The sequence below is a fragment of the Photobacterium sp. DA100 genome (assembly GCF_029223585.1).
GTDB lineage: Bacteria > Pseudomonadota > Gammaproteobacteria > Enterobacterales > Vibrionaceae > Photobacterium.
Genome location: NZ_CP119424.1, coordinates 919,955 through 1,150,640 on the forward strand (window position 1 = coordinate 919,955; position 230,686 = coordinate 1,150,640).

Here is a 230,686-nt window from a genome sequence, read left to right on the forward strand (position 1 = left end):
ACGGCGGTTCAACCAAGTTGATCCCGCTTGATGAAGAGTGATGTATTCATCCTCTGTTAAGTGAATCCAAATAAAAAGCTCCCGACTGTGGGAGCTTTTTTTATGGCTGCAGTTGCCTCATGATTTATGGGGCAGTTGAGCAACGGGTTAGCAAGTCTTACGACGCAGCAGGGCAAGGGCGGCTAAGCTCAGCAGGCCTGACAGCGGAAGGCTACCGCCGCCACCGGAACCGCCTTTGTTTGTTCCGCCTTTATTATCAGACTTGTTGTCAGTGACTTTTGTAAATGGATCAACGCTAAAGCTAGATGGTTCAACCTTGCTCAGGTTGATTTCAGCTTTTGTTTCAATCCAGTTGTAATAGGTTGATAGTTCGGTATAAAGACCGGCTGTTTGAGCACCCGGATCACCGTTTACCTTGTAATTACATAACGGCCCGTTACTAACAACACCAATGACTCGCAGGCCATAGTCAGGGTCATTGACATGCGCAGGGTTTTGCCAGATTAGTGGCCCACCTGAGTCACCTCGGCATACATCTTTTTTAATGTCAGGAGTGTTGCTGTCGGCACATACAAAGTGAGATTCTTCATTCATCTGGTAGTTGGTAACACATTTGTCCATTGGTACCCCACCAAGTTTAACGACCATCAGATTATCAGGCTGATCGAAAACAGGTTCATGGTAACCCCAACCGGATGCGATAAGGTTCGCGTTGGAGTATCCGCTTGGATTCCAAGTCTGCTCGAATTCACGATTGATGTCTTGCTGCTCTTGAGGTGTTGCAATTTTAATCGGTTTCGCCACATCCAACATAGAGCGATCAACTTTGAGCAGAGCAATGTCATTATCCGCCTGAAAAACTGGATAATCTTTAGGGTGGTAACCCTCATGAACGGCACCATCGACAATTGTGAATAAGTATTTTTGCTCGATTTGGTCCGCGGTGCCATTTTTATTGCTGATAACATCAGTACCAACAACAACTTTGTCGCTCATTTCAGGAATAATGCAGTGCGCCGCTGTCGCTAACCAGTATTCGCTAATGACAACAGCACCACAACCCGAAGTAATTCGGTTATTGTTGTAGGGTTGAGGCTTAGTCAGCATTGCTGCTTGCCATGGCAAAAGAAGCTCTTCTGATAGTTTGCTAGCATCATCACCATTCAAAATACGAGTCTGGATCTGCGGCTCATTGGCCATTGCAGAAAAGCTTACTGTGCAGGCAACGGCCAAGGCGATTGGGCTGAATGTAGTTCTCATAAGATCCTTGATTTGTTTGTGCAGACGACATCAAGTTGATTTTATCTTGTTGTCTTAAATGGGTTGAATGGGCAGCAATTCAATTGAACGCTGTTTTTATGGTGGGGATGTTAATCGATATTTTTTATAATTCCAATCAAAAAATTGCTTTAAGTGATGCTTTTCTTTGTTTCTCCATGAAAGGTAACAAGAAAGCCCCCATTGCCAAGCAATGAGGGCTTAAGTAGTTACTTCTGACATTAATCTGTCTTTAGAGCACAGACTTTTGGCTGGTAAAGATTGGTTTAACGGTCAAGTCGACGGCGCAGCAGGGCAAGGGCGGCTAAGCTCAGCAGGCCTGACAGCGGAAGGCTACCGCCGCCACCGGAACCGCCAACGCTAGGGCCTGTTTTGGTTTCAGGATCACTGACCTTGGTGAAAGGATCAACACTGAATGTTGGGGTGTCTTGCGTTGCTAAATTTAGGCCTGTTTGAGCTTCAATCCAGTTGTAGTAATACGCCAATTCTGTATACAGGCCATTTTTCTGTGCTTCAGCAACGCCATCCTCTTTCAGGTGGCAGTATGGACCATTGCTGGTTACACCGATGACGCGCAGTCCGAAGTCACTATCGCTCGCTTTTTCAGATACCTGCCAGACAAGAGGGCCGCCTGAGTCACCACGGCACACATCTTTTTTAATATTTGGGGCGTTGCTGTCAGCGCAGACAAAGTGCGAATTCTCACCGAGTGGGTAGTCGGCGTCACAGTCGCCCATTGGAATGCCGCCTAATTTTACGACCATTAGCTCATTGGGTTGGTCAAATTTGGGCTGGGTATACCCCCATCCAGAGGCAATGAGGTTGGCCTTGGAAAAACCACTTGGGTTCCAGGTATTGGCAAATTGGTTATTGGCTGCTTCTTGTTCTTGCGGGGTTGCTATTTTGATCGGCTTAGCAACTTCGAGCATTGAACGATCAACCTTCAACAAGGCAATATCATGGTCTAGAGCTGGGTTCAGGTAGTAACCGTAATGAACGATTTTGTCGATAATCGTAAACTTAAACTTGTCCTCGATATCATCAGCAGTACCACTTTGGTTCTTAATGACATTTGTACCGGCTATCAGAGTGTTACTCATAAATGGTTCGATACAGTGCGCAGCAGTAACAGCCCAATAGTCACTGATGACGACTGCGCCACAACCTGACGTGATATGAGTACCGTCGCTAAGTTGTGGCTCTGTCAGGAAAGCGGCCTGCCAAGGTAAAAGTAGTTCAGATGAAAGTTGACTTGCCTCTTCACCGTTCAAAACTCGAGTTTGAATCTGAGGCTCTTCAGCAAAAGTTGGTGCCGTGAATAAGCAGGCTAACGCTATAGCAACTGGGGTGAATTTAATTTTCATAAGATCCTTTTATTTTTCTTTTAGGCTTAAAGCATGAGTTAACCATCAAATGACGGTTAGTTGAGGAAAAATACAATTCAGCAAGGTTTTAACTCTTCAAATGTACACTGTTTTTATCGGTGTTATGTTAAGCATATGAGGTAACAGTTCCAGTCAAAAAAGTGCTTTGTGTGATGCAGGTAACAAATTATTCACTAGCTCAATCAATTGCTGGGTTATTATCGGGTGTTTCCTCGTGCTGGAATTTTTGATCTGATGCAAAGGCTTGTGATCTACAGATCGAGATTGTTCTAGTAGCACGTTATACTGCACACTGATATTTGTAATAACAAAGAGTTGCAGTATATGACTTATAAGCACGTCATCGGTTTCGGTGTTGCGGGAAATTTTGCTGGCCATCTAGAGCAAGCAGGTGAAGACAAAGATTTTCTTGCTGTTGAAGTGAAGGAAGCCGTACAGCCTAAAGCAATTTTTCCATTTTATGTGCCGTCAGACAAGGCCGGTTTTTTATCTACCTACCCATTATCTTCTGAGGTAATTATCCCACCTAATGATGCTGACAATCTGCAAATTGAGCCAGAGGTGGCGTTGATTTGTGATATCGAATACCAAGAAAACCGTGTGGTGGCGTTAAAGCCGCACGCATTTGCAGCCTACAATGATTGTTCTATTCGCAAACCGAATGCGAAGAAAATCAGTGAGAAGAAAAACTGGGGCCCAAGCACCAAAGGGATTTCTTCACAGGTCATTGCTGTCGAGCATCTCAGTGAAGGTGGCAAGCTCGATAATTTCCGTATTGCCAGCTTCCACAAACGTGGTGAGACCATCTCGCGCTATGGTGAAGATAGTCCTGTAGTGGGCTATAGCTACTTCCACGAGAAGTTGCTGAACTGGATCGTTGACCGTATGAACCACCAGCAAGATGTCGGTCCTACAGAAAACATTGCTGATTTTCTGGCTGATGCGGAGTATCCATCACAGGCTGTTATCAGTATTGGCGCGACACGCTATACCGAGTTTGGCGAAACGACCTTCTTGAAGTCGGGTGACATCAGTATGGTCGTTGTTTATGACGGTACGGCTTATAGCCCTGAAGCGATTACCGCAATGGCTGAAAAGCAGTCATTTGAAGGGCAGGGTATTTCAGCGTTGGTTCAGTCTGTAGCCTAAATGTAAAAAAAGCACTGTTTTAACAGTGCTTTTTTATCAAATCCGCCAGAAAAGTTCTAATGAGCCGGTCGACGTTGAGCGATGTTTGTTCTCTTTGAATTCAGGCGTACTGGTTGCAAAGCTCAGACTGGCGCCCCATTTGGGCTGATAGAATACTCCGCCGATAACAGAGGTTGCCTGCCAGTGCTTGACGTTGGTATCTGGCACTTCACTTGGGCGGTCACCTTCAATGGTAATGTCGTTGAAACGGTATCGTCCCTCCACTCCGACAAACACAAAGTATCCCGCAGAACTTGAAGACAAGACGCCTATATCAACAAAATTGCCGGGAGTGAATCCAGTTGTCCCAAAGTTATTGGCTAGGCTTTTACCCCAGCGAGCAACGCCACCAACAGCCAGTTCACTTTGGTAGTTACCGACATTTACCCGTCCTACACCGCTCAAATCATAATCATCCATGAGATAGGCCTGCCGGCGTGTCAGCAAGCGGTGGCCTTGGTAGCCAAGGTTGAAAACCGCTGTATTCTCAATTTGATAATCCCAGCCCATAGGTTCGTCAGAGCCTACGATCTCATGAATGAATTTCTGCCCTTGCTCGGCAAACGAATTGGGCCCCACGACCCCGATCATCAAGCTAAACTTATCGACAACCGTCGGGCTGTATTGGTAGGCACTTGACTCCAAGAACAACAGGCCGGCATAGGGGCGGTCGTCTGCAGGCGGCTCGAGCGCTTCAATATCCTCAGGAGTCCACATTTGCTGCCCGAGGGTCAGGCTCCAGCCTTGCTTGGTACCTTCGTCAAACGGGAGGTATTGGCTGATTTGACGGATAGGTGTTGGAGCTGTTTCTGCCAGATTGGCCGTGTAGGGCGAGTTGTACTCAAAAAAAATGCCATTGGTGTAATTTTGGTCTGTACCGACAATTCCATCATTGTCCATGGAGAAAGAAAAGCTACCCGCATTGTAAGCGAAGGCATTGGGAGCGAGAGCAGAAAGGCATACGAAAAATACGGGTGAAAATTGTTTCATTGCTAATCCTTTGGTACAACAAACAGGATGAAGATAAAGTTGGATGTGCAAACGTATTTTTAGTTGTTGTTATTAAACAGCACACAGCATACATAAACGTTCATCCGTTAATATTCCAATGATATCGAAAGGAAGAGATTTATCGCTAGTGGTTTTAGCGAATAACCGTAAATCTTTGTGAATAACTGGCTTATATAAGGAAAAGGCATGTCAGCACTAAACATATCATCGCCATTGGTTTCGGCTTCTTGGCTGGCCGAACACTTGTCGGACCCCAAACTCATAGTGCTTGATGCCACGTGGTTTTTACCGGGCTCTGATAGGGATGCGCAAAAGGAATGGCGAGAAAAGCGTATCCCCGGTGCACGGTTCTTTGATTTTGATAAAAAAATTGCTCATCCGTCAGCTCCTTTTCCGCATATGCTGCCTGAGCCAGCACACTTTTCCCACGAGGTAGAAGCGTTAGGTGTATCCAATAACAGCCAGATAGTCGTTTATGATAGCCAAGGGATTTTTTCTGCTCCTCGGGTGTGGTGGATGTTTCGAGCCATGGGACATGATCATGTAGCGGTGCTCGATGGTGGACTGCCTGCTTGGGAAGCTGAAGGAAACGTTGTTGAGCAAGGTGAGCCCACGACCTTTGATATTGGCAAATTCGAGGCTTGTTACCAAGCGCAATGGGTAATCGATGGCGATAGCCTGTTGCAACACCTCAATACCCCTGGAGTCCAGGTATTGGATGCCCGAGCCGCAGCCCGTTTTTACGGGACCCAACCCGAGCCGAGACAAGGCGTAAGAAGTGGTCATATGCCTAGTGCTAAAAGCTTACCTTTCGGCCAGTTACTCAAAGATGGCCACTTTTTACCGCCGGAACAATTACAGCAGCGGTTTGATGCGGTAAGTGACTCTGACCAAAATTTAATTTTCAGCTGTGGCTCTGGAGTGACGGCTTGTATTCTTGCCTTGGCGGCCGAGCTTGCCGGTAGAAAGCAGCTTACCGTTTATGATGGTTCATGGACCGAGTGGGGGGCGACCTTTAAATACCCTGTCGTTTGATTTGAGCTACAGGCACAGTCTAGACTGTGCCTGTAGTGTGTTATGCCGAGATCAGGAAAGGTGTCAGTTGAGTACGGATACGTAGCCCCGCTCTTCGATTAAGCGCTGACCTTGCTGTGAGGTAACATAGTCGACAAATTGCTTGGCGCTTTTTTTGACTTTCCTTTCTTTGTATAGCATCAAGAATGGGCGAGAAATTTGATATTTCCCTGATTCTAGATTCTCTAATGTTGGTGAGACACCTTCGAAATCGAGTGCTTTGATCGAGTCATCAACGGAGCCAAGTGAAACATAGCCGACTGCATGCTTATTGCGCGACACCAAACTCTTAACTGTGCCGTTCGTGTTGACGACCAGTACTTGCGGGTTGATATCCGAAACTGTCTGTCCTTCGATTTGTTGGGTAAGGCCTATAAACTCTTCGAAGGAAAACCGTGAGCCTGAAGCATTTTCACGGCTAACGACTGCAATTTTCAAATCCGGACCACCGACTTCTTTCCAATTGGTGATTTCACCATGGTAAATTTTTTCGACCTGATTTCTGGTGAGGTTACTGACTGGGTTATCTTTGTGCACCACCAGGGCAATACCGTCATGGGCAATCGTGACAGTGATGATGTCTGGGTTGATCTCTTCTGGCTTGAGGTAGCGAGAACTCATGCCCAAATCAGCCACATTTCGTTTTACTGCAGTGATCCCTGCAGAGGAGCCGATTCCTTGCACGTCAATTTGTGTGTCTTTGTGTTCGGTGGAATAGGTTTCGGCCAATACTTCCACGATATGACTGGCAGATGTTGACCCCGTAATGGTCACGGTTTCGCTGGCTTGAACCGAAAGTGTCCAACTTGCTATGAGGGCGCACAAAGTGGCTCTGGTAAGCATTATTTATCTCCAAATTACACCAGAAAATGTTGGCGCTAATCTTATTACTGCTTTATGACAATTATGTGAAAAGTGCGTGCGAGGTAGGAAGGTAAGTGGCCTACGAAATGCAGTGAACGTTACTGATACAGCAAGTTTGTTTATCGCGACAAAGAAAAATGTGCTGGTGTTTGGCCGCACAGTAGTGGCTGAGCCTTTCTTTAGAGACAGAATATAGTCTGACGTTTATCAAGTGCCAGAAATAAATAAATAGCTCAAAAGAGACAAAAGAATATCGATAATGTGTTATGAAAAAGCTGTTCATACGTGTTTTTTGAATTTCTATGCGTTTTGTCATGTTTTTGCTATGTCATTGTTGTTCGGAATGTTAACCCAGTCCCATTTATGGAAACAAAGATTGAGCTCTGGCTGTGGGGTGAACTCTTTGATATATAAAGACTGTAACAAAATATTTCAGTTTACAATATTGTAACATTTAAGGGTTTGTGTCTATCATCTGTATAAGTACGTGAGTACAGGGATATGACAACTTGAGAGGTCGGAAATATGCTGACAATGGCAAGAAGAGCGCAGCCGAATAAAGCGCTAGTTTCTGAAAGGATTCAGAAATTAATTAAAGCGTTATCTAATGGTGTTTATGAACGCGAAGAAACCATAAAGTTATGTCTTCTTGCTGCACTTGCTGGCGAGAGTGTGTTTCTACTTGGCCCTCCAGGAATTGCAAAAAGCTTGATCGCTAAGCGCTTGATTCAAGCTTTCGATAACAGCCAGTTTTTTGATTATCTGATGACCCGTTTTTCTACTCCTGAAGAAGTGTTTGGGCCTCTTTCAATCCAGGAGCTGAAAGACAACGGAAAATATGTGCGCTTGGTTGATGGTTACCTGCCGACTGCGCAAGTTGTTTTTCTCGATGAAATCTGGAAGGCCGGCCCGGCCATTCTCAATACGCTGTTGACCGTGGTGAATGAGCGTACATTCAAAAATGGCCAAGATGTCCTCCCTGTCCCTATGCGTCTTCTAATTACGGCATCAAATGAATTACCTGAAGAGGACAGCGGGCTTGAGGCCTTGTATGACAGGATGCTGGTGAGGGTGTTTGTTAACCGTATTCAAGAAAAGCAAAACTTCAAAGCGATGCTGATGGGGGAAGGGCCTAGCATTCAGGATTTAGAGCCTGGCCTTGCGATTACCGATGAAGAGTACGAAGACTGGCAGTCACATATCGAGGATATCAAGCTATCTGAGGATATTTTCGAGAAAGTATATCAGCTCAAAACTATGATTGAGCAGCGTGCGGAAGGTGTCGAAAGTGTTGATGAGCACGAAAGCGAATTGTATATCTCTGATCGCCGGTGGAAAAAGTCGGTTCGTTTGTTAAAAGCCAGTGCTTTCTATAATGGCCGCGATGCTATTAATCCGCTGGATTTACTGTTGTTGCAAGACTGTATGTGGCACAGCCCGGAGTCACGCCATGTGATTAGGGAAATTATCAGTGATTTTGCGATTGAGAAAGCATTCAACCAGGAGTCGGCGCAAATCAGTGCGGCCGATGCCCAAAATATCATTGATGAGGTCAACTCGGAAATTGCCAATGAGTTGGCCGTCAACTTCAGTCGTGAAACCATGATGCGCAAAGAGTGGTTCAAATACGATTTCAGTGGCGCACGCCGATATACGGTGAATCACAATTCACGCATGATCAAGCTTGTTATGTTGCAACAAAATCCATCGGTTTCCGAGCAGGAGAACGGTGATGGCCGTTGGGTCTATGTTGATGGTGATGACTTTGAGAAAAAGATCAAAACCGGTCAATGTGACATCTATGGCTTTGTCAACAAGAATGCTCACCTTTGCCGGCTTCAGTTTGAAGTCGACGCCCAGCAGCGTTTGGTGATCAAAGATATCGCTAATCGCTCTGTGTTGGTGGGGATTGCCGGTGACAACGGAATTTCTCCGGAGCAGCAAGCCCACTGGGTCGCTACGGCGGAAAAGGCGTCTTCCAAAGTGCTTGATGCCGAGCATAGCCTGAAAGTTTCCCGCAGCAGCTTCCATGGGGCATTACCCCACAACTTTATCGACCCGCAATTACCTGAGCGTATAGAGCAGAGTTTATCGCAAGCGACAGGATCGGTGCATGATCTGAAAGTGATGGTTGATAAAAGTGTATTCCGTATTAGTCATTTGACTGAATACTTTGCTTAGCGGGAGTGTAAGTTATGCCGGTTTCTGAAGGTCTAAATCTTGCGATGATGCTATCGGAGTCCGGTATCATTGATAACGCGGTGCAGGAATTGATGCTGCATAAGCAGTTAATTATTGCAGCCGAATCTAACCCTGGCATCAAGTCTGCGATGAAAAAGCAGATCATGAAGTGGCGGGGCCAGGTACAAAAGCGAATTACCAATGTCAGTGTAGAAGAGCGGTTTCATCAGGAAATAGAGCTCTATCAGCAGGCATGCAATTGGCAAGCGGATCAATTTATTGAAAATGTTGATGATGTGGTTAAGCAGTTGGAAGGACATTCAGCATTCTATTTTAAAGCTAAGACGTTGCTGGAGCGCGACCACCAGAAACATAATCCGATGTTCCAAAGTTATTTCTGTAGCCAGTGGCATAAGTATCTCACATTGGCACTGACTGAAGCTCAGCAAATTGAGTTGGAGCAGCACAAAGAAAAGTTGTTAGCAGATCTATATCAGCGTATCGAAACCATGCAGCATATGGAGGCGGTAACAGAAGCTGGGGATGAGAAGAAAGCAGGGCGGTTGTGGGATATGGCCAAGGCTAAATTGACCAAAACCGATGTCAGTACCCTCAAAAATATGGCTCAGTTTTTAAAGAAAAATAGCGGCTTGAAAGAGATAGCTGAGAAGCTTGGCCGAATGGCGAATGAGGTTGATGATCCCAACAAAGAGCGGGTTCGAGCTGAAGATCTGAAAATGGTTGAGGAGCAAAGTGACAACGTTACTGATGATATAGTGGGTATCCACGAAAGTGATGATCTCTCCAAGCTGCTGCCGAACGAAGCGATGTTCTTGGCCTATCCTGAGCTGGAAGTTGTTTTTTATAAGCACTTGGTCGATAAGCGTTTGCTCAACTACAAGATGCAAGGTGCCCAGCGTAAGCTGCGCCGGGTGAAGGCATATAAACGCCAGACCAAGCAGGTTGAACAAGAAAAAGGGCCATTCATTGTATGTATTGATGCATCTGGCTCGATGAATGGATTTCCAGAGCAATGTGCCAAGGCGTTGGCCTATGGCTTGATGCAAATTGCTTTGGCTGAAGATAGAGAGTGCTACGTCATTATGTTCTCGACGCAGCAAATAACCTACGAGCTGACCAAGCAAGATGGCTTGAGCGAGGTTTTGAATTTTCTCTCCTATTCCTTTCACGGAGGCACGGATTTGGGGCCTGTTCTAGATCAGTCGATCGAGCTGATGTTGAGTGAAAAGTACAAAAATGCAGATTTGATTGTGTTATCGGACTTTATCGCCCCATCCCAGCCTGATGAGATGATGAAGCGCATTGCGAAACTCAAAGAGAATAGGAACCGCTTCCACGCCGTCAATTTATCGAAATACGGTAACCCTGAATTGATGACGGTCTTTGACCACTGCTGGTCTTATCATCCGTCAAAATTGGGCCGGCTTTTTAAGTGGAAGTAAGCCGTCCAGTTTGAAACGTTTAGTTGTCTTGGCTTTTAGCGCTCTTACGAGCGCTTTTTTTTAATGTTCGGCAAAGTACTCGCTGAGAGCGTGACGCCAGCCTGGACTCTTTCGTATTCTTAATAAGGCTCGGTTCAATTCTTCACGATAAGGGCTGTTGTTTTCGATGACCAAGCCATAATTTTGTTTTTCGAATTGGTAAGGCAACACCGAGAGTGTTTGATAGTCTCCTTTTTCTTTTCCCTTTTTGATTAAATATTTCAAAACTGCATCGTCGGCGACAATAGCTTCCACTTGGCCACTATCCAAGGCTGTGAGTAACTCATCGATATTTTGGTAGGTACGGTGAACAATGCTGTGGCTAGTCAGAAAGAGAGAGGAGGTTGATTTTGACTTTGCTCCCACGGTGATATTTGCCAAGTCATTGGGACCTTTGATGTCGCTGCTCAGGAGGCCGAGAGTAAATGTACTGGCGAGAATGGCGGTGACACTGGCAATGAAAAAAGTGGTAAATATGGCGAGGAATACAGTCAAAATACGACCTGTCAGGGTTTTAAATTCGAAGTAGTTAAAGGGGCCTTTTGTAATAAATAATAGCCCGAGTATAAAACCTTCAATCATCTGGGCTTTGTTCGACCGCATTGAATAAAGTTTATCGTTAACCTTGTGTTCTAGTAAGTAATAGAAGCCGCCAACAAGGCTGGCAACAATACAGATGAAGCCTAGGACAAGAAGCAGTTTTCTATTGGTTATGATGTTCTTGATGGTCGACAGATGACCTTGTTGCTTAACAGCTATAGCAAGGTGGGTTTCATAAAACGAGTGTGAGAAATCGAGTATTTCTTCACGCTCGGGTGTTATGGAGATACACGACACGCCGATATTGAGTTTATTGTTACTGACATTATTCAGCAGCTCACCTAGCTCATGATGGCTGTATTCGAAATTCAGATTCAGCTCGGCCGCAATTTGTTCCCATAGAAAAATACTCAGGCCTATCGGAGTTTCTGTTTCACTTTCAATGACAAAAGGAGGGCAATGATAAGTACCAACGCTGACTGATATTTTGTCGGAGGCAAAAGTCGGCAGGGTGACAGCAATAAGACTACAAAAAAACAGCCACAGAGATAACACAGGGTGACAAACTGCTTGCATAGGGTACCCTTACTCTACAGAGAGCTCTAAGTTTGCAATGAGTTAAGTATAAACATCATGCAAGGTTCACAAGTTTGTCATTTAGCCCTGCTGGTAACTCTTCCTGTTACCTCTCTGTCTGTCAACTATGCTTGCCAATTTTAAGCGCATTAGCAGCGATGATGCTTAGTCAATGAAGTCAATGAGCTATGCTTATTAACAAAATTGGTTAATACCTTAACGGACACCAATAGTTGGCTTAAATGCATGATATCTGTATTACGGCCAACTTTGGCTAGGAGGGTGTATGAAAGTGTTGGCTGTTTTAGCTGCACTCAGCATCTGGTTTTTTAGTCAGCCCGTATTGGCGCAAAATGTATGGGTGATTGAAATTTCCGGAGGAATAGGGCCGGCCACCAGTGATTATGTGTCACGAGAAATTGAGCAGGCACACAAAGAGCAGGCCAGTTTCATCGTATTGAAAGTGGATACCCCCGGCGGCTTGGATACCTCGATGCGAGATATCATTCGGGCTATTACTACGTCTCCTTTGCCCGTCGCTACTTGGGTCGGCCCCGCGGGGGCGCGAGCGGCCAGTGCAGGGACATACATTCTGCTTGCTAGTCATATAGCGGCCATGGCTCCGGGAACGAATCTTGGCGCAGCCACCCCCGTTTCCCTGACTGCGCCGGGAGGTAAAGACCCAGATGATTCCGGGGGAAATCCGTTTGCTCCGAAAAAAGATAAAGAGCCAGAATCCTCCGGCAGTGATGAAGACGGCGAGGCTGCTGATAGTGACGAAAAAGTCACAGCCAAAACGGCAATGGAGAAAAAAGTGATTAACGATGCCCGGGCATACATTCGTGGTTTGGCGAAATTGCATGGACGCAACGAAGAATGGGCAGAAACGGCAGTCACAGAAGCGGCCAGTATCGATGCCGAAAAGGCACTAGAGCTGAATGTGATTGACTTCCTTGCGTCTGATCTCGACGGGTTGATCCGCCAGTCGAATGGGCGAACGGTGATTATCAACGGTCTCGAAGCGAAGATTGAGCTCGCCAATGTCGCTTATATCGAGCGTGAGCAAGATTGGCGCTTCAAGCTACTGTCCGTTATTACCAACCCCAACGTTGCCTACATCTTGATGCTGATTGGTATCTACGGCTTGTTGCTGGAATTTTACAATCCCGGTGTCGGATTGCCGGGGGTGTTAGGGGGAATCTGTCTGCTGCTGGCAATGTACTCCTTACAAATGCTCCCGGTGAGCTATGCTGGTCTAGGGCTACTGTTATTGGGCATTGCGCTCATGGTCGCCGAGGCCTTCAGTCCGAGCTTTGGTATTCTCGGGCTTGGCGGAATTGTAGCCTTTGCTCTTGGCTCGGTGATGCTGATGGATACAGAAACGCCGGGTTATCAAATTGCTATTCCACTCATTGTTGGACTGACAGTCGTTTCGGCCTTATTTACCTTTGTGATCCTCACGCTCTTGCTTAAAGCAAGGCGCAAGCCTGTGACTACGGGGATGGAAGCATTGTTGGGGCGGGAAGCTGTTGTTGTCAGTGGTTTTCCTGGCAGCGGTCGTGTGCTGGTGGAAGGCGAGATTTGGCAGGCCAACTGTGATGCACCATTGGTTAAGGGTGACAGGGTAACGGTGGTGCAAATCAATGGCCTGTGCTTAGAAGTTAATCAACGTTCAAAATGAATCGAATGTGTTTGGTATCCCCCTTTTTATAAGGATAAATAATATGATCACATACTCATTAGCAACGATTATTGTATTGGTGTTCGTGCTAATTGTTAGCATGTTCAGAGTGCTCCGAGAGTACGAGCGTGCAGTTGTATTCTTACTTGGGCGTTTTTACCAGGTAAAGGGGCCGGGGCTTATCATCATTATCCCAGTCATTCAGCAAATGGTACGGGTTGACCTGAGGACGATTGTATTGGATGTCCCTACTCAGGATTTGATCACTCGTGATAACGTCTCGGTTAAAGTGAATGCGGTAGTGTATTTCCGGGTCGTTGATCCAAAAATGGCTATCAATAATGTGGAAAATTACCTTGAAGCGACGAGCCAGCTTTCCCAGACCACGCTGCGCTCTGTGCTCGGTCAGCATGAGCTGGATGAATTACTCTCGGCCCGTGACGAGCTGAACAAAGATCTGCAGGCGATTTTGGATCAGCATACGGACAATTGGGGAATAAAAGTTGCCAATGTGGAAATCAAGCATGTGGATCTTGATGACAGTATGGTACGCGCTCTGGCACGCCAAGCCGAGGCGGAGCGTTCACGCCGTGCGAAGGTCATACATGCTACTGGTGAACTGGAGGCATCGGCCAAATTACGAGAGGCCGCCGATGTCCTCAATCAGGCACCCAATGCGGTACAGCTGCGTTATATGCAGACGCTGACGGAAATTTCCAATGATAGAACCACGACAATTGTCTTCCCGATGCCAATAGACTTGGTAGACAAATTTAGCAATGTGATGGCCTCAGCTAAGAAACAAGAAGATCAATAGGTATAACTGATGGCAAGGGGAGGATCCCGGTGTGGTTGTCGCCTTGCCTAACATTCTCTGTCTTGGGGATATTGTCATATCACTTCTTGCTACGGTGGCGATGGGCTGAAGCAAGAGAGAATATATCAGCGGTCTGCTGGTTAATTGCCCAGGGGCGCGTATTGTCGGTTCCAAGGGGGGGCAGATTCAAGTAGGATACTTCTCTTTTTGGCATCAGGCCGACTTTGACTCAAATAGAAAAGCGATATGGCACAAAAACATAAGCAGAAAGCGCCGAGCAAGGGGCTGCACCCTCGAAACCCTCATCGAGCCCGTTATGATTTTGACAAGCTAATCCAAAGCTGTCCCGAATTATCACCGTTTGTAGCGAAGAACCCTTATGGTGATTTGTCGGTTAATTTCAGTGATCCTGAAGCGGTTAAGGTGCTTAATCGGGCCCTGCTGAGCCATTTCTATTCAGTGTCATACTGGGATATTCCTGCTGGTTTCCTGTGTCCGCCCATTCCGGGCAGAGCGGACTATCTGCATTATATTGCCGATCTATTGGCTGACTCTAACGGCGGCAAAATTCCCAAGGGCAAAACCATCAAGGGAATCGACATAGGGGCGGGCGCCAATTGTGTTTATCCGATCATTGGGCATCGCGTATATGGTTGGCAGTTTGTGGCTGCCGACATTGATCCGGTATCAATCAAGTCGGCCAGGTTCATTGTTGAATCCAACCCATCATTAAAAGGGGCGATTCAATGTCGATTGCAGAAAAACCCAGATCATATCTTTGCCGGTATGATCAATGACAGCGATCTTTTCGACTTCACTATGTGTAATCCTCCGTTTCATGCTTCACTCGAAGAGGCGATGGCTGGCAGTGCTAGAAAGGTAAAAAATCTGGCGGCGAACTCAGAAAAGAAAGGGGGACGCAAGCAGGATTTTCAGCGCGATAAAACATCGAATGCAATGAAAGGTAATAAGCCGGTATTGAACTTTGGTGGGCAAAAAGCGGAACTGTGGTGTCCCGGAGGGGAAGCGGCTTTTATCAAGCGCATGATCAATCAAAGCGTGGAGAAATCCAGCCAGTGTTTCTGGTTTACCACCTTGGTATCGAAAAAAGACAATCTGTCACTCATCTACAAGCAGTTGAAAAAGGCTGGGGCGGTAGAGGTCAAAACGATTGATATGGCCCAGGGGCAGAAGCTGACTAGAATCGTGGCTTGGACATTCCTGACGCCCGAGCAGCAGGGGGTGTGGCGCAATACCCGCTGGGTTAATTAGTTCCAACCTGTCGCAAAGACCCATAAGGCTTACATATTGGGATAATTTGGTCCGCCGCCCCCTTCCGGAGGCACCCAGGTTATGTTCTGTGAAGGGTCTTTGATATCACAGGTTTTACAATGGACACAGTTGGTGGCATTGATCTGAAATGCCGCCTTGCCTTCTTTTTCAATGATCTCATATACCCCAGCAGGACAGTAGCGTTGGCTGGGCTCTCCATAGCGCTCTAGGTGTAAGTTAATCGGGATTGAACCATCACTGAGCAGCAAATGGCATGGCTGATTTTCTTCATGTTGGGTGCCAGACAAAAAGACTGATGAGGCTTTATCAAAGCTCAATTGGCCGTCGGGTTTCGGGTAATTGATTGGCTGGTGGTTGGCAATGGGTTCCAGGCATTCATGATCAGGTTTATCGTCTTTCAGGGTCCAATTGAGCGATTTACGGAACCACCTCTGCTCGATGGCCGCTAAGGTTCCACCGATTAAGGTGCCAAAGCGATGGATCTCAGCCCCGAAATTACGGGAGTCGTGCAGCTCCTCGTATAACCAAGATTGACAGAAAATTTGGTCATACCCCGGCGTGGTCTGATGGAAACCTTGTTCTAGTTCGTGAAAAATCGCTTCTGCGGCAATCATACCGGACTTCATAGCCGTATGGCTTCCTTTTATCTTCGCCATATTTAGCGTGCCTGCATCGCAGCCAACCAATAGCCCTCCAGGAAATTGCTGCCTGGGCAATGAGGGGAGCCCCCCTTTGGCTATCGCCCTTGCTCCAAAGGCTATGCGATGACCTCCGGCTAGGTGCTGGCTAAACAAGGGGTGGTGCTTCAGCTGCTGGAACTCATCAAATGGGCTGAGGTAGGGGTTGTGATAGTTCAGATCGACAATTAAACCGACAGCGACCTGATTGTTGTCGAGGTGGTACAAAAAGCTGCCGCCATTCGTGCCGGTTTGGCTGAGCGGCCATCCGACACCATGGATAACTTGGCCGGGCTTATGATGTTCTGGCGGAATTTCCCATAGCTCTTTGAGCCCTAAGGCATAATGTTGTGGTTGTTTGCCATGGTCGAGGTGGAATTGCTTGATAAGCTGCTTCCCCAAATGTCCTCTGGCACCTTCGGCAAAAATGGTGTACTTGGCCCGAAGTTCAATGCCGGGCTCGAAAGTGGCTTTTTGCCCTCCTTGTTTATCAAGGCCCATATCTTTGGTCAGCACTCCAGAGACAACGCCCTGGTTGTTGTAGAGTATTTCGCTGGCGGGGAAGCCGGGAAAGATTTCAACACCGAGATTTTCAGCTTGCTTTGCCAGCCAGCGGCATAGGTTTCCCAGGCTAATTATAAAGTTACCGATATTCTGTAGGGTCTCTGGCACCAGTGGCTCTGCAACGGTGATGTGATTGAATTCATTGGTGAGATAGCAAAACTTATCATCAGACACAGCGTTGTGTAATGGGGCTTCCATGCGCTCCCAGTCAGGGAAGAGTTCATCCAGTGCTTTATGTTCGAACAACGCGCCAGACAGGATATGGCTGCCAATCTCTGCACCTTTTTCGACCACACAGACTGAGAGGGGGTGTTCATTCTCGTTGGCAAGCTGCATCAGGCGGCAGGCTGCAGACAAACCGGCAGGGCCAGCGCCAACAATCACAACATCAAACGACATGCTTTCTCTTTGTTGTTCTGAACTCATGCTTCAATCCCTAACTGAACAGCGCTTGGTTAAAATATAGTCCAGTTGACGTAAACGTAAACTCAACTAGGCTCAAAGAATAAATCAATTGCAAGGCGTTAGCGCTTTGGTTTGATAAGGAAGTGCCTGTGAAAGTATATGTTGCGATTAAGCGTGTCATTGATCCTTACGTTAAGGTAAGAGTAAAAACTGACGGCTCCGGCGTTGAAACCGCCAACGTGAAAATGGCCATGAATCCGTTTTGTGAAATTGCGGTAGAGGAAGCGATACGGCTGCGAGAAGCGGGCCAGGCTGATGAAGTGGTGGTCATTTCTGCCGGAGAGGTTGCTTGCCAAGAACAATTAAGAACGGCTTTGGCATTGGGTGCCGACAGGGCAATTCACATTGAATGTGATGCCGTGATTGAGCCTTTATCCGTGGCGAAATTATTAGCGGCTTTAGTCAAGCAAGACCAACCCGAGTTGATTATTCTGGGTAAGCAATCGATAGATACTGACAACAATCAGGTGGCACAAATGTTGTCAGCCTTGCTGGGATATCCGCAGGGTACATTTGCTTCGAATGTTGAGCTGATGGGTGACGGTGTCACTATTGATGGCAAACGAGTAGTGAAAGTAACCCGGGAAGTAGATGGAGGATTGGAAACGCTGCAATTGGCCTTGCCGGCAGTATTGAGTACAGACTTGCGGCTAAATGAACCTCGTTATGCATCATTACCCAACATCATGAAAGCAAAGAAAAAGCCTCTTGATGTAATGACCCCGGAAGCGCTCGGGGTAACAATCAAGAACCACCAAGAGGTGATTGAGATAATGGCGCCGAAGCCGCGTTCTGGCGGAGTGAAGGTTGGCTCAGTGGCAGAGCTTGTCGATAAACTCAAAAATAGTGCTAAGGTGATCTAATGCGGGTACTAGTCATTGCAGAGCATGATAATGAGCGCTTGGGTGGGGAAACACTGAAGGCGGTTGGGGCGGCTAGATCATTTGATATGGCTATTGAAGTATTGGTTATTGGCTATCAATGTCACTCGGTTGTTGAAGATGCGTCAAATATAGAAGGCGTCAGCCGGGTCATGGTTGCAGATAAGCCAGAGTATGAGCATCAGCTGGCGGAAAACAGTGCATTGTTAATTTCCGAAATAGCCTCTGATTATAGCCATATCCTGGCATCGGCCACGACGTTTGGAAAAAACGTAATGCCTCGTGTGGCTGCGTTGTTGGATGTTGGCATGCTGTCTGATGTCATCGCTATAGAAAGTGAGGATACGGTTATCAGGCCCATCTATGCCGGTAATGCACTGGCAAGAGTGCGCAGCACTGATCCCACAAAGATAATCACTGTTCGTGGTTCGGCATTTGATGCGGCCCCGATGGGCAGCGGCCAAGCAGATCAGCAGCAGTTAGATATTTCGATTGATAATAAATTGAGTGAGTTTGTCGGATGTCAGGCATCGGAAAGTGAAAGGCCTGAGTTAACCGCTGCCCGTGTTGTCGTATCGGGCGGCAGGGCGCTCGGCAGCAGAGAGAATTTTGCTTTGATCGAGCAACTAGCCGATAAACTCGGAGGGGCAATTGGCGCCTCTCGGGCGGCTGTAGATGCCGGTTTTATTTCCAATGATTACCAGGTTGGCCAGACAGGTAAAATTGTGGCCCCGGAATTATATATTGCAATAGGCATTTCCGGTGCTATTCAGCACCTCGCCGGCATGAAAGATGCCAAAGTGATTGTTGCTATCAACAGTGATCCTGAAGCGCCGATTTTTGAGATCGCTGATTATGGACTGGTCGGGGATCTTTTTGACATCCTGCCTGAGCTGATTGAGTCAGTGTGAGTTGCTCAAAGACACACTCATTTGAAATCAATCGATGATTTTCCAGCCGTGCTGCTCGGCCATACGGGTTAGCGCGGCCATGTCCTTCCTTTCTTCTTCAACCATCCAGTCAATAAATCGCGTGACGGTGTCACCCTTGCTGATGGTTTGATAGTAATACTGCCAGGTGTTGTTGGTGACGATAGTCGCCCCGGTAGGCAGTTTCAAATAGCCTTGCTGCAATTCATGGACGACCAGCATCAGATCGGTAATGGTGATGCCCTGGCCCGCAAAGCAGGAAGTTAAAGCCATATCCAAGGTATTGAAGGTTAGACCGTCTTTTTTTATCTGATCGCTTCGCCCATTTCGGCTAAGCCACTCTCGCCAGTCAGATTGGTCGGGGGTCGGGTGTAATCGAGGGTAGTTAGCGATGAGCTTGTCCACATCGATTGGCTCGTCGGTTTTGGTCAAGAGTTCAGAATAGACGGGTGCCAAGTACTCTTTTCTGAGAAAAGTCGGCATGTTGCTGCTTTGATGGACTTCAGGGACGTTATATATCGCTATATCATAGTCACCCTCTTCTAAGTGCAAGAGTTCATTGTCATGTCCCATACTGGACGACAATATAATGTTGACATCTGGGTTGAGTGACTTAAAAGAATGCAAACGGGGAATCAGCCAACGTACGGCGAAACTCATTGCAACCTGCACTCGCAAAGTGCCCGTTTCCTTAGTTTTCAATTGGCGGATGGTTTGGTTTAGTTCGCTGTATTGACGGGTAAGCAGCAGAGCGATTTCTTTTCCTTGGGCTGACAGTTCCAGTGAGCGGTGGTGGCGAATAAACAGTGAGAAACCAAGTTTATCTTCTAACTGTCTGATTTGCCTGCTGACCGCACTTTGCGTCACATTGAGTTCCTCTGCGGCAAGTGTAAAACTCAGGTGTCTTGCAGAGGCTTCAAATACTCTTAACCCATTTAAAGATGATGGAAGTAGGTTGTGTCTTTTCTTCATAGGCAATTGTGTTCGCCACGCGAGCGGCTCAGTTTGTGATAACTCTTGCATGAGTTTTATGAATGCTAAGGTACTATAAATGTCGTTTGAAACACAAACATGAAGATTTTACATTATCCCTATCTCTGCAGTTTGATGGCCGTTACGCACTTTAAACCTACATTTTCTGATCTAGGTTTCCTCAAATAGGTCGCCTTTACCGTCACTGCTGAAGATCCTTTCTGCTTTTCGATACTCTAGTGTCTTGTGGTGATAAATGAAAAAATTAATCAGCTTGGCTGTGCCGCTCATCATTTCACAGCTGGTTGCGCAATTATTGGTATTTACTGATGTGTGGATGATGGCCCAACTCAGTATCCTTGCTATTGCCGGCGGTGGCCTGGGAGCAGCTGTCTACTCAATCGTTTTTACTGTTGCGGGCAGTACCGTTGGATGTGTTGCGAATTTAATTGCTATCGCCTACGGCAAAAGAATAAAAGATATGGAGAAGGGTGACGCCGAAGTCAGTATTTCTCTCAAAAGTGGACTGCTGCTATCGGTTATCCTGACCGTGACGTTATTGCCCGTCTTCTTCTGGATGCACGACCTACTGCTCAAAGCCGGTCAAGATCCTGAAACCGTCGTGCTGGCGGTAGATTATCTCAATGCCTTGAAGTGGGCGATGCTGCCGACGTTGATTCTGTTGGTTCTGCGCAGCTTGGTTAGTGCGTTTGGTGACACCCGCTCGGTTATGGTGATGTCAATTGCCACTGTTATCCTTAATGTGCCGCTAAGCTACCTGATGGCGTTTCATTGGGATATGGGGTTGGCAGGCTTGGGTTACGGTACTGCACTGGCCGCCTTCGTTGTCATGCTCGGCTATGGCTATTGGGTCTTCACCCTTGATAAATACCGTCAATATAATCCATTTGCCAATTGGCAGGAGTATCGTTTGGGTATCCTGGTGCCGTTGTTGGCGATCGGGGTGCCTATAATGATTGCGACCCTGATGGAGCATGCTCTGTTTTCGAGCGCGGCACTGTTGGCGGGGACCTTAGGGGCCGTGTCGCTGGCTATTCACCAGATTGCAATGCAATGCTTGAATTTGTCGTGGAACGTAGCCTTTGGCCTGTCCCAGGCAGCTTCTATTTTGGTTAGCCAGCATGTCGGTCTGCAAGAACCTGGCATGGTAAAACGCTATGCCAAACAGGGTTTGTTGCTGGTAACAATCACCAGTGCTCTATTTGGGGTATTGTTGATTGCAAAACCAGAGTTCTTGACTGTTGTCTTCAATGTCGAAGGTGATGCATTAGCGGAAGAGTTAGTCACAGCATTGCCCAGTGTGATGATTATGGTTGCGGCTTGTTTTGTGGTTGATGCTTGGCAATTGTCTGCTATTAGTATTCTTCGCGGCATGAAAGTGGTGAAAGCCCCGACGGTAACGACTGGTATTGGCTACTGGCTCATTGGTCTGCCTTCTGCCTGGGTGTTGATGAACATGTTTGGTTTGGAAGGTGTTTGGGGTGGTTTGGCCGTTGGTTTGGCTGCTACGGGCTTAATGCTACTGTTCATCTTGTTGCGTGAACTTCACAAGCTTGAAGGACGTGAAGTGCAAAGCCACAAAACACAAAGTGCAGGGGCTATGTCATCTTAAAGGAATGATATCCCGTTGTTGATACTGAAATCGTACGGAAGCTTTCCGTACGATTTGCTGTGTCGGTGAACAAGGAGTATACTTTTTATGTACGGAGTGTTTCCGTACTGATGGAGGTGGATATGGCAACAGCACGTTTGGACTTGCGCCTGGATGAAGAAATTAAAGCCAAAGCTGAAAAGGCCTCGGCACTTTTGGGGCTGAAAAGTCTGACTGAGTACGTGGTCCGTCTGATGGATGAAGATGCCAGCCAGGTAATCGCTCAGCATGAAAGCATCACTGTTGATGGTGATGTATTTGATCGGTTCGTTGATGCTTGCGATAAGGCTAAATCACCGAATAAAGCTTTGCTCGATGCTGTGGATTTTGCAGATGAAAAGGGCTTTAAGTAAGTGAGTTGGGCCAAAGAGTTTATCGAGCTTGATAAAAAGCTGCATGACCGCGCGTCCTTTGACTGCGGTGAACCGGAACTAAATACCTTCATTCAGACTCAGGCGGCAAAACATATGCAGGCAGGTATCAGCCGTACCATGGTGCTACCTGCCTTACTTCCGCTACCCAATCAAAAACGGCCCATTTGTGCTTTCTATAGCATTGCGCCGAGCTCGATATGTCGCGATACATTACCGGCGGCAATGGCTAAAAAGCTTCCCAAGTATCCGATTCCTGTTTTTTTGCTTGCTCAACTTGCCGTTCACCATGAATATCATGGCAATGGACTGGGTAAAGTGAGTTTGGTCAAGGCATTGAGATATCTTTGGCAAGTCAATGCTCATATGAGGGCGTATGCGATTGTCGTTGATTGTCTGAGCTCCGAAGCGGAATCCTTTTATACCAAATATGGCTTTGAAGTGCTTTGCGAGCACAACGGGCGGGTACGGATGTTTATACCGATGAAAACTGTCGGCCAGTTGTTTGAAGGGCGATAATTGAAAGAATCGAAAGCCGGAGTGAAACACTCCGGCTTTTTTGATCAACGCAGGCGGAAGACGTCAGTTTGCTTGTCACTTTGTACTTCGGCAAAGCTTCTGATGAATGGCCCCTGCTGGCGTACGGCTTCTGGCAGGCGGTCAATGACAGCTTTGGCTTCGTCTTTGGTTGCAAAATCGCCGTAAATAACAGCATACCAGCGACCGCTTGAACTTTTCTTCCAGTTCACCCAGATTGGCTGTTGGCCCTGGATGTGGTTGATATAGTTTCTGACATCGGCTTGACGCTCTTCGGTCAGAGCGAGCACCTGAATGGTGAAACGCTCAGGGTTGAGGTGGCCGTAGGCTTCCTCTGTGGTCATCTGGCCTATACATTGGCTGTCAGTGTGCGTGTTTTCGGTGGTGGAACAGCCGGCTAAAAGAAGCACAGCCAAAACTGCAAAAATTTTTTGCATTAAAAACTCCTTGGTAATAACCCCATACCCAATTCATTGGATATATCTTTTAGTTTTTATAAACGACAATTTTACCAATAATGATGAGCGTTTGTTTGACAATACTCGTCGGTAAAAGCGTGTTTGCCGAAGATGGCAGCAAAAGTTGCTGATTTATTCGGCGTTGACGGAATAAGGCGCAGCGAAATATTGCCAGGTGATTGAAATTGTATAGAAAATAGCTCGTTTGTTGGTTCGGTCTTCAGTTACCTTGAAAGTTAACACTAAGGTGTGACTATTCTATCTATTTTTCAGTATACTGTATATATATACAGTTAACTGAGAACGATGGAGATGAAGCTATTTCCTTACTTTATTGAAGGGGTGAAGTGCGGCTTTCCGTCACCTGCTGACGGCCATCAAGAGGAGCTCGACCTAGAGAGCTATCTCATTAGAAACCCCAATGCCACTTTTTTCCTGCGGGCGTCTGGTGAATCCATGATAGGTGCCGGTATTTACGACGGTGACCTATTGGTCGTTGATCGGGCCGAGCCCGTTGCTCCCGGGCGAATTGTGATTGCCAGGATATATGATGAATTCACATGCAAGCGCCTGATGCGCCATGACCAAACATGGTGGTTGGTTGCCGAAAACCCGAGTTTCAAGCCTTTTCCCATGCCCGAAGATTCAGAAATTTTTGGGGTGGTAACGCGCAATGTGCATAACTTACTGGGGTGAACGATGGCGGCATTAGACGGATATCGTGATCAGGTGTGGGCGCTGGTTGATGCCAAAAGTTTCTACTGTGCCTGTGAACAGCTGTTTGACCCAAAGTTGGTGAATAAACCGCTTGTGGTGCTATCTAACAATGATGGGTGCTGTGTCGCGCTTTCTCCTGAGGCCAAAGCGCTCGGTATCAAGCGTGGTGCGCCGTGGTTCAAAATTGAACGCGAAGCCAGGAAGATGGGGGTTGAAGTCAGGAGTTCGAATTATACCCTGTATGCTGATATGAGCCGCCGCTTCATCGAAGAACTGCATCGCTTTTCGCCTCATGTTGAGCAGTACTCTATCGATGAAGCTTTTGTACGGCTGGACGGTTTCCAGCTCGATGGGTTGACCCATTACGGTAAGGAGATCCGCGACAGGATTTATCAGCATTTGGGGCTGCCTGTCAGGGTGGGTATTGGTTCGAGTCCAACATTAGCCAAACTTGGCAATCAGGCTGCCAAACAATACGAGCAAAGGGTGGATGGCGTTATTCAAATTGACAGCGAACAGCGTCGCCGCTGGTTGCTAGAAAGGTGCTGTGTGCAAGATATATGGGGGGTCGGAGCGAAGACCGCGACCCGGCTGCAAACCAGTGGTATCACCAATGCACTGCAATTAGCCGAACAGAATCCGGCCGATATGCGCCGATTGTGGAATGTCGGGCTTGCCCGAACTGTGCTTGAGCTTCAAGGTGTTGCTTGTATTGACCCCGGCGACATAGACGAGAAGCGTAAGCAGATTTTATCGAGCCGCAGTTTTGGTGTTGACCTAAGCGATCTCGACGATTTGAAATCGGCCCTTGCATTTCATTGCCAGCGGGCTGGCGAGAAGCTTCGGCGTCAACATAGCCAAGCCGGTGTGGTTGGTGTTTTTCTTCGTACCAATCGCTATAAAGATTTGCCGCAGCATAATGTTAGTTGTGCGAGAGAGTTGCTGTGCCCGAGTCAGGACAGTTATAAATTTCTCGATATTGCGTTGCAGCAACTGGAGTCTATTTACCGACCGGGTTACGCCTACCAGAAGATCGGGGTAATATTGGATGGTTTAACCGATGCCAATAATGATCAATTCCAGTTTGATATGTTTGATGACAGTGCTCTGGAAGAGATGAAGCGGCGTGATCTCATGGCAATCACCGATCAGATGAATGCAAAATTCAAAAACGGTGTAAAGCCTGCTTCTGTCATCGGCTCTACCAATTGGCACATGCGCCAAGCATTTAGATCAAACCGTTGGACGACACGGCTGGACGAGCTACAGGTCGCCAAGTGTTAATGGCGTGCCATATAACAAAACTGTATGTCATAGAGTGAAAGCGAATTTCTGGATTTAACCAATTGGTTAATAATTACCTTCATTGAAACAGGAAGGTATGAGGTTGCGGATGTTTGTATGGATAGGCTTAGTATGTGGCATTCTGATCGCCTCATCGTATACCTCTGGGCTGGTAAGCGCAGTATTAGACCTTGCCGCATTTGTCATTATTTTAGGCCTAGGTGTACGCAGGGTAAGGCAAGGTAAAGTGGATAAAAAGGGAAGTGTGCGTCAGTTGAAGACTGAGGCGGATAGCTCGGGCTTTATTGAAGAAGTGAAGCAAATTAACAGTGTGACAGACCGGCTGGACATTACACCGTAACGTATTGTGGCAAGCGACTAAAAAACAGCCCCTTAAAGTGAATAAGGGGCTGTATTGTTTGTGTGATACCGAAAATTAGCCAGCAAGCTGGATATAGGCCAGTGAGCCTCCACCGATACATAGCCATAGCAGCACACCCAGTAACAACGGCTGGATACCTGCGGCTCGAAGCTTCTGGATGGTGATCCCTGAACCGATCAGGAACAGACACACCACCAGAATACGTTTGGATACCGAGAATATTGCCGAATACATCGGTTGAAAACCAGGTAGTAGGTAGGCAATGCCAATTGCCAAGCAATAGAACACAATAAAGAAAGGCACACCGATTTTTTTACTGTTACCCTTGAACATCAGAGCGCTGAGGAAGGCAATTGGAATGATCCATAGCGCACGGGCAAGCTTCAACGTCGTTGCTGTTTTCAGTGCCTCGTCCCCGTAGGCACCAGCAGCACCCACAACCGACGATGTATCATGAATTGCAATTGCTGCCCATGTGCCGAAAGCATGCTGGCTCATTTCCAAGTAATGGCCAATGACAGGGAAGATAAACAATGCAATCGCATTCAGGACAAAAACCGTGGCCAGTGCTAAAGAGGTTTGGTCGTCTTTGGCATTAATGGCCGGTGCAACCGCCGCAATAGCACTGCCGCCACAGATGGCTGTGCCTGAGGCAATAAGGTGACCCGTTTTCTGTTCTATACGCAGTAATTTAGTGAGTACATAGCCCAGTAGCAAAGTACAAAAGATCGAGGCAATGATAAGGCCCAGGCCTTGTTTGCTTGCTTCTATTGCCTGATCTAGCTGGATACCAAAACCAAGTCCAATGATGGAGTAAGAGAGGAGTTTCTTAGTCAGTGCAGCCAAATTAAATTGTGTTGGGACCAAACCGAAAGTGGCAAGGGTGAAGCCTAGCACCAGGGCAACCGGAGAGCTGACAACCGGTAGCAAGCATAGCAATGCCACTGCGATGAAAAGGCCATCGGTCTTGGAGAGTTTGTTGAAAAGAGAGAATTTAGCAGACATTGGTTATACAGATGAACAAAACTTGGCAGGAGTATATGCGTAAAGAGTAGTAAGGATAATTATAATATTTTGATGCCAGGGTTAAGATCTACTTAACATATGGTTATGCAGTATTGAACCGATAGAGGTTAAATGTAGCAATCCTGTCCAGGTCATTTTTTAATCCACCTGCCAGATGGATCCTGGTAATAATGACCAGGTGCGGTTTTATCGACGGCTTTTTTGTGGGCGATATGGCCAACTTCCTTGACGGTGAGCCCGTGTGAGACGGCAATTCTTTTGAAAGTATTTGTTCTGCGTGTATTCACCTCGGAAACCAAACTTTTTACCTGCGGTGACGGGCGGGCAGTAATAGGGGCGATCAGTCCAGTGTTTGCTTCACCAACAAGTCCTTGATCCTTGGCTTGCTGAAGATCGAGAGCAAATGCACTAAATGTCAGAAAGACGGAAAGTAAGAACAGCATTTTTCGCGTCATGGCATACTCCCTGCCAGCTTAAAAGACATCATCATCATTAAACAGCTCATCGATTTCCTTATCAACTTTAATACGAATTTCGTGTTCTATCTTGACATTCAAATTAACTTCTATTGGCTTATCAGAGGCAGTGACTTGTACCGTTGGGGTACAGCCAGATAGTGCCATAAGCGACATGACCGAAAACAGGGCGATAAAAAATGGTATATAAAACAGCTTAAGTTGGATATCCATTGGTTACAACCTTTTGTGGACCCTTACCTTTGACCTCGCTTTAGCTCAAAGGCGTGTCCAACTAAGTGATTTTGAGTTCAAGCGCAAAAATGCTACTTATCCACACCAATCTGCTTTAAGAACATGTTTTCCAGCTTTTTTGAATTAATCATGTTAAGTGTTTTTAGTAGTGCTGGAATATTTTCTTCTATGCTGAGATTCAGATTAATGGGTCGCCCGGATAAAACATCTGGGTTTCGCCCTTTAAAATGTGATCTAGCACTTAGCTGTCCTTCTTTAGAATAGTCTAGATTAACGATTAGCGAGTGGTAGTTATAATTTTTGAGAATCGTACTCACAACTAACAAACTATTTTCACCCGCGGCCTCTACGTTTTGATCGATACGGGATCCCTCCTTGTACTTAAGGATCCCGCCCGGGTATCGAGCGTGCAGTTTTCCACCTGCTATTATTGGTGCGCTATCCTTTATTCCAAATGGCAGCAGACCATCGATAACTCCGGACATCTCGATATCATCAGCCGCAACAGCCTCAATGAGTTTTGGCAATTTTATGCCATGGACCTGGATGGGCACGGTGGGAATATTGGACAGGGAGTCGCTGGCGATGTCGTGAATACTGATGTCCCCACCCAGCAAATAAGCTTTGCCCCTATAGAGTTTGTAATATGGTTTTTGGCTGTCGAACTCCAGTATGGCATACAGGTTTTCCAATAGTATTCCTGCGTGCAGGTAGCTGACATGAAGGCTGATAGGTTGACGTGACCGGACACCGTGATTGGAGATGTCTATAGACAGGGAGACATTGAGATCGGCGAAATGAATATCATGGACATAACCACTTAAATTGTGGGTAAACAGGCTGATCTGACCTGACCATTGATCGCCACGGACCGTGAGATTCGCTTCGAAGCCAAGTGAACCCGAGTGTATATCATGATCCAAGGGCAATTTGGGCAGGTAATGCTTTTTCAAAGATTGCTTGCTGGAAAATGGAATATCATTACGGTGTAACTCTATGTTGGCTTGTTGCTGAGGTATCAGATATTCAATGGTATAGACAAACAGTTTGGTATGGCGCTTGTTTAAGATTTCGCCTTTGAAGCTCGACCTCACTGGATCTACAGTCAGTACACCATTAGTCATTAAACCGGGCAGGCGCTGATTATTTTGATTGACCGTGATGCTGGCTTGATAGTCGGTGGTGAGAAGAAACTCAGCCGAGTGCTCAGGCTTGATTGCTAGTTTTAAACCCAGCTTTGAGAGCACAGCTGACAGCTGACCGCTATAACGTTGCACGGGTAATTGGTTAATATTTTCTTTTTGCCTCATGGCTCTAATTTCAGCTTCATAGGTACCTTCTGGGGTGATCAACTTAAGTGCAGCAAGGTTGTCGGCATTAACTCTGATCGGGTGGTTAACGTCCGTAGAAATAAATAAGCCCGTGGTTTTGTCAAGTTTGAAATCTTGCTTGATGGTTACCATCTGAGCTTCTATCGTGATGTTTTCGGCATCAGCTTCGAGCCATTCACCACTGTGCTCAATGCGCATTTTATCGATGATGAGCTGGGAATCATTGAGCTGGAATTCAATTTGCTCACCAGACCAATTGCCTTCAATCACCGACTGGATTCGACTGTTATGGATACTCACCGCAGGGGTCGGAAATAACTGTGGAACTAACGCGTTAATTATGCTTTTTGCGTGACACTGTAGCGTTTCGTTGCTGTCGATAAAGGGTATGAGGCAGTGGAGGGCCGAGAAATCAAGCTTCAAGTCATAGCCTAGTTTGTCATTACGGAAGTGGAGTTGTTCAGTGCTTTTGTCCAGTCCTAAAGCAATACTGCCATCACGGTAGTCGGCATTGAATGTCAGAGTGCCATCGGTGTTGAGCTCAAGTACAGCAAGGGATGATTTCGATGTCGCATTTTGGGCCAATAATGGATGCTCGAAGGCAAAGCGATTGAGCTCGACATTGACCTGCTCAGGTAGAGCGACGTCGATGGTATAACGGACGTGCTCGACATCATGGAAATGGAGTGGGTCACTTTTGTTTTCGGGGCTGCCATTCTTGAAAGTCAATGCTCTTTGACTGGCAGAGATTATGATAGGCTTTGTTAATTTTGCGCTTGGTATATCGTAAAGCTTGAGCCTGTCGGTGAGATCCCGGGTGTGTTTGAAGTTTGCCTCACACCGAAATGTTTTGGGTAACGGGCTAATGAAGCTGATGTCGGCGTTACAATCTAGCTGGTTGCCTCTTGGACCGATAACAGTACCGGTGAACTCTGCCTCTTCGAGAGTACGGTGCTTGATAATTACATCAATATCGTAAGGTTGTTCTGGTCCCAGAGCCTTGCCGATCAACCGTAGCTCGGCTTGTTTATCAGGCCTGTTGTGCCGAACCCTGGGAGTGTCCAATACCAGTTTGGCATCCATGATCAGGTTACCGTAGGTGAAGTGGCTGACCTTTAGGTGCTTTAATGGGAGTTGCGCCAAATTCGCAATGGCATGGCCTAAATGCAAGCCCTCATGGGCGTCGTCGGGTTTTTCCAGAAACTCAGGCAGCTCTGTCGGCTGGGCAAAGCGTAATACGTCGGCCTGCAAGCGCATACTCTGGCTTGGTTGGTTGAGGTCGACAGTCAATGCGATATCATGGCCTGTCTGTTGAAAGTTATCTATTTCCGTTTGCCATAGCGGTGTCAGGGCGTCGAGATGGACGGCCAAGGGAGTTTTACCATTTTGCCAACTCAGTGAAAAATGCCCTTTGCTTAACTCGATCGGATAGCTGTTTTGGCCAATATCCTGGGGCAGAAAGATGTTGAGTTTGGCGGCATCGATGATCCCGGTAAGCGTGACGAATGGTTCTGTGGTAAGGACCAGCTGTAAATTGTTTACTAGCTGCGGCATGCGATTGCCTACTGTGTTTTCGAGGGTGACTGAAGCCTGCTGGCTATGTGCACTGAACACATATGGCGCTGAAAGATCCGTTAAGTTAAAAGTGGTGTTGCTGAAGTGAATGTCATTAATAATGAGGCCGTGGGGCTTAAGTGCATGTTGAATTTCGGGAGCTAACCGGACAACTGTATGCGGCGACAGCAAGCGCCAAGACGATGTTGAAATGGCACTTTGGTCATCTGAAAAGTGTTCGAGAGTGAGTTTCCTGATGGTAATCGCTGTTTTGTTTACGGCGATCGAGACCCTATCAATTTGAATGCGCTTGCCAATGTGAATGCCGGAAATCGCATTGATCTCTATCCCTTTCGAAGCCAGCCAAGGAGGGATGAAAACGGCAAGGATGACAATTGTGAAGACAAGGAAAAACACGCCATAGGTCAACAGTCGGACATAGCGGTAGCGGCTGCGCTTCGAGGGCGGCGGTGTGTTTTTTTTGCCTACAGCGTTATTCATATAGGATTGAAATTCTAACCAGCAAAAATGGGTTCGTGGCTTTTTATAAGCATAAACGCTAGCTTGAAGCTTGGGAGAAATATTGTATAAATCAACTACTTCAACCAGAATTCAAGGCTGGATGATTCTACTGAATTGTGGTGATGGTTTTTAGCCAGGATAAAAGAGTGTCATATTCTGAAGTTGCTGAATTGCTGTGATTTTTTTATTGTTTTTTTGCGCGGGTTTACCTGATATCACAAAAGTGCAATAGGGGTGGTTTGCTACTATTCACTAAGTCTTGGTCTTGTAATGGCGTAATCATCTTATTGATGGTTTTGGCCAGGTTGAATGTTTGTGACAAACCTGAGACAAAATGAGGCTATCTCATAGAAAATCATCAGGATGTGATTATGTCTGACACAACTCCAATACAGCCGAACTCCTCAGGCCCCTTGCCATTACACCGACTTATTCGTTCATTAGGCCCTGGCATAATGATGGCAACGGCAGCCGTCGGCGGTTCCCACTTAGTGGCATCGACCAAAGCCGGTGCAATATATGGATGGCAGCTTGCCGCTCTGATTTTGCTGGTAAACCTTTTGAAATATCCATTTTTTCGTGCCGGCGTTCAGTACACTATGGGGACAGGCAATAGCTTGGTTCAAGGTTATGATGGAATGGGCCGCGGCTATTTATGGGTGTTTACCGCGTTAAGCTTGATTTCTGGCGTCGTCAATACAGCCGCATTATTATTGTTCAGTGCTAGCCTGTTGGGGTACTTCTTACCGTTTAGCTTATCTCTGCCTGTATTGTCCGGCATAGTGGTTGTCGCTTGTTTGGTTATCTTGATGGCTGGCCACTATAAGGCGTTGGACAGCCTGTCAAAGGTCATCATGTCAGTGCTGGTCATAGCCACGCTATCAGCCGTGGTTATTGCTGCGGGAAAGGGGAGTGTGGCTCCGGCTGATTTCCAAGCACCCTCAGCTTGGTCGCTGGCGGCTATTGGCTTTATTGTTGTAATGATGGGCTGGATGCCTGCGCCCATTGAAATTTCATGTCTAACATCGCTGTGGCTAAAGAGCCAACGAAAAGAACAACAGGTCACACCCGAGTCAGCATTGTTTGATTTCAACGTCGGTTATATCGGTACGGCTATCCTGGCAATTGTCTTTCTCTCTCTCGGGGCGCTGGTATTGCATGGCAGCGGCACAGAGCTAAAAGCATCAGGTATTGGTTTTTCACATCAATTAGTCAGTATGTACGCATCAACGATCGGTGAGTGGTCGCGTTACTTGATCGCGGTTGTGGCTTTCTTCTGTATCTTTGGTAGTACCATTACCGTGATTGACGGTTATGCCCGTTCTCTGGCCGAAGCTCAGTCACTGCTTCAATCCAAACCGGTTGGTCAGCGTGCATTTCATAACGGCTGGATGTTGTTTACCGCGGCCTCTGCCATGGGGATCATCTTGTTCTTCAGCTCAGCGCTAATGCCAATGCTTGATTTTGCTATGGTAATGGCTTTTATGACGACACCAATTTTTGCTTTGCTCAACTACCAATTGGTTTCTAAAACTGATTTGCCCCAAGCTTTACAATGGTCTAAATCGATGAAAGTGTTGTCATGGGTTGGCCTGAGCTATCTGTTTGGCTTCCTTGCTGTGTTTGTCTGGTGGAAGTGGCTGATGTAAAAAAAGCCGGATACCGACAGGACGAAGGTATCCGGCAGATTCCACGTTGGCTATCGGGGGCGGCTTGTTTAAAAAGAAAAAGCCGCCCAGTTATAGTTATTAAAATTCAGGTTGTTTTGCTGTAAATACGGTCTTAGCCAACTAACGCAGGATCACTCAATTCCTCATTACCTACACATGCATTGGACAAGCCCTTTTTCTTTGGGACGGTTAACTCGTGATTAATCTGTTCAATCGCGTCGATAAGTGCATCATGAACCATGGCAGATTGCCCAGCCTCTAGTGCATGCAATGCGCGAAATAATGTTTTCTGTAGCTCGGTGACTTGCTCATTGGCATGATCCAACTCAATTGATTCGAGTGAAATGAGGTCATTAATGTGCTTTGCTGAACCCGCTTGAGAAACTGAAAGTTGGCTAGAGATGATTTGGGAGGTGCATAACTTTAAGTAAGAGAGGGTTTGGGTTAGCGACTGCGAGGGTTTGTCCATCCGAAAACTCCTTGAGATTTCACTATGCTAAAACGGTTAAGGCATAATGATGTCCGTTATTGATGCGCAATGATTTGCATAAAATGGTTGTTGGCTTGTTACTTAACGTTTAATCACAATCTAAAGCAGTGTGAAATGTAAGAACTTGGCTCAGATCAAATTGAGTGTAAACAAAGAGTTATGTTGATTTTGTTTCAGTCATTTTTATGACTAACTTATCACGTTGGTATGAAAATTCACCGGGGATATACAAAATATTTTGAATGGTTATTCTGTGGCGTGAATAATCTGTGTTATTGGAATCGGATCTAACCCCAAGCTGTTTCATTATCTTGGGGCTATGTAAAAGATCTACTCTGTAAGTCTGGTTTAGCTGTACTTAGAATGACGCCAGGTATTTGGCAATCTGGCGGATATCTTCATCGCTATAGTGTTCCATTGCTACTTCCATTGGGACAAATAACCCGTTTTTCCGCTTCTTGAGCTTGTAGTCTTGCATCTGGTTAATCAGATACATTTCCATCTGCCCGCCAATCTTCGGGTACATCGGCATGACCGGCTCGTTACCGGTCTCCCCATGGCAAGTTGCACAGCCGCCCTTACCTGGTGAGAGGTATAATTGCCTACCGGATTCTGTTTCCACAGAAGCGAATGCCGAAACTGAAAGGCAAGTTATGGCTGCCACCACTACTTTCTTCATTGTGTATTCTCCTTGCTTAAGCATTGCAGCCAGTGTCTGATGAACTCGGCTTCTTGGTTGATATAGCCGGAGTAGCGATACACTATTCGGTTGTCAATCACCACAAAACTGGCGGGTAACCCTTGAAAGCCAAGTTGTTGCAGCAAAGCCAAATCGGGTTCTATTGTCTTCGGTAGATGTTTGATCTGTAACTGCTTAAATTTGACGTCGACACTATCCGGAACATCACCTAGGTGGATGGTATCGATAGCATAGATATTACTATTGGCAATACTGTCCAGCATCGGCAGCTCTTTTAGGCAAGGCGGGCACCATACGGCCCACAAATTGACCAGTGTGACAGGCTTAGTATTGCTTTCCCATCTTTGCGAGCCATCCGTTGCGATAAAGCCGTCTGGAGCTGGGCACTGGCTGGCGTTGGCTATCGCGGTTAGCACTAGCGAGCCGAACAAAAAGGCAATTTTATTCATCGAGGTGCCTTTTTAAGCTCTGGCCAATCTTGACGCCGCCCACGCCGTATCCGTATACATCGATCAGCTCGCGATCTGGGCCATAGAAATAGATGTACGCGGAGTGGAACACTTCGTAGTGGTTCGGCAAAGGGGGATAAATCGGTTTCCCCTCCAGTGAATAGCCAAAAGTGGCTTTTAGGCTTCTGGCCGCAGCTCGTGTTTGCTCGAAACTACCGACCAAGCCGACCATTTTGGGATCGAAGTATTTGACATACAGATCCATGTTTTCGACGGTATCACGTTTGGGATCCACGGAGATGAAAATAGGCACGACCGCGTTTTTTTTGTCACCCAATGTATGGACGGCTGTTGCCAAGTCAATCACGGTGGTGGGGCAAATATCTGGGCAACTGGTGTAACCGACGCCTATCAGCAGGTACTTATCGGGCCAGTTTTTTTCAGTAACGGTGCCAAGGTCATGCTCTTGTAGTTCGAACGTGAGTGGCTTTGCCACAGCAACCGGGGGCAGCATGCCTAGTGTTAATAGGGTAAGAACAAAATAGGAAACGAGTAAACGCATACCTGCTCCTTAGTGACAAATGGTGTTGGTGATCCCCATAACAATATGCTGGGGCTGTTTAAGACCGGTGTTAATAGCCGGCAGCAGTTTGTTTTGGCGTATATCGTAGATAAACAAATCACTGCTGTTTTGTTGGGTCGCAAACAGGGTTTTGGAATCAGAAACGACCACGACCTCGTTGAGGGGATGTTTAAGGGCAAGTGAGGTCGCTTTGTTTGCTTTGGTTAGCTCAAAGATGTTTAGCGATTTTTCGCTTTCGACAATCCCAATGGTTTCTAACCAGCCGGTGCGAATCGATTTGGGCGCCTGCTTGAATTGGAAATTATTCACTGTTTCTCCAGACCAAGTGTTGACGATCTGGGCTAGGCCATTGTCATCGACAAATATCATGTGTTCGGAATCAGAGCTGACGTAAGGGCGCCAGGGCTTGGCTGTCATCGGGTACGATTTATAGGGAGCCTCGTTAAAGAGATCCCATACGAAAACGGAGTTGGTTGAATGGTCCGAGACCAGGGCCAGCCGCGCATCAGGTGAAAGAGTCAGTGCCGATACGTTGCCTTCTCCCAGCTGAATGTGGGTCTGTTGGCCGTCGTGGTTTCTGTAAATCAGTGTGTTACCTGTTTTGGCTTCGGTGATGTACAGGTTATAGCCACCATTGTCAAAGTTCATGCTAAATGGTGACTTGATGCCTTCAATTGAGGCAACATATTCCTGTTTCAATGGCTTGATGATGTCAATGCGATCTTGGCTTGCAACAGCCAATTGCGCACCATCCGAATGGAAAACGATCGAGTGGGGCACCCGTTCTAAAGCCATTTCACTGTGGGTGTGCGTTATCAAATCATAGCTAAAGACTTTATTACTGACGCCATCGATATAAACCAGTACATCTTGCACGTCAGAAACTACAAGTTCGGTGGGTACCGCTTTGAGTTCAAGTCTGTCCGCCAACTGATATTTGAATGTATCAACGACGGCAATGTGTTTTGAATCGGCTTCAGAGATGAATGCCCAACGGGCACCGTCGTCATAGCGAGGCAGTTCTGCATTGCTACAAACAGCGAATACGGCTAGAAAACACAATGTAAGCTTGCGCATTAATAAGGTCATGGTAGAGCTCCTGAACCTAAGGTTGGCAAAAAAGCCACCCAAGCTGGGTGGCCTGAGTCGGTTAAGGGGTGCGAACACAACGGCTGTAGAATTCCGTGTCTTTTTGCATCCCCAGGCCCGAACCGATCATATAGCCTTGCGCCCATGCTTCGTTGTCGGTGGTATTGCGCAGATCAAGCTGCTCGGGAGATTGATCTTTCTTGCGTAACCCCAGTGGACGAACGTGCAGGGTCGGGCCGGCAACATCGGAGGTGCTGGTCCAGAAAAAATATTTCACCGGGGTATCCGGGAAAAACTCTTCGTCGATTGACGGTGATGTTTTGTTGTAGTTGACGATAGAAACAGCTTCTTTGATATTTGGCAGGCGCCAGTCGTCATAGCCTGCCAGCTCGAGGTTGTTGCAGTACTGCAGTGAGTCTTCCCAGTTTCTGCGGGTATAGTCTATTTTCTGTTGCCACATACGGTTAGTGACTTGTTCTGTAACCGTACCATCACCGTTGTCTACGTAACTCATGTTGTGATATGCCGCACCGTTGTCGGCGCGAACGCAGCGTACCAGCTTGGTAGACGCCGTGTGCTGGCCCATAATATGGGCGTCGGGGAAACCAATGTGCCAAGCGTGATCGGGATGATCACTGACAGGGAAGGTCCAGATCCCCGAGTTCTGTCGTGGCATATTCAAGAATGCATCCATATCAATAGCAGGGCGGAAGTTACCCATATCAGCGATACTTTGTAGCTCTTTCATCAGCGGGAAGCGCCAGTCGGTATAGCCGTCGAGTTCCAGGTTGTCACAATACTGCTGGCCTTCAACCGCTGTCATCCAAATGCGCGAGGCATCACGCTCCCACATGAGCTTGGTGTTGTTATCTAGGGTCACCTTGCCAGATTTACTGATCGTATAACTGAGCGGGTTTTGAGGGTTATCAGAGTCCTCGTTCGGAATATCGGTGAACTGCTGGATTTGACCGGTATCTGGTAGCTTAAACCCTTCTGGGGCAGGCATGCCGATGCCGGTGATGAACTCACGGCGCTCGATCAGTTTTACTTCCTGGCCGGTGACATAGGCAATGATGTCTTTGTAGTCATCCTCTGAGTACATTTTGGCAAATGGCACCATCATTGGTGCATTGCGGTTGATTCGCTTGCCATCGCGGTAAGAATTCATCTGTTCAAACAGATAAGTCGGCATCTGGCCTTTGAGTGGTGGATAGGCTGCTTGAGTGCTTGCCCCCTGGTCGCCATGACACATCTTACAAGATTGGTCGTATTTTTCTTTGCCGCGCTGGAAGGCCTCGCTCTCAAGTACATGCTCCATTGGGTTATACTTCATGGTGCGAGTGCTTAACACGATTGCGGTATTGGCCATATCTCTCGGGCTGTTCGCGTACACGATTTCTTTCATTTGTGAGGCAATTCCCGAGTGGCGCTCGTTATCCATGTCCACCCATTGATCGAAGAAGTACTGTGGATCAAACCCCTCGATTTTTGGGCTCAGGGTCTCCGGCACTTCTTCTTTTGCAGGACGGTGGCAACCGAGGTAGCAACCGAAAATAATCCGGTTAGCGATTTGTTTTTCTTCGGCTGTTAAATCGGCAATAGTTCGATTGATGGTATAGTCCTCGTAGCCATTGTCGATATCTTCTGCGGCCAGTAGTGCTGGCGAGCTCAGCAAGGCAGAGGCGATACTGAGAGAAAGCAGAGTCAAAGATTTCATTTATAGGCCTCCTACTGCCGCTAGTTCGCGGATTTTTTCTTCTTCACGTAGACGCATGTTGCGTTTCAAATTCGGGTGGGCGATGTCGTAGTGACAGCTAGAGCATTGGTAATCTGTGTCAGTGTCACGGTTGGCAAAAGCCATCTGGTGTACCTGATCGGAAACTGCAGATTGTTCATCGGCTATAGAGGCCCGATGTTCTAAAGTGCGGTGACAGTTTTCACAACCGGAATCGAAAACAAATTCTGTACGCTTTTCATGGTTAGCCTGGTAATCAAGGGCATCCATTCCCTTTACATATTCACCCCACAGATGGCGCATGCCCGATGTCCCTTTGACGTAGAGCTGTTCAACAACATTGGACTTGGGTAAGTGGCAATCAACACACTCTGCGACAAAACCCTGGGAGTTATTACCGCCATGAATACTTTGCTCGAAGGTTTCTACCATAGGTTGCATGGTATGGCATGAGCCACAAAATTCGTTGGTACTGAATGCATGTAGCACTTCAGTCGCTGGGAGGGCGAATAGCAAGCCTAGGCCTGTACCGGCCAAGGCAATGACGGCAATAACCGAGCGCTTCACTTGTTTGATTTGCTGAATTATTTTCATTGCGCCCTCAATTAAAGTTGGTTTGCTTTAACAACGCTGGCTTCGCACTGGGCGTCAGCGAGATAGGTTAGCCATATGTTGACAGGGTAGCTTTCGCCAGCAACGGGACGCTTTTTCAGATCCATCAACATAAAGTGCAAGCCACCTCTTTTGAGCACGGTTTTCCCATCCTTCTCCAGGAACAGTTTCGGGATACGTTGCATTTTCATAACGCCATCCTTCATTTCTGTTTTATGGATCTGCACATTGTCAGTTAATGCCGATATGTCCCCGCCGAGAATAGCCTCTGGAGAGGGCAAGCGAAGCGCTTTCACTTCTTCATTAACGGAATAGTCAGCGGTGAAAAAAAGGGCGGTGCGATTAACATTGGGTGCTGGCTCTACGATAACGCAGTCGCGGATGGTGACATCAGCTTGAGCGCATAGCGTTGTGAGCAGTCCTAGGCTAGCAATGAGTTTTTTCATAAAAGCTCCTTAAAAGTGAAAGTTCAGGCCGATGTTGATGCGATCGTTTTTGCTGTCTTCTGCGTACTCCGCTAGCTCAACAAAGGTGGTGAAATGTTTGTCGAACGCATAGCTGGCGTTCGCTAGGTAGAGGGTTTCGTTATTTTGGCTAGCATCGTCATAATCCTTGAATTGGGCTCCCAGCTTGAAGGTCACGTTATTGAGCTGATACTTTGTGGATAAGCCATAGACATTGCTGTCACCCGCAGGGTCGTCTTGGTTTAATTCAACCAAGCCAGCGAGATAGAAGTCTTTGAGTTGGAATGAGGAGACAAATGCGTAGCGGACATAGTCCTCGGTCGCATTGGCTGGAAGCTGCTTGTGGTGGGTGGATGCTCTATTTAAAGTCGCATTAAAGTTGCCCTTGTTATAAATCAGGCGTAAGCCGTAGACATCGACATTGTTGCCATTGCTGTCATTCGGGCTGATGATGGCTCCCTTAAATTGCAGCCCGTTCCAAATCGGTGTCCCGTAAGCAATTTGGTTGGTACCGTACACACCCTGGCGATAGAGAGTTGAACCGCTCCAACGTTTCATATTGTTATTGTCAAAGATATCGACTTTTGAATACAAGTCCTTGTAGGTACCGACAGTGCCATTGCCGAAATACAGAGAGCCAAGAGAGTGGTTAAGCAAAATGAGGTTGGCTTCGCTCAGACGGATGTCAAAATCTCGGTCTTGTTCTGTTTTTGCCGTTAGATCCCGGCCGTATTCCGCCTCAATGTTGTAGCGAACCCGGACTAAATCTGTTCGGTGGTGCCCAAGCAGGCCGAGTTGAACGCTCTGAATTTCAGATTGATAGTCTTTATTGTCCTCCCATTTTATTTGGCCCAGAACATAGCCGTAGACCGACGGTGGTACAAACTCGCTGGCTAAAGCCGGCGTCGACAGCACGGCCATTGCACAGTAGAGCACTTTAGTTTTTACATCCATGAAATACTTACTCGAAAGGGTTAGATATGAAGAATTGTGTTGAATTATATCGAGTTGTTTTTTTTGCAATACGCAGGTCCGTAATGACTGCTATTCATAAAATGAATAGCGCATACGAGATCAAAAAAGGGGCAGGTTTTTCTGCTAATTAAGTGATGCACCGAGAATATTGAGGTGATAGTCAGTAAAATTCGATTGCACGGATGATAGGTACTTAACGCGAGGATTTAATGGATATTGAAGCGGTTAAAATGTTTGCCTTGCTGGCAAAAAAACTCAATTACACGGAAACTGCTAAGGCGCTGGATGTGAGCCAGCCGACATTAAGCCGAAAGATTAAAGCGCTGGAACAAGACTTAAATGTCACATTGGTACACCGGCGGGGCAACAATATTAGCTTAACTCCGCAAGGGGAGGCATTTCTTGAGTCGGCAACAAAGATCCTCGATCTGATAGACCATACTGTCGAGCAACTGCATGTTGAAAGAAAGGGAATTAGTGGCCAGCTTCGAATTGGTTGCCTTCATCCTATGGCGCGCTTTCTGACCAAGTTTTTCCTACCGAGTTTTCATGAAAAGCACCCAAATATCCATATACACTTCCATACCTTGACACCCTGCACATTGACCTTGTTTGAGGACGTGGATTTGATGATTGCCCCGTTTTGGCTAAGCGATGAAAGTGTAGTTTGCCGAAAAGTGTCAACCTTTGTGCGCTGCTGTTACGCTTCACCGGCGTACTTGAAAAAGCAGGGGGTGCCGCAATTTGTCCATGATCTCGAGTTACACCAGTGTATTACCCAAACCAATACGCCGAACGTAGAACGTTATTGGAATTTGCAAAACCGTGACGGTAATAAAAGGCAAGTCGAAGTCTCTGGCGACATGACGACCAACTCGATTGATATCGCGATAAATCTAGCTCTGGGAGGTTTCGGGATTGGGTTGATACCGGCCAACCAGGTTCGAGAATATGTTGAGAGTGGTGAACTGGTTCGTTTGTTTGATGGTAACTGGTTCGAACAAGGAGAGTTGTTCATACTCTACAAGCAGAGTCTGCATACACCAAAACGCTATAAAGTGTTCATCGAAGAGTTCGAGGCTTTTCACTACCAGTGGGGCTCTGGCTTGCACAATCTCGAATAACTATCTGGCATGTTAACCAATTATTTATGGATTTGCTTGCAAAGGATAGTTAAGGTGAATTCCTAGAAAGGGTAAGTTGGTTTCCGTAGTGATTTTTAAGACCGCAAGGAGAAAAGGTGAATAAGCTATTGTCTTTTGAAGCTTTGATGGTGCTCGATGCTATTGAGCGACGGGGAAGTTTCGCAGCAGCATCGGAAGAGCTAGGCAGAGCGCCTTCATCTTTGAGCTATCAGGTGCAGAAACTGGAGCAAGATCTAGATTTGGTTATTTTTGATCGCTCTGGTCATAAAGCCGTCTTTACCAAAGCGGGTCATCTTCTCCTCGAGAGGGGGCGTATGTTATTGACTGCCGCCGATGAAATGATCGCCGATGCCAGTGCACTGGCGCATGGTTGGGAGCTCGATATTACCATTGCCTACGATGGCCTGGTGAAGGTGGACACGTTATTTCCGCTGGTGGATGGCTTGGCCCAGCAAAGCAAGACGCGAATTCGCTTCCAGGAAGAAATTTTGGCGGGCTGCTGGGAAGCGCTAGCGCAAGACCGTGCTGATATCCTCGTTGCTCCGGCCCCGAGCGTGGCACCACCGGAAGTCAAAACCCAGAGTCTGGGAACCATAGATGTTATTTGGCTGGCACACCCAGATCATCCCATTCATAAACATAAATACCCGCTGGATCCGCTTATTCGCAAACAATACCGCGGTATTGCCGTTGCTGATACGGCACGTAATCTACCGCCTATGACCTATAACATTCTCGATGATCAACCTTTGCTAACGGTTGGCTCAATGCATGACAAGTTACAAGCATTGAAGGCCGGGCTAGGTATCGCGACGATGTCGTATTGCCATGCTCAAGATGCCATAGAAAGTGGGGAGCTGGTGGTTATTGGAGATGATCCCGTCCAGGAGCTTGAATTGGTGATAGCTTGGAATCGTAGCCGAATGGGGAAAGCGAAGTCTTGGTGCATACAGCATATTACCTCGCTGTGGAAAAAACAGGCTAACCACTAGTTGTTAGCCTGCCGCTGTCAGTGGTTTACTGCCTCTATTATTTAAGTGGTAGCAACATTTCAACGATACCGTCCTCCATTTGGATATCTATCTCGAAACCCACCTTTTGTGCCAGCATGACCATGCCTCGGTTAGAGGGCATGGTCATACCGGTAATGCGCTTTAGGCCGGCTTCTCGGCAATAGCGGATGATCTTATTCATTAATATACTACCCAGCCCGATCCCTTTGAGATCTGAACGCACAAGGATAGCAAATTCGGCTTCGATATTTTCTGGATCAGATAGAGCCCGTGTTACCCCTATTATTGACTCTTCCAATTTGCCATTTTCATTTGTCGACGCCTTTACGGCGACAAAAGCCATTTCACGGTCGTAATCAATTTGCGTTAAGTTAGCCAATGCTTCATGGTTAAACTCACCGACATCAGAGAAGAAGCGCTTATACAGATCTTCAACAGAAACCTTGGCGATAAAATCGGCATGCTGAGGCTCATCTTCTGGCAGGATCGGTCGCAGCAATATCCGCTCGCCATTTTTGAGCGCAACTTCTTCCTCAAGCTCTTTGGGATAAGGGCGAATTGCTAGCTGTTTCTGGCGGTTACCCTCAAAATGGCGAATTGTCATCGAAGCGTCAATAACAGTCATTTCGTCGCCTGTCGCCAGCAACGGGTGTATATCGAAAGACTCTATCTCCGGGCAATCGATAATTAACTGAGAGGTTTTCACCAGCAGTCTGCACAGCGCGGGGATATCGATTTTGTCCGGTAGATTTCGCTGGGTAATTTTCCCTGTTTTAATGGCATTGATAACCATATAGCGGGCTAGCGCCATATTTAAAGGCGGGATGCCGACGGCGGCATTCTTATGAATGTCCCAATCTCCGGTATCTTCACCCAATAATATAACCGGACCAAAAATACTGTCGTGGTGAACCGATAACCGTAACTCTTGTGAACCGGCGCGCTTGGCCATTCGCTGTACCAACAGACCGTCAATTCTGGCTTTCGGGTAGTCAAGCGATACACGGTCAAGAATCGCCTGTGCACCGTTGGCGACTTCCTCCGCGGTGCGTAAGTAAAGTAATACACCATGGACCTCAGACTTATGAGGAATATCGGGGGAGCGTAACTTTACTGCAACCGGGTAACCGATTTGGTTGGCAATATGGGCCGCTTCTGCAGGATCACTGGCGATCCAAGTAGGGAGAGTCTTAAAACCATAGGCTTCCAGAACCGGCCTGACATCATGAGTTTCAAGCTGGGTGACACCCTGAGCAAGCAGGTGGTTGACGACATCATGTACGTGACGCGGATTGGCCTTTGTCTCACCATACGAGACGGGGGTTTCCATCAGCTGCTTTTGGTTCCTGCGGTACTCAACCAAATGCATGAAGGCTGAAACCGCACTTTCTGGCGTGCGGTAAGCGGGATAACCCGCTTGGGTGAAAATCTTGCGTGATACGACCGCTTCATCTTCACCGGCCCAGTTAGTCAATATATTAAACTTTCGAGTCCGTGGATGGGCATTGAGCACTTCAACCAATCGTTGGGCGGTTTCGTTACCTTGAGCAATCGCAGAAGGTGAGTGCATGATCAATAAGGCGTCAAAGTCATCGCTGTCCAGAAGGATTTTGACTGCCTGTTCATAGCGGCTGATATCTGCATCACCGATGATGTCGATGGGGTTGGCCTTGGACCAGCACGAAGGCAATATGGCGGAAAGTTTGCTGGTGGTTTCGTCGCTTAATTGGGCAAGTTTCCCCCCCCGGTCAGCTAACGCATCAACGGCCATTATCGCAGGGCCACCGCCGTTGGTTAAAATGGCCAAGCGTTCACCACGCAGAGGCACTGAATGGGCAAGGGTTTCAACAGCAGCGAAAAGCTCGTGAGTGTTGTTGACTCGTAACATCCCTGAGCGACGTATGGCGGCGTCGTAAACGGCATCGAGCCCTGCTGGAGAGCCTGTATGCAAAAAGGCTGCTGCGCTACCGGCAGGTGTCCTGCCACTTTTGACAACCAGGATCCTTCGGTTGCGAGCAGCGGCTCGGGCTGCGGACATAAACCGCCTTGCGTCTTTTACCGAGTCGATGTAGAGCAAAATGGCTTCGGTTTTACTGTCTCGGCACAAGTTATCAAGCAGCTCGGCAAAATTGATATCGCAAGCATCACCCAGCGAGAGGAAAGTAGAAAAGCCAACGTTTTTATTTTTTGCCCAATCCAAGATAGTGGTACAGACCGCTGCCGATTGTGAAATAAAGGCAATATTTCCTTTGTTGGCCGCAATCGGCGAGAAAGAGGCATTAAGGTTAATCCATGGCAGGATAAGCCCCATGCTATTTGGACCGACCAAGCGCATATTAAACTGATTGGCAACGGCAAACATGCGTTGCTCTTCTGTTTCACCTTCAGTCACGATATTGGCCATGCCAGCTGCGAGTACGATGGCAACTTTTACGCCTTTTTCTCCTAACTGTCTGATAATCTCGACATTACGGTGAGCATTGGTACAGACGATGGCCAAATCAGGAACACGTGGGAGGCTGTCTATAGTCGGATAAGCCAGGACACCGGCAACCGCATCGTATTTTGGGGTGACAGGCATAATAGGGCCATGGAAGGATCCCGACAATAGGTTGCGGATGACCACATTACCGGCTCGTTTGGGATTATCCGAGGCACCAATCACGGCGATTGACTTGGGTTTAAGGAGTTTGTCTAGTCCATCCATATCACACTCATTCTGCCAATGCTTTTCACTGAGTGTAACCAAAGCAACGGCGAGTTTCTGACTAAAGTGTATGAGCTGTGATCAAGGCCTAATATCAATAGATTAGGGAGGGCTGGTTGATGTGGCAGCTCCTTTGCCACATGATTAACTTATCGGTGGGTGACAGTTAAATTTGGTACTTTGTTTTATCACCGATATCGTAGTGCATAGGCATTCGCCATTTAGAAAATGCCGCAACGGCAAGCAGGATTGCTCCTGTCATGCTAAATGCGATACTGATTTGGTTTTGGTTAAGCACCAAACAGAACCAGAAGCCTGCCAGAGCCAGAGGGGTTAACAACAATGGCTTTATTTGGAAGCAAAAGTACTCTTTTATCGCAAGGGCGCTGAAAGAGAATAGCGCAGCACCTAATGCCAGCGGTGCCCACAAACCAGCCAGCAACCAGGTGACAGCGAAAAGGGCGCTGCCGAGGATTAGCCAACGGAAGCGTTTATCGTAGATGTGTACTGTAGTGGTAGCCAGAATGGCGGCAATAACAAGCGCCGTAGTGCCGGTTTCAACTTCCCAGGCCAGAATAGACAGAATTACGGCTGAGGCAGAAAGAGCAGTGCGATAAAGGATGACTGTTAACTTATCCAGAATATCTAAATCACACTGAATATGGGGATCGGCCATGATGGACTCCAAAAATAAAAAATGCAGTAATATTTTACCTTTAAATCCTGTGATGAAGGGCAGATAGTTATTGATCTATCTTAATCTTAGGCTTGAATGGTTGAATTTCCGACGGCAAAATGGCACAAGATTTTTTGTCTGGCAGAGAAATAATGAAAAAACTAGCCGTATTAGCCGTTGTTGCGGCGATTTCAGGGTGTGCTTCGGATTCAGGAAATACTGAAATAATCAGTTCATCAAAGCAGGAAATATTTCATCAAGACCCGCTGGAGTCTGAAACTCTGGCGAACTTGGCTGAGTCAACCATTTCAGATGGGGATCATGCCGACCAAGCGACAGCCGCGGATATTATTAAAAAAGCTGCCGAAGAAGATAAAGCAGCTCAGCCACAATCAGCGAAGGTTGGCTACTCGATTCAGGTCTTGGCGTTGAGCCACAACAAAGGCTTCACCTCTTACATGAATAAGTTGCCTTCTGATAAGCCTGTTTGGACGAACAAGAAGGAGCTTAATGGTATCCCATGGTATACCTTGCTTTACGGGCAGTTTGATACCAGAGAGCAAGCCCGTCAGGCACTGGATGCGCTACCCAATGACGTTAAATCTTACGGTCCTTTCATCCGTAGCTTAGACGAGGTGAAAGCCTCTCCAAGCCCTAAACTGACTCGTCTCAACTAGTAATAATGAGTTTTATAGCAGCCTTTGGCTGCTTTTTTTATGTGTATAAGCTATTGATTCGGTATTTCGTGAAACATCGAAGCTTGATCATTTCAATAGTTCTTGTAATATTGAAATTATGAATAGAGATAATGCAACAACAATATTTGACTCATTGTCTTCAGGTGTACGGCTTGATGCATGGCGATTGCTGGTGAAGGCTGGAAATGAAGGCAAGGTCGCGGGGGAAATGGCAAAGGAAATGGGGATAGCCCCGAACGCTTTGTCGTTTCACTTGAAGGCGATGTTACATGCGGGGCTAGTATCCGTTGAACAACAGGGGAGGTTTTTGCGCTACAGAGCAAATATCACTTTGATGATGGACTTGATCAAGTATCTGACCGAAGAGTGTTGCGGTGAGGATACCCAAGCTAGTTGTCACCCGAGCCAGCTCAATACTCTGTGTAAACAAGCAGATAAGTAATCATGCCCATATTGGGTTGAGTGGCCGATGTCTTAAAATTTTATTATGTAGTTTGTTTCAAAAAACGTAAATTCAATAAGTTGTAGAGGTTCCCATTATGGGTGTTTTCGAGCGTTTCCTCAGTGCATGGGTTGGGCTGGGTATGCTGGCTGGAATTGTTGGTGGCGTACTGTTTCCTGAGCTGTTTTCACTGCTGGGTGACATACAATATGCGCAAATCAACATGGTTATAGCGGTGTTGATTTGGCTAATGATTTATCCAATGATGATGCAGGTAGATTTTGCATCGATTAAACAATTTCATCGCCGCCCTAAAGGCTTGGTTGTGACCATTGTTGTCAACTGGTTCATTAAACCATTCTCCATGGCATTGCTGGCTATCTTTTTTATCCGCTACCTGTTTGGCGGGTGGATTTCACCGTCGTTGGGGGAAGAGTATATCGCCGGTATGATCCTGCTGGGTGTGGCACCTTGTACTGCGATGGTCTTCGTATGGAGTCAGTTAACCAGAGGTGATGCCAATTATACTGTGGTCCAGGTTGCGATTAATGACTTGATTATGGTTGTTGCTTTCGCTCCCATCGCGGCCTTGCTCCTAGGGGTAACGGATATCACTGTACCATGGGATACTTTGTTGCTTTCGGTCACATTGTTCGTTGTTATCCCATTAATTGCCGGGGCCATTACCCGTCATTACCTGCACAGAAAAGGTAGTAAACAAGACAAGCTGGATAAATTGGCTGCAACTCTCAAACCTTTCTCTATCTTGGGTTTGGTCGGTACGGTAGTCCTTCTGTTCGGTTTTCAAGCCCAAACAATTATTGATAACCCGCTAGATATTATACTGATAGCAATTCCACTGTTGATTCAGACTTATTTGATCTTTGCCGTTGCATATATGTGGATGAAAAAATGGAAGCAACCGCATAATATTGCGGCACCCGGCGCAATGATAGGTGCTTCTAACTTTTTTGAGTTAGCTGTCGCAGTGGCGATCAGTCTGTTTGGTATTCATTCTGGTGCGGCATTGGCTACAGTCGTGGGGGTGCTAGTTGAGGTACCTGTTATGCTGTCGCTGGTTGCATACGCCAATAAAACGCGTCACCAGTTTGGGGCGGATGCAGCTTAACGGCAATAACACACGCCCACCGTCTTACCTAATGAGACTGTGGGTTTTGTGTTTTGCCACCAAAAATTACATTGGTTGGGTGATTTTTGGTTCAAGCGGCTGCTATTTGTCAAAAAAACGAAAGAAATCGCCATAAGTATAGATATGAGGTGCAATAGTCACCTTTTTTTTATTACTATTAAGAAAGATTTTTATATACAGCTTATCTTTGTACAGTATTGGCATGCATTAAGGTGTATAAGCAACAATTAGCCACTGGCTATGAGAGCCAGTGACAATAACAAGGGATGATAATGAGCTCAATCCACGTATTATTACTCTGTGGCGGCGGAAGTGCCGAACACGAAGTCTCTCTAGTATCTGCAAATTACATTGAACAGCAGCTCAAGCAGATTGACAACATTACCTATACCCGAATAGAAATGAAATCTGATGGCTGGTTCAATCACCAGGGCCAGCTTTGTCACCTTAACCTCGACCGCACATTACAGCAGGGCGGTGACAAATCAACCGTCGATTATGTTATTCCGTGTGTTCATGGTTTTCCTGGTGAAACTGGCGATCTCCAGTCGTTTCTTGATATGGCCAAACTGCCTTACCTTGGTTGTGGTGCGGAAGCGAGCACTAATTGCTTCAACAAAATAACAACCAAGCTATGGTTCGATGCACTGGGAATTCCAAATACGCCATATGTGTTCTTGAGTGAAAATACCTCTGAAGCACACCAGCAGGCAGCAGACGCTTTTGATAAGTGGGGTAAAGTATTTGTCAAAGCCGCGAGCCAAGGTTCGTCTGTTGGCTGTTACCGAGTCACTGAAAAAGAGGCGTTGGAAGAGGCTATCAATGCGGCATTCGGTTATTCAGAGCAAGTTTTGATTGAAAAAGCGATTAAGCCGCGTGAGTTGGAGATCTCTTCTTACCAGTATAATGGTGAGCTAATTATTACTAAGCCTGGTGAAGTATCGTGTCCTGACGACCAATTCTACACCTACGAAGAGAAATACAGTGCAGATAGCCACTCGACAACGGTGGTTGAAGCGACAAACCTTACCGAGGAGCAAATCGATGCGATCAGGGGGTATGCTCGCAAAGCCTTTGTTCATATGAAGCTAAAGGATCTGTCGCGAATTGATTTCTTCTTGAGTGAGGAAGGTGAGATCCTTCTGAATGAAATCAATACATTCCCTGGAATGACTCCGATATCGATGTTCCCTAAAATGCTTGAGCACCATGGCCATACGTTCAAAGGCTTCTTGGAGCAAGCAATCAAGAATGCTGTGGAATAATTGAAGAGCCGGGTTAGCCCGGCTTTTTTTCATCTCAAATCAGACTGGCTATAATCAGATATAGCACGCCAGCACAGATAACGATTATGAGGCGACAGATAATTAATGTTAACGGATGATGAGAAAAAGAGGCACTTTAAGCAGTTACAGGCGAAGAATTACCGTGCCAGTCTGCGACTTGAAGGTATTCACCTTGAGCCTGAAGAGAGTGTCAGCCATGATGGCGGTCTGCTGGAAGTTGAACAAATCAACAAGTTGAAAGGTCAATATGCCAGATAGGTATGGGGTAGATAGAGATCCAGACTGTTATCCAAACAGTACGGTACTTATTAATTTGCTCAACATTCGAGATGAGGACGAACTCGAAGCGGCTGAGCGTGATTTTACGCGGGTCCGGGCTAGTCATTTTGAGCCTGATTTCAATAACTTCTCGTTTGACTACCTGAAAAAAATTCATCGCATCCTTTTCCAGGATCTCTACCCGTGGGCTGGCATACCAAGAACCGTTGATATCACAAAAGGTGAGACACGGTTTTGCCACTGGGAAAATATTGAACGTGAATCCGTAAAGTTACTGGAGCAGTTGTCTAGGCAAGATCATTTGTGTCACTTAGGACGGCAAGAATTTATTGAGAAAATTGCTTTTTTCTATTGTGAGCTGAATGTTATCCACCCATTCAGAGAAGGAAATGGGCGGGTACAACGGATTTTCTTTGAAATCCTGGCAATTAATGCTGGTTATGAAGTGTGTTGGGAAGGGATAGGGCTTGATGAGTGGGTAGAGGCAAATCAGGCAGGTTATTTTGGCAATATGGAACCATTAATGTCCTTATTCGACAGAATAACCGCATCCATAGATATGTCGAAAGGCTACAGCGAGCATTGGACTGATGAACCCAAAAGATAAAACACCTTTTTTGCCCCTAACGCACTATAATTTTATGGTTGTTGAAAATAACTACAATTTCCTCTCCAAACAAAAATTCAGCGTTACTTTTCCCAAGGTTTTGGCTTAATAAACTTACTAATTTCTTTTTCATGCCTATCGGTGTTGCCGACATATTGCGCGGGCATCGCCGGGCTTTTCCATCGGCCTTGTTCTTGGATTTCAACAATTGAAAGTCCGGCGTCTGATAGGTCCTGAGCGGCACCTACACGTGGAGATTGGCCCGAAAACAGGGAGGTATTGCCAAGCCCCAGTTCTTCGCTTGCCCGGCGGAACACACGGTAGATAGATGAATGGTCTAATGGTTTGTCGCCAATATTGCCGTGACGGTCGATACGTCTAAAAACAAACCCGTCGTTGACCATACCGAGCATCAGCCATCTTTGTAGAGCTTTTGAGGCAATTGAGCTAAGTGAGATTGTTGTACTGCCTACCTCTAGGTCAATGAGACCGGAACTATGGATATAAAGGTTTTCTACGCATAGCGCAGCCAATTCACTTCGTTTTAGCATAGCTTCGAACATAACAGCCCATATCGCTAAATCTCTGACATCCTTAGGCTTTGTAGACAATTCAAAATAGTCGACCAGTTGCTGAAGATGTTCATCTCGAAATGGGGCGGCGTTCTGAGAGTCATCATGTTTTTCAAGCTGCTGTTTTTTCATAGCAATACGTATCTCAGCTTTAGCGCAAGGATCACTGAGGTTGTGGCAGCGATGGATAAGTGAAATAGTGACCATGTAACGTTTCAAGCTGGCCAATTTCCGTTTCTTCGCCATTTGTTCGATATAACGATGAACCGTATCCGGCTTGGCCGGCAGGGCTGGTATGTGCTCTGCGCTGCAGAAGCTCAAGAAATTATTCCAGTCGTTCTTGAATGAAATGAGCGTATTCGAGGCGTACTTATTGTGAGTTAAGTTATCGAGAAGGGCTGTGGACTCGATCGGTTTCGAAAAACGTTTAATGCTTTTCAAACATTCAGTCTTATCTAGTATTGCAGCAATCTCTTTGGCCATAACTTACTCTTCTAATGCACTATAATTTGTATTAGGTAATATTCTAATATAGAAATTGATGAACTTCATATATAATTGCAAAAAAATAACATTAATGAGCCTTGACAGCAGACAAACGCAGATTTTGATGCTTATATTAAAATAACTGATGATAATCATGAGGTTCATTATGGCTCAACCAAACGAGGCAGAAATGAAAAAAAGACTGTTCCATCGAGGCCACAATATTGAAAACGCCTCAGGAGCACCCGATGGTTGGAAGACAACTATCAATGGAAATACTGTTATCAATAAGCTTACTCTTGTAAAAAAGAGCATTGACTGGTGGTACGATATGCAAACGTTCATGCCACCGGAAAAATTCCTTGCCCGAAATTCATCAGAGAAGAATGGTCAAAAAATAGAAGAATACAAAGGCTATAAGTTGATCAATGATAATGGTGAGCCTAATGGCTGGTATGTTATCTTAGGGACTAAACTCTTAAAAGGCTCTCCGGCTGCAATAAAAAAGCACCTAGATTTAGTTATTACAAAAATGCAGAAGAGCTAATAGAAAACGCCCAGAGTAGGGCGTTTTTGTTAACTATATTTATATAACGAATGAGTTAATCATCTTCATCTAGCTTTTCAACGTCTACGAGATAATCACCCTCAAGCCAGTTTCTTCCAATCAGTAGCTTATACTCAAGTTTGCTCCGGTCTCGCAAATTGACCGCGACAGTTTTGTGTTCACCATTCCAGCCTAAGTCCATTTTTACTGCATAACGGCGCTCAACTCCCTGGGCATTACGAATTTTACTAACCTTGACAATTTTCCCTTTGAAGGTGGCTTCTTCACCTTTTTCATTAATAGAGGTGAATTGGACGGTATGGCCAAGGTGATCGCGCATGTTATCACTGTCACTTTCTTCACCTATGACCTTGATATCCTTAGCATGAATGGATGTTGTCGCAGCACCAGTATCGATGCGGGCTAGATAATCCATATCTAAATCATAGACTTTGATTGTCTCGACTTGACCTACAATAGATTTGGAATCATCATTTTTAGCCTCAGCTAAGGCAAGGTTAGAACCCGCAACAGAGAACAACAGCAATGCAGGGATTAAAAGTCTCTTCACGAATACTCCTGACTATTAGGTACTAATTAGTAGGCAATATGCCATTTTTAAGATGAACGATAAATGAATTTCATCTTGTTATGAGAAATTCTAGTTAATTTTTAGCAAATTACGAATATCGCGACAGCTTTCCTGCGGGGATTTAAACAGAAAAACCTTGAAACCAAGCGATTTAGCTGCCTCTAAATTTTTAGGTTGGTCATCAATAAATAATGACTCTTCCGGATTGATCTCAAAGCGCTGGCATAGTAATTCAAAAATTTCAGCTTCAGGTTTAATGCTAAGCTCTTTGCCAGAGACTAAGCCTCCGTCGAAGAGTTGGTACAACCCATGACGTTCATTGAGCTTTTCAAAAAAAGCGCTACTCATATTTGTGAGAAAGTAGGCTGAAAGGTTAAGGCTAAGTACCTGGTTAACCAGGTTGTAGGTTTCATCTATCAAGCACAGGCTATTTTGGATATGCTCGAAAAAATCTTCCATCCTCGATTCGGGAAAATTGACTCGACCAGCGCAACGCGGAATTGCTTCGGCCATCAGCATCGTCCCGCGATCTAGGGCAAGCCAGTCGGGATGATTAAGAACACGTTCTAGCAAAAGGGTTTGTTCATCCTTCGAATCTGTAAAGGTAGAGACGATTTTTGCAGGATTCCACTCGAACAAAACCGCACCAAAATCAAAAATTACGTTTTTAATCATAACTGTTTCCGTTACAGTACCTATTATTGATACTATTCTGGTTCAGGTGATATTCAAATGAGAAGTCACAAGATATTACCTGGTTCACAGTTCCAAGAATTTAAACGAGATTATCCCATGAACGACAACAGCCGTTTGGTTTTTTCAACAGAAACAGGCCGCATTAAAGAAGATAAACCAGCAGCTCAACGCCCAAAAGGTGATGGCATTGTTCGTATCCAACGCCAAACCAAAGGTCGTAAAGGCAAAGGTGTCTGCATCGTAACAGGCTTAGACCTCGAGGATGCACAGTTGAAGCTGCTGGCTGCTGAATTGAAAAAAGTTTGCGGCTGTGGTGGCTCGGTTAAAGACGGCAACATCGAGATTCAAGGCGACAAGCGCGATGTCATTAAAGCTGCACTTGAGAAGAAAGGCCACACAGTAAAACTAGCCGGCGGCTAATAAGCTTCATCTTAAGGCAAACATCCCAAAGCCCCGAGCATTGCTTGGGGCTTTTTTTCAGATAATTTTCACGATAGCAAACTGGCACACGCAAACTTGCGAGAGGCATTTTGCTGATCTGCAAATTATCTACTTTATGGTAAATCAGCATTACGGTTAAATAGCACGAAGTGACACTGTAATTGCCACCAAACTTTACAATGCACTGATGAAAGAGTGTAGTAGACAGCGTGATTGATGTAACTAGAGTAAAATTGATATTTCTATACCAATCCTTAATTTAACATAATATACATAATGCGTACTGAGGGATGGTTGGCACCAGGGCTAAAAATCCTGTCAAACCAAGGACTAAGCCCCTAAATCCTTGGTTACTTAACTTTGCCGTTATGTCCTGCCATAACTTTTGCGCCTTAACATCCTTGGCCTTGTCGGCTGCCAGAAAGATCAATGCTTCATGAGGATCTATGTTTGTACTTTCCGCAAGAAAGATTGCTTCACTATCAGTTAGATACCGTTCACCTTTGCGGATTTTACTAATCTTCTGTGGACTGATATCCAAGTCGTGTGCAATTTGCTTGTCTTGTATGTAGTTTTTTGATGTTTTGTAGGCATCAAGCAATTTATTAGCGTACATATAATCCCTCCGTTTATTCCATTCTAGCGCGTTAATCCCGAAATTTGTCTATTTACAATCCCGATTATTGTCACTTACGCTATACATAAATCGGGATTTGGATGCAGAAACATGGCCTCACAGCTCTACTACGAAATCAACGACGACGGGACTGGCTTTGCCTTCATTGATGGCGAACCCGAGTACTTCCGTTCGTTGGCTGAGCTGCACCAAATCGGACAAGAATTTTACCCCGCCGGCTATGAGCTTCATCTGGTCACGGCGGATAACTGGCAATCACTTTATGACTCGGGGGTTTTCGACAATGGCTGCGATTATTGATTACCTGTCCTTCTCGTGGACACCCGAGGAACTGAGCCAAATCTTCGACCTCGCCAAAATGGGCGCTTCCATCAAGGCTATCCGTGGTTTCGAATTCAATGAATATGGTGACAGTGTAACCCGTGACGCCTTGGATACTGCCGCTATTGATTACAAGGCCGCTATCCGCGCCAAACTTCGCGATACTGAATTTGCTATCGGTGCTGACTCGCGCAAGTTCCATGAAATCAAACGTGACATGCTCGACCACTTCGGCCTGAACACCTTGGACTGTCTTTGTCGTGGTGAAGTTGACCGCTTCATCAATCGCCTTAATCACGGCCTTGGCCTGTTCGGCAATGACTGGTCTTTCTCCCTGCGTTCCGGCGGCTTCTCTGGTTACTCGCATTCCGCCAACATTCTCGTTAACGGCCAACAAGCTGGCCTGTGTGCTTGGGGCGCAAAAAACCACGGCTGCTATGTGTCGTTCTCCGGTACGGGTACGGCTGTGTTGGATTTGAATGAAGTTCATAACGCACTGCACCAACTACCAGGTGCAAAAATTACTCGCGTAGATATCGCATTCGATTCTCTCGACGGTAAATACAACATCCAGACAGCGCGCAAAATGGCTGAGCATGGTCAGTTTGTTACCCGTGGCCGTCCGTCTTCTTACTGTTATATCGAGTCGGGCCATATGTCCCAAGTGGCCTGCTACCAGAAAACCTCTGGCAACAGTGAAACACTCAAGAAACGTTTTGGTTTCGTGGCTGACAAAGGCAAGTCGCTTTATGTCGGTACTCGTGATGCTGGCAAGATGCTTCGCGTGTACGAAAAAGGCAAACAGCTCAAGTCCGAGCACAAAGACTGGGTACGCTGGGAACTCGAGCTACGCGCCAAAGATCGTGTACTGCCGTTTGATGTGCTGCTTGAACCCGACAAGTATCTGGCAGGCGCTTACCCTGCCCTTAGCTTCGTCAGCAAGGAAAACCAATGCCGCATTGCTACCCATAAGCGCAAATGGTTTACCAGCGTTGATAACGCAGTGCGTAACGGTGCTACCCAATGCGGCAAGCTGGTTAACTTCATGCGCCAATGTCTGGATATGGATGACTCCCAGATTGTCCGTTTGCTGACTAACCATCTTGAATCCCATGAGATACCAGACCGACTCAATCAGCCTGTCTATGAGGATACGGACGAATCCAGTGGTATCCGGCTCCGATGTATGAAGTTCATCGAACCCGATAACCACGACATTTATTCACTAGCGTAATGACATACAGGGAAATAAGACAATGACAACTTTAAACGTAATGGTAACGGGCGCTGTATTGGGCAGCGGCGTATCAAAGAAATCCGGCTCACCCAAGCCTTACCAAATGGCAAACGTAATGTACTTGGCGTCGGCTGAATCTTTCGTCAACGACGACCACAACATCCAGCGTTGCGGTATGCAGGAAAAACAAATCCCGATGGCGTTCAACCAGAACCTATACGCCCAGTTCGCCGGACTCTCCTATCCTACCCAGCTCCAGCTGGTCTTGGAGCCTGACCCGCAGAACCCGACCCGTAATGTTGTCGTGGACTTTAAGGATTAGTATGAAAACAAACTTTATTGTCCATTATTATCGACTCCAATCCGAACATGGAAAAATGCTGCCGATATGGATTTACGATAAATATATTCTTCCAAGTGTTAGGTACTAAAAATGTATATCCCAGTCTGCACGGTCGAGCTTATAAATGGTGATTGCCCTGTAGGCTGGACAGTTAAATATGTTGCTGAAGTGTCTTTATCGGTAGCAGATTTAAAAACTCTAATAGGAACGTCTTTGATTCCTTTAGTTACTGCGTATGCCTTTAGGCAAATACGTTTATCTATTTCTGATTAATAAGGAATGTTATATGAAAAAGTCTAATGTGATTTTAATTGCAGCTGCTGTTTTGGCGTCTTCCTCACCTGCTTTTGCAGAAGCAGTCGATGTTAGCGGTGCTGTTACTGTTATTGCTGGTATTACTGCCGCGGTATCTGCAATTGGTGTAGCAAAGCTTGCTCCAGCTGCAACTTCTGTTGCTTTCAAGTGGGTTAAAGGTGCCATCTTTAGTTAATTAACTTCGGTTGTTTCATTTCTAATTAAGGGTGGCGGATTGCTGCCCTTTTTTATTGGAGGCTTTATGTTAGACCAATCATGGATGTTGGGTGGATATTGTATGGCTGTGTTTGTTTTATCTATGTCAATTTTACTTAGTGATGGAAGGTAGTAAATGTTTCTTCGAGTCATAATCTTTACATTACTTTTATTTTCAGCTAATTCCTATTCTTCGGATTATTATTGGGTGACTGTACCACCATTATCTCAAGGTTATTTAGAGTTAAAACAATATCCAACATGTGATGCATGGTTTGCCAAACACAAACCTAATTTTGATACGTATCCAAACGCTAAGCCATTGGTTGATACATGTAAACCTTCACCTATTCCTGATCATCCTTATTTACAGGCTTCACTTGCTTGGGGGTTTCCATCGAAACACTGCCCTGAGGGTTCGACACATGGTGAATATCCAAGTACTGAATGTGTTCCTGATAATTATTGTTCATCAGAACAATTCAACCAAGACAAACAAGCTGCAGAACAGCAATGCTTTGATGGCCTACCAGAAAACCACAACATGAACTTCTCTGCATCATGTAATGCAGAAACCCAATCGGCTAATTTTCAGTGTGACTATATCCCTATTGATGATTGCATAGGCCCTGACTGTGGTGGCCCTGATGGTGGTGGCCCTGATGGTGGTGGCCCTGATGGTGGTGGCCCTGATGGTGGTGGTCCCGATGGTGGTGGCCCTGATGGTGGTGGTCCCGATGGTGGTGGCCCTGATGGTGGTGGTCCCGATGGTGGTGGCCCTGATGGTGGTGGTCCCGATGGTGGTGGTCCCGGTGAAATGCCCGATTTCTGTCGTGATAATCCTGATGTTTGTTTGTATCCGCCAGATGATCCTGCCTGCATTGAAAACCCTGCATTGTGCGATGTGGAACCTTCGGAAGATGTATTAGCAGCCATCAGGCAAGTTACTGCTGCAATTAAAGACCAGCACTATAATACTAATGTGGCAATTAAAAATAACACTACAACCGCAAATAACATTGCTAATGATATTTTAAGTTCTTCGGAATACTCAAATAAACAAATCACCGCCCTAATTGATGCCAATATGGTTTCTAACGATTTGGCTATCGAGGGCAATGACTTAATGGCTAAGAATACAAATGATGTAGTCAAATCTGTTAGCGACGGAACTGATGATATTGTAAAGGCTGTAGATAAAGGCACTGACCAACTAAAGAAAATAAAACAAGGCGTAGATGATGTTAACAGTACCTTATTGGAAGGCTTCTGTGAGCGAAACAAAGACCATTCATCATGCCAATCTAAAAAGGCAGATATTACTAAATGTGCTGAGTTTGTCTGTGAAGGTGAACCAGTTCTCTGCAATCTGCTTAGACTTGAACATGCTAAACAATGTTATGAACCTGACTTTAAGGGAATAGATTCGGGAATTGATGCAATCATTGCCGCTGGTGAGAATGCTGATTTTGTTAACCCTGACGTGTTAGATTTCAGCAATCCGGATACAAAATACTTAAATAGTGGTGTCTCGCTTTCATCAAGTTGCCCTTCTCCTATTTCTGCATCTGTGCTTGGGGAAACTGTTGAATTCAGTTATCAACCGTTATGTGATTTGGCGAAATATTTACAGCCATTCATTATTGCTATTGCTTGGTTAGTTGCTGCTTTAACGGTTGGTCGTGGGATTGGTAACTTATAGGTGGAATTATGGGTCTAATTGTTAATTTAATATCTTGGATTGGTGCTTCATTCCTTCCCAAATTAGTGCCTTTCATTACTTCTATTTTTATTCAGGGAGCTGTCACACTGGGGTTTTCATTATTGGTAGTAGAAGGGATTAATGTTGGCCTCGATTACTTTGTGAATAAGATAGATGCCAGCTTTGGTGGTATGCCTGCTGATATAGTCGGGATTATGGGCTTACTGGGATTGGATAAGGCCATCAACATTATTCTTACTGCTCATTTGTTTGTACTTGGTCTTAAAGGGCTGTCGTCGAAAAAATATCTTCCTTCATGGAATGGGACGGGGAAATAACTCATGGAATATGGCATATCAGGACTACCAGGTGCGGGTAAAACCCTCAACACCATTGATATGGTAACGAGTGAATCTAACTTTGAAGGCCGTGAAGTTTATTATCACCGAATCCCCTTGTTGATGCTGGACTTTGATGTATGTTCATCATTTCAGGGTTGGTTCTACGGCTGGTATCTTCACAACAACAAATCCAATACGGCATTGGTTCGCAAGGTACAGTCCATCCATAAGAAAGAAGATCGCTTTATTGAACTGGAAGACTTCCCTTACCTCAAACAAGATCATAGTAATTCGAATCCGGTCGAGATCTTGCTGTATTGGGTTCGTCGTGTCTATTCCAAGGAACGGCTAGCACAGCTAGATGAATACCTAACTATTAAGCAGATGGATGAAACTGCCCTGACCTTCGACCAACTCAAGCCGCTCAATTATCACTGGACGCATTTCGATAATCCGAAGTCTTGGGTCGAGTTGCCAAATCAGTCAGTAATTGTCATGGACGAAATACATCATTACTGGCCGCCGAGAACGCGCGGTGATGTACCCAAGGAACTCGAGGCAATTTCTACCCACCGCCATACTGGCAAGGATCTTGTTTTCATTACTCAAGACTTTGCCAATGTCGATATCTTTATCCGGCGCATGATGAACTACCATACACACTATGAGTTCGCCGGTGCTGATCGTGTTGCGTGTTATAAGAAGAAAAAGTACATCGATATTAGCAACCCATTCGAAAAGAAAGCTGCTGACAAATCATTGGTTAAGCGCCCTGTTCACCTTTATGGTTCTTACTACTCGACCGAGCTTGATACCAACAACAACAAACTAAGCAAAGGAGCAAAACGCGGCCTTATCCTTGGGGCTGCATCCATTTTTGCTTTCCTATTGATGTTGTTTGTCGGCTTCCCATATGTCTATTCCCTCTTTTTCAGTGATGAGCAGCCAACCGATAGTGAAATCGTATCAAGCAGTGACTCAACCATTCCAACAACCCAAAAATCGAACACCGATATTTTAGCTTATCAGCCAATGATAAAAGCTTTGCCTTGGACAGCTCCTATCTATAACGGTGGATTAGAACCAGCTTCGTACCCCGATTTGATGTGCTACCAGACTTCAACTGATTGTCGGTGTATTACCCAGCAAGCGACCGCCTATTCGATTGAATTGGAGAGCTGCTTAAGCATTGCTAACAACGGATTATTTGATCCGCATCTAGCTTCAACTAGTCAAAGGATTAACAAGAAAACACAATCAAAGGGACTGTTCAAATGAGGATTATCTTACTATTGATCGCATTGCTGGCCCCAACAGCTCAAGCAACGGTGTCAGTTAATGCAGCCGGGAAAACACTCGACCAATTTTTTGTTATGGCCTCGGAGGTCTTTTCCAAAGCTGTCATTGTTGACCCTGCCATAAATGGCACTCTCAAAGTATATGGTGTCTCACATGGGAATTTCCAAAGGTTGTTTTACAGCATCTTGCGTGCGCATAACCTCAGCTATATGGAAACCGATGACGTGTTACGTATCTATCCTAAAACTGATTTAAATCGTTCGAATTTAACCAACAGACAGTCTCTGTTTGATTTTATTGCCTCCTCGGTTTCTGGTGTATACATCACTGGGAGCATGGCCTATCACTCGGATGCAAAGATTCGTTATGAGTATGCTTTTGTACAGTCAGGAACGCGAGATACCTTTCGGCCTGAGCACATAGGGTTGAAGGTAACAGCCATACACTCTTGTTTAGCCCAGCTAAGCTTTGATACCTACACAACTTTTGTGACTTGTGAGCCTTATGAGACACCTCAACCAGTAGAAGACGAAGAGCGCCCTATAATCCCATCAATCTTTGAAGAAATTTCCGAAACTAAAGAATCTGAATAAATGATATTCATATTGAGTTGAAACTATAGAGTTGTCTAATTTCAACCCCTGTCTTGGTATTTGTACATCATGATTAGTAAAACAAGTCAAAACTCTATAAAGTTGCTAGCGTAAAGTTGCGGAATGAAAAATGAGTGAGAAAGACAGTAATGATAATATCATGGAAAAAAGTAAACGATTGACTCATCTTCTTTGGGGGGGTATGGCAATATTAACTATGGCATTAATTGTAGTGACATATACATCGATAGTAATAAATCCACCGCGATTTGAAAATTATCCATATCGAGTATTTAATTCTAATGATGCTAACCAGTCTAGCAATATAGATGGGGAATATAGAAAAAAAGAAGATGATTCTGAAAAATCAGGAGGCGAACCTACAAAAAAAATCATGAGTGAACCACCATCAAAAAACGATCATTTTGTCCAATATATTGCTTATCATACTTATGAAAAAATTATATCTTGGGTTGGAATTATTGGAGGAATATTCTTTATTGTTGGTGGTATTAGTATGTCTATACTAGGTTTCGAAATATGGAATATAAGAAAATCACTTGAAAAAACCCTTGAAAAAGCACGGTCTGAACAAGATAAAATTGAAGCTCAATTAAAGAGTAATAGTAAAAAATTTCAAGAGGTTTCAGATGATACAACAAGGAAAATAGACTACTTAGAAGAACAAAGTAAAGAAATAGAGGCTATTAGGAAAAATGCACTTCAAGATATCGAAGATTTGAAAAAGTTGGTATCAATGAAACAATCCGATGGTGATGAAAGGACAAACTTTACAGAGGGCTTTGTTAAGTTTGGTGATATAAGTGAAGACGGGAGAGTTGTAAATACGCTATGGACAACAATTAATTCTCAAGTTGAAATTAATAGACTTCCTGAAATGCACTCTAGGCTTAAAGCTAATACGTGTGTTTTTTTAAGAAGCGATTTACCAGAGTTAATTAAGAATGATGTTAAATTAGCAAGCCCAAAAAGAATAATAGAAAAAAAATCTGTTGTAGAAGTATTAGATTCATTTACTTTTCAAATTAATCCCAAAAATGTTCGAATATGGCTGCGTGTTAAGTTAATTGTTCCTGAATGTTGAAGTAAATACAAAGTTTGATTGACTAAACAAAGCCTTTCATGCAGGCAGATCAAGCGCAGCGCTGCCGCATGAAGGCCTCCCACCCGGCTCTTATCCCGCAGGGATGCTAGGCACCTTTACACTAGTTTCCACAAGTGCTGTACATACCATGCGGAGCTTCCCAAAAAAGCCAACAGAATTTCACGAACCCACCATCCTGCTAGGCTGCTCTTCCATGATTTTGCATTTAGATTTTAATTCTTGTGGATGATATGGAAGGATTCACTGTTCATAATATTGGGAAGGTTGTTCTATGGAAGTGTTGGTTTTATTGGTTGTATTAGTAATTGTGGTGTCTTTTTTTAAAGCTCATAAAACGAATCAAAATTTCGCAGAACACAAGTATCGTCCCGCAGGACCACTACTTACTCCAGCAGAACGTTCGTTCTATGGCGTGCTTGTAAAAGCTATTTCTAATGACTATCTGATTTTCTCTAAGGTACGTGTAGCTGATGTTATTGTGCCTGTTAAGTGTGGAACTAAGAAAAATTGGCGAATTGCTTTCAATAAGATCTCTAGTAAACATTTTGATTTCATAATATGTGATAAGGAAGCTCTAAATATTTTATGTGCTATAGAATTGAATGACTCTAGCCATAACACGTCCAAACGTATCAAACGTGATGCCTTCCTTGTTGACTCAATGAAAACTGCCAATATCCCTTTGTACCAAATCGACGCAAAGAACAGCTATGTTATAAGTGAAGTCAGAAAGCAGCTGGCCTGCTTGAATCCTTCGTTAATCAAAACCTGCCCTCGTTGCTCATCACTACTAGTCGAACGGATTGCATCGAGTACCAGGGCAACTTTTGTTGGATGCTCCTCTTACCCAAGATGTACATATACTGAATCATCTTCATGATCCCAAGTCGAAAACATGTACTTATGGAGCTTTAAGGCTCTTAATCCCACCAAGTCTAACCTCACCTTTTGCCTATGTGATGTACACCTGATTGTGTAACTAATTTTCAAGTCAGTAGTGTATGATTTTGCTTGCATTTGGGTGTAGAATTGACGGCATTATGACGTTAAGTGTCCGAATACCCTGTTTTAGTACGAAAAATCGGCTATTTAACGTAATGGATATAATGTCTACCGGATTGCTTAAGGGTGGATATGTGAAACAAGATCGCAAAATTAAATGTTAGCTCACTTTTCATCAGCATAGTTATCAAAGGTAAAAGAGTTAAAATGAATTTAAATGAATATCAGTTAGATAATGATGGGAATTTCGATAGTGGGTTCATTGACAATAGTATGCATTCTTCAAATGGTATTAATGTCTACTTTCGTGATTTAGAAAAGCATCTGATCGGTCATATTAACAATGCTGATTTAGTTATTGGAGCCGTAGCTTGGCTAACCAGTGACGCAATACTAGATGCGCTTGCGTGTGTTAAAAATGTACAAATTGTGGTTCAAAAAGAAGATTTTCTCAGACCGGATGTATATTCCCGCATGAATTGGAAGTCAAAGTTACGTTCGAAATATGATGCACTTAAGTGTGATCTAACGAGGTATGAGTTTGGTAATATTCTAAGTAGCGCCTCAGTCGCGTCAGATCCGACTATTGATGCTGTTAGGTGTGTGGGAAACCATAACAGAGATAAGGTGCCAGCATTTCCAAGAATGCATAATAAATTCCTCATTTTTGCAAACGTTCAAGAAATTCAGAACTCTTTTGGTCATACACACTATAAAGTTACTCCTTATGGTGTTTGGACAGGTTCGTTCAATCTCACTAAAAATGCTTCAATGTCTCTAGAAAATGCATTGTATATAACTGAGCCAGATATAGTCGATGCATATTTCAAGGAGTATGGTCAAATTGCAGCTATGTCAGAAAAGTTAGACTGGACTGCAGATTGGGCTGCCCCTCAATGGCGTATTGGTACCTAAAAGTGAGCTAACAAACTGTTTAAGAGTGATTCGCAACGCGTGGCATTTTTACTATGCGTTGTGTTTAGTGTTTAAGGTGGTTTGCAGTGGCTTTGGTATTGCATTGCTCACACCTTAACAGGGCGTTAGGCTACAAGGAGAAAATATGACACATCGAGTAAGAGTTTACCCACATAATGATCTTATGAATTTAGCTCATTATCAGCGAGAAACGATTCGTGTAAAAGTTGCCAATGAAGATCGTGATGGGATTAAACTAGATTGTCTTTCATGTTTAATCTCTTTGGCTTTTTCTGTCGAAGCACTGGTTAACTTTGTGGGATACAAGAAAGTCGATAAATGGAAAGAGTTTGACCGATACATAAATAAGATTACAAAAGTATGTGCTAAAGCAGGTGTAGAGTTCGACAAAAATGTCGGTATGTACGCACAACTATGGCAATTAAAGAAGTTACGAGATGATGTTGCTCATGGTAAACCCATTGAAATTAACACTGAGGTCAATACTCGTGAAGAACTTCGTGAAAGAATGAGTTGTCCTTGGGATGTTAACTTAACGCCTGAAACTGTCGAAGCCATGTTTGTGGTAGTTAAAGATTTTGAGAAACTCCTCTTCAAGAATTGCCAAATCAATATTGGTGATACATTAACTTCAGCGGTGAGAGTGGGTCAGTAGCCTAACAAACAATTTAAAAGGGATTCCCCACGCTTGGCATTTTTGGTTCGGGTCAAGTTTAGTGTTTACGGTGTCCAAATTGAGTATCGTGGTAGCGTGGCTCACCCCTTAATTGGGCGTTATATTTTTTAAGGAAACTTATGGCAGCAATTAAAAGTCTAGATTTTAGTATTATTGAATCTATTTGTAAGTTACTTGGTGATACAACAAGCGGTTTTACTGGGACTGAAATTGGCAAGTTGCTCTATGAATCAGGAATTGAGGATATTGATTCTGCAAACACCAAATGGAAAAGGTTGAATTCAGCACTAGCCAATAAGCAATCCATCGATGGTTGTGCCAATAATGTGTTGGCTTTTATCCAAAATGCAATTAACCCTGCTCGTCATTACAACAACTTAGAGAGGTTTAATGATACTCGATATCAGCTCAACCAAATTCTTAGTTTCGCTGGCTTTAACATCGGTGAAAATGGAAAAATTGGAACAGTTACAAAATCGAATACAATCAGCGAAGCTGCTGCCAGAGCTTATAAACTCAAAGATCAGCTTGTTTCCCGAAATGTTCACCCTGATGTTCTGAAGTATTGCAAAGAGGAATTGGTTGTAGATAACTATTTCCATGCTGTATTTGAAGCTACAAAAAGTGTTGCTGATAAAATTAGGCATAAAACTGGCTTAACTTCAGATGGTTCCGTGTTGGTTGATGAAGCATTCTCTTTTAAGCACATACCTCACTTAGCATTAAATTCATTGGTTACTGAAAGTGAAAAGAGTGAGCAAAAAGGTTTTATGAATTTACTCAAAGGACTGTTCGGTACTTTTCGTAATACAACAGCGCATGCACCAAAAATCACTTGGTCAATCGAAGAGATTGACGCACTAGATATCCTTTCAATGGTTTCTTTAGTTCATCGTCGGTTAGACAAAGCAACACAAGCAAAAATGATATACGAATCAAAAATATAACAAAGCAATCAAGGTGATGCGTTACACTCGGCGGTTTTGGTATAAAGTTCGGTGCGCTTTGCTGGTTCAGTGGGGCAGACGTTAGCTGCCAAGAAGTTCATATGAGTGGAGTGGAATGAATAAAGAACGATTATTTGAGCTATATGAGAAGCTTTACTTCCATGAGATGGAAGTACGAGAGCGTATTACAGGTCGAGTTCAGATTACTTTTGCTTTGGTTGCTACGGGATACACCATTCTCAGTTATATGCTCAGAATGCTTGATTACACTGCGTTGCGTAGTGCAATCATGGTCTTTGCCATTTCTGCTAGTCTTACATTCTTATTGTCTTTTGTATGTTTGTATTTTTTGGTACGTGCTTTCTGGGGTAATACCTATAAAGGTATGCCTTCGCCAATAAAAACAGATGAATACAGAGAAAAGCTGATTGCACATAAGAAAGAGATTGAAGACTACAATAGTTCTTATCCTAGCAATCGACAACCAGAGGTTGATGTCGATTCGTTAGTCGCTGACCATCTATATCAAAAATTTCGAGATTGTTCGGCACATAATACAGAAGTAAACGATCGCCGCTCGCAGCAACTGCATCGAGCTTTCAAATGGTTATTGTTTGCCTCAATCCCTATGCTTGTAGCAAGCGTTACCTATATTGCACATGACCTAGACGTGTCTTCTCCTAGAAAAGAAACCCCAATAGTCGATTTATCTGTAGCAACTGAGTTAAATGGTATAAAGACAAAATTAGAAGCCCTAAACCTATCACTAAAACAAGGAGTGAAAATCGTGCCTGAAGTTGAAGATAATTATGTTCCACCACCACCTCCTCCTCCGCAAGAACCTGATGCTCGTCCTTTAGTAGAGGACAATTATCCAACACCAAATGCAGGAGAGTAACATGACTGATGAAAAGAAAAGTGAAGCACCACCACCGCCACCACCGCCACCTGAGCCTCCTCGTGTTCGTATGATTAACGAAGATCTCACTAAGAAAAAAGGCAGCTAACAATCTGTTTAAGAGTAATTCGCAACGCTTGGCATTTTTGCTATGCGTTGCGTTTAGTGTTTAAGGTGGTTTGCGGCGACTTCGGTATTGCGTTGCTCACCCCTTAGCAGGGCGTTAGGTTTTATAAGGGAAAGCTATGAGTTTCTTATCCAAGATATTTAGAGTATTCGGTAATAGTCGTACCGAGGGGAACAAAACAACTGAGATACCTAGAGTAGGAAACAAAGAGCCATTTTGTCCTTATTGCAGTAGTACTTTGGATAAGATGCCTGGGCGAAAGAAAAAATGCCCTAGTTGCAGTCAATTTATGTATGTTCGAACTTGCCCTGATGAACGAGTTAAGATTTTAGTACGTGAAGATCAAATTGAACTCATAGAAGAAAAGTGGGCAATTGAGAACGGTACCCATGAACAATTCTTAGCGGAAAAGCGGGATAGAGAAGCAACAAAAAACAAGCTGATGAGTCAAGGCATCAACACTCCTACGGACTTAGATGTTAAGTGGGAACAATTAAAGGTTTCATTGCCTCAACTAGCATCAGAGTATAAATGGGGGCTATATCGTAATGCTCGCTTGGGAATGGGAGATGTTCTAAAGAAGCAAGGTAAACTATCTGAAGCGTTGGACACATATCTTGAGGTCTGCTTTATAGATCTAAACGGACCGAATAATTGTGGCACAAAGGACCCTGAGATATTGAAGATGTACCCTCCATTCGATCCTAAATCTGCATTTTTAGCCCCGGGCGTACTGGGCTACATAGACAAACTGTGTAAAGAACTTAATGTAAAGCCAGAAGACTTAGGCTCTAGGTTTATTGGTCTTTCGTCCAAAGTAGAGCATCAACTGAAGTTACCTATATCCGCTGATGAAGCATGGAAAGAACTTTCTGGGGAACTACGTTGAACCAAAACCTAACAAACTGTTTAAGAGTGATTCTCAACGCTTGGCATTTTTAATTCCATCATTGAGTTCAGTGTTTACGGTGGTATGGTTGAGTTTCGTGGTCGCGTTGTTCACACCTTAATGCGGCTATAAGGTTCTCCATGAAGGCTGTTACAGTGTGGCGGTGTTGATTTGATGCCCCGTCTAGTAATACGGGGTGAAAGTTTTTGGGGTCGTCGTGCCCTACAGCGTGGTGAAATGTTGCAGCTATCAAAATTGGCATTTGTCCCTGGAACAATTTTGCGGTTTTGCTATCAATTTTTATCCAGACTTATTGTAACCTCACTTAGGATTGCTATCATTTACATTAATTTGTTCCAGGGAAGAATGAGGTTAATGATGGCAATCACGATTAGAGATACAGAAAAGCACCAGAATATGATCGATGCTCTTAAGGAACTCACAGGTAAAGCAACTCAGTCTGGTGCTCTCATCGAAGGTGGCTATGCTGCTTTAGAGTTTAGCCAGTTACATGATGAGCAGCTCAGAGAAAATCGAAGACTTCAGCAAGAGATTTATCATTTGAAGTCCAAAGTACTTAACTATGTTAATGCCTTAGATGGTCTAAGAGAAGTTACAGAGTAAATATGAAATAGCCCCTTCTTCGGGGCTTACCTTTTTACACTAGAGGCAGTCTTTTTAGCATTCTCGCAGTTTTGATGATCGCGGCCTTCATCTCCCTATCGTTCTCGGCACTGATTTGTAAAAGCGCATTCCCCGTTACGATCCTGTCTGGGGTTAAAGTCCATCCGTTTGGCGTCACCAACTCCCCTTGTTTGATTTGCCACCCTCTCCAGTCGTCATTAATAGCTGCAAGATCTCTACATGAATAGAGCTTCATTAGCCGTCTGCACTCCGGTGGTATCTTCTGACCCGAGTCCCAACGTGTGATGGTTCTCACAGATTTGAAACATAGCTCAGCTACCCTTTTTTTACTCAGTCCACAGACAAATTTTCTAAAAATGTAGTTTTCGGTCAACTTACTAGTCATAGTGCTTATTTATTCAATCTATCATTAATCAACTGATTGAATAATAAATCCCCTAACCTGTTGATGTTTCGAGTTATTTAACAACTTTGCCAACGACCGTATTTAACATAACGCACCCATAATACGTACTGATGGTGTAGAGCCACAAAGCTAAAGTGTCTCTTTTCTACAAAGTGAAAATGTCCTGTTTTTCCTATGTTCTGCCTGTGTGAGATGAACTGAAGATGTTGGTAAGCCAGGTACAAAGTATAGTGGCACGTTTTAGTTAACCAGGTACCACTCTCCATCAATGCCGTGAAAAAACAAATTGGGATGCATTTGACTCTTCACGAGTAAATATATTGTGACTCTCTGAAACCGCATTCAAGGAATTGATGCGTGCAATAGCAAAAATCAGCATGTGTCGGTATAACTGCTATCACAGTTACTACTAATCAGATTTTTATGGATTTAGTTACCGGCCTCTATCTTTGGGTTGTATTTACCTTATTTATATTCTTGTTGCTGGTTCTTTACTTGCTCAAGTAAAGGGCTCAGAATGTTTCACCAGTGAACACTTTAGTGTGTTGAGTATAGCTGTATTCATTTTTTCTGGTACTTTTCGATTTCTTTTTCACGCATTTCAAATTTCTGGAATTTTCCCGTCACGGTCATCGGAAATGAGTTCACAAATCGAATATAACGTGGCACTTTGAAGTGTGTGATTTGATCACGACAGTAATTACGAACTTCCTCTTCTGTCATACTTTCATTTTCATGTAACTGTACCCATGCAACCACTTCTTCACCGTAAAATTCATCAGGAATACCGAACACAGCCACTTGCTGAACCTTCGGGTGGGAAAACAGGAGATCTTCGACTTCTCTAGGATAGATATTTTCGCCTCCACGGATGATTAACTCTTTTATCCGTCCAGTAATTCTGACATACCCATCGGCATCCATAGTGCCCAGATCGCCGGAATGCAACCATCCTTGTTCATCTATGGCTTCCTTCGTCCCTTGTCTATTGCCATAGTAGCCTTTCATTATGTGGTAACCTCGAAAACAGATCTCACCAATCTCGTCCAAAGCGACAGTCCTTCCTGACTCAATCGCAACCACTTTCACTTCTTGGTGAGGTAGATTTTTTCCAACCGTCTGTGTTCTACGTTCAAGAGTATCTTCTATTGCCGTAAGGTGTGTCAGTGGCGAAGCTTCCGTTTCACCATAACCAATCAATATTTCACGACAATGCATATCGTTCATCACCCGCATCATCAAAGGCATCGGGCATGGAGCCCCAGCCATAATGCCAGTCCGCAAACTGCTAAGGTCATAACAATGAAAACTTTCGTGTTCTAACTCGGCAATGAACATCGTTGGTACACCATGAACCGCAGTACATCTTTCTGTATGTATTGCCCGTAATACATCTTCCGGATCAAAGTGCTCTGATGGAATGACAATGCAAGCGCCAACAGATAAACACAGCAAGTTGGCCAGAACCATGCCGAAGCAGTGGTAGAAAGGAACCGGTACACACAGCCTATCCTGCTCACCGAAATGCATGGATTTTGCTGCAAAATAGGCGTTATTTAAAATGTTATGGTGGCTTAACACAACAGCTTTAGGGAACCCTGTCGTTCCTGATGTATATTGAATGTTTATTGCATCGTCGCAGTCCAAACTGGACGTCACTTCATCGAGCTCTTGGATGGAGATGTTCCTACCTTTTTCAAGGATATCGGCCCATACCTTGAAGCCATGTGCCGGACGGTCAGTCTCCTCCGGGTTCATAGGATCGAACACAACCACCGAATGTAAATGAGGGAACGCTTTGTTGCTGAGGTATGGAGATTGACGATTCAGTTCAGGCAGTAGAGTCATTAGCATGGCAATATAATTACTACCGCGAAATGAAGGTATAACAAAAAGCCCCTGCACTTCTGAACACTTCAATGCATAAGCTAGTTCGTGCTGACGATATGCCGGATTGATATTAACCAAAATGCAGCCTATTCTTGCGGTCGCCATCTGTAACAATAACCATTCGACATTATCAGTAGACCATATACCGATTCGGTCACCTTTCTTGAAGCCTGAACCGATAAGTCCTTTTGCTAGCTTATCGACCTCTTCCGACAGCTCAACGTAATTTAATCGCCTGTTTTGGTGCATGGAAACTACAGCATCGCTTTGTGACGATTGCCTGACAATATCGTTGAAATGTTCAGGGATCGTTTTTCCAAGCAATGGTTCTAATCCACCTCGGTGAAAGTAACTTCTATTAGTCCTGTTCATCATGTTCTCCACCTTATATCCCGACATACAAGCACTCAAAGAAAATGAGGTGCAGTTGAAAATAGTGAATAGCGTCTATAGGACATTGCTTTTTCTAGGCGGTGTTTCGCTAATGCTAGCGCGGCATCTCGTGGCAAGATGGACCGCTCATTAACTAACTGGATTACCTGTTTGGTATTTTGCCGTACCTTTTCTTCTATCGCTTCAAATGCTGCTTTTTGAGTCGCACCGTGATATTCCATCGAAGCACAAATCACTCCACCGGCATTGGCAATAAAATCAGGAATACAGAGTACCCCATGCTGATGGAGGTATTTCTCTGCCGCTAGGGTACACGGAATATTGGCTCCTTGGAGCATGACTTTGGTATTGAGGTATTGGACATTACCCTCGTGGATAACATCGGGTCTTGCTGCAGGTATCCAAATATCACATTCAAGCTTAACCAAATCATCATTTGACACCTTTTTTGCACCCTGAAGGTCAGTAACTGACTTACCTTCATTTTTCAGGGCTATTAACGTGTTCACGTCCAAACCATTTTCATCACATATAGCACCACGAGAATCAGCCACACCAATCAGTACTGCCCCTTTCTCAACTAGGAAGCGGCTGACATGTTTGCCCACGGCCCCAAAGCCTTGAACTACAAATTGTGCCCCTTGAACATTAAAGCCGCATTCATCTGCTGCTAAATCTACAACCTGAGCAAGCCCCCACCCTGTAGCACCTAACTCATCAAGCGGGATCCCCCCCAACTCGCGAGGCAATCCCACCACACGACCAACCTCATCACGGATCCAAGCCATGCACTCTTCATCAACACCCATATCAGGGGCAAAAATGTATGTATCTTCATTGCGTAATCCATTTGCAAATGCCCTAATCAGTGCCTCTTTATCTTTTTTAGGCATTTTGGGGTCGGCAAGGATCACGGCTTTACCACCACCATGAGGTAACCCTGCCGCTGCATTCTTATAAGTCATCGCTCTCGCAAGACGCATACACTCTTCGGTTGTGACATCTGCCGCCATGCGTATACCACCGACTGACGGCCCGAGGGCAACGTTATCCACCACTAGAACTGCTTTCAAATCAACAGAAGGCTCATAAAGGTGGATCACTTTGAATGGGCCTAGTTTATCTGAGTATTGAAGATTTGGGTTCATCTTCCCCTCGCATATGCTATGTGCCGTATTTACAACATAGCCTTAAATTCAACGGCAAGGCGTGAAGATTAGAACAGTTTTGCAATGAATGATTATTCAGCAATCTTTTTGATTATCAGGATAAATAACCCGATTAGTTGTAATTCAATATCTCTGTTTAAATAGCACCATAGATATTTCCAATCTAATTGTTAATAAACAAGGTGTTATATATGTTTTCAGTAGACGATCGTGTAGTAGCGACTAAAGGTATTGAACTTGGTGAAATGGTTGTTACTGGCCTAAGCAGTGGCGGCTTCTACGTTCATGTTACAGTTAATGGCATGACTTTGACTTACCCTGTTAAAGATCTGAAGAAAGCATAATTCTTGCTCTCCCAATTTACTAAAAGGTAGCCTCGGCTGCCTTTTTTCGTTTTGATTGCTATAGCGATAATACCGACAAAACCTATACTTACCCTAATTGATGAATCGACATTAACCAGGGGCTGCTTATGACCATTGCCTATCATCCTGATTCAGAACTAGACGATGTGAAGCTTCAGCAATTGCATCAAGAACTGTTGCTTAAGCGAGAGCACTTTAAGGAGGAAATCAACAAGTTGAATCACGAAATTTCAATAAAAGAAGATTGCTCGGTCACTGATGTTGCCGAAGCAGCGAATATTCGTGAAGAAGCAGATCGGGCTATGGGGCTGGTCGAACAGTATACCGAAACATTGTCATATATTGAGAGAGCCCTATTGCATATGGAACACGGTACCTATGGTGTAAGTGATAAGACGGGCAACCCTATTCCCTTTGAGCGCCTGAAGATCATACCCTGGACTTCGACATGTGCCGATGACTAGTAAATATCTCTGAAATGTACTGTGCTGGATTCTAATTTCAATTCTAATGCGGGGTTTTGTGCAACGAAATACTGCCAAACGTGTTGATAGAACTTCCGTTGATTGGGGAATGGCACCAACTCCAGTGCCTCTTCCAAGGTGCACCAACGATAATCAGTATGTTCATGATTTAAAACAACCTGCGTATCTGGTTCACAATAGGCAACAAAACCCGCGGCAACAAAAATCTGATCGCTATGAAAATTATAAAATTGTTGCAAGTAATCGGCACTATATAATTCGTAGGGAGAAACCTGAGTCTCCTCATACAGTTCACGTAGAAAAGCCTGCCAGGCAGACTCACTTTTTTCTATACTTCCCGCCACCTGGCACCAATATCCACCATCCGCCCTTTTGAGCAATAGCATTCTGGTTTGTTGTTGATGCTTTGTTAAAACCACTCCCGATACAAAATTTGTTACAAGCTCCATTGCGCTTCTCCTCTGTCACATATTGATATAATAACTATGACTATTATTACGCTTTATTGTATAAGATTTGGATGAAAGCACGTTAATTACATATGCACAACATACTGATAAATTAGACAGCAGCCAATGTATATGCCAAATTGAAATTACTCCGCAGTGCTAAAAACCATATTAGCGCCTTGTTGCAACCCGAATGGCTTTGTCAATAGTCTTTTTCGATACAAAATTGCTTTTATATAAAAATGCACGATTCCTCAATGGCATATGCATAACGTTCATGATAGTGTGGGTGTGTAACAAATTAAAACAAAGATATAACATTTAAGATTGTCATTGATTGTTAGGGGTAAGATATGGATATCAAATCACAAGAACTTAATGGTTTCGATGCTGATGTTATTCATCTGTATCTACAAGAAATCGCGCACAAACCTTTACTTACCAAAGATGAAGAAGTTCTTTACAGCAGGAAGTGCTTACGAGGTGACCCGTTCTCAAAAGCGACAATGATTGAAAGTAACCTGCGCCTGGTTGTCAGTATTGCCAAAAAATACCGTAACAGTGGTATGTTGTTAAGCGATTTAATCGATGAAGGAAACATTGGTTTAATTACCGCGGTGGAGAAATTTGATCCTGAACGTGGTTTTAGATTCTCGACATATGCGACATGGTGGATAAAGCAGACTATTGAGCGTGCCATTCACAACCAAGCACGCACTATACGACTACCTGTTCATGTTTCAAAAGAAATAAATACGATTTTGCGAACACATAAGCAGTTGATGAAAACCACTAACCAAGAACCAAGCCAGGAAGAAATTGCTGCTAAGTTAGAACGTTCAGTAGAAGATATATCAAATGTGCTTGCTTATGATGCCCCTGTTGTCTCTATTGATCAGCAAATCTCCGATGAATCAGGCTCACAGACAATTTCAGCCTTCATTGCTGATGATGAAGGTATGAAGCCGGAAAATGAGCTCGACAAGCAAGATATTAGTAAACTCGCAATTGCGATGCTGGAAAGCCTAAATGCACGTGATCGTGAAATTTTGTGCCGCCGTTTTGGCTTATTAGGTTACGAAGCACAAACCCTTCAGCAGGTCGCTGATGAAGTCGGCCTGACTCGAGAACGAATTCGTCAATTACAGGTAAGTTCTCTGAAGAAACTAAAGAATACACTTAACCGTGAAAATTATGACTTAGAATTATTATTTGCAGAAACAGCGTAAAAGTTGGCATGTACCGGTACGCCCTCCACTTGGAGGGTTTTTTTGTAACCAACAATCTCATCACTCTCTTTTTCTTTGATTCAGATTCTAACCACACTCCCCAGCCATTTTAGATAGCCAGACTACAGCATATATTAGCATCTTAACATGATGATAAAGCGAGCTCGTATATGACAGTAAATACCAAGTTGATATCAGTAATAGCGATTATGTTGTTCTTTAATACAAGTATAAGCCATTCATCAACTGCCAAAAAAGCCAAGGATTGTAAAAAGGTCAATCAGAAAATCGAATCTATCCAGAAAAAAATGCGTAGTGGCTACCCCCCAAAGCAAGGTAAGAAGTACCATAAACAATTGAATAAGTTATACAAGAAGCAATTCGAGTCATGCTTTTAAACCCACAAAAATACGTCTGCCTATCTCGGAACTGAGCCTCTGATACACCGCCGATCTGATAACCTATAGATGTACGATTAAAGGCGCGAGGCAGGTATTTTGAAAATCATCTTTGCTCTAGTTATTGCACTGTTATTAACATCATGCGCAAGTTACAGCGTCACAGAGCAACAAATACAGGAGTACCTTGATGATCGAAGCGGATTTGAGAGGACAGTAGGCGTTAAAGGGCTAGCACATGCCAACGTAAAATTTGACAATGTTAAGGTAGGAATAGGAAGAGTTGCTGATGATCGTGTTAACTTAGATGCCGACTCTACCGCTAAGATATCGATTCAGGGTCAAAGTACTCAACAGCTACAGATAAAGGTTAGCTTTAGTGCCGTGCCCTACTATGACAAAGACGAAGGCGCGATTTTTCTCAATGATCTGAATGTTGAAGATATCGATATCCAACCAAATGATTTTAACCTTCCTAGTAAACAACTATTGTCCCCAATTATTGAAATGGTCGGACAATATTTATTGACGAGGCCTGTCTATCGATTAAGTGACGAAGATTTCAAACAATCGCTGTTAAAAACTGCAAGGCCGGAGCTTTTAATCAAAAATCATGAATTGATTATTCAAATTTAGCGCAGGCACGAGAGCATTATTTTCTCAATGCTCTCATTGTAGATTTCAGCTTACTAATCAGAGCTCTTAGATTGCTCTAAGAAATTAGTGCCAGCCGCTTCATCTATGATGTGAATTGCCCGTTCAGTTTCAAACGATTTACGCATCGCCTCTGCGGCATAGTTCTTAATGGTTGCTTCATGCGAACTAATAAAGATGAAGATGAATAAACAGAGCCCAAATAAAGAAGCTAGTAGTGCCATGATGGTCCTTTGAACAATACGCTTCTCAGCTTCGCGCAATTCTCTTTCTAGAATTTCAATAACATCATAATTTGTAAGGTTTGGCCTTATTTTTCTTTGATTTTTCATATATTTAATTTGACCAATAAGTGTTAGCTATTGGAGGCTACTGTATCAATAGATTCTTAACTATACCTTAATCAGCTATAAACATCCTTTTAGACATTCTAGTTTTCAGGATAATGTTTAAATTTCATACATAGCATAAGTTATAGTGCGTTAGCTTTTGTAAAAACACAGCCCGAAGGCTGTGTTTAACATGCAGCGTCTACTTACAGCAACGATTGATACCCGACGAAGAGCAAGATCAATCCCCACACCGGTATGTTCCGATATTTCAAAAGATAGAAGCCAACCATTACCGCAACAACATCAAAGACTGAACCTATTGAAGTGGAAATTACGGGCTTGATAAATGCACTCCCCAACAAACCAACAACACTCGCATTGACCAACAAAATAGACTCTTGCAAACGTTGGTGTTTAAACAAAGCATTCCAAGCCGGCAAAAATGCAAACAATAGTAAGCTCCCTGGTAAAAACACAGCAATCGTTGCAAGTAAACTACCGATAAATGGACTGTCAGAAATCGTCGAAGCCCCTAGGTAACTAGCCATTGTAAACATAGGCCCTGGAACTAACTGGGCAGAAGCATAAGCACTCAAGAATGTATCAGGTTCCACCATCCCTTCCATCATAGGCTCTAGGAGTGGAAGAACAACATGGCCGCCACCAAATACGAAACTACCCGCTTGATAAAAAACATTAACAAGGTTTAGTAATTCAGATTGCCCAGCTACCAACGGTAGGCCAAACAACAAAACAACAAACACACTAACAATACCCAAATGGGGTTTGATTATGGGTTGGTTAACGACTTCAGCATTGTGTAGTTTTTGGCTTGAAATAGCAAAACCTAACAGTGCGGCCAATAAAATTGGAATGATTTGCCCAAGCAGCCCCGAGGTTATGAAAACACTAACACCGGTTGCGAGTGCAACCGCAACTGTTAACTTGCTTGTTATATTTTTTTTAACCATTCCCCATATGGCTTCAGCAACAACGACAACAGCCAAGAGTTTAGCTGCCTGGATAACGGTATTGATAAAGGTGACATCGTTATATTGCTGGTTGCCAATAGCTAAAACAGTCAACAACAAGAATGAAGGGAAAGTAAAACCGACAAAAGCAGAAAGTGCTCCTAGGTATCCTGCTTTCTTGAAACCAATATACATACCAAGCTGGCTACTAGCGGGCCCAGGTAAAAACTGACATAGCGCAACTGCGTGGGTGAAATCTTGATCACTCAACCATTTTTTATTCTGAACAAATTCACGTTGGAAAAAACCAATGTGAGCGGCAGGGCCGCCGAAACTATAAAGACCTAGCAGAAAAAACTGCCACATAACTTTGAACATAAAACCTCCTAATGAGGCTCAGATATTATCGGCGAACTCCACATTAATAAAATCGTTTAGTTTAATTAAGCTCATTACCATCATCGATTTTGCTGCCAACTTAATCAGTTATAGAAAATTAAGCCTAAGGGAATAACTGCCTTGCATAGCGTACATTATTTGCTTTCATTGTTCACTGTCGGGGACAATAACTATTAAGTCATTGTAATTATTGTGAAATAAAGCCAATACAACGACTACCTCTCCTTGTTAATAAAACAACACGATAGCGTCAGATATAGCTTTCGCGGTGCATTGAGTTCAGTCGCTGGCCAATGATGAGTGACATCGTCACATAAGATTCACAAGCATTCTCCCCCATTACGTTCAGTGATATAATTGCCTAGTTAACATGAAGTTGGTCTTACCTATGCTAGAAAATCTGCAACAAATGGTGATCCTTGCGACTGTCGGCCATGAACAAAACTTTACCAGGGCGGCAGAGCGTCTTGGGATCTCTAAATCTCAGGTCAGTAAACAAATTCGTTTTTTGGAAGAACGGCTTGGATGTCAGCTTGTACAGCGAAGTACACGCACCGTCGCTTTGACTGAGATAGGCCTTCAATATGCTGAATATGGCCAACAGCTGCTTGATACGGTCAATGAAGCTGAAGCACTCGTTGCAGGTTACCGCAATGAAATTAAAGGTGTATTGCGCGTTGGTATTGCGCAATCTTTCGGCAATATCCACATCACCTCGGCATTGGCTGAATTTCAAAAAGAACACCCAGGCCTCGAATTAGAAGTTAGCCTGTTTGATCATCGCCCTAACCTACTGGAAGAAGGCTTTGACTGTTGGGTGGCCATTCACGAACACCCACCAGAAGGTATGGTCGCCCGCCGACTCGCAGATTGTCATTTTGCAGTTGTTGCCTCGCCTGAATATATACAGGCTCATGGTGCCCCTAAAGTACCGGGAGACTTGCGCCAGCATAACTGCATTACCTACCAAAGCCGCGAGAGGAAATACATCAATTGGGAATTCACCAGAGACGGAGTAAGACAGTCAATTAGGGCCCGCGGAAACTACCGTATCGACAATGCGCCAGCTGTTCTTGATGCTGCGATTTCAGGCTTGGGGATTGCGTACCTTGCAACCTACCTCATTACAGACGAGCTTGAAACAGGCAAACTTATCCAGCTACTTCCTGAATGGAAGGCCGATGTTGAGTTGCCAATTTATGCCGTTTATCCCCGCCGAAAATACCTTGCACCTAAGGTACGGTCATTTATTGATTTCATGGCAGAACGTATGTCTGTCCCTCCATACAGAACCCCTAACCCTGCTGCTCGTTGATCGACCACGTTATCTTATTTTCGCAGTTGTGATTCGCTTCAGATCAGCTAAACCTAACATATATGACTTCATGATTAGGTTTAGTTGGTTTGAATACTCTAGCACCGCATACCGCTTCATCATTACTGGCTCGCACGTTCATCTTGCTATGCTGTTCAGTGTTTATTTGGGGATGTGGCAACGGAAGTGACGGCGTCACTCCCACTACCACTCAATCAACCGGAAGTGGCAATGTGGTACCCAAAGCACAAATATTGCTAACTGAGCTGCCGGAGCTTCGTACTTCAGTATATTTCGATGTCGAGAGCTACGAACTAACACCTGACGGCCAATTATTGCTAGACCCTATCGCTGTTCGATTACGTCAGCATCCTGATAGCTATGTGATCGTTGTTGGGCATGGTGATGATTTTGCTAATGAAGATGATAATATCGGGCTTTCCTATGAACGTGCTTTTACCGTTGCTATTTATATATCATCTGTTTTTGGTGTCGAAGAGGAACGTATCCAGATAGTGTCAGCTGGTAGCAGCGAGCCATTAAGTTCAGGCACCCGAGCAGTCGACAAACAACGAAACCGAAGAGTAGAAGTTGTCTCCCCTAAATCGATAGTGCGAACACTCAGCCCTACCAACGATGCAAGGTTCTAGCTGAAAGCTTGTCATAGCCCTAATTCAGACGAAAAAAAAGCAGCCTGTAGGCTGCTTTTTTTACTTACTGTAGTTTCTTCTGCGCAGGTATCGCATACATCTGCTTCAGAATGGTGACAACCCCTTCAGGAAGGCCGGCAAATTTCTCGTTGAACCTGGCCACCTCAGCATCATTCACCGAGCTATCAGTCATCCCTGCTGCAATATAGTTGGCAGGAAACAGATGGTAATTAGCTGTAATCTGACGATCGATTTCCCCAGCTAATGACTCAGGAGTATCAAAACCAGCACCAATCACATCACCGAAGTTGACATGAATACGACGTTTTTGGCCAACGATACCCTGAATAATGCTTTCGATGTCTTCGAACTCACCTTTCTCATAACTGCCTTCAGTTTGTTTCTGGTAAAGCTCTTTTGCCTTGGCAACATCACACGGATCGTTTTCGTACGAAATAGCGACCGGTACAATATTAAGCTTTGACATGTAATCGGAAAACTCAATTTTTTGTTTACGACCATCCATATAAAACATCTTTAGGATGGCAGGATCAGTTTTATCGTTACCATCTTTGGCCCGCCCTTCCTTCTGGGCAATCCAAATGGAGTTCCCCGTCTCAAGCGAATGAGAGATATAACTAGACAGTAGGCCAAGCGCTTTCATCATTTCACGCGGCGCTTTAGCCGAGCGCTTAACAATAAAGCTCTTGTTCAAACGCATTAGCTCGGTTGCACATGGCTTCTTCAGAAGATTATCGCCAATCGCAATACGTACGGTATTGAAGCCATTATTGTAAAGGCACCAGTTCACCATCGCTGGATCCATGGCAATATCTCTATGGTTCGAGACAAAGAGATAGGATTTTGTCGGATCCAGTTCGTCAAGCCCGCTAAAAGTGACACCGTCACAAGAATGATCAATAGTTGCGTGCATATATTTGGCGATTTGACGTTGGACATCATCAACCGTTTTGATATTTGACCATTTGCTTATTAGAAAGCGTTTAATCAGGGGTGTCAGCAACCAGCCGAGTACACCAGATAACTGTGGAAAACGGTAATTAAGAATGGCGTTTATAAACTCTTTATCGTTAACCAGACGCGTAATAGCCCCACTGACTTCATCATCATTATATGGGCGAATTTCTTTGTAAATATCGTTATTAGACTGCACTGTAATGCTTCATAAGTTGAAAAAACTGCGACATTTTACGCAGTTTTATTGAATTTACCCAATGGCAACCCCCAAACAAAACAATGGTTGGAGGTCTTACCAGATTTAAATGTATCTAATTAAAGCACTTTACCTTTTGAATCCTGACATGTCTGCCTAACTGATAGCATTTCTAGCTAAAAAAGCAGCATTTATCTGTTAAAATTCCCCGATCAGTTGACGCTTCAATCAAAAGCGAACAACATGTGTCAGCTAATTTGCTAGAGATTAACTATGAAACAGGCTATTGATTATTCACTGCATCAACATACTTTTCTGGATGTCGGCTCCAGAAAAAAAAGCCATACTGCCTACATGCTTATCATGTCTTCAGGATGTGCATTTATCCGTTTAGGCAAGGCAGAATATACAGTGACGGCCGGCAATGGATTTTTCATTCCTTTTGACTGCCTTCATGCCGTTACAATCATGCCTGGGTCAACTTACAGTAAAATTGAGTTCTCACCTCGACTAACCATGACCATTTGCCGGGAAGCTGGTTTCTTCCGTATGACACCGCTAATTAGTGCCGTTGCCAAAGAACTGGGCAAATGGATAAAACTAGGCAATGACATAACATTAGACGGTGAAAGTGGTAATTTGCTCAAAGTACTTGCCGATCAAGCTGCAAAATTAAAGGTCAACAGCAAGTCCACCAGCCCCTCTTTAAGTGGCCACCACCAAGTTTGCCTGTCATCTTTGCTAAAAGGTGACAAGGTCACTGACAGTAAAGCCATTGAGGAGATCGCAACCTATACCGGCTTCTCCGTGAAAGAAATCGAATCTTGCGTACTGATGCGAGAGGCGCTAAAGCTGTCTCGTTCAGGGCGAAAAACCCCTCAAATCGCCGAAACATTAAACACCACCCCTGAGATGATTTCTTCCCTTGCTATCCCTGTCCTAGGGCAAGCGCTTTAATCAGACAGCAATAAAAAAAGCCACCGCAAGGTGGCTTTTTTATCTAGGCACTATTTGTCTTAGTTAATTCAACAGCAGCGGAACACCAGACTGCTTCAGCAGCGCAAACTCGAGGTTTTGATATGCATGGCCGTTACCGGCTACTTCTACCAACAGGCTATCTGGAACATCCACCGTTTTAAACTCCCCTAATTGCTTTTCACTTCTAGACAGGGGCTCATGAACTTCAACGTAAACGCTGCCATCCGATTCAACAGCATACTTCAACGGCTGGTTAATGACCTGGACGCGAGTGCCTCTGGACACCTGGCTAAACAGCCATTCAACATCCCACGGATTCATTCGTATACAACCAGAACTCACACGCATACCGATACCGAAGTCCTTATTGGTACCGTGGATTAGATACTGGCCGCTTCCATATGAAAGCCTCATTGCATAGTCGCCAAGTGGATTTTCAGGGCCGGCAGGCACAACCGCCGGTAATTCGATATTGTGCTTTTCACGATATTCCCGACGAATATTTGCCGTCGGTGTCCAGCTTGGGTTTTCAATCATTTGGCTGATACTGGTAGTCATTTTTGGGGTCTCACGCCCAACTCTGCCTATCCCAATAGGAAAAACGTACATTTTTTCGCTGTTGTTAGGAAAATAGTACAAACGTAGCTCAGCCAAATTGATGACAATACCCTCACGCTTCGCCTTCGGCAAAATCAACTGCATAGGGATAGTCAACAAAGATCCAGGCGTAGGCAAAAAAGGATCAACTCCCGGATTAGCTGCCATCAGCTGTAATAGACCAACATTGTATTTGTTAGCAATATCCAGCAAGCTATCGCCATTGTTGACTTGGTAGTACTCCATGACGCCTACTAACTTACTGTCTGAATTTGGCTTTTGATATTCAATAGCTTGAGCCGAGTACGACATTACACCAGCGAGTAGCATTAACAACAAGCGTCTCACACCAGTACCTCCATCTAAAAGATCCCCTAATTATGGCAAATCTCATTCTGCTTCATTTTATGAATAACCTAATTAGCAAAAATGAGACGTAATGTGACGATTTTACTTGTGACAACAGCTGTCTTCGTCAACAAAACGTCAATGATTTTCTGAGAGCTTAACTTGTGACCAATCATCAAGTCAAAAAAGGCGGGGAAGTCCCCGCCTTTTACTAGTTAGTCCGTTTAAACTTATACGTACTGCGCTGTAATGCGTTGCCATGACTGGCGTTGCTCCTCCAGCATTCGCTTCATTTCATGGTATTGCTGTAGAAATTCAAAACTTTCGTAATGCTTGAGCAATTTCTTTTTCTTCAGCTCAATCAAACGCTTCTTGGCATCGTAATAATCCGCAATTTTCTGTAACAAGAGTTCGTACTCCTCATCCAGCCTGGCGAGTTTTAGCTGATTGCTTAAACTCGACTCATTTACCATCAGCTTTTGCTGTACACGACGGTGAAGCATTCTAGCTTTCGCTTTCTCGATGCGATCTTCAGGGCTGATACGCAGGTTTTTCGTTACTCCAATCCAAGACAACGACTTAATTAACCATTTTGTCGGATCAAACTGCCACCAGCGTATCCCATTACGGTAATCATTTTCGAATATGTGATGGAAGTTATGATACCCCTCCCCGAATGTCAGCAAAGCCAAAAAGCCGTTATCTCGGGCGGTATTCTTGTCGGTATACGGCTGAGATCCCCATAGATGAGCCAGCGAGTTAATAAAAAATGTTGTGTGATGGCTGAGTACCAACCTAACCACTCCGACTAGCAACAACGCGCCCCAAATGTCTCCATGGAGGACACCAAACAACAGCGGAATACCAAAGTTAGTCAAAATAGCCAAGAGGACATAGTTCCTATGTTGCCACATCACGATCTTATCTTTCTGCAAATCACGGCAGTTCCCGTAGTCACTGTAGCGGCTCGCTTGATACTCCCTAAGCATCCAGCCTATATGACTGTAAAAGAAGCCTCTGTTGGCTGAGTAAGGGTCTTTATCATTATTATCAACAAAGCGATGATGAACACGATGATCAGAAGACCAATGCAAAATACTATTCTGCAGTGCAAAAGCCCCGCCAATGGCAAAAATAAACCTTACAACAGGGTTGGCTTCGTACGTCTTATGCGACCAGAGCCTGTGGTAGCCAGCCGTAATCGACAAACCACAGAATGAGAAAGCAAATAGCAACATAAGCCATTGCACACCATCAAAACCGACAAAATAGGCATACAAGGGTGTCGCTATGACAGCAACAAGAAAAGTTAAGGTGAATATCGCAACATTTAGCCACAATACAGGAGGTTTGGTAGCGGTCATCCTTTTGATCCTATCCATTGAGCGTACAACTGTAAGCTAGAATAGCTCTCATTAACTTTTCCGTCAATTGGTTAAACATTTAGCAACAAAAAAAAGCCATCATTTCTGATGGCTTTTTTGCTAGACCCAAACCAAGCAACGCCGCTATTTTATTATGTTTTTGGTAAAGACCGGATCTACACACGCATAAACCTTGCCGATCGCATTATCATCGCAAATCAACTGGTAGATCATGCGGGCTACTTCACTTCGAGTAATCAAACCATGCACCTCACCTTCGTTGTAAAGCTTACCTTGCCCTGTCACTTCGCCGTCTTGCAATCCTCCCGGACGGAGGATCGTGTAATCCAGACCGCTGGTTGTCAACCAAGATTCAGCAAGGCTTTTCTCCCTTACAGAGTTTCCAAACACGGCCTTTGCCTTATCAGACAAGTACGACCAAGAATCGCCGCATCCCAAAGAAGTGACCATAATGAAACGGCGTAGGTTTCGCTGTTCGAGTTCATCTATCACCGAACGGTGCCCAACATAATCAACGGGAGTATCGGCTTGAAAACTGCCCATGGTAGATACAGCGACAGCATTCTCAGGCGATGAGTCTAGAAAAGCTTTAATACTCTTCCGCTCTAGCGCATCACCAAGAACAACATTCACCCCCATCTCCTCAAGTGTTGCTGCACGCTCAGGCTTACGAACCATTGCATAGACTTCAGCACCCATTGCGCGAAAGTAGCGAGCAACTTCAAAACCAAGGCCTCGGCTTGCACCAAACAAAACTACTGGGTTCATTGACTTTTCCACCTTAAAAACACAAACGAAAATGATTATAACTATCAATTGCGTTTCATGTTAACTTCCAGTTGATTTGTTGATCTACCCCAAGAAAAAGTTAAAACACTGCTCACTTAATATACTTAACATGCGCCTCCATCTCTTCGCCGATTTCCTTACGCATATTCATCAGTCGGATAGCTGACTGTCTCAGCACCTTATCTTCGTCTGTCTCCGGCAGCCACTCTGGCACCTCGGTCGGTTGCCCGTGTTCATCAACCGCCACCATGATCACAATACAGTGGGTCGTAAGCTGGTTTTTAAGTTCCTTTGGATCGCTTGCTTGAACATCGATCGCAATATGCATCGAGGATCGACCGGTATAAATAACTTTTGCCGTGACTTCTACCAAATTGCCGACATGGATAGGTTTTACGAAACGAATTCCACCTGCATAAGCTGTAATACAATACTTGCCGCTCCAACCGGCAGAACAAGCATATGCCGCCAAATCAATCCATTTCATTACAGCCCCGCCATGGACCTTACCTCCGAAGTTGACATCACCGGGCTCGGCCAAAAATCTCAGTGTTACTTCGCGCTTTCTCTCACTCATACTAACTCCTACAACGCCCAACGGCTTCCCGTCAGTGAGCTATGTTTTCACCTAGCCATAGATTAATCACTCAATTCAGCCACCAGTATTAACACAAAAGCAACATCATACCTATGTTCAGTTCACGTATTTGGTAATTAACAGAAATAGATAAACATTCATATTGAACTTTACCCAGACAAATCACTAGTCGAGCGAAGTGTACACAAGAAAAAAGCGCCCGCAGGCGCCTTTAGTATCGAGTCATTACTAGCCAACAACTAAGAGCCTTGGCTTACCGCCTCTAGCTGAACCTGTAGGCTGGCAAGTTGCTGTTTAAGGGTTGTATTTTGCTCAACAAGGGACTGATTTTCGTCCAACGCTTGAGCCTTTACTACTTCCAGCTGATTGAGCTGCTCTTCGAGCTGTTTATTGGTTTCGGTGGCAGCTTCTAGATCTGCCTTCGCTTTGCGGGCATTTCGCTGTGCTGTTTGTTTCGCTTTAGTCGCCTTGGTAACTAGTGCCTGGCTGTCCAAAACAGATTGATTTAATTCGCTAATCTGGCTTTCTTGTTCAGCCACAAGCTTTGATAGCTCTTCCTCTTTGGTTTTTGCCACCTCTAGAGACTCCGATAACTGATCCACCGAACTCGTTGGTAATCCGGTCAATACACTCCACTGATCAGCCATATTCCTTGTCACTTGATCCATAAGATCAAAGGGAAAGCATAATGATTGTTGTTGATCATCTCGATAAGCAAATTGCTTATCCATCTCTTCAATCAATTTGAGGCTTTGCTGATAACTTTGCTGGAGCATCATCTTCGTGCTATCGACCGTCATGGTTTCGATAGCCTTGCCTGCCAACATCATATTTTGAAAATACTTAACAAACGCCTCTGGCTGAGCCGCTTCGCCAAGTTTCATTAAAGGGTGAGAATTAACATCATATTCCATCATGTGTTTCCTGCCATGCATCTACTTAAGTGGTTAAAAAAGTATGAAAAACCAGCCACCTATACTTATATCAAATTGACGACACGTTGGACAAATATTAAGCAAGTAATTTCATAAAATTTGATCTACACGCAACGAATCATCCAACGTAACACGCCTGCATGACAGTTTTTTATGTGCAAGGTGATCATCTTCAAACCAAGGCGTTAGTCTAAATGTCACATACTTAAGCTATATGTTTTATACCCGACTGACTACGAGTTGCTGGATTCAGGGCTCAATCATGATGGTAAGGATCTCCATTGAATGAAACCACTCAAACGTTACCAATACGAACGCTATGCCATTCTCTGTAACCTCGCTTATCCCACGACATTCAATCACACCCTATACGGATTTGATAAAAATGGCCGTCATGAAATCACTGATCGCTGGGGACGCACGATTATCCGTATCCTGTGGGGCAAGGAAAGCGAGGTTGTTGTAGTGTTCAAAGGCTCACAGAGTTTATGGGACTGGCTAGTTAACCTCGCCTGTTTTCCAAAGAAAATTCAATCCGGTGATAAGTGGTGCCATGTCCACTGGGGCTATTATTCTTTGATGGAACAAAGCAGCAAGGCTACTAGCATCAAACAGAACCCATTTCTGAGCGAAGCAATGCAGGCCGAATTGTTGCAGGCTAGCGAGATAAACCACCAGCAAGCTGGGCTAACACTCTACCAGCAAATCGAATCCGTTCTTCTACCCCAAATTAAACAAGGAAAAAAAATCACCTTCACCGGCCACTCCTCAGGCGGTGCAATGGCAATATTGGTCGCACATCGCCTCTATCAGAATCAGCCGGCTGCCATAAAGCGTATTGTTACCTTTGGCCAACCCGCAACCGGGTTTTGGAATTTCAAGCAAGATTACCCCTTAGCCAAAAGAACCTATCGTATCTGCTGCGATCTGGATATCGTTACCTTTCTTCCACCGATTCCATTCATGTTCTGGCATGTCGGTAAAATGCTCTGGCTACACAATGGCAAGATCTATGAGGATACACCTACACTGGCGAGGCTGTATCGCTCTATTGTCAGTTGGTTACTAAGACCAATCACCTACCACTACATGAACAAGTACATTCGTAATAAAGATTTCTTCGATAAACACTGACCGATTTCAAACATCAACTATGGAGCCCTGGCTAAAACAGGTATAGTGAGGCCAGGCTCATAACTTTACTTACCGACATGTCAGAATCTACAACCGTCTTTAGCTCGCTCATTCATTCCCGGCGCTCTGTGCGCAAATACGATCAAGCCGCATCATTTGATCACCAGGCCGTAGCCCGGTCACTAGAACTCGCTACACTCTCGCCAAATAGCTCCAACATGCAGCTCTGGGAGTTTCACCGCGTTATCAACCAAGAAAAGCGTGACCAACTCGCCCAGTACTGCATGGGACAAAATGCTGCCAAGACCGCCAATGAATTAGTCGTGTTTGTGGTTACACCGCACAAATGGAAAGGCCGAGCTGAGTTGAATGCTTCGCAAATCCGCCATGCCTTCGAAGGCCGAGAAGATGCAACCGCCAAGCGCGCCCTGAAGTACTACGAAAAGCTGATCCCGTTTGTCTACAATAATGATCGCCTTGGGATCTTCGGCGTTGCCAGAAAGATCCTCAGTGCACTAATGGGGCTGAAAAAGCCAATGGTAAGGGAAGTCAGCAAAAGCGACTTGCGTGTCTGCCTTCATAAAAGCAGCTCCTTGGCCGCGATGACCTTCATGACCGCAATGCGTGCCGAAGGCTATGATACCTGCCCGATGGAAGGCTTTGACTCTAAACGGGCCAAAGCTCTGCTCGGTTTGCACAAAGATGCCGAAATCACCATGATTGTCAGCTGTGGCAAACGTGCCGACGATGGTATCTACAGCGAGAGACACCGTGTTGCCAGTGATGAGGTTATAATCAGTCATTAATTGAGCAAATAAAACGCCAGCCATACCCACAAGGTTTCTTTTGCGGTATGGTGTTGGCAATCAAAGCAAAAAGAACGGTCAGTAGTCCAGATGAAACAGCTCATCGAACGAAAAAACCGGTGGATGGCAAGCCATATCACCGATGCGGAGTTTCCAACCCCTCTCAGTGAACAAGGCCTTGCCTTATACCTAGATGCCCAAGCATCACTCGAGTTTGGATCCTGCCAAACTTCTGATTCCTCCGGCTATGACTCACTGACCATCTACCCTGTAGACTGCCATCCCCTCACTATTCGATATTCGCTAGTCCTTGCCAACCGTTGGCAGGATGAATCAGACAAGGAAGCCATTATTGAGTACCTGACCCAAATCATGTTCGAAGACGACTCACCAGCACAGTTGTATGTCGGCTTCTTCAAAGGCAAACCGGCCGCCTGCGGCATGCTGTTCCTTGACGAAGAACATGGTTCACTCATTTGTGATGTTGCAGCGCTACCACTGCCAAACCAGCAACAACTAATGAGTGAGATGCAACAGGCGCTGGCAGCAAAAGCCTCAAATCAACCGCTCTATTGCGAGCAACTGAAATAACCAATTTGTTATTCTAGTCAGGATTATACTGTTCATAGCAAAAGAGCCAGTCACAAAGTAACTGGCTCTTTTTTCATCGAATGTTTGTGAATACTGTGTTTTAGTATTCAGGGTTTATCGGCTTAAATGCTTAGCGAAGAACTGCTGTAGTTTTTCCGTAACCAAATCAGCCTGCTCTAAATTACTAATGTGGCCCGCGTTCGGAATCAAAACAAACTCGCTGCCCGTAATGCCATCGTGCATAAGCTGCGACTCGAGAACGGGACGCATACGGTCTTGCGCGCCCACCATAATGAGTGTCGGTAACGCAAACATTTCAGCATATTCAAACATGTCACGACGGCCGAACACCATTCGCCCCACCTTAGCCAATGCCAATGCCCTTTCTTTATCTGCTGTAAGCAACCTCTGGCGGAATGCAGTACGTAAAGGACTATCTTTCTCGAGCGCTGCAAACTGACGCTCATCGAAAAAGTCTACGATGTCAGATGTTATCGTCGCATTCTCTTCAATCTCTGCCAGCTTTGCAAAATACTTGGTATGGACGACTTCCGGCTCAAGACCCACGAAGGTATCCATCAGTACCAGGCTCGTGACCCGGGCAGGCGCATTAACTACCAGCTCTGTCGCCCACATACCACCGGATGACAACCCAACCAGTGAAAACGTGTCAATCTCCAAGTAGTCGAGCAAACTAAGTACGTCATTGGCGTAATCTTTCAAGCTACGCGTTGATTCTGGCGCTGCCGCAGAAGCCCCGTGGCCCCAGAATTCCGGTACTATGCAGCGGTGAGACTGACTTAATACCTCAACTTGCGGCGCCCACATTGAGCTGTCCCACAAATAGCTATGGCCGAAGACAATGACAGGGCCTTCGCCAATATCCTGATAATGCATGGTCTGCGTATTAATAGTAAAAGTTTTCATACATTCCAATCCAAATTCTTGTTTTAGTTATGTTCTATTACGCCAGTGCTAACAACGTACGGCAAACTTTGTTTCAACAGCACGCATACCGCGCTGATAACATCCCCAGGCAACGGCACCAGCCAAAACATTGCCTAACATCGCACCCAAGAAAAGCCCCTGGATCCCGCCGTAATTTGCCCCTATCCACAGTAGCGGCAAAAAACAAGCAAACAAGCGCAGGGCCGATATAACCAGCGCACGCATTGGCATCGTCAGCGCGTTACAAACAGACACCATCAACATACAAATACCCAAAGGACCAAGGCTCAATGGCACCCAAGTTAAGTGAAGAGCAAGAATACGGGCCACTTCAGCTTCGCTGGTCAGTAAAGAAGTTAACGGCGAGATAGAGATAAACAGCAGGACGGCGATTGCCAATTGCCACACTAAAATAAATTTAACCGCCAGAGAAACCAAAGACTTGATCTTCTCTAGCTCCCCCTTGCCCAGCCAACGCCCTACCATTGGCGGCATCGACATAGTCAGTGCAAGAATAATGACTATCGAGAAAAATTCCAATCTCGATCCCAAGGCCCAGGCCGCAACCGTTGCCGCGCCGAACCCCGCGACTAACTTTGTTGCTAGCATCGATGAAACTGGAGGAAGCAGCTGGCTGAGCATTGCCGGCGCCATAATATTTAACAGCTCTTTCACCGAGGCAAAAATATCCAAACCGTTCCAGTCAAAACTTAACCAATGACGCTGAACCACTTTTGGGTATACCGCTATCATACCAACAGAGAAAGCGACGACGGTTGCCCAAGCAGCACCGACCAGCCCCATATCGAAAGTGAAAATGAACAAGGGATCGAGTGCCATATTCAGCAAACTGGTTACCACCATCATGATGCCCGGTAGCATCGTATTACCATTGGCACGACACAAGCTGTAAGCAAAATATAGCATCGCCCCACACCATGAGCTTGCTAACCAGACGGGCCAGTAAACATCAATGACCGCATATACATCTTCGGGAGCGCTGAGCAACTGTAAGATCCCACCGCGAGTAAACCAGATAAATAGGCATATCATCAGCACACTGGCCGCACCCGTAATGACCACTAAACCACCAAGTTGCTTGGCTCGCTGGTAATCACCGACTCCCAAAACACGTGAGATCAATGAGGTCGTTGCAATACCTAATCCCACCTGAAGACCGATGATCACCATTTGCATTGGTAAGGTGAATCCTTGAGCGGCGAGCGGCAAGACACCCAGTTGTCCGATGAAAGCACTGTCAACCAACTGGAAGCTCATAAGAGAAAGTACGCCAAATAACATCGGCCAAGTCATATCAAACAACTGGCGGCCAAGCGGCGTTTCAGAAGAAGGCTGTAGTTGTAATTTTGAAGGCATAGAAATGAATGTCTTTATATTATAGTTATTTAGTCTAGAGACAAAAAAGCTCGGCAGTAAGAACAACCAGTTCCCACTTTACCGAGCTTTCAATACAGCCATTTTCGTTACGCTGTCACCAGCTTAACCAAATCTGCTGGTCGATAGTAGACTGATTTTAGAACTTTACCCTGGCGGACCAGTTTGCCACCAAGGTCAACGTCTTTGGCGCATTTGGCAATAATGAATTCACCCTTCTGGCTACCCACAATTTCAACACCCTGCTCGGCATAGAAACCCTTGGTCTCTTCGAATTCTTGTTCGTTACGGCAAACTTTGCTCATATTGCTGGAGTGCACTTCATCCCAGCAAGCAACAAAATCAAAGCCCAGGCGCTTGGCGATCTGCAGCAGCAAGTCAATCAGGTAACTGATACCAATATTAGACTCTACTTTGTCATCACCAAGGTGTACTAGGCGTCCCATCAGAACATAGACTGAATCAACAATCGCATCGGCCTGCTCAACCAATGAATCGGCTTCTGCCAGTTCGGTCAATTCTTCGACCGCCAATGATGTATGTAATGCATCAGCCTGTTCGTTCAAACTGGAAGGCGACTCGATATCCAAGTCAAAAGTATTACGAAATTCACGAATATCACGGTAAAGGTGATCGAACAGTGCTTGATCCAAAACAGACAGCTTCATGCAACTTTCCTTTAAGTTATAAAAACCATTATAAATCATTAAATTAAAATCTTAATACCTGTTGCTTTCTACCTTGATAGCAACAATACCCGATAAAATGCTTCAATGTTTTATGCCGGTTGGAAACAAACCAAACTCAGGAGCGTAACGCTCCCAAGCCAGTATCCGATCAGCCAAAGAAGGCTGATCCTCAAGATTCAATGTTGACTGATTAGAACTCTTTCGGAGCAAAACCAGTAACAACGGAGATCCCCATTTCACGTCCAAGCGCCGTCATTGGATGGACAACAACCAGACCTTTGACTGATTTTTTCAGCTTACCCATGTCGGATTGTTCGGCTTTGGTCAGCGGACGGCTAAATGCCAGAGACTTCACATCAGACCCTTTTTTGTTAAGTTGACGCTTGGCCTGGTGCTTAACTTTATTGATTTTTTTGGTAATGGTCTCGATTTCTTGCGTAGCCTGACCTGCAATCGCCTGATCACCGCGCTCTTGTGCTCCAGCCAACTTACGACGAAGTTTATCTAAACGGTTATTTAGACGCTGAAGCTCTTGATTTAAATTCATGTAGTTACCTTATTTTACTTCACAATATCCCGTAGCCGAGTCCCAGGATAAATTGCTTGACCGGAGATTATATAACAAGCGTCACAGTTTGGTCGAAGATTCTGTCAAAATTGTCATCATTAGCTGAATAGCGAAAAATGCCTTACTGATAAAAAGCTCAACCTGTCTCAGTTGTGATACACCCTCTATTGCCAACCAAGCGAAATTGCGCTCTCATAACCATTGCGCGTCAAGAGTTTGAACAATAAGACAATAAACTGACAGTTGAGGTAAACATAAGGATATGTGTAAAGACTGCGGGATACATATTGCAATGACCAGAGTGAGGCGAAGCTTTATTGAACGCCACATTACTCATAAGGGCGAATACAAATATTATTGCCCAAAATGTAAACGCACTGCATTCATTGCGATTGGCGGAAGCCTTGAAAATATAAGAGCCTAAAAAACAGGCCATTACAGGCCTGTTTTTCTTCGTTACTAGAGAGCCAGTAACTGGCTGGAAAATTCAGCAAAGCCAAAACCACCAGGTTTTGACATCACAATTTGTGGCTTGAATACTAGCTGCTGCCAATAATGGCGGATGTTTGCGACGCCGACGCTCAATGGCAACATCTCGAACATGTGTTGGTCATTCATTGAATCTCCAACATAGCATACCGTCTGCTTTATCTGCTGCTCGGTAAGCCCCTTTTCCTTGAGGAATGCTGTCGCTGTTGCCTTTTTGGAGTGTTCACCATACCACGCATTTATGTGAATAGAGCTTGCTGTGGCATTGGCTCCCAATGCATGTATACGAGCAACTATCTCATCAACTACACGACTGTCGAGCTTAGGCCGGTTTTGGCCAATATCAATCGCGACTTCGCATACTCGGTAGGCCTGATCCAAGGTTAAGTGCAAACTTGGGTAATCCTCCAAAATCGCTTCAATTTCGGACTTAAGCCGTTGCTGTCCACTGCGGATTTCCTCTAGTGGGATGGCCGAGCGAAGGGTAAGGAAACCATCTTGTTTTTCCATAACCACCGCACCATTTTCAGCCAGCACTGCATCGACAGGCCAGAGCTGGGCAATATGATCCCCCCAGCCTGCGCAGGCGCCGGTTACAGCAACCACTTTTTTTCCAGCTTTTCGCAATTGCTGCAAAGCAACCAATGTCTCCGGCGGTAGCTGCCCCTGCCAAGTCAACGTATCATCGACATCAGTTAAAACCCATTCTATTTTTTTCCAATCTGGTGATAGGCTCGTCGTATCCGAATTCATATCAACCTCATTTTCCTTTCTTCTTTTCCGGTTTTACATAATTCCGGAAGCAGAGTTACAACATATTCGGCAACAACATCACCAAACTTTCTGAAAATGTCAGTAGCATCAATACGCTAAACAGTGCCAAGAGTAAAGGCAGCACTTCCGTGACAAAATCGACCATTTTTACTTTAAGGATGGCGCAAACCGTAAACATCATTGAGCCAAAGGGTGGTGTTACCCCACCGATCATAATATTGACGATGACAATAATACCAAAGTGAACAGGATTCACCCCCAGATTCAACACAGCGGGCAGCAATAATGGGGTAAGAATAATCATCGCAGCCCCCCCTTCGATAAACATCCCCACCACAAGTAGCAACATGTTTATCAGTAATAACAATACGTACTTATTGTCTGTCAGCTCAATCAAGGCCGCAGCAACATTGTGGGGGATCTGCTCCAGCGTCATATAATACCCAAACACCATAGCACCAATGATGATGAACATGACACTGCTGGTCCCCTGCACCGTTTCGCGCAAGATCAACTGTAAGTGGCGGATCCCCAACTGGCGGTAAATAAACACCCCAATCAAGGTACAAAGCAAGACGGCGATAGCACCGGCTTCTGTCGGGGTAAACAAACCAAAGCGCATACCAAGAATGATACCAAACGGGATCAACAAGGCAGGAATAGCGGCAAGGAAATATTGCCAACGCTCTTTTGCCGTTGCCACCTCACTACGAGATGGCTTGTAGTGTCGCTTCCTGGCTATAAATGCAATCGTCACCATCAGGGAAATCGCCATCAGAAAAGCAGGAACATAACCGGCGATAAACATCTGGTGTACTGACACATTGGCTAACAGAGCAAAGATAATCAGGTTAATACCAGGCGGTATAACCGGACTGATACTGGATGAAGCCGCTGTTACCGCTGCGGTAAAAGGAAGATCATATCCTCGCTTGGTCATCTCAGGAGCCAGGATTTTCGACTGCATGGCCGCATCAGCATTAGCAGAACCCGAGATCCCCCCCATCAGGGTACTCAAGGCGACATTGACCTGGGCCAATCCACCGGTTTTATGGCCTATCATGGCATCGGCGAACGCCAGTAGACTTCGGCTGATCCCCGCATAGTTCATTACCGAACCGACCATTATAAAAAAGGGAATCGCCAATAACGGAAAAGATTCAGCTGAGCTGATGAAGCGCTGCATCACCAGAGTCACTGGGATCGAGTTATTGAGAAATAAAAAATATACCATCGCTGAAGCAATCAACGAGAAAGCAATTGGGATGTTCATTAAGAAAAGAACAAACAGAATGACAATAGGTAGATAACTTTCCACAAAATAACCTATTACTTACTACATTTAAGGACGTTGATATCTTCGATAATAAATTTCACTGTATGCAGTGCCATCAGGGCAAAGCTGATGAACAACACACCGTTAATCGTGAAATAAGACATTCCCATCACTGGGGTCACTTTGTTTGACAGCATCGTATACTGGTAACTCAGCACGGCCATAAGGATGTTCAGCGCGAGCAAGAATAGCGATACCAGGAATTTGAATGGCCGCTTTGCTTTTGGCGGCAACAAAGCCACCACCACATCAACCCCCATATGCAGTTTGTGTTTGTAACAAGAGCTAATACCGAGATAAACAGCCCAAATGAAGCACACCACAGAAAGCTCTTCGCTCCATGGCACAACAAAAACAAAACCGTAGCGCAGAACCACGTTCACAATCACGACTAATACGGTGATACTAATAGCAATTGATGCCAATATTTCTTCTATGTTACGAATCAAAAACACATTTTTCTCCAAACCAGACAACGGATCGCTGGTGCTCCATACTTCACCAACGATCCTAGCTTGACGCTGTTGATCAGCCCTGATCAGCCCGGATAGTCGCCAGCTCGTTCATGATGGTGGCATGAACACCTTCGCTCCACGACGGGAACTGGTTGTATACCTCTGCCGTAAGCTGGTTGAATTGTTCCGAGTTAACCTCGTTGAAAGTTACCCCTAGGGCTTCTAGTTTCTCGGTGTATTCTTGATCCAGCTTGACCAATTCAGCCGTGTTGGACTTGGCCCCCGCATTCAGCTCTTCGATAATGATCTGCTGCTGATCCGGGGTAAACCTGTCCCATACTGATGGCGAGATATAGAGACCGACGGTACCCAAGAAGTGCTTGGTCAGAGACATATTCTTCGCCACTTCGTAAATCTTGGTCGAGTACATGGTTAAGATGGAACCCTCGAGACCATCGACAACCCCCTGCTGTACACCGGCGTAGGTTTCTGGAAATGGCAGAGCTGCCGGCGCGGCGCCCATGGCTTTGAGCGTACTGATAAACAGCTGACTTTGCGGAACGCGGATCCGCATACCTTTCATATCTTCAGAATTAACGATTTCTTTGTTAGTGATCATGTGGCGGAAACCAAACATGTAATCCGCGTTCAGGACTTTGATGCCTTTAGCCTCTGCCTGTGCCTTCAAACCGGCAACGTAGTCGGTTTTCATCATCGCAAGGTATTCATCGTAGGTGTTGTACAGCATTGGCCCAGCCAAGGCTGCGAAGTCCGGAACGTAATCCCCTAGGTAACTAAGATCTTCTACCGCAATCCAGTTGGCACCATTGACAACCTGCTCTAGGTTATCTTTGTATACCGGTAGCTGTCCCCCCGGAAAAACCTTGATGTTCACCGCGCCATCCGTGCGCTCACGAATCATATCCGTTGCCTTGACCAACTCCTGTGTCAGCAACTCGTTGGGCGAGAACACCAAGCTCATATTAAGATCAATCGGTGCTGCTGTACCTGCCGTCTGGTTATCCGCTTCTCCACACCCAACCAGTAATGCGGTTGCGGTTAATACAGTGCCTAGTAGCTTTTTCATTTCTTTTAGCCTTCAATATGTTTATTCGGTTGAATAACGAATTTCGGCAGCGAGTATGAAATGAAAATATTACATTCATATGAACACAAAATTAGGCTTTCGTTACTCACCTGAACGCAGCACTGAAAGCAGCCTTTTTTCAGCAGCTTCAGTGCAACCAATGGCTAAGCTATAGTGCTGCAGAACTAAGCTTTATTGTCATATTGCGGTAACATAAGCCACATACTGTTATGTCAATTTTCAAATGAACATGCATTATCATTGTAGGAACGATATGATCACAGGCCACCGCGGCGCTGCCGCACTTGCTCCTGAAAACACAATAGCCAGCATTAACAAAGCCGCCGAGGCGGGTGTAAAGTGGGTGGAAATTGATACCCAGTTAAGTGCCGATGGCATCCCTGTTGTCATCCATGATGAAACGGTCAACCGGTGCACCGACGGCAAAGGGAGAATTGCCGATTTAACCCTGGCCCAGCTCAAGCGCCTTGATGCGGGCAGTTGGTTTCACCCAAGCTATGCCAATGAGCGTATCCCGACCCTTGTAGAGGCCCTCGATGCTTGCCTAAGCCTTGGGTTGACCCTCAACCTCGAACTCAAAGTTCATCATGATGAGCAAATTGAACCTTTAGTTAATAGCGTCGTGGCATTGATCAGAGAAAAAGGCTACCCGATTGATAAACTGCTTTTTTCCAGTTTTCAAAAAAAAGCACTAGAGCTATGCCAGCAACTGATGCCCGAGGTCCGTCGCGGCTTTATTTGTGAGGTATGGAACAACTTCAGCCTGCCGTCTATCCAAGCATGTCAAGCTTATAGCGTGCATATCGATCACCATATTTTGACTCCGGCCATTGCCAGAAACATCAAAAATGCCGGGTATGTACTCAAGATCTGGACACTGAACAACGCAGACAAAGCACAGTATTTTTTTGATATGGGTGTCGACAGCATCATCACAGATGCGCCGGATAAATTTTGAGCCTACGAGCGTCGGCCTACGCTCGTAGGCTGACACTAGAGAAGAACATGGAACTGAATCAACGCCAACACCAGATCCTTTTAACCATAAGGGCTGAGGGCGAAGTACAAATTGACCATCTCGCCGAGAAGTTTGCCGTCACGACACAAACTATTCGCCGGGACGTGAATTATCTTTGCGAGCAAGGGTTAGCACGCCGGGTGCATGGTGGTGTCAGCCTGCCAGCATCCTTGACCAATACCAGCTATCGCTATCGCTCTGATGTCGAATCGACAGCCAAGAGTGAATTGGCAGCCACTGTTGCCGCTTGTATCCCGGATGGCTCAACGATCATGATTGGCATTGGTACCACACTCGCCCACCTTGCCCGACACCTGCTGGCAAAAAACGCATTACGGGTAATTACCAACAACCTGCAGGTTGTGCAGATCCTTGAAGCCAATGATAACATCGAGATCTATCTGGCCGGCGGCCAAATTCGACGTGACCACCAGGATATCATGGGCAGTAGCGCCGTAGATTTCTTCGACGGTTTTGAAGCAGATATCGGCATATGCGGCTGCGCGTCCGTTACCAACAGCCATTTTGTGATGGAGCATGAAAATATTGAGGCCGACATTTCTAAAGCGATCATTCGAAACAGCCGCAAGCAATGGTTAGTGGCTGATGCAAGTAAGTGGGAACGTTTTGCTGCCGTCAAAGTATCACCAATGAAACAGTTCGATAAAATCTTCACCAACAATCAGCAGCTACCAAAGGATCTTCCGATTCACTTAACTGCGCAAGCTGGCTAACACTCTGGCCTGTATCGCAAAAGTGACCTCCAGTGTATAAGCGAAAAATGATTTGGGCTGAAAAAACCTACCTCAGCCTAATCATTTAAGCCCAAAAACTTAACTCCCCCACACCAACTGCCGAAATTAACATCATTTTTTCCAAATTAGTCCCCACAGCTGTCTAATATTCATCTATAATCTTCGGCCATATTTTTGTCAGGCTCAGCCGTCTGCTTTAGGAAAGAAGAATGTCATTTGCATCACAAAACTTTTCTCAGGAAATTGTTCGCGCACTTACCGAGTGCGGCTATGAGAAATTAACTCCAATCCAAAAACAAGCGATCCCACACGCTCGTCGCGGAAACGATATTCTTGCCAATGCCCAAACAGGTACCGGTAAAACAGCCGCTTTCGCCTTGCCTATTATCCAGCAGATCCTGGATAACCCTAAGCCGCGTGGCCGGTTCAATGTACGCGCGCTGATCTTGGCCCCGACTCGTGAACTGGTAGCCCAAATTGCCAAAAACATCGAGGACTACACCAAATACACAGACATCTCAGTCGCTGCAGTCTATGGTGGCACCAAGATGGCCTCGCAAGAGAAGAAGCTTGAACCAGGTTTGGACATTTTGGTGGCCACACCAGGCCGTCTGCTTGAGCACATGGAGCTTAACAATGTTACGCTGGCAAACCTTGAGTTCTTGGTGTTCGATGAAGCTGACCGTATGCTGGACATGGGCTTTGTCTCCGACATCCGCCTGATCATGGGTGATATCCGCAACCACCCACAGACTATGCTGTTCTCCGCGACGTTCTCTGCCCAGATGAACAAACTAGCTAACGACATCATGCGCAAACCAAAGCGCATTTCTGTCAGCCCGGAAAACGCAACAGCAGATACTGTTGCTCACGTGGTTTATCCTGTCGACCAAGATCGCAAGCGTGAGCTTCTGTCTGAACTGATCGGTAAGAAAAACTGGCAGCAGGTACTGGTATTCGTTAACTACAAAGAAACAGCAAACGAGCTGGTCAAGGAACTGAAGCTTGACGGCATCAAAGCCGTACTTTGCCATGGTGACAAGGCACAAAGCGCCCGTCGTCGCGCCCTTGATGAGTTCAAAGAAGGCAAAGCACGAGTCATGGTTGCCACCGAAGTGGCAGCACGTGGCTTGGACATCCAAGGCCTACCGCACGTAGTAAACTTCGACATGCCTTTCCTGGCTGAAGATTATGTTCACCGTATTGGCCGTACCGGCCGCGCAGGACAACAAGGACATGCGGTTTCTTTTGTCAGTCGAGATGAAGAGCTGACGCTGCAGCAGGTAGAAAACCTGATCAAGCAACGTATTAAACGTATCCAGCTAACCGGTTACGAGCCAAAAAGCCGTGATGCGCTATTGGACAAAATCCACAACAAAGCTGCTTTCCGTGACCGCCGTGGCCGTACCAACAACCCGTCGGATCAATCAGATGCAGAGCGCCGTGCTCGCCTACGTCGTGCGGTTTTGAATAAATCGAAAATCACCAAATTGAAGAAGTAACAGTTCTTCAGCCGCTGAATATAAAAAGGGTTAGCATAGCTAACCCTTTTCATTTCTAATCATTTTCCTGCCCAATACACTTATCGCGCTAAGAATGCCTTAAATTCATCTCCCGGCACTGAGCTGGGTGTCGCTACCGCAATCGCGGCCCACTTAGCAGCGACAGCCATCGCTTCGGTAATAGATAGCTTTGCCAATAGCCCATGGATAACTCCTGCGGCATAGGCATCCCCCGCTCCAGTCGTATCAACAACTTCAGTTTCAACTGCTGGCACATACTCTTGCCCTGCCTGACTGTAGGCAGTGGCACCTTTTTCACCATCAGTGACAATGAAGTACTCCAGCGATTCCCCTGCTACCGTTTTGGCATACTCAAAAGGGCCAATATCGTTTACTGACGAGGGACTATCCGACGACAAGATATGGGCATCCAAATCTGAGCGGGAAGTGATAAGTACTTGGCATGGGCGCCGACTTAGGCTTTTGGGTAGTTGGGCAACAACTAGCACAGATTTTTTGCTATTCCCGCAAGCACCTACATCCTGCTCGAGTGCATTTGTCGCCCACTGCGCGATACCTTCCGCACTCGAATTGATATAAATACCATCCCAGAGAGAAAAATCCGGTGCAGGCCCTAACGAAAATGCCGGCCGCTCTGGGCGGATAATGGTTCTTTCGCCATCAGGCGTCATCAGCAGCATCAGCTCCGGGGTGACAATGTCGTTACGCTGTAACAACGAGCAATTCAATCCCTTCAGGCTTGCCTCAGCCAATAGCCAGTCCGCTGTCTCATCACGGCCGACCTGGCTAACCAGTGCAACATGGTGGCCAGCATAAACCAGAGCAAGCCCGGTATTCGCACCGCCACCACCCAAGCGACGGCCGAGATCTTGATAATGATGTCTTCCACCCGCCTGCAGCGATTCTTTCAGTTGCAGCACCCGATCGCAATTGAGGTTCGCAACCAACATAACGTTTGCCAACGTACTAGACTCCGTTTTTCTTATAGGTAATCTCAAGCTACCATAAAAAAGCCGCTGCGTAATAACAGCGGCTTGTATTCGCTTCCTGAAGATCACGAAATGGGACAGTGACCTAGCTGTAGTCTGCGTAAGGATTCTCGGTTGCCAGCGGAATCGATGCGGCAAACTCGGAGAGTTTTACCGCCTCTGGGGTCATCACCACGGAAGTTTCATCCATGACACTTTCACCAAAGTGATAGCGGATTAGCTCCTGCCCCTCACACGCTGCAACATCATTGGCAACCGCATGCTGAGAGACAAGCTTATTTTTGTTGTAATAAGCCGACATCACATCATCACTGTATTTTTTCGACAGCATTGACATGGTTTGCTGCGGCGATAGCACCAGGCTCGACGCATTATTTCCGCCAAAGCCTTTGGCGTTAAGGATGACCCCCTTGTAATCTTCGCCATTCTCACCAGCAAAGTGATGATCAGTCAAGATGTTCAGATTCGTCTGGTGGACATCGTCTGCAATATGGTCGATCGTTTTGATCCCCGGGATCCAGCCATACTGCCACACCCCCAAAGATGCGATCAGTTGGTCCCCCGGAGCCGCACTCATCGAATGACCGACGTATGACTTTATTGCCGTCACCGGCCAATTATCAATACTGAAGGTTTTTGCCACCTCATTGAGGATATGGCTTTCGGTAACACGGTTTTGCGGTGTTCCCGTACCATGCGCCTGCACATAGGTTTGTTTCACCCCTTCGGCACCTAAAATAGCTTTGGCCAATGCCGTCGCTTTTGCCATGGTTACATAATTGCCCACGCCGGGAGCCGAAATTGACTTCTTATTGGCATCAGCATTGATAAACACATCAGCTACCGAACCATAAACCGTTGCCCCTAGCTCCAATGCCAACTTATCATCCATCAGAACCACAAACTGGCTCGATTCGGCCATGGTAAAACCGGCATTCGATGAAAACGGTCGGCATGCACGGCGATTATCGACCGTATCGCTGTTATCCAATGCCTTGAGCTGAGCATCTTCGGCTAATGCGCCCATCACACGGAAGCCTTCCATGATTTCAGCGACAACTGGCGCCTCTGCGTTACCGACGATAGCAACGCGCGAATTGCCCTGCTGGATATCCAGCATACCTTGGCGCAAGTTGTACAAAAATGTCGCACAAGCTCCCATGCTGGTGCCCGTTGTGCCAATACTATTAATAACATAGCCATTGATAAAGTCAGCTGGCATCTCAGCGAGTGAGAGGGCCATCATTTTCGAGCTGACTCTGCCGCCAGTCAAAGGTGCAGCCAACATTCCAGATAACGAGTTCTCGTCAACCTGAGCCAGTGCACTGCCTGCGTAGACAGAAACTTGATCGGGTTTGATATGCCCCAGTACCTCGTCCCAATCCAAACCCATGGAATTGAGGGCATCTGAAGCCCCGTACACGGCCAAGGTCAAACCGCGAGGATGAAAACGGGAATTATATAGCTTGCCGGGTTCAAACCCGGATGGGATATTACCACCACTGGTAACAGGGAAAGTCACTCTATCCTCGAGCAAAGCATTTAGCTCTCCCGTAACCGTAATAGTTACTTTGCTACCCTGCTCCTCCACCTGCCAGTTATCAGGGATGCGTGAAGGCATTTTTGATTTACGCAGCGAAAAGGTTATGGTTTCCTGTCCGCCATTCAAAGCGGCTTTATATTGATAGCGTAAGCTGTCAGGATCAAACGACTCAATACGACGGACTAACGTGCCAGTCTTGATGGCGTCAATGACTTCTGGATCGACCGTCGTCCCATCAGCAAGCCCCATGCGGTGAGCCAGATCCAGCCAAGTTGATGCCATTTCCTGATCGGCAAGCACATCTGCCACCATGCGCTTATAGCTGTGAAAACCCGAACTACGACCAGCGGCATTCATACCACCGAAGCCTACAATTAGCGGTAACTTTGACATCCTGAACCTGCTCTCAAATTTAAAGAGCACATAGATTATCAATTTACAGTGTTCATTCATCTGGTATTTATGCCAATTTATCTGACAAAAGCGCCAACCCATATTAAAATAGGCCGTACTATTTCTCGACTAACGCAGCCAGATCACTAATAAACCATGAAGATTGGATTTCTGCTCTATGAGCGAGCATTAATTACCGGCATTTCCCTTGCTGCCGAAATGCTCAGTTCAGCCGCAAGTTTAAGGCCACGCGCACAGCAGCGGAGCCAGCCCTTTTCTATCAAATTAGTTGCCCCCAAACTGGCACCGACCAAGGTGACCGCTGGGCTCAAGCTGCAACCCGATATAACCTACGCTGATCCGCAACCCTTCGATATTTTGATCCTCCCACCAATGTGGGGAAACCCACAACAATCGATTCGTCGTTCGCCTGAAATTATTGCTTGGCTCAAAATGCAATACCAGAAAAGCGCGAAGCTGGTTGCAACCGGTACCGGGGTAGCCTGGCTGGCCGAGACGGGCTTGCTCAATGGACAAGTTGCCACTACCCATTGGTACTACTTCGATACCTTTGCCAGCCGCTACCCCAGAGTCAATCTCAATCGCCAAGCCTCTATCACCGCAGCCGACGGTATTTACTGTACAACCAGTATCAACTCACAATCAGAAATGATCCTGTACCTTATTACGGAGTACTTCGGCCAAAAGACAGCACAGACAATAGAAACCCATTTCGGCCACGAAATTTCAAAATCGACTCAGCAGCCTTTTTACCAAATTGGCGGCGAGCTGCAGTTTGACGAATCGATTGCCTTGGCACAGGATTGGATGAAAAGAAACCTGGCCCATCCCATTACCGCACAGAGTATCGCTGATCAGTGTGGCGTACCGCTTCGGACATTCAACCGAAAATTCAAAGACCAAGTCGGTGAAACCCCACACCAGCACCTACAGCGATTGAGGATGGATGCTGCGCAGCAACTACTGAGGGACTTTGGCATGTCAGTCCAAGATGTTGCCGAGCAAGTTGGATACAAGGACGCACATCACTTTTCCACCCGTTTTTTGCAGCACTACAATATGAGCCCAAGCCAATACCGCAGGATGGTTAAAACCAAAATCTACAACCCATAACTACCCAACAACTGGAATTTAATCTTATTAGCTAAATTAAGACAGGGCTTGAGCAGTAGAAATCACTATGCTTGGGGGAGTTGTTTTCAAGGGCATCTGTATGAAGCACCTCACTCCCGTCATTTTGCTTATTTTATGTTTAACTAGTGCCGACGTGACCGCTCAAATTCAGCCAACCAGTGAAACGTTAAACAATGAGAGGATGTGCCGTCTCGACATCTACCACCTAACGAAAAGTCAACAAAATACGTTTACACCCGATCTGCAGATTGCTGTCATTACCAACAACGCGATGCGTAATCGCTACGTTGATCTAAAGACAGATATCACCCATCCTACCGGCTTTGAAAATTTTCACTACTACCGTTCGGGCAGCCCGGTTGAAGTATTCACCACCAATTGGCGCAACAATGGCACCAAACACACTGTGGGAAGGTTTGTCATGCTCGGAGCCACCAGTGATAAGCAAGCTTTTGATATCTTTACCACTCTGGTCAAACAAGACAAAGGTCATTTCGAGTTACGCGGTAACAACAAGAAATATCAGTTCAATGCCAGAGAGCAAGATGTGACTGACTTTCTCGACTGCGTTAAACAACATTATCGCCCATAAAAAAACGCCAGCTCTCAGAGCTGGCGCCTTTTATCAATTCTGCTAGGGCTTATCTTCCTCACCCCGTTGGTCTCACGCCATCGACTGCTTTGAGCCGTGCGGTGCCGAATGGGTAATGTCTTCGTATTCGCCATCGAAGGTTGCCCCCTGGTTTTCCTGCTGGAAACTTTGATCGCTATAACCCTGCTGCTTTAGTGCCTCTTGGTAAGCCGCATTGATTTTCTTCTTGATAAACGGTCTGGCAATCAGTGCACCCAACCCGATGAATAACCCCATGACAGCTGCAAATGTCACAGTGAAGAAACCCAGTACTAAAGCAAAAATGCTGGTAAGTGTATTTTTCATCGCTAACCTTCTTTTCTATCGTACTTTCATGTTTGGCAGTGTATAGCAGCCAAAATGAACCAATGATGAACAATGTGTTTATATTTGCGTTTAGCCGTGTTGCAACATCCCTCGACAAAAAAAGCCCTCAAGATTGAGGGCCTTATCGTTATGATAAAAGTGTGATTATTTCGCTGGCTTCGCTGTCACCGGAATCCCCTGACCACGAACACCAGTTGAGCGAGGTATTTCGAACACAGCCGGAGTCCAGGCCGGGACGCTTGCCACAACACCATCACCATCAGCAGCAACAGTGGCCTGTGATGCTAGCGCCGATTTGTGGTACGGGCTTAAGGTCAAATCCGTTGCCCACTTGATATCCTGTGATACGTTGGTCGCGTTTATCACAATGACCAGACCATCAAGGCTGCTATCCAGATCTGTCCCCGCAGCGGTACCGTTATCAATAGACATCACGATCAGACCCGCGGTTTGATCACTGCCGGTATTGTGGAAATCAACACGCTTATTCACTTCCGCACCCGTACCCAAGGTAATCAACGGGTATGATTTCCGCAGCAAGGCCAGCTCTTTGAAGTACTCGACCATGGCTGCCATGTCCGCAGGAGTCGGCTTAGCGTTCAGACCAGCAGAGGTAATGACCTCTTCAATCAGCTCGTAGTTGTCGCCGTCTTTATCCTTGCGAGGCAAGCCCTTGTCCCAGTTGTTGTCGTTCAGGGTGAAATCAACCAAGTTGTACCAGTCACCAGAATCATAAGAGTCACGCTGCATTGACTTGGAACGCAGCAGCTCAGAACCCATGTGGGTAAACGGCATGCCCTGTCCCAGCATCGCTGTCGCAAGAGATACAGCCTGCATACGTACACGGTCTTCTGTACTGACGCTGTAACCAATCTTATACTGGTTGTTATCCCACAAGGTTTGGTTATCGTGTTTGGAGACGTAGTTTTGGATCTCCGTTGGATCGACCGCATAGCCTGCTGGTTGACCATTGTAGTCCAACTCATCGCCGCGGATAACGGCGCCGGTTGAATCAATCATTTTGAAGTCTTTGAGGTTACCGGCCATGCCCAGGCGAGTCAGATCGGCAAGATGTAAGGCTTGCGCTTCGGTCACATCACTGATTTCGTTTTTCTGAACAAAAGCACCGTTACCAAAGCCCTGTGTTTTGCGGATCCCCTCTTTGCTGTCGAATGGACTACCACCACGGACAGCATCACGCAGGCGGTCAGAGAAGCTACCGATACCGGTTCCCCCTAGGTTCGGCTGGGTCGCCTGGACGAACAGTGCGTCATTGCCGACTTCACCGAAGTTCCAACCCTCACCGTAGAAGTAAGTATTCGGATCAACCTTCTGGACTTCGAGTAGCGAACGCTGCATCTGATCAAGTGGGTGATGGCCCATTAAATCAAAGCGGAATGAATCGATCTTGTAATCGCGCGACCACACCACCAGCGAGTCGCTGATCAATTTCTCAAACATTGCCCGCTCAGGTGCGGTATTGGAACAACAAGTCGAGTTTTCAACATTACCGGTTACCGGATTCAAGCGCTGGTAATACCATGGCACAAGCTTATCGAGTACTGAGGTACGCTGCTCTGGGCCCGCGGAATTGGTATGGTTGTAGACCACGTCCATGACCACATTCATACCGATATCTTGCTTGATCGCCATCACTGCCTCTCGCAGCTCTTTGATGCGCTGCGGGCCGTCCGGGTTGGTCGAGTACGACCCCTCAGGCACTGTATAATGGAATGGGTCGTAACCCCAGTTGAAGCCATCGACATCCGAAACGAAACGGTTCAACTCCTGAACAGCCGGGTTCTCTTTAGTATCGTCCTGCTTCACTTCCTCAAGAGCTTCGGCAATGGTCAGCCCCGAAGAGCAGTATTTGGCAAACTTAGAAGACTTCACCGCAGCGTTGACTTCGCATAGCTTGCTAAACGGCTCTTCAATATTTGCGGCTTCATCAGGATTTTCGTTGATAGTGGCAATATCGAAAATTGGCAACAAATGAAGGTGGGTGACACCACTTTCACTCAACGATTTCAGATGCTTGACCGGTACAGAATCAGGCTGCATGAAGGCAATAAACTTGCCACGGGCATTAGCCGGTGTTGATTCATCCTGGGCAGAAAAGTCACGTACATGGGACTCATAGATCACAAACTGCGATGGGTTAGCTTGATCAATCGGTCTTTGAAGATCATCCCACCCTTGCGGTTTGAGTGCCGGATCATTAAGGTCAATCACCTGGCTGTATTCCGAGTTCATCGACAAGCTCAGCGAATACGGATCCGTTACCTGGTAGCTTTCCACTACGCCTGACACCGGATGGAAGACATCGACCAGATAGCGGAAATAAGTACCCTTAGGGGCTTTATCTGTTGCTAGCGACCATACTCCAGAAGTTTCATCGTAATCCATCTGAAGGCGACCCAGTTCTTCCTTGTTTTCATCAAAAAGAACGGTCACCACATTCTGTGCAGACGGCGCCCACACATTGAACTGCGTTTCGCTACCATCAATCACAGCACCAAGTTCAACGTTAGCAGCCGCATTGGCAAATAGTTGATCAAACGCCCCCGCAGGTTGAACTTTGGTACCGCTGAGTACCAACCCCTCTTCATCGACCGCTATCGCCGCCAACTCCGCTTTAATGACCGGACGCATATCGATAGCACGATCGATTGAAAAAGCGGGTTTGTTTGCTAAATGAGGGAATTTAGCTTTTACATCCGCACTAAGAACGGTTGGCTCCAGGACGATATAATCAGCGTCGTACTGATTTTCGCTGTTAGGCGCAAAACCACCATCAAGCTGGACATAGAGGCGTACCTCATCCGCTGATTCTGCCCCGTCCCAAATTAATGTATGCCCTTCAACTAAATGAGCTTCTGCATTGGCGACACCGAACAGTAACACATAGGCATCACCGCGATCATCGTAAGCCTGATTGCTACCTGACACATAAGAGGCTGTTCGGTCCTCAATTTGGTTGAAATCAAGTTTTGCATCACTGCCTGATAGGTTGCTTAGGTTCCCGTCGCGAATGATGAAATTAATACAATCGGTTTTTCCGCTTTTAAGTGGAAGTTTCCAGTACGGGCCATATTCATCCACGCCTTCAGGAGCAATAGATTTGTCTTCCCACCCCGAGTTAACCTCAGCAGCTCTGTCACAAGTGTCATTGTTCCAAACATGAAGACTGTAATTATCAAACGATGACAGCACTTTAGCAGCACTATTTCTTGCGACCATATATATTACGGCCTCGTCATCACCCGCCTTAATAGGTTCTGCGACCGACCCACTCTGCGGTAGGTAAGCAATAGGTCCATCTGTCTGCGGTAGTTCAATATCAATAGCTGGTGGATTGGTTGTATCAAACTTGCCATCCGTTGAGGACGACGAACTATTACAGCCAACAATAACAAATGCAGAACACAGTGGGATCACGGCTTTTGCAACCGTTGATAGATTAAAGTTCACGAGATTTTTCCCTTTATACTCATAATTTTATTGGGGGAAGTATAAAATTTGAGTTTTAATTATGGCGGGAACGATACTGAATATAAGGCTCTGCATTCTGTGATCAAAACCACTAAAATGTAGTTTATTAACAACAAGTTATATTTTTTGACTGTACATCACTGTTTGTAGTGCACAAACAAAATCGAATTTTATGCACAAAACCTTACATGCCTCACGAATAAAATCAAAGCCCGGCAGAGGCCGGGCGAATAGTATGCGGTCAAAACCAATTTTCAATGAATGCTAGGTGTAAGTTTGCTACCAACATTTAGTCAAGCGCCATGCTCAGTCCTACGGAGATGGTATAGGCCGATAAATCATCGTGCCATAGCAACTGACTGGCTTCTGCATAGCCGTACCAATCCCTACCCAACGCACCTGAAATACCTAGATGCACCCTTCCGTATACGTCATCATCCGATTCAATAACAATGGGCAAAATACTGCCGGAATAGTTTGATTTAAGCTGAGAGATTATCCGTTCTTTGCCACTGTCTATATCGTAATGTACATAGCCCTTCGCATAGGGCTGAAATACACCAAATGGCGTTCGGAATGGGTAAGAGATACTCACCCCTGAGATCAACATCGTCGATTCCAGCGCTTCTACATCGTCGATCTTGGAAAATAGGTAACTCGAGTTGGTTAGTGAAAGCCTCTCATCGTAACGGTCTGGATCTGACAGGGTGTATTGCAGGCTGCTTTCAACTGCGAGTTGCAAATAGTCATAGTCAAAAATATAACCAGCCCCCAGAGAGAACACCCAGATGTCTGAGTCAGCTTCAGTGGTATTATTGACTACAGGATCAGTATATAAAGTCACCTGTCGTTCAATATCCGTATCCATCACAGCGTAGCTAGCGTTGAAGTCTATATACCAAGAATTTTGAAAATAGCTAAAATAGCCAGAAGCAATTAAACCATCAATCTCTGTATCACTATCCTCAGCCATCGGCTTATAAAAGGGCAAACCCAAGGTCAAGCCAAATAGGTATTGGTTTTGATATAAATAGTCTCCCCCTAACGTTAACGAATAGCCGCTGTGTTCTTGTTCCGATGACTTTTTGAACGATGCTCCATCGGCAAGAATATTGTTATCAACGCGAATATAACCGGCAACTTGAGAATGCTGTCCTTCACCAAAAACCCCGGAATCTGATATCGCTTGTTCTGGTAGTCCTGGCGGCAGGTAAATTGAGAGAGGATCGTTACTATAAAGAGGCACATAAGCCGATGAACCTCGACTGCTGTATCCCAAGTGTTTCATACCCGCTGACGCAGAATGGTTGTTTAAAACGCGGTATTTCTTATCAACTTTATCACCACGGACTTGACTGGCTAACCCTTTGATTTCTGCCATTGCCGTATCGACTTCTTCTGATAGCTTCTTAGTGATGGATCCATCGAATAAATCCGCCCCAACAGCATTACCAGATGTTACAAAAAATACGGTGTAAATTATGGGCAGACAAGAAGGTGCTTTCTTGACTAACGCGAACATAATGCCCCCAAAAAATTCTTGCCACTTATATGTCTACAACTTCAATGTGGCTTTGTAAGGAGTTTAGTTAGCTTTAGCAATCTGAATGTGTGAACTTGCCAACCGTCGCATAAAAGAGACACATCTCTTTTTTGATGGCTAGAATGCCCCAAGCAGTATTTAGATACTTTAAAAGTATAGTTGCGCTATTTTTAAGTAGTCGAACACCATGATGTATGGCAAAATTATCAGGTTATATAGATAGTTATATCTATAATCAAACAATAAAATAATACTATCTGTTCAAGCCATTTATGACTCTGAGTGCATTTCATGTCTGAAAAAGTTAACGCTTCGGCCCACATAGCACAAATTTCAGAAGACTTTTTCTTCGACTGTCAAAAAAAAACACTATTCACAACAGCAGGTAGCATCACTCTCAATAGAGCGGAAAAAGAAGTACTGTACAAACTCATCGCACAGTCGCCAAAAAGGGTCAGCAAAGAAGAGTTAATTGCAGCAGGTTGGGCAAGAAAAGAAGTGGCTGAAACGTCACTCTTTCAAACTATCCGCACACTCCGTATCAAACTTAAGGAAGAGAAAATTGGGCAAATAATAGAGCTGGTTCCCCGCTTAGGTTATAAAATCAAACTCAAACGTTTCCTAACTCGCGAGGAAATCCACTCTGTCACCAGCATTCCCAAGCCACCCCCAAAGAAACGCAAGAGGCAGGCCAAACCATATATTTTACTCAGCTTAATATTGGTCATATGTGTCTTGATAGCAGGGTATTTTGCCTCTAACAGACCAGTAGAGTACAAATACAAGCTGGTCAATGACAACAGAAATAATACTTTTATATTCTTGTCAATGAAGCAGGCCGATTTTGACTCCCTGCTTCAGACCACTGCATTATTTTTTAAGCCCACCAAACTGGCAAATAAACTAATGTTCATCCATAAACTGGGGGAAGAGTTCTCAATTGCTATTTGTTCAAAGACTCCAGATGGCTGTGATATAGATAGCGCGCATGCAATTAGCTTCAAACATTCAGAACTGAACACGTTGTGGCAACTGCTAGATCAATACCTACCGCAAATTCCACCACTAGCAGCAATGAATGTTTTAAAAGACAACACTACATTGCAATCGGGTGTTAAGTCCTACAATATTTTTCTTGAAGACGGTGAATTCAACACCAACCTCTCTCACCATTTTGTTAATCAAGTCAATGATTCTACCTGGCTCTTCACTTCAATTAATTACAGACCGAATAGCGATAAGAGTGAGTACATTGCGGCCTCTTTCCGTGGTGGACGCGCAATAATGAAACCACAGAGTCAACTGCCATTTATAATAACGGTAACCAATTATCCTGAGTATTTCTACTGGGTCCTCAGCCCGTCGGATAAAGCCAAGCTAGGTATCAAACCTCCAGGTCCACTCGAATCACTGACCAATGATTTCTATGTCGACGTGGCACAATACAACAGCTACCTTCTGTACCGCCAACCCCACCTCCAGCTTTGGTTATCTGAAGGCTATGGTTTTCATTGGTTCATCAAAGACGGCAGTAAAGACAATGTTTTCAACCAGTTCATACGGGGTGAAAAGTGTTCGGAACTTCCCATACAGTTCGACAACAAGCAAGCCTGCCCCGGTAAAGATTAGCGCCGCCAATCGTAACATTGTCTGACGGCAAAGATTTCTGGCCGAGTTAATCCCTCAAATATATACTTATCACGGTATTCTGAGAGGGGGTTATATGGTAGGCAATATCAATATGCTGTTTCTTCTCGGACTCTTTTCCTATTCTTCGCAGGCAGACAATCAACTGGAAAAAGCCACTGATGAGATCTGCCTGTGTCTCGAAGCACCTTACCAACAGGCAGAGAAAACACTCAAACAGCTATTGAGCGCACAGAATTCCGGCGATCTCGCAAAAGTCACTCAATCACAAGATGAAATGATGGAAGTCATCAATGCTTCAAAGCTTTGCCTTGAATCTTTTCACCATATATACCCCGGCATCGCTCAAAACATGACCTTAAAGGGGGAAACCCTCAAACGGTTAGAATCCAAATGCCCGGACCCACTTTCGGTGCACCGTTCCAAATTGGAGAATCAAACTTCTTCACCATAAATCAGATTGCAAATTAATGCTGCCAACACGGCATGTTAATGTTATGTTACCTAAGTGGCTGACAAAAATAAGGGAAAGGAGAGAAGCTGATGCAAATTAGACAAGCCGTTTATCTTTTTTTCTACCATCTAAGGACTTTCTTCGATCTTACCTTCAAGCCGCTGGTGGGGTTTCTTACCATAGGCTTGATAACTTCAGCTTTGCTGATGTTATCACCTCCCACTCAGGTGGCCGGGACCTTGGTCTTAATTGGCTGTATTGCAACCTTACTTTGGATCACCCTAGTTCGTTATTATTATTCTGTAATTTTGAAATGGACGGATACACGGAAAGACGAAAGCTCGGTCATCGACTTTCCGCACAAACCGAGACAAAAATAATTGCACGTTGAAAAAAGCCCATCACTGTTTCACAGCAATGGGCTTTTTACTTAACTCTTAAATGACTAGGTTCGCCAAAGTACCTTGACAACATGCCAACCAAACTTAGTTTTCACTAGCTGAGGTGTAATCGTTTCACCTTGAAAGACAGCTCGGTCAAATTGCGGCACCATCTGTCCTTTGCGGAATTCACCTAGGTCACCCCCCTTTTTACCAGATGGACATGTGGAGTGTTTACGTGCAAGGTCTGCAAACTTCTTGCCCTGCTTAAGCTGCTTCATGATCTCTTCAGCTTGTTCTTTGTGCTTCACCAAAATGTGAAGGGCGTGGGCTGTTTGTGCCATGGTATACCTCATTGTTTCTTAACTGATAAAGCAACGCTACTTAAACACGCTTGCTTTCTCAGCCTTTAAAATCTAAGCAAAAGCTATTGGCCTGAACTATACACGTCTATCGCAGTTCAACCAACTCCGCTCTTCATTGAGCACAAAAAAAAGCCAGCATTATGCCGGCTTATTTCTCCGAAAGGGTTATTATTGTTCGGTCTTCAGAATTTCGGCTGTTTCCAACTGCGTCATCTGACGGATCTGGCGCCACATGTAGAAGAAAATCCCCATCATCATTAACATGGATGGGATGGCAATAGCCGGGTAACTAACCAAGGTCAACCGCCCCAATTCTTCGTTAAATGCTTGGGTGCCTGCTGGACTGGTGACTATCATTTTGGCCAATACGTAGTTCATCACCGATGAAAAAACGAAAGTTCCGGCAAACAAGTAGTTTGAAGTTAGCAAGCGACGATCAAAATCACTTTTGCGGCCAAACTCATTCAGCTTTTGGTTAATAAGAGGCAGGTTGAGTACCGTTTCATTGAACAGCATCTTGCTGACAACAGGATATTTGGTAAAGGTTGAGGCGAACACAGCGACCCCAATCAGACCAGGGATCAAGGCTTCTTTCACTGCTAGCCATTTTGGATCTAGCTGAAGAAGGCCAATGCCACCTGTGAGTAAGACACTGATAAAACCCAGCAGCGAGATAAAGTTAAACTTTTTGTACTTAATCAGCTCGTAGCCACCCAGTACAACCGGAAAAGCCAAGGCGACCAGAAGAGCGCCAACAGAGCCAAGGTACTCGTCACCACTAAGCTTCATCAGTACAACTGAAGGTACAATGACATTGAAAATCAAATCGTTAAGAGGGCTAGCTTTCTTTTCCGTCATAATATTTTACAAAGTTATCTAAACGTAAACATCTGCATTGTTCCGTGAAATGAGTCAACTGTAAAGTAGATGACCGTTACAAAAGATTAAATCCCTTTTGTAAATTAGGCAAAAACCTATCATACCTTCACAGGATGACACATTTTACAGCCCGCCCCAATGGTGCAAATACGCCTATCCTCTCCCATACTTTGTGGATACTTCTTGCCCGTGAACAGTGGAGTGCTAAATGAGTAAGCCTGTCATAAGCAATAACAAACCGGCAAAAGTCACATTGAAAAAAGGACAAACCTACTATTTCTGCGCTTGCGGGCGATCAGCCAAACAACCTTTCTGCGATGGTTCACACCAAACAACTGATTTTAAGCCAATGGGCTTCAAAGCAGAAAAAGACGGAGATGCCTTTCTTTGTGCTTGCAAGCATACCGCTAATGCCCCCTTTTGTGATGGCACCCACCAACAATTCAGCCAAGACGATATCGGCAAAGAGGGGCCGGGCACAACATCGGGCAACAATGAGCTCCCTACAGCGAAAGCAACCAAGGAAGAGCCCAATGTCGAATATATTCACCAATTAGCCCGCGAAGGACTTAATAATCTTGGGCACCATGGTGCTATGACGGCGATGGGAGTGCCCAGATATAAACTCCCCGACTGGGACGATATCCAAATCATGGTTGCCCAAATGGCCAGCAAACCACTGATGGAAGATGCCAAAGTAGGCACCGAGTTAGTCATAGGGCCAAAGGCCAAGAAGCCGCTGGTGCTCAATATACCCCTGTTTGTCTCCGATATGAGCTTTGGCGCTCTCTCCGAAGAAGCCAAAACCGCGCTTGCGATGGGCGCTGAATTAGTCGGCACAGGAATTTGTTCCGGTGAAGGAGGCATGCTCGCTGAAGAACAACAAGCGAACAGCCGTTATTTCTACGAATTAGCCAGTGCAATGTTTGGCTACCATGAGGGCCTGTTGAAAAAGGTACAGGCCTTCCATTTTAAAGGCGGACAAGGGGCAAAAACCGGGACAGGCGGACACTTGCCTGCGGTGAAAAACATCGGCAAGATCGCCAAAACCCGCTGCCTCGAAGAAGGTACCGACGCTATCTCTCCCCCGACATTCAAAGATCTCAAAACGCCACGCGACTTTGCCGCTTTCGCCGATAATGTCCGGGTGATCACCGGTGGTATCCCCATTGGTTTCAAACTCAGCGCCAACCATATCGAAAGGGACATGGGATTTGCACTCGAAGCCGGTGCCGATTACATCATTCTCGATGGCCGTGGCGGCGGTACCGGGGCCGCACCGGAGATATTCCGTGATCATATCAGTGTCCCGACCATACCGGCCCTCGCCCGGGCCAGATACTTCCTCGACAAGCAAGGTATGACTGGAGACGTCACCCTGATAATCACTGGCGGACTGCGGACCCCGACTGATTTTATCAAAGCCATGGCCCTCGGGGCCGACGGTATCGCTCTTGCTAACAGTGCGATGCAGGCCATCGGGTGTGTCGGGGCCAGAATTTGCAACACCAATAACTGCCCGGCTGGCATTGCAACGCAGAACCCCGAATTGCGTAAGAAGCTCGACCCGAATATCGCAGCGACTAAACTCGCCAACTTCCTCACCGCTTCCACCGAACTAATGCAGGTCATGGCTCGGGCATGTGGCCACCACCATCTCAATCAATTCAACCAAGACGATTTAGCCACATGGCATCATGATATGGCGCAGCTGGCAGGTATTGAATACTCTGGATACAAACAACGGGATTAGAAAAATTGCGATGGCGATATTGTCAATCAAGGGAAATTTCCGATAAGGTTATAAGCTCAATTAAAGATTGGATATTCATATGCTTACAATAAACGATACCGCACTGGTGATAGTTGATGTCCAAGGCAAACTTGCCCAAATCATGGACGGCCGAGATGCGCTTTTCAAGAACCTAGAAACCGTGGTCAAAGGCGCTAAGGTTCTTGAAATCCCGATAATCTGGGTAGAACAAATCCCTCACAAGTTGGGACCAACCATCCCGCAGATTTCCGATCACCTTCACGATCACACGCCAATCGCCAAAAATAGTTTCAGCTGTTACCGCGAGCCAAAATTTATCGAAGCACTAGCAGAGGCTGGCTGTAAGAATGTTGTGGTAGTCGGTATTGAAGCACATATTTGCGTATACCAGACCGTACGTCAGCTGCTTGAAGCTGACTACCATGTTGAAGTCGTTGCCGACGCGGTATCTTCTCGACACCCAACAAACAAGCAGGTAGCCCTACAGAAGATGCAGCAATTCGGGGCATCTCTCACCACTGCCGAGATGCTGATTTTCGAGTTGCAAGAAGTCGCTGAAGGCGACCGCTTCAAAGAGATACTTAGCGTTGTAAAGTAAAGACGCAGCACTGCATAAAAAAACGCGGTACCTAGGTACCGCGTTTTTACATCTGGGTATGCAAAGCCTTAGTATCCAACGCCGGCAAAATAGGATGAGATCCCGCTCAGGACCAACGCAAAAGTCATCACACTCATCACCGGTTTGCTTTTTGTCACAATAGGCATATACCAAACCCCCACGGCAGCCAATAGCAAGCCGAGACTGGCCACTTGTGACACAAACGGCATGATTGCCCCACCGGCTTCAATTTGACTGGATAGCTCACCAAGTTGTGGCAACCCGGTCAGTAAGCAGGCAAGTGCGGCGAGCGCACCAATGCGAGGCAGAACAATATTAAGCTCATCCACTTTATGTTTTGCACGGATCAAGCAGGCATGCGCCAGCAAGGTACCACCGCAAAACGTCGTCGCCATAAAATGCGATGCCACCAGCCATTGCTCGCTTCTCACCACCAGGCCATTTACCAAGTACCCGACGCCAATGAGAGCAGCAAGGCCCAGGCACAACTGTCTGAATCGCTCGGAGCCAACGAGTGTTTTTTCGACAAACCAATACAGCAACGCCGCGGCAAAGAATGTAATCGCAAGCAGCGCCTCTGTTCCAATGCGGTATCCATCAGCAGTATCAGAGAGCATCATATTGAGCTCTCGCAGTAACAGAGCACCAAATAACATCAACCATAAAACCGGCATCGTTCTGTGGAGTCGATCGGCCTGACCGAAACATAGTTTGCCGCTGAGCAGCACCGTGCCAAGGACAATAAATGCACCAATAGCCATTTGGGTTAAAACACTTGAAAGAATAAATGGCCACTCAAACCAAGCCATAACTCACCTCGCCGTCATTCTAGTGACGTTTTTTAAAACGTAAGGCGGCGTATTGTGCCTGACAGCAATAATTTGTCCACAAAAAAGCCCAGCTAGAATAGGAACTGGGCAGATAATTGTCGTACCTTTTGTCGGTTACCTATTTCACATTCCCCGGCTTGTATGAACGTTTTGGCTTGACCACATCAGAAGACAACGGTTGAGCCTTTAGGCATACAATGGCGACGAGCCACGAAACTAGCGCCACCACCACCAAACCGCCATAGGTCATGGTAAAACCTTGTCCCAAGGCTGACGGATCGAATTGAGAAAGGCCCTCGGCGCTTCCCTCTCCCACCAGCACCGGTACTTTGATATGGAACAAAGCAGCACAAAAGGCAACACCGATGGCGCCGCCAAACTCTCGCCCGTAACCAAACATCGATAGTCCAATACCTCTATCATGAGGCGGCAATACATTCTGTACCACAACATTTAGGCTAGGCAATGTCAGGCCCAAGCCAAGCCCTGCAACAGCTAGTGCCACTGTCAGCAAAACCCCTTGGTACAGAAGGAAAACAGCGACGACAGACATACCAAAACCCAACACGACCAAAGACTTGTAAAAACCTGTTTTGGCTATTCGCTTTCCCCCTAGATAAGCACCACTGGTAATACTCATCATAAATACCATCATAATGAGGCCACTTGCCGAGGCACTTGTGCCATGCTGCCATTGCATCTGAAGGGGTAAGTAAACCAGCACGGCAAACATTAACAACTGCGAGCACATGATCAGTATTACACTGATCAGATATCCGGGGAGTGTAAACAAACGTGCAGGCAAAATTGGATCTGCTATGCGCTTTTCCACAATAATAAACAGCAAAATAGAAAAAGCTGTGGCACAAATTAATCCGATGCGGCTGATAGATATATCGGGTGACATCAGTAACAGCAACAAGGTAGTGATGGTCATCAACAGACCGGCTCCAGCCCAATCAAAGCGGCTGTCACGCCCTTTGCTCAGGTGTTTGAGATTGGTATTGATCATCCACAGCGCTACTGCACCGAGTGGTAGATTGATCCAGAACACCCAACGCCAACTCAGGTGTTCGGCAAAATAGCCCCCCAGCAACGGGCCAGCAATACTCGATGCCGCATAAACAGCAGAGATATAGCCTTGATACTTGCCCACTTCCCGGGCCGGAATACAGTCCGCAATTACGGTAAACGCCAGCGCAATAAGGCCACCGCCCCCGATACCCTGCAGCACCCTTGCCGCAACAAGCGTTGTCAGATCCTGTGCAACGGCACAGGCCACAGATCCCAGCAGGAACAAGACAATGCTGGTGTTAAGCATTTTTACCCGGCCAAAAATATCACTCAACTTGCCATAGACCGGCAATACTGCCGTAGCCGCCAACAGGTAGGCCGTCACCACCCAAGTCAGTGCCTGCCCTGCCCCCAGTTCTTCTCCGATGATTGGCAACGGTGTTGTGACAATACTTTTCTCTAATGAACCCAGCGCGATAACCAATGCAACGCTGGCAAAAATCGTTTTCGGCGACATATGCTCTCCTATGAATGCGCGACAAGGATAAAACAAACAATTGATTCCGAAAACAGAAGATTATGAAGCATCAGTTCTCACTAATAGCTTGTATGGCATTGACAAACGGCGCCTATTACTCTAACTTAATTTTTAAACAAAAATAAGTTACCTTGAGTTTGTCAGATTTGCTTATTCGCAAGGTTACGCTTTCACTTATTCTATACAGGTTCAAGAGTTGGGACGCCTATGTACGCTATCACAAACATCAATGTTTTTAACGGTCAAGATATCCTTGAAAACCAAGCAATTATTGTTAATGGCGATACCATTGAATCAATTGTCCCAATGACTGGTGCCACCCTGCCGGACATCACCTATGATGGTCAGAACCTAACAGCAACCGCAGGTTTTATCGATTTACAGCTTAACGGCTGCGGTGGTGTGATGCTCAATGTCGACATCTCGAAGCGCACTCTCGACATCATGAACCTGACCAATATTCAAAATGGTACGACCCAATATTTACCCACGCTGATCACCAGTAAGCACGAGACCATGTGCCAAGCGGTAGAGCTTGTCGCCGCAATCGACGATCCTGAAAGTGAAGGTATCATCGGGTTGCACCTAGAAGGGCCTTTTATTAGCAAAGAAAAAAAAGGGGCCCACGATGAAAATCATATTCGCATTCTTGATGAGCTAACCGCGCACTACCTAGCCGATAATGCCAAACATATCTCCGTCGTTACCCTTGCGCCAGAAAACACTTCGCAAACGGTCATTGATATCCTCGACAATGCTGGTATCACGGTGTCACTCGGTCATACCAATGCCAACTACCACCAGCTTTGCTGCAAGCATCATTTGAAGATGGCGACCCACTTGTATAACGCGATGACGCCCCTGGGTTCTCGTGAACCCGGTGCCGTGGGCTATATCTTCGACAAGAAACCGCATGCGGGCATTATTGTCGATGGTATTCACTCTTCATATGCCTCTGTTCGTATCGCACACCAACTACTGGGCGATAAACTTTTCATGGTGACAGATGCCGTTGCACCAGCTGGAACCGATATGATGGAATATGACATGGCTGGAACCACCGCGTATGTGACGGATGGTAAATGCCATTATGCTGACGGGACGATTGCAGGGGCTGCAATCACCATGATTGAAGGGGTTAAAAACCTAATCCAACATGTCGGCCTAAGCAGAGAAGAAGCACTTCGCATGGCAAGCCTTTACCCTGCGAAAGCCGCAGGTATCGATCACCAATACGGCAAGCTTGCCGCGGGCTATAAAGCTAACATTACTCTACTCAACGACAGCAATGATGTCTGCTCAGTCTATCAGATGGGGCTCAAACGGTTGTAAAGGTAAAGCACATCCTAAAGCAGGCAGATACCTCGCCAATGGTATCTGCTTGACGACATTCATACTCCGATGGTACTAATCTTTTACACAGATCTTAAAACAGTACCTTGCTTGCCATGCTAAATACCCAATGGCTCCATACATTTATTACCTTGGTTGAAGTCGGCCACTTCACTCAGACTGCAGAAAGACTCTTCATGACCCAACCGGGCGTCAGCCAACATATTAAAAAACTCGAGGAGCAAGCCGGAACGCCGTTAATTAAACGTATCGGTAAAAGATTTGAGCTGACACCTGCTGGCCAGCAACTCTATCGATACGGCGTAAAACGCCAAGAAGATGAAAAACAGCTATTGGGCGAATTATTAACCGATGACCCTTTCTGTGGCGAATGCCACTTGGCTTGTTCTGGTTCGCTGGCGATGTTTCTCTATCCCCATTTTCTCAAACATCAGCAAAAGCATCAGGCAATCAGTATACACCTGGAATCAGCGCCGAATCATAGAATTCTCGAAGGGATCAAAACTGGTCAGTTTGATATCGGCATCGTAACACATTCAGTCGACGACCAATATTTCGACCAACACCAAATCGGCCAGGAAGCATTATGCGTTGTGGTGCCGGCAGACTATCCGGAAGTTCAATTATCAAAAGACACCTTATATTCATTCGGATTTATTGACCACCCTGACGGCAAGCATTACCTACAGCAGGTGCACTTGGCAAACTACAGTGATAGCCATTTTGATTTCAATAAAATAAAAAAAACGGGTTATATTAATCAGCTCAACCAGATATTGCTTCCTGTATCTGAAGGTCTCGGTTTTACCGTGTTACCCGAGAAGGCTGTTAGCCAGTTTAGCAACCAAGACAAAATCAAAACTCTCCCGCTTCCAAACACAGTCAGACAAGATCTTTATCTACTGAGAAAACAGCACCGCCCGCTGGCGAAACGATACCTACAGATTATCGATGTGATTACGCACCTTCTGAGCCAAAGCTAATTCAGGCCTTCAGAAATAAAAATCCTGCTTAAACAGCAGGATTTTACTAACCATTGCCAGACCAATTAAGTTACAGGGTAACTACAGATCCCGCATCAGAATTTCATATTCTTCTTCAGCAAGCTCTATCAGTTTGGCGAGCTCTCTTGCATCATCGCTCGCTAAAGATAGGTGCCATTTAACATCGTCTCTCTTGATCTGATCTTTGCAAACAAGTTCAGTTTTCTTTCCTTCAGAATAGAAATACAGCTGGTCAAATTCACCGCTTAAATGGCTATTCTGCTCGAGGATATTAACTTCAAGCTCCCCTACAGGACTTACTGTAACATCTGCATGAAGTCTTGATTCACCAGGTAAAGTGAAATGTCTATGTTCAGCCAACATACGACAGCCTCCCATCTGGCTTATGCCATGATTTCTTCTGCTACAGCAAACTTAAAATGCAAGTTGCCGAATAACGCTGCAAGCAGCGCCCCCAATCTCTCTACATTACTAATTCTAGCTAAAACCGAAAGTGCCAAATGAAAATTCACGAATTAACAACAATTATTCATTCGTTTTCTTGCTCGGTATCAAATTTTAGCCAATTGAGAAAAATCATGGCACAGATTTCTATTCACTCGGTTCCGTTTCTGGCAAAGTGATATACCCCATTAAAATACCCAATGGGCCAAACAGAATAAACCAAGGAAGTAACCATGATAGATTTTCGTTCTGATACTGTAACCCAACCAAGCCAGGCCATGCGCGAGGCGATGGCTACCGCTCCTGTTGGCGATGACGTCTACGGTGATGATCCGACCGTCAATGATCTTGAAGTGTGGGCAGCAGAGCGACATGGTTTTGAAAGTGCTCTGTTTTGCAGTTCCGGTACACAAGCCAATTTGCTGTCGCTGATGGCCCACTGTGAGCGAGGTGATGAATATCTATGCGGCCAACAAGCGCATAACTATATGTTTGAAGGAGGCGGTGCAGCCGTTCTCGGGTCAATCCAACCTCAGCCCATAGAGAATGAAAAGGATGGCACAATTCCTTTCGCCAAGCTTGCGGCCGCAATAAAACCCGACGACGCGCATTTCGCCCGTACCCGCTTGCTTAGCCTGGAAAATACCATCAACGGTAAAGTCTTACCGCTTTCCTATATGGCTGAAGCAAGAGAGTTTGTGAATAAACATAATCTCAAGCTGCATTTAGACGGCGCCCGAGTTTACAATGCTGCCACCGCTCTGAACGTGGATATCAAACAGATCAGTCAGTACTTTGATTCTATGACAGTTTGTTTGTCCAAAGGATTGGGTGCACCGGTTGGCTCTCTCGTCCTTGGCGACAAAGCCTTTATTGCCCGAGTACGCCGCTGGCGAAAAGTCTTGGGTGGCGGTATGCGCCAAGCAGGTATTTTGGCGGCGGCCGCAAAGATCGCCTTGACCGAGCATGTCGCCCGTTTGGCCGATGACCACGCCAACGCCAAGAAGCTTGCCGAGGGCCTGAACCACCTGCCTGGTTTTTCGGTGAAGTCCGATAGGGTACAGACCAATATTGTTTTTGCTAAAGTAGATCCAGCTCTCGATCAACGGCAACTCGCGGATATCTTGAAGGAAAAAGGCATTCTTATTACTCCGGGGAATCCAATGCGGTTGGTCACCCATATCGATATCAGCAGCGAAGATATCGTCACCTTTCTATCTGAGCTTAAGTTGGCACTGAAACAACTCAAATAGCAACGCAGACCCAATATGAAGCGCCTATTTCGCGGCTCAAAAATAGGCGCCTTCTCATCGTTAGCCGGCCTAGAAGCGGTAGCCAAAGCTTATTGACGATAACCCATGCTCAACCTTGATACCGGCATCATCTAATCTGGTCGGTGCCACAATACGTAGCCCCAGCTCCCAGTTTTTGTAGTTAAGCACGGCACCAAGATGGGAATTGAAACCAAACCCCGACGAGTCAAAGTCTATCTGGCTATTGTCAGCATTCTTCAGTTTGCCATCTGCATTGATGTAATGGACCCCAGCGCCCAGCTCGAAACGCCAACTTTTACATGTAGAGCATAGCTTTCGGTCACCAAACTGGTAAAACAGTACTGGTGTTAAACCAACCGAATAGCCCTTATAGTTCCCGCCAACAAATTGATCATCATCGTCGTCATCATAGTCCAGATCAAAATAGCTAGCGGACAGCTCTGTATGGTACCCCCAGCGAGTTGACTCCGAGAAATAGTATGGTGACTGCATCAGAGAAATAACCGGGGTGACCGAATTTGAGGAATTAAACGGGATATCGTTAAACTCTCCTCGCTTGGTAATATCGATATTTCCGTTGGACTTGGCGATAGCCAATTTAACGCTGGGCACCCTGAACAAGGTATCCAAATCCATCGCATGGGCTATAGAACCCGAGAAGAGCACAGTCGCGCTAACAATGAAACATCCGTATTTTTTCATACGCCAATCCTCTGACATACCTTCGTATATATCTAGTTAAGCACGACAATTACCCAAAAAAAAGCCCAGCGGTTGCTGGGCCAGCATTTCATTTTTTCTTTAGTGATGTTCTACACACTTTCTCTTTGTTAACACGTCAAAGTTGAACATTTTTCATTCAAACTCTTTTCTTAACAAGCATTTAAGTGTTACCAACTAGAACAAATGGTTGTTCAGTAACAGGTGGCAAATAATACTTGCCACATAACCCAGGGCAATAACCGGCATCCACCTCAAATGTCCAAAGAAGGTATATTTACCGTGAGCGGCTCCCATCAGAGCAACGCCGGCAGCAGAGCCAATCGACAGCAAACTCCCACCTACCCCGGCGGTTAATGTTACTAACAACCAATTGCCCAATGAGAGCTCAGGTTGCATCGTCAAGACCGCAAACATAACTGGGATATTATCGACTATTGCAGAGAGTATACCGACCATGACATTCGCCCACACCGGGTTCCACTGGGAATACATCACTTCTGACACCATGCCCAGATAACCCAACAGACTCAAGCCTCCCACGCACATTACAACACCATAGAAGAACAACAGCGTATCCCACTCGGCATGGGAAACACGCTTAAACACATCAAAAGGCACGACAGAACCTATTCGCTTCAAGGCTTCTTCGTCATGGTTAGCTATCGCCAATGCCGTTTTCTTTTCGAGTGAACGCTTCAATGTCTTGCGTAAGAAAAAGCCGAAGAACTGAAGATAAGCCAGGCCCATCATCATCCCTATAACCGGTGGGAAGTGAACCCAGGCATGAAAGCCAACCGCTGTTGCAATCGTCAAGATAAACAGAAAAACAATTCGCCTCGCACCGCGTTTCAGCTCCACGTACTCACAGGTCGTGTTTGGCCTTGTTTTTGGGACAAAGAACGACATAATAAACGCCGGTACAAGATAATTGACCAAGGATGGGATAAACAAGTCGATAAACTGGGTAAAGGTAACTAATCCCGCTTGCCAAACCATTAACGTTGTAATGTCGCCAAATGGGCTAAATGCCCCTCCCGCATTGGCTGCCACAACGATGTTGATACACGCTATGTTGATAAAACGTAAGTTACTACCGCCCACCTTCATCACGACTGCGCACATCAGCAAGGCCGTAGTCAGGTTATCGGCGATAGGCGAAATCATGAAGGACAAGAATCCGGTTAGCCAAAACAGGCTCCTGAAATTAAAGCCTTTACTTACCATCCAAGCTTGGAGGGCATCGAACAGACGTCGCTCTTCCATGGCACTGATATAGGTCATTGCAACCAGCAAGAACAATAAAAGCTCTGCATATTCCAGCAAGTTGTGCTCCAGAGCCGCTTTCGCCAACTCGATCTGCCCCTGCTGCTGATAGACAAAGCCAATCATCAGCCAAATTAAGCCGGCTGCTAACAACACCGGCTTAGACTTTCTCAGCTGAAGATACTCTTCACCCATTACCAAGCAATACGCTAGGCCAAAAATTAGCAATGATGCATAACCGATCGTCGACTGGGTTAAATCGGTCCCTGGCACTGCAGCAAAAGCACTGCCTCCTGCCATCAGGGCTGCAGCGGTTGCCCCCAACATCATACTTACTCGTAACAGTTTCATTCGCTACTCAACTCCCTGAGTGATTAATCTAAGTTAGTCTACACATTCCTTGACAGCATTTACGTGAAGTAATCCAATAAGATAACAACAATCACAACACACAGTTAACACCATGCAAACATACGTGAGATGCATCTGTTTTCTAGTAAAAAAACATGAAAGACAGCGCATTTTTTTGCTTTTCCTATTGCTTTTACCAATATCACCTACAGTAAAACTGAATACCGTTATTCAGCACAGGAAGGGATCAACCACATGGATATCATCGAGTGTTGGTTAACCAAGGTGAAGAACGCCGACATCGGCAATGACTGGCAAGAACCCAGCCTTAGCCAAATGCTAAATGATGCACCCCCTGAATTATTTGGCCTCATTGTGAGCCCATACCAATACGAAGCAATCGCCTACTGGCTCACACTTTGTCAGCGGTTGAGTCAGATTTATCAAGACACCGGCCGCTACGATCTTACATTTCACTACATGCAGTTTAGTTACAGTAAAATACAGGCCATCACCACCGCACCTCAACAAGACGAAGCTATTCGCCGCTGGGGCGTGAAAAAACTCGAACTTATGGTTATCGGGATGGTTGAATTTTGCCGGCAACAAGCGTTACCGATTTGGCTATGTGAGAGCCAACAGCTTGTTGAGTTGCATGTCCATTTCATGAAACAACTTCACCATCAAAATCTCTCTTTAGGGCCAGTGATCCGAACATCGCAGGGCAACGATTACGGACGAGATTAAAAAACAACATTTTAATCTCACCGGTGAGATTCAATCAAAAGTCTCTTCCCTTACCGTATCAAGTTAGTCCTTCATGGTATTTATTTACTATGCTGAAAAATGCAACGGTGTAGTAGACACGGGTGAGTTCCGATGACACTTTCTTCCTTTAGTAAAAAATACCGCCACTTAGCTTGCTGTGCTCTTGCACTGGCGATGACTTCTATAAGCCATGCAGAGATCCACCCTTCCCCTCCCGACATTCAAGCCAAGTCCTGGATTTTAATGAGTTACGACACGGGGCAAGTCATTGCGGGTGAAAATATCCATGCTCCCCATGCACCCGCAAGCCTTGTGAAAATCATGACCAGCTATGTTGTCGGGCAAGAGATCAAATCTGGCCATATCACATCGGAAGACATGGTCGTCATCAGCGAAAACGCTTGGGGTAAGAAATTCCCCGGCTCATCGAAAATGTTCCTCAATGTTGGCGACCAAGTCTCTGTGGATGACCTTAATCGGGGGGTCATTATTTCATCGGGCAATGATGCTACGGTTGCCTTAGCGGAGCACGTTGCTGGCCATCAAGCTGCGTTTATTGAAATGATGAACCGCTATGCCGAAAAAGTCGGTATGAAAGATACCTACTTCACCAACCCTCACGGGTTAGATTCTGCTGAACAACAAACAACTGCTTATGATATGGCATTGCTATCAAAATCATTGATAAGTGAGTTGCCTGATATGTACCCACTATTTAAAGAAAAATCATTCACATTCGGCAAAATTAAACAAGGCAACCGCAACGCGTTATTGTGGGATACGACAATCAATGTCGATGGCGTAAAAACAGGCTACACCAAGCAGGCTGGCTACAGCCTTGTGACTTCCGCTGAACAAAATGGGCAGCGGTTAATTGCAGTTGTCTTGGGTACTCAAAGTGCGACTGTACGTCGCACTGAAAGTAAAAAGCTCCTGACATGGGGGTTTCGCTTCTATCAGGACATCGAGCCAAGTTTCAGCAAGGATGAACTGCAGCCTCTCCGTGTCTGGTATGGCAGCCCCTCAAGTATCGATGTTGAAATTGGATCTGGCGGAAAGGTCACAATACCGCGCCGCCAAAGGAAGAATATTGAGTACGCAATTATCTACGACAACCTAGAAGCCCCAGTCACAAAAGGGCAGGAAGTCGGTAAAATTGTCTGGTACATCGATGAAGAAATCATCGCTGAACAACCATTACTCGCGACCAAACAGGTAGAGGAAGCGCCTTGGTATAAGTCGATGTTCGATGTAGTCTGGCGACCTATAAACCAATGGTTCAGCAATCAAAACGAAGCACTAAAAACCAAGGCTAACCAAACATGACTCGCGCGCCCCTTGTTTGATGAACAGAGCAGGCAGGAGGATCAAACTCATACATTGTGACTCTCCATGCTGCTATGTCAGTTATCATGCCTAGCCCATGCTTCAGATCAAATGGCAAGGCACAAGACTTGTAATCCGCACAAATGTCAAACTGATGAATGAACGATGTTTGGAATATGATTTTTCCCCGTCGAGCAGCCCTACCTATTGCTCCTCATGCTCTGGCTTCATCCAAACCGACTTAAAGTCGAACCATCCCATGGAGTTGGACTGCATTCCTTGAACAGCCCCGGAGTCATCAACACCCAGCCAGTTATGGAACAGCGGCAAAACCTGACCAAACTGCACAAGCTTTGCTCCTATGTGCTGACAAGGGGAGGCTTGCTCAGGGTTTGAACGCCACCGCATTACCTCTTGTTCAAGCAGCTCGAACTCCTCTTCTGGCATTGCCCGTGCAATATGGTCAAAGTTAAAAAACCATGACAGCAGCGCATCGTCACGGTAATTCATCAAGCTCATTCCACCTAACCAGAGATCAATCTTCTGGCTATGCTTACCGAGTGCGATTTCTGTCGTGGTAAGCTCCAGCATTTTTAGCTTGATACCATCTTCTGCCAATATCTCCTTTATCGCATTCGCGACATGTGGGTAAACCGGGTGCTGACAGGCAAAAGCAATCGTTATTACTCGTTTTGAGGGCGGAGCAAACACCGGCGAAGAGTGAAGCGGCACATGCGTCCATCCTGGCAAAATCCCATAGGCATTCGTTAACCGGAAATCCCCTATCTGATCCTTATTCAACCGCTGCAGCAACTCTAAAGCCGTCAAACGACCTTGTAAGTATCGCAACCACTCTGGGTCGGCAGGCAAACCTCCAGTTCGGTTAAAAAGAAGAAAGTTACACCCCTCATCCAGTTTCAGCTTTGAGGAGACACTGACATCACCCAACTGACTCGCATCAGTTGCAGGCTGCAAATAACACGAAGCCACTTCTGACAGCATCCAGATATCAACGACATCAATCAACGCCCTGAAGCCGAAATACTGATCCGAGGCTTCCAGTTTAAATCGCTTGTTATCATTTTGAATAACCTTATACGGGCCAGTGCCGATTGGAAACAGCACATTGGGGTTATCCATGTCAGCGTCAGCTGGCTGAATCATGGCGACAAGGTTGGTTAACAAATCAGGAAAGCGATGGTCATCAGCAGCGAGATAGAAGTCGATAGTATTGCTGAAAGGCGCTTCAATCTCTTTGATGTGACTAAACAATCGATGCTGCTTCACGCAGTTGAAGGTCGCAATGATATCGCTGCTATTTAGCAAACGACCATCATGAAAACGGACTGCAGGCCGAATGTAAAAGCGCCAGTGGCGAGGAGTAATGGCCTCCCAGTGATGAGCAAGGTCCCCCTCAACTTCCTCTTTTTCCTCGTTTATGCGCGTCAAGCCATTGAATACCTGGCGGACCAAGTGTTGCTCTGAGCGGCGTAACGGCTGAAGCGGGTTAAGGTTGCTGAACGCACGATAATAAGGCAGGCGCACAATCTGTTTACCGTGGGCCGTCGTATGGCCAAGTTGCTCCTGAATGATCTGTGCCAGCTTATCGGCATTGTGTTCAAGCGCTTCCAAGGCAGGTTCTAGCTTGCCTTCTGCGACCAACTTTCTTGCATGCATGAGCTGCAATTCATTGTCGGTACTACAAAATATAAGCCGAGATTGTTTACCTCGACCGACTGCAGGCTCCCAGGCGATCCACCCCTTATCCACCATTTTATTGATAACCATACGAACATTACGGCGGGTACAGAATAACACTTCGGCAATGTCTTGGAGGTTGGTATCGGCATCTTTGCCAGAGAAATGGTTATACAAGCGCTGGAATTGAACTTTAAGACGTTGACCACTCATAAAAGAGGAACCTATTTTTATTACTTCTTCTGTTTTAGGCTTCCTATTTTAACGTAAACTTAGCCTCGTACCCAAGCGGTACTTGGCGGCATAGGGCAAGTTATTTCCTACATTGTAGACCCCCAAAAGAATAGCTTCTGAGTGACGCTATGCCGCCAACACACCTCATTTGCCAACGCATAAAAACAAAAAAACGGGCATAGAGCCCGTTTTATTAGTCAATCAAAACTATTAAGCAGTCTTGGCCGTTAATGTTGCGGTTGCGCGCGACATTTGGAATTCACGCCATTTTGAATACAGATAAGTAACCGTAATAGAGAAGAACAAATAAGACAGCGAGAATACAAATGGTGAATTGATCAAATTCGATTCCAAGCCCCACATTACCCCAGCAATCGTGACACCAATTTTGGCCATAAGCCCCATTAGAAGCATCAGCAATGCCAATTGTGGATAGCGGGTTGAGCAACGGAACGCCAACCAATAACCAGCGCCTACAGCAACAGAAGCAACGCCAAACCCTACAAGAAACGAGTGAAAATGCTCACCAGATAAAATACCAGCAACGGCAGACAACAAAAAAATCAAACCGAACTTCATAGTCACCTCTTTAAGAAAGTTAGAAATGCGTCCTTTCAATGTGCTTCAAGCTAATACGAGCATTTTCCCACTTTACGTTCAAAATGCATACACCCCAGCGCTCTGTAGCACGCGACACATTGCCATAACTTTCATTAATTTACATTTTGTAACACCCTAAACATCTATCAAATAAGAGTTTAGCACCCCACTGTTAAAAACATGTAAACAGAGACCAAAAGTGTAAGAAATAGTGTCAAAGCGCCAATTTTCATGGATTGCAGCTAACTTATAGCTTTTTAATATTGAAATCTTAGAGTTCAATTTCGCCCGTACGCCACCTGGCAATATTAAATATGGAATTTAATCTTTCACTTATGTTGTGTTTCATTTTGTGACACAGATAAAAAAACACCCAGTAAAACTGGGTGTTTTTGAACATCATAAAAAGCGCATATACAATGCAGAGTTTTATGCGATCTCTAGCTTCTTCACTGCTGTCAGTGTGACATCATGGTAAACCTTCCGCAATTCGACCATCACGCGATCACGGGTAATGACCCCAACAAACTGGCCATTATCGAGTACCGGTAAGATACGAGGCTTACTGACTTTGAGTGCTTTTACTCGCTCTTCTAGCGATAAAGATGTTGCGCTGGTTGCCATCCCCATACCTGATGTTGGGTAGAGCATATCTTTATCAATGCACAAGTACTCCACGACATCTACCAAGCGCTCATTGATATCCACTGCAATGACATCGCTATTCATGAGATCAGCGACTTTTGTCTCTTTAGCTGGTTGGTAATCCTTGTACCATAGCTCTTTCATCACATCGAACATTGACAGGAACCCGACCAAACGTCCATTAACATCGCAGACCGGAGCACCTGACAATTTGTTCTCTACCATTAAATCTACGGCTTTCGGAACAAACAGATCAGCAGATAGGGTAAATGGATTTGGATCGACAATGTCCTTTACGGTTAAATGCGAAAGCATATCCGCCTCCTTGGCAGTCGAGAGTTCTACAGTTTGAGAAATAGAAGTTACGTTTGTCGCTTTAAGCTGCGGACGACGGAAAATACACCAGTTGGCAAGGCCCACTAATACAGCCCCTCCCACAATATTGCCAAGTGTGACAGGTAATAGGTTCGCCAGTAAAAAGTTGTAAATGTTCAGATCACTGTATTGCTGTGGGTTGGTGCCAACCATTTGCCAGAATTGCTCAGGCGCAAAGTGTTGAATCACAATACCGAGCGGTACCATGAACATATTGGCAACTGAGTGCTCAAAACCACTTGAGACGAACATTGAGACAGGCAAAATCATTAACATGGCTTTGGTTAATGCATTTGCCGAGCTGAATGTCATCCAAATAGCCAGGCAAACCAGTAAATTACAAAGCACACCCAATGTGAACGCTTGAATAGGAGTATGATGAAGTTTGTGCTGGGCAATATTAAGCGCGTTAAGTCCCCACTGACCATGGTTCAGTAAAAATAGGCCGCCTCCAGTGATCAGCATGAGCATGAACATGGCACCAAAAAAGTTACCGATATACACTTTTGCCCATAGTGACAACATCTTCTTTAATGTGATCTGACGGTTTGCCCAGGAGATACTGGAAAGCACAGAACTGGTGAATAGTTCACCGCCACAGAGCACGATAAGAATCAGCCCCATACTGAAGACCATACCACCGACTAATCGGCTTAGCCCCCACCCTGCTGATGCACTCCCTGTTGTTACAGTGATATAGAATACGAATGCTAATCCGATAAAAGCTCCCGCCATCATAGCAAGGCCCAGTGTCATACTACTGGTCTTCTTTGCTTTGCTAAGCGCAAACTTTTCCGCTTCCGCCATCATTTCCATTGGCGAGAACAGTTGATTATTGCTGGAATCTCCGTAACTCATGCTTACCCCAAGTGTTACGCATCTTTATTCAAAAATGAAAACCAATTAACGTGGGCGCGGTGCTTAAATCAAAAGGTCAAAGTGTCAATCGATGCGTGTATAAGAAAAATTGATAGCATTATAGAGCTAAATAAGTTTTTCTTTCATTAAATATTTGCAATATATGATTACACTTTCGTATGTTGCGGTAATTGTTTGAAATGAAATTAAAGATTTGATTCTCGATAGATAGAGTGGAATCTGCTGATAAGCAACAAGCCACACATACATGATACGCCTTTAGCATCTTAATTTTGTGATATTTGTCTTTATTTGCTTCATGAAAGCAAAAAAAAAACACCCAGACAAGCTGGGTGTTTGTTACTCCGCAAATGTATTTCTACAGACTATTTATTCTGCTGGCACGAGTGCTTTTTCAACTCTAACCGCAGCCACCTTAAACTCAGGGATCTTGGCATAGGGGTCAGTCGCCGATACTGTCAGCTTGTTTGCTGCTGACTCCACAAAGTGGAACGGCACAAACACAACATTTGGTTGAATACGCTTGGTCACGAATGCCGGCGCATCAATCGAGCCACGTCGAGTCGACAATGTCAGCATCTCACCATTTGACACACCTAAGCGCTCTGCATCAAACACGGAGATCATAACCCTTGGGCCAGCAAGGTTATCAAGACCCTTCGTTTTACGGGTCATCGTCCCTGTATGGAACTGCTCCAACAGGCGCCCTGTTGACAACACCATAGGATACTCATCATCAGGAAGTTCTGCGGCATACAAGAAAGGTACCGCGGTCATCTCTGCCTTTTCACCCCGTACAAAACTCTCTTGGTGCATGACTCGTGTGCCAGGATGGTTTTCATCACGACACGGCCACTGCAAACCATCTTTACCGACGCGATCCCATGTGATACCCGCGTATTGCGGCGTTAGCACATTGATCTCTGCCGTAATATCTTTGACTGACTGGTAAGCCCAGTCACTCCCCATCGCATTAGCAATATTCTGGATGATTTGCCAATCTTCCATGGCCTCGCCCGGTGCCTTAACAGCAGGGTTCAAACGCTGAACACGACGTTCCGTGTTGGTAAAGTGACCGGTCTTCTCGGCAAATGAATATGCAGGAAGCACGACATCCGCCAGCTGCGCCGTCTCTGTCATGAAAATATCTTGCACGACCAAGAAATCGAGCTGATCAATGGCTTCCAATACGTGCTTCTGGTCTGGGTCACTCAGTACCGGGTTCTCACCCATCACATACAAACCGCGGATTTCCTTTTTACAGGCTGCATCGATAATCTCGGTCAGCGTCAAACCTGGGGTTGATGACAAATCTGGGCGATCCCATGCTTTAGCGAACTTGGCATGAGCATCTTCATTTGTCACTTTTTGATAGCCTGGGAAGTCCCAAGGCAATGCTCCCATATCACAAGCACCTTGCACATTTGACTGACCACGTAATGGATTAATACCACCGCCTTCGATACCAATGTTGCCACAGAGCAATTGCAAGTTGGCAATTGAGCGAACATTATCATGGCCAGTAGTATGCTGAGTAATACCCATCGAGTAATAGATAGCAGTTCGTTTGGCTGTACCTATTGTCTCAGCCAACTTCAACAAGTCAGCTTGCTTCACACCAGTAACCAGCTCTACTTTGTCCGGTGCGTAAGCGTCACTCATTACCTCAGCTTTGAGATCTTCATATCCCTCAACACGCTGTTCAATATAGCTTTGATCTTGCCAGCCATTCTTGATGATTTGCTGCATGATACCGTTAAGCAACATCACGTCAGTACCCGGACGATGCGCAACATAAAGTTCTGAATGGTCAGCAATATCTACTTTCTTCGGATCTGCCACTACCAAACGCGCAGTCCCTTTTCGAAGAGCCTGTTTAATATGTGAAGCAATGATAGGGTGAGCCGATGTCGTATCCGAACCGATAATGAAGATCAGATCGGAGTGGGCAATACTTGGGATATCGTTAGTCATCGCCCCACTACCCAGCGAAGCCTCAAGGCCTGTCACGGTTGTAGAGTGACATAGACGCGCACAGTGGTCGACGTTGTTAGTACCCAACTCACGACGGATAAACTTCTGGAAAGCGAAGTTATCTTCATTGGTGGTTTTCGCAGAAGAGAAACCAGCCAATGCATTACCGCCCGCCTCTTGCTTGATAGTTGCGAACTTATCGGCAATCAAGGCAATCGCTTCTTCCCAGCTTGCCGGTTGCAGTTCGCCGTCTTTACGGATCAGCGGTTGGCTCAGGCGCTCCTTACTTTGGATAAAGTCGAAACCAAAACGCCCTTTGACACATAGCATACCCTCATTCACTGGAGAGTCTTTCGCACCCTGTACGTAGCGGATTTTATCTGTCAGCTCATCCACATACATGGTGACCTTACATCCCACCCCGCAGTAGGTACAAATGGTATCAACCGGCTTGAGCATTTCGATACGGCCCTGCGATTTATCGCGGGCATCAGTGAGCGCACCTGTCGGGCAAACCTGCACGCAAGCACCACACTGCACGCAGTTTGAATCACCCATGCTATAGCCACTCTCGAAGCCCGGACGGCACTCAGGGCGCTTAGCACTGTTGCCATCAGCATCTTTCATGAAGTCAAGGGCACCGTGAACAGCCTTCTCGTTACAGATATCAACACACTGACCACAGCTGATACAACGGTTGGCATCAAATACGATAAACTCCGAACTATCATCGACAGCAAACTTCTGGCAGTTGGACATATCCAACTCGTCTTTGTCTACCTTGTATTCGGTTGCAAAATCGCGCAGTTTACAGTCAGTATTGGCCTGACAGCCGCACTCAAGACAACGGGCAGCTTCACGCATCGCTTCCTCGTTGACAAAGCCGGTTTCTACTTCGGCAAAGTTGAGCTGGCGTTGCTGGCTGGTAAGCTCCGGCATGATCGAGCGCATAGCTTTCTGGATCCCTTCGAACTGCTTGGGATCGACCTGATTCACCTTCGCTGCTTTCTGCGAGTTATATGGCTTAACCGGGATATGCTCCATATCTCCATTGAAATAACGGTCAATCGCTTCAGCCGCAACTCGGCCATCAGCCACAGCTTCAATCGCTGTCGCAGGACCGCGACGGAAGTCACCGATACTAAAGATATTCTCTACCCCGGAGTGCATTGTATCGTCATTAGACTCAAGCGTTAGCCAACGGGTAACTGGCAGTTCGATAGTGTCATTTTCCAGGAACGACAAATCTGGTTTTTGCGAAACGGCCGAAATCACGGTATCGAAATGCTCGACAAAATACTCACCTGTCGCCTCTGGTCGGCGGCGACCTGAAGCGTCTGGTTCACCAAGTGCCATTTTTTCTAGCTTCACTTCCGTTACCCGGCCATTGCTGTCTGCAATGTTCTCTACAGGGTTGGTCAGGAAGTGGAATTTTACCCCTTCATGCTCAGCTTCGACGATCTCGTAATCTTCCGCTGGCATTTCATCGCGAGTACGACGGTAAATAAGAGTGGTATCAGCACCGGCGCGAACTGCGGTTCGTGCACAGTCAATAGCAGTATTACCGCCACCGATAACTGCAACCTTTTTGCCAGTGGTGTAGTTTTGTGTCGTTACATAGTCTTTCAGGTAATCGACACCTAAGTAACAACCGTCCTGATCGCTTCCCGGGTAGTTCATCTCGACAGCTTGAGAGGCACCAACGGCCAAACATACCGCATCATACTGTTTGGTCAGCTCAGATAGCAGGAAGTCTTTACCCAACGTGGTATTGGTCTCTACCTTCATACCATTGCGGCAGATAAGTTCAATTTCCTTATCTAGGATCGCTTTTGGCAAACGGTATTCAGGAATACCGTAACGTAACCAACCACCCGCCTCCGGCATAGACTCGAACACAGTGACGTTGTAACCCTCATTGCTCAGGTAGTAGCCACAGCTCAAACCGCCTGGTCCGCTACCGATGATCGCAACATTCTTTCCTTTATCCGCTTTACGTGGCGGCACGTACTGTTCTTGTGCTTCAAGATCAATATCGGCAGCGTGACGCTTCAATTGGCGGATCGCAATTGGCTCGTCGACAATGCCACGACGACATTCAGTCTCACAGAATGCAGGACAAACACGACCAATAGACAGTGGCATTGGCAAGGTTCGTTTGATGACCTCAACCGCCTTCTGGTGGTCATTTTGAGAAATGTGATATAGATAGGACTGAATATCGACCCCCGCAGGACAGGCTGTTTGGCAAGGCGCCTCACAGTCTGCGTAATGGTCTGACATAATACGGTTTAGCGATTGGCGACGACGCTCAGATAGTGCATCGCTTTGCGTGGTGATCACCATCTCAGGAGCAGTAGAAACTTCACATGCACGCTGAACACCCTGGCCTTCAATTTCAACCACGCATAAATCGCATGGTACTTTTTCACCATTTTTATTCAACCCACACAGAGATGGGATTTCAATCTCGAACTGTTGAGCGAGCTCGAGAATTGACAATTGACCGTCAGTAGCCAGTACCTGACCGTCTATCGTTAAATTGCTCATAGTTGCCTCTTTGTATTGCTGGCACTGTGCCTTTATTGTGAGTTTCAAATGCTCTTAAATTTGCTAACTTCTTGTTCATGGGGAGAAGCAGCACAGCGCTCAGGATGATAACCAGTAGTATTTTTATGTAGGTTCAGTCGATCATCTTTTTGTAGTTATTAGGTCAGAATATCAGCTACAGCATCAAATTCCTTGATTTGAAACATTTTGGATATTTATTTTGGCCATGAAATAATTAAAAGAGATAAATAGTAGCTTTTTTCTGCTAACTCAAAGGGTTGCTTAGACAAGTGTTTTGAGGTGAGATAATATATTGATAAATTTAATATTACTTAAGCCTGCGCACTTCAATGACCACGATACTCGACTCTGTAGACCAGCGAACTAACCTCGTTGGTGAAAACCGCCTAGAACTCCTCATCTTCCGGCTCCATACCGCACAGTTGTTTGCTATTAACGTGTTCAAGGTAAAGGAAGTGGTGAAACTACCTAAGCTCAACCAACTGCCAGGCTCCCACCCGAACATCAGCGGTGTTGCCAATATCCGAGGCGTGTCTATCCCAGTTATCGATTTGCGTCAGGCCATTGGTATGCGAGCAGGCGGTGCCCAAGAAGAATGCAACATCATCATCACCGAATACAACCGCAGCATTCAGGCTTTCCTGGTAGGGCAAGTTATGAACATCATGAACCTAACCTGGCAGGATATTCAGCCACCACCAAGGCAAGTTGGAAAAAATAATTACCTTACAGCCATTACCAAGATCAAAAAAGACAATACCGAACGCTTAGTCAGTATTATCGATGTCGAGAAGGTGCTGGCCGAAATTGTCGATTACGATACACAAATATCACATGAAGTGCTCGATCAGTCGCTACTAGGCCATTTCCAAGGACGTAAAGTATTGATTGTTGACGATTCATCAACAGCACGCGCGCAAATCAGAGAAACCTTATCACAGCTAGGATTGGAGGTGATTGAGGCACAAAACGGACTACATGCTCTTACTATGTTGAAGAACTGGTGCGACAAGGGCATTAACCTTTACGATGAGCTGCTGATGCTGTTTACCGATGCTGAAATGCCCGAAATGGACGGCTATAAGCTAACCCACGAAATCCGCAATGACCCTAGGATGCGGGATCTCCATATCGCATTGAATACCTCTCTGAGCGGTAACTTTAATGAAGCCATGGTCAAAAAAGTCGGCTGCGATCGCTTCATCTCCAAGTTTCAGCCTGATCTACTGGTAGAAGTTGTTCAAGATAGACTGAAGCAGCTCCTCTAACGGCATCAGCTCGCCCTCCAGGCCACTATATGATCCTAAGGGCGAGCACTCATGCCACACATCACAATCATTTCTTGTTTGGTATTGATATACCTAAGGCTTTCTTTTTCAATAATCACTCAGCAGTAGATAAGGCTGAAGTGAAGCATTGATACTTTCAATAACAGTTCATACCAAAGCACTTCATCCATCATCTTTGCCCCGCAGCCTGCTGGTTCTGTTCTAGCCTGTTATCGGCTCTGTTAGGCATTTGGTGTATATGTTGTTCCGTATCGACGAGCTGCCAACTTTCATCCCAGGCATAGAGCGTCTCTCCACCGATAATATCGATTTTATGTGCGCTTATATCATCCGCCCTTACAGTCAGCTGCATCGTTAACAGTAAGGTGATGAGGAAGGAAAGCACCCAGCTTGGTGCCTCCTCTTTTACCTTTTTTTTCTGGTATTCAGTCATAGCCTGCCCTCTTAATGATTTTTGGCCGTGCTGACATTGTCACTTGCGCTGCGCAATGTGACTCGGCGGTCAAAAAAATCACCTTCGAAATTCTGCTCGCCTTTCAGCGGCGCTTGATCACCGTAAGCCGAAGCGTATAGCTGCACAGTATCAACGCCTTGCAGTTCAAGATACTGGCGCACTGCTTCTACCCGTTGCTCCGATAACGCAAGATTTCTTTCGCTGCTGCCACGGCGATCAGAGTAGCCCGATAGTTCCCAGCGAATGTCTGGCGCTTGCTTCATTATCTCGGCGATTTCATCCAGTTGGGCTTTGAACAAGGGTTCAATCTCAGCAGAACCGGTTCTAAAGTGCACGTTCATTTCCAGAGCAAGATCTAGCTGTCGATCCTCAAGGTTCATCAACTCATATTTGTCTTGCTCTAGACGGGCTATTTCAATTTGGGCCTGGTTGTATTTCCGGCTGATGCGCTCAAGCTCCATATTACGGGCAACCAGTTCGCCCAACTCTTCATCTTGGGCTTTGATTTGTTCATCCTGACCGACAGCGGTACCAACAATGCCACCGACCATGGCACCAACAACTGCCCCGACAGGACCACCGACAATGGCCCCCAGTGCGGCACCTGAGCCCAAACCGATAAGTTGTTCTTGCTCACCCACTTTATAGCTATCGTCCATACTGTCACTGGCTGTCGCCATTGGAGAAACAAGTGAAGCCATTAGCGTTGTGGCGATTAGTGTTGAGATAAGCTGCTTTTTCATTGTGATGTCCTCATCGAATGTACTTTGTTACGACTAACTGTTTAAGTCGCTGTCTCGTTTTGATGAGGTTATTAAAGCAGGCCGATCTGGCAAATTGAGGCATAAAAAAAGGCAATGTAATGATCAATTGTGGCAAAAAAATGGCAATTGCCCTGATTCCCCTTACAAGCCTTTTCTCTCAGCTAGATTGTTGTATAGTCACAACATAAACACTGTTCACAATTTTCTACCGCTTGCGGTACAGGTAAAGAGTCATGAAAAAAATTGTCATTGTTGAAGATGAAAAAGCTATCCGTGAAAACTACATCGATGTTCTGAAAAAACACGGCTACGATGTAAAAGGCTATGACAATCGTCCTGACGCTCAAGCGGCATTTGAAAATGAACTGCCAGACTTGGCCATCATCGATATTGGCTTGCAGAATGAAATAGATGGTGGCTTCACCTTATGCCAGTCTCTTCGAGCTCTATCACCCACTTTACCAATTATCTTTCTCACCGCGCGCGACAGCGACTTCGATACAGTATGTGGTTTGCGCATGGGTGCTGATGACTACCTGACGAAAGATATCAGCCTACCGCATTTGATTGCCCGTATTGCCGCGTTATTTCGCCGCAGCGATCTGATGCAGCAGCCAACCGAAAAAGTGGAACTGATACAGCATGGGGATCTTTCCATCGACAAAAACAAAATGCAGGTCTATTGGCAACAAAACCTCGTAGAGTTGACTGTGACCGAATTCTGGATGGTCTATGCCCTGGCCAAGCGCCCGGGGCATGTGAAGAGCAGACATGACTTGATGAACGAAGCTCAGGTTGTGGTCGATGACAGTACCATTACCTCGCATATAAAGCGGATCCGTAAAAAATTCATGCAGTTCGATAGTCACTTTGACTGCATCAATACGGTCTATGGCATGGGCTACCGCTGGGGGGCCTGATGATAACTAAGTTTATAGCGGAAAAGTTCAGAGCAGAGCTATCGCGACTAAGACCCGCCTTCGGCCTACGTTCGAAAATCACCCTAATTGCCTGTTTGCTGCTGACACTACCCTGGATTGGCTATAACTATATTCTTGAGATGGAAAAGCTGCTCCGCCAAGGCCAGGAGCAGACCTTAATTGGGACATCAAGGGCGGTTGCGACCGCTCTCAATGAACGCCCCAACCTATTCAGTGATCAGGCCAGCTTTTTGCAGTCGGTACAAAAAGGGCGGGACTTGTACGCCTACGAACTCACATCGCCCATCAAGCTCAATGGCCAGACTAACGACTGGACAGATTATGCCGAGCAAATGGTGCATTACGGCCGCGATTATGTTCAGTTCAGTCGCTGGCCGTATCAAAAGACCGGTATCCACTTCAACCATATGGTTGGCAAATATGATGGTTATCTCTATGCCGTATTCGAAGTGAATGACAATAAGCCCGTCATGCGCCGCAAAGGATCTGCAAGAGTCGATCGCAATGATCACCTTATCATCGCCATGACTGCACCCAGCGGCGAATTCCAGCGCTACGTAGTTTCAGTTTACGAAGACGGTTGGTTCAACGCCTGGCAGATCAACGGCGATATTGCCAACCCGGCTGACCTCGTCCTGGAAAGTCAAATCCAGGGCTACTGGCGTACTACCGATAACGGCTACAACATTGAATTACGGCTTCCTCTCTCCATGCTTGGCAGCAAGCTCGGCTTTGCTTTTTATGACGTCAATAACACAGGTAACCGTGAGATTGAGACCATCATAGGGACCTCGAATACTAACCAAATTAGCAAACTCGGCACAGTGCTTATCCCCTCACCAGAGATCGAAAATATTCTAAAGGGTATGGGACATACTAGTACACGGATTTGGGTTATAGACAGGCACCAGCGTGTCTTAGCGCAAAGTGGCGATATTCAAGAGTCTAACGGTGTATGGTCTTCGTCGGTCAAATATGGCAACAAAAATAGCTCCTGGTGGACAGTACTAGAAGAAAAATGGCTTCACCCACTTTACTACCGCTACCTCATCAACGAACCCACAGAGTTCAGCGATTCACTCAAAGATGCGGCTAAGGTGGAGGGGGTGCATATCTCCCAAGCACTACAAGGACGAGGCTATTCACACTGGCGCCAATCCAGTGACGGAAAGGCAATGATATTGGCTGCGGCCTACCCTATTTGGTTAGGCGACAACGTAATGGGTGCCGTCGTAGCGGAAGAATCGACAATTGGCATTCAAACTCTGCGTAACCGTGCTCTGGAGGAATTACTCAACGCGCTTTTCGCGATCATACTGGTCGGCACTCTGACATTATTCCTTTTTGCCTCGAATATTTCTCGCCGGATCAGAAAACTGCGCAATGAGGCTGAGCATGCCATCGATACCCAAGGAAAAATTCAACACACCATAGCAGCCTCAACGAACAGCGATGAGATTGGAGATCTGAGCCGGAGCTTGGCAGGTATGGTTAGCCGATTGGGCCAATATAACCACTATCTGGAGAATCTCTCCTCTCGCTTATCTCACGAGTTACGCACGCCGGTGGCCGTGGTTCGCTCATCGATAGAAAACCTATCGATGCAGGAGCAAGACGAGGATTCAAAACGGTACATTGAAAGAGCTCAAGAGGGAGTGCAAAGACTCAATACGATATTGTCCAGCATGACCGAGGCCACGCGTATCGAGCAAAGTTTACAAGGGGCAGAAAAAGAGCTCTTCCCTCTCAACGAACTGGTCGAAGGATGCATGCAGGGCTATCAAATGGCCTATGCCAACCAAATATTCCGCGTCGATAGATGCAGTGAACCGGTGATGATTAATGGCGCACCTGATTACTTGGCACAATTATTAGACAAGCTGATTTCGAACGCCGTCGATTTTAGCCGGGATGACCATCCGATAGAAGTGACATTGTCACAGGTTGATTCTCAGGCTTTCTTGACCGTCAGCAACCATGGGCCACTACTACCAGAGAATATGAACGACCAACTGCTTAACTCTATGGTATCCGTTCGAACCCAAAGCCAGCAAAACAAACCTCACCTAGGACTTGGATTGTTCATTGCCCGCCTGATCACAGACTACCATCAAGGGAAAATTTTGCTTAGAAACCGTACAGATAAACAGGGGGTTGAAGTCTGCGTCACCCTACCGGTTGCAACGCTTGAAGGAATATCTAAGAACTAGGCCATAACTGCAGCGGTAAACAAACCTATCGCTGCGGCTATTGCTACGATCGCTAAAACGATCTCAAATAACATTTCTCGCATATTTAATTGCTCACGAACAAACAATGGTAACTTAGTCAAATATTGCCGCATAACCATATAACTCTTTGGATTTAATGAAAGCAAAAAAGCTCATAACAAGGCAGAGAATAAAGTGGCTTTCATTAATTGTTTAATTTACCTTATTGATAGTACGCCAATCGGCTAAATATAAGCTGAACAGTTAATTGACAAGCCTTGGATTAACTCTGCACATATAGCCGCACCCAAAGCATATAACCCATTGTTTTAATACATTAAAAAATTTCACCTTCTTTTTCAGCTAGCCAAATTCGAACAAAAATCAGTAAATTTTAAATAAATCACACAACCAGACAGCTTACATTCAGCAAGCAATGAAAAGACAGATTTGAAAGAGGCTCTTTAAACATATAAATATTAACTGTTAACAAAGTTAGTCAACTTGTTCATTTTGCTCACTCAAGCTTTCACTATTATTCTTTTCATCCAGCCATATTTCATTTGTTAGTTCGTTAGTATGAGCAAAAATTTCCTGCTCTTTTTGTTCAATCGCCTTATATTGGTTTTCACATACCGAGCGGGCGATCTTGTCTTCACCATAAGATAAGGTACAACGCTCCATATACTCATCAAACCCCATCAATAGAGGCTCTGCAGTGAGGCTAATTGGCACCGAAATCGCCATGCTTGCAATTGCGACATATATCGAGACACGGAGTCTGGGTAAGCAATACTTCTGCATATCAACCTCATCGTTAGTGGCAATGCCTTATCTAAAGCAAAGTTGATTTGTCAGTAATTTTCCAACCAGAGTTTGAGACAAAAAAAGGAGCCTTAATGGCTCCTTTTAAAATGGTCAAAATAAACTCTAACTATCAATGTATTGCTGATAAAAGAAATGATTAACCGCGATAGTAGTTTTGAGGAACAAACGGCATTTTTTCCACTGTCATCGGCAGTTTCTTGCCACGAACTTCAGCAAAAATCTCGGTGCCAATTACAGCTAGATCCGTTTGTACATAGCCCATTGCGACAGGCGCACCTTTGGTAGGACCAAACGTTCCTGAAGTGACAATACCGACTTCTTTACCCTCAGCGTCAAACAGTTTACTTCCTTCACGCACAGGAGCCTTCGACTGGCCAACCAAGCCGATACGCTTACGGGCAACATCTTTCGTTTTAATTTGCTCAAGAATAATATCCGCACCCGGGAAACCGCCAGCACGTTCACCATCAGCACGGCGCGGCTTGCTAATACCCCAAAGCAAGCTGCCTTCTACTGGCGTAGTTGTCGTATCGATATCGTGACCATATAGACATAGGCCGCACTCGAGGCGAAGCGAATCACGAGCCCCAAGGCCAATCCACTCAACTTCTTCTTGACCTAGCAGTTCGCGAGCTAGCTCTTCAGCTTTATCCGCAGGGACCGAGATTTCATAACCATCTTCACCGGTATAACCTGAACGGCTGACTAGGCACTCAACCCCCACCAGTTCAACTTTCGCCGCATCCATGAAAATCATGTCACTGACAGCAGGGTTCAAACGCGCCAATACCTGTGCAGCCTTTGGACCTTGCAGAGCCAATAATGCTCGGTCTTCAATGATCTCCAAAGTGACATCTTCAGGAAGGTGCGCCTGGATATGGGCGATATCTTGGGCTTTACATGCAGCATTCACCACGACGAACAGGTGATCTCCAAAGTTGGTCACCATCAGATCATCAAGGATCCCCCCCTGTTCGTTGGTGAAGAACGCATAACGCTGCTTGCCTTCAGGCAAGTCGATAATATCAACAGGAACAAGTGACTCTAGGACTTTTGCCGCATTTGCACCATGAAGGCGAAGCTGCCCCATGTGTGATACATCGAAGAGACCAGCCGACTCACGGCAATGGATATGTTCCTTACGTACACCCAACGCATACTGCACTGGCATATCGTAACCAGCAAAAGGAACCATCTTGGCGCCCATTTCGATGTGTAGTGCGTGTAGTGGTGTTACCAGTAATTCTTGTGACATACGATTTTACTCCATACACCGCGAGCAAAGCGGCGATACTCCATATCAGCTGTTACAACCATGTTATACATAGTTTCTTATAGTAAACAAAGTTTCCCGCCATTCAAACCGTGCTACATCACACATTTGAATCACAAGTAAAGATTTGTTGAATTAACACTTTTATCAAAAAAGGAAGCTATTTACAGCAAGTCCCCGGCCCGTAACCCTGCGCACCAATTGTTAAAACCACTCATAACCTTAACAAGCTTAACCGAAGCCTGTGTCTATAGTTATAAGCAAATGCCGGAGATGGCTTGCCTGTAGTTTTCGATCTAAACAATATCAGGCATCCTTACACAGCGTTACCGCGTCACTTACGATGCGGTAACCCAAAGAATCAATGCATCATCTTCACTGACAGAAGTCAGCATATGTCCCATATTGGCATCGTAATAGACCGAATCCCCTTCACTCAGTGACACCGGCTCGTAAAACTCAGAGTAAAAAGTAATCTCACCCTCCAGGACCAGTAAGAACTCTTCGCCATCATGACGGATCCAATCCGGGTAATCCTCAAAAGCCCGAGCCCGCACTCTTGATTTGAAAGGCATCATCTTTTTATTGGTTAACTGGGTAGCTAGAAGCTCATGCTCGTAGGTCGTTGTTGGGTGAGGTTTACCCTGCGCCTTACGTGTAATGTCACGACGTCCTGTCGCTTTAAGTTGTTTTGGCGGCGCGAAAAGCTGTGGAATATCAATCTCTAACCCACCAGCAAGCTTTTGCATTGCCTGAAACGTCGGTGAAATCTGCTCGTTTTCAATTTTCGACAATGTCGAGCGAGCCAACCCCGTACGCTTGCTGGCCTCTTCAAGAGTCAGGCCGTGCGCCATGCGAATTTCCTTGAGCCGTTTTCCTAATTTCATCGGCTCAATTTTGTCAGCCTTTTCAGACTCGAACTCTTTTACGACGGTCATTGATGGATACACATCGACCTGCTGTTCGTCACTCATTACTTCCCTCCCTGGTAACGACATTCAATTCATTCTGGCATACCGCCGGAGAAACATAAAAGCCTGCCGGTAAAAAAAATATGACCCATGCATCATATTTGAAATTTAGTTTCCAAAAGGAAACAGGTTGATTTTCAAGCGCCAGTTTTGTCTGGATTGACAAAAAAAAGTTCGACCAGCCTGCAATTCAGTATGCTTTGTAAAGGTATTGTAGAACGTCATAACCCCATACAGCACAAGGGGTGATATACAATTTTAACTTTTTGCACACACCATCAACCATCCAAATCTTTAGAAAAAAGTTAACAGCATATTAGAAATTTAGTTTGCAAAAGGCAAACGTTTGCGTAAGATTATGGCTATTAAAGTACATGTTGTTCCACTATTGGAAATTTTCGTTTAATCGGCTATCTATAGTAAAGCATGTTATGCAGTTGTTAGGCGGAGACGTTGCTCAACACGTCTTTCTGATAACCCCACAATGCGTAACAGAGACACCCCATAACAACGATATACGCTTTGGCTCGGATTAAGGACTGACCTTAGAGCGCGATTAGAGGATAACGTGAAATGAAAGCTTCGTACCAAAACCACGATTTAGAAGTGTTCTTCTCAACCAACCTTGCTCAGATTGATGGTGCTGTTAATGCCGGTATTGCGGCAGAGCTTACACGCCAGAACCAGCAAATTGAGTTGATCGCATCAGAGAACATTGTATCTAAAGCCGTAATGCAAGCCCAAGGTAGCTGCCTGACAAACAAGTATGCCGAAGGTTATGCTGGACGCCGTTACTATGGTGGTTGTGAGCATGTCGACGAAGTAGAGCACATCGCTATTGCCCGTGCCAAGCAACTGTTCCAATGTGAGTACGTCAATGTCCAGCCACATTCCGGAGCCCAGGCTAATGGGGCGGTAATGTTGGCACTACTTCAGCCGGGCGACACTATCTTGGGTATGTCTCTGGATGCTGGCGGCCACCTAACACACGGTGCGCGCCCTGCTCTTTCAGGTAAATGGTTCAACGCCGTTCAGTATGGGGTAGACAAAGACACCTGCGAAATCGATTACGAGCAGGTGCGCCAGCTCGCTATCGAAAGCCAGCCGAAAATGATCATTGCCGGTGGTTCGGCTATTCCTCGCCAGATTGATTTTGCTAAGTTCCGCGCCATCGCCGATGAAGTAGGTGCCTACCTGATGGTGGATATGGCCCACATTGCCGGTCTTATCGCCGCCGGCGAACACCCTAGCCCAATTCCTCATGCCCACGTTATTACTACCACCACGCACAAAACGCTCCGTGGCCCACGTGGCGGCATGATTTTGACCAACCACGAAGACATCAATAAGAAGATCAACTCTGCGGTTTTCCCAGGTCTTCAGGGTGGCCCGCTAATGCATGTTATCGCGGGTAAAGCGGTTGCTCTGGGCGAAGCACTAGAGCCTGAATTTAAGTTATATATCAAGAATGTGATCAGCAACGCGAAAGTCTTGGCAGAAGTCCTGCAAGCTCGCGGTTGCGACATCGTGACAAACGGTACCGACACCCACCTGATGCTGGTCGACTTGCGTCCGAAAGGCCTCAAAGGCAACCAGGTGGAAGAAGCCCTTGAGCGTGCCGGTATCACCTGCAACAAAAACGGGATCCCGTTCGACCCTGAAAAACCAATGGTGACGTCAGGTATTCGTTTGGGAACACCAGCTGGTACCAGCCGCGGTTTCGGTGCCGAAGAATTTAAACAAATTGGTCAGTGGATTGGCGATGTACTTGATGGTTTGGCTGCAAACCCTGAAGACAACAGCGCCATTGAGCAGCAGGTTAAGCAGCAGGTACAGAAGCTGTGCAGCCGCTTCCCTCTTTACCAATAAGTAACCCTTTTTTATGACAGAGTGGCCGGATAAGCCCGGTCACGGTAACAACTAATAAAATCTGCGGAAAGATTGCGCAAGGAGTTTTAAATGGAAAATACACTGAAGTTCGCCGAAAGCCACGAGTGGGTACGAGACAATGGTGACGGTACTATCACTATGGGTATCTCAAACCATGCTCAGGGCCTACTTGGTGATGTTGTATTTGTTGACCTTCCAGAAGTTGGCGATTCAACCGAAGCTGGTGAGTCTTTCTCTCTTGTCGAGTCAGTCAAGGCCGCATCTGATATCTATGCACCTGTGACCGGCGAAATCGTTGAAATCAACGAAGAGTTAGAAGACAGCCCAGAGCTAGTCAACGAAGAACCGTATGAAGGTGGCTGGATTGCTAAAATCAAAGTTCAGGACGTAGAGGAACTCTCTAACCTGATCGACGGTGAAAAATACCTAGCATCCATCGACGAAGACTAATTGAGCCGGGCTTTCGGGCCTCTGCGCCCGAGAGCCATCTTCGACAAGTAATCGCACAGCGACTCGATGACCATAAGCTATTGCAGTATGCTCAATGCAATAGGTAGTAACTGTTCAGGAAAGAACCATGACCGACATGACTCTTCTAAATGCACTAAGTGACGATAAGGAATTTGCAGGTCGTCACAATGGCCCGGATTCGGCACAACAAAAAATCATGCTGGAAACCATCGGCGTATCAAGCGTCGATCAGCTAATCGATGAAACGGTTCCGGCAGCAATACGTCTCCCAGAGCCAATGCAGCTCGACCTGCCTCAAAGCGAAGCGGACATGCTGGCCTCTCTCAAGGCAATCGCCAGCAAAAACATTATCAACCGCAGCTTTATCGGTCAGGGTTACTACAACACCTATACACCTAACGTTATTCTTCGCAACGTACTGGAAAATCCAGGTTGGTATACTGCTTACACCCCATACCAGCCTGAAATCTCTCAAGGCCGCTTAGAGTCTCTGCTTAACTACCAGCAGATGATCATGGATCTGACCGGTATGGAGCTGGCTAACGCTTCCCTACTCGACGAAGCGACAGCGGCAGCTGAGGCAATGACCCTGTGTCAGCGTGCCAGCAAGAACAAAAGCAAGGCGTTCTTTGTCTCTAACGACTTGCACCCACAAACCGTGGATGTTGTCCTCACTCGTGCTGGTTACATCGGTATTGAAATTATCCGCGGTGATATCCAAGATCTTGACCAGCACGATGTATTCGGTGCTTTGGTGCAATACCCAGGGACAACCGGTAACGTACAAGATCTGACCGCTATTATTGATGCGGCCCACGCCAAGAAGACCTTGGTAGCTGTAGCTTCAGACCTACTGGCGCTCACCCTGCTTAAAGCTCCGGGTGAAATGGGCGCTGATGTCGTGATTGGTTCAGCACAGCGCTTCGGTGTTCCGATGGGCTTTGGTGGCCCGCACGCTGGTTTCATGGCAACCAAAGACAAGCACAAGCGCACTATGCCGGGCCGTGTTATTGGTGTCTCTAAAGATGCGCGTGACAACCAGGCGCTGCGTATGGCAATGCAAACCCGTGAGCAGCACATCCGCCGTGAGAAAGCGACGTCGAACATTTGTACCGCTCAGGCACTGCTTGCCAACATGGCAGCGTTCTACGCGCTTTACCATGGCCCAGAAGGTCTACGCAAGATCGGCCGTCGCGTACATCACCTTACCGCGATTCTTGCTGCCGGCCTGCGCAATTCTGGTATTGAGCTGGCCAATGACAGCTTCTTCGATACCCTGACGCTGAACACTGGCAAGAAAACGACTGAGTTCTACAACAAGGCACTGGATGCCGGCATCAACTTACGCAAATATGATGCCCAGCTAGGTATCAGCATCGACGAAACAACTAAGGTTGCCGATATCGAAGAGCTTTTGGCGCTATTTAGCGGCGAAGGCCTGAAAGCGTCGATGTTCACGGCAGATATCGCCAGCGACGAGTTTGCCGCGATTCCTGAGAGCTGCCGACGTACCAGCCAATACCTAACTCACCCGGTGTTTAACCAGTACCACAGTGAAACGCTGATGATGCGTTACATGAAGAAGCTGGAAAATAAAGACTACTCACTGACTCACGGTATGATCCCGCTGGGCAGCTGCACCATGAAACTAAATGCTGCCGCAGAGATGATCCCGGTAACCTGGCCTGAGTTTGGTGCCCTGCACCCATTCGCGCCAGCAGAGCAAGCCAAAGGTTACGCCGAGCTGGCCGACAACCTGTCCAAAATGCTGTGTGAAATCACCGGCTACGATGCTTTCTCACTACAGCCAAACTCAGGCGCGCAGGGTGAATACGCCGGCCTCATCGCTATCCAGCGCTACCATGAGGCCAACGGCGATGCACACCGTAATGTGTGTTTGATCCCAAGCTCTGCCCACGGTACCAACCCGGCATCTGCGGCGATGGTTTCGATGAAAGTTGTGGTAGTCGGCTGTGATGATCAGGGCAACATCGATGTTGAAGATCTTAAAGCGAAGATCGAAAAACACCGTGACAACCTGTCTTGCATCATGATCACCTACCCGTCTACGCACGGTGTATATGAAGAAGCGGTACAGGAAGTGTGTGAGCTAGTCCATGAAGCTGGCGGTCAGGTTTACCTTGACGGCGCGAACATGAACGCCCAGGTTGGCCTAACCAGCCCTGGCTTCATCGGCTCTGACGTTTCTCACCTCAACCTGCACAAGACCTTCTGTATTCCACACGGTGGCGGCGGTCCGGGCATGGGTCCTATCGGTGTTAAATCTCACCTTGCTCCGTTCCTACCGGGCCACGTTGAGAACACTGAAGCGGATCAGCCACAATATGCTGTTTCAGCTGCGGATCTGGGTTCTGCGTCTATCCTGCCAATCTCTTACGCCTATATCGCGATGATGGGTGAAGCGGGTCTGACTGATGCGACTAAACTGGCGATCCTAAACGCTAACTACGTAATGGAGCGTCTACGCCCTCACTACCCGGTTCTGTACCGTGGTACCCATGGCCGTATTGCTCACGAATGTATCATCGACATTCGCCCAATCAAAGAAGCGTCAGGCATTTCTGAAGAAGATGTTGCCAAGCGTCTGATGGACTACGGTTTCCACGCGCCAACCATGTCGTTCCCTGTTGCGGGTACGCTGATGATTGAGCCTACGGAATCGGAAGACATTGCCGAGCTAGACCGCTTCTGTGATGCCATGATTGCTATCCGTCATGAAATCGCCCGAGTTCAAGATGGCGAGTGGGATCTGAAAGACAACCCGCTGGTTAACGCACCGCACACCCAAGCTGACATGATGGACGCTGAGTGGAACCGCAGCTATAGCCGCGAACTAGCCTGCTTCCCATCGGCCCAGACCAAAGATGCGAAATACTGGCCGACAGTAAACCGCGTTGATAACGTGTTCGGTGACCGAAACCTCGTATGTTCTTGCCCAGGCATTGAGAACTATATTGAAGACTAAGGGCTAATAGTAACCAAATATTAATTTGGTCTAACCTATTAAAAATGGACAAGCTTCGGTTTGTCCATTTTTTGCTTTTAGCACGAGTAACACCTAACCAAGGAAGGACACAACATGCCCTTATCAAAGGTAAAGCTTTATTACGTATATGATCCCATGTGCTCTTGGTGCTGGGGTTACAAGCCAACATGGAATCAAATTTCCGAAGGTATATCCGATGAGGTCGAAATCATCTATGTTGTTGGTGGCCTTGCCCCCGACTCTGATGTTCCTATGCCCGAGGTCATGCAGCAACAGATTAAAGCTTACTGGAAGAAAATCGAAGACTACCTTGGCACCCAGTTCAATTATGACTTCTGGGTCAACAACACACCTCGCCGCTCAACTTACCCCGCATGCAGAGCAATTCTCGCAGCCCGCGCTCAAGGCGCTGAGCTAGCAATGTTAAATGTCATTCAAGAAGCCTACTACCTGAATGCCAAAAACCCCAGTGATAACGACGTGTTACTTAATTTGGCACAAGGTTTAGGCTTAGATATAACTCAATTCAAAGCTCAGTTTCTTTCTGAACAAACTCACCAGCGCTTATTAGATGAAATCGCCTTTGCCCGCTCAATTGGTGGCAATAGTTTCCCATCATTGCTGATTGAGGTAGAAGGAAGGATTATCCAAATACCAATCGATTATCAAGATGCGGAGGCAACCATTATCCAGATCAGGCGTGTTACCTAGCTAGTACAGAGTGTATAGAGACCCGTTATAATGTACTGCTTTTCTCTTTGTTTGGTAAAAGTACTTGCAGAGATTCATGACTCATGTAGTTTGTCATGCTTGTTCCACTTCTATTGCCAACAACGCGGTTAACTATGCCAAGTACAGACATCAAATTCATTGCCGTCGATATGGACGGGACCCTACTCGATGAGAATAGCCAACTACCTGACGATTTCTATTCGGTTTATCAGCAGTTAAAGCAACGCAATATTATCTTTGCCGCAGCATCGGGTCGTCAGTATTACAGCTTGATGGAGACGTTCGCACCAGTTAGCGATGATATGATGTTTATTGCCGAAAATGGCACCATGGTGATGCACCAGGGTAGAGAGCTATACCGCTGTGAGATTGATAAGCCTTCCATTGCAGCGATTATCAAGCAGGCGCGAGCAATTGATGGGACACATATTGTCTTGTGTGGTACGCAATCAGCCTACATTGAAACCCAAGATCCACGGGCGCTCAACGAGTTTGCGAAGTACTACCAGCGCTGTCAGTACGTCAGCGACCTCTTGGCTGTTGACGATGACTTTATCAAAGTCGCAATTTGTCATTTCGATGGCACCGAAGAACATGTATTCCCAAATTTTGACCGCGAATTTGGACAGAGCCATCAAGTGGTGGTGAGTGCCAAGATCTGGCTTGATGTAATGAATGCCAATGCCTCCAAGGGGGCCGCAATTGAGCACTTGCAGAACACGCTTGGCTTCAGCTTTCAGCAAACGATGAGCTTTGGTGATTACCTCAATGATTTGGAAATGCTCAAAGCAAGCTACCATTCTTATGCCATGGATAACGCCCACCCGACGGTAAAACAAACCGCCCGGTTCTCAGCGCCAAGTCATCGTGATTCGGGCGTAATGACCGTAATTAAACGTGAGTTACTCGATTAAGCTTGATGTAAGTTGCCGGAGAGCCCTTTTGTGCTCTCCGCTGTTTATTTGTCTAAAGGTGTAAACCGATTACTGACCGATAGGTGGCCACGGCCTGTGCTGCTCTGAGTCAATCCATTCAGTTACCCACTGTGGCAAGATAGGTGTATTCACCGGTTCGCTCATTGCTTCAAGCAACTCGTGAGGTGGAACCAATCCTTTTTTAGAAGTCACGCCCGCTCGAATCAACACCGACGAACACGGTTTGCCGTCTACCCACATAGATTGCTCTACATATAGCCATTTGTCGTCCCAGCCGACGCACTGTGAGTACATTTTTACCTTGTGAAACATATGGATGCGTTTTCGATAACGCACTGAGCTTCCTGCAACCACCAAAGCCCACCGTTTTTTCGCCAAGACCTTCATCAACCCACAGCGAATCCCCAACTCAGTTCGCCCCAAGTCGTACAGGGTAAGAACGCGACCGTTATTCATTTCATTGAAAATATCGAGATCCCATGGGCGACAGGAGAAAGAAATTTCACATTTGTCGGTAATGTGAACCGGAGAGTTGCGCTTGGCTTGCCACATTACTTTTGCTAGTCGCATGAATGGATACATAATCAGCTCTTCCTTTAACTGTTATCTTTGTCATAAGCCACTGACTGTTAATACAATATACCCAAACTATTATCCTGTACAAAAGAATTCATGTGCACGCCCTGGATATTATTAAAACTACAAACCAGATCATCGCCAGTAATTCCATCGGGTTATTATTCAAATGCAACCAATTCATTTCTCTCATTGGGAAAAGGTCGATAAATTGGACATATCTTCTTAGCCACCATCCCAGGTAATGATATGAAAAAACGAATTTTAACGTCCCTCATTGTCATCTCATCCATGCAGGCCATGGCAGCCGTCGAAGTAACCGACGAGAACTTCGCTCGAGCAGAAACCGAACTGTATTTCACCCAGCAACTAGAGCGCCAGCCAGTCAACGTTTTCGATCACAACCGAGAAAGCGTTAGCGTCGATAACCAAATGATCATTCGCTCCAACACTGACTTGCTTTATTCAACAGCGGTGGTGGATGTATCGAAAGGCGCAACCTTCCGCCTGGCCAGAGGCGAGGCATACCAAATCATGCACTTCTTCAATAACGATCATGACAACCACATGGCGATTTATGGTGGCGAAGAAGTTTATATCGACTCGAAAATTGCGGGTTCTGACTACATCTATATTCTGATGAGAACTGCGACGACTGCCGGAATGGATGAGGCTCACAGGCTACAAGATGCTGCAGTCATTGATGCAAAATCAGCAAAACCGTTTAATCCTAGCGAAGATTGGGATAGTGCTTCTCGCGACTCGATCCGTGCCAAATGGGAAAAACAGGTAAACAGCATCAAGCCCGAAGAAGCCTTTACGTCTGGTATTACCGCCACACCAGACAACAGACAGTTCATGATTGGTACTGCGGTCGGCTGGGCAGGCTTACCTGCCGAACACGCGGTATACACCTCGCGGGCGGGAACAGGCAAAGTGGAATGCGCTAGCATTACGTTCGCAGCCCCTTCTCTTCGCTATAGCGAAGGTGGTTACTGGTCTATCACTGCATATTCAGGTCAAGGCTGGCTAATGACCAATAAGAACAGCGCCGATTCAACATCAGCAACACCAAACAAAGATGGTTCCTATACCATTCATTTCGCACCTAAAGGCGAGACATGCGGCGCCGCTGACAACCTCATTGAAGTTAGTGACGATGGCTGGAACTTCGCTGTTCGAGCTTACCGTCCAAGCGATAAGCCCAAAACCATTACCCAGATGCACAACTTCCCGCAAGTGGTACTTAAATAACTTCCAAACGCACAGGCCTCTTAACTTAAGAGGCCTCTTTTTAATCGCCGATGTTCGCTTGTGAGGCCGTTAGAATTTTACTTTTTATCCACTGATGCATAGGATGCATTCGCATGTTATGCGACTCCACCAAGACGATTTTCTTTATCTCTTCCGGGGTTTGCTCGGGGAAAGAAAGATAATCAAATTCACAATGCAAGTAATGGGCTAACTGCTTCGAGCAAGGCAGGATTAGTTCACTTTGCTTGATTACATCGAGCAGTGTATGAAGATACGAGCTCCTCGCTTGTATCTTAAGTTCGCCTGCCGACAAATGCTTTTCAATAAATGGCTGAGTATCATTCCAGCCAGGCACAACCAAACTGGCATACTGCCCCTTTTTTACTTCTTCTTGTGACAAGACCTTTCCTGCCATTGGATGCCCTATTCTGACCAGACCAACAAAGTCATCGTCACCAATAACCTGATGGGTAAACTGCTTGTTAGTAACAACCGGTGAATAGTTGATCGCTGCCTGTATTTCACCATCAAGCAATTTTTGAAGTGTTTGAGAGCCCCAATTTACAATATTAACTTGTGCGTTCGGTGCATCCTGAACAAGAGCAAGACATAACCGAGCACCAAGCCAGTTTGAGATGAATCCATTGATGGCAATGGTTATCTTGCCCTTGTATTCCAGGGGATCGAAATTTGGCGTATCTAAAATAACGGCATCTAAGCTTTCCATAATCATCGGTAGCTGCTCACCTAATTCCAGTGCACGCGGCGTCGGTTTCAGTCCTGTATGTACGCGGGTAAAGAGCTCATCATCAAAGTAGTTTCTTAAACGGCGCAATGCTTTGCTCACCGCCGGCTGGCTCAATGACAGCGCATCCCCTGCCATACGGGTATTTTGGGTTTTCAGTAGAACAAGAAAAACGCGTAGTAAATTAAGATCCAGTTGTTTCATAATCATCCAATTAAAGGCTGTTCGAGAGTATGTTTTGCAGAAAGATGGGGCTCTTCCCAGAACCCCATGTACCTAACAGTAATCAGCTAAGCAAATCTAGCACCTCCCCAAATAGGGGATACGCCCTGTCATAACTGCTGCCTAACATCCCAGCCCGCTCGCGAAGTGCCAAATGCAGATGGGTTGGAGTAAGTTCAATTCCTCCACTGTCCGGCATTAGCGTCTCCTTGTTTAACTTCACCGGCTTGATTTGGCCATCAGTGGCACCTATGACTCGATTACCGTTTAACTCACGACTCCAAACCATCATACTCCCAGTCATCCAATGATCTTTACCGTTACCACTATTGAACCAAGGGGTACGGCTAAAGTCCGAACTCATGACTATCATTGTCTGACTTGCTATCCCTTGTCGTTCAAGTTCATTGATCAAGTGGCTGACCAACTCAAAATAATTCATGATGGCATTATTTTGATTTACATCGTGATTTCTATGGGTATCAAAGCCACCTGAACTTAAGCTTACTGTTGCTGTGACTCCTGCCGCAAGCGCCGCTGCAGCTATCTCGGCCCGCCCTTTGTTACCAGATGATGGTGATGCAGGAAGCCTGTCGGCTAAGCGCGCCATCTCTCCTTTGTTCGCATGCGCCTGCATGAATTCAAGCAATGCATTACGTTCTGCCTCACTGTTCATATCATACTCGAGCTCATCCATTTGCTGTTTGTGATGCCAATCAATCTCGGCCATAACATGATCAGGCAGGTAAGGATTACTCTCCGTAAGGCGCTGAATCATGCCCACATCCGTCAGCCTCGAAGCACCAACCAACCCTCCGGTTTCACCATGACCGCCACCTAAATAAAAAGGCATGGGCATATCCTTGCCGTATGGGGCCGCGAGGAAGGCGGGAGCCACAGGCTGCAGGCTTGAATGTTTGCCAGAGGTCGACATAGCCGTCCCCAATGAGTGGCTATTGGTACCAAAGTTAATACCGTTATATACCCTCAAATCGCTGTAATGCCTGCGCATAAAGTCATCGAGCCAATCTAACCCTGCATAATTGGGATTAATTGCCGGTGCATACCGGATATTCCCAACTTGTCTTATAGCACTTACCGGATAATGGTTGATCACTCCTCGGCTTTCGCTATAGAGGACATCTCCCTTGGGGTCACATATCGATGTGACATCCCAGCCACCGCTCGCACTGACAAAAATATAATACTGATTAGCCCTAGCCGCTCTCGCGGCACTTATTGGAATACCCGCCCCCAGCAAGATGCCGGTTGCAGACAGGGCTTTTAACAATTCACGTCGATTCATATTCTCACTCCTTGTAGCCCTATCAATGGTAAAAATAACGTTGATCTTTAAGTAAATACGTCAGCAGAACAATCCAGCTACGGGTGAAGAATTCCCTGTCATTGTGAAGATGAGGCCCCTGCTGATTAAACTCAGCTTCCGTCAAATAACTTTTATACCTTGCCGGGTTACAATCATAGTTCAGCACCGAGCTCACTCCAGATGCCATGCCATTCGCTATGGCGTAGGTAAAGACCTGATAAGCCCTTTCAACCTGAGAGTCATTGATCGAGACCTCTTCTCCATAGAGGCGCCAGAACAACTCGACAATCGTTTCCTTTATTAGGGTTTCTTCATCCAATAAGTTCGATGAAACCTCTAAAGGCAAAATGCCAAGATAGTCGATGTTCGCCCCTACATTGCCATTGGTTTCCAAACGCACGGTATTGAAACCCGCATCCAATTCAGCATATATGAACTGCGTATTCCGCCACTTTCTCCAGCTGTGTGTCTGAGGAAAATCCAACGCCTCATCGAGTACCGCACCATTAACACTTAGAGCTTTCGCCCGAGGTGTACTATTGGCATTGGCGTAGGAGAAATACAAAGGATAGCGGCCTGGCTGTACAACAAAGACAGTCCATTCGATAGCTTCTCCGTACACATTACTTCCGTACTCCACAAACCCCTCTCCGGAATAGTCGGCATGATTCGAGGCGATAACCGGTCCATCGATAAGCACGGCATCCTCAGCCTCGTACCTCACCGCTTGAGCTGGAACCATGTTGGGCTCAGTCAACGGGAACAAGAAGCGTCTCTCCACCTGACGACTGAAGTCCACCGGAACCACCTGGCAAGCAGCATCGACCGAGAAACGCTGCTGTATAGAAGCACCGACGCCCGTTAGTTCCTCGATCCGTTCAGTCACATCGCTATGGTCGATTCCTCCGTATAGGACCGCATATTTGTTAGCCTGCCAATCAAGCCAGTTATAGTTTGATCGAAAGTTCCAAGGCATTCCCAATACGGCTCTATTTTTATTGTCCAACTGCTCAGGGGTCAGTAGCTGTTTGGTTCCGCCAATGCGACTAGTTCCTAGCGTGTATTCACTGAAAACCAAATCCTTAACCAACGACTGGATGCTATAGCCACTCAACTGGAATTGTTGGGCAAGTCGCTCAATATCCATTTGCTGGCGCTGATAGCGCCGATGTGCCGACTCTGAAGCCCCTTCTAGCGGACGGGGATAAAGCGGGTGACCGGTAATATCACTGAACAGTACTTTAACAACCGCGCTGGAAAAACGCGGATCATTAGCAGCCCGGTTCGTCATCCACGGCAGTGGTTCCTTGGTAAAGTAAGGAGCTTCCTCACCATTGAACCCCACAGGCAGAATCATCGAGGCATTCCAGTCTTGGCTAGACAGGCTCGATGTGCGGTAAGGTCTGGTAGGGTCAACCCAGTACTTGAATGCCGACGCAACGGGATCCATCACAGTATGGCATCCGGTACAAGCCGGGTTGGTCAATGTCGCAAGATCATCTCCCTCATCATCACTGCTCGGCCTTTGTCCATTAATTTCCATAATGTCCGTATCAAGGAAAAGCCGATAGATAGTTGCCGCCCTATGTCTATTGACGTTCGTGGCTGTTGTAGGGTAACGGCCCATGAACCCGACCGTACTTACCAGCCCCGCATGCGGTACACCCAACCTGACAGGTTGGAAATCTGTCGGATCCCACGGGTAATCTGGATATTTGGGGTCATCCAGCTCACGGAAATTTGCCTGCCATGCAACACCATAGGCTCGTGCAGAGTAATAATTCACCATGGTATAGTCGGCAGACAGTATCTCATTGAACGGCAATTGTTCTTTGGTCACATAGCGGATCAGCTGCAAGCCTTCCTGCCGGATCCCCAATCGAGTCATGTCACGCAGGTAGTCATGCAACGCGCGGTTATCATCTCGCGATACTTCGGTTGCATACCACCGGCTGTTTCCTCCCAGCCGCTCCATCTGCTTTTCGGCCACATTTTCTGGGTTCGACAGCCCCTCAAGGTGAAGCACATCGTTATAAATCGCCATGATCCTCAATGCGTGCGCGTCACTGTCTAGTAAATCACCCACCATGCCATGCAGCGCACGGCTTCCTTCACTTCGCAGCCTCTCCCTTTCCTCTTCTGTCGGTAGGCGCCCGGCCAGATTCAAACTATTTTTATAAAAAAAGTAGGCTGCCTCTGAGTCAGGAATATAAGCATTCAAAGCACTATCACTGGAAGGTGGCGGCACAATTACCGGCGGCGTTCCTTCTCCGTCCAGCAAGGTATCTCTCATCCAATCTGTCAGGACTTGAGCACAGAACCAATCACACTGGCCTGCATTGCCGTACGGCATGGTGCGTGAAATATAATCTATGATGTCATCACGTAACAAAGCCGACAAAATGGGGATCTCACCATTTCCATCTTCTCCGTGACAGGCGGCGCAATTGTATTTCTCCCATAGCCCTTGCCCACCAATCTCTTCCGGCGGAAGGGTTGGGCCATCTGGCTCTTCTGGGCCTCCAGCATCTGATTTACGGCCAATGTCAGGGGTTTGGTATAACGCAAGCACTTCACCATCATTTAGCGCCCGGCTATAGAGACGTACCTCATCCAATCCTCCCCGCATATTCTGACTAAAGCGGAATTGGCTTAACGGCTTGCTTGGCTTGGCATGAATTCCGCGCTCTATCACTTCCCCATTGCGAAACAGTGTCGCATTGCCATCAGCGTCTCGGCGGTATAGAAAATGCTGCCAAACATTCTCTATGGCAGTACCGACTTCGGTTCGAAAACGGCTGCTTCCTCTTACACCAATATAAAACCGATCTACATCATCAGCATGGTGATAAAAGCTGTCCCAGCTATCACCGATTTGAAACTGCCCGTATGTGTATTGACGGTGTGGCTTTATCCAATAGGAAACCGTAAAGTCATCAAGAGCAATCGGGTTATCCAACTTGGCATGAATGTCCCCGTCAATGAGGCCGAAACTTCCAGCCGGACCAAACTCCTCAAATACCATTTTATCGGCACTGCCATCACGCCCGTTGCCAGAGTCATCAGCTACCTTGAAATAATCCGGCGAATCGAATGACCAATGCAGCTCCAAACCAGCAGTTGATACGGTATTGGCAGGCAAACTACTGACGAATACGGATGACGGAGCAGAATAGTTGACTTCCCCCTTTGCATTGTAAGAAACAACACGGACGAACACTTCACCCCCAAAATCTGGCGTGAAGGTGAAAGATTGCTCGCCAGCAAGCACATCGCCCGCAAATTGCCACTGTCCATTGCTTGCCTGGTACTGGACAGCTTGTTTTACTACGGCCTCAGGAATCCCCAGCTCTATCGCTCTTTGCCAGCCCAATACCTCTCCTGCGATAGGCTGATATTCTTCACTCCCCTGACGCCAAGCGACAGTGAGATGATCTCCTCCTCCACCTTGATGGTGTAGTACTTCCAGCAAGTAGGGCCGATTAGCCGCTAGATATACAGCCTCAGACTGCTGCGTGGCATATTTGCTCCAATCTTGATAATTGGTCCATCCATTGACACTGGCGATTAATTCCAGTTGATCTTTGTCTTCACCGAAGCGCAGTTCGGAGTGATCATCAGAGGCAACCGCAAACTGGTAATACCCCGACCTTTCAGCGACAACGTAGCTACGAACTCTTGAACCATAGTAATCGGCATAATTTCTATGGCCATTTAAGCTTGTCAGTTCTGATTGCTCATCACTGGCAATGCCCTCGGCTATTTTCTGCTTGAATGCATTGAACGAAGAACTGTTTCTCCAAATCTGGTAGTCGGCCCCAACCTTGGGAGCCCAAGAGTTATCTGTGCTGTAGGCAAAGTCGCTATAACGCCAGCTCACCGTAATCTCTGGCTCGTCAACGACGACAGAAAGGGCTACCGCCTCTGGGACATCCCCCTCTATAGGTGGCGGCTCCGGCAAGGCTGGTGGGTTGTAGTCTTGCCAGCGCCCGTTCCATAACTGCTTGGCAACCTGTTCGGCACACACACTGTCACAGTGCATGGGCATCGAGAGAATTTTGTTGTTCAGCGCATCAAAACCCATCTCGAACCAGCGTTCAGCCACTGTTTCAATATTTAAGCCACTACTCTGCGAACCATGGCAACTGCTGCAGTTCTCGTTTAATACTGTTTCACCGACATTAGCCTCTACACGGTAACCCCACTCCATCACATAGCTCGGTGCCTGTGGCGTCAATGAAATAGCGTGAGTTAACGGCGTAGGAATAGCACCATACTGATAGCCAAAAGCCACAGTATAATCTCCGTATGGAAATTCCAGCTCCCGCGTTTCCCCCCATGGGATCAATACCTCGGTGGTCGACTGCCCAGTAATAAATACACGGACTGCAGAGGCCGTAATATCCATCGGCTTGGTGGGCGCGTTCAGTGTGAGGCGGGCCAGCCCAGACTCCAACTGGTATGTCCAAGTAACATCTTCTGAAGTACTTGCGGACGATATCAGGACGGATTGAACCGCTGGAGATGGCATCCACTCATCAATCGGATCGACTTTTATGGTGTATTCCCCTTCAGGAAGACCATCGAAAATTAATGAGGGAGTGTCCCAAGAGATATAAAAAGGCCAGTTGGTTCCTTGCGTATCCGTTAGGGTACCTGAAATCATCCGCCCTTCGATGTCTGCTGCAGGTAAGCTCGGAGGCGTGAGTGCAATCAGCCCTTTATCTAGCTCAGAGTCATCATAGCGAACCTGGTAAATCACATCGGCTTTGTCGTCACTGACAAGCAAGGATCCGTCCGCCATCACCAAGAATTCCATCGGGCGACCAATACATGCCTCCGTCAAGCATGCATAACTTTGAATATTGCCTCTATCTTGCATCCAGCCTGTTACTAGCGCTCTTTCATGGGTGACCTTGTCACCGTTTGTAATGGTCAGCATCCTGACTTCCAAGCCATCGCGATAGTCAGGGTGACCATTGCCGTGGGTGGCAAAAAGCAAATGCTGCTGCCCTTCATCGGCAGGAAAACCTTGCCAAAACGACACCCCTAGAGGTGCGGTATTCGATTCCACTTCAAATGCTGATTGCTGGTAGTCTTGTGGGTTAACCTCTGACAATGGCTTGTCAGTTAGTACACTGCCCGGCGGTATGGGACTTAATGGGCCATTATCAATCTCACTTTGGAGGATGCCGATGGTATCGGCACCAAACACGTATGGTGCACCAAAGTGCTGCCCTAGTTGCGACACCCTGTTAATTTCATCAGGATTGACCATACCTTGACGGTTATTGTCACTAAACCAAAGTTCTCCTGTGTCAGGGTGCCAGTCGAACCCGACCGAATTACGAATGCCTTTTGCGACAATCGTGCTTTCTAATGTGTCGAGATCTATCTTAAGAATCGTACCGTAGCGTTCATCTGGTGTAATACACACGTTGCAAGGCAACCCTATAGCGGTATAGAGTGCATTATCGTTGCTATCTACAGAATTGAATTTGATCGGGTGTTTCTGGTGCCAATAGCGGAAGTTGCCGGTCAAGGGAAACGTCGAATCATCGGCAGGATAAGTGAAAATCCGTTCCGGCTCTGGCATTGACTGCCAACGCTGGTCAATATCAGTGATCCGGTAAAGACCACCAACGGTAGAGAAATAAAGCGTGCCATTGCGATACGCTACACCATGTGGCTCCTCGTAGCCGGCAGCGACTATGTGAGGTCGACGCTCTCCTTCCTGCTGTGAAAGATCAAGTGCATAGATCATCCCTGCTAATGGATCGGAGTCCAATGGAATTGCACTAGAGCCGACATACACCACACCGTTTCCTTCCACCATCTGCCGTGGTTGGTATAAGCCTGTCGCAAAAATATCGACACTGACACCTGGTAGGCCGTGTAATTTATCAAGCGCAATTGGTTGACGGTAGCTGATCTCTTTCTCCGCTGAATCTGCGTCATGCTCCAAGCGGATTAATTGAGGCATAAAACGGGGCATATAGCCGTCAACGTTATCCAACGTTAATTGGTACTCCCCTTTTGGCAAGCCATCAATAGTAACCTCTTCCCCCCATTTCCCATTGACAGGATAACGGTGACCATCGCGCCATAGCTGTCCGGTCACAAAAGGCTCGATTCCTTCTGCCGGCGCAACCGGTAAACTAAGAATTATTTGCCCTTGTCCTACGGGGCCGGCCGGTTCGAGATATAGCCCTTCAACCTCATCAGCACTTAGAGCTGAACCATAGACCCGCAGCTCATCTAGTTTACCGTTAAGGGTTGCAGTAGTGCTATTCGCACCAATAGTAAAAGTATCCCAAGGAGAAGGCGGGTCAACTTGCTGTGATAAGACAGGGCGACCATTGACATAGGCCGTCAGTATATTTTGCTCATCGTGGGTAAACGCCAGGTGCGTCCACTCGCCAATGACCAAACGGTCAGCTTGTGAAAACTGTCCAGGTAGCATACGCGTTTGCGTTGAGGTACCAACATAATAACTACCGTTATTATTGCTGTGGAAACGAAAAGCCCCCCATGCAGCCCCAACACGCTGATTGTAATTTTCCAGCTTATTGGGTTTAAGCCAAAATGACACCGTGTAACTGGTAGGTCTCCATCCCGCAAAAGGGATCGATACCATACCGGCGTCATCGCTGATCTGAATAGCCTGACCTGCAACCCCGTCAACAAAGGAAAAAGCTCCCGAGGGGGAGCCATGTCTTTGGTATTGACTTGAATCCATTAGCCGTCCATCTTCTAGCCTATCATTCATATTCAAGTGAAGCATTAAGGACTCTTGTGCTCGAATTTGCCATGACATTAAAAGAAGGATGAATAATGTATACCCTTTTACTAAAGCTATATTACTCATAACATCAAACTCACTTATATCAATATTATTTTTTTAATTTCCATTACACTTTCAAATCAATAATTAATTAATAAGTTACAGCCCCCCTATGCAATAAAACCCTGACAACTTAATCACTAAGCCGCATCTAGCCACACCGTTAATACAAACAGCATTTAATAATTTATCCTATATGAAGAGATCAGCTATACATATATGCAGACTTTGATTAATGAATAACACTATCCTTGGCTAAAAAAGAGATAATTACCAACCAAGAAATCAATAATTTTTAATTAGATTAACACCTCGATAACAATCCAGGGTGTGAAATAATTTTTGTAAGTTAACGGTTACAATTCGCGACGCACAAGCCATTGTTTTACAACAATAAACCCATAAAGACTCACTAATTAGCACAAAACAGGAGGTAGATAGGAAGAAATTCAACCACTAAAGACAGATATTTGACGATTATACTTATCAACAATCAACATTTAAAAATAAAAAAAGGAACTATAAATACAGTCCCCAAATTACCACAAATAGACACACAGCCTACACTTAAACATCAGAAAAGATTCTACCTCACTGGGTGAATTCCATATCCTCCCTTCCTAATGTTTATTATTTTAAAATCGGATTCTCGAATGACAACCCGAGTTTTAAAAACTAACTGCAATAAATTGTTAGTCTGTTTATTCTCTTGCCAAACAAAATCAACAATAGTCTGATTTGGGACAAAAACCTCATCTCTATTTATATGTAAAACACAAAGAAACCTTATCGATAAGTCACTTAAAAACAAATCATTATTATCATCCGCATGACTATCAACATCAATTGAAAATGCATTAACCAGTGAATTATAAGTATTACACTGGTTACACCGCAACGTGTACTCTGGGCAATTAGGTAATCTCATGGCGTATAATCTTTAAAATCCTTACAGACAGAAAATATGCCATTGCAGAATAATTAATTATAGAAATTACAGAAATTCATTTTTGCAAGTTCACACAGGAATTCCCCCGTACTGCATCAGAGAACTCAAAACTAAAAGGCGAACCCATTGGTTCGCCTTTTTCTTTACCTTTTGTATATTCCTAGCTCTCGACTCTCACCCTGAAAAACAGGGCATAAAATAACGGGATAACCACTAACGTTAATACAGTCGCAAACAACAGGCCGAACATAATAGTAACGGCCATGCTCTTGAAGAACGGGTCGATAAGCAATGGCGCAACCCCCAAAATTGTAGTCAGCGCACCAAGCAATACCGGCCTAGCGCGACTGGTTGCAGCGTCGATGATCGCAAAATAAGGCGTTTTGCCATGCGCGATTTCCATATCCGCCTGATCAACCAATACAATAGCATTCTTGACCATCATGCCAATCAAGCTCAAGAAGCCCAGTATGGCCATGAACTCAAACGGCGTTTGGAAAACAATCAAACCGACGGTTACCCCTATAACAGCTAACGGCGCGGTAAGCCAAATTACCAATGGTTGACGGATAGCATTAAACATAAAGATCACCGACAGGATCATCGCGGCAAAACCATAAGGTGCAGATATGACGAGCCCCTCATTAGCATCTTTCGACGCTTTATATTCACCATACCAAATCAGTTCATAACCCGGCGGTAAATCAATGGCTTCAATTTGACCACGCACACTATTCAACGCATCGACCGCCAATACCCCAGGCGCAGGATCAGCCTGTACCATTATAGTCGGCATACGATTGATACGGCGTAAGATGGCGTCCTGCCATACCACGTTCACAGAATCCACCAATTGACTGACAGGGATGAAGCTCCCTGCCGCTGAACTAAACACCTCTGTGTTTTCAACAGCGCGTTGGTGGTTACGCTCATGCTCAGGAGACCTAACCACAATTGGGATCAGATGTTCCCCCTCTCGGTAAACACCCACATTTCGGCCAGACAGGGTTTGAGCTATTGCCTGGTTGATCTCTTGAGTGGTCAAGCCAAAGCGCTGGGCCTTTTCCGTTGAATAAACCGGGCTCAGTACAGGTACCTGCTGACGCCAGTCATCTTGTATCGCGATCAAATTAGTATTGGCATACATGATATCCTTAGCTTGCTCGGCAAGTTGACGCAATACGCGGCTATCAGGGCCTTTAAAGCCTGCTTCGATTTTTTTGCCACCACCGCGGCCCAACATAAACTTCCACACTTTAACCGAGGCATCTGGGTATTTAGTCGACAGTTCACCCTGCAACTCAACCAACAGCGGGGCAATCTTGGTATAATCGTCAATATCAATCAGTAACTGTCCATAACTGCTATTCCGGGCTTCAGGAGCATAGGTAAGCATAAAGCGAAGACCTCCACCGCCGACAAAGCTGGTAATGCTCGTGACTCCGTCTTTCGCTTTTATATCCTCCTCAATATTGGCAATAAACCTCTCGGTACGACGAATATCAGATCCCTGTGGCAGATACACATCCACGACAAACTGTGGCCGCTGTGATTCAGGCATAAAGCCTGGCGGCACAAATCGTAAGCTATAAACTGCCGTACCCAGCAGGGTAATTAGCATAAATACCGTCGTGATACGGTGCTTCAATACCCAAACCAGTACCGTTTTGTACATAGCCATCATCAGGCTAGTTTTCGCCTCCCCCTTAACAGCTTTGACTTTCAAAAAGTCATAGCAAAGCATCGGGGTTACGGTAACGGCAAATACCCAGCTCAGGAACATAGAGTAAAGGATGACCCAAAACAGCGAACCGGCATATTCACCCATGTCAGAGGGTGAAAGACCAATTGCACTGAAGGCAAAAATACCGACCACAGTCCCGCCCAGCAGTGGCCATTTTGTTGTGTCTACCACCTCTGCCACTATAGTTTCTTTGTTTTGTTCTGGCTCTTGCTGCAACCGGACCAAGATACTATCAGTGACTACAATGGCATTATCCACCAACATACCAAGGGCAATGATCAATGCCCCCAACGAAATGCGCTGCATCGCGATGTCTTCGATAAACATGATGCAAAGCGTACCTGCAACGGTGAGCAATAGCACAAAGCCAATGATCAAGCCTGAACGGAGTCCCATGAACAACAACAGGACCACAAATACGATCACAACAGCAGCAATTAAGTTATCGATAAAGTTTGCTACAGAATCCCTTACCGAATCCGACTGCATCGAGATAACATGCAGCTCAATTCCCAAAGGTCTTTGGCCTTCCAGCTCTGCTAGCCTTGCCTTTACCGCATCCCCCATATCCACGACATTGCCGCCGGTGACATTGGAGATACCAAAACCGACGGCACGTTGGCCGTTATAGCGCATTAGCATGGTGGCAGGCTCTTGATAACCACGGCTAACGCTAGCAATATCACCAAGGCGCATCACGGTATTGTTTTGCCCTAGGCCGATCTGCAAGTTACGCAAATCATCAAATGAGCGAATATTTGAAACGGGAATAACAGGAATGCGCATGTCCTGAGTATCGATGGCACCAGCAACCGTAACCAAGTTCTGCTTCTGCAACACTTGAAACACTTGCTCTGCAGAAACCCCAAAAGAGGCCAATCGCTCTCGCGATATCTCAACAAAAATAGTTTCCTGGCGTTCAGCCAGAGTCGCCGTTTTGGCGACACCCGGTACCAACACCATTTCACGGCGCAAACCATCAACATAATCTTGAAGTTGCTTGTCACTAAAGCCTTCACCCGTTACCGCAAAAAACAGTGCGTATACGTCAGCAAAATCGTCATTGACAATCGAAGGCCCTGCCCCAGGCGGAAGCAGCCGTTGCGCATCGGCCACTTTTCGGCGCAGCTTATCCCAAACTTGCTGTAATTCGGCACCTGTTTTGGCGAACTCGAGCTTAATTTCAACCGTAACTTCCGACATTCCCTGCTTGGAAACCGACTTCACTTCCTTCAGCTCCTGAAGGGACTGAACCGCGCCCTCAATAACATCTGTCACTTCGTCTGAAACTTCTTGTGCGGTGGCACCAGAATAGGCTGTATTTATGACCGCTTGGCGGATAATAAACTCAGGGTCTTCAAACCGGCCTAATTTCAGGTAGCTGATATAGCCCCCCAGCAATATCAGGCCAATGAGAACCCAAACACTGGTGCGCTTGGCCAGCGTATAACTAGCAATATTCATTACTCGCCCTCGTGGACTACCCAACTCGTTGTCACTCCCAAGCTTGAAGCGGTGTGCATCGGGCGAATTTTCATTCCCTCCTTCATGCTAGATGCTCCGGCTACTATCACTTGTTCGCCCGTGTTTAGATTCTTGGTGATCTCAACCCGGTCACGGCTTAATGCCCCCACTTCGACATATCGCTTACTTACTGTATTATCTGCAGCGACCACCCATACGTACTGATTGCCTTGGTTGTCTGGGACAACAGAAACTAATGGCAACGTTATTATTGAGTGCTGACCTACCTCACCAGGCTCTGCAGGAATTACCTTTACTGTCATACCTGGCAACACGCGGTAGCCTTGGGTATCTTTAAACCCCAAAACAACTGGATAGGTTTGGCTCACCGGATCGGCCTGGGTCGCAAATGTTCTCAGAGACAGATCAAAAACATGGTTAGGAATGGCATTAATTTCAGCCTTTGCTTCCGTGCCGCTCACATTAGATAGCATCACGCTATCTGGTATGTGGATAACGACCTCAAGATCATCAATATTATGCAAGGTAAACACCGGGGTATTAGCTTGCATCTGTACGAAGTTATCGACATATCGACGACCGATGATGCCATCGAAAGGGGCTTCTATCCGGGTATAATCCAATTGGCGCTGTGCTTCATCGTGCCTGTTTAGGGCTAAGTTGTAACGCGTTGTGATCTCGTCTAACTGGCTTTTCGAGATTGCTTTGCTTTTGTCATAAATAGCTTTTGCACGCAAATATTCAGCTTCTGTGTTGTTTAGCTCTAACTCTGCCGAAGCCAGTGCGGTTGTCGCATCCCGCGAGTCCAGACGAGCCAAAACCTGTCCTTTTTTAACTCTATCCCCCTCGCTTACCAGCAGCTCTGTCAACCGCCCGCCCACACGAAAAGCCAAGTCCGCACGCTCTGCAGCACGAACAACACCATTAAAGCTAAGGCTATCGCTACGTGATGCCGACACGATCTCCGTAAGTGCCGGCCTTACAACAGGTGAAATGACTTGAGGCTCAGCCTGCTGGCCACAGCCAAATAACGATAGACCAGAGACAGCCAAGCCTGCAGCCACCGCTAATGTCTTCAAAGAGCACCCGTCAGATGCTTTGCGTATGTTTTTCACAACATCCTCCAATCAGGAATAAATCAGTCAGCCCCATGCAGGAGCGATCAAAATCTAAGCAACGATTTCGGCGGATTCTAGTGTAGCGACACCAGAAAGTAAACTCATGAGTTTACCTTATGACAATACGTTGCTAAACTCAGTGAAAACCATCACGGACTGAAAAGATGACGCGTTCAGAGCAAAAAAGGCTAGCCATCATTAATGCCGCCAAACATGAATTTATAGAAAAAGGCTTTTCGGCTGCCAACATGAACAATATTTGCACCGCAGCAGAGGTGTCGAAGCGAACGCTTTACCGGCACTTTGAGAGTAAAGAGTTTTTATTTGAAGCGGTGCTGACTGAAATTAGAGAAAGGACTGTCGTTGAAGAGTGCTATCAGTTTGACTTGAACAAACCGCTAGATGAACAGCTCCGTAACATCACTAAGCATGAGTTAAAGGTTATCTATGAGATATATGGGATTGAGCTCTCACGTACCATACTGAAGGAGTTCTTCCGTCAACCTGAATTGGCAAAATCCATCACCCAACGCCTGTATCATACACACGCTGTCAGTCAGTGGTTCGAACACGCTATCGCCGCTAAAAAGCTAGTAGCCAGAGATGTTCAAACCATAACCAGTATTTATATCAGCCTACTACAGGGTCAACTGTTTTGGCCTCAAGTACTGGATTTATTGCCTTTGCCTGAAGGTGAGGAACTTGAACAGAAGATTGATACGATTGTCATGACAGTTGTTCGTGCCTTTTCAAGGCCATAAGAACAACTGAAGATATGAAAAGGCCGAGATAAATCACCCGGCCTATTGCACATCACTCGTAGCGATTAATTAAGAGAGTTTCAGACACTTGATGAAAATGAAATTTGGATTCTTCGCCAGGTACTCATAACGAACAGCATCCATTTCTTTGACCTTTTCTGAAACTTCACCTTCAGAAATCTGGGTAATCACCAAACCATTCTGGGTTAAAGCGTTTGTGATTTCAGTCAGCGAACGACGATAAAAACTTACTTGAACTGGCTTGCCAACGGTATTCCACTCTTCTTGCACCAATTCTCGCTCGAAGTAATTTCCACTTTGCGTACATTCAAAATCCGCAAACGGATGGTGAGTTGAAAAGACAAAATAACCACCAGCCCTCAATACACGATGGACATCGCTGAAAAGTGGATTAAGATCTTCCAGATAATGTACCATCAATGGTGAAATCACCAAATCGACACTCGCATCCTTTTCCTTCGGTAGCCCTTTTGAAAGGTCTTGCGCATAAGCCACCACCTTACTGCTCAACCCCGCTTCTTTTACCTTGCTAGCCACCAACTGAACCATCTCTTCAGCGTAATCAATACAGGTAACTGATTTAGCACCTTGCTTAAGCAAGTACTCGGCATATACACCGGATCCACAGCCGAGATCGAGAACATCAAGATCATTCAGTGCTGGCAGCATTGCTTGAAGGGTCGGACGCTCTAAGTGAGCATTGTAGATGTTGTCTTGAATAACTTCGTCATATTCGCTAGCGAACGTTGAGTACATCTTTGATTTCATAGTACCTTCTTGGCGTTAATTGCACGCATCATTTTGATTCTCTCTCCATCTTGACCTAGTTTAATAAAAACATTCCACGAGTAACAGACAATGGCAACCTTAGCTTTTCTCGGTGCAGCAAAACAGGTGACAGGCTCATGCTATCTTATTGAAACTGGGGAACATCGATTGCTCCTAGAGTGTGGCATACGGCAAGGGGCAGATCAGCGGGATGATGAAGATGAGCAGCCTTTCAATTTCGATCCCCGCACTATAGACAGCGTGATTATTTCACATACTCATTTGGATCACTCAGGCATGGTCCCGCTTTTAGTAAAAGGCGGTTATGACGGCCCAGTATACACAACTTCTGCAACCCAGGACTTACTGCCTATCATGTATCGAGATGCAGCATCTTTGATACTCAGTGACTATGAGCGTAAAAACCGCCGTCTATTGCGGGCAGGCAAAGAACCAGAAACGCCGCCATATGACATGGAGGACGTAGAACAGGCCCTGCAGCTAATAGTCGGCATTGATTACGGGATAAAGCAACAAGTCTGCCCGGAGATCCAATTGCGTTTTAGGGATGCGGGCCATGTACTCGGCTCAGCCATCGTAGAGCTATGGATCGCAACGAAGGAAGGTAACCGTAAGCTGGTTTTTTCAGGCGATCTCGGCAATGACTGCGCCCCATTGCTCAGCGACCCTGAAGAGATCAGCGAGGCTGACATCCTGCTGCTCGAATCAACCTATGGTGAGCGCAATCATCGGCCACTCTCTGAAACGCTGCAGGAGTTCAAGCAAGTTATCGAAACTGCAGCAAACGAAGGGGGCAATATTCTTATTCCATCCTTTGCGGTAGGCCGAACGCAAGATCTGATCTATTGGCTTGGTCAGCTCAAACGCGAGGGCGCCCTAGATAATCACACGGTTTACATCGATAGTCCCATGGCCATTAAAGTCAGTGATGTGTACAGCCGCCACCAAAGCTTATTCAACGACGATGACCCCGATTTCCGCCAATTCATCAAGCATGGTTGGGACAATTGGCTGCCTGGCCTAGTTTATACACCAACCCCGGAAGAGTCGATGGAGCTAAACACGATCAATGATGGTGCCATCATCATTGCAGGCAGTGGGATGTGTACCGGAGGGCGGATTCTGCATCACCTCAAACATAACCTATGGCTTCCCAATACCCATCTGGTCATTGTCGGCTATCAGGCCCAGGGCACGCTCGGCCGGGCACTGGTCGACGGCATTTCACAAGTCAAAATCTACGGAGAGGAAATCTCGGTCAAGGCAAAAATACATACCCTCGGCGGGTTTTCCGCCCATGCCGGACAAGATCAGCTCGTCCGCTGGGCGAACAACTTCCAGCCCAAACACCCACACCTGTTCCTGATTCACGGAGAGCCGGAGGCCATAGAAGCACTACAACAACGTTTAAGCCAACAATATCAGTGGGATGCTTATATCCCAAGCCTTGGCGAAGTCATTACTCTATAAGTACTGTCGAGCCAATATGATAACCGAATAACTTTCTGATTAATTGCCGGTATTTGCAGGCTAGAACACCAACAAATTCAATATCAGAAACACGACCATAAACACGATGGGCGCCTAGTTCCTCGGCGATAAAGACTCACATCCTCTTTAAATTTCTTTGTTTGCTCTGACATCACTCACTTTTCCTGTGATGCCAGTCTAGCTTAACGACCTTTGTGAATTTTGCACAAAATTGCCCTATTCAAATCAATTTCATTTGAAGCAACAAGCAAAGTTTGCAACCAAACCAGACAACTGCTTCACATTTTGACTCTATCAAGTCTTTAAGTTATTGCTGTTAACGGGGTCAAAAGGCATGGTATGGACAATTTTTTAGTTGTTTTTCAAGGCTGTTAATGACAACCCACAATCACTTGCATTTTTATGTTGGCACCTACACGGATGCACCAAGCACCAGCAAGGGTATCGCACACATCACGCTGAATACCGATACAGGCGAACTTACCCACAGTGGTGCTCTAGCCTCGCTTCGTAATCCTTCTTACCTAGCCACTTCAGATAATGGTCTCTATAGCTTTAGTGAGATCTCTCAAGAAGACGGTGCGGCTCTTCAGTTTTCTTCAGATATCGGCAATGCTTTCTTACCTATTGCGGGTGATTACCCCTGCCATGTAGATATCAAAGCCCCTTACCTTGCTGTTGCTAATTATGGCTCTGGGAATGTGTCTGTGTATCTGCTTGATGATAATGGAAGGCCGTTGCATGCTGTTGCGGATTTATACGAAGACGGCTTTGGACCAAATCCCGACCGCCAGCAATCCCCCCATGCTCATCAGGCCACCTTCCTCCAGTATTCCGATCACTTGGCAGTAGTTGATCTTGGTGCTGATCGGGTTCGCTTTTACCATTATGATCCGGACAGTAACAACCACTTATTCCAGCTAGCACAAAGCATCGTCATGCCTGCAGGTTCTGGCCCTCGTCATCTCGTTTTCAACCACGACGAGACACGTGCCTATGTTGTGTGCGAGCTATCTGAAACTCTGGTCGTTCTTACCAAAAACGCGGGTACCTGGGCCATCTCAGCGCAGTGCGATTTGTTGAATGGGGTTGAAAGTGGTGAGGCCGCATCGGCTATACGCCTCTCAGCAGACAACAAACACTTGTATGTGTCATGCCGAGCGCAGAACAAGATCACTCTGTTTGATGTTTCTGACCATCAGCCTGTACAACTGGACACCTTCGACTGCCTCGGTCAATTCCCAAGGGATTTTCTCCTATCTGAAGATGAACAATGGTTGATAGTTGCCAATCAACATTCAAATAATATCGTCAGTTTTCGCCGCCACAGCAAAACGGGTAACCTTATGCCAACAGGCTACCAATGCCATATCGATGCACCGGTTTGCTTGGTGGAAGTCTCGAGATAGTTCACTTTGACTGGAGCTTTAATATAAGAAAGATGCCATCGTACCAACACGGCGGCATCCTCATCACTTTAAACTGTTTTCAGTTGTGCTAGGACGTCATGAAGTGAAGGTAAAATTGCATGACCAAACTGGCGAACTTCATCACAAGGCTGGACCAAGTCAGGGATTTGGTAGGTCATCATGTTCGCTGCTACTGCAGCTCTTACGCCATTGTTTGAATCTTCAAACGCCAGACAATATTCTGGCTCGACATTTAGACGGCTCGCCGCCAGTTGGTATATCTCAGGATGGGGCTTACCATTGGCGACCTCACAACCTGTGGTCAGGTTGTCAAAATACTTGTCGATACCCGCCAGCTCTAATTTTTTCTTAGCAACATCTTTAGCTGTAGAGGTTGCAATAGCAATAGGCGTTCCCTGTTCTTTCAGCCACTCCAATAGCTCTACCACACCCTCTTTGACTGGAATGGCTTGATGCTTAACCACGCCGTTGTAGCGAGTACGCCATTCGTCATGCAGGCGATCTAAGTCATCACCATAGGCTTTGCGGAAAATCACTTCGATTCCCGCAGCATTACGGCCAATGATGGACAGATAAACATCTTCATAAAATGGAAGTTGTTGTACCTCACAAGCTTCTTTGAAAATACGCATACAAACACGCTCGGTATCGAGAAGCAAACCATCCATATCGAAAATTACAGCTTGGTAGTTCATTACTTTACAGACTAATTGGTGGAGACAGCGCATTTTGACACAAAAACGGGTGATTATCCTAAAAAAGTAGCGTTCGTTTTCTCGGCACTTACTGCTCTGGTTACTGCTCTTGGGCATTATTTCAGTTACATCTCCCACCAAAGGTGCGATAATCCTGCACCTCTGTTGCCGATGACAATTCGGCAGGTATCAATACCTTGATTCAAAAGTATTTTAATCAGTAGGACATCCTTCAATGCGCGCCTTTGTATTACGAGCCAGATCCGCTCCTACCGACAGCCAGCAACTACTGGCTTCAGTTGGCCAAGAAGCTCACACTGAAATTTTGGCCCACACCCTGATGAATTCTATCTTCGTGGCGCAGTCACACCGCGAAGATGTTATCGTCCACCTGGTTCTAGAAAGCACCCAGGACTACTCTCGCACTGTCACCTTTGTTGCCAACGAGATGACCAATATCGGTGGCTTTCATGAACAAGCCTTGCTAAGCAAGGTAGCCAAGGCATTGGATGCCTCGCGCGGGATGGGCAAAGAGCAAGAGCGCCAAGTTGAGCCGGGCATTACTGTTCGAACTGTTAGCTTTGAAAAGCTAGTGAAGGAGCTTGCTGAAGATTACCAGCTATACATGATGGACAAGAAAGGGGCCTCGATTCGCGAACAAGAGTTCAGCGGCAACTCTTGCTTCCTGCTCACCGACCACATTCCGATGCCGAAGAAAACGTTCAAGAGCCTGGAGCGACTCGGCACCCAGAAGATCAGCCTAGGCCCTAAAATGATCTTCGCTTCCCAGTGTGTGGTACTGATCCATAACGAACTGGACCTTTGCGAATAAACGCCGTTCCATAGCGTTAGCTATCTTGGCCACCGCTACCAATAAGCCCGGGAGACTGCTCTCCCGGGCTTTTTCGTTGTGCGCCGAGCATGGCGTTGTTCTAGGAGGTGAAAGTCCTCTACGGGCTCAGTCGAGCGAGAACCGTTAGCCTATGCAAGGGTGCCCACCGTGAGGCGGGATCTGAAGGAAGCAAATGGCAAAACTTGGCCGTGACGAACAGAAATCTGATAGTAGGCCAGTACAACTTGGGTAACCTAGCAACATATAGAATAGCCCAATGCCTCGACGGGAAGTGTGTACGGGTAAATCAGGCACAGCCAAGGGAAAGAACAACGTCTTACCTCGGGAGATCTTATTACCTGTCTCGGGCGAGACTAATGCAGCAGTGATGCTGTGTGATGGGAAATAAGAAGTCAGCAGAAGGCATAGTACCTTGGGGAAGTACAACCCAAGGGAAGGCCGGAACTGAATATATCAAGAAGCAGTCACTAGACACTCAATCATGTGGAGTCATAGCAAGATGATCAAAATCTCTACGTACCAATGGGCAACACCGCAAGTGACGCTCATGGCCACGAAGAATGACAAGCATGATCGGCGTAGACAGGAGGACGAGTCTTGGTGACCTCAACTCAGTTGATGGAGCAGATCTGTTCATCAACGAATCTGAACCAAGCCCTGAGAAGAGTGAAGAAGAACAAAGGGTGTGCTGGTGTCGATAAACTCGATATAACAGCGACTATCTCGATGCTTCGGCAGTCTTCAAATGGGCAAGCGCTCCGCCAGAGCCTTCTGGATGGGAGCTATCAACCCCAACCTGTTCTGGGTGTAGAAATCCCTAAACCTAGCGGGGGAGTTAGGCAACTAGGTATCCCAACAGTACTTGATAGGATAGTCCAACAGGCTATCACCTCAGTACTGACAGATATCTATGAACCGAAGTTCTCCCACAGTAGTTACGGGTTCAGGCCCAACCGTAGTGCCCACCATGCATTGGCGGCAGCAAGCCACTACATCAGGGAGGGGCGGGGTTATGTAGTCGACATTGACCTAGCGAAATACTTCGATACCGTGAACCACGATAGACTGATGCACAGGCTATCGGAGGATATCACGGACAAACGGGTACTGAAGCTGGTCAGGTCATACCTACAGGCAGGCATAATGCGAAACGGGTTAGCCGAGCAGAGGCAACGAGGGACACCACAGGGTGGACCATTATCTCCGCTGCTATCAAATATCGTATTAGATGAGTTGGATAAAGAGCTTGAGCGAAGAGGGCATAAGTTCTGCCGATATGCAGATGACTGCCAAATCTACGTGGGCAGTGAGGAAGCCGCGAACCGAGTAAAAGCCTCAATAACGGAGTTCTTGGAGCAGAAACTGAAACTCACGGTCAACCGTGAGAAAAGTGCGGCAACAAGAGTGACAGAGCGGACTTACCTAGGCCATCGCTTCCAACGAGGTGGAATTATCCATATCTCGAAGAGAGCACAAACTCATATGAAGAAGCGAGTGCGTCAAATAACGAAGCGGAATCGAGGGCGAGAGTTGAAGACAGTAATAGTCGAACTCACTCAATACCTAAGAGGATGGCAACACTACTTCAAGCTTGCCATACGGAAAAGCGCGATGCAGCGCTTAGATGAATGGATAAGGCGGCGCCTACGGTGCTATCGACTCAAGCAGCGCAAACGCAGACACAGTATAGCGTCATGGTTACGCCAAGAGGGCGTAAGCGAACGCAATGCGTGGAAGCTAGCGATGTCAGAGAAAGGATGGTGGCACTTGGCTTTATCGCCACAGCTCAATCAGGCCATGCCAACGAAACGGTTCAAGGAGATGGGCATGTACTCATTGCGAGATGGGTACGAGTCACTGAAAATATATTCGGAACCGCCGTATGCGACCCACGCTTGTACGGTGGTGTGAGAGGACGGAGGCCGCGAGGCCTCCTCCTACTCGATTATTGAAACTATGGTGGAAGCAGGTATAGCCTGTCTGGCTATCTGTGCGTTTTTTTGTACTTGTGCAACAAGTCTAATGGAATGTGGCAATAGTCATCAGGAAACCGCGACAGCCTGTCCTGGTGTTCTTCATCGCTTTTGACGTAATTGGTCAGAGGCATCACTTCGACCACAATGCGCGCTTTATCTTCGCGAGAGTCGATATACTCCCGTGCCTGAACGAGATGCAACGGGTTATTGCTGTAAACGCCGGTACGATACTTAATACCGACATCTTCCCCCTGCCTGTTGAGGCTGTATGGGTCAATGATCTCAAAGAAAAAGACCATCAGCTGCTTCACTGTCACGGCCTTGGCATCAAAATTCACCATTACGCATTCCGCGTAGCCATCGTATTCGCTCTGCGTAGTATCGGTTGTTCCATTCGCCCGCCCAGCCTCGGTGGCAATGACACCTGGCAGGTGCTTCATGAACTCCTGCACGCCCCACAGGCAGCCGCCGGCAAAATAAATCTGTTCCATTCCTGTCTCCTGCAATATCCTGATGACTATTTGACCACTGGTCAGGGCATGGTACTAGCCATGGTTTTTCTTAGGCTTAAACTGCTTAATGCTGCGTTTCGCCTGACTGCGGCGGTTGGCTTTTTTATCTCGTGGTGCCCTTTTTCGCTCGGTGCCAGCTTCCGGGTCTGCCGGTTTATCTGTCACCGCAAACCCTTCCAGCCCAATCGTCTCCATCGGCCGGCCGGTAAGTTTGCGAATTGCATTCAAAGCGACTGTCTCACCATGACATACCAGTGAAATGGCAAGACCGTTCATACCCGCACGGGCAGTCCTGCCAACCCGGTGCACATAGACAGGTGCATTGTCAGGGATATCGGCGTTGATGACCACAGGCAAGGCATCGACATGAATACCGCGAGAAAGCAGGTCGGTGGTGATTAGTACCCTGGTCTGCTGCGTCTTGAAACTAGCTAAAATCTGCTCACGCTCTGACTGCTCTTTATCACCGTGCAATGCGGCGACGTCTATACCCTTTTTATTCAACCTTTTAGCTAAACTGTCCACCGCATTCTTCTCGCTCACAAATACCAAGACTTGCGGCCAGTCATTTTGTTGCAGCAGAGCAATCAGCGCTTGTGGCTTGCTGCCCTTGTTGACTAAGTAGAGCTGCTCATGGATTTCTTCAACCACGCTATTCTGGTGGCTGGCAGCCACTCGCTCTGGCTTATACATCAGTCCCAACGCCGCCTGCTCCAGTGTTTCGGGCAAGGTGGCGGAAAACAATAATGTCTGTCTCGCAGCCGGGGCAAAAGAGATTATTTTTTGTACGTCCGGCCAAAAGCCCATTTCCAGCAGCCGATCGGCTTCATCGAATGCCAATATCTGCAAAGATTTTAGCGACACATAGCCTTTATTAAGAAAATCAAGTAATCGTCCGGGTGTAGCAACGACAATCTGTGCACCCTGCTCCAACTCTGCCTGCTGAATCTCCGGGGCAACTCCGCCACATAGCATGCCCACTCGAATACCAAGCTGACGGGCAACGTCAAGCAAAGACGCCGTCACCTGTGAAGCCAGTTCGCGAGTCGGAACCAGAACCAGGCTTTGAAGTTCGTTTTGCCCAGCATCAACCTTGTGCAGCATCGGTAAACCAAAAGCGTAGGTTTTACCGCTTCCCGTTTGCGCCAGTGCCAACACATCTTTGCCTTTGATTACGGCAGGGATAGCTAAACGCTGTATATCGGTCGGAGTCGTCAATTGGCTTGGCAGAGCGCTCAACAACTTGTTGTTTAATTGCAATGATGCAAAAGTCATGGGCATTAACTGTAACGGTAGAAAAATTGGAAGCGCAGTCTACCAGCCTGTACCAATATTCCCAAGTAACTTCAAGGTACTGTTGCAACGAGAACGATTCGGATGTTCGGCAAGGAGTTCATTTCTGCTTCAACTCACCTCGAAAAAGCCTGTCACGGACCGACTGCCGTTTTGGACTACAACACTATTTGGCGATTTGTCGATTGAGAAAACACAGCTGCTGGTATAACGCTTCAGTCTTACGCATTTCCACCCCATGCTCACGAGCCATATCCAAGACATTGCTGTACATATACTGTAATTCCATTTCACGGCCGTTACGCCGATCAAGCAGCATACTGGTCATATATGGCTTCATCTTGGCTGTATTATTGAGCATGGTTTCAATCAGATTTGGATCAATCGACGATCCTGTCGCTTTTGCGACAAGGCCCACTTCCAACATTATCGCTTTGGCCAGGGCGACCGTTTCACGGCAAGCCATGATCTGAGCCGTATCGGCATCCAGCACAGCTGACAAGCCATTAAAGGGCACATTCCACAGTAATTTTTTCCATCGAGCATCGAGGATACTGTGTTCTATGTCTACCTCTACACCACAGTGCTTAAAATCATCAGCAACGCTGGTCAAGGCTGATATTCCAGACTCCCCATATACCCCCAAAGTCAACCGACCATAATCAATATGGTGGATGTGCCCAGGTCCAACTTTGTTGGAACAAATAAAACACAACCCTCCGGCAGTATATTCCAGTTCAAGTTGGTTATTAAGTGCCTGCTCTGCGCCAATACCATTTTGCAGCAAGAGAACAAGCGTATCTGATTTGAGCAAAGGACGGATTAAAGCCTCAAGTAAATCATTCTGGGTCGTCTTCAGAGCGACTAAGACAACATCAGCTTTGGGCATCTCGTTGGTCACGTTGTAAGCATTTATCCTATCAGCAGCAATGGAAAAATCGCCGAAATGGGAATCGACCTTCAAACCTTGTTGGCGAACTTGCTGATAATCACTGTTTAGCAAAAAATGAACATCAAAGCCCCCGTGGTGTAATCTCGCGCCATAGTAACCACCGATGGCTCCGGTTCCGATAACTGCATAAGTTTTGCTTTCCATTACTGTAAGGCTCCTGCTCATTCCATGATATGTGCTATTTGTTTAATGTACCGAATTTGAGCTATGCGGCAAGTACATATATAACATACTGAATCAGCCAAAATTTAAATTCTCCGCTATCATGTGTAAAATGGATTACCGTCCTCTAGCAGTCGAACTCCATAGAGGGCTTCCTCAAACAAGTTGTTCCGAAGACAAAAAAGCCATACCAACAGCAAGAATTTGGCTAAACGAAAGGGACAACAGCACTAAAAGATAAAGTATTATGATCAACGAAAATGATGTTATCTCAAGCCTAGAAGAACTTGAGTCATTTCTTCTGTCCGTTGAAAACGGTGGATTAGGTCTAACTAACGTTGCGGGTGTTGCCTTGGCAACCAACAATGCTGATGGCCGCCATTTTATTGCAGTACTAGACGATAAACATCAACTTCTGCTGGGCCGCTGGGTAACGGAAGAAGTCTATGAGAACGGTAAAGACCTTGTACGTTACGGCTCCAAAGGACCACTTCACTAAGCGGTGAATAAACTCGGGTGATAAAATCGATTATGCCACCAAAAATGAGTATTTGGTGGCTATTACGAAATTCATTATCAGCACAGGTTCATTTTAGCCAACCGTTAAATTAACACAAAACAACAAACCTCTTACACCCCGAAAACATTCACACAAACAAAAGTTAAAGTAATTACGTGTCTTGTATTACCATTTTCAAGATTGTGAATTTTATCACAATATAAGGCGTACACTTGCCCCACCTTATGCTATCTTTTTCATAGCAGTAAGTGGCTTTATTTTCTTCCATGGCAATTCAGGTATCCGCAGACGTTGTGCTCTTAACATGTTGTAATAAGAGGTAGAATTATGGATCAAGCGGAAAGTTTACGAAGCCTTTTTGCCAATCCGTCGGCAAAAGAAAGGCTGATACAATGCAGAGATAGAGTGCGTGAAGCAATAAGAGTTGGGAATCACGCAGATATTCAATTATTAATGTTAGAACTTGAACAGGCGCAAGCTAATTTTGAGGAAGAGTGTATTGATAACAGTAAAATTGAGACTACCTAATTTAATTTTCTACTTTAAGTTGCTTTTCTTGAAAAGCAACTTAAAGGCTTTGGGCATATAATAAATACAGCACAGATATAAATTTAGAATTGTAAATCTAATTTAATGCTATTGTATCTAATTCTTTTTTCATCACATCATTAAACTGATCTAGCCATTGATATCTTTCCCGATACATTTTCCGTTTTGGTCTTTTTATCAACTCGATCGGCTTTCTTTCACTGATAAGTGGTAAACGGAAATACCACTTATTATATTCAGTACCATTTTGTTCTATCCAAAGCTGGTCATAATTAAACTTGAGTTTTTTCTTGTATCGTGAATCCGCATAAACATGTGCGGAGTTCTTAACCGCATAAATATTTTTGATTCCATAGTAGTTCATCAATACTCTCATTGCCTCGACAACAAAGGCTTTAGGACGAATACCATAAACTGTTTTTGTGAACCTTCGGCTGAAATTATCGTTATCAACACTTCCCTGCACTCCGCCAATATAAGCACTACCTTCATGTACGGTAAAGGTAATTACGTAACGTTTATTTCCCGTACTATCACAAAGTGCCAATGTCAGCTCGCCTTCCCGTCTATAACTATCAAGGAACAAAAGCTTAATCATAAAGGTCTCTTCACCGATATCGAAGCTGTGCAAAGTCAAGCCATGCTGATAAATCATCTGCCGAGCGGTTAGGTTGATATGACTATCGAGCCATTCATGGTGGTTAACCACGGCTTTGACAGCCATCATGCGACTCAAACCAGCTCTGAGATATGGTCGCATCGCCTTGAGCGCAAACTCGGGTTGATTTCGAAAAACGACCTTTCTTTCACCACACTTAAAGTTATCATTTAATAATTTCAATGGTTTACGGTGAATCACCCCACGTAATATATATTTCGCTATAGACTTAGGTTTGTTGCGGCAGGTGACTTTATAAGTACTGAAAGCATCTCGAATTAAACTCATTATACACATCAATAAAACAGCGTTCTTTAAGGTAAAGAGTAGAGCCCTCGATATGCCAACTCAACACTGACGATGTACGGTTTTGTATGCCTGTGTCCCCCCTCAACAGCAGCATATTATTCCTTCAACACAAAGCAATAAAGTCCGCTGAACAGTTCTAATGTAATAATTATAATTTTATCAGAAGAAAGCTTTATTCCAATTAGCCGAAACCGTTATAATTATACAAACAGTGGAAATATACAGGTATAGCAATGCAACAAGGTCAGTTGGTACCACTAGTAAAAACTGTTAATGCCAGTACGATTATTGCTTTAATTAAGCATTTTGAAAAAGATATTTATCCATTACTGAGTGCAGCGGGTATACCTGATGATATCATGCAACATAAACATGAATATCTGCCAGAGGCTCCTATACGAAATCTCATGGGTATGATGGCGGAGCGGGCTGAGCCAGAGTTTTACGGTGAACTTCTGCGTACTTCCATTCGGGAGTATTTTATTCCTAAATTACTTTCACATCTGGATAACCCTAAAAGTATTGGCGAAGCCATCGAGCAAATGAAAACAGCGGTGCTGCATGAATCCCCAAGTACCCAATTAAGCATAGAAAATTTTAACGATACACCATGGCTCTGCCGCTACAAACCGGTCGAGGAAACCGAAGGTTATGTCTGGTCGGAAATCTTTGCCATCCTGTTTCTTGTCGAGTTTATTCGGCACGCGACTAAACAGCCATGGTCCCCAACATATATCGCCATGCAATCAGATGCCGCGGATAAACTAGCACAAATACTGAAGTGCAAGGAAACCAAATTTTTCACCAAAAGGAAAATTGGCGCGGTTGCTCTTAGCAATGAAATACTCAATTTACCCTACCACTCAGCAGCTAGCTTTGCTGTCTCTTCTTCCTCGAGCAATTCACCTAAAACGATTACCTATATTGAATCTATTTATCTCGCACTCTCCCCATACTTATGTAAACAATCAATGACCATCACTGAAGCAGCAAAGGTTTTAGGAACAACTCCGCGAACCCTGCAGCGCAGGCTTTCGCAGGAGCATACCAGTTTCAAGCATATTAGGGAGAATATCATGCTAGCCACTGCCTGTAGGCTAATGGAAGAAAAAGACTATTCCCTGACAGATATAGCAGTTGAGCTCGGCTATGCTGATATCGCCCACTTTTCACGGGCTTTTAGAAAGCTGACTGGATTTCCGCCAAAAGACTACCGTAAGAAATTTGTCCGCTAGGTTAGCAATACCGGCGCAGGTTGCTTCGCGTCTGTACAGGATGCTGATTGCCACTTTTCAATAAAAGTGGCCACCACGATCATGTAACCGCTGGTTAAAATAAGCTGCCAGATTCGAGTATAGAAGTTCATATCAATCAATTTGCTATCACTGGCAACAACGGCGCCAAATATAACCAACAAAGCCGAGAATATACTGGCATAGATTGGCGCTTTCTCGGGCTGGCAAAAAATCTTCACTGCGAAAATCAGGGTAAAACAGGCCATCATCGCAACCAGGAAGGGAAACCACGGTGCAGTCACCAGCAGCTCATAAGCCATAATGGCCAGCAATCCGCCAACAATATTAGTTATAAGCAAAAAAAGACTTAGTTTTACGCTCTTTGCAACGGTCAGCTGCAGTGACAAGATACCAATAAAGATCATTGTCAAAATAGCTCCTGTCAGCTGACAAAAGTAACAAAAAGCAATAACAGGAAAACTAATCAGCAGCGCCTTGTATGATTCCTGCAACCTCACCTGCTGCGCTTGGCGTTCCTCTTGTGCGGATTTGGTGACTACATTCGGTATTTCGCCCCCCTGCGCAGGAAATAACCAATGCATAATACCATAAACAGCAACAGCCCCCCCCCCAGCCAGCATCAACGCTTTTCCTGCCTCCAAGGCAATCACCGGCTGCATTAGGCCCAAATACGGTAATAGTAGTGCTGCAATCATCAGCATCGTTGCAAAGAAGTTCCAATTCGGGTTCTGAAAAAGAAAATATGCCCATAGCATCATCAGCCCAATAAGCACCAACATAATAAGGGGATATTGGACTAACCCATTGGTTACCATCAGGGCAATCAGAACAGTAGCCACCATCGATAAACCCAGCTCAGTCATCACCCGCTTATCTGCAATGGGCTTATCGACCAGCAGTTTGGCAACGAACACAGGCATCACATAGGCTAGCGGCCAGTTCAAACCATAGGCAATGATCAGCGATAACATCACACCAACGACGTAACGAAGTATCTTTTGACTTTGTTCCGTGTGCATTTTTCCGCCCCCAGCAATTTTAACGAATATACGAGAACCAAGAGATCACTCGTATCCATACCATGCCAAATAAATTCATGACGGAGTCTTGTTCGGTATACGTCATGATATCAGCCTGCCCACCGACTCGAAGGCTACCTTTGGGTATCGGTTGGTCGAAACGGATCATCACGGGAAAACGCTGGGTTTGGCGCAGCCAGCCTGACTGATGCGTCACGGTTGCTAGTTGGCCTGCTGGCTGAGCCTGTCCCCACTCAACACCATAATCAATACTGGTAACTTCACCTGAAAACACCTCGCCCGGCACATTGTCAAGGGCGATTTCCACTCTATTGCCGGGCTTAATGTTGCCAAGGCTGTTCTCGCGATAATAGGCTTCAACCCAACTATCGCCACCAGCAACAAACGTCATCAGTGGCTGGCCTTTATTCGCAAAAATGCCTTCATCAAGCCTAAAGTTAGTGACCACCCCTTGAGACGGAGCACGGATAATGGTTCGCTCTACATCCAACTGTGCCTTTTGCAATGCAAGCAACGCAGCTTGTATTTCTGTATTTTCATTACCTTGTGCACCAAGTTGCTCTTTTGCTTGCTCGACAGATGCTTTGGCTTGTTCAACACGTGCTTTCGCCTGGGCTAAAGCTGCATGAGTCTTATCCGCATCGGCTTGGGTTACGATGCCTTTTTCCACCATAGAAAACACTCTATTCGCCTGACGACGCACATTTTCCTGGTTTGCAATGGCATCACTTAATTGCGCCTGCGCCGACTCAACCGATGCGGTTTGCACGCCAACTTGCTTGCCCGCTTTTTCTAGGTTTTCCTCAGCTTGCTTAAGGGCAATCACATAATCCGTTTTATCTATCTCTATCAGAGGTTGGCCTGCCCGAACGATATCGTTGGGTTGTACATGCACGTTAGTAACTGGGCCACTTACAAATGGCGCGAGAGGGACAACGTTCGCCCTTACCCTCGCCATATCGGTTGTGGGAATCACCCTGTCGCAAATCAGGTAAAAAATAAATAGCCCTAGGCAAATAAACAAAGTGATAAATGTTGCTCGACGCGGATCGGTTGCCTTGGCTTTACCTCTTGAGGTTAGCGTTTCTTTTCTCTCTGTGTTTTGATCATTTGACTCTAATGCCGTACTTTTTGCTGGTAGTTGGCTTTGCTGGTTCATTACAACCTCATTGTAAACATACAATTCTACATGGCTAAAAAGCCAACATTGTAAGTAATACAACGCTGCATTCTTATCAATTTACGCCACAAAACACTCATGCGAATCACGCAGATTATTTTTGCAAAAATGATGATAAAGCTCTGATTATCTGAATTTACTTGCTTATAAAATGTAATTTAGCTTGAAATTCTGGAATCAATGTCACATATTAATCTTGTTAGTGCTTTTATCGACGCAGTAACTGGCCGTTTCGGGTCATACCATGGATGTATTCGGTAGTAATAATTTAAATGATTGAATTTCCACAGATACAACTTGATCCTGACAATACCTTTGCTTCTGATTTTGGCATTCTGATCCATGATGAGTTCAGGGTGCTTTATGTGGATGAAAATCTTTGCAACATCATTGGATTGAGCAAGATCCCAGCAAAAATATCACTGCCTAACCTGTTAAGCTTGCTGGTCGATGTCGATCCCGAACAAGCCCTTGCCCATCACCACCGTTTGATCAAAGGGGTGGAACGGCCAAGAGTCCAAACCTTCAGAGTCACCAAGCCCTCCGGCAAAATCGCCCATGTCCTCGTTGCTGAATCCATTGTTCAATGGGAAGGTGAAATAGCAATCCAGTTAGCTATCATCGACATTACGGAAAAGTACAACGACTTTTATCAGCTCGAACAGCAAGCCTCGATTGATTCATTATCAGGCCTCACCAACAGGAACCGCTTTGAGGGCATACTGAGTAACGAAATCGCCAAAGCCCAGAGATACAGCTATCCAATTTCTTGCCTTTACATTGATATCGACGACTTCAAGCTTATTAATGATACGTATGGCCACCAAACCGGCGATGACGTCATTCGATTGTTTTCACAATGCTGCAAATCCAGTATCCGTCAATCCGATTTCATCGGCCGCTGGGGCGGCGAAGAATTTATCATCTTGCTTCCCCACACATCCCATCAATTTGCCCTATTGTTAGCAGAACGCTTACGGTGGCGGGTGAGCCAACTTGAAGTATCAACCGCTGATAAAAGCGTTAATTTTACAATTAGCATTGGGGTAAACACCCTGCTTGGTGACACGACTTCACCCGCATTGGCCTTACACCAAGCGGATCAGGCCCTAACCTTCGCCAAACGACATGGAAAAAACCAGGTCGCTTCATTTGAAAAAATAATAACACCACAGGGTAAATCATCTAATTAATCCCTATGGCGTAAAATGATAAATTCCATCCGTACATTTTATCTACACTTTTACTCGTCCAATAAGTCACGAGGTTGAAAGTAAAAGTGAAAAATTTTTGGCGTAAAATTAAGTATTTCCTAACCACGCCCTATGGCAAAGCTTACTTAGTTTTTATTACCCTCACAAAGTTATATTTGGTTTACAAATGGGCTTTGGAACATGTCAGAGACTTCGGTGGTGATGTCTTCAGTTTCATCGGCGCTTCGGAGCAGTACGGCGAATCACTGGGGGCCATTTCCTTCACTGCCCTTTGCGGGTATTACACAGTAAAGGCCGTGTTCAATATCTTCAAATCACCGTCCAAAGAAGTGGCCGCTTAAAATTTCCGACAAATCAAAAATGGGAGCCCTAAGGCTCCCATTTGTCTACTGTTTATCTACCAACTCTATGATATATCCCCATACTTCACCTTTGCCTTCCTCTGGGGCTGGGTTAGCCCATTCGCCAGAGGTATCTATCCAGAATGACTTGAGCACAAACTGGATACCATCGGACTCGGTGATCGATATTATCTCAGAAGAGCCAATATAATCAGGGTGAGTAATCGTCAAGTGAACCTGACCATCGACTAGTTGCCAATCAAATGGGAACTCGCCATCTTCTGGATCGACAAACGCACCAGTTCGATTTGGATTGAAGCGGATATTTTCTCCATCACCATCCGTTGTGATACGCCAAGTTGTTTGCTGATCGCCCTCTTTACCAACCAACATATCTTCGGTGAATTTCAGCGCCCGGTTATCCGTCAAGACCTGACATTGCTGAACGCTTGCTTGGTATGCCTGTACATCAGCATAGCCTGCGGGTTGATCCAGCTCGTCATTCCATGGGGTATTACCGGTATTGCACACAGATAGAGGCTGATTTTGTTCATACTCTCGGAAAACAAAGCTCCATATATCACTATGATTTTGTGCGCCATCAGTGTATTGCTCGTACACGACAAAGCTACTTTGGTCGTCATAAAACTGCTGATGGGCCAGTAGCATGAACTCATTCTGGGTATTCACATCGGGCATTATTTTCAAGAAGCCTTCAGGAGTAACTTCCCACAGCGTTCCCTCTTGCGAGCGCCAATCACCGGCTCGTATCAAGTTGTATTGACCATTTTCATGGAACTGATACGCACGAGTGTCGCCATCGCTTCTGACGCGTACAAACGTTTCTCCGGCGAGTGTATTTTCGAAATCACCTTCAATCGGGTTATATCCGCCGCACGCTGCAATTGCCTGATAAAAGTCATCGTAGCTCGCATTATCCTGATCTACCGGACAACTGGTTATCATAGGTGGGTAAGTCGTTACCCGTGCCGCCCAGATATTAAACCTGTCTTCTCCGAAGTCATCCCACTGACTATAGACTTTAACGCCAATATGCTGTTCATCACGGCCGGTAAAAGCGAAGTAATCCACCGGACCCCACTCATAGTCAACCTTAATGACTCCATCATTATTGACACTCCAGTCAAAGCTGGCAGAGCTACCATCGGCAAAAACAGTTTCCCCTTTACCTTGGTCATAGAAGTGCCATTGCTGCAGCTCTTGGCCGTTAAACAAGTAGTACGACTGACCTACTATTTCCTGTTCAGTGACCTGCAGGTAATAACACGCCTCCAGTAACGCTGCATAATCAGTATACTGCGGCTCACCAATCGGTACTCCTCCATCCCACTCGCTATTACCTAGATTACACATCCGGCCATGTTGCATGATAGCGGCCTGGGCTTCCTCCTCGCTGAGATAAAACTCCCCGAGCCAGTTCTTCCACGCCCCCGTCAGTGGCTCGACTTCATCAGCATTGAGCATTAAGCGCCAATAGGCATCGTACCAATTCCAAGGGTTATCGGTATGCGGGACCGAAATCACTATGGTGCCGCTCTGGGTATCGTTAACCCGCCAGTTAGGCTTGATCCCATCATGGGTGAGCTGCAGCGGAACCAACTGATATTCCCCGTCCTGGAGTGGAGTGAACAAGTCGTTCTTCGTTACCACATACCACTGCCTTGCCACGCCTGATTCGTCATATTGGAATGACTCACCCAACAATATACCGTTGTAGTCACTTAATCCCGGCAGCAGGCTTGCATCTATCTCATCAAGGGTATAGCCGCTACTTCTTAATGACTCAACCTGATCAGCAAGATCCGTCACTAGCTGTGAACCCCACTCGGCAAAGCGATGGCCGACCCACAGCCCACTCTCTTGCTTGGTGAATACTTTGTAGTCCTGGCCAACATCGATCTCTTTGACTGTAAAATTACCCTCAGGAGATGCGAAGTAGCCATCGGAGATGGGTAAGTGGCTCCAGTTGACCGCTTCGGTATATTCCGACTCGGAACGGTCAGTTCTTACTGCTTGATAGGCATTAAACAGCACGCCTTGCGGATGAGCTTCATCAACAAGCTTGCTGTCCGTATTTGATAATATAAACCGTTGGCCAGTCACAGATCTTATTTTGGCCTGCTCATCATATTCAGTTGTCACTTCATACCAGTAATTACCCAAAACATCTGCTTTATCTTTGATATAGCTATATTGGGCATATTCTTCAAAATATGGCTGTTGCGGTGCGGCCCAGACCGGCCTGAAATAACTGAAGGTATATTGCTGATCGTTTTGCTTGGCAAAGCCAATTGCAGTGTTAACTATCCCGTCTGCTTGCCAGTCACGAGTATCGTGATAGTCAACGACAACGCCATCGGCAATGGATGCTGTCGCTTGTGCGCTGTAGTTCAGCTCACCTTCGCTATCTCCGAATGTCCAACCATCTATGACGTACTGCTTGATCCTAGTGGTGGTGGTTGTCACCGCGTATTCACTGCGAGAATCGATGGTAAGGTATTGTATAGCATCAACACCGCTCAGATCCTCATTGGCAATTTGCGAGGCTATATCGATCTCATCAAATTCTCTGCCAGTGCCGTTACTTCCCCCCTCAAGGGCAGCATCCGATTCATCAATATAGCGCCAGAAGCGCTCGTGACCTTGGGTGTATGTACCGATATCCAACCATTGGCTTTCATACTGGATATTGCCATCCAGGTTATAGTCATAATACCCAAAGCTGCTTCGCTCGAAAGTACCATCGTCTTTATACAGGGCATGGCTTTCCCATTCGCCGAAGATGACTTCCGTGTCGGGCACGGTATAAACAGTATTTTCAGTGCGGCGAATACTGGCATCATTCAGCGTTTCGATTGTAATGTCTTGTGCAACATCCAATGTTTTAACATCCATCAGAATATCGACGAACATTGGTGAGCGATAAGCATATTGAATTACAACATCGGCAACTGACTTGTCAGGATCATTGGGGTACTGATCACTATTATCCCCCACAGAATCCGAATCACTGTCTGCCCATTCACTGGCATCTAACGGAAATTTATCGTCGATATCATCGACTTTATCGCCATCATCATCGGTATCAGCGTTATTCCCAATTGTATCGCCATCCGTATCTAGCCACTCTGTTTTGTCGAAAGGAAAGGCATCATCCTCATCATTGACGTCATCATTGTCATCGTCGGGATCGCTGTTATCACCAATATCATCCCGGTCAAAGTCCGCCCATTCGGTTTTATCGTCAGGAAACCGATCGGCTAAGTTATCGCCATAACCATCACCGTCGCTATCTTCCCACTCATCCTTATCGTTGGGAAACTTATCAGCCAGGTTATCACCGTGGTTATCACCGTCCGCATCACGCCACTCTAGCGGGTTTGCTGGAAAGTCATCTTCGGAATCTGCCACACCGTCCTTGTCGGTATCTGCCTCTACCGCTTTATCTTCGCTAACGACCCGATCAAAATCATAATCTTCAGCAATGTTCTCACCTCGATCATCAATCAACACCTGACCAACTTGACTCCCTTCCTCCATCGCTTGCTCAACCATACCGCCAAGCGTATTCTCATCGAGTTCAGTTTCACTCTCAGGCAACACACCTGCCGTTACGATGGACTTTGCCGACTGCTGAACCAATTTTACCGCCACAGTTGCCCCCGTGGTCGCGGCATCTTGATAGTCACTATCTATCAGATCCGGCTCTATCCCGAACATCTGGGCGATATCTGATTTGGCCGCTTCTTCACTGATCCCCTCTTGACGCATTTTGAAATCAACCATAGTGGTTAATGGCGACACCACTGCACTCCCACTGGGAGCTGACATAACAAAGTTTTTGGCAACCGTGGTATCCGGGTTATCTAAATCTATGGTCTCCTTCTGTATGGCCTTTACCACCACCGGATAAGACTCTGGATCGTCAATACCGCTAACATCCAAGGTTGCCAGGCCATTTTCACTGCGCGTACTCGGTTCAACGCTTTCATCAAATTGGTAATCTCTATCTAAATCCAACCAGACAAAAGCATTATGAAGATAACCATCAATCGCCTTGATGCTCATCGATGTTGTAGGCTCGGGGATTGGCTCTTGAGCAATGGGATTAGAATCATCACTGCAAGCCGCTACCATCAATAAGGTGCCTATCCCTACTGCGACAGCTATTGGATGCCGTTTCATACACTCTTCCTTGTCTATCCTCTACACAATACAACCCGCACAATTTGTCATTCTTTAAGTTCGATATGTGGGTTGTTACTGAGGTTATATGAAGGATGTTTTTTGTTCGCATCACCCACTCGGGGGATAAAAACAATAAGAAGCGATAAACAGCTAGAAAGGTTGATACAGCTCAACAATTCATGGGCCAAAAAAAAGGAAGCCGATGCTTCCTTTTTAACTTCATAAAGTTTACTGCGCCCCTAGTAGCGGAAAAACGCCAGCTGTTTGCGTTGCTGCTCTGCCAGCTGTGACAACTCTTCGCTGGCACTGGCACTCTGGCTGATCCCCACCACATTTTGGTTGACCAGCTCAGACATATTCACCACATTCTTATTGATATCTTGGGTTACCATCGATTGCTGCTCAGCTGCTGTTGCCACTTCGGTGTTCATGTCACCAATAGAGGTAATCGCATCGGTAATACCTTCGAAGACTTCGTTTGCCAAGCTCGTCAGTTCCTCGGATTCTTTTAGCATCTGCAACGATTGCTGCATCCCATCATTGGCATTGGCCGACTGACGCTGAAGATCTTCGATAATCGCCTGGATTTCTTGGGTTGATTCTTGAGTGCGTGCAGCCAGCATGCGAACTTCGTCGGCCACCACGGCAAAGCCTCGACCTGATTCACCGGCACGGGCCGCTTCAATGGCGGCATTCAATGCCAGCAAGTTAGTCTGCTCAGAAATCGCCTGAATAACCTCAATAACCTTGCTGACTTGATCAGACTGCTCACGCAAATGCATCACAACATCAGCAGCTTCAGACATTTTTTCTGACGTTACCTTGTTTGATTGCTCGCTCTGACTAAATACATTCCGGCCTTCGTCTACCATTTTCTGGCTCTGTTTAGCACACGAATCCGCATCTTGCGCATTGCTGCTAACATTATCCGCCGTACTAGAAAGCTCATTAACCGCTGATGCAACCTGCTCGATTTCAGCCATCTCCTGCTGGGCATTGGCTTGAGAACTGCTCATAACCTCCGCCAGCTCTGTCGATGCTGCAGCCACTTCTTCGCTGATGCGGTTCAACTGAGAAATCGTTTCTTGCATCTGCCCTAACGTGTTATTCAGATCGCGACTTAATTCCGCTATTTCATTAGACCCTGATACGTGTACCCGTCCGGTCAAGTTCCCCAAGGATAACTGCTTTAACACCTCACGAACATCAAGGATAGGTTTAACCATCCGTCCTGACAATACCCAGGCAATGGCTAGGCCAGAGACAACCATAACGGCCATAATCAACATAACGCTTTGCATCATTTGACGATACTCAGCTTCCACTAAAATGATTTCTTGCTCAACGTATCGATCAATGGCAGTTGTCAACTCATCGATAGACAGGATCAGTTCACTGCCTACAGCCCTGAAGTTAGCAGAAAGCATCTCGGTCTCTTGATAAGTCACACCGATGCTATTTTTGCGGGCGACAAATGGCTTTAAGTCATTACTAATAAAACGCTCATAATTGGCCATTTTGTCTTTTACTGTATTTACATTATTAACCAATGCGCCGGTTCGAGATAACTGCTCTAACAGAACCTTATTCGCATCAAAGCCTTTCTTTATCTCTGAATCCAATTTTTGGAATGCAGATTGGTCATATAGAGCATAAATCGCACTAACACGTGCGGCAAAACTATGCTCAAGTATCTGCTGGGAAATTGTTTTTTGCTCAAGTGCCGATACCGTAGTTTTACTGCTATTTTCACGTTGCGAGCGAGACTCTTTAGTTACTACCGCAAAAGCCAGCGCCATAATGACACATATAAGTATAACTGGGAGAAGAACCTGTTTCCGTACAGATATATTATTGATATTTAAATGCATGAGTATTGATAAAAATAATAATGTAATAAGAGTTTAACTTTACCATGAATCAGTTCGTTGCAGTTGATTTTTATCAATACGCTTACACCGTAATTATTTTGTCGCTCGCGTCAAAATATCATCACACACATAAATAAAAAGCGATGTATATACATCGCTTCTTGTTCTTAGCCCTGACTTTGGCTCATCGCCTTTCGAGTCGAGCTCACGACTTCATCAAAAAAATGCATGACCTCGTCACGATTTAGCCATTCCGGCTTGAAACGAAACTCGCTCCAATTACTGACCTGATGCCAGGTATTATCAAAAGAAGGGCCATGCAAATACAGTACTGCAATCAATAAGCATTGAAACGCACTGATAAAAGGGTTTTTCGGAGAAAAAACCTTTAACGCGGAGCCGAATGATAACTTCAATCGTCGGTTGGCTAAATCTACGCTATACAGCTCATCGAGCAATAAATGAACAACGCCGCCAAAGCAGATAAAACAGCCCGAAAGCCAGGCCGTAATATCACTATAACCCAACAAGAAAACTAACCAGACGGTGAACAAACCAGCCACTGCGATGAATGCCAGTGAATGGCAACAACCACGATGAACCGTAATTTTTTCTAACGACGATTTGAAGTTGTACCGGATAGTCAAATAGCAAAATGCGCTGTACACAATGAGTTCAAGCATCGACACCATTTGATAAATGTGGCCGACGAAACTGAAAGTAATCAACCCTCCGAATAAACGGAAAAGTGTACTCATTGACGTTGAATTATCGGAGTCAATATCCGGCAACAAACCGCCGATCGTGCCCAATAGCATCAACCACAATGCGGTGATCGGCACAACATGCCCTGCCGAAAGCAAAGCCGTAGCCGCCAAACTACTCGTAAGTGCGGCTGTTCCAAGATGTGTGTTGAAATTAGCCACTGTAATCACATATACAAGACAGTTCCACCACCAAAATAATGGGCACTACCGCCCTTATGATCATTCTAACCTTAGTGTGTAACTGTCGCTGTCTCATTAACTGGATAAATAACCAGTATACTGTATTACATCGTGATAACTGTACTAAAATACACCATTTAATTGCTGCAGGATGATTACCTGATCGTTTTTTGGCCGCTTTTGACATTGGCCTGACGTACTTATGTGTCGAGTACTAACTGATAAAATGCAAGATCTAACCAACGTTCAAATTTATAGCCTGCATGTTTAATAATTCCGACTTCTTCAAAACCGAATTTTTGGTGTAACCGCAAACTCGCGATATTTTCCAAATCTATTGCACCAATCAAAGAGCGGTAGCCCTGACGGGAAGCCAGCACGATTAATGTCTTCATCAACTCAATGGCTACCCCTTTTCCACGATGCTCTCTAGAAACGTAAATACTGTGCTCTACGGTAAATTGAAACGCAGGTTGTTCTCGAAATTTGCCAAACGATGCAAAACCCATTAATCGACCAGCCTGATCGAATGCCCCAATAACCGGGTAATCACCTTGTTCTTTTGACTCAAACCACAGTGCCATAACATCCATCGTGCGCGGTTCATATTCATAGAGTGCCGTGGTATTCAAAATAGCATCATTAAAAATATCAAGCATTTCATCGGCGTGTTGGTCAAAAGCGCAGTATCTAATGTGCATTTCACTTCCTATCAATATTTCTCTCTTCCCTATACATTTACCTATCAAGATCACAAGATGCTAGTTTTTTTTTGTAATCGTTAAGGGGGTCATTAATGTTTATATTAAAGACTACTAACAAAATTACGCTATGAGCAGAGTCGATTACTGGATACGGAACCTTATCGAAGCGGGCCAATCTCACTCGGATATTAACCACGTTGTGGCTGATATCGGGCGATCAGTCGGCGCCGATGTCGGTATTCTCTTTCTCGGCTCTTCACCAAAACTCTCGTTGGGTAATGTATTTCATTCCGGTATTGAGCAACCGCTGCTCGAATATTATGAACGTCACTCACAAAACGATGTATACCTCCGGCATTACTCACACCAAAACCTGCAGGGTACAATCGTTCCGCTGCAGACCATGCTGCCGCTAAATAAAATTACGGATGAATGGTTCAGGGATGAGATGCTTCGCACTATTGCCGTTAAATATTCGCTTAGCGGTTATTGCCGCTTGAATCAGTCAGAGGTTCAGGTACTGACCTTCCACCGCTATTCCTCGCCTTTCAAGCCGGAATCCCAACTACAGTTGCAGTTGCTAATGGATGCCTTGGTACCATGGTCACAGTTTTTTCTATCTAAGCAGAAACTCATTGATCAATTTGGCCATTCCCCCTTACAGCACGGCAGCCTGCAATTACCCGATGACCTCACCCCTGCAGAAAGGCAAGTTATCCAATTATTATCTAAAGGTTACGACGGCAGTGAGATCACCCAACTTAGGGGAGTCTCAAAAGAAACCACAAAATCACAGATTAAAAGCATCTTGCATAAACTCGAGTGCAAGCACCAAAATCAACTACTGCATAAGGTTTATACTGAACTGGTTACCTAGTCCTTATTTTTCAACTATATAGTGTAGTACGACTCCCCATTGCTCAAGCATTCTTTGTCGAATTGGGTATACTAGTAGCCATTCACCATAAGCAATACGGATCAAACAATGGAAGCCGAACAGCTGGAAATACTCAATTTTATCAGCCAATACCCCCCTTTCAAGGCACTCCCGGAAGAGTCATTAAAAGAAATCGCTCTCAATATAGAAGTCGCCTATTATCGGTCTGACTCAATGATCCTGAACTTTGGTGATGAAATTCATGATCTTTACCTTATACGAAGTGGTGCGGTGGAAATTTACCGACGAAAAGGTGAACTTTACAACCGGATTGATGAAGGTGACCTGTTTGGCCAAATGGGCCTGCTGATGAACAACAAAGTCCGGATGCCGGCCCGCGCCATCGAAGATACGCTGGTTTACTGTATTCCAGAAGAGATCTTTAACCAGCTTTGCGATGAGTTTGATACCTTTGCCGACTTCGTTGAACTTGAAGACAGCGCCCGATTACGAAATGTCGTCTCAACTCATGCAGAAGAAAATGATCTCACAACCTCGAAGGTCCGCACCCTGCTGTCTCGTGACCCTGTCACGATTAGTCGTGATGAAAGCATTCAGACTGCCGCCATGACCATGGCCGAAGAAAATGTTTCGGCAATGCTAATTGTTGAGCCCAGCGAAGAAGGCGACGATGATGATTACGACCCTCTAGTAGGTATTATTACCGATCGCGATCTCTGCTCTCGAGTCATTGCCAAGGGGCTAGATACTTCAACACCGGTGTCAGAAGTGATGAGTACCGAGCTTATCTCTTTGGATCATAACGCTTATGTATTTGAAGCTATGCTCACCATGCTTCGCTACAATGTGCACCACCTCCCGGTACTCAGGAACAAGCACCCTATTGGTGTCATTGGTTTAACCGACATCGTGCGCTATGAATCGCAAAACAGCCTGTTACTCGTCAGTACTATCTTCCAACAGCAAACCGTCGAAGAGCTAAAAGTCGTCTCCGAAGAAGTGAAGCATTGTTTTGTCCGTATGGTAAATGAAGATGCCAATGCCCATATGATCGGCAGCGCAATGTCGGTGATTGGCCGAAGCTTCAAGCAGAGGCTAGCCGAACTGGCCCAGGAAAAGCTTGGGCCCGCCCCTATTCCATTCTGCCTGATGGCTATGGGTTCAATGGCACGTGATGAGCAACTTATCGTGACAGACCAAGATAACGCTTTGATCTTGGATGATAGTTACGATGAGGCCATTCACGGCGAGTACTTCGAAAAATTTGCCAAGTTTGTCTGTGATGGCCTGGCAGCCTGCGGTTATTCGTACTGTACCGGCGATATCATGGCTACCAACCCGGAATGGCGCAAAACCCGTACGCAATGGGAAGAATGTTTCGCCGAGTGGATTGATAATCCAAAACCCCAGGCACTCCTAAACAGTTCGATATTTTTCGACCTGTCTGGCGTTTGTGGCCGTGAAAAATGGGCCGAGCAGCTCAACAGCTTCGTCGTCCGCCGCGCCAGGAAAAATAACCGCTTCCTAGCTTGCTTGGCCCGAAATGCCATTAGCCGCACTCCTCCGCTGGGTTTTTTCAAAGACTTTGTCATGGAAAAAGATGGCAGACATAACAACTCCATCAACCTAAAGCGGCGTGGTACCGCGCCATTGGCAGATTTGATCCGAGTCCATGCCCTCGCGGTCGGCTCGCGCTCACAGAACTCTTTTGAACGACTGGATGACGTGATTGAAGCTGGCATCTTGCCAAAAGGACGGGGACAGGATTTACGGGACGCAATGGAGTTGATCTATATGGTACGTATTCGCCACCAAGCGTTGGATATTGAAGCAGGCATTGAAGCCGATAACAGTATCGAGCCGGAAAACATGTCTGACTTCGAGCGCAGGAACCTCAAAGCGGCATTCCAGATCCTCAGCAATGCCCAGAACTTTATCAAATTCCGCTACCAGGGTAACCGCCGGTGAAAAGCAGTATGACCGTAAAAAAACCAAAGCATCAGCGACAACTGCTAAACACCCGCAGTACACCAGATTGGCCAACATTCTTTCAGACACTGTATGACAAAGCCAAGGACAACAGGCTGAAGAATTTCTATTCTACTCCGATAATCAATGGCGATACGCCGCTGAGTGAAGTGCCGTTTGTCGCCCTTGATTTCGAAACCACAGGTTTGGATCCCAAGAAAGATGAAATCATCAGTATTGGGCTAGTACCGTTTACCATGGAGCGCATTCGATGCCGGGAATCAGCCCAATGGACAGTTAACCCTCACCGCCCTCTCAATGAGGAATCGGTGATCATCCACGGTATTACCGATTCCGAAGTCGAAAACGCCCCTGATCTGCTAAAAATTCTTGAGCAGGTATTGAGATCTCTGGCAGGCAAAGTCGTAGTGGTCCACTACCAGAGGATTGAGCGTGAATTCATGAACCAGGCGCTGCTAAGCCGTCTGGAAGAAGGCATACACTTCCCTGTCGTCGACACCATGGCTATCGAGATGGCGATACAGCAACGAGACTTCGGTGGGTTCATCAACCGCCTCAAGGGTAGACGGCCAGGCTCGGTACGCCTAGCCCGAGCTCGCCAACGCTATGGCCTGCCGCTTTATCCACCGCATCATGCCGCAACTGATGCACTGGCAACCGCAGAATTGCTGCAAGCACAAATTGCCTATCACTTCTCTCCAGATACACCAATATCGGATATCTGGTTATAGAAAATACGCCCCTTAGAATAAAAAAACGCCGTCATTGTGACGGCGTCTTCATTATCGATTCACGTGTCTTTACTTACTGTACTTTTCGGTACTGAAGCCCATCAGCAAGCTGACACACATCAGAAGCAGAATAAATACGAACGGCAATGCGGTTGAAATCGCCCCCGCCTGCAGCGCTTCGATGGCTTCTGTACCACCAACATAAAGCAGTACAGCAGCAACAGCACCTTCAATAAATGCCCAGAAAATACGCTGCGGCATTGGCGAGTCAATTTTGCCACCCGCAGTAATATTATCGATAACCAAAGATCCTGAATCTGATGAAGTGATGAAGAACACCATTACCAGGATAATCGCTATTACTGATAGCAGTGAACTCAACGGTAGCGACTCAAACATCTCAAACATCGCAAGCGGCACCGAAGTAAGCCCATTCTCGCCAAGGACACCGATACCATTGATGACTTGGTCAATCGCCTGGCCACCGAATACAGACATCCAAAGGGTTGTAATCAGCGTTGGAACAATCAGCACTGCAATCATGAACTCACGAATAGTACGGCCCTTAGAAACACGTGCGATGAACATACCAACAAAAGGCGACCAAGATACCCACCAAGCCCAGTAGAAAACAGTCCAGCCGTGCAGCCAGGTTTGGTCTTCACGACCATGCGGGTTACTCAAGGCAAAGAAATTTTTGGCATAACCTGTAACTGTTGTTGGGACGGTCCCCATCGAGATAGCAAACCCTGCCAGCGCGACAAATACCAACAGCGCCAGAGCCACCAGCATATTGATGTTACTCAGCAGCTTTACACCACCATCGATACCACGGGCGACAGAGATCACCGCCAGCAAGGTAACCAAGGTGATAACCGCAATCTGCAGGCCAATACCCCCAGAGATGCCAAATACATGTTCGATACCACTTGCAGCCTGTTGTGCACCGAGGCCTAGTGATGTTGCAAGGCCGAATAATGTTGCAAGAACGGCAAAGATATCAATGATGTGGCCCGGCCAACCCCAGACGCGGTCGCCAAGAATCGGATAGAAAATAGAACGAATTGAAAGCGGTAGGCCCTTGTTGTACGCGAAGAAAGCAAGCGAAAGCGCTACCACACCATAAATCGCCCAAGGGTGTAGGCCCCAGTGGTACATGGTCGCCCCCAGGGCAAGCTCTACTGCCGCAGGGGTGTTAGGGTCAACATTGAGAGGAGTACCATACCAACCTGTGTAATACGCGACAGGTTCAGCTACACTCCAGAACATCAAGCCGATACCCATACCAGCAGCAAATAGCATCGCCAACCATGACATACGAGAATAGTCTGCCTCTGCATCCTGGCCGCCGATTCGGATTTTCCCAAATGGCGAAAAGATCAGACCCAAACAGAAGATCACGAAAATATTACCAGACCAAAGAAATAGAGCGTCAAAGTTGTTAATGATGCTGTTCTTAACACCATTTAACGCGGTTTTAGCAGTCGCTGGATCGCTGACCAAAGAAGCAATCAAAAAGAGAACAATCAAGCCAGCACTGGTACCGAATACTGGGTTGTGAACATCAAACCCCCATTTTTGGATGTTGTCCTGCCCTACCGTGTAATCCGTATTGTCTATGCTGTATCTATCAACTTTTTTCATTGTATTTTCCTACAACTATGCCAGTCCCTTCGGAAGCATTATCTGACCTATCAGTAAACCTAGCCGGATGGGCCAGGTAATGCCTCAGTAAAGCTTTGGCACGAAATAGTTAGCCCTGTAAATAATGAAACAATACATAGATCAAACCATTTCCTCCCCCACAGTGTCAAGTTTTGCTATAAAACAACAAATAAAGAACAATAGTTGACCAAAAATTGTTAGTTTTATGCGCATCAGAAGCATATCCCAACAGGCAATTTGCTTTGTGAACTAACCATTACCAAATCATTCACGATGAATTTAGTTAGACCTGTAGCTATCAGCGATGAACTCAATTTTCCGCTGGACTTACATTCATTAAAGTTAAACTCTCCATATCTGCAATGTCTCTTTGGTTCGTGATGCCGCGATAAAAATTAGCTCACCGCATAAACACAAAAAGCGGCCAGAGGCCGCTTTTATATGTGTATACACAGATTGTCGTTGCTGATTTTAGATAAATAGCAGGTAACCGAGGAAAATTACTGCCAAGGTATAAATCACAGGGTGCACTTCCTTTGCCTTACCTGCAACGACCATCGAGAACGCGTAGCTGACAAAGCCCATTGCCATACCGTTGGCCGGAGAAAAGGACAGAACGGTAAACATGATAGTGAAGAAAGAGGCAATTCTAACCTCCACGACTTCCCAACGGATCTTGGCAATACGGCCAATCATGTAGATGCCAACAACAACCATGGCTGGAGCTACCATCGCCGCAGAGAAGATAGAGAAAATGGGATAGAAAAATAGCGAAGCAAAGAACAGGCCTGCAGCAACAACCGCACTCAACCCGGTTTTTGCCCCTTGTGATGATGCAATACCAGATTCAGAGAAAGCCGTTACCGATGTCGTACCCAATACCGCACCAACCACTGTACCACCGGCATCGGCAACCAAGGCGGATTTGGCATTTGGCACCTTACCGTCTTTATCAATGATACCGGCATCACGCCCTACACCAACGATGGTACTTAGGCCATCAAAGAAGTCGACAATCAGGAAAATCAAAACAACAAACAGCAAGTCGAACATTTTTTCCGGAGTAAAGCCGGAGAAATCAAAAATCTGCCCGAATGTCGGCGCGATGCTCGGTGGCAAAGATACGATTGAGTCTGGAATCGGGGCATTGCTAGTCCCCATAACAACATCGGCAGCGACAGTCAGCGCAATCGCAGAGATAAATGCAAAGAATGTGGCCAGTTTGATGTTGCGGATCATGCAAGCCAAAGCGATGAAGATAGAGATATATGCAATCGCCACCTGAGGGTCGCGGATATCGCCAAGGCTAACAAGAATAATAGGGTTAGAGACAATAATACCGGCATTTTTCAGGCCCAGGAAAGCAATAAACAGGCCCAGAGATACCGAAATAGCCAGCTTTAGATCTTCAGGAATCGATTCAATCAAGCTTTTTCGGATTGAAGTCATACTCAACAGAAGGTAAATGATACCTGAAAGGAAGATACCCAATAGCGCTTCATGCCATACAAGAGCAATTGAGCCGCTTAGTAGAACGCCCTTGAAAAAGCCGTTCATACTCATACCCGGAGCGAGCATGACTGGATAGTTACCCCAGATCCCCATCACCAATGTTGCCAAGCCAGAGGCAATCGCAGTTGCTGTGAATAGCGCCCCTCTGTCCATTCCAGGGATATCCCCTAAAATAGCAGGGTTAACGGCAAGGATGTAGCTCATCGCCAAAAAGGTAATAAAACCTGCATACATTTCTGTCGAAACAGTTGTCTTTCGCTCAGAAAGCTTAAATATCTTTTCCAAATTCACAACAAGTCCCTAAGGGTAAAAATCATAGGAAAGATATTATTAAATAGATACTTAGTTTGAGCGCTGTGAACCAAGGCGGGTAACTACCTTGCTACAGTTAAATTGTAGTTTCAAGAATAGGTCCTGAAGTAGAAACTTTTGGTCCGTCTCACCAAAAATATACAATTTAATAATTCTTGGGCGCGGATTTTAATGGTCTGAGATTTGAATTCAACGTTGCAATTTGAAAAAAACGCCCTCTGAAACATTTTGAAACAATATAAAGCAAACGTTTGCGTCGCTGTCGCATTAATGCTTCTGCTCTGCAAAGTGACGTTCACCAAATCGATACATTTATGTCACAAACACCCTATAGGATACTGACAACAAAATGCATAACAGCCTAATAATGCGATAACAAAAAGGAAGCCAACAATGAGCGCCAAAACTGATTTCTCTCTCCGTGCAGAACCAGAGTTTAATCAAATCATCGATAAAGGACTTAACCGTCGTCAGTTCCTCAAAGCCTCATCAGCCGCTGGGACGGTGGCGTTTTTCGGCTCTTCAACGCTATCTAGTGCAATTGCTGGATCAAATGACAACAAAGACCTGATTGGCTTTGAAGCTATCCCGGCTTCCACCGAAGATAAAATCACGGTGCCAAAAGGCTACCAAGCCGATGTTCTTATCTCTTGGGGCGATCCGCTTTTCAAAGATGCCCCGGCGTTTAGTCAAAGTGCAGGCAGCAAGGCACAAGCCCGCCAGTTTGGCGATAACAATGACGGCATGACATTCTTCCTGATAAACGATGAGCGGGCAGTCCTTTGTGTCAACAATGAATATACCAATCACGAGTACTTGTTTGCCCATCAGGGAAAAGAGATGTCAGCAGATGATGTCATCAAGTCGCAAAACGCGCACGGCATCTCTGTTGTTGAACTGAAAAAGATAAATGACCACTGGATCGTCAACCTAGAGGGCCGCCTTAACCGCCGCATTACAGCGAATACCGAGATGGAATTGACCGGTCCTGCTGCTGGTGACACCCTACTCAAGACTGCTGCCGATCCAAACGGCACCAAGGTATTAGGAACGTTCAACAACTGCGCGAATGGTGAAACGCCCTGGGGCACTTACCTCACCTGCGAGGAAAACTTCAATGGCCTGTTTGGCTCAACAGAAACCCCTGCCCTTGACAGTAACTATGCGCGTTACGGCCTGAATACCAAAGGGGCCGGTTACGATTGGTTCAAGCATGATGAGCGCTTTGATCTTGCCAAGACCCCCAATGAACCGCACCGCCACGGCTGGGTCGTTGAAATCGATCCGATGAACCCAAATTCGACGCCGAAAAAACGGACCGCGCTTGGCCGCTTTAAACACGAAAATGCGGCGTTGACCATTAACAATGATGGCCGTGTTGTGGTTTACCTGGGCGATGACGAGCGTGGCGAGCACCTTTACCGCTTTGTCTCCAAAAACAAATACAACCCGAGCAATCCAACGGCAAACCTCAACTTGTTGGATGAGGGTACTCTCTATGTGGCCAAGTTTCATGCCAACGACGGTGAGCTTGAAGGTAAAGGCGAATGGATTGAACTGACCTTCGGCAAAAACGGCTTAACCAAGGAAAATGGCTTCAACAGCCAGGCTGAAGTGCTTATCTTTGCGCGTAAAGCTGCAACTCAAGTTGGCGCAACCACCATGGACCGCCCTGAGTGGGTCGCAGTAAACCCGAAGAACCAAAGTGTCTTCTGCACGCTGACCAACAACAAATACCGTGGTGTTAAGGCCAATCAACCTGTTGATGCGGTCAACCCACGCGAGAATAATCCGTACGGCCACATTGTTCGCTGGATGCCATCGGGCCAAGATCATACGTCAAACAACTTCGATTGGGATCTTTATCTGATCGCCGGTAACCCGACGGTACACAAGGGCTTAATGGCAGGCAGCGACAACATCAACGCCGACAACATGTTCAACAGCCCTGACGGTATCGGTTTTGATAACGCTGGACGCCTATGGATCCAAACAGACGGCAAGTATTCAAACCAGGGAGACTTCGCCGGTATGGGCAACAACCAAATGCTGTGTGGTGACCCTGACAGCGGTGAAGTCCGTCGTTTCTTGACTGGCCCTATCGCCTGTGAAATTACCGGCCTGACATTCAGCCCAGATCAGAAAACCATGTTCGTCGGTGTCCAACACCCGGGTGAAGATTTGGCACCTTCCCACTTCCCAGATGGCGGCGACGCTATCCCACGTTCGTCGGTGATCCGCATCACTCGCACCGACGGCGGTGTCATCGGCGCAGCCTGAATAAAACAACCATAACTCACTAGCTCATTTTGGCGGATCATCAGATCCGCCTTTTTTCATCGTAGTGCTCTGCTCCTGGAACTGTTCAATCAAACGCCTTTTTCCTGCACTGACATGAGTACTATAACGGGCCAGCAGAATTTGTAGCTTAGGCATGATCTGCCCTTCACAGAAAGGACGACTTGGGTGGGAAAAAAAGTAGTTCTGCTTTTCATCCTCACAGGAAATAAAGGTACCTGCTCCTTGTACCCGTGTTAGCAACGGGTCGCCAAAGTCAGCTTGATGCAGATTTAACGCCTCCATTGCCCTCACTCTTTGAGGCTCTGTGAAAGCATAAACAACAGAAGGGTATCGGCTACGAAGCGCATGTTCGGAAGTGCAATGGTGAGTATAGAGATGAACGCCCACTAATGTATCTACTGTTATTTTGAGTGGGTCATATTCCACCAGCACGGCTTCGAAACGCTCTGTATCATCAAGCGCATTCATCCACCCCTGCTCTGCCGATATAACCCCTACAAGCGATTGAAACACAGCTTCCATGCACCAATAACAGCTGCCCGAAAAACCCAGTTGCTGTGTTTTCATCATGCTTGCTACACCCTAACGTGATCATTACTATTGGAGTTTAGCTTGGTGTCATTACTTTAGCTGCCGCAATACCCTGCTCATAACCCCGCTGCAATTTACGACTGTCGGTGGTTACCCGCCCCACTTCAAAGTTATCTGGTGGATTAATGACCTTGATGTTGCAGTCGTCTGGCGGATTAGAGATAAAATCGATCGCACGATTATAGCGTTCTGCACGCTCCAGCATCGCCTGCACTAAGTGTTTTTTTTCACCTAGCAATTTTCGCACTAACCAAGCGCTGCTCGGAGATTTTTTCCGATAGCCCTGCGGACGTGAAAGCACAACCGTAATATCGCGCGCACCCATTTCATAGGCTTTAATAACCGGGATGGAATCTGCCACCCCCCCATCAGTCATCTCGTAGCCATCCATTTGCGGAAAGTCCCTGTATGCTAACGGTACGGCACAAGAAGCCTTTAACAGCTGATTCAAGTTTTGCTCAGTGGCCTGGATATAATGAGGCTCACCGTTTTCAACATTGGTTGTTACGACAAACAGCGGTATCGACTGCTGCTCTAGCTCCCAGCCATCAATCGGGATTTCATCGATCGTCACCTCCCATAGCCAATCAAGATCAAGCCAGTGTCCACCACGAATAAAGCGGGTAAAGTCGATAAATTGCTTACGACAAGAGTAGTCAGTAATAACCCGGTGCGAGCGTCCCGGTTGATTGGCCAGCCAAGCAGCCAAATTTGTCGAACCAGCTGAAACACCAATACAAAAATCAAATGGTCGATGGCCAATGTCGAGGAAGTGGTCCAGCACACCCGCAGCAAAAATCCCTCGCATTGCCCCGCCTTCAACAACTAACGCTGATTTAGTTCCAATAGTACCTTCAATGATCATACTGTCTAAAACTCCTTTTGATTCAGACAGTTTAGAATAAGAACTCTAAATGAGAACTGAAGTTAAGAAATTATTTGCTTAAAATTCGATCCCGGCCAAACTAAATCGGATCATGACGTCTTGGTATCCAGGATCACTAGGCTGGAAAAACGATGGAGGCATCCTGTCTTCGAACCCTAACTGACAGAGTTTCTGCCATTCGAAACGTGACAGGATCACATATTCAAGATGTTCATCCAATATTTCAGCTATCGCCTCTACCGTTAGTTCTTCATCTCTTACCAAAGCCTTTAACTTACCTGTAATCACCGATAGCGGCAGTGCCAACTCGCGTACTGTCTCTTTACGCGTTTTGCAGGCACTCGCTTTCATTGACGGTCTGGCAAAATGAAAGATTTGCAGCCAGTCTGGCTTGCCTTGGCGTGTCACCAAGTTATGGCGATAGCAATAATAGGCTTCGAAATACTGCCGAAGAGAGTGATAGCGCTCGCTGTAGGCTTCTAGGTAGATATGCTGCAATTCAATATTGGCACTAAACTCATTGGTCGCCACCATAACGGCTCCATTTTTCCTATTCTTCACTTAAGTCACGTACTGAGTTGCTTACTCCTGCACTTTGGGCGCTGACCTTACCTGCTTTGATATGAATTTCCAACGAAATCCGACCTTAGTGTGAAATTAATTAACTGATAGCTAGGTCTATTTGTTTACCACCATCTTTGATAAAGGATTATTCAATGCTAATCAAAAAGCCATCTCAGCTATCACTGAGTGGGAATGAAGCTACACCTGAAACTATCTACAAGCAAAGACGTACCATTTTAAAAGCATTGGGTATTACGGTTGCGAGCTTCCCGCTCGCCAATACCGCTCAAGCAGGCCTTTTTGATGGCTTTGGCAAAAAAGATGAGGTTGTCGATAGGAGGCGCGTTATAGCTTCTAAGGCATCGGCTTATTCGAACCAAGCCTTGTCTCTGACTCCCGAAGACAAAGTACTGCAATACAACAACTTCTATGAATTTGGCACCGATAAATCGGATCCTGCAGCAAGGGCCCAGAACTTCAAAACCAACCCTTGGAATATAGAAATTGGCGGCCTTGTCAGCAATCCGATCACGCTAGGCTATGAAGATATCTTCAAATCATTCCCCATTGAGGAGCGTATCTACCGTCTTCGATGTGTGGAGGCCTGGTCGATGAACATTCCGTGGCTAGGTTTTCCACTCGCTTCACTACTCAGGAAAGCAGAGCCGCTCAGTAACGCTAAATATGTTGCCTTCGAAACCCTTTATGATCCCAAGCAAATGCCTGGACAAGCTTCAAGACGCTTAGGAGGCGGTATTGATTATCCCTATGTAGAAGGGCTAAGGTTGGATGAAGCCATGCACCCACTCACTCTCATGTCTGTCGGCCTATACGGCAAAACACTGGCGCCACAAAACGGAGCCCCAATAAGGCTCGTCGTACCGTGGAAGTACGGGTTCAAGAGCATCAAATCCGTCGTTCGGATAACTCTGACTGACAAGCAGCCACCAACAACTTGGAATATTCTCGCACCCAATGAGTACGGCTTCTATGCCAATGTGAACCCACGAGTCGACCATCCTCGTTGGAGTCAGGCCAGTGAACGTTTCATCGGCGAAGGCAGTATCTTCAGTAGCCGCAGGCAACCAACCAAGATGTTCAATGGCTATGAAGCACAGGTTGCCTCGCTATACCAGGGCTTAGATCTAAAACGTAATTACTGAGTACTATTGAGTTTAATTCAACTCATTGATATTTGTTCAGGAGAGCAAAATGCCATTGCAAATAACAACGAATTGGCGCTGGAAGATGTCGCCGCGCCACGTTTTTTGGCTAAAGGTGTTCATCCATAGTGTTTCGCTGTTCTTCATAGGCCAATTAGTGTACCTGACACTAAGTGGTGGGTTGGGCGCAGATCCTGTTCAGGGGATCAGCCATTTTACCGGTAAGGCTGCGCTAAATACCCTACTGCTCACCCTGGCTATATCACCCGTCGCCAAGCTATTGAAAGCCGGTATGCTGGTGCGTGTACGCCGCCCGTTGGGACTTTATTGCTTTTTCTGGGCCGCACTTCACCTCGGCGGATATGTGGCACTTGATTTGAATTTCAATTGGTCCCTTGTCGTCAACGAGATTGTTAGCAGGCCCTATCTCACTCTGGGGGCGGTAAGCTGGGCGATTCTCTTTGCATTGGCCGTGACCTCACCTCAGGGCATTCAGCGACGTATGGGCAAGCGCTGGCAAAAACTGCATAACTGGGTGTACGTTGCCGCAATACTCATACCGATACATTATATCTGGTCGGTAAAGTCAGGCTTATTCGAGCCAATAATGTACATTTTCGTGACGCTGGGTTTACTGGCCCTTCGCTATAACAGGTTTGCAAAAGGGTTTGCTGCGCGATTTACACCAATCCGTGTTAAATAAGTCACTGTTTTATCCTAAGTAAATTGCTGTTACTAGGTGCTGTCCGCCCATTTTCTGATACGATATAGTAATCTACGTCCGTACCGGACCTTAAGACTGGAGAAAAAGGTATCCCACTCCAGTCTTCGCAGTGAGCTAGTGGGGCATCCTTGTTTTCTGAGCAACTAATATCTGACTATCTTTCAACCAGTATCGAGCAGTTCCAGCAAGACTGCTCAAAACTGTGTGCGCAGCATTACCCTACCGTGCACAACCGCGGCATGCGTGAAAACCATCTCGGCAAAGCGCTGTGCCGACGGATCATGGCAACTCTCGAACAGGCAGAGATCGATGCTCACTTTTCACAGCACAAAAACGACGAACAAATCTCTCAGCCTGTTTTTGTTATTGACACAACCGATTTCATTATCGTTGTTGTCGCTCACCGGTTACTCAGCGCCAACAAAGCATGCCGCCAGGGATTGATGAATACCATTGCGAGCGTGAAATCGACCTTGGTACAGGGAAAGCCAACCTATATTGTAGTAGTTGCAGATCATTGGTTTGATCGCAGTAAGGCTAGTAAGGAAATACCAGCCTGGTGGCTAGGGCGGCTTCCGGATAACACCGATGAATACGCGAGTGAGGGGGTAAAACTGTTGGGCTGCACTGACAATGTGGCAGAACAATTACGCAATGAATATCAGATCTCCCATGGCGAGTACCATATTCATCACCCACTAAAACGCGAAACCAACAATAAGATAGTGCATAAATACCTCTTATTGAGTGCCTTCATTCCTTTGCATAAGTAATTGATTATGTCTGCAGCCTCACACCTCTCACTCAAAGAAGACTCACTTGGGCGTCTTTTTTTGCGTTATACCATACCAACTATTGCCGCCATGCTGGTGACGGGGATCTATGTCGCCATTGACGGTATGTTTGTCGGTCATTTCATTGGCGAGAATGGCCTCGCCGGTATTATGCTCGGATACCCAATCGGTTCGGTCCTCTACGCACTCGGGGCCATGGTCGGCATGGGGGCGTCTGCTCTGGTATCAATAAAGTTGGGTGAAGGTAACGAACAGCAAGCAAGGAACATCGTCGGCAATGCCCTCTCATTATGTATTGTGATATCACTGCTCACCTGTACCCTAGGTGTTTTATATGGCGAGTCGATGCTGCGTTGGCTTGGTGCAGAAGGCGAAATCTTACAGATGGCCTCGGACTACCTGTTCTGGTATTTCAGCCTTGGTGCCTTTCCTATCATTTCGATGGCTTTATCTGCCCTGCTGCGCAATGACGGGCAACCGAACCGTGTCACCTTGATCATGATCCTCGGCGGAGTGCTGAATGTTGTGCTGGACTGGTTATTCATTGTTGTGATCCCATGGGAGCTAACTGGTGCAGCGATTGCCACGATGCTTTCCCAGCTGGCAACCGCCCTGCTTTGCCTGCAGCATTTTTTCTCAGACAAAAGCCAGCTCCGGATCTCCTGGCAAACCCTCCGGTTGCGGTGGCACGACATCGGCCAGATTTGCCAGCTGGGATTTTCCAGCTTGCTGATGTACCTCTATTTATCTGTCGTGTTGACCCTGCACAACAAAGCCTTCCTTTGGGTCGGCAAACCGATCCACGTTGCCGCATACGGCATTATTAGTTATACCGAAGCTTTCTTTTACCTTATTTTTGAGGGAATTGCGTTGGGGATCCAACCAATCACCAGCTACAACACAGGAGCTGGTAGGCATGACCGCGTTATTGCGGTGAGAAATCTTGCCTTCGCCACAACGCTTGGGTTTGCACTCGTGGGGGTAGTCTTCATCTATAGCCAACCAGATTTACTGGTATATCTCTTTGCCGGTGACAACCCTGCCCTTCACCCTGTTGCAATCAATGGTATCCAGCACTATTTCTGGGGCTTACCTATGGAAGGAATGCTGCTGGTCGGTGCAACCTATTTCCAGTCGATTAACCGGGCTCGCGAAGCTTCTATGCTGTCTGGGGGTAAGCTGATCCTAATCAGCCTCTTCATATTTGGCTTAGCCAAGCTATTGGGGGTTAACGGTGTTTGGATTGCCCTACCGATGTGTAGCAGTATGCTGACCATATGGATGCTGTACGCACTCCGAAAGCAAAGCCTGAAGCCGTAGTAACCAACCCCAATCGGGGCGACGCAATCGTTTCGCCCTGCCATTTCGCTGCTTTATTGTTCGTTTTGTAGCTAACCGCTATGCCGTATAGTGACCATGCTCACAGATTGTAAGCAGAGTCTGTATTACTGATTTTCAATAGTTTGCTATTAGGTATTATCAGCGCAATTTCATTGCTGTCTGGTGATAATCATGTTCAAAAAAACTCTTGTAGCGGTTTCTCTTGCTGCAGCTTCTCTTGCTAGTGCAACCGGTGTGGCCGCTGAAAATGTCGACCTGCTGATCAAAAACGCCACCGTCCTTACAATGGACAATGACAAGAACGTTTATGAAAATGGTCTTGTGGCGGTAAAAGAAAACAAAATTGTCGCAGTCACTGACGGCAGTGACATTGAAGAGTTTGAGGCGAAGAAAGTGATCGACGCCGACGGTGATATCGTGATGCCGGGCCTTATCAACACCCACACTCACGTTTCCATGACGGTATTCCGCTCGCTAGCCGATGATGTGCCAGATCGCCTCCACCGCTATATCTTCCCGTTGGAAAATAAACTTGTAACACGTGATATGGTACGCATCGGCGCCCAGTTAGGTAACGTTGAGATGCTAAAAGGTGGTGTCACGACCTATGCGGACATGTATTACTTCGAAGATGAAGTCGCTAAAACTGTCGATGAAATCGGTATGCGCGCTATCTTGGGTGAAACGGTGATTAAATTCCCAGTAGCCGATGCGGCAAACGCAGAAGAGGGCATCAAGTACGCGGTTAACTTCATCGAAGAATATAAAGATCACCCTCGTATCACACCGGCATTTGCCCCACACGCACCATATACCAACACCACAGAAACGCTACAAAAGATCACCGAGCTGTCGAAGAAATATGATGTCCCAGTGTTAATCCACCTTGCGGAATCTGATCGCGAAGATCAGGTCATTGCTGAGCGCAGCGGCGGTATGTCACCGGTTGAATACATGGCCGATATCGGTGCACTTACCCCGAACCTTGTTGGTGCCCATGTTATCAACGTAAGCGATAGCGATATTGAACTCCTGAAAAAGCATGATGTGGGGATCGCCCACAACATGAGTGCAAACATCAAGTCAGCAAAAGGCGTCTCCCCGGCCCTTAAGATGTTTGACGACGGTTTACGCATCGGTCTGGGTACCGATGGTCCGATGTCCGGTAACACTATTTCTACCCTTGACGAATTCAACCAGGTTGCCAAAGTCCACAAACTCGTCAACAAAGATCGTGCTGCGATGCCTCCAATGAAAGTCGTTGAGATGGCGACTATCGGTGCCGCCCGTGCCCTTCACATGGAAGACACTATCGGTTCACTGGAAGTCGGCAAACTAGCCGATATCATCGTAATTGATACCAAGGCTCCTAATATGGTGCCTGTCTACAACCCATACTCTGCGCTGGTTTACTCTGCTTATGCAGCAAATGTGAAACACACCATCGTTGACGGTCAGATTTTGATGAAAGACCGCACCATGACGACCGTTGACGAAGACAAGATTCGTAACGAAGCCCTGGCGTTTGCAGATAAAGTGCGTAAAACCGTTATCGAAAGCGGCGAAGTTGTTCAGTAAACCATATACCGAGCGTTGACTTAAACCCAAAACACCGCCTCATGGCTAACTCCTATCAATTAAGATGCTTGGAGCGAACCACATAGCGAGTTTTACTGATACGAACGGTCCTTGATTTGGGCCGTTTTTTTCGCTCAGGCAAAATATAACGTTTTACTCGCTCTCGCATTGCCCTTAACTTCTTGGGTATTGAGCCGGGCGATGCGATTGCACACCACATTAATTCATCCTGGATATCCCTCAAAGCCATCATAAAACTGATCCGTAAAGGCGACACTTTAGCTTCTTTCGCTATTCGGCTTATTTCCAACCGGACTAGATTATAGGCAATTAAGGTGCCCCAGATCTCCTGCTCAACACCTTCGATTGATTGACTGCGAAGTAGGATCTCATCCTCAAGCATGTCGTGTTTTATCTCCCCGTAACTGTTTTCGATTTCCCATCGTTCGAAGTAAACATTAAGCAAGGATTGCAGGTCATATTTTTTGTCTGTTAGGGACGTCAAAACCCCTTTGATATGATTGGGTTGATCTTTTTCTGGATAAAGCGCAAGTCTAGCCTGCCACTTTTCAGGCAGATGAGGATCTTTTTTGCGAGCTTGTTGAGAAACATTCATTTCTACTATCAAGTCACGCCCGTCTTCATCTAACTGCTCTATGATTGTGTACTTTGTATTGGATTTAATGGGAGTCATCCAGTGGCTAGAACCATGTTGGTTTTGCCAGTTAATCATCAACTCTGCACCTAAATAGCATCGGTCGAAAATAGTAAGGGAGTTGGCTGTTGCAGAGGAAATGAGTTGCTTGGCGTAGCTTTCTTCACCCTTGTAGCTAGGACCAAAAGCGACATTATGGATTAGCCGACTTCGGAGGGAGCAGAGTGCACATAGCCTTACAACTGGGTATTCAGTATGGCGAGTTTTACTGTGCTTAACGTATTGAAAATGCTCTGCAAGGGCTGGGGTATCGTGGGTCCTAAATTGCGTGCCATCTACAGAGAAAAGCTTTAACCCGAACCATGTATCTTCACTATCCTCTGTTTGTACCCAATGCTGTGAAGTTAATGTAAATAGGGCTTCGAGAGGCTTAGCTGTTAACCGTTTTCTTGCTTGGGGGATCGCACTCGGAGCAATGGACTCACCTAGAGAACTGGAAAGCTTAAGGTCTAGCTTATCAAGTACATCGGTAATCGGTCTATCACGGTATAAACCAATCCCAACAACAAGCCAGACCACAAGCTCAGCAGGTAGCTTCCGTCGCCTTAAACTTGCCTTGTTGGTGTCATCGAGTGCTTGTTGAATCCACTCAAGAGGCAACTCTTTTTGAAACAAAGAGAGTGAGTCAGGTGAAGCAAAATCATCAACATCGATCAGCCAATGTGCCAACATAAAAAATACCCTCATACTTAATGTCTGAGGGTATTTTCACTCAACCGTAGGATCATTCAACTGATCAATGGCTTAACTGATCGGTGTTAGCCTCATGGCGGTGTTTTTATTGGCCAATGACGTAGTTTCAAAATGCAATGATGCGATAATGCGAGAGTGTGCAGGGGGAGTTTACAGGAAAACACATAGAGCCCATCGAGCTACCGCTCTGGAGTTAGGCTCTATGTGAAGATTATGTGTAAGTAACAGCTGCTACTTACACATAATACGCTTCAACCGTACCTTTGAGGGTAATCAGAATTGGCTGGCCGCGACGATCCAAGGCTTTAGGCGAAGGGATTTTAACCCAGCCTTCACTGATGCAGTACTCTTCAACATCTGTACGCTCTTTGCCGTTTAGACGAATACCGATCTGATGTTCAAAACATTCCGCCACGTGAAATGGGCTACGTGGATTACATGCAAGATGATCTGGCAATGCTGGTTTAGAGTCGCTCATGTTTTTGACCTGATAATAGTAAAAAGTGCGTCATTGTAGACAATGCGTGGTTGGCACTCAAGCGCTGGATGCATTGGTGATGTAACTATTTAACTCAAAGCCCTAATTAGTTTTTTCAACAATAAGGTAAGTATGCAACTCGGGATATTGATCAATCTCCAGGTGCCTTACCATGCAGCCAAGCTCAATAAACAAATGCAGAAAACCATTGGTCCCCAGTGATGAGTAATAGACTTCCGGCCCCATAAAATCATCGGTATGGTATCCCTCATCCGCGGTTCCGCCAAACGAGAAGACAAACACCCCTCCATGCCTGAGGCTTGCGACTATCTTTGTAAGAACACAACGCTGCTGTTCCAGCGGTATATGCCAGATGCTGTCCCAGGCAGAGATAAAATCATACTGCTCGGTGAATTGATGTTTGCAAATATCAGCCTGAATGAAGTCTATCTCGGGATGGCGTTGCTTCGCGATGGCCAACATCTTCTCTGATACATCAATGCCCGAAATGCTGCTAGCCCCAAAACCCTCATTCAACAGCAATTCAATAAACCGCCCTGTACAGCCGCACCCGATATCCAGTGCTTTCCCTTTGTTCTTAACAAAAGTCAATGCTCGCTTGTGGGCTTCAACCCCATTGTTTCGGTCGAAATCATTGCTTTCCCATAGATGGGTGATCTGATCGTAAGCTTTGCCAATTTGCTCTGGATTCATTCGTGCTATACCCAAAAGGTTAAGGTTATCAATCGATAAAGTCATATACCGTTAAATTATTCAATATCTCCCTTACTCTGTAACTTAAAAACCCAGATAAAGAACAGCATAAATATCAAATCATTCAGGCCGTAGATGCTAAAGAACACCCCAGCAAACATATCGACGTTATAAACATCTGATAGACTATTTTGAAAAAACCATGCTAACCAAGCCACCACGTAAACCAGCTTTTCTACAGCAAAGGCAGCAGCTAGCCATCTGATATTGGACTTGATAAATGCAGCACCGAGATAAGCCAGTCCCCATACAACAATCATCAGCAGACCAAAGTTCGACATAACAACAGGGTCTGCGTCGTTTATTGCTGTATTGGTAAAAACGCGGGAAAAAAATAAAACGCCGCCAATATTCATTGCGGCGGCTGCGATAAATCCGAGTTTAACTATTTTGTTTTTCATTTTTATCTACTTCTCAAGATTAAGCCTATTAGCCTTCTATTTGGTACCAATATTAACTATGCCGCTCCATTATAAGCTCGGAGCCAGATGAGCCTACAACCTTGAAGCCAAGGCGTGAATAGAGGTCTCGTGCTGGATTCGTCTTTATAACACTCAGCCCCACTGTCGCACCGGCAACTTTTGCTTGCTCAATCAACTGACCAATAAGCCGGCGGCCAATTTTCATCCCTTGATATTCTGGTGCAATTTGTATTTGGATTAAAGACCAGTAATTCTGCTCTGAATTGTATGCCGCCTTAAATAAGCCAATTGGCTTTCCAGCCATTTCAACTATCTTTGCATGGTCAAACTGGTAACGGATACGCTTTTCGTACTCCTCTCGGCAGGTTGGCATTCCCGCTTCCTCAAGGTAACTCCGCATTGTTTTGTCTCTTAGCGTAAGCAAAAAGCCGATGTCTGATTCTGTTGCCGATCGAAGGGAAAGCTCCATTGTTCCTCCTGAAATATATATACCCGCGTAACTTCAAGATCCCTGGGTATACGGCTCCTACATTAAACGTTGGCAATATCACACAATACCGCGCCTAATTAAAAGTCATTTTTTATAAATAGAATAAGCCCGCACTGTTAAGTGTGGGCTTCATCAAGCTATTCGTTTGCAACAACTACAACCGCCATCGGCTAGCCTGCAATTGCTAGATACCCATCCTGCCTTTTGTATACCCGGCAAATACCTAACCTGCGTTATTTCGGTCTATTGATACAGGACGCCCCTTGTCACCCAAGGAATAATCACAGACGCCATCGGGGAAAGTTTTTTGTAGCTCGCTCAATCTAGCCCTAGCATCAACGTCGCCATACATCCCTTTAGCTATCGCGGCTTCGACAGCAATAGTGTGGCACTTGAAGATACTGCCTTTCCATGGCGCTCCTGCCTGTATACGGCTATTGCTATAGATGGGGTACGAATCAGTGCATGGGCCATTGTTCTTACCATTCCACTGTCCATCAAATACCCTTTTGCCAGAGGCATGAATCGTTCCTTCGGCACTGAAACACGTATCAACGGCAAGCTGGGGTTTCGCCTCTTTCACCTTCGCGGAATAGCTCATCGACTCGGGCATCGCTTTAATCGCTATTAACCATTGATCCATCAGGGTATAGGCTTGCTCAACAGGATTATACTGCTTGTCGGAAATCCATATCACGTGATTGTCGGCATGTCCCATTTCATCCAGGATCCGCAACCGCGTCGAAAAAGAGGCGGAAGTATGGTGCATATTCAAATCATCTTCGAGGTGATGGCGTATATCAATGATCGGCAAGCTGACGTTGCCAATGAAGACTTGGCCGTATTGATAAGCTCTTTCGATAGCCGACAAAGGAGCGGATCGCCGCTTAGCCGGCGTTCTTTTGTCTTCCGTTACATTGTGCTCCCCCCACAGAGAGAGCCATAACGGTGGAATACTTGCACTTAGGCTCAGTTTTCTCTCGGATTCCATGTCGTTAAACGGTTTCCAAGCCCCTATTCTCTGGTTGATCTCAATGAATTCATCAATGGATATCACCTTTTCGCGCAGCGCTTGAAGCCCATACTGCACACCCACGTTGTCCCACGTCGACTGGGCAAAACCATGCTCATCCTTGCCGTAAATGTGGACAAGATCTTGCCAGTAATTCCAATTGACCTTATCAACGACTGACTCGTGGTAATACGGTTTCAGGAAACCCTGCCTTGGGTTATTGAGGTAGCTGCTTAGACCAAAAAAGCCATTTATACATTCGCTATTACCTTGCGGAAACTGTGGCATTTTAAAACGGACTAACTGATTCAACGGCTGAAGCCAGCCAAATCTTTGCTCAGCCTCGTTGATGGCCCTCAACCCCTCAATATGCTGGCGAGACTGCCAATCCTGCCACCTGTCCCTGTCACTTGCTCTAAAGCTAAAATAAGTATTGAGCAAATCACAATCTAAGGCGTATATCGAAACACTGACCATGTCCGGGTACGAATACAAAGGGAGCAGGCCATCGAGAATCCCTTCACTATTTTGGGCAATCAGGTACTGGGCAAGCCCCCCGCCCGAACCACCGATCCCTATGGTGTATATGGGCTCTCCGAACAAACTGACAAACTGCGCCTTCACCCTTCTAGCCGTATCTTCAGCCAGTAGCATGTTGTAGCCATAACTGGTCTTATTGCCACTGGACGCTACAACGGCATATCCCTTCCTCAGTTGGGGCAGCTCTTTATCAATCAGCCGGTTGAGCTTCATTTTACCTTGGCGAAATCCTAAGCCTGAGCCACCTTCGAACCGGTAGATTAACCTTTGGTTCCATACCTCAGCGCTGTCCTGTTTTCCCACTTCGTCAATACTGATAGGCATCGCAATAGTATAGATATACCGGTTAATCGTTCCTTTTTCGACCCGGACCAAGAGCTCACCTTTACTGGGTGGATCCTGCCTGAGTTCCAGCTCACTCCTGCTCACTAAGACATTGTTTTCGTCCACCACCACATAGGATAACTGGGTTTTAATAGCACAATCTTTAGAGTAACCCATCAGTTTAACCCCATTAACGGGGTCATAAACAGGAACGCCATATCCATCCTGGTTATCAACAACAGGTTGTCCAAGTCCAGAATCGACCGTCATACAGAAAAAAGGGTATTGATTGGGACCTGAGTAGAGTGAGTTGACCGGACCTATCTCTCCCACTTTGATGGGAAAGGCAAACGTTTCTTCTGGTCGCGGGCTCCGGCTGATATGCCCTTCGATTTCCAGCAGGTAATTAGGTTCAGCCGGTGCCAAGCCCTTTACTTGCCTTGAGACAAGGCTTTCTTCGCTATCGAACTGCAGGAGAATAGTGATTAATACGAAAAAACCAGCCAAGCCAAATATTAATTTTTTCATAGTATCAACGAAGCTTTGTGTACCCATCTATAGTGTAGCTTCGTTACATCATGACAGCGTCTTGTGGTTTAGATAACAAAAAGGAGCACTAACACGTACTCCTCCGTTAACTCACACAGCCTATAAGAGTCTTGGGCTATCTTTATGGCTCCTCATGTTCTTGCTGGATATCAGAACAGAACTTAAGTGCGCCAGTCTCGATATGATGGCACAAGGGAGCCCGCCCATTATGCACATTCTCAACTTCTTCCCACTTGTCAGCTGATTGCACACTTCCAACGAAAAGAAGCCCGCCAACTATTACCCCACTACTTACGCCGAGAATTCTCTTGGTTCGGCATGTATTACGTCTCTTGGTTGTAATCTGCTTTTTCATCTGTCTATTCTGTTTTCTTGATTCATGACTACAGGTCTGTGACAAAAAAGTCCTAACCCGATAGTGCGTTTGCATTCAAACAGCTGATAACTCAAAGACCTAGCCAGCATCAAACTGTCACTTTTTTAACATGACCACAAGTAAAGCCGTTAAATATAAGCCACTTAGCGACCACCCCAACTTGTTACAGGGTGTACATAATGCAAGCTGAACAAAAATCAAACAAGTCAAAAATCGCTCAATTTTAAGAAAACAGGTATCAATTTGTGAATGGGTCTTAACAAACCATGACATTGATGACGGCATGTTATACATCATGTGATGGATCGCGCCTTATAGGCGGAAAACACTTGAAATCAGCCGGAGGAGCTGTCGGCCTAGCAGCCTAATATACGTGGGTCTTTGAGTCGCTAACCTAGCCATGTTGCGGCTAAAGCTAACATATTGAAAAATAGTGAGGTGCTTTGCTTAGTTAACTTAAAAGGAAGAAAGTCCTATCCAATGATGACGAAATCACGCCGCCATTGAATAGGACTCTCGTCCTGCATGCTTACCCTTGCGCTTGAAACTCCCCTTGCCTTTTTTCGCTTTTACAACTCGTGTTTTGAACAATTGACTGGTTACGACAGCTTTTAGCGCATTGTCTTTGATGGTACCTCGACCAAAATCGGTATCTACCGCTTTCGCTGCGTTTACATCAATACCATCCAAACCGGTGATGGATGGCGTCTTTCTTTTCTTAGCCATGTATTCCTCTCTGGTAATTACACGTTTACTTCATCTAGCTCTTTTGTTGCTCGAATCGCTCACGATACAGCTTAAGGAAATAAAGCACAATATCTCTCGCAACATCGGTTTCGCAATTGGTTAAAAATACCATCCCTGTCTGTGTATACCGATTGAACAACATCTCTGTTCGGATCCCCTTTACCCATCCGCCATGGTGAACAAAACCTGATAGCCCTTTGTAATCAAACGTTCGCCAGCCGAGTCCGTAATACACATTACTTAGCTTGGCCCGGTAGCGATATTGATTAGCACGTATGTGCGGCTTGTGCATGATCTCAAGCAGTGGCGGGCGCAATACACTTGGATTGTGGCCCAATTGGGCCAACATCCACTTGGCCAGGTCTTGTGCACTTGCATTTACCCCTGCCGCTGCCGGTAAGCGATAGTAGTATGAGGCAGGCTTCACAGGGGCAAACCCCGCTTTGACCTTCACATGGGGAGTGACACGGTTTTCTGATTCAGTGAAGCCCTCCATACCATATGATGCATGATCCATTTCAAGCGGCACAAAGATGTTCTCTTGCACAAAGGCGGAATAGTCGACTCCCACTGCCAATGCCAGCATATCTGCTGTAAGGTTATAGACGACATTTTGGTAGCCGTAGCATTTCCCCGGCTCACATACAAACTTCACCCTGTCGAGTATATTGAGAATACGGGAGTATTTGACATTATCTTCAATCAGGTCCGAGTAGGCTTGCGGTACCAAGCCAGTAGTATGGGACAGTAAGTGGCGCAATGTCACATCCTTACCAAGCATTGGATCACTGAACGTGATGTTGTCGAGGTACGGGACGACATGGGTATCCCATTCAATCACCCCCTGGTCGACAAGAATCGACACAGCCGCAGAGGCAAATGTCTTTGAAATCGAAGCCAAGGGGAACACGGTCGCAGAATCAATCTTCTCCTTACTGCCTTTTTTTGTCACGCCGTAGCCACGCAACAACCTGATATCGCCATTAATGACGACGGCTAAAGAGGCGCCAGGAATCCCCTTCTTTACAGCGTTTTTGACATATTGATCAAGTTTAAGTGCCAAGTCGTCATGTTCAGCACCAACAACAGGGACCGATGCCAGCAGCCATACTGCCAGCCCCATAGTCCGATAACTTTTCATCAATTTTACTACCTAGCCAAGATGATATTTACCCAAACACGCCAAGGCATTCGGTTAGTTCTAATCATTGAGATGTTTATATCCAACTAACTCCTGGTTACTTGGATTACAACATCTGGCTATAAGCGTAGACGTATCACAGATAGGGCATATTTCTCTCAATTGAGAATGAGTTTCAGCTAAGTGACATTATTAACAAGTTAGCAATTCCAGCATGTGAATTATTTTAGCCATGCATAAAATATTGCTATTTTTTAGAGCAATTCTGTTTAATTTACTCTAAGATGAATTTGGTTTTAATGTGTTTTATACAGTGTATTTTTATGCTCCTATCAATTAAATAAATATACACTTGTACGCTGAAATATAGTTACACATGTACGCTGAAATAACTTACATGTGTACGCTTAAATCGAAGGCAATGGCTATTTTTCTGACAACCGAATATCAAACGCAAGTTAAGTTAGTATTTTTACACTAAACTAACAGCTTATAACATTACTTAATATTCAGTTAGTTAAAGTCAGCCCAGTAAAAAATTTGAGATGTGGGACACATTTTTTTCTTTCAATAATTTTATTTCCCATTACAATACTTCGCCTTGATTCGGCTTCAGGCAGTTTTAAATAATAAGGTATCAAGTCATGAAAGTTGTCGATTATTTTAAGCAAAAACGTGATGGCCTATCACTACATGCCTTTGAACTAAAAGACTTACTCTCACCATCTTTACGTGAGCACTGGCTTGATTTTGTTAACCGAGCAAACAAAACACAGCTGGGGGCCCTTGTTACGCACAAACAGTCTGCATCTAATGATGATGTTGTCGAGCAACCGAGTAAAACCAAGATAGAAAAAACTGTTGTGGAAAATATCGCACCTGAAGCTGTTGCTAAAACACCAGCTATCGAAATGAAGCCTGAAGCAGAAGCCTTGTACAAAGAGCTCACTGCTACCCTTGGTGAAGTCATCCATACTGGTGAATGGATGACTGTTGATCAGGGTCGTATTAACCAATTTGCTGATGTGACTGAAGATCACCAGTGGATTCATACTAACCCAGAGCGCGCTGCTGAAGAGTCTCCATTTAAGACGACTATTGCACACGGCTTCCTGACGCTGTCACTACTTTCTGTTCTTACAGACAGTGTTGACCCTGAGAACCAAAAGTTCCCAACGGCTAAAATGACCGTCAATATGGGTTTCAACAAAATTCGCTTCCCGTACCCGGTAAAGTCGGAAAACCGTATTCGCGCAACGACTAAAATTCAATCTGTAACACCAATTAAGCGAGGACTGGAAATCGTCCAAGAGCTAACGGTACAGATTGAGGGTATACGACGTCCTGGCTGTGTCGCTGAATCCGTCATCCAGCTGCATTTCTAATTCAAGTCGTTCAACGCCAAGAAATCTTCAATGCCAAAAGCTAACTACTTTTGGCATTTTTGTATCCACCTCTCAAACCTCCCCCTAAGCCATAGACCTGTGTGATATCTTGCTATCCACGCATTCATCAGTTGCACAAGCAAAAAATTACCCCTACAATCAACACCGTTAAAAAAACAGCATTCAAAATAATTAACTCTTCTCTCAACAGCTCAACTACTTATTATGATTAGACTCGTTACCGTTATTGTTTTAGTCGGACTTCTGGCCCTCACAGCTGCACTCAAGATGCTCAACATTCAACAAGACTCTCGCCGTGCGACACTTCAATCTATCGCGGCAAACATTCACACCATGTCTGAGCTCGTTCATACAAAAGCCGAAATCGGTGGCGCACTGTCAAAATGCTATCCAGATAGCAGTGAGGAACTCAGCAATGCACTAGAAAATAAGAAAGACTCTTTTTTCCTCGAAGATATCTATATCTGCAACGGCTACCCTTCAGGTCATATCGATAACGTCCGCAGGGCATTCGACATCGACGCGAAGCTCTATGTCACCAACAAGAGTAATGACAATGGCGGTTTGACAGCCCACATCTCCTTCCCTAAAAATGGAGCGTTAAACTACCAATGCAGGGTCATTTATACCGATGCAAAAGGTACCGACTCATATCAAGTGGAATTTATTGATTCAGACTGCTAGAGAGCCGTGCCACGGTACCGTTCTTTAGCCACGAAAGTGACTACGCTAACAACTCCAAACCCTCAAGGAAGGCCCTAGCATCTTGCTTGTTCCAGCAATGCTTGGCTTAGAGGACAAGGTTGGAGATAAAGGTTGGTTCATGATTTATGGCTCAAAAGTTAAATTCCTGTCCATCGGACACGAGAAAGAAGTCGTCATCAAAGGCTTGTGGGTTTGCCATTGCCCAGCTTTCGAGGTCATGGCCAATATGAATCAGGCCCATTTTATTTGACCGGCATGACTCTTTGAGGGATCGAGCAAGGACCACATCATTATGGTTGCTCGGCTGCTCCCCTACGGTTCGGTCTACCGGCGGGAAACTGCAATCAATCAACATTAGCTCTACCGGGTTTTCTGCAAACCATTGTTTTACTTCTGTTGATAAATCAACTGTATCCGTTAGGTATGCAATACGCTTGCCCTGACGCTCGAAGACATACCCCAAGCAGGGCTTAGAGTGAATCAAAGGCAGCGGCGTCAGGCAGATATCTCGCCAGTAAAAAGTTTCAAAGGGCTGCCTGGCTGATTTGAACTCTAAAATACCGGGATGTTTGAACAGGTCATCACAACCGACAGGATCGTCTGGACCAAACACCGGAATAGACAAATTCACTCCCCAGCGCAGATCAAACAGGGATTGCACATGATCCATGTGGTAATGGGTCAACACAACACTGTCGATACTGCCGGCTGGAAAACGTAACAGCAAATCCTCGGCATTAGCATCTATCAACAAATTTCTGCCTTGGTCGCTAATATACGCCGATGTTTTCCTCCGCCTGAATGCGGGGTTTTCTCTCGCCCGTTCGCAAGCAATGCACTGGCAGCCATACACGGGTAATAGCCGGGCATTACCTGTTCCTATTACCGTAAACTTCATTGCAAGATCTCCTCGTCACTTTGCGCTGCACTGCCAGTTAGCAAAGGTTGAGCGCCCTGATAGCGGCTGTACTCTTTGCAAAATTGCTCAATGGTTTGCTGCAATGAACCACTATTGTCCAATAAAAACCCGCTGTCAGGGCATTGCCCGCGGTAGTACTCTGCCCTCGCAAGCCTATCGACGATTTGCGCGGGCGTTTCACGCCCCCTGGCATACAACCTAGCCTCCAACACTTCGGCACTGACATCTACGATGACTGGCACAACGCGATAGCCGAAGTCCATCATGGCTTGTTCAAGATACGCTCGAGAACCATTGACTACCACATCTAACCCTTGCGATAGCCAGAGCTCAATTTCTTTACCCAGGGCATAGTAAAAACCGTTCGCCTGCCAGCTCATGGCAAACAAACCTCGTTGTTTGCGCTGGATAAATTCGTCCAATGATAATTCAACATGGTTCTCTCCCCCTGCTTGCGCAGAACGGGTGATATATCGATGTGCCACCAATAGCTGGTTTGGGTAAATCATGCGAATCGCCTGAAGCAGGCTGTCTTTGCCTGCTCCCGACGCGCCCATTACATAAAATAAGGTGCCTTGTTTACTCAACGCAGATCTCCTTGCGTTTCTGATCGTTGGCGCGTGCTAGCACTATTAATTAAAATACCTGCTTACCCTGACGCCAGACACGTGTGACATAAGTGTGATCATGCAAATGGTGTGCAAGAAGTAGATCTGCACGTTTGCCTTCCGCAATCACACCTCGGTCATTAAGTTGAAGCGCCTCTGCTGGGTTCACTGTAGCTAGCTTGGTTGCCTGCGGCAAATCCAAGTCATTGCGTTCATCGTCTGCCAACTTGAAAAGCGCATCCAGCAAACTTCCTGGGTAATAGTCTGATGACAGAATATCCAGTACACCTAAGCTAGCTAACTCATGCGCCGCCACATTACCTGAATGCGAACCGCCACGGACAACATTAGGCGCTCCCATCATGACCTTTAAGCCCATCTCATGAGATGCCCTGGCGGCATCAACGGTGGTTGGGAATTCCGCAATCACCATACCCAAGTCTTTTGACTCTCGAACATGCTCAAGCGTGGCATCATCATGACTAGCCATCGGAATATTCCGCTCACAACACTGCCGAGTAATTTCAGCCCGGTTTGATGCAGACCATTGTTGAGAACGGGCTGCCTGCTCTTTCTCAAAAGCAAGCATCTGATCGTCAGAGAATTTGTATTTACCCTGGTAGTAATCACGGTACTTTTGAACATCAACAAACTGCCGCTGCCCAGGAGCATGGTCCATAAGAGAAACCAAATGTACCTCTGGCAAGTTAGCATAGCGCTCATACATGCCGACGGTGGTTTCATGCGGCACTTCACAGCGAAGGTGCAGGAAATGCTCTGCACGGTTCACACCTCGTTTCTGGCTTTCAATCACCGTATCGATAAGGTGATCCAAGTTATCCTGACGACGCCCACCTTCACGGTAATCGCCCAGAGCGACAGCATCCAGCACGGTGGTGATCCCCGAACCTATCAACTGGGCATCATGGGCACTCATTGCTGAAAATGGTGGCCAATCGACTTTCGGGCGTGGGGTGAAATACTTTTCCAAGTTATCGGTATGAAGCTCAATCAAGCCGGGCATCAACCAGCCATTCTCGCCATCATAGGCATGAGGTAACTGGCTAAGCGTATCTGACATAGACTTAATGACACCATTTTCCAGTTCAACCGATCCCTTTACGATCTCGTCTTCCAGGACCATTTGTACATTAGTAATAATCACAATTGTTTCCTCATCCCTGAACTAGGCAACTTGTTCAGCTGCTGTGGTGATGTCAGTCGTTGATGACTCTTGGGCAGAAGTCAGTGCAGATTTAATGCCGCTTGTTGGCTTCATCTCGTATAAACGATCGGCAACCTGCGCTCTGACGTCTTCATCGTGGAAAATACCCACTACCGCCGCCCCGCGAAGTTTGGCCTCTTCAATCAAACTCACGACGACCGCACTATTTGTCGCATCTAGCGATGCCGTTGGCTCATCAAGAAGTAAAACTGGGTAATCAACGATAAATCCCCTGGCGATATTGACCCGCTGCTGTTCGCCACCGGAGAAAGTCGCAGGAGCCAAGTGCCATAGATGCTCAGGCACATTCAAGCGTCTGAGCAACTCACTGGCTTTTCGCTCCGCCTCCTCACGGCACCCACCGAGCTCTAGCATGGGCTGCATAACGACTTCCAACGCGCTGATGCGTGGGATAACACGCAAAAACTGGCTCACCCAGCCCACGGTATCGCGACGCACATTCAACACTTCGCGCGGTGGGGCACTGACAAGATCAATCCACTGTTCATGATGGCGCACTTCAATCGATCCAGCATCAACAAGATAATTGGCATACAAAGCGCGCAGCAAAGTTGACTTACCCGAGCCTGAATGGCCGTGCAGCACAACGCATTCACCTTGCTCAACACTCATCGATGCATTTTTCAGTACAGGCAACTCGATACCATTTTGATTATGCAAAACGAAGGTTTTGCTAACATTACAGACTTTCAACATTGGCTTGTTCATGTTTTTTCCCTAGTTTTGCAGTACCGATGAGACTAAAAGCTGAGTATAAGGATGCTGAGGATCGTCCAGCACCTGATCGGTCAAGCCCGTTTCAACCACATAGCTCTGCTTCATCACCATCAAACGGTGGGCAAGCAAACGCGCAACCGCCAAGTCATGAGTCACAATAACAACGGCAAGTTCCAGCTCGGTGACCAGTCGGCGTAACAGATCAAGCAACTTCGCCTGAACGGACACATCCAGGCCACCGGTTGGCTCGTCCATAAAAATCAATTTAGGGTGAGTGACCAAATTGCGGGCAATCTGCAAACGCTGCTGCATCCCGCCTGAGAATGTGGTTGGCATATCATCAATTCGCTCTGCCGGAATTTCAACATCACCTAGCCACTTCTCGGCTTGTTCACGAATTTCACCGTAGTGGCTTTTGCCGACGGCCATCAAACGCTCGCCGATATTACCGCCGGCAGACACACGCCCACGCAGACCATCCATTGGGTGCTGGTGTACCACCCCCCATTCAGTGCGGAGTAAATGGCGGCGCTGACTTTCTGCCATTGCATACAGGTCTTCAACTTGAGCCAACTGCTGACTTGCTTCTCCGCGTAAATACAGTACTTCGCCGTGATCTGGCTGCAACCGGCCAGAAATGGCTCTTAACAAAGTGCTTTTGCCAGAACCTGATTCGCCTACAATGCCCAATACTTCACCAGGGAAAAGCTCAAACGACACATCCGTAAACCCTTTTCCCGGAGCATAGAGTTTGGTGAGGCTCTGTACCGACAGTAGAGGCTGTTCTTTAAGCTTTATCATTTCCATCATCATTATCTTTGTCCCACTACCGTTTGCGCATCTACCACATCTGCAGCTAGTGTTTGTTCAAGAGAAAAATCGCTTGATTCAGCAGTATTCACGGCAAAAAATGAGTTCTTGTCGACCGTCTGGCGGCAATAGTCGGTGTCTGAGCAGACAAACATTCGGTTGCCTTCGTCATCTAACACCACCTCATCCAAGAAAGTATCAGTTGATCCACAAATGCTGCATGGCTCATCCCATTTCTGTACTTCAAATGGATGATCATCAAAATCTAGGCTCTGCACCTTGGTATATGGAGGGATGGCATAAATACGCTTCTCCCTGCCAGCACCAAACAATTGAAGCGCAGCCATATTGTCCATTTTCGGGTTATCAAATTTAGGGATCGGCGATGGGTCCATGATGTAGCGATCATTGACGCGAACCGGATACGCATAAGCGGTAGCAATGTGACCAAAGCGTGCAATATCCTCGTACAGTTTGACATGCATGATGCCGTACTCCTGTAGAGCATGCATTTTGCGGGTTTCGGTTTCACGCGGCTCAATAAAACGCAATGGCTCAGGGATCGGCACTTGATAGACCAAGATCTGATCTTTCTGCAGCGCCACTTCAGGAATACGGTGGCGGGTCTGGATGATAGACGCTTCAGTGGTCGTTTCTGTTGTCTTGGCCTTTGCCACCGTTTTAAAAAACTCACGAATCGAAACGGCATTGGTCGTATCGTCCGCACCCTGGTCAATCACTTTGAGGGTATCGTCCTGACCAATGATTGTCGCTGTAAGTTGAACACCACCGGTACCCCAACCGTATGGCATTGGCATCTCACGACCGCCAAAAGGCACTTGGTAGCCAGGGATGGCAACTGCCTTAAGCAGCGCCCTGCGAATCATGCGCTTCGTTTGCTCGTCTAGATAACCGTAGTTATAACCGTGATTATTATTTGCTTGAGACATTCAGTTGCCCTCACCGTCTACGTACTGTGTTGCCATCATTTCATCGTGTTCATGGTGCATCTTACGCAGAAGCTCCAACTCAGATTGGAAATCAACGTAATGCGGTAATTTAAGGTGAGAAACGAACCCGGCAGCCTCAACGTTATCAGCATGAGCCAAGACAAACTCTTCATCCTGAGCAGGTCCATCAACAGCCTCACCGTATTCGGCACCTTGCAGCGCACGATCTACCAATGCCATAGACATCGCTTTACGCTCGGTAAACCCAAAGGTCAGGCCATAGCCCCGTGTCAGTTTGGGTTTTTGCTGCTTATTGCCAATAAAACCATTGATCATCTGGCATTCGGTCAACTCAAGCTCACCGATATCAATAGCAAAGTTTTCGCTATCGGTTTCCGAGCATAGCTCTTCAGGACTCAGTGACAGCGTCACCTTCCCTGACCGGATTTCACCTGCAAACGGGTGGCTGCGGCCATAACCTCGCTGAGTCGAATAGCCAAGCGCCAACAGGAACCCCTCATCACCGCGAGCCAGCTGCTGCAGACGAGCAGAACGATCACAAGGGAAATTAACCGGTTCCATCGTGACATCGTCAGGCTGCTCCCCCTGGTCTTGTTCCGTTACCATCAAATCCAGCTTTTCAAGAATGCCCATTACCTGCGGGAACGGCTCAGCAACACTTTCAGCCACCTGCTGTGATGAAAAACCCTGCAACCTAGCTACCGGTGTTTCACCTTCTGCGAGCAGGCTGAAATCCAGCAAACGATGGGTATAGTCATGAGTAGGGCCTAACAACTGACCACCGGGTAAGTCTTTGTATGTTGCCGAAATACGACGCTCAATACGCATCTCTGAAGTATCAACCGGCTCCAGTATGGCCAAACGCGGCAACGTGGTTCGGTATGCACGCAGCAGGAAAATCGCTTCAACCAAGTCGCCACTCGCTTGCTTGATCGCGAGTGCCGCTAGCTCTTTGTCGTAAACCCCGCCCTCGGTCATTACACGGTCTACGGCTCCCGCCAGCTGTTCACTGATTTGCGAGACTTGTAATTCTGGCAAGTCTGTTCTGCCACGGCGCTTTTGCGCCTGAAGTTGGTGCGCGGCTTTGATGGCTTTTTCGCCGCCTTTAACTGCAACGTACATTACACCGCCTCCACTGACGTTGATCGCGGGATTGCCACCACTTGCTCACCCGAAACAAAAATCAAATCCAACCCCAACGGGAATACCTCTCCCTGAACCAACAATGCGTTTTTCACTACAGAAGAAAGCTCGCCGAGCTGGATATATTGCTCGTCTTTGATCCCTGGGCCGGTCAACTTATATTGTTGGCCGGAGAAAAAGCCGTCTGTTTCGATAACAATGGTTGTGCTGCGATCAGGGTACTCTTCGTTGCCAACATTAAACGCCAGTTCATCAAACTTAATTACTGGCATGTCAGCGAGGGCAATAGCAGCAAACGACGCTTTGCCCGTGGTAGCATTTGTTGAAGCGCCAGTGTGGAAATGGATATTCTGCTTGGCTGCTTTGTCTTTCATAAAGGCCGGTGACAACCATAGCGGCGTGCTGTTATCCGCCATCGCCAATAACACTTGGCCTGTCGCAGGCATCATTGTCCCAAAGCCCTGGCAGCGGTCGAGTTCAACAATCGTGCCTGGTTCAGACATGGCTTTGAGTAAGCGTCTGAAGCAGAATTGGCTGTCATGTACGGCATCACGAAATGCCGAGGTAATATGGCTCATCGTATTTCTCCTTTCTCCATGAGCGCAACTTAGTCTTCACCACGAACCATGGTGAAAAAGTCCACTTTACTGCTCGCAACCTCTTGCTGGCGCAGCGCTCTTTCTGCTTGCATATCCGTCGCCAAAGGGGCGATGATTTGGCAAAAAATCACCTTCTGGTAACTTTCGGTCTGAAGCAGTGCGTCCAATATTGCTGCTAACTCCGCATGCTGCTTGTTTCGCCCCTGCAGGTAGCTGTAGCCCATTTCACCGGTTGCTAGCTGTATAGCTGCTCGGGTGATGGTGACATCGCCGATATTGAATTGACGTCCCGTACTTCCCATCCTTGCGCGTACTTGCGCCAAACCGATTTCTGCCGGGCGGATTACCTGGTAATCCGGAGCTAGACCATATTTAGTTTGGCTTTGTTGCCAAAAGACTGAGAGTTTTTCAAAGCTGGCCTGAGCCAGTACAGACATCCAATATTTTCTTTTTTCCGTGGTGTCCATTTAGTGCTCCATGACTAATTCAATAACATCGGAACGAGTACTGGAATTTGAATATTCAGCAACTATTTCCGTGCCTTTTATGACATTCGTGGTACGTATTTTTAATAAGGGAATACTGCTATTTATTTGCAAAAGTCGACAATATTCCGCATTGGGTGTTTGGGCGCGAAGCCGAGTACTTTTGCGCTCTATTTCGATGCCCAGCTCTTTTTGTATGAAATTATGCAGCGAGCCAGCCTTAAAATGTTTTATCACTGGCCACCAGCTATAGTCAGGCAAATAATGGTCAATCACAGTTCGTGGAACACCATCCATTTTTCGGTATGTCCGCAAATGGATAATTCGACTTTCCGGTTCACATTTTAACTCTTCTGCCAATCGCTCACTGGCGGTTATGACGCGAGACTGCAGCACTTCACAACGAGGTAGAGCACCTTGTTCAAGCAGATTACCGGTAAAATGGGCACCAGCATGCAGGTAGTAATCGGCTGGTTGACTTAGTACCATGTTACCCTTTCCCTGCTGACGTAAAATCAAGCCTGCAGTCACCAATTCATCAATTGCTCTTCTCACCGTGTGGCGATTAACTTGAAAATATTTAGCCAATTGTGACTCGGACGGTAAATAGTCGCCTGCCAGATATTTATGACGTAAGTCATCTTCCAATTCCTTGGCAATTTTCAGATAGACAGGCATTATCATTTCCTTAATTTAGGTACAGCCTAATTTCCAGTTATCTAGACATGTAAACCCAAAATTTTTATTCCGTGATTAAATCAATATTTCAATTAAATGAATTTCTTGCGAATTACCTGAGAAATAAAATCAATAATACTCACTGTAATAATAACAATCAGCATAATGGCGGCGGTTTGTTGCATCTGGAAGCCAGAGATAGATTGCCACAGCAACACGCCAATACCACCGGCCCCCACCATACCAACAACTGTCGCAGAGCGGATATTCGACTCTAGGCGGTAAAGTGAATAGGAAATCCACAACGGCATTACTTGTGGAATGACCCCATACAGGATCACTTCAAGCGGATTTGCACCTGTGGCCTTGACCCCCTCAATCGGCCCCGGCTCAATTGCCTCCACCGCTTCGGCAAACAATTTTGCCAATACGCCTGTAGTATGGATAAACAATGCCATCACACCAGCAAAAGGGCCCAAACCCACCACCACCACAAACAGCATGGCAAAAACCATCTCATTGATGGCTCGAAGGCCATCCATCAAGCGTCTTACCGGTAAAGTGACCCAAGGTGGCATTAGGTTTTCTGCACTCAAAATACCAAATGGGATGGCCAGAAAAATCGAAAGTAATGTTCCCCAAATACCAATCTGGATAGTGACCAGCATTTCACTGAAATATAGCTGAACATCCGTAAAGTCCGGAGGGAAGAAGTCCTTCAGCAGCTGCACCATGTTTTCCGGGTGCTCAAAGAACATCATCGGTGCCATTTCTGCGCCCCGCCAAGCCCACATTAAAATGCTAAGAACGATTATCGCGATAACAGCATTTTTTATCGAAAGCTTCGATGGCGGCATCAAGTGTTGAGTATCAGTATGCATTGTTTATTCCTTTTGTGGCAGGGGGAACTCCCCTGCCCTCATCCATTGTTAACCTGGTACTTTTTCTGATCTTGTATGAAGTGCTTTGATTTCAGCTGCCAGCGAGTCAAGCTCAGCCTGATACTTGGCAATACGTTCCGTCTTCACTTTATCGCTCAAACGCGGGTTGTCTTGGGTTTCCACCAACGCCTTGTAGGCCTCCATCTGGCGAATTGGCAGCAATTGGTTATTATCTGCCGGCGCAAAGCCAGACCAGGCCAGCAGCTTGAGATTGTCCAACTGTTGAGGGTTGTCTTTACCGTAAGCAAGAAAAAAATCACGCGCCTTGTTCTTCACGTCTGCAGGAATATCCTTGCGCCAGGTGATCACATCCGATGGGATCAGTTCTGACTGCCAAATCACTTTCAGCTTGGCGAAAAGTTCCGGGCTGCTTTTCTCAATACGCGTCAGGTTCATGGTGTGATTCGTTGCCACATCCACTTGCTTGTTAGCAACTGCCATTGCATTTGCACCGTGGTTGGCAACAATGGTTCGCTTGAAGTCATTGGCTGAGATATGGTTCTGAGCGAACGCGTAGTAATTCGGGACCAAGAACCCCGAGGTTGAGTTAGGCTCACCGTTGCCCAACATCAACTCTTTGCGGTTATCAATCACATCCTGCAGTGTGTTGATATCATCATTGTCGCTGTTGACCAGCAATACACTGTAATACCCCTGGGTACCGTCTTCATCGATGTAACGGGCAAAAATCTCTGCGTTGGCACGATCCACCGCTTCCATTGCCGATTTATTGCCAAAGTAGGCAAAATCGACTTTCTTGAAGCGCATTCCCTGGATAATCCCGGCATAATCCGGGGCGAAATAGGCCTTTACCTTAATGCCAAGCTCTTCACTCAAATCATTCAGCATTGGCTCCCAGCGTTGTTTTAGGTTTTGCTGGGCATCGGTTGCAATAATGCCAAAGTTAATTTCTTTCATGGTTTCCGCCACACTGGTTAACGGAGATACCAAGCTGGCCGCAAGTGCGATAGAACAGCTAACTTTCTTGATAATGGTAAACATGATCTTTCCCTGTCGGATTAAAATGATGGTGCCAGTTCAGCACCAACAGATGCATTTTCTGCCTGCGGCTTTGCTGCGGTATAAAGCGCTGTCAGTTTTTGCTCTGTCAATTCGGTCGCTGCCCCCTGGTAGAAGACTTCCCCGTCACGAAGCGCAATGATCTGCTTGCAATATTTCAGGGCATGGTCAACCTGGTGTAGGGTTACAACAACCGGAATGCCTTCCTTGCGGTTGATATCCTCAAGAAGCTCCATCACGATGCGTGATGATTCAGGATCCAATGAAGCGATAGGTTCATCGGCGAAAATAATTTTGGCTTGCTGCATGAGTGCGCGGGCTATTGCCACCCGCTGCTGCTGACCGCCAGATAGCGTTGAGACGCGTTGATGAGCAAATTGCTCCATACCCACACGCTGCAAAGCCTGCAGTGCCCGCAGTTTTTGCTTTGCCGTGAATGTGCCCGTTAAGGTACGCCACTTCGCTGTTTCACTGAGCGCGCCGATCAGGACATTGGTCAATACACTCAAGCGATTTACCAAGTTGAACTGTTGGAAAATATACCCTGCCTGAGAACGGCTCCTGCGGATCTGCTTACTGGCTTTACCCTGCGCCTGAACAGTTTGTCCCAATACTGTAATTTTCGAATCTACGTCTTTGTCTGATACAACCAAACCACTAAGGTGACGCATTAACGTTGACTTACCTGAGCCTGATGGGCCCAGTAGTGCCGTCATCGAGCGCTCTGTGATGGTCAGGTTAACCCTTTTCAGTGCCTGCTTGTTACCGAAGGTCTTATTGATATTTCTGATGCTTATGATGGTATCCATGTCCGTCATCTCATGTCCGATTCGAGATACAGAGTGCGGGGGAAATATGAATGTTTTATTGATGGGACGTGTCAGCAGCGTGACGGGAATGGATAACAACTAGCTTGTTGTTACAGGGAAAAATATAAAGTAATCAATAGATAATAATATAAACAAGCCTTCAATTGACCAACTTGTCTAGATAACACCGTCAAGAAAGATTCATCATTCATTTAGAGGAAACCATCGA

General features: G+C 46.1%; 211 protein-coding genes and 1 riboswitch (2 of these 212 cut by a window edge). Of the genes, 98 read left to right on the forward strand and 113 right to left on the reverse strand.

Annotated elements, in window-relative coordinates:
* Window positions 1-41 carry the final stretch of a multidrug efflux RND transporter permease subunit gene (locus PTW35_RS21915; protein WP_281028978.1) on the forward strand. The gene continues 3,112 nt to the left of window position 1, outside the view, so the window shows 41 of its 3,153 coding nt (coding positions 3,113-3,153); the start codon falls outside the window, past its left edge; it ends in the stop codon at window positions 39-41.
* 106 nt (window positions 42-147) lie between these two features.
* On the opposite strand, the gene PTW35_RS21920 is transcribed toward PTW35_RS21915, so the two are convergent.
* Window positions 148-1,260 carry a serine protease gene (locus tag PTW35_RS21920; RefSeq protein ID WP_052829616.1) on the reverse strand — a complete coding sequence of 371 codons (1,113 nt, stop codon included), beginning with the start codon at window positions 1,258-1,260 and terminating at the stop codon, window positions 148-150.
* A 284-nt stretch (window positions 1,261-1,544) separates the two neighbouring features.
* On the reverse strand, window positions 1,545-2,642 hold the full coding sequence (locus PTW35_RS21925) for a serine protease (RefSeq protein ID WP_281028979.1): 1,098 nt from the start codon (window positions 2,640-2,642) through the stop codon (window positions 1,545-1,547).
* Window positions 2,643-2,987: 345 nt separating this feature from the next.
* Between PTW35_RS21925 and PTW35_RS21930 the strand changes: the two genes are divergently transcribed.
* Window positions 2,988-3,812: a DUF5718 family protein gene (locus PTW35_RS21930; RefSeq protein ID WP_044621098.1), complete on the forward strand. Its 825-nt coding sequence runs from the start codon at window positions 2,988-2,990 to the stop codon at window positions 3,810-3,812.
* Between the two features lie 36 nt (window positions 3,813-3,848).
* Here the strand turns inward: PTW35_RS21930 and PTW35_RS21935 are convergent, their stop codons facing one another.
* Complete coding sequence (locus PTW35_RS21935; protein WP_281028980.1) at window positions 3,849-4,841, reverse strand: lipid A deacylase LpxR family protein; 993 nt, start codon at window positions 4,839-4,841, stop codon at window positions 3,849-3,851.
* 207 nt (window positions 4,842-5,048) lie between these two features.
* Between PTW35_RS21935 and PTW35_RS21940 the strand changes: the two genes are divergently transcribed.
* The gene (locus tag PTW35_RS21940) at window positions 5,049-5,897 is read left to right on the forward strand and encodes a sulfurtransferase (protein ID WP_281028981.1); all 849 of its coding nucleotides are present in this window, start codon (window positions 5,049-5,051) and stop codon (window positions 5,895-5,897) included.
* A gap of 63 nt (window positions 5,898-5,960) precedes the next feature.
* Here PTW35_RS21940 and PTW35_RS21945 read toward each other — a convergent pair whose 3' ends face one another.
* Window positions 5,961-6,779: a phosphate ABC transporter substrate-binding protein gene (locus PTW35_RS21945; protein WP_281028982.1), complete on the reverse strand. Its 819-nt coding sequence runs from the start codon at window positions 6,777-6,779 to the stop codon at window positions 5,961-5,963.
* A 546-nt stretch (window positions 6,780-7,325) separates the two neighbouring features.
* Here PTW35_RS21945 and PTW35_RS21950 point away from each other — a divergent pair.
* Both PTW35_RS21950 and viaA read left to right on the forward strand, forming a co-directional pair.
* The gene (locus tag PTW35_RS21950; protein ID WP_281028983.1) at window positions 7,326-8,981 is read left to right on the forward strand and encodes an ATPase RavA domain-containing protein; all 1,656 of its coding nucleotides are present in this window, start codon (window positions 7,326-7,328) and stop codon (window positions 8,979-8,981) included.
* 14 nt (window positions 8,982-8,995) lie between these two features.
* Complete coding sequence (gene viaA, locus PTW35_RS21955) at window positions 8,996-10,444, forward strand: ATPase RavA stimulator ViaA (RefSeq protein ID WP_281028984.1); 1,449 nt, start codon at window positions 8,996-8,998, stop codon at window positions 10,442-10,444.
* A 60-nt stretch (window positions 10,445-10,504) separates the two neighbouring features.
* Here viaA and PTW35_RS21960 read toward each other — a convergent pair whose 3' ends face one another.
* Window positions 10,505-11,599 carry a transporter substrate-binding domain-containing protein gene (locus PTW35_RS21960; protein ID WP_281028985.1) on the reverse strand — a complete coding sequence of 365 codons (1,095 nt, stop codon included), beginning with the start codon at window positions 11,597-11,599 and terminating at the stop codon, window positions 10,505-10,507.
* A 286-nt stretch (window positions 11,600-11,885) separates the two neighbouring features.
* On the opposite strand from PTW35_RS21960, the gene PTW35_RS21965 reads away from it, so the two are divergent.
* The 3 genes from PTW35_RS21965 to rlmF all read left to right on the forward strand — a co-directional run bounded on the left by PTW35_RS21965 (window position 11,886) and on the right by rlmF (window position 15,369).
* Window positions 11,886-13,280, forward strand: coding sequence for a nodulation protein NfeD (locus tag PTW35_RS21965; RefSeq protein ID WP_281028986.1), 1,395 nt, complete (start codon window positions 11,886-11,888; stop codon window positions 13,278-13,280).
* A 43-nt stretch (window positions 13,281-13,323) separates the two neighbouring features.
* Window positions 13,324-14,097 carry a slipin family protein gene (locus PTW35_RS21970; protein ID WP_281028987.1) on the forward strand — a complete coding sequence of 258 codons (774 nt, stop codon included), beginning with the start codon at window positions 13,324-13,326 and terminating at the stop codon, window positions 14,095-14,097.
* Window positions 14,098-14,343: 246 nt separating this feature from the next.
* A complete protein-coding gene (gene rlmF / locus PTW35_RS21975) occupies window positions 14,344-15,369 on the forward strand; it encodes a 23S rRNA (adenine(1618)-N(6))-methyltransferase RlmF (RefSeq protein ID WP_281028988.1) in 1,026 nt (341 codons plus the stop codon).
* Between the two features lie 29 nt (window positions 15,370-15,398).
* Here the strand turns inward: rlmF and PTW35_RS21980 are convergent, their stop codons facing one another.
* On the reverse strand, window positions 15,399-17,057 hold the full coding sequence (locus PTW35_RS21980; protein ID WP_281028989.1) for an electron transfer flavoprotein-ubiquinone oxidoreductase: 1,659 nt from the start codon (window positions 17,055-17,057) through the stop codon (window positions 15,399-15,401).
* A 128-nt stretch (window positions 17,058-17,185) separates the two neighbouring features.
* On the opposite strand from PTW35_RS21980, the gene PTW35_RS21985 reads away from it, so the two are divergent.
* Both PTW35_RS21985 and PTW35_RS21990 read left to right on the forward strand, forming a co-directional pair.
* Window positions 17,186-17,959 (forward strand): electron transfer flavoprotein subunit beta/FixA family protein, encoded by a 774-nt coding sequence (locus tag PTW35_RS21985; protein WP_281028990.1) that lies wholly within the window; start codon window positions 17,186-17,188, stop codon window positions 17,957-17,959.
* A complete protein-coding gene (locus tag PTW35_RS21990; RefSeq protein WP_281028991.1) occupies window positions 17,959-18,888 on the forward strand; it encodes an FAD-binding protein in 930 nt (309 codons plus the stop codon). Before PTW35_RS21985 ends, PTW35_RS21990 begins: the two co-directional genes overlap by 1 nt.
* A gap of 27 nt (window positions 18,889-18,915) precedes the next feature.
* Here PTW35_RS21990 and PTW35_RS21995 read toward each other — a convergent pair whose 3' ends face one another.
* Window positions 18,916-19,929, reverse strand: a complete 1,014-nt coding sequence (locus PTW35_RS21995) for a LysR family transcriptional regulator (protein WP_348637744.1) — start codon at window positions 19,927-19,929, stop codon at window positions 18,916-18,918.
* A gap of 205 nt (window positions 19,930-20,134) precedes the next feature.
* Here PTW35_RS21995 and PTW35_RS22000 point away from each other — a divergent pair, with 205 nt between their 5' ends.
* From PTW35_RS22000 to PTW35_RS22010, 3 genes are all read left to right on the forward strand, one after another.
* Window positions 20,135-21,511 carry an MATE family efflux transporter gene (locus PTW35_RS22000; protein ID WP_044621085.1) on the forward strand — a complete coding sequence of 459 codons (1,377 nt, stop codon included), beginning with the start codon at window positions 20,135-20,137 and terminating at the stop codon, window positions 21,509-21,511.
* A gap of 122 nt (window positions 21,512-21,633) precedes the next feature.
* Entirely contained in the window at window positions 21,634-21,903 is a 270-nt protein-coding gene (locus PTW35_RS22005) for a DUF1778 domain-containing protein (RefSeq protein WP_044621903.1), read from the forward strand.
* A complete protein-coding gene (locus tag PTW35_RS22010) occupies window positions 21,904-22,440 on the forward strand; it encodes a GNAT family N-acetyltransferase (protein ID WP_044621084.1) in 537 nt (178 codons plus the stop codon).
* 44 nt (window positions 22,441-22,484) lie between these two features.
* Here PTW35_RS22010 and PTW35_RS22015 read toward each other — a convergent pair whose 3' ends face one another.
* Window positions 22,485-22,895, reverse strand: coding sequence for an SPOR domain-containing protein (locus PTW35_RS22015; RefSeq protein ID WP_044621083.1), 411 nt, complete (start codon window positions 22,893-22,895; stop codon window positions 22,485-22,487).
* Window positions 22,896-23,228: 333 nt separating this feature from the next.
* Between PTW35_RS22015 and umuD the strand changes: the two genes are divergently transcribed.
* From umuD to PTW35_RS22030, 3 genes are all read left to right on the forward strand, one after another.
* A complete protein-coding gene (gene umuD, locus PTW35_RS22020) occupies window positions 23,229-23,612 on the forward strand; it encodes a translesion error-prone DNA polymerase V autoproteolytic subunit (protein ID WP_044621082.1) in 384 nt (127 codons plus the stop codon).
* 3 nt (window positions 23,613-23,615) lie between these two features.
* A complete protein-coding gene (locus PTW35_RS22025) occupies window positions 23,616-24,917 on the forward strand; it encodes a Y-family DNA polymerase (RefSeq protein WP_281028993.1) in 1,302 nt (433 codons plus the stop codon).
* A 109-nt stretch (window positions 24,918-25,026) separates the two neighbouring features.
* A complete protein-coding gene (locus tag PTW35_RS22030; protein ID WP_281028994.1) occupies window positions 25,027-25,278 on the forward strand; it encodes a hypothetical protein in 252 nt (83 codons plus the stop codon).
* Between the two features lie 75 nt (window positions 25,279-25,353).
* On the opposite strand, the gene PTW35_RS22035 is transcribed toward PTW35_RS22030, so the two are convergent.
* From PTW35_RS22035 to PTW35_RS22050, 4 genes are all read right to left on the reverse strand, one after another.
* The gene (locus PTW35_RS22035) at window positions 25,354-26,304 is read right to left on the reverse strand and encodes a putative sulfate exporter family transporter (RefSeq protein WP_281028995.1); all 951 of its coding nucleotides are present in this window, start codon (window positions 26,302-26,304) and stop codon (window positions 25,354-25,356) included.
* 152 nt (window positions 26,305-26,456) lie between these two features.
* On the reverse strand, window positions 26,457-26,780 hold the full coding sequence (locus PTW35_RS22040; RefSeq protein WP_281028996.1) for a YdbL family protein: 324 nt from the start codon (window positions 26,778-26,780) through the stop codon (window positions 26,457-26,459).
* Window positions 26,781-26,798: 18 nt separating this feature from the next.
* Complete coding sequence (locus PTW35_RS22045) at window positions 26,799-27,014, reverse strand: YnbE family lipoprotein (RefSeq protein WP_044621077.1); 216 nt, start codon at window positions 27,012-27,014, stop codon at window positions 26,799-26,801.
* Between the two features lie 92 nt (window positions 27,015-27,106).
* The gene (locus tag PTW35_RS22050; RefSeq protein WP_281028997.1) at window positions 27,107-30,421 is read right to left on the reverse strand and encodes a YdbH domain-containing protein; all 3,315 of its coding nucleotides are present in this window, start codon (window positions 30,419-30,421) and stop codon (window positions 27,107-27,109) included.
* Between the two features lie 392 nt (window positions 30,422-30,813).
* Between PTW35_RS22050 and PTW35_RS22055 the strand changes: the two genes are divergently transcribed.
* Window positions 30,814-32,091, forward strand: coding sequence for a divalent metal cation transporter (locus tag PTW35_RS22055; protein ID WP_281028998.1), 1,278 nt, complete (start codon window positions 30,814-30,816; stop codon window positions 32,089-32,091).
* A 133-nt stretch (window positions 32,092-32,224) separates the two neighbouring features.
* On the opposite strand, the gene PTW35_RS22060 is transcribed toward PTW35_RS22055, so the two are convergent.
* The 9 genes from PTW35_RS22060 to PTW35_RS22100 all read right to left on the reverse strand — a co-directional run bounded on the left by PTW35_RS22060 (window position 32,225) and on the right by PTW35_RS22100 (window position 39,188).
* Window positions 32,225-32,581: a hypothetical protein gene (locus PTW35_RS22060; protein ID WP_281028999.1), complete on the reverse strand. Its 357-nt coding sequence runs from the start codon at window positions 32,579-32,581 to the stop codon at window positions 32,225-32,227.
* A gap of 379 nt (window positions 32,582-32,960) precedes the next feature.
* Window positions 32,961-33,281, reverse strand: coding sequence for a cytochrome c (locus PTW35_RS22065; protein WP_039457056.1), 321 nt, complete (start codon window positions 33,279-33,281; stop codon window positions 32,961-32,963).
* On the reverse strand, window positions 33,278-33,751 hold the full coding sequence (locus PTW35_RS22070) for a TlpA disulfide reductase family protein (protein WP_281029000.1): 474 nt from the start codon (window positions 33,749-33,751) through the stop codon (window positions 33,278-33,280). The genes PTW35_RS22065 and PTW35_RS22070 overlap by 4 nt, the downstream gene beginning before the upstream one ends.
* On the reverse strand, window positions 33,744-34,313 hold the full coding sequence (locus PTW35_RS22075; protein ID WP_052829613.1) for an SCO family protein: 570 nt from the start codon (window positions 34,311-34,313) through the stop codon (window positions 33,744-33,746). The genes PTW35_RS22070 and PTW35_RS22075 overlap by 8 nt, the downstream gene beginning before the upstream one ends.
* A 9-nt stretch (window positions 34,314-34,322) precedes the next feature.
* A complete protein-coding gene (locus tag PTW35_RS22080) occupies window positions 34,323-35,423 on the reverse strand; it encodes a WD40 repeat domain-containing protein (RefSeq protein ID WP_231580633.1) in 1,101 nt (366 codons plus the stop codon).
* A 61-nt stretch (window positions 35,424-35,484) separates the two neighbouring features.
* Window positions 35,485-37,140, reverse strand: a complete 1,656-nt coding sequence (locus PTW35_RS22085) for a DUF1566 domain-containing protein (RefSeq protein WP_281029002.1) — start codon at window positions 37,138-37,140, stop codon at window positions 35,485-35,487.
* Window positions 37,141-37,752 (reverse strand): NapC/NirT family cytochrome c, encoded by a 612-nt coding sequence (locus PTW35_RS22090; RefSeq protein ID WP_281029003.1) that lies wholly within the window; start codon window positions 37,750-37,752, stop codon window positions 37,141-37,143.
* A gap of 11 nt (window positions 37,753-37,763) precedes the next feature.
* On the reverse strand, window positions 37,764-38,216 hold the full coding sequence (locus PTW35_RS22095) for a copper chaperone PCu(A)C (RefSeq protein ID WP_039457070.1): 453 nt from the start codon (window positions 38,214-38,216) through the stop codon (window positions 37,764-37,766).
* Window positions 38,217-38,225: 9 nt separating this feature from the next.
* Entirely contained in the window at window positions 38,226-39,188 is a 963-nt protein-coding gene (locus PTW35_RS22100; RefSeq protein WP_281029004.1) for a porin, read from the reverse strand.
* A 230-nt stretch (window positions 39,189-39,418) separates the two neighbouring features.
* Between PTW35_RS22100 and PTW35_RS22105 the strand changes: the two genes are divergently transcribed.
* Together PTW35_RS22105 and PTW35_RS22110 are read left to right on the forward strand one after the other, a co-directional pair.
* Window positions 39,419-40,333: a LysR family transcriptional regulator gene (locus PTW35_RS22105; protein WP_281029005.1), complete on the forward strand. Its 915-nt coding sequence runs from the start codon at window positions 39,419-39,421 to the stop codon at window positions 40,331-40,333.
* A gap of 116 nt (window positions 40,334-40,449) precedes the next feature.
* Window positions 40,450-41,346: a LysR family transcriptional regulator gene (locus PTW35_RS22110; protein ID WP_281029006.1), complete on the forward strand. Its 897-nt coding sequence runs from the start codon at window positions 40,450-40,452 to the stop codon at window positions 41,344-41,346.
* Between the two features lie 37 nt (window positions 41,347-41,383).
* Here PTW35_RS22110 and PTW35_RS22115 read toward each other — a convergent pair whose 3' ends face one another.
* Window positions 41,384-44,074 carry a bifunctional acetate--CoA ligase family protein/GNAT family N-acetyltransferase gene (locus PTW35_RS22115; protein WP_281029007.1) on the reverse strand — a complete coding sequence of 897 codons (2,691 nt, stop codon included), beginning with the start codon at window positions 44,072-44,074 and terminating at the stop codon, window positions 41,384-41,386.
* Between the two features lie 166 nt (window positions 44,075-44,240).
* Window positions 44,241-44,750 (reverse strand): DUF2301 domain-containing membrane protein, encoded by a 510-nt coding sequence (locus tag PTW35_RS22120; RefSeq protein WP_281029008.1) that lies wholly within the window; start codon window positions 44,748-44,750, stop codon window positions 44,241-44,243.
* Window positions 44,751-44,902: 152 nt separating this feature from the next.
* Here PTW35_RS22120 and PTW35_RS22125 point away from each other — a divergent pair, with 152 nt between their 5' ends.
* The 6 genes from PTW35_RS22125 (at window position 44,903) to PTW35_RS22150 (ending at window position 49,212) form a co-directional block, all read left to right on the forward strand.
* On the forward strand, window positions 44,903-45,427 hold the full coding sequence (locus PTW35_RS22125) for an SPOR domain-containing protein (RefSeq protein ID WP_281029009.1): 525 nt from the start codon (window positions 44,903-44,905) through the stop codon (window positions 45,425-45,427).
* A gap of 118 nt (window positions 45,428-45,545) precedes the next feature.
* Window positions 45,546-45,890 (forward strand): helix-turn-helix domain-containing protein, encoded by a 345-nt coding sequence (locus PTW35_RS22130; protein WP_281029010.1) that lies wholly within the window; start codon window positions 45,546-45,548, stop codon window positions 45,888-45,890.
* A 97-nt stretch (window positions 45,891-45,987) separates the two neighbouring features.
* Window positions 45,988-47,019, forward strand: a complete 1,032-nt coding sequence (gene arsB / locus PTW35_RS22135; protein WP_281029011.1) for an ACR3 family arsenite efflux transporter — start codon at window positions 45,988-45,990, stop codon at window positions 47,017-47,019.
* A gap of 293 nt (window positions 47,020-47,312) precedes the next feature.
* Window positions 47,313-48,305 carry a D-alanine--D-alanine ligase gene (locus PTW35_RS22140; protein WP_281029012.1) on the forward strand — a complete coding sequence of 331 codons (993 nt, stop codon included), beginning with the start codon at window positions 47,313-47,315 and terminating at the stop codon, window positions 48,303-48,305.
* 105 nt (window positions 48,306-48,410) lie between these two features.
* Window positions 48,411-48,584, forward strand: a complete 174-nt coding sequence (locus PTW35_RS22145) for a YhfG family protein (protein ID WP_281029013.1) — start codon at window positions 48,411-48,413, stop codon at window positions 48,582-48,584.
* Window positions 48,574-49,212 carry a putative adenosine monophosphate-protein transferase Fic gene (locus tag PTW35_RS22150; protein ID WP_281029014.1) on the forward strand — a complete coding sequence of 213 codons (639 nt, stop codon included), beginning with the start codon at window positions 48,574-48,576 and terminating at the stop codon, window positions 49,210-49,212. Before PTW35_RS22145 ends, PTW35_RS22150 begins: the two co-directional genes overlap by 11 nt.
* A gap of 83 nt (window positions 49,213-49,295) precedes the next feature.
* On the opposite strand, the gene PTW35_RS22155 is transcribed toward PTW35_RS22150, so the two are convergent.
* Window positions 49,296-50,267 (reverse strand): tyrosine-type recombinase/integrase, encoded by a 972-nt coding sequence (locus tag PTW35_RS22155; RefSeq protein ID WP_281029015.1) that lies wholly within the window; start codon window positions 50,265-50,267, stop codon window positions 49,296-49,298.
* Window positions 50,268-50,436: 169 nt separating this feature from the next.
* Between PTW35_RS22155 and PTW35_RS22160 the strand changes: the two genes are divergently transcribed.
* Entirely contained in the window at window positions 50,437-50,817 is a 381-nt protein-coding gene (locus tag PTW35_RS22160) for a DUF3319 domain-containing protein (RefSeq protein ID WP_281029016.1), read from the forward strand.
* Between the two features lie 55 nt (window positions 50,818-50,872).
* On the opposite strand, the gene PTW35_RS22165 is transcribed toward PTW35_RS22160, so the two are convergent.
* Entirely contained in the window at window positions 50,873-51,388 is a 516-nt protein-coding gene (locus PTW35_RS22165; RefSeq protein ID WP_281029017.1) for a RimK/LysX family protein, read from the reverse strand.
* A gap of 90 nt (window positions 51,389-51,478) precedes the next feature.
* A complete protein-coding gene (locus tag PTW35_RS22170; RefSeq protein WP_281029018.1) occupies window positions 51,479-52,084 on the reverse strand; it encodes an HAD family phosphatase in 606 nt (201 codons plus the stop codon).
* 117 nt (window positions 52,085-52,201) lie between these two features.
* Here PTW35_RS22170 and yciH point away from each other — a divergent pair, with 117 nt between their 5' ends.
* The gene (yciH, locus tag PTW35_RS22175) at window positions 52,202-52,525 is read left to right on the forward strand and encodes a stress response translation initiation inhibitor YciH (protein WP_039457107.1); all 324 of its coding nucleotides are present in this window, start codon (window positions 52,202-52,204) and stop codon (window positions 52,523-52,525) included.
* A gap of 280 nt (window positions 52,526-52,805) precedes the next feature.
* Here yciH and PTW35_RS22180 read toward each other — a convergent pair whose 3' ends face one another.
* Entirely contained in the window at window positions 52,806-53,162 is a 357-nt protein-coding gene (locus PTW35_RS22180) for a DUF3693 domain-containing protein (protein ID WP_281029019.1), read from the reverse strand.
* Between the two features lie 111 nt (window positions 53,163-53,273).
* Between PTW35_RS22180 and PTW35_RS22185 the strand changes: the two genes are divergently transcribed.
* The 16 genes from PTW35_RS22185 to PTW35_RS22275 all read left to right on the forward strand — a co-directional run bounded on the left by PTW35_RS22185 (window position 53,274) and on the right by PTW35_RS22275 (window position 66,754).
* Complete coding sequence (locus tag PTW35_RS22185) at window positions 53,274-53,483, forward strand: hypothetical protein (RefSeq protein ID WP_281029020.1); 210 nt, start codon at window positions 53,274-53,276, stop codon at window positions 53,481-53,483.
* Window positions 53,467-54,738, forward strand: coding sequence for a replication initiation factor domain-containing protein (locus PTW35_RS22190; protein ID WP_281027399.1), 1,272 nt, complete (start codon window positions 53,467-53,469; stop codon window positions 54,736-54,738). The genes PTW35_RS22185 and PTW35_RS22190 overlap by 17 nt, the downstream gene beginning before the upstream one ends.
* A 22-nt stretch (window positions 54,739-54,760) precedes the next feature.
* Window positions 54,761-55,063: a hypothetical protein gene (locus PTW35_RS22195; RefSeq protein ID WP_039461205.1), complete on the forward strand. Its 303-nt coding sequence runs from the start codon at window positions 54,761-54,763 to the stop codon at window positions 55,061-55,063.
* 307 nt (window positions 55,064-55,370) lie between these two features.
* Window positions 55,371-55,574 (forward strand): major capsid protein, encoded by a 204-nt coding sequence (locus tag PTW35_RS22200; protein WP_281029021.1) that lies wholly within the window; start codon window positions 55,371-55,373, stop codon window positions 55,572-55,574.
* Window positions 55,575-55,730: 156 nt separating this feature from the next.
* The gene (locus PTW35_RS22205; protein WP_281029022.1) at window positions 55,731-57,296 is read left to right on the forward strand and encodes a virulence factor TspB C-terminal domain-related protein; all 1,566 of its coding nucleotides are present in this window, start codon (window positions 55,731-55,733) and stop codon (window positions 57,294-57,296) included.
* A gap of 8 nt (window positions 57,297-57,304) precedes the next feature.
* On the forward strand, window positions 57,305-57,634 hold the full coding sequence (locus tag PTW35_RS22210) for a DUF2523 family protein (protein WP_044623349.1): 330 nt from the start codon (window positions 57,305-57,307) through the stop codon (window positions 57,632-57,634).
* Between the two features lie 3 nt (window positions 57,635-57,637).
* The gene (locus PTW35_RS22215; RefSeq protein ID WP_281029023.1) at window positions 57,638-58,915 is read left to right on the forward strand and encodes a zonular occludens toxin domain-containing protein; all 1,278 of its coding nucleotides are present in this window, start codon (window positions 57,638-57,640) and stop codon (window positions 58,913-58,915) included.
* A complete protein-coding gene (locus PTW35_RS22220) occupies window positions 58,912-59,529 on the forward strand; it encodes a hypothetical protein (RefSeq protein WP_281029024.1) in 618 nt (205 codons plus the stop codon). Before PTW35_RS22215 ends, PTW35_RS22220 begins: the two co-directional genes overlap by 4 nt.
* 130 nt (window positions 59,530-59,659) lie before the next feature.
* A complete protein-coding gene (locus PTW35_RS22225; protein WP_281029025.1) occupies window positions 59,660-60,634 on the forward strand; it encodes a hypothetical protein in 975 nt (324 codons plus the stop codon).
* A 292-nt stretch (window positions 60,635-60,926) separates the two neighbouring features.
* Window positions 60,927-61,535, forward strand: coding sequence for a DUF2726 domain-containing protein (locus PTW35_RS22230; protein WP_281029026.1), 609 nt, complete (start codon window positions 60,927-60,929; stop codon window positions 61,533-61,535).
* 329 nt (window positions 61,536-61,864) lie between these two features.
* Window positions 61,865-62,572, forward strand: coding sequence for a hypothetical protein (locus tag PTW35_RS22235; RefSeq protein WP_281029027.1), 708 nt, complete (start codon window positions 61,865-61,867; stop codon window positions 62,570-62,572).
* Window positions 62,573-62,717: 145 nt separating this feature from the next.
* Window positions 62,718-63,248, forward strand: coding sequence for a hypothetical protein (locus PTW35_RS22245; RefSeq protein ID WP_281029028.1), 531 nt, complete (start codon window positions 62,718-62,720; stop codon window positions 63,246-63,248).
* A gap of 140 nt (window positions 63,249-63,388) precedes the next feature.
* Entirely contained in the window at window positions 63,389-64,216 is an 828-nt protein-coding gene (locus PTW35_RS22250; RefSeq protein WP_281029029.1) for a TIGR02391 family protein, read from the forward strand.
* A 115-nt stretch (window positions 64,217-64,331) separates the two neighbouring features.
* Entirely contained in the window at window positions 64,332-65,114 is a 783-nt protein-coding gene (locus tag PTW35_RS22255; RefSeq protein ID WP_281029030.1) for a hypothetical protein, read from the forward strand.
* Window positions 65,115-65,359: 245 nt separating this feature from the next.
* Window positions 65,360-66,130 carry a hypothetical protein gene (locus tag PTW35_RS22265; protein ID WP_281029031.1) on the forward strand — a complete coding sequence of 257 codons (771 nt, stop codon included), beginning with the start codon at window positions 65,360-65,362 and terminating at the stop codon, window positions 66,128-66,130.
* 174 nt (window positions 66,131-66,304) lie between these two features.
* Window positions 66,305-66,754 carry a hypothetical protein gene (locus tag PTW35_RS22275; RefSeq protein ID WP_281029032.1) on the forward strand — a complete coding sequence of 150 codons (450 nt, stop codon included), beginning with the start codon at window positions 66,305-66,307 and terminating at the stop codon, window positions 66,752-66,754.
* Between the two features lie 34 nt (window positions 66,755-66,788).
* Here the strand turns inward: PTW35_RS22275 and PTW35_RS27225 are convergent, their stop codons facing one another.
* The 3 genes from PTW35_RS27225 to PTW35_RS22290 form a co-directional block, all read right to left on the reverse strand.
* The gene (locus PTW35_RS27225; protein ID WP_044623342.1) at window positions 66,789-67,160 is read right to left on the reverse strand and encodes a DUF3653 domain-containing protein; all 372 of its coding nucleotides are present in this window, start codon (window positions 67,158-67,160) and stop codon (window positions 66,789-66,791) included.
* A 582-nt stretch (window positions 67,161-67,742) separates the two neighbouring features.
* On the reverse strand, window positions 67,743-69,446 hold the full coding sequence (locus tag PTW35_RS22285; protein ID WP_348637745.1) for an AMP-binding protein: 1,704 nt from the start codon (window positions 69,444-69,446) through the stop codon (window positions 67,743-67,745).
* A gap of 32 nt (window positions 69,447-69,478) precedes the next feature.
* Window positions 69,479-70,612 carry a Glu/Leu/Phe/Val dehydrogenase gene (locus PTW35_RS22290; protein WP_281029033.1) on the reverse strand — a complete coding sequence of 378 codons (1,134 nt, stop codon included), beginning with the start codon at window positions 70,610-70,612 and terminating at the stop codon, window positions 69,479-69,481.
* 212 nt (window positions 70,613-70,824) lie between these two features.
* Between PTW35_RS22290 and PTW35_RS22295 the strand changes: the two genes are divergently transcribed.
* Both PTW35_RS22295 and PTW35_RS22300 read left to right on the forward strand, forming a co-directional pair.
* Window positions 70,825-70,977, forward strand: a complete 153-nt coding sequence (locus PTW35_RS22295; protein ID WP_281029034.1) for a hypothetical protein — start codon at window positions 70,825-70,827, stop codon at window positions 70,975-70,977.
* A 128-nt stretch (window positions 70,978-71,105) separates the two neighbouring features.
* On the forward strand, window positions 71,106-71,462 hold the full coding sequence (locus PTW35_RS22300; protein WP_281029035.1) for a hypothetical protein: 357 nt from the start codon (window positions 71,106-71,108) through the stop codon (window positions 71,460-71,462).
* On the opposite strand, the gene PTW35_RS22305 is transcribed toward PTW35_RS22300, so the two are convergent.
* Window positions 71,459-71,932, reverse strand: coding sequence for an NUDIX domain-containing protein (locus PTW35_RS22305; RefSeq protein WP_281029036.1), 474 nt, complete (start codon window positions 71,930-71,932; stop codon window positions 71,459-71,461). The two genes, PTW35_RS22300 and PTW35_RS22305, sit on opposite strands and share 4 nt — an antisense overlap.
* Before the next feature lie 353 nt (window positions 71,933-72,285).
* Between PTW35_RS22305 and rpoS the strand changes: the two genes are divergently transcribed.
* Window positions 72,286-73,161, forward strand: a complete 876-nt coding sequence (rpoS, locus tag PTW35_RS22310) for an RNA polymerase sigma factor RpoS (protein WP_281029037.1) — start codon at window positions 72,286-72,288, stop codon at window positions 73,159-73,161.
* A 497-nt stretch (window positions 73,162-73,658) separates the two neighbouring features.
* Window positions 73,659-74,195: a DUF1439 domain-containing protein gene (locus tag PTW35_RS22315; RefSeq protein ID WP_281029038.1), complete on the forward strand. Its 537-nt coding sequence runs from the start codon at window positions 73,659-73,661 to the stop codon at window positions 74,193-74,195.
* Between the two features lie 53 nt (window positions 74,196-74,248).
* On the opposite strand, the gene PTW35_RS22320 is transcribed toward PTW35_RS22315, so the two are convergent.
* Both PTW35_RS22320 and chrA read right to left on the reverse strand, forming a co-directional pair.
* Entirely contained in the window at window positions 74,249-74,545 is a 297-nt protein-coding gene (locus PTW35_RS22320; protein WP_281029039.1) for a hypothetical protein, read from the reverse strand.
* Between the two features lie 203 nt (window positions 74,546-74,748).
* Window positions 74,749-75,894, reverse strand: a complete 1,146-nt coding sequence (gene chrA / locus PTW35_RS22325) for a chromate efflux transporter (RefSeq protein WP_281029040.1) — start codon at window positions 75,892-75,894, stop codon at window positions 74,749-74,751.
* A gap of 409 nt (window positions 75,895-76,303) precedes the next feature.
* On the opposite strand from chrA, the gene PTW35_RS22330 reads away from it, so the two are divergent.
* A complete protein-coding gene (locus PTW35_RS22330; RefSeq protein WP_281029041.1) occupies window positions 76,304-77,230 on the forward strand; it encodes a LysR family transcriptional regulator in 927 nt (308 codons plus the stop codon).
* An 89-nt stretch (window positions 77,231-77,319) separates the two neighbouring features.
* Window positions 77,320-77,880 (forward strand): OmpA family protein, encoded by a 561-nt coding sequence (locus PTW35_RS22335; RefSeq protein WP_281029042.1) that lies wholly within the window; start codon window positions 77,320-77,322, stop codon window positions 77,878-77,880.
* Window positions 77,881-77,944: 64 nt separating this feature from the next.
* On the opposite strand, the gene PTW35_RS22340 is transcribed toward PTW35_RS22335, so the two are convergent.
* Entirely contained in the window at window positions 77,945-79,054 is a 1,110-nt protein-coding gene (locus tag PTW35_RS22340; RefSeq protein WP_281029043.1) for a 1-acyl-sn-glycerol-3-phosphate acyltransferase, read from the reverse strand.
* 273 nt (window positions 79,055-79,327) lie between these two features.
* Between PTW35_RS22340 and PTW35_RS22345 the strand changes: the two genes are divergently transcribed.
* Window positions 79,328-80,011 (forward strand): AraC family ligand binding domain-containing protein, encoded by a 684-nt coding sequence (locus PTW35_RS22345; protein WP_281029044.1) that lies wholly within the window; start codon window positions 79,328-79,330, stop codon window positions 80,009-80,011.
* Between the two features lie 63 nt (window positions 80,012-80,074).
* On the opposite strand, the gene PTW35_RS22350 is transcribed toward PTW35_RS22345, so the two are convergent.
* The 5 genes from PTW35_RS22350 to PTW35_RS22370 form a co-directional block, all read right to left on the reverse strand.
* Window positions 80,075-80,977: a L,D-transpeptidase family protein gene (locus PTW35_RS22350; protein ID WP_281029045.1), complete on the reverse strand. Its 903-nt coding sequence runs from the start codon at window positions 80,975-80,977 to the stop codon at window positions 80,075-80,077.
* A 230-nt stretch (window positions 80,978-81,207) separates the two neighbouring features.
* The gene (locus PTW35_RS22355; RefSeq protein ID WP_281029046.1) at window positions 81,208-82,341 is read right to left on the reverse strand and encodes a fatty acid desaturase; all 1,134 of its coding nucleotides are present in this window, start codon (window positions 82,339-82,341) and stop codon (window positions 81,208-81,210) included.
* Window positions 82,342-82,485: 144 nt separating this feature from the next.
* Complete coding sequence (locus tag PTW35_RS22360; protein WP_281029047.1) at window positions 82,486-83,130, reverse strand: SDR family oxidoreductase; 645 nt, start codon at window positions 83,128-83,130, stop codon at window positions 82,486-82,488.
* Window positions 83,131-83,242: 112 nt separating this feature from the next.
* Window positions 83,243-83,728, reverse strand: coding sequence for an acyl-CoA thioesterase (locus tag PTW35_RS22365; RefSeq protein ID WP_281029048.1), 486 nt, complete (start codon window positions 83,726-83,728; stop codon window positions 83,243-83,245).
* 260 nt (window positions 83,729-83,988) lie between these two features.
* Window positions 83,989-84,666: a hypothetical protein gene (locus PTW35_RS22370; RefSeq protein WP_281029049.1), complete on the reverse strand. Its 678-nt coding sequence runs from the start codon at window positions 84,664-84,666 to the stop codon at window positions 83,989-83,991.
* Between the two features lie 303 nt (window positions 84,667-84,969).
* Between PTW35_RS22370 and PTW35_RS22375 the strand changes: the two genes are divergently transcribed.
* From PTW35_RS22375 to PTW35_RS22385, 3 genes are all read left to right on the forward strand, one after another.
* Complete coding sequence (locus PTW35_RS22375; protein WP_281029050.1) at window positions 84,970-85,818, forward strand: lipase; 849 nt, start codon at window positions 84,970-84,972, stop codon at window positions 85,816-85,818.
* Between the two features lie 77 nt (window positions 85,819-85,895).
* A complete protein-coding gene (locus PTW35_RS22380) occupies window positions 85,896-86,624 on the forward strand; it encodes a nitroreductase family protein (protein WP_281029051.1) in 729 nt (242 codons plus the stop codon).
* A gap of 90 nt (window positions 86,625-86,714) precedes the next feature.
* A complete protein-coding gene (locus PTW35_RS22385) occupies window positions 86,715-87,215 on the forward strand; it encodes a hypothetical protein (protein ID WP_281029052.1) in 501 nt (166 codons plus the stop codon).
* A gap of 114 nt (window positions 87,216-87,329) precedes the next feature.
* On the opposite strand, the gene PTW35_RS22390 is transcribed toward PTW35_RS22385, so the two are convergent.
* The 8 genes from PTW35_RS22390 to PTW35_RS22425 all read right to left on the reverse strand — a co-directional run bounded on the left by PTW35_RS22390 (window position 87,330) and on the right by PTW35_RS22425 (window position 94,956).
* Window positions 87,330-88,142, reverse strand: a complete 813-nt coding sequence (locus PTW35_RS22390; RefSeq protein WP_281029053.1) for an alpha/beta fold hydrolase — start codon at window positions 88,140-88,142, stop codon at window positions 87,330-87,332.
* A gap of 48 nt (window positions 88,143-88,190) precedes the next feature.
* On the reverse strand, window positions 88,191-89,540 hold the full coding sequence (locus tag PTW35_RS22395; RefSeq protein WP_281029054.1) for an MATE family efflux transporter: 1,350 nt from the start codon (window positions 89,538-89,540) through the stop codon (window positions 88,191-88,193).
* A 107-nt stretch (window positions 89,541-89,647) separates the two neighbouring features.
* On the reverse strand, window positions 89,648-90,226 hold the full coding sequence (locus PTW35_RS22400) for a nucleoside triphosphate pyrophosphohydrolase family protein (RefSeq protein WP_281029055.1): 579 nt from the start codon (window positions 90,224-90,226) through the stop codon (window positions 89,648-89,650).
* 211 nt (window positions 90,227-90,437) lie between these two features.
* Entirely contained in the window at window positions 90,438-90,794 is a 357-nt protein-coding gene (locus PTW35_RS22405) for a YibL family ribosome-associated protein (protein WP_281029056.1), read from the reverse strand.
* A gap of 480 nt (window positions 90,795-91,274) precedes the next feature.
* Window positions 91,275-92,057, reverse strand: coding sequence for an HAD-IIB family hydrolase (locus tag PTW35_RS22410; protein WP_281029057.1), 783 nt, complete (start codon window positions 92,055-92,057; stop codon window positions 91,275-91,277).
* A gap of 55 nt (window positions 92,058-92,112) precedes the next feature.
* On the reverse strand, window positions 92,113-93,396 hold the full coding sequence (locus PTW35_RS22415) for a TRAP transporter large permease (RefSeq protein WP_281029058.1): 1,284 nt from the start codon (window positions 93,394-93,396) through the stop codon (window positions 92,113-92,115).
* Window positions 93,397-93,407: 11 nt separating this feature from the next.
* A complete protein-coding gene (locus tag PTW35_RS22420; protein WP_281029059.1) occupies window positions 93,408-93,869 on the reverse strand; it encodes a TRAP transporter small permease in 462 nt (153 codons plus the stop codon).
* A 73-nt stretch (window positions 93,870-93,942) separates the two neighbouring features.
* Window positions 93,943-94,956, reverse strand: coding sequence for a C4-dicarboxylate TRAP transporter substrate-binding protein (locus PTW35_RS22425; RefSeq protein WP_281029060.1), 1,014 nt, complete (start codon window positions 94,954-94,956; stop codon window positions 93,943-93,945).
* 274 nt (window positions 94,957-95,230) lie between these two features.
* On the opposite strand from PTW35_RS22425, the gene PTW35_RS22430 reads away from it, so the two are divergent.
* The 3 genes from PTW35_RS22430 (at window position 95,231) to PTW35_RS22440 (ending at window position 98,252) form a co-directional block, all read left to right on the forward strand.
* Window positions 95,231-95,935 carry a glycerophosphoryl diester phosphodiesterase gene (locus PTW35_RS22430; protein WP_281029061.1) on the forward strand — a complete coding sequence of 235 codons (705 nt, stop codon included), beginning with the start codon at window positions 95,231-95,233 and terminating at the stop codon, window positions 95,933-95,935.
* A 47-nt stretch (window positions 95,936-95,982) separates the two neighbouring features.
* Window positions 95,983-96,729 (forward strand): DeoR/GlpR family DNA-binding transcription regulator, encoded by a 747-nt coding sequence (locus tag PTW35_RS22435; RefSeq protein ID WP_281029062.1) that lies wholly within the window; start codon window positions 95,983-95,985, stop codon window positions 96,727-96,729.
* 230 nt (window positions 96,730-96,959) lie between these two features.
* Window positions 96,960-98,252 carry a DEAD/DEAH box helicase gene (locus PTW35_RS22440; protein ID WP_281029063.1) on the forward strand — a complete coding sequence of 431 codons (1,293 nt, stop codon included), beginning with the start codon at window positions 96,960-96,962 and terminating at the stop codon, window positions 98,250-98,252.
* 80 nt (window positions 98,253-98,332) lie between these two features.
* Here PTW35_RS22440 and PTW35_RS22445 read toward each other — a convergent pair whose 3' ends face one another.
* Together PTW35_RS22445 and PTW35_RS22450 are read right to left on the reverse strand one after the other, a co-directional pair.
* Entirely contained in the window at window positions 98,333-99,235 is a 903-nt protein-coding gene (locus PTW35_RS22445; RefSeq protein WP_281029064.1) for a PfkB family carbohydrate kinase, read from the reverse strand.
* Between the two features lie 112 nt (window positions 99,236-99,347).
* Window positions 99,348-101,198 (reverse strand): beta-ketoacyl synthase, encoded by a 1,851-nt coding sequence (locus PTW35_RS22450; RefSeq protein WP_281029065.1) that lies wholly within the window; start codon window positions 101,196-101,198, stop codon window positions 99,348-99,350.
* 156 nt (window positions 101,199-101,354) lie between these two features.
* Between PTW35_RS22450 and PTW35_RS22455 the strand changes: the two genes are divergently transcribed.
* Together PTW35_RS22455 and PTW35_RS22460 are read left to right on the forward strand one after the other, a co-directional pair.
* Window positions 101,355-102,332 carry a helix-turn-helix domain-containing protein gene (locus PTW35_RS22455; RefSeq protein WP_281029066.1) on the forward strand — a complete coding sequence of 326 codons (978 nt, stop codon included), beginning with the start codon at window positions 101,355-101,357 and terminating at the stop codon, window positions 102,330-102,332.
* Window positions 102,333-102,486: 154 nt separating this feature from the next.
* On the forward strand, window positions 102,487-102,945 hold the full coding sequence (locus PTW35_RS22460; protein WP_281029067.1) for a hypothetical protein: 459 nt from the start codon (window positions 102,487-102,489) through the stop codon (window positions 102,943-102,945).
* A gap of 72 nt (window positions 102,946-103,017) precedes the next feature.
* Here the strand turns inward: PTW35_RS22460 and PTW35_RS22465 are convergent, their stop codons facing one another.
* The 3 genes from PTW35_RS22465 to PTW35_RS22475 all read right to left on the reverse strand — a co-directional run bounded on the left by PTW35_RS22465 (window position 103,018) and on the right by PTW35_RS22475 (window position 108,325).
* Window positions 103,018-103,290, reverse strand: coding sequence for a hypothetical protein (locus PTW35_RS22465; protein WP_044621031.1), 273 nt, complete (start codon window positions 103,288-103,290; stop codon window positions 103,018-103,020).
* Window positions 103,291-103,455: 165 nt separating this feature from the next.
* Entirely contained in the window at window positions 103,456-106,782 is a 3,327-nt protein-coding gene (gene pulA / locus PTW35_RS22470; protein WP_281029068.1) for a pullulanase-type alpha-1,6-glucosidase, read from the reverse strand.
* A 310-nt stretch (window positions 106,783-107,092) separates the two neighbouring features.
* Entirely contained in the window at window positions 107,093-108,325 is a 1,233-nt protein-coding gene (locus PTW35_RS22475) for an autotransporter outer membrane beta-barrel domain-containing protein (protein WP_281029069.1), read from the reverse strand.
* Between the two features lie 312 nt (window positions 108,326-108,637).
* Between PTW35_RS22475 and PTW35_RS22480 the strand changes: the two genes are divergently transcribed.
* The 3 genes from PTW35_RS22480 to PTW35_RS22490 all read left to right on the forward strand — a co-directional run bounded on the left by PTW35_RS22480 (window position 108,638) and on the right by PTW35_RS22490 (window position 110,827).
* Window positions 108,638-109,975 (forward strand): helix-turn-helix domain-containing protein, encoded by a 1,338-nt coding sequence (locus PTW35_RS22480; RefSeq protein WP_281029070.1) that lies wholly within the window; start codon window positions 108,638-108,640, stop codon window positions 109,973-109,975.
* A 94-nt stretch (window positions 109,976-110,069) separates the two neighbouring features.
* Entirely contained in the window at window positions 110,070-110,447 is a 378-nt protein-coding gene (locus PTW35_RS22485) for a hypothetical protein (protein WP_281029071.1), read from the forward strand.
* 89 nt (window positions 110,448-110,536) lie between these two features.
* Entirely contained in the window at window positions 110,537-110,827 is a 291-nt protein-coding gene (locus tag PTW35_RS22490; protein ID WP_281029072.1) for a hypothetical protein, read from the forward strand.
* Window positions 110,828-110,892: 65 nt separating this feature from the next.
* Here PTW35_RS22490 and PTW35_RS22495 read toward each other — a convergent pair whose 3' ends face one another.
* Both PTW35_RS22495 and PTW35_RS22500 read right to left on the reverse strand, forming a co-directional pair.
* A complete protein-coding gene (locus PTW35_RS22495; protein ID WP_281029073.1) occupies window positions 110,893-111,171 on the reverse strand; it encodes a peptidylprolyl isomerase in 279 nt (92 codons plus the stop codon).
* A gap of 189 nt (window positions 111,172-111,360) precedes the next feature.
* Window positions 111,361-112,050 (reverse strand): VC0807 family protein, encoded by a 690-nt coding sequence (locus PTW35_RS22500; RefSeq protein ID WP_281029074.1) that lies wholly within the window; start codon window positions 112,048-112,050, stop codon window positions 111,361-111,363.
* A gap of 229 nt (window positions 112,051-112,279) precedes the next feature.
* Between PTW35_RS22500 and PTW35_RS22505 the strand changes: the two genes are divergently transcribed.
* Both PTW35_RS22505 and PTW35_RS22510 read left to right on the forward strand, forming a co-directional pair.
* Window positions 112,280-113,824 carry a glutamate synthase-related protein gene (locus PTW35_RS22505; RefSeq protein WP_281029075.1) on the forward strand — a complete coding sequence of 515 codons (1,545 nt, stop codon included), beginning with the start codon at window positions 112,280-112,282 and terminating at the stop codon, window positions 113,822-113,824.
* A gap of 79 nt (window positions 113,825-113,903) precedes the next feature.
* On the forward strand, window positions 113,904-114,443 hold the full coding sequence (locus PTW35_RS22510) for a hydrolase (RefSeq protein WP_281029076.1): 540 nt from the start codon (window positions 113,904-113,906) through the stop codon (window positions 114,441-114,443).
* Window positions 114,444-114,511: 68 nt separating this feature from the next.
* Here the strand turns inward: PTW35_RS22510 and PTW35_RS22515 are convergent, their stop codons facing one another.
* Complete coding sequence (locus PTW35_RS22515) at window positions 114,512-115,273, reverse strand: DmsC/YnfH family molybdoenzyme membrane anchor subunit (protein ID WP_281029077.1); 762 nt, start codon at window positions 115,271-115,273, stop codon at window positions 114,512-114,514.
* A 139-nt stretch (window positions 115,274-115,412) separates the two neighbouring features.
* Window positions 115,413-116,825 carry an MDR family MFS transporter gene (locus tag PTW35_RS22520; protein WP_281029078.1) on the reverse strand — a complete coding sequence of 471 codons (1,413 nt, stop codon included), beginning with the start codon at window positions 116,823-116,825 and terminating at the stop codon, window positions 115,413-115,415.
* Between the two features lie 228 nt (window positions 116,826-117,053).
* On the opposite strand from PTW35_RS22520, the gene nagA reads away from it, so the two are divergent.
* Both nagA and PTW35_RS22530 read left to right on the forward strand, forming a co-directional pair.
* On the forward strand, window positions 117,054-118,178 hold the full coding sequence (gene nagA / locus PTW35_RS22525) for an N-acetylglucosamine-6-phosphate deacetylase (RefSeq protein WP_281029079.1): 1,125 nt from the start codon (window positions 117,054-117,056) through the stop codon (window positions 118,176-118,178).
* A 116-nt stretch (window positions 118,179-118,294) separates the two neighbouring features.
* A complete protein-coding gene (locus tag PTW35_RS22530) occupies window positions 118,295-119,182 on the forward strand; it encodes a LysR family transcriptional regulator (protein ID WP_281029080.1) in 888 nt (295 codons plus the stop codon).
* Window positions 119,183-119,263: 81 nt separating this feature from the next.
* Here the strand turns inward: PTW35_RS22530 and PTW35_RS22535 are convergent, their stop codons facing one another.
* Window positions 119,264-119,566, reverse strand: a complete 303-nt coding sequence (locus PTW35_RS22535; protein ID WP_044621019.1) for a hypothetical protein — start codon at window positions 119,564-119,566, stop codon at window positions 119,264-119,266.
* 314 nt (window positions 119,567-119,880) lie between these two features.
* Here PTW35_RS22535 and ltaE point away from each other — a divergent pair, with 314 nt between their 5' ends.
* Window positions 119,881-120,900, forward strand: a complete 1,020-nt coding sequence (gene ltaE, locus PTW35_RS22540; protein WP_348637746.1) for a low-specificity L-threonine aldolase — start codon at window positions 119,881-119,883, stop codon at window positions 120,898-120,900.
* 69 nt (window positions 120,901-120,969) lie between these two features.
* On the opposite strand, the gene PTW35_RS22545 is transcribed toward ltaE, so the two are convergent.
* A complete protein-coding gene (locus PTW35_RS22545; protein ID WP_281029081.1) occupies window positions 120,970-121,623 on the reverse strand; it encodes a hypothetical protein in 654 nt (217 codons plus the stop codon).
* Between the two features lie 195 nt (window positions 121,624-121,818).
* On the reverse strand, window positions 121,819-123,207 hold the full coding sequence (nhaD, locus tag PTW35_RS22550; RefSeq protein WP_281029127.1) for a sodium:proton antiporter NhaD: 1,389 nt from the start codon (window positions 123,205-123,207) through the stop codon (window positions 121,819-121,821).
* Window positions 123,208-123,513: 306 nt separating this feature from the next.
* Between nhaD and PTW35_RS22555 the strand changes: the two genes are divergently transcribed.
* Window positions 123,514-124,005, forward strand: a complete 492-nt coding sequence (locus PTW35_RS22555) for a hypothetical protein (protein ID WP_281029082.1) — start codon at window positions 123,514-123,516, stop codon at window positions 124,003-124,005.
* A 132-nt stretch (window positions 124,006-124,137) separates the two neighbouring features.
* Window positions 124,138-125,352 (forward strand): D-alanyl-D-alanine carboxypeptidase family protein, encoded by a 1,215-nt coding sequence (locus tag PTW35_RS22560; RefSeq protein WP_281029083.1) that lies wholly within the window; start codon window positions 124,138-124,140, stop codon window positions 125,350-125,352.
* 204 nt (window positions 125,353-125,556) lie between these two features.
* Here PTW35_RS22560 and sgrR read toward each other — a convergent pair whose 3' ends face one another.
* The 4 genes from sgrR to fdhF form a co-directional block, all read right to left on the reverse strand.
* Window positions 125,557-127,263: an HTH-type transcriptional regulator SgrR gene (gene sgrR, locus PTW35_RS22565; protein ID WP_281029084.1), complete on the reverse strand. Its 1,707-nt coding sequence runs from the start codon at window positions 127,261-127,263 to the stop codon at window positions 125,557-125,559.
* Between the two features lie 231 nt (window positions 127,264-127,494).
* Complete coding sequence (locus PTW35_RS22570) at window positions 127,495-127,863, reverse strand: NADH:ubiquinone oxidoreductase (RefSeq protein ID WP_281029085.1); 369 nt, start codon at window positions 127,861-127,863, stop codon at window positions 127,495-127,497.
* Window positions 127,864-128,313: 450 nt separating this feature from the next.
* Window positions 128,314-129,762 carry a formate transporter FocA gene (focA, locus tag PTW35_RS22575; protein WP_281029086.1) on the reverse strand — a complete coding sequence of 483 codons (1,449 nt, stop codon included), beginning with the start codon at window positions 129,760-129,762 and terminating at the stop codon, window positions 128,314-128,316.
* Window positions 129,763-130,152: 390 nt separating this feature from the next.
* Entirely contained in the window at window positions 130,153-134,307 is a 4,155-nt protein-coding gene (fdhF, locus tag PTW35_RS22580) for a formate dehydrogenase subunit alpha (protein WP_281029087.1), read from the reverse strand.
* A 350-nt stretch (window positions 134,308-134,657) separates the two neighbouring features.
* Between fdhF and PTW35_RS22585 the strand changes: the two genes are divergently transcribed.
* A complete protein-coding gene (locus PTW35_RS22585) occupies window positions 134,658-135,596 on the forward strand; it encodes a chemotaxis protein CheV (RefSeq protein WP_281029088.1) in 939 nt (312 codons plus the stop codon).
* Between the two features lie 190 nt (window positions 135,597-135,786).
* On the opposite strand, the gene PTW35_RS22590 is transcribed toward PTW35_RS22585, so the two are convergent.
* Window positions 135,787-136,050, reverse strand: a complete 264-nt coding sequence (locus tag PTW35_RS22590) for a hypothetical protein (protein ID WP_281029089.1) — start codon at window positions 136,048-136,050, stop codon at window positions 135,787-135,789.
* Between the two features lie 11 nt (window positions 136,051-136,061).
* On the reverse strand, window positions 136,062-136,814 hold the full coding sequence (gene pdsO / locus PTW35_RS22595) for a sortase-associated OmpA-like protein PdsO (RefSeq protein WP_281029090.1): 753 nt from the start codon (window positions 136,812-136,814) through the stop codon (window positions 136,062-136,064).
* Window positions 136,815-137,068: 254 nt separating this feature from the next.
* Here pdsO and pdsR point away from each other — a divergent pair, with 254 nt between their 5' ends.
* Window positions 137,069-137,755 (forward strand): proteobacterial dedicated sortase system response regulator, encoded by a 687-nt coding sequence (gene pdsR, locus PTW35_RS22600; protein ID WP_281029091.1) that lies wholly within the window; start codon window positions 137,069-137,071, stop codon window positions 137,753-137,755.
* A complete protein-coding gene (pdsS, locus tag PTW35_RS22605; protein ID WP_281029092.1) occupies window positions 137,755-139,986 on the forward strand; it encodes a proteobacterial dedicated sortase system histidine kinase in 2,232 nt (743 codons plus the stop codon). The genes pdsR and pdsS overlap by 1 nt, the downstream gene beginning before the upstream one ends.
* 495 nt (window positions 139,987-140,481) lie before the next feature.
* Here pdsS and PTW35_RS22610 read toward each other — a convergent pair whose 3' ends face one another.
* The 3 genes from PTW35_RS22610 to PTW35_RS22620 form a co-directional block, all read right to left on the reverse strand.
* Complete coding sequence (locus PTW35_RS22610) at window positions 140,482-140,790, reverse strand: hypothetical protein (RefSeq protein ID WP_281029093.1); 309 nt, start codon at window positions 140,788-140,790, stop codon at window positions 140,482-140,484.
* 160 nt (window positions 140,791-140,950) lie between these two features.
* Entirely contained in the window at window positions 140,951-142,069 is a 1,119-nt protein-coding gene (gene gcvT / locus PTW35_RS22615) for a glycine cleavage system aminomethyltransferase GcvT (RefSeq protein WP_281029094.1), read from the reverse strand.
* 356 nt (window positions 142,070-142,425) lie between these two features.
* Window positions 142,426-143,061, reverse strand: a complete 636-nt coding sequence (locus PTW35_RS22620; protein ID WP_044621010.1) for an XRE family transcriptional regulator — start codon at window positions 143,059-143,061, stop codon at window positions 142,426-142,428.
* Window positions 143,062-143,631: 570 nt separating this feature from the next.
* Here PTW35_RS22620 and PTW35_RS22625 point away from each other — a divergent pair.
* The 5 genes from PTW35_RS22625 (at window position 143,632) to PTW35_RS22645 (ending at window position 150,072) form a co-directional block, all read left to right on the forward strand.
* Window positions 143,632-144,927: a serine hydroxymethyltransferase gene (locus PTW35_RS22625; RefSeq protein ID WP_281029095.1), complete on the forward strand. Its 1,296-nt coding sequence runs from the start codon at window positions 143,632-143,634 to the stop codon at window positions 144,925-144,927.
* 90 nt (window positions 144,928-145,017) lie between these two features.
* Entirely contained in the window at window positions 145,018-145,398 is a 381-nt protein-coding gene (gene gcvH, locus PTW35_RS22630; protein WP_039465916.1) for a glycine cleavage system protein GcvH, read from the forward strand.
* Between the two features lie 127 nt (window positions 145,399-145,525).
* Entirely contained in the window at window positions 145,526-148,405 is a 2,880-nt protein-coding gene (gcvP, locus tag PTW35_RS22635; protein ID WP_281029096.1) for an aminomethyl-transferring glycine dehydrogenase, read from the forward strand.
* 114 nt (window positions 148,406-148,519) lie between these two features.
* The gene (locus tag PTW35_RS22640) at window positions 148,520-149,137 is read left to right on the forward strand and encodes a DsbA family protein (RefSeq protein ID WP_281029097.1); all 618 of its coding nucleotides are present in this window, start codon (window positions 148,520-148,522) and stop codon (window positions 149,135-149,137) included.
* 134 nt (window positions 149,138-149,271) lie between these two features.
* Window positions 149,272-150,072 (forward strand): Cof-type HAD-IIB family hydrolase, encoded by an 801-nt coding sequence (locus PTW35_RS22645; protein ID WP_281029098.1) that lies wholly within the window; start codon window positions 149,272-149,274, stop codon window positions 150,070-150,072.
* Between the two features lie 69 nt (window positions 150,073-150,141).
* Here PTW35_RS22645 and PTW35_RS22650 read toward each other — a convergent pair whose 3' ends face one another.
* On the reverse strand, window positions 150,142-150,675 hold the full coding sequence (locus PTW35_RS22650; protein WP_281027559.1) for a thioesterase family protein: 534 nt from the start codon (window positions 150,673-150,675) through the stop codon (window positions 150,142-150,144).
* A 243-nt stretch (window positions 150,676-150,918) separates the two neighbouring features.
* On the opposite strand from PTW35_RS22650, the gene PTW35_RS22655 reads away from it, so the two are divergent.
* Complete coding sequence (locus tag PTW35_RS22655; protein WP_281027560.1) at window positions 150,919-151,923, forward strand: DUF1214 domain-containing protein; 1,005 nt, start codon at window positions 150,919-150,921, stop codon at window positions 151,921-151,923.
* Between the two features lie 40 nt (window positions 151,924-151,963).
* On the opposite strand, the gene PTW35_RS22660 is transcribed toward PTW35_RS22655, so the two are convergent.
* From PTW35_RS22660 to PTW35_RS22680, 5 genes are all read right to left on the reverse strand, one after another.
* Window positions 151,964-152,872, reverse strand: a complete 909-nt coding sequence (locus PTW35_RS22660) for a LysR family transcriptional regulator (RefSeq protein ID WP_281027561.1) — start codon at window positions 152,870-152,872, stop codon at window positions 151,964-151,966.
* Window positions 152,873-152,954: 82 nt separating this feature from the next.
* A complete protein-coding gene (locus tag PTW35_RS22665) occupies window positions 152,955-154,196 on the reverse strand; it encodes a DUF1501 domain-containing protein (RefSeq protein ID WP_281027562.1) in 1,242 nt (413 codons plus the stop codon).
* 22 nt (window positions 154,197-154,218) lie between these two features.
* Complete coding sequence (locus PTW35_RS22670) at window positions 154,219-160,956, reverse strand: LamG-like jellyroll fold domain-containing protein (RefSeq protein ID WP_281027563.1); 6,738 nt, start codon at window positions 160,954-160,956, stop codon at window positions 154,219-154,221.
* Window positions 160,957-162,170: 1,214 nt separating this feature from the next.
* The gene (locus tag PTW35_RS22675; protein ID WP_281027564.1) at window positions 162,171-165,218 is read right to left on the reverse strand and encodes an efflux RND transporter permease subunit; all 3,048 of its coding nucleotides are present in this window, start codon (window positions 165,216-165,218) and stop codon (window positions 162,171-162,173) included.
* Window positions 165,218-166,354 carry an efflux RND transporter periplasmic adaptor subunit gene (locus PTW35_RS22680; protein WP_281027565.1) on the reverse strand — a complete coding sequence of 379 codons (1,137 nt, stop codon included), beginning with the start codon at window positions 166,352-166,354 and terminating at the stop codon, window positions 165,218-165,220. The genes PTW35_RS22675 and PTW35_RS22680 overlap by 1 nt, the downstream gene beginning before the upstream one ends.
* A 167-nt stretch (window positions 166,355-166,521) precedes the next feature.
* Here PTW35_RS22680 and PTW35_RS22685 point away from each other — a divergent pair, with 167 nt between their 5' ends.
* Window positions 166,522-167,118, forward strand: a complete 597-nt coding sequence (locus PTW35_RS22685; RefSeq protein WP_281027566.1) for a TetR/AcrR family transcriptional regulator — start codon at window positions 166,522-166,524, stop codon at window positions 167,116-167,118.
* 69 nt (window positions 167,119-167,187) lie between these two features.
* Here PTW35_RS22685 and PTW35_RS22690 read toward each other — a convergent pair whose 3' ends face one another.
* Window positions 167,188-167,907 carry a class I SAM-dependent methyltransferase gene (locus PTW35_RS22690; protein WP_281027567.1) on the reverse strand — a complete coding sequence of 240 codons (720 nt, stop codon included), beginning with the start codon at window positions 167,905-167,907 and terminating at the stop codon, window positions 167,188-167,190.
* A gap of 90 nt (window positions 167,908-167,997) precedes the next feature.
* On the opposite strand from PTW35_RS22690, the gene PTW35_RS22695 reads away from it, so the two are divergent.
* Complete coding sequence (locus PTW35_RS22695) at window positions 167,998-169,398, forward strand: MBL fold metallo-hydrolase (protein ID WP_281027568.1); 1,401 nt, start codon at window positions 167,998-168,000, stop codon at window positions 169,396-169,398.
* A 395-nt stretch (window positions 169,399-169,793) separates the two neighbouring features.
* The gene (locus tag PTW35_RS22700) at window positions 169,794-170,828 is read left to right on the forward strand and encodes a lactonase family protein (protein ID WP_281027569.1); all 1,035 of its coding nucleotides are present in this window, start codon (window positions 169,794-169,796) and stop codon (window positions 170,826-170,828) included.
* A 68-nt stretch (window positions 170,829-170,896) separates the two neighbouring features.
* Here PTW35_RS22700 and PTW35_RS22705 read toward each other — a convergent pair whose 3' ends face one another.
* Window positions 170,897-171,544: an HAD family phosphatase gene (locus PTW35_RS22705; RefSeq protein WP_281027570.1), complete on the reverse strand. Its 648-nt coding sequence runs from the start codon at window positions 171,542-171,544 to the stop codon at window positions 170,897-170,899.
* Between the two features lie 235 nt (window positions 171,545-171,779).
* On the opposite strand from PTW35_RS22705, the gene trmY reads away from it, so the two are divergent.
* Together trmY and ltrA are read left to right on the forward strand one after the other, a co-directional pair.
* Window positions 171,780-172,376 carry a tRNA (pseudouridine(54)-N(1))-methyltransferase TrmY gene (gene trmY / locus PTW35_RS22710; protein WP_281027571.1) on the forward strand — a complete coding sequence of 199 codons (597 nt, stop codon included), beginning with the start codon at window positions 171,780-171,782 and terminating at the stop codon, window positions 172,374-172,376.
* Window positions 172,377-173,015: 639 nt separating this feature from the next.
* Entirely contained in the window at window positions 173,016-174,308 is a 1,293-nt protein-coding gene (gene ltrA, locus PTW35_RS22715; RefSeq protein WP_348637736.1) for a group II intron reverse transcriptase/maturase, read from the forward strand.
* 73 nt (window positions 174,309-174,381) lie between these two features.
* On the opposite strand, the gene PTW35_RS22720 is transcribed toward ltrA, so the two are convergent.
* The 3 genes from PTW35_RS22720 to PTW35_RS22730 all read right to left on the reverse strand — a co-directional run bounded on the left by PTW35_RS22720 (window position 174,382) and on the right by PTW35_RS22730 (window position 177,274).
* Entirely contained in the window at window positions 174,382-174,864 is a 483-nt protein-coding gene (locus PTW35_RS22720; protein ID WP_281027572.1) for a peptide-methionine (S)-S-oxide reductase, read from the reverse strand.
* Between the two features lie 54 nt (window positions 174,865-174,918).
* The gene (locus PTW35_RS22725) at window positions 174,919-176,160 is read right to left on the reverse strand and encodes a DEAD/DEAH box helicase (RefSeq protein WP_281027573.1); all 1,242 of its coding nucleotides are present in this window, start codon (window positions 176,158-176,160) and stop codon (window positions 174,919-174,921) included.
* 184 nt (window positions 176,161-176,344) lie between these two features.
* Entirely contained in the window at window positions 176,345-177,274 is a 930-nt protein-coding gene (locus tag PTW35_RS22730) for a putative 2-dehydropantoate 2-reductase (RefSeq protein ID WP_281027574.1), read from the reverse strand.
* Window positions 177,275-177,539: 265 nt separating this feature from the next.
* Between PTW35_RS22730 and PTW35_RS22735 the strand changes: the two genes are divergently transcribed.
* Both PTW35_RS22735 and PTW35_RS22740 read left to right on the forward strand, forming a co-directional pair.
* Entirely contained in the window at window positions 177,540-177,791 is a 252-nt protein-coding gene (locus PTW35_RS22735; protein ID WP_281027575.1) for a hypothetical protein, read from the forward strand.
* Window positions 177,792-178,139: 348 nt separating this feature from the next.
* Window positions 178,140-178,340: a hypothetical protein gene (locus PTW35_RS22740; protein WP_281027576.1), complete on the forward strand. Its 201-nt coding sequence runs from the start codon at window positions 178,140-178,142 to the stop codon at window positions 178,338-178,340.
* A gap of 97 nt (window positions 178,341-178,437) precedes the next feature.
* Here PTW35_RS22740 and PTW35_RS22745 read toward each other — a convergent pair whose 3' ends face one another.
* Window positions 178,438-179,307: a DUF535 family protein gene (locus PTW35_RS22745; RefSeq protein WP_281027577.1), complete on the reverse strand. Its 870-nt coding sequence runs from the start codon at window positions 179,305-179,307 to the stop codon at window positions 178,438-178,440.
* A gap of 254 nt (window positions 179,308-179,561) precedes the next feature.
* On the opposite strand from PTW35_RS22745, the gene PTW35_RS22750 reads away from it, so the two are divergent.
* On the forward strand, window positions 179,562-180,563 hold the full coding sequence (locus PTW35_RS22750; protein ID WP_281027578.1) for a helix-turn-helix domain-containing protein: 1,002 nt from the start codon (window positions 179,562-179,564) through the stop codon (window positions 180,561-180,563).
* Here PTW35_RS22750 and PTW35_RS22755 read toward each other — a convergent pair.
* Together PTW35_RS22755 and PTW35_RS22760 are read right to left on the reverse strand one after the other, a co-directional pair.
* Window positions 180,560-181,603 carry a DUF2955 domain-containing protein gene (locus PTW35_RS22755; protein ID WP_281027579.1) on the reverse strand — a complete coding sequence of 348 codons (1,044 nt, stop codon included), beginning with the start codon at window positions 181,601-181,603 and terminating at the stop codon, window positions 180,560-180,562. The genes PTW35_RS22750 and PTW35_RS22755 overlap by 4 nt on opposite strands.
* 19 nt (window positions 181,604-181,622) lie before the next feature.
* Window positions 181,623-182,783 (reverse strand): HlyD family secretion protein, encoded by a 1,161-nt coding sequence (locus tag PTW35_RS22760; RefSeq protein ID WP_281027580.1) that lies wholly within the window; start codon window positions 182,781-182,783, stop codon window positions 181,623-181,625.
* A gap of 293 nt (window positions 182,784-183,076) precedes the next feature.
* On the opposite strand from PTW35_RS22760, the gene PTW35_RS22765 reads away from it, so the two are divergent.
* Together PTW35_RS22765 and PTW35_RS22770 are read left to right on the forward strand one after the other, a co-directional pair.
* Window positions 183,077-183,997: a sensor domain-containing diguanylate cyclase gene (locus PTW35_RS22765; protein WP_281027581.1), complete on the forward strand. Its 921-nt coding sequence runs from the start codon at window positions 183,077-183,079 to the stop codon at window positions 183,995-183,997.
* Between the two features lie 86 nt (window positions 183,998-184,083).
* The gene (locus PTW35_RS22770) at window positions 184,084-184,359 is read left to right on the forward strand and encodes a hypothetical protein (protein ID WP_281027582.1); all 276 of its coding nucleotides are present in this window, start codon (window positions 184,084-184,086) and stop codon (window positions 184,357-184,359) included.
* A gap of 45 nt (window positions 184,360-184,404) precedes the next feature.
* On the opposite strand, the gene PTW35_RS22775 is transcribed toward PTW35_RS22770, so the two are convergent.
* The 4 genes from PTW35_RS22775 to PTW35_RS22790 form a co-directional block, all read right to left on the reverse strand.
* The gene (locus PTW35_RS22775) at window positions 184,405-188,565 is read right to left on the reverse strand and encodes a hypothetical protein (RefSeq protein ID WP_281027583.1); all 4,161 of its coding nucleotides are present in this window, start codon (window positions 188,563-188,565) and stop codon (window positions 184,405-184,407) included.
* Between the two features lie 242 nt (window positions 188,566-188,807).
* The gene (locus tag PTW35_RS22780) at window positions 188,808-190,367 is read right to left on the reverse strand and encodes a methyl-accepting chemotaxis protein (protein WP_281027584.1); all 1,560 of its coding nucleotides are present in this window, start codon (window positions 190,365-190,367) and stop codon (window positions 188,808-188,810) included.
* Between the two features lie 239 nt (window positions 190,368-190,606).
* Window positions 190,607-191,365 carry a metal-dependent hydrolase gene (locus tag PTW35_RS22785; protein ID WP_281027585.1) on the reverse strand — a complete coding sequence of 253 codons (759 nt, stop codon included), beginning with the start codon at window positions 191,363-191,365 and terminating at the stop codon, window positions 190,607-190,609.
* A 221-nt stretch (window positions 191,366-191,586) separates the two neighbouring features.
* Complete coding sequence (locus PTW35_RS22790; RefSeq protein WP_281027586.1) at window positions 191,587-192,087, reverse strand: GNAT family N-acetyltransferase; 501 nt, start codon at window positions 192,085-192,087, stop codon at window positions 191,587-191,589.
* A 130-nt stretch (window positions 192,088-192,217) separates the two neighbouring features.
* Between PTW35_RS22790 and PTW35_RS22795 the strand changes: the two genes are divergently transcribed.
* From PTW35_RS22795 to PTW35_RS22805, 3 genes are all read left to right on the forward strand, one after another.
* A complete protein-coding gene (locus PTW35_RS22795; RefSeq protein WP_281027587.1) occupies window positions 192,218-192,967 on the forward strand; it encodes a helix-turn-helix transcriptional regulator in 750 nt (249 codons plus the stop codon).
* Between the two features lie 108 nt (window positions 192,968-193,075).
* Entirely contained in the window at window positions 193,076-194,956 is a 1,881-nt protein-coding gene (locus PTW35_RS22800) for a DUF294 nucleotidyltransferase-like domain-containing protein (RefSeq protein ID WP_281027588.1), read from the forward strand.
* Between the two features lie 8 nt (window positions 194,957-194,964).
* Entirely contained in the window at window positions 194,965-195,708 is a 744-nt protein-coding gene (locus PTW35_RS22805) for a 3'-5' exonuclease (RefSeq protein WP_281027589.1), read from the forward strand.
* A gap of 69 nt (window positions 195,709-195,777) precedes the next feature.
* Here PTW35_RS22805 and PTW35_RS22810 read toward each other — a convergent pair whose 3' ends face one another.
* Together PTW35_RS22810 and PTW35_RS22815 are read right to left on the reverse strand one after the other, a co-directional pair.
* Window positions 195,778-197,352, reverse strand: a complete 1,575-nt coding sequence (locus PTW35_RS22810; protein ID WP_281027590.1) for a BCCT family transporter — start codon at window positions 197,350-197,352, stop codon at window positions 195,778-195,780.
* A 492-nt stretch (window positions 197,353-197,844) separates the two neighbouring features.
* On the reverse strand, window positions 197,845-199,176 hold the full coding sequence (locus PTW35_RS22815) for an NCS2 family permease (protein WP_281027591.1): 1,332 nt from the start codon (window positions 199,174-199,176) through the stop codon (window positions 197,845-197,847).
* A gap of 85 nt (window positions 199,177-199,261) precedes the next feature.
* A riboswitch (purine riboswitch) is annotated at window positions 199,262-199,361 on the reverse strand.
* Window positions 199,362-199,590: 229 nt separating this feature from the next.
* On the opposite strand from PTW35_RS22815, the gene PTW35_RS22820 reads away from it, so the two are divergent.
* Complete coding sequence (locus tag PTW35_RS22820; protein ID WP_281027592.1) at window positions 199,591-201,477, forward strand: PhoX family phosphatase; 1,887 nt, start codon at window positions 199,591-199,593, stop codon at window positions 201,475-201,477.
* A 24-nt stretch (window positions 201,478-201,501) separates the two neighbouring features.
* On the opposite strand, the gene PTW35_RS22825 is transcribed toward PTW35_RS22820, so the two are convergent.
* From PTW35_RS22825 to PTW35_RS22835, 3 genes are all read right to left on the reverse strand, one after another.
* Window positions 201,502-202,068: a peptide-methionine (S)-S-oxide reductase gene (locus tag PTW35_RS22825; RefSeq protein ID WP_281027593.1), complete on the reverse strand. Its 567-nt coding sequence runs from the start codon at window positions 202,066-202,068 to the stop codon at window positions 201,502-201,504.
* A 37-nt stretch (window positions 202,069-202,105) separates the two neighbouring features.
* Complete coding sequence (locus PTW35_RS22830; RefSeq protein ID WP_281027594.1) at window positions 202,106-202,954, reverse strand: patatin family protein; 849 nt, start codon at window positions 202,952-202,954, stop codon at window positions 202,106-202,108.
* Between the two features lie 78 nt (window positions 202,955-203,032).
* Window positions 203,033-203,509 (reverse strand): hypothetical protein, encoded by a 477-nt coding sequence (locus tag PTW35_RS22835; protein WP_281027595.1) that lies wholly within the window; start codon window positions 203,507-203,509, stop codon window positions 203,033-203,035.
* Between the two features lie 182 nt (window positions 203,510-203,691).
* On the opposite strand from PTW35_RS22835, the gene msrP reads away from it, so the two are divergent.
* The 5 genes from msrP to PTW35_RS22860 all read left to right on the forward strand — a co-directional run bounded on the left by msrP (window position 203,692) and on the right by PTW35_RS22860 (window position 209,139).
* Entirely contained in the window at window positions 203,692-204,702 is a 1,011-nt protein-coding gene (msrP, locus tag PTW35_RS22840; RefSeq protein ID WP_281027596.1) for a protein-methionine-sulfoxide reductase catalytic subunit MsrP, read from the forward strand.
* Window positions 204,703-204,751: 49 nt separating this feature from the next.
* Window positions 204,752-205,405, forward strand: a complete 654-nt coding sequence (gene msrQ, locus PTW35_RS22845; RefSeq protein WP_281027597.1) for a protein-methionine-sulfoxide reductase heme-binding subunit MsrQ — start codon at window positions 204,752-204,754, stop codon at window positions 205,403-205,405.
* Between the two features lie 149 nt (window positions 205,406-205,554).
* Window positions 205,555-206,199, forward strand: a complete 645-nt coding sequence (locus PTW35_RS22850) for a hypothetical protein (RefSeq protein ID WP_281027598.1) — start codon at window positions 205,555-205,557, stop codon at window positions 206,197-206,199.
* Window positions 206,200-206,205: 6 nt separating this feature from the next.
* A complete protein-coding gene (locus tag PTW35_RS22855; protein ID WP_281027599.1) occupies window positions 206,206-207,540 on the forward strand; it encodes an MATE family efflux transporter in 1,335 nt (444 codons plus the stop codon).
* 192 nt (window positions 207,541-207,732) lie between these two features.
* Window positions 207,733-209,139 (forward strand): amidohydrolase, encoded by a 1,407-nt coding sequence (locus PTW35_RS22860; RefSeq protein ID WP_281027600.1) that lies wholly within the window; start codon window positions 207,733-207,735, stop codon window positions 209,137-209,139.
* 55 nt (window positions 209,140-209,194) lie between these two features.
* Here the strand turns inward: PTW35_RS22860 and PTW35_RS22865 are convergent, their stop codons facing one another.
* From PTW35_RS22865 to PTW35_RS22900, 8 genes are all read right to left on the reverse strand, one after another.
* Window positions 209,195-210,526, reverse strand: a complete 1,332-nt coding sequence (locus tag PTW35_RS22865) for an IS4 family transposase (protein ID WP_281025016.1) — start codon at window positions 210,524-210,526, stop codon at window positions 209,195-209,197.
* Window positions 210,527-210,782: 256 nt separating this feature from the next.
* A complete protein-coding gene (locus tag PTW35_RS22870; RefSeq protein ID WP_039469403.1) occupies window positions 210,783-211,025 on the reverse strand; it encodes a DUF3297 family protein in 243 nt (80 codons plus the stop codon).
* A 102-nt stretch (window positions 211,026-211,127) separates the two neighbouring features.
* Window positions 211,128-211,739 carry a class I SAM-dependent methyltransferase gene (locus PTW35_RS22875; protein WP_281027601.1) on the reverse strand — a complete coding sequence of 204 codons (612 nt, stop codon included), beginning with the start codon at window positions 211,737-211,739 and terminating at the stop codon, window positions 211,128-211,130.
* A 56-nt stretch (window positions 211,740-211,795) separates the two neighbouring features.
* A complete protein-coding gene (locus PTW35_RS22880) occupies window positions 211,796-212,200 on the reverse strand; it encodes a hypothetical protein (protein ID WP_281027602.1) in 405 nt (134 codons plus the stop codon).
* Between the two features lie 52 nt (window positions 212,201-212,252).
* On the reverse strand, window positions 212,253-212,690 hold the full coding sequence (locus PTW35_RS22885; protein WP_281027603.1) for a GNAT family N-acetyltransferase: 438 nt from the start codon (window positions 212,688-212,690) through the stop codon (window positions 212,253-212,255).
* A 244-nt stretch (window positions 212,691-212,934) separates the two neighbouring features.
* Window positions 212,935-215,115 (reverse strand): DUF6351 family protein, encoded by a 2,181-nt coding sequence (locus PTW35_RS22890; protein WP_281027604.1) that lies wholly within the window; start codon window positions 215,113-215,115, stop codon window positions 212,935-212,937.
* 889 nt (window positions 215,116-216,004) lie between these two features.
* Complete coding sequence (locus PTW35_RS22895; RefSeq protein ID WP_281029128.1) at window positions 216,005-216,211, reverse strand: ribosome alternative rescue factor ArfA; 207 nt, start codon at window positions 216,209-216,211, stop codon at window positions 216,005-216,007.
* Window positions 216,212-216,272: 61 nt separating this feature from the next.
* Window positions 216,273-217,400: a serine hydrolase domain-containing protein gene (locus tag PTW35_RS22900; RefSeq protein WP_281027605.1), complete on the reverse strand. Its 1,128-nt coding sequence runs from the start codon at window positions 217,398-217,400 to the stop codon at window positions 216,273-216,275.
* A gap of 644 nt (window positions 217,401-218,044) precedes the next feature.
* Here PTW35_RS22900 and PTW35_RS22905 point away from each other — a divergent pair.
* Both PTW35_RS22905 and PTW35_RS22910 read left to right on the forward strand, forming a co-directional pair.
* Window positions 218,045-218,785, forward strand: coding sequence for a MaoC family dehydratase (locus PTW35_RS22905; RefSeq protein WP_044620971.1), 741 nt, complete (start codon window positions 218,045-218,047; stop codon window positions 218,783-218,785).
* 225 nt (window positions 218,786-219,010) lie between these two features.
* Window positions 219,011-219,490 (forward strand): hypothetical protein, encoded by a 480-nt coding sequence (locus PTW35_RS22910; protein ID WP_281027606.1) that lies wholly within the window; start codon window positions 219,011-219,013, stop codon window positions 219,488-219,490.
* Between the two features lie 151 nt (window positions 219,491-219,641).
* Here the strand turns inward: PTW35_RS22910 and phnP are convergent, their stop codons facing one another.
* The 14 genes from phnP to PTW35_RS22980 form a co-directional block, all read right to left on the reverse strand.
* Window positions 219,642-220,409 (reverse strand): phosphonate metabolism protein PhnP, encoded by a 768-nt coding sequence (gene phnP, locus PTW35_RS22915; RefSeq protein ID WP_281027607.1) that lies wholly within the window; start codon window positions 220,407-220,409, stop codon window positions 219,642-219,644.
* Window positions 220,406-221,017 carry a ribose 1,5-bisphosphokinase gene (gene phnN, locus PTW35_RS22920; RefSeq protein WP_281027608.1) on the reverse strand — a complete coding sequence of 204 codons (612 nt, stop codon included), beginning with the start codon at window positions 221,015-221,017 and terminating at the stop codon, window positions 220,406-220,408. The genes phnP and phnN overlap by 4 nt, the downstream gene beginning before the upstream one ends.
* 49 nt (window positions 221,018-221,066) lie before the next feature.
* Window positions 221,067-222,203: an alpha-D-ribose 1-methylphosphonate 5-triphosphate diphosphatase gene (gene phnM, locus PTW35_RS22925; protein WP_281027609.1), complete on the reverse strand. Its 1,137-nt coding sequence runs from the start codon at window positions 222,201-222,203 to the stop codon at window positions 221,067-221,069.
* A 21-nt stretch (window positions 222,204-222,224) separates the two neighbouring features.
* Entirely contained in the window at window positions 222,225-222,980 is a 756-nt protein-coding gene (gene phnL / locus PTW35_RS22930) for a phosphonate C-P lyase system protein PhnL (protein ID WP_281029129.1), read from the reverse strand.
* Window positions 222,981-223,001: 21 nt separating this feature from the next.
* On the reverse strand, window positions 223,002-223,814 hold the full coding sequence (gene phnK / locus PTW35_RS22935) for a phosphonate C-P lyase system protein PhnK (protein ID WP_281027610.1): 813 nt from the start codon (window positions 223,812-223,814) through the stop codon (window positions 223,002-223,004).
* The gene (locus PTW35_RS22940; RefSeq protein ID WP_281027611.1) at window positions 223,814-224,761 is read right to left on the reverse strand and encodes an alpha-D-ribose 1-methylphosphonate 5-phosphate C-P-lyase PhnJ; all 948 of its coding nucleotides are present in this window, start codon (window positions 224,759-224,761) and stop codon (window positions 223,814-223,816) included. The genes phnK and PTW35_RS22940 overlap by 1 nt, the downstream gene beginning before the upstream one ends.
* Window positions 224,762-225,904 (reverse strand): carbon-phosphorus lyase complex subunit PhnI, encoded by a 1,143-nt coding sequence (locus tag PTW35_RS22945; RefSeq protein ID WP_281027612.1) that lies wholly within the window; start codon window positions 225,902-225,904, stop codon window positions 224,762-224,764.
* Complete coding sequence (gene phnH, locus PTW35_RS22950) at window positions 225,904-226,503, reverse strand: phosphonate C-P lyase system protein PhnH (protein ID WP_281027613.1); 600 nt, start codon at window positions 226,501-226,503, stop codon at window positions 225,904-225,906. Before phnH ends, PTW35_RS22945 begins: the two co-directional genes overlap by 1 nt.
* A gap of 29 nt (window positions 226,504-226,532) precedes the next feature.
* Complete coding sequence (phnG, locus tag PTW35_RS22955; RefSeq protein WP_281027614.1) at window positions 226,533-226,991, reverse strand: phosphonate C-P lyase system protein PhnG; 459 nt, start codon at window positions 226,989-226,991, stop codon at window positions 226,533-226,535.
* Entirely contained in the window at window positions 226,992-227,687 is a 696-nt protein-coding gene (gene phnF / locus PTW35_RS22960; protein WP_281027615.1) for a phosphonate metabolism transcriptional regulator PhnF, read from the reverse strand.
* A gap of 92 nt (window positions 227,688-227,779) precedes the next feature.
* Window positions 227,780-228,568 (reverse strand): phosphonate ABC transporter, permease protein PhnE, encoded by a 789-nt coding sequence (gene phnE, locus PTW35_RS22965; protein WP_281027616.1) that lies wholly within the window; start codon window positions 228,566-228,568, stop codon window positions 227,780-227,782.
* A 48-nt stretch (window positions 228,569-228,616) separates the two neighbouring features.
* Window positions 228,617-229,630 carry a phosphonate ABC transporter substrate-binding protein gene (gene phnD / locus PTW35_RS22970; protein WP_281027617.1) on the reverse strand — a complete coding sequence of 338 codons (1,014 nt, stop codon included), beginning with the start codon at window positions 229,628-229,630 and terminating at the stop codon, window positions 228,617-228,619.
* 17 nt (window positions 229,631-229,647) lie between these two features.
* Complete coding sequence (gene phnC, locus PTW35_RS22975; protein WP_281027618.1) at window positions 229,648-230,457, reverse strand: phosphonate ABC transporter ATP-binding protein; 810 nt, start codon at window positions 230,455-230,457, stop codon at window positions 229,648-229,650.
* Between the two features lie 204 nt (window positions 230,458-230,661).
* Window positions 230,662-230,686: the end of an MFS transporter gene (locus PTW35_RS22980; protein WP_281027619.1), read on the reverse strand. The gene runs 1,187 nt beyond the window's last position; the window shows 25 of its 1,212 coding nt (coding positions 1,188-1,212); its start codon lies off the right edge, out of view; its stop codon occupies window positions 230,662-230,664.

Bases quoted from the DNA above. Each gene is read 5' to 3' on its own strand.
- PTW35_RS21920 (WP_052829616.1), bottom strand. From the start codon at position 1,260: ATGAGAACTACATTCAGCCCAATCGCCTTGGCCGTTGCCTGCACAGTA.
- PTW35_RS21925 (WP_281028979.1), bottom strand. From the start codon at position 2,642: ATGAAAATTAAATTCACCCCAGTTGCTATAGCGTTAGCCTGCTTATTC.
- PTW35_RS21930 (WP_044621098.1), top strand. From the start codon at position 2,988: ATGACTTATAAGCACGTCATCGGTTTCGGTGTTGCGGGAAATTTTGCT.
- PTW35_RS21935 (WP_281028980.1), bottom strand. From the start codon at position 4,841: ATGAAACAATTTTCACCCGTATTTTTCGTATGCCTTTCTGCTCTCGCT.
- PTW35_RS21940 (WP_281028981.1), top strand. From the start codon at position 5,049: ATGTCAGCACTAAACATATCATCGCCATTGGTTTCGGCTTCTTGGCTG.
- PTW35_RS21945 (WP_281028982.1), bottom strand. From the start codon at position 6,779: ATGCTTACCAGAGCCACTTTGTGCGCCCTCATAGCAAGTTGGACACTT.
- PTW35_RS21950 (WP_281028983.1), top strand. From the start codon at position 7,326: ATGCTGACAATGGCAAGAAGAGCGCAGCCGAATAAAGCGCTAGTTTCT.
- viaA (WP_281028984.1), top strand. From the start codon at position 8,996: ATGCCGGTTTCTGAAGGTCTAAATCTTGCGATGATGCTATCGGAGTCC.
- PTW35_RS21960 (WP_281028985.1), bottom strand. From the start codon at position 11,599: ATGCAAGCAGTTTGTCACCCTGTGTTATCTCTGTGGCTGTTTTTTTGT.
- PTW35_RS21965 (WP_281028986.1), top strand. From the start codon at position 11,886: ATGAAAGTGTTGGCTGTTTTAGCTGCACTCAGCATCTGGTTTTTTAGT.
- PTW35_RS21970 (WP_281028987.1), top strand. From the start codon at position 13,324: ATGATCACATACTCATTAGCAACGATTATTGTATTGGTGTTCGTGCTA.
- rlmF (WP_281028988.1), top strand. From the start codon at position 14,344: ATGGCACAAAAACATAAGCAGAAAGCGCCGAGCAAGGGGCTGCACCCT.
- PTW35_RS21980 (WP_281028989.1), bottom strand. From the start codon at position 17,057: ATGAGTTCAGAACAACAAAGAGAAAGCATGTCGTTTGATGTTGTGATT.
- PTW35_RS21990 (WP_281028991.1), top strand. From the start codon at position 17,959: ATGCGGGTACTAGTCATTGCAGAGCATGATAATGAGCGCTTGGGTGGG.
- PTW35_RS21995 (WP_348637744.1), bottom strand. From the start codon at position 19,929: ATGCAAGAGTTATCACAAACTGAGCCGCTCGCGTGGCGAACACAATTG.
- PTW35_RS22000 (WP_044621085.1), top strand. From the start codon at position 20,135: ATGAAAAAATTAATCAGCTTGGCTGTGCCGCTCATCATTTCACAGCTG.
- PTW35_RS22005 (WP_044621903.1), top strand. From the start codon at position 21,634: ATGGCAACAGCACGTTTGGACTTGCGCCTGGATGAAGAAATTAAAGCC.
- PTW35_RS22015 (WP_044621083.1), bottom strand. From the start codon at position 22,895: ATGCAAAAAATTTTTGCAGTTTTGGCTGTGCTTCTTTTAGCCGGCTGT.
- umuD (WP_044621082.1), top strand. From the start codon at position 23,229: ATGAAGCTATTTCCTTACTTTATTGAAGGGGTGAAGTGCGGCTTTCCG.
- PTW35_RS22025 (WP_281028993.1), top strand. From the start codon at position 23,616: ATGGCGGCATTAGACGGATATCGTGATCAGGTGTGGGCGCTGGTTGAT.
- PTW35_RS22030 (WP_281028994.1), top strand. From the start codon at position 25,027: ATGTTTGTATGGATAGGCTTAGTATGTGGCATTCTGATCGCCTCATCG.
- PTW35_RS22035 (WP_281028995.1), bottom strand. From the start codon at position 26,304: ATGTCTGCTAAATTCTCTCTTTTCAACAAACTCTCCAAGACCGATGGC.
- PTW35_RS22040 (WP_281028996.1), bottom strand. From the start codon at position 26,780: ATGACGCGAAAAATGCTGTTCTTACTTTCCGTCTTTCTGACATTTAGT.
- PTW35_RS22045 (WP_044621077.1), bottom strand. From the start codon at position 27,014: ATGGATATCCAACTTAAGCTGTTTTATATACCATTTTTTATCGCCCTG.
- PTW35_RS22050 (WP_281028997.1), bottom strand. From the start codon at position 30,421: ATGAATAACGCTGTAGGCAAAAAAAACACACCGCCGCCCTCGAAGCGC.
- PTW35_RS22055 (WP_281028998.1), top strand. From the start codon at position 30,814: ATGTCTGACACAACTCCAATACAGCCGAACTCCTCAGGCCCCTTGCCA.
- PTW35_RS22060 (WP_281028999.1), bottom strand. From the start codon at position 32,581: ATGGACAAACCCTCGCAGTCGCTAACCCAAACCCTCTCTTACTTAAAG.
- PTW35_RS22065 (WP_039457056.1), bottom strand. From the start codon at position 33,281: ATGAAGAAAGTAGTGGTGGCAGCCATAACTTGCCTTTCAGTTTCGGCA.
- PTW35_RS22070 (WP_281029000.1), bottom strand. From the start codon at position 33,751: ATGAATAAAATTGCCTTTTTGTTCGGCTCGCTAGTGCTAACCGCGATA.
- PTW35_RS22075 (WP_052829613.1), bottom strand. From the start codon at position 34,313: ATGCGTTTACTCGTTTCCTATTTTGTTCTTACCCTATTAACACTAGGC.
- PTW35_RS22080 (WP_231580633.1), bottom strand. From the start codon at position 35,423: ATGACCTTATTAATGCGCAAGCTTACATTGTGTTTTCTAGCCGTATTC.
- PTW35_RS22085 (WP_281029002.1), bottom strand. From the start codon at position 37,140: ATGAAATCTTTGACTCTGCTTTCTCTCAGTATCGCCTCTGCCTTGCTG.
- PTW35_RS22090 (WP_281029003.1), bottom strand. From the start codon at position 37,752: ATGAAAATAATTCAGCAAATCAAACAAGTGAAGCGCTCGGTTATTGCC.
- PTW35_RS22095 (WP_039457070.1), bottom strand. From the start codon at position 38,216: ATGAAAAAACTCATTGCTAGCCTAGGACTGCTCACAACGCTATGCGCT.
- PTW35_RS22100 (WP_281029004.1), bottom strand. From the start codon at position 39,188: ATGGATGTAAAAACTAAAGTGCTCTACTGTGCAATGGCCGTGCTGTCG.
- PTW35_RS22105 (WP_281029005.1), top strand. From the start codon at position 39,419: ATGGATATTGAAGCGGTTAAAATGTTTGCCTTGCTGGCAAAAAAACTC.
- PTW35_RS22115 (WP_281029007.1), bottom strand. From the start codon at position 44,074: ATGGATGGACTAGACAAACTCCTTAAACCCAAGTCAATCGCCGTGATT.
- PTW35_RS22120 (WP_281029008.1), bottom strand. From the start codon at position 44,750: ATGGCCGATCCCCATATTCAGTGTGATTTAGATATTCTGGATAAGTTA.
- PTW35_RS22125 (WP_281029009.1), top strand. From the start codon at position 44,903: ATGAAAAAACTAGCCGTATTAGCCGTTGTTGCGGCGATTTCAGGGTGT.
- PTW35_RS22130 (WP_281029010.1), top strand. From the start codon at position 45,546: ATGAATAGAGATAATGCAACAACAATATTTGACTCATTGTCTTCAGGT.
- arsB (WP_281029011.1), top strand. From the start codon at position 45,988: ATGGGTGTTTTCGAGCGTTTCCTCAGTGCATGGGTTGGGCTGGGTATG.
- PTW35_RS22140 (WP_281029012.1), top strand. From the start codon at position 47,313: ATGAGCTCAATCCACGTATTATTACTCTGTGGCGGCGGAAGTGCCGAA.
- PTW35_RS22145 (WP_281029013.1), top strand. From the start codon at position 48,411: ATGTTAACGGATGATGAGAAAAAGAGGCACTTTAAGCAGTTACAGGCG.
- PTW35_RS22150 (WP_281029014.1), top strand. From the start codon at position 48,574: ATGCCAGATAGGTATGGGGTAGATAGAGATCCAGACTGTTATCCAAAC.
- PTW35_RS22155 (WP_281029015.1), bottom strand. From the start codon at position 50,267: ATGGCCAAAGAGATTGCTGCAATACTAGATAAGACTGAATGTTTGAAA.
- PTW35_RS22160 (WP_281029016.1), top strand. From the start codon at position 50,437: ATGGCTCAACCAAACGAGGCAGAAATGAAAAAAAGACTGTTCCATCGA.
- PTW35_RS22170 (WP_281029018.1), bottom strand. From the start codon at position 52,084: ATGATTAAAAACGTAATTTTTGATTTTGGTGCGGTTTTGTTCGAGTGG.
- yciH (WP_039457107.1), top strand. From the start codon at position 52,202: ATGAACGACAACAGCCGTTTGGTTTTTTCAACAGAAACAGGCCGCATT.
- PTW35_RS22180 (WP_281029019.1), bottom strand. From the start codon at position 53,162: ATGTACGCTAATAAATTGCTTGATGCCTACAAAACATCAAAAAACTAC.
- PTW35_RS22185 (WP_281029020.1), top strand. From the start codon at position 53,274: ATGGCCTCACAGCTCTACTACGAAATCAACGACGACGGGACTGGCTTT.
- PTW35_RS22190 (WP_281027399.1), top strand. From the start codon at position 53,467: ATGGCTGCGATTATTGATTACCTGTCCTTCTCGTGGACACCCGAGGAA.
- PTW35_RS22195 (WP_039461205.1), top strand. From the start codon at position 54,761: ATGACAACTTTAAACGTAATGGTAACGGGCGCTGTATTGGGCAGCGGC.
- PTW35_RS22200 (WP_281029021.1), top strand. From the start codon at position 55,371: ATGAAAAAGTCTAATGTGATTTTAATTGCAGCTGCTGTTTTGGCGTCT.
- PTW35_RS22205 (WP_281029022.1), top strand. From the start codon at position 55,731: ATGTTTCTTCGAGTCATAATCTTTACATTACTTTTATTTTCAGCTAAT.
- PTW35_RS22210 (WP_044623349.1), top strand. From the start codon at position 57,305: ATGGGTCTAATTGTTAATTTAATATCTTGGATTGGTGCTTCATTCCTT.
- PTW35_RS22215 (WP_281029023.1), top strand. From the start codon at position 57,638: ATGGAATATGGCATATCAGGACTACCAGGTGCGGGTAAAACCCTCAAC.
- PTW35_RS22220 (WP_281029024.1), top strand. From the start codon at position 58,912: ATGAGGATTATCTTACTATTGATCGCATTGCTGGCCCCAACAGCTCAA.
- PTW35_RS22225 (WP_281029025.1), top strand. From the start codon at position 59,660: ATGAGTGAGAAAGACAGTAATGATAATATCATGGAAAAAAGTAAACGA.
- PTW35_RS22230 (WP_281029026.1), top strand. From the start codon at position 60,927: ATGGAAGTGTTGGTTTTATTGGTTGTATTAGTAATTGTGGTGTCTTTT.
- PTW35_RS22235 (WP_281029027.1), top strand. From the start codon at position 61,865: ATGAATTTAAATGAATATCAGTTAGATAATGATGGGAATTTCGATAGT.
- PTW35_RS22245 (WP_281029028.1), top strand. From the start codon at position 62,718: ATGACACATCGAGTAAGAGTTTACCCACATAATGATCTTATGAATTTA.
- PTW35_RS22250 (WP_281029029.1), top strand. From the start codon at position 63,389: ATGGCAGCAATTAAAAGTCTAGATTTTAGTATTATTGAATCTATTTGT.
- PTW35_RS22255 (WP_281029030.1), top strand. From the start codon at position 64,332: ATGAATAAAGAACGATTATTTGAGCTATATGAGAAGCTTTACTTCCAT.
- PTW35_RS22265 (WP_281029031.1), top strand. From the start codon at position 65,360: ATGAGTTTCTTATCCAAGATATTTAGAGTATTCGGTAATAGTCGTACC.
- PTW35_RS22275 (WP_281029032.1), top strand. From the start codon at position 66,305: ATGCCCCGTCTAGTAATACGGGGTGAAAGTTTTTGGGGTCGTCGTGCC.
- PTW35_RS27225 (WP_044623342.1), bottom strand. From the start codon at position 67,160: ATGACTAGTAAGTTGACCGAAAACTACATTTTTAGAAAATTTGTCTGT.
- PTW35_RS22285 (WP_348637745.1), bottom strand. From the start codon at position 69,446: ATGATGAACAGGACTAATAGAAGTTACTTTCACCGAGGTGGATTAGAA.
- PTW35_RS22290 (WP_281029033.1), bottom strand. From the start codon at position 70,612: ATGAACCCAAATCTTCAATACTCAGATAAACTAGGCCCATTCAAAGTG.
- PTW35_RS22295 (WP_281029034.1), top strand. From the start codon at position 70,825: ATGTTTTCAGTAGACGATCGTGTAGTAGCGACTAAAGGTATTGAACTT.
- PTW35_RS22300 (WP_281029035.1), top strand. From the start codon at position 71,106: ATGACCATTGCCTATCATCCTGATTCAGAACTAGACGATGTGAAGCTT.
- PTW35_RS22305 (WP_281029036.1), bottom strand. From the start codon at position 71,932: ATGGAGCTTGTAACAAATTTTGTATCGGGAGTGGTTTTAACAAAGCAT.
- rpoS (WP_281029037.1), top strand. From the start codon at position 72,286: ATGGATATCAAATCACAAGAACTTAATGGTTTCGATGCTGATGTTATT.
- PTW35_RS22320 (WP_281029039.1), bottom strand. From the start codon at position 74,545: ATGAAAAATCAAAGAAAAATAAGGCCAAACCTTACAAATTATGATGTT.
- chrA (WP_281029040.1), bottom strand. From the start codon at position 75,894: ATGTTCAAAGTTATGTGGCAGTTTTTTCTGCTAGGTCTTTATAGTTTC.
- PTW35_RS22330 (WP_281029041.1), top strand. From the start codon at position 76,304: ATGCTAGAAAATCTGCAACAAATGGTGATCCTTGCGACTGTCGGCCAT.
- PTW35_RS22345 (WP_281029044.1), top strand. From the start codon at position 79,328: ATGAAACAGGCTATTGATTATTCACTGCATCAACATACTTTTCTGGAT.
- PTW35_RS22355 (WP_281029046.1), bottom strand. From the start codon at position 82,341: ATGACCGCTACCAAACCTCCTGTATTGTGGCTAAATGTTGCGATATTC.
- PTW35_RS22360 (WP_281029047.1), bottom strand. From the start codon at position 83,130: ATGAACCCAGTAGTTTTGTTTGGTGCAAGCCGAGGCCTTGGTTTTGAA.
- PTW35_RS22365 (WP_281029048.1), bottom strand. From the start codon at position 83,728: ATGAGTGAGAGAAAGCGCGAAGTAACACTGAGATTTTTGGCCGAGCCC.
- PTW35_RS22370 (WP_281029049.1), bottom strand. From the start codon at position 84,666: ATGATGGAATATGATGTTAATTCTCACCCTTTAATGAAACTTGGCGAA.
- PTW35_RS22375 (WP_281029050.1), top strand. From the start codon at position 84,970: ATGAAACCACTCAAACGTTACCAATACGAACGCTATGCCATTCTCTGT.
- PTW35_RS22380 (WP_281029051.1), top strand. From the start codon at position 85,896: ATGTCAGAATCTACAACCGTCTTTAGCTCGCTCATTCATTCCCGGCGC.
- PTW35_RS22385 (WP_281029052.1), top strand. From the start codon at position 86,715: ATGAAACAGCTCATCGAACGAAAAAACCGGTGGATGGCAAGCCATATC.
- PTW35_RS22390 (WP_281029053.1), bottom strand. From the start codon at position 88,142: ATGAAAACTTTTACTATTAATACGCAGACCATGCATTATCAGGATATT.
- PTW35_RS22395 (WP_281029054.1), bottom strand. From the start codon at position 89,540: ATGCCTTCAAAATTACAACTACAGCCTTCTTCTGAAACGCCGCTTGGC.
- PTW35_RS22400 (WP_281029055.1), bottom strand. From the start codon at position 90,226: ATGAAGCTGTCTGTTTTGGATCAAGCACTGTTCGATCACCTTTACCGT.
- PTW35_RS22405 (WP_281029056.1), bottom strand. From the start codon at position 90,794: ATGAATTTAAATCAAGAGCTTCAGCGTCTAAATAACCGTTTAGATAAA.
- PTW35_RS22410 (WP_281029057.1), bottom strand. From the start codon at position 92,057: ATGAATTCGGATACGACGAGCCTATCACCAGATTGGAAAAAAATAGAA.
- PTW35_RS22425 (WP_281029060.1), bottom strand. From the start codon at position 94,956: ATGAAAAAGCTACTAGGCACTGTATTAACCGCAACCGCATTACTGGTT.
- PTW35_RS22430 (WP_281029061.1), top strand. From the start codon at position 95,231: ATGATCACAGGCCACCGCGGCGCTGCCGCACTTGCTCCTGAAAACACA.
- PTW35_RS22435 (WP_281029062.1), top strand. From the start codon at position 95,983: ATGGAACTGAATCAACGCCAACACCAGATCCTTTTAACCATAAGGGCT.
- PTW35_RS22440 (WP_281029063.1), top strand. From the start codon at position 96,960: ATGTCATTTGCATCACAAAACTTTTCTCAGGAAATTGTTCGCGCACTT.
- PTW35_RS22450 (WP_281029065.1), bottom strand. From the start codon at position 101,198: ATGTCAAAGTTACCGCTAATTGTAGGCTTCGGTGGTATGAATGCCGCT.
- PTW35_RS22455 (WP_281029066.1), top strand. From the start codon at position 101,355: ATGAAGATTGGATTTCTGCTCTATGAGCGAGCATTAATTACCGGCATT.
- PTW35_RS22465 (WP_044621031.1), bottom strand. From the start codon at position 103,290: ATGAAAAATACACTTACCAGCATTTTTGCTTTAGTACTGGGTTTCTTC.
- PTW35_RS22475 (WP_281029069.1), bottom strand. From the start codon at position 108,325: ATGTTCGCGTTAGTCAAGAAAGCACCTTCTTGTCTGCCCATAATTTAC.
- PTW35_RS22480 (WP_281029070.1), top strand. From the start codon at position 108,638: ATGTCTGAAAAAGTTAACGCTTCGGCCCACATAGCACAAATTTCAGAA.
- PTW35_RS22485 (WP_281029071.1), top strand. From the start codon at position 110,070: ATGGTAGGCAATATCAATATGCTGTTTCTTCTCGGACTCTTTTCCTAT.
- PTW35_RS22490 (WP_281029072.1), top strand. From the start codon at position 110,537: ATGCAAATTAGACAAGCCGTTTATCTTTTTTTCTACCATCTAAGGACT.
- PTW35_RS22495 (WP_281029073.1), bottom strand. From the start codon at position 111,171: ATGGCACAAACAGCCCACGCCCTTCACATTTTGGTGAAGCACAAAGAA.
- PTW35_RS22500 (WP_281029074.1), bottom strand. From the start codon at position 112,050: ATGACGGAAAAGAAAGCTAGCCCTCTTAACGATTTGATTTTCAATGTC.
- PTW35_RS22505 (WP_281029075.1), top strand. From the start codon at position 112,280: ATGAGTAAGCCTGTCATAAGCAATAACAAACCGGCAAAAGTCACATTG.
- PTW35_RS22510 (WP_281029076.1), top strand. From the start codon at position 113,904: ATGCTTACAATAAACGATACCGCACTGGTGATAGTTGATGTCCAAGGC.
- PTW35_RS22515 (WP_281029077.1), bottom strand. From the start codon at position 115,273: ATGGCTTGGTTTGAGTGGCCATTTATTCTTTCAAGTGTTTTAACCCAA.
- PTW35_RS22520 (WP_281029078.1), bottom strand. From the start codon at position 116,825: ATGTCGCCGAAAACGATTTTTGCCAGCGTTGCATTGGTTATCGCGCTG.
- nagA (WP_281029079.1), top strand. From the start codon at position 117,054: ATGTACGCTATCACAAACATCAATGTTTTTAACGGTCAAGATATCCTT.
- PTW35_RS22530 (WP_281029080.1), top strand. From the start codon at position 118,295: ATGCTAAATACCCAATGGCTCCATACATTTATTACCTTGGTTGAAGTC.
- PTW35_RS22535 (WP_044621019.1), bottom strand. From the start codon at position 119,566: ATGTTGGCTGAACATAGACATTTCACTTTACCTGGTGAATCAAGACTT.
- ltaE (WP_348637746.1), top strand. From the start codon at position 119,881: ATGATAGATTTTCGTTCTGATACTGTAACCCAACCAAGCCAGGCCATG.
- PTW35_RS22545 (WP_281029081.1), bottom strand. From the start codon at position 121,623: ATGAAAAAATACGGATGTTTCATTGTTAGCGCGACTGTGCTCTTCTCG.
- nhaD (WP_281029127.1), bottom strand. From the start codon at position 123,207: ATGGCAGGAGGCAGTGCTTTTGCTGCAGTGCCAGGGACCGATTTAACC.
- PTW35_RS22555 (WP_281029082.1), top strand. From the start codon at position 123,514: ATGGATATCATCGAGTGTTGGTTAACCAAGGTGAAGAACGCCGACATC.
- PTW35_RS22560 (WP_281029083.1), top strand. From the start codon at position 124,138: ATGACACTTTCTTCCTTTAGTAAAAAATACCGCCACTTAGCTTGCTGT.
- sgrR (WP_281029084.1), bottom strand. From the start codon at position 127,263: ATGAGTGGTCAACGTCTTAAAGTTCAATTCCAGCGCTTGTATAACCAT.
- PTW35_RS22570 (WP_281029085.1), bottom strand. From the start codon at position 127,863: ATGAAGTTCGGTTTGATTTTTTTGTTGTCTGCCGTTGCTGGTATTTTA.
- focA (WP_281029086.1), bottom strand. From the start codon at position 129,762: ATGAGTTACGGAGATTCCAGCAATAATCAACTGTTCTCGCCAATGGAA.
- fdhF (WP_281029087.1), bottom strand. From the start codon at position 134,307: ATGAGCAATTTAACGATAGACGGTCAGGTACTGGCTACTGACGGTCAA.
- PTW35_RS22585 (WP_281029088.1), top strand. From the start codon at position 134,658: ATGACCACGATACTCGACTCTGTAGACCAGCGAACTAACCTCGTTGGT.
- PTW35_RS22590 (WP_281029089.1), bottom strand. From the start codon at position 136,050: ATGACTGAATACCAGAAAAAAAAGGTAAAAGAGGAGGCACCAAGCTGG.
- pdsO (WP_281029090.1), bottom strand. From the start codon at position 136,814: ATGAAAAAGCAGCTTATCTCAACACTAATCGCCACAACGCTAATGGCT.
- pdsR (WP_281029091.1), top strand. From the start codon at position 137,069: ATGAAAAAAATTGTCATTGTTGAAGATGAAAAAGCTATCCGTGAAAAC.
- pdsS (WP_281029092.1), top strand. From the start codon at position 137,755: ATGATAACTAAGTTTATAGCGGAAAAGTTCAGAGCAGAGCTATCGCGA.
- PTW35_RS22610 (WP_281029093.1), bottom strand. From the start codon at position 140,790: ATGCAGAAGTATTGCTTACCCAGACTCCGTGTCTCGATATATGTCGCA.
- gcvT (WP_281029094.1), bottom strand. From the start codon at position 142,069: ATGTCACAAGAATTACTGGTAACACCACTACACGCACTACACATCGAA.
- PTW35_RS22620 (WP_044621010.1), bottom strand. From the start codon at position 143,061: ATGAGTGACGAACAGCAGGTCGATGTGTATCCATCAATGACCGTCGTA.
- PTW35_RS22625 (WP_281029095.1), top strand. From the start codon at position 143,632: ATGAAAGCTTCGTACCAAAACCACGATTTAGAAGTGTTCTTCTCAACC.
- gcvH (WP_039465916.1), top strand. From the start codon at position 145,018: ATGGAAAATACACTGAAGTTCGCCGAAAGCCACGAGTGGGTACGAGAC.
- gcvP (WP_281029096.1), top strand. From the start codon at position 145,526: ATGACCGACATGACTCTTCTAAATGCACTAAGTGACGATAAGGAATTT.
- PTW35_RS22640 (WP_281029097.1), top strand. From the start codon at position 148,520: ATGCCCTTATCAAAGGTAAAGCTTTATTACGTATATGATCCCATGTGC.
- PTW35_RS22645 (WP_281029098.1), top strand. From the start codon at position 149,272: ATGCCAAGTACAGACATCAAATTCATTGCCGTCGATATGGACGGGACC.
- PTW35_RS22650 (WP_281027559.1), bottom strand. From the start codon at position 150,675: ATGTATCCATTCATGCGACTAGCAAAAGTAATGTGGCAAGCCAAGCGC.
- PTW35_RS22655 (WP_281027560.1), top strand. From the start codon at position 150,919: ATGAAAAAACGAATTTTAACGTCCCTCATTGTCATCTCATCCATGCAG.
- PTW35_RS22660 (WP_281027561.1), bottom strand. From the start codon at position 152,872: ATGAAACAACTGGATCTTAATTTACTACGCGTTTTTCTTGTTCTACTG.
- PTW35_RS22665 (WP_281027562.1), bottom strand. From the start codon at position 154,196: ATGAATCGACGTGAATTGTTAAAAGCCCTGTCTGCAACCGGCATCTTG.
- PTW35_RS22670 (WP_281027563.1), bottom strand. From the start codon at position 160,956: ATGGATTCAAGTCAATACCAAAGACATGGCTCCCCCTCGGGAGCTTTT.
- PTW35_RS22675 (WP_281027564.1), bottom strand. From the start codon at position 165,218: ATGAATATTGCTAGTTATACGCTGGCCAAGCGCACCAGTGTTTGGGTT.
- PTW35_RS22685 (WP_281027566.1), top strand. From the start codon at position 166,522: ATGACGCGTTCAGAGCAAAAAAGGCTAGCCATCATTAATGCCGCCAAA.
- PTW35_RS22690 (WP_281027567.1), bottom strand. From the start codon at position 167,907: ATGAAATCAAAGATGTACTCAACGTTCGCTAGCGAATATGACGAAGTT.
- PTW35_RS22695 (WP_281027568.1), top strand. From the start codon at position 167,998: ATGGCAACCTTAGCTTTTCTCGGTGCAGCAAAACAGGTGACAGGCTCA.
- PTW35_RS22700 (WP_281027569.1), top strand. From the start codon at position 169,794: ATGACAACCCACAATCACTTGCATTTTTATGTTGGCACCTACACGGAT.
- PTW35_RS22705 (WP_281027570.1), bottom strand. From the start codon at position 171,544: ATGAACTACCAAGCTGTAATTTTCGATATGGATGGTTTGCTTCTCGAT.
- trmY (WP_281027571.1), top strand. From the start codon at position 171,780: ATGCGCGCCTTTGTATTACGAGCCAGATCCGCTCCTACCGACAGCCAG.
- ltrA (WP_348637736.1), top strand. From the start codon at position 173,016: ATGGAGCAGATCTGTTCATCAACGAATCTGAACCAAGCCCTGAGAAGA.
- PTW35_RS22720 (WP_281027572.1), bottom strand. From the start codon at position 174,864: ATGGAACAGATTTATTTTGCCGGCGGCTGCCTGTGGGGCGTGCAGGAG.
- PTW35_RS22725 (WP_281027573.1), bottom strand. From the start codon at position 176,160: ATGACTTTTGCATCATTGCAATTAAACAACAAGTTGTTGAGCGCTCTG.
- PTW35_RS22730 (WP_281027574.1), bottom strand. From the start codon at position 177,274: ATGGAAAGCAAAACTTATGCAGTTATCGGAACCGGAGCCATCGGTGGT.
- PTW35_RS22735 (WP_281027575.1), top strand. From the start codon at position 177,540: ATGATCAACGAAAATGATGTTATCTCAAGCCTAGAAGAACTTGAGTCA.
- PTW35_RS22740 (WP_281027576.1), top strand. From the start codon at position 178,140: ATGGATCAAGCGGAAAGTTTACGAAGCCTTTTTGCCAATCCGTCGGCA.
- PTW35_RS22745 (WP_281027577.1), bottom strand. From the start codon at position 179,307: ATGAGTTTAATTCGAGATGCTTTCAGTACTTATAAAGTCACCTGCCGC.
- PTW35_RS22750 (WP_281027578.1), top strand. From the start codon at position 179,562: ATGCAACAAGGTCAGTTGGTACCACTAGTAAAAACTGTTAATGCCAGT.
- PTW35_RS22755 (WP_281027579.1), bottom strand. From the start codon at position 181,603: ATGCACACGGAACAAAGTCAAAAGATACTTCGTTACGTCGTTGGTGTG.
- PTW35_RS22760 (WP_281027580.1), bottom strand. From the start codon at position 182,783: ATGAACCAGCAAAGCCAACTACCAGCAAAAAGTACGGCATTAGAGTCA.
- PTW35_RS22765 (WP_281027581.1), top strand. From the start codon at position 183,077: ATGATTGAATTTCCACAGATACAACTTGATCCTGACAATACCTTTGCT.
- PTW35_RS22775 (WP_281027583.1), bottom strand. From the start codon at position 188,565: ATGAAACGGCATCCAATAGCTGTCGCAGTAGGGATAGGCACCTTATTG.
- PTW35_RS22780 (WP_281027584.1), bottom strand. From the start codon at position 190,367: ATGGCGCTGGCTTTTGCGGTAGTAACTAAAGAGTCTCGCTCGCAACGT.
- PTW35_RS22790 (WP_281027586.1), bottom strand. From the start codon at position 192,087: ATGCACATTAGATACTGCGCTTTTGACCAACACGCCGATGAAATGCTT.
- PTW35_RS22795 (WP_281027587.1), top strand. From the start codon at position 192,218: ATGAGCAGAGTCGATTACTGGATACGGAACCTTATCGAAGCGGGCCAA.
- PTW35_RS22800 (WP_281027588.1), top strand. From the start codon at position 193,076: ATGGAAGCCGAACAGCTGGAAATACTCAATTTTATCAGCCAATACCCC.
- PTW35_RS22805 (WP_281027589.1), top strand. From the start codon at position 194,965: ATGACCGTAAAAAAACCAAAGCATCAGCGACAACTGCTAAACACCCGC.
- PTW35_RS22810 (WP_281027590.1), bottom strand. From the start codon at position 197,352: ATGAAAAAAGTTGATAGATACAGCATAGACAATACGGATTACACGGTA.
- PTW35_RS22820 (WP_281027592.1), top strand. From the start codon at position 199,591: ATGAGCGCCAAAACTGATTTCTCTCTCCGTGCAGAACCAGAGTTTAAT.
- PTW35_RS22825 (WP_281027593.1), bottom strand. From the start codon at position 202,068: ATGATGAAAACACAGCAACTGGGTTTTTCGGGCAGCTGTTATTGGTGC.
- PTW35_RS22830 (WP_281027594.1), bottom strand. From the start codon at position 202,954: ATGATCATTGAAGGTACTATTGGAACTAAATCAGCGTTAGTTGTTGAA.
- PTW35_RS22835 (WP_281027595.1), bottom strand. From the start codon at position 203,509: ATGGTGGCGACCAATGAGTTTAGTGCCAATATTGAATTGCAGCATATC.
- msrP (WP_281027596.1), top strand. From the start codon at position 203,692: ATGCTAATCAAAAAGCCATCTCAGCTATCACTGAGTGGGAATGAAGCT.
- msrQ (WP_281027597.1), top strand. From the start codon at position 204,752: ATGCCATTGCAAATAACAACGAATTGGCGCTGGAAGATGTCGCCGCGC.
- PTW35_RS22855 (WP_281027599.1), top strand. From the start codon at position 206,206: ATGTCTGCAGCCTCACACCTCTCACTCAAAGAAGACTCACTTGGGCGT.
- PTW35_RS22860 (WP_281027600.1), top strand. From the start codon at position 207,733: ATGTTCAAAAAAACTCTTGTAGCGGTTTCTCTTGCTGCAGCTTCTCTT.
- PTW35_RS22865 (WP_281025016.1), bottom strand. From the start codon at position 210,526: ATGTTGGCACATTGGCTGATCGATGTTGATGATTTTGCTTCACCTGAC.
- PTW35_RS22870 (WP_039469403.1), bottom strand. From the start codon at position 211,025: ATGAGCGACTCTAAACCAGCATTGCCAGATCATCTTGCATGTAATCCA.
- PTW35_RS22875 (WP_281027601.1), bottom strand. From the start codon at position 211,739: ATGAATCCAGAGCAAATTGGCAAAGCTTACGATCAGATCACCCATCTA.
- PTW35_RS22880 (WP_281027602.1), bottom strand. From the start codon at position 212,200: ATGAAAAACAAAATAGTTAAACTCGGATTTATCGCAGCCGCCGCAATG.
- PTW35_RS22885 (WP_281027603.1), bottom strand. From the start codon at position 212,690: ATGGAGCTTTCCCTTCGATCGGCAACAGAATCAGACATCGGCTTTTTG.
- PTW35_RS22890 (WP_281027604.1), bottom strand. From the start codon at position 215,115: ATGAAAAAATTAATATTTGGCTTGGCTGGTTTTTTCGTATTAATCACT.
- PTW35_RS22900 (WP_281027605.1), bottom strand. From the start codon at position 217,400: ATGAAAAGTTATCGGACTATGGGGCTGGCAGTATGGCTGCTGGCATCG.
- PTW35_RS22905 (WP_044620971.1), top strand. From the start codon at position 218,045: ATGAAAGTTGTCGATTATTTTAAGCAAAAACGTGATGGCCTATCACTA.
- PTW35_RS22910 (WP_281027606.1), top strand. From the start codon at position 219,011: ATGATTAGACTCGTTACCGTTATTGTTTTAGTCGGACTTCTGGCCCTC.
- phnP (WP_281027607.1), bottom strand. From the start codon at position 220,409: ATGAAGTTTACGGTAATAGGAACAGGTAATGCCCGGCTATTACCCGTG.
- phnL (WP_281029129.1), bottom strand. From the start codon at position 222,980: ATGTTGAAAGTCTGTAATGTTAGCAAAACCTTCGTTTTGCATAATCAA.
- phnK (WP_281027610.1), bottom strand. From the start codon at position 223,814: ATGATGATGGAAATGATAAAGCTTAAAGAACAGCCTCTACTGTCGGTA.
- PTW35_RS22940 (WP_281027611.1), bottom strand. From the start codon at position 224,761: ATGTCTCAAGCAAATAATAATCACGGTTATAACTACGGTTATCTAGAC.
- PTW35_RS22945 (WP_281027612.1), bottom strand. From the start codon at position 225,904: ATGTACGTTGCAGTTAAAGGCGGCGAAAAAGCCATCAAAGCCGCGCAC.
- phnH (WP_281027613.1), bottom strand. From the start codon at position 226,503: ATGAGCCATATTACCTCGGCATTTCGTGATGCCGTACATGACAGCCAA.
- phnG (WP_281027614.1), bottom strand. From the start codon at position 226,991: ATGGACACCACGGAAAAAAGAAAATATTGGATGTCTGTACTGGCTCAG.
- phnF (WP_281027615.1), bottom strand. From the start codon at position 227,687: ATGCCTGTCTATCTGAAAATTGCCAAGGAATTGGAAGATGACTTACGT.
- phnE (WP_281027616.1), bottom strand. From the start codon at position 228,568: ATGCATACTGATACTCAACACTTGATGCCGCCATCGAAGCTTTCGATA.
- phnD (WP_281027617.1), bottom strand. From the start codon at position 229,630: ATGTTTACCATTATCAAGAAAGTTAGCTGTTCTATCGCACTTGCGGCC.
- phnC (WP_281027618.1), bottom strand. From the start codon at position 230,457: ATGGATACCATCATAAGCATCAGAAATATCAATAAGACCTTCGGTAAC.